Genomic DNA, 227,911 nt, shown 5'->3' on the forward strand with positions numbered 1-227,911 from the left:
CAAGGCTTCTCCGAACGCCTTCGCATCGGCGTTGCCTTCGCACGTCCTCGTGGTGTCGCCAATGAACCGTCGTTCGCAATCGACGCGTCGGATTCAGGCGGCGGCCGTCGCTGCCATGGACTCCAGTTGCGCGCGAATCCAGCGATGGGCCGGGTCCTTCTGATAACGCTGGTGCCAGACCATGAACATCGGCAGCTCGGCCAGCGTGCGGGTGCGCGAGGCTAGCGGAATCCGCGCATGCGCGAAGCCGTGCATCACGCCGGGGGCCAGCAGGCTCGGCATGCTCGCCAGCATCTGCGTCCCGCGCAGGAACGACGGCACGCCGGAAAAGCTCGGCACGGAGATGGCGATGTCGCGGTGAAAGCCGTTCGCGGCGAGCCGGCGGTCGAAGTCGAGCCGCTCGTTGTCGGTGTAGACCACGGTGATGTGGCGCGCGGCGAGATAGGCGCTGCGACTGGCCGGTGCGGCGCGTGCCTTGGGATCGAAATAGCAGACGTAATGATCCCGCAGCAATCGTTTCTGCACGATGTCGATGCCGGAAGGCGGCAGCGGTGTGATCAGGAGATCGCACCGATTCTCGCGCAGCATGGCGGGTGAGGGCGATTGCGACGGGATCACGCGCAGATTGAGGCTCTTCACCTGCGCGGCGACATGTCCGAAGAAGCGCGGCAGCAGCAGGTCGCGCTGGAAATCATTGGCAGCGATCGTCAGCGAAAGCTGGGCGCTTGCCGGTTCGAACGTGACGCCGCCGGCGAAGCTGCGCATCTCGTCGATCAGCGCCCGCGCCTTTGCGGCCAGCGCCTGGGCATGGGCGGTCGCGACGATGCCGCGGCCGGATTTGGCGAACAGCGGATCTCCCGCGATCCGCCGCAGCTTGTTCAGGGCGTGACTGACGGCCGATTGCGTCAGGCCGAGCCGGGTCGCGGCGGCCGTCACCGAACCCTCCTCCAGCACGGCGAGGAACAGTTCGAGGGCGTGGCCGTCCAGCGCCAAATGATCGATTTCTTTCATGCAATATATTATAATCGATCTATTTATCTGTGGAATAGGCCGGCCCATGATCTCCCGATAAGCCGCGCGCCCGGACCGAGGCGCTACAGGGAGAGACAACGCCGATGAATGCCCAGGCGCCAGCCTTAAGGGATCCCCGCCTCAACAGCCCCGAGCCGTTCACCCCGCGTGACGGCGGCTTCTTCCAGCGCGACCGCACCATCCATCCGCCGGCCTACGCGCCCGGCTACAAATCCTCGGTGCTGCGTTCGCCGCGCCAGGCGCTGCTATCGATCGAGAACTCGGTCTCGGAGATCACCGGGCCAGTGTTCGGCCACAACGATCTCGGGCCGCTCGACAACGATTTGATCCGCAATTACGCCAAGGACGGCGATCCCGTCGGCGAACGCATCATCGTCCACGGTCGCGTGCTGGACGAGACCGGCCGCGGCGTGCCGAACACGCTGGTCGAGTTCTGGCAGGCCAATGCCGGCGGCCGCTACCGGCACAAGAAGGACACCTATCTCGCGCCGATCGATCCGAATTTCGGCGGCTGCGGCCGCGCGCTGACTGACGACACCGGCTACTATTATTTCCGTACCGTGAAGCCGGGCCCCTATCCCTGGCGCAACTTCGTCAACAGCTGGCGTCCTGCCCATATCCACTTCTCGGTGTTCGGCTCGGGCTTTGCACAGCGGCTGATCACGCAGATGTACTTCGAGGGTGATCCGCTCATTCCGGTCTGCCCGATCCTGACGACAATCCCGGACAAGGACGCGCTCGAACGTCTGGTCGCGCCGCTCGACCTTAACGCCTCGACGCCGTTCGACTCGCTCGCCTATCGCTTCGACATTGTGCTGCGCGGTCAGCGCTCCACCTATTTCGAGAACCGCCCGGAGGGGAACTGAGCCATGCCGCAGCCGCTGAACTATCTCAAGGAAACCGCCTCGCAGACTGCCGGGCCCTACGTCCATATCGGCCTCATTCCGGCCATGGCCGGCTTCGACATTTTCGAGAAGAATTTTTCCAACGTGCTGGTGACGCCGAACACGCAAGGCGAGCGCATCACGCTGGAAGGCAAGGTGATCGACGGCAGCGGCTCGCCGCTGCGCGACGTTCTGCTCGAGATCTGGCAGGCCAACGCGGCCGGCCGCTACAATCATCCGGCCGATCGCTCCGCCGGCGCTTTGGACGGGGATTTTCGCGGCTGGGGCCGCGGCGGCTCGGATTTCGAGAATGGGCTCGTCACCTTCGAGACCATCAAGCCGGGCGCCATCACCGACAAGGCGGGGCGCAAATGCGCGCCGCACGTCAACATCTGGATTGTCGCGCGCGGCATCAATATCGGGCTCAACACGCGGCTTTATTTCTCCGATGAAGAAGCCGCAAACGCCGGCGATCCGGTGCTCAATCTGGTCGAACCTCCAGTGCGTCGCAAGACGCTGATCGCGACCCGCAGCGAGCGTGCCGGCAAGGTTGTTTATTCCTTCACGATCAATCTGCAGGGGCCCGACGAGACGGTGTTCTTCGACGTCTGACGATCCGGGGATCGTCGCGCCGGATCATTCCAGCCGGTCGCTTCGATTCACCGACCCGCGCGCGTTGAATTGTGGCGGTTGCTGACGCATCTCGCGCGATCCCGGCCGTTCCGCCGGATCGCGTCCCACTTTCGGCTTCAGTTCCGCCAGGTCAACGAAGATGTCCGCCTGCCGGCGCAGTTCGTCGGCGATCATCGGCGGCTGGCTGGCTAGCGTGGAGATGACGGTCACCCGGACGCCGCGGCGTTGCACCGCCTGAACCAGCGACCGAAAATCCCCGTCGCCCGAGAACAACACCATCTGATCGACGTGCCCGGCGAGCTCCATCGCCGTCACGGCGAGGTCCACATCCATGCTGCCCTTCATCTTGCGGCGGCCGGTGGTAGCGTCGACGAACTCCTTGGAGAACTTGGTGACGACGGTATACCCGTTATAGTCGAGCCAATCGATCAATGGGCGGATTGACGAGTATTCCTGATCCTCGATGACGGTCGTGTAATAGAAGGCTCGCAGCAACACGCCCCGGCTGCGAAATTCGCTGAGCAGACGCCTGTAATCGATGTCGAAACCGAGCGCCTTGGAGGTGGCATGGAGATTGGAGCCATCGATGAAGAGTGCGATCTTCTCAAACGAAGACATTATGCACGAAGCTCCAGTTTCGCATGGAAGCCGGCAGTTTCGACCGCGAGGGCTCGATGTGGCGGCCGGGAAACACGAAGGTGGCTACGGCCTGCTGAAAAGGCGGCGCAGACGACCGGACAGGGTGTGGCCGTCTTGCGCCAAGGTTAGGGAGGTCCCGTGCCACCAGCGCCTGGGCGCCGAATGCAGCCACGATAAGGCGTGGGCATTCCGGCCTCAATCGTACGGAGGTAAACGAATTCTATCAAAAGGGTTGGTCGTTCTATACGAAGGTAAGTAGAGGCGCCGGGAATAGGGGCGGGCCCGGTGCAAATTCACCCGATCCCGGTTATGGCCGCCTTCGACGTTCCCTTCGCCTGATCGGGAATGAGCCGGCCGCATCCGATGATGAGGCCGGCTCTCTTATCGTAGTTGAGCTTGCACCGCCGCGTTTTGTCGGCGGCGCGCCGGCTAGAAGCCGGTCGGTCCCACCGCGCCGATCCAGCGCTTGACCTTGTTGGGGTCCTTTTCGTCCATGTAGAAGAAATGGGCCATCGTCGGCCTCACGGCTGCGATGGTGGGATCGTCGAAGCGCATCGCGACCTTGCCGTGGAAGATCTTGAGCTCGGGACTATCCCAGAACTCGACGACATCATGGAGCGCGGTAAAGCCGCGGTCGATGAACTGCCGCAGATTATTGCGGATCGCCTCGCGGCCGTGCCAGTCGGCGACGCCGAGATTGCAGATCGCGTCTTCGGCGAAACAGTCAAAACCCTTGCCGAAGGTCTTGTCGTCGATCTCCTTCCACATCGCGAGAAGCCAGTCCGGCGGGGCGGTCTTGGTAAAAGTCTTGGTGGTCATGGTCTCTCCTCGAGGCTGGACAGCGGCAACATAACCGGGCAGGCTTTGGCGCAAATGCCAAAGAACCCTCGTTTCTCGCCAAGTTCGAGGTCGCGCACCACGCGGAACTCCGTGCGCGTGATCGAGGTGCTGGCCTATCCGTCGGTGCAACTGCTCGACGTCACCGGTCCGCTCCAGGTCTTCGCGACCGCCAACGAGCAGATCGCGGAGGCCGGCGGAACGCCGCCTTATGTGCTTCGCGTGGTGGCGAAAGGCCGCGCGTGTGTGACGGCATCCTCGGGATTGGAGATTGCAACGAAGCTGCTGCCGCGCGCCGGCAGCGGGCTGGACACGTTGCTGGTTGCGGGAGGCCCGGGCGTTGATGCCGCCGCCTCCGATCCGGTGCTGCTGGACTGGCTGCGGCAGCGGGTGAAGAAGGCGCGCCGCGTGACGTCGGTCTGCACCGGCGCGTTCCTGCTCGGTGCATCCGGCGCGCTCGACGGGCGCCGTGCGGTGACCCATTGGTCGTATTGCGCCGAGCTCGCGCGGCGTTTCCCGGCCGTGCGCGTCGAGCCCGATCCGATCTTCGTGCGCGATGGCGCGATCTGGACATCGGCAGGCGTGACGGCCGGCATCGATCTGGCGTTGGCCCTGGTCGAGGAAGATCTCGGCCGCGCCACGGCGCTGGCCGTGGCGCGTTATCTCGTCGTCTTTCTCAAGCGGCCCGGTGGGCAGGCGCAGTTCAGCGAGGCGCTGTCGCTGCAATCCGCCGAGGATGAATTCGGCGCGCTGCACCAGTGGATCGGCACGCACCTCGCCGGTGACCTCTCTCTGTCCAGGCTGGCGCACGAGGCCGGCATGAGCGAGCGCAGTTTCAGCCGCCATTATGCCAGGGCGACCGGACTGACGCCGCTTCGGGCCATCGAGCGGCTGCGGGTGGAAGCTGCGCGGCGAATGCTGTCGGAGACGCGCCTGCCGGTGAAGCGGATATCCCAGCGCTGCGGCTTCGGCTCCGAGGAGACCATGCGCCGCAGCTTCTTGCGCGTGCTCGCGACCGCACCGCAGGATTATCGACGAAGGTTCGGTACGTAAGTCCGATTGAGGATAGTTGAATGGGGGCCGGTCGACCCGGCCCCCATTCGTTACTCCACGATCGCAGTCACGATGCCGGCACCCACGGTCCGGTTGCCTTCACGGATCGCGAAGCGCGACCGCTCTTCGAGCGCGATCGCCTTGTTGAGCTCGATCGTGAGTTCGGCGCTGTCGCCCGGCATCACCATCTCGACGCCGTCGTCGAACTGGACGGTGCCGGTGACGTCGGCCGTGCGGAAGTAGAACTGCGGACGATAGTTCTTGAAGAAGGGCGTATGCCGCCCGCCTTCGTCCTTCGTCAGCACGTACACCTCCGCCCGGAACGCCTTGTGCGGCTTCGCGGCACCTGGCCGCGAGAGCACCTGGCCCCGCTGCACCGCCTCCCGGTCGATCCCGCGCAGCAGGCAGCCGACATTGTCGCCGGCCTGCCCCTGTTCGAGGATCTTCCGGTAGGTCTCGATGCCCGTCACCACCGACTTGCGCGTCTCGCCGAGGCCGACGATCTCGACCTCGTCACCCAGCTTGACCGTGCCGCGCTCGATCAGCCCGGTCACGACGGTGCCGCGGCCGGAGATCGACTGGACGCCCTCGATCGGCATCAGGAACGGACGGTCCTTGGGCCGATCGGGGACCTCGATGAAGGTATCGAGCGCCTCGAACAGCTTCAGGATCGCCTGATCCGCGAACGGACCCGTCTCGCCGCGCAGCGCCTGAATGGCCGAACCGCGGATGACCGGCACGTTATCCCCGTCGTAGTCATACTTCGACAGCAGATCGCGCACCTCGATCTCGACGAGATCGACGAGCTCCGGGTCATCAGCGACGTCGCACTTGTTCAGGAACACCACGAGGCGCGGTACGCCGACCTGTCGCGCCAGCAAAATATGCTCGCGCGTCTGCGGCATCGGTCCGTCCACGGCGGAGACGACCAGGATCGCGCCATCCATCTGGGCCGCGCCGGTGATCATGTTTTTCACATAATCAGCGTGGCCGGGACAGTCGACGTGCGAGTAGTGCCGGGCCGCCGTCGAAAATTCGACGTGGCTCGTCGCGATCGTCAGGATCTTGGAATCGTCACGCGTACCTTGCGCAGCCGATGCCTTGGCGACGTCCTGATAGGAGACGAACGCGCCCCAGCCGTAATCGGCCGAGACCTTCGTCAGCGCCGCCGTCAGCGTCGTCTTGCCATGGTCCACATGGCCGATCGTGCCCACGTTGCAGTTGGGCTTGAGGCGAGTGAACTTCTCTTTGGACATAGGACACCTGTGGTGCTCGAGCTCCCGTGCTGGATTTGCACGACTCGGGGCACCGCGAGAGCTCGTTCGGCACCCGGAGCCGTATCCGCTCCGGGCCGCTTCGATTGTCAGGTGTGACGTTCGTTCAGGCGCAAAGCAGATCCACGGCGGACGAGGGCATTAGCCCTCCCGTCATCATCAGCACTGATGCTTGCTGTGACTGCCGCATTGTCGGTTGCCTGATTACAAAGTGAGGCGCGTACATAAGGGATGGCTACGCCGTTTGCAAGAGGGCGCGAGCCGGCGGGCTATTCGCCGCCAAGCAGTTGCTCCCGAAACGCGCGCGGCGACAGCCCGGTGGCGGCGGCGTAGACCCGGCTGAAATAGGCGGGGTCCTCGAAGCCGAGCGCATACGCAATCGTCGAGACCGGCAGGTTGGTATAGACGAGGTTGCGGCGGGCTTCGCGGATCAGCCGGTTCAGGATCAGATGCGAGGCGGTGTCGCCGGTCGCTGCGCGTGTGATGCGGTTGAGATGGGTCGGCGTGATCGCCAGTGTGTTCGCATAGTCCGCAACGGTCCAGCGCTCCAGGTGATGTTGTTCGAGTAAGGCTTCGAAGCGGCGGAACAGATTTGATTCAGAGCTGCTACCGGTGCCGCTCTCGCCTGTCAGCGCGCGTGCCACGAGTCCGATCATGGCCGCCGACAACGCGCGCAACACATGCGCGCGGCCGAAATCGCGCGCGGCGTGCTCGGCAAAGATCTGCTTCATCGTCGCGCGGATCTGCGGCGTGCCGCGCACCACGGCCGATCGTGACAGCACGCCGCGCAGGCCCTCGGCGGCGAGCAGGGCCTCATCCAGGATTTCCGCAGCGATGGTCAGCACCCAGCCCTGGGTCCCCGGCACGAAGCGGAAGCCATGGACATGGCCGACCGGTACGTTGACGATCCGCATCGGCTTGAGCGGCGCCACACGTCCATCGAGCGTCGCTTCGCCGCCGCCGCGCTCGATCAGCAGCACCTGGTGCAGACGGGCGTGGCGGTGCACGGCGAGCGTCCAGTCGTGCAGCACGGAGCGCGACGCAATCGTCTCGCAATGGACGACGTCGGGCAGGTCACCGGCTTCGCCGAACAGATTGTAGACCCGGATGGCCGGGGCGGGGGCTGCGGTTCTCATGTTCGAATAGTACAAGACAATGACGAAACCCTCCATCGGTCCGGACTGCTGAATCTGCAAAAAGGTGCCGAGGGGAGGACGGAAAAATGAAAGTCCAGGTTTGCATCATCGGCGGCGGGCCGTCCGGGCTGCTGCTGTCCCAGCTCCTGCACCTGAAGGGCATCGACACCATCGTGCTGGAGAAGTACAGCCGCGAGCACGTGCTGGCGCGCATCCGCGCCGGCGTGCTCGAGCACGGGTTTGCCCGGCTGATGCGCGAGGCGCAATGCGGCGAGCGGATGGACCGCGAGGGCGAGATCCACAACGGTTTCGAGATCGCCCATGACGGCGTGCTCTCCCATATCGACCTGCACAGGCATTCCGGCGGCAATTCGGTGCTGGTCTACGGCCAGACCGAGCTGACGCGCGACCTCTACGAGGCGCGCGATCGTCTTGGCGGCAAGGTCGTGCACAACGCCGAGGACGTGACGCCGCATGATCTGACCTCCGCCCGGCCCTACGTGACGTATCGATTGAACGGCGAGGCGATCCGCGTCGACTGCGACTACATCGTCGGCGCCGATGGATTTCACGGCGTCAGCCGCAAATCGATCCCGAAAGACGTGCTGCGCGAATACGAGAAGGTCTATCCATTCGGCTGGTTAGGGGTGCTGTCGCGCACGAAACCGGTGTCGCCGGAGCTGATCTATGTGAAGCACGCGCGCGGCTTTGCGCTCTGCTCGCTGCGTTCACAGGTGCTGAGCCGCTATTACGTCCAGGTACCGCTGACCGACAAGGTCGAGGACTGGTCGGACGATGCGTTCTGGGCGGAGCTGAAGCGTCGCCTGCCCGACGAGGTCGCCGACCGTTTGGCGACCGGACCCTCGATCGAAAAGAGCATCGCTCCCTTGCGCAGCTTCGTCGCCGAGCCGATGAGCTATGGCCGCCTGTTTCTCGCCGGCGATGCCGCCCACATCGTGCCGCCGACCGGCGCGCGCGGGCTGAACAGCGCCGCCTCCGACATCTATTACCTCTACCACGCGATGCTCGCGCATTATCAGGATGGTGACGATTCCGGACTGGAGGGCTATTCCGCCAAGGCATTGGCGCGGATCTGGAAGGCGCAACGCTTCTCGTGGTGGATGACGATGATGCTGCACCGTTTCCCGGATCGCTCCGACTATGAAGACCGGCTGCAGCAGACCGAGCTCGAGTACCTGCTGTCGTCCGAGACGGCGCAGCGGTTGCTCGCGGAGAATTATGTGGGGCTGCCGTTCTAGGAGCCGGCCTTCACCCTCCCCTGGAGGGGGAGGGTCGATCGCGCGTAGCGCGAGCGGGGTGGGGTGACGGTCTCTCCACGATGAACAGTGCCCGCGGGGAGAGATCACCCCACCCCGTCTCACATTTTCGCTGCGCTTAATGTGAGCCGACCCTCCCCCTCCAGGGGAGGGTAAGAGGTCGCTACTTCCCTTCCAGCGTATTCACCGGTGTCCACTCGCCCGGCGGCGGATTCGTTGCCAGGGCTCGGGCACGCCTGGCAAAATACCGGCACGGCGGATCGTCAGCGGCGGCGCTTTCGAACAGCTCCGCCGCCTTGGCGAAGTCGCGCGCGCGCCAGCATGCAAGTCCCATGGCGTAAGCTGCCGCGCGGGTACCCTGCTCCTGCGTCTCCTGGTTCTTCTCGGCAAGCGGCTCGTACACCCTGATCGGCTCGTCGCGTCCCTGCACCCTGACCATGTCCAGCTCGCGCCAAGTGTAGGCGTTGCGGCTCAGGTTCACGGTCATCTCCGACGCCATGATCACGGTGCCGAAATATTTGTTGGCGCCTTCGAGCCGTGAGGCAAGATTCACGGTGTCGCTCATGACGGTGTAGTTGAAGCGCCGGCGCGAGCCGATATTGCCGACCACGGCTTCGCCGCTGTTCAGCCCGATGCGGTGGGCGAGGCCGCGGCCGCGGAATGCGGGATGGTTTTCGTTGAGCTCCTCGAGCCGGTCGCGGCATTGTAGCGCGGCCGCGACCGCGTTGCGTGCATGATCGGGATCGTCGGCCGGCGCGCCGAACATCGCGACGATGGAATCGCCGATATATTTGTCGACGTAGCCGCCATGGCTTTCGATGATGTCTGTCATGGCCGAGAGATAGTCGTTCATCAACGCGACCAGCTCGCTCGGCGTCATCTTTTCGGCGATCGAGGAGAAGCCGCTGAGGTCCGAGAAGAACATGGTGATGTTGCGCATCTCGCCGCCGAGCACCGGCATCTTGCCGGATGCGACCATGCCGTCGATCACCTCGGGCGCGAGATAGAACGCAAAGCTCTTGCGCAGGAAGCGTTCCTCACGGTCGGCGATCACGAAGCGGTAGCCGATCATCAGCGCGAGCGCTGCGAGACCCGCGAGCACCGGCTCGGTCAGGGGCAGCGCGATGGCATGCGTGAACGTGCCGACGGCGACGGCGGCGTAGGCGACGGTGAGCCCAAGCCAGGTGATCGCCGCGCCGGTCGGAGCGAGCAGGCAGGCGGCCGCGGCAATGATCGCCGCGAACGCAATTGTCAGGATCGTTCGCAGCGGGAAGCCGAGCTCGGTGATGGCATCGTGCTCAAGCAGATTTCGTACGACGGTGGCGTGGACGAAGACGCCGGCGACGGCGTTGCGGGCTTGTTGCGCCGCGCGCGCAGGCGCGGGCAGGGCGCATCGCGATCCGGGTGTCCCGTCATATCCACCGGCCAGGCGCATTGAGGTGAGCTTGCGGTCGTCGAAATTGAGGATGCTGCCGAGCAGCACGATCTTGCCGTCGAAGGCCCGGCGGAAGAACTCGGCATCTCCCTTTTCGACGCAGGCGCGCAAATCGGCGAAGGAATAGGCGGGGATGTCGCGGCCCATGCCGCGGAAGTTGAGCGTGAGCGTGTTGGGGACGATGCCTGGGATCGCGTAGCCGGACAAATTCGTCACGCCGGTCGGCCCGGTCTCGGGCTTGGCAGCGAGCGCGCGCGCGGTGAGTTCGACGGCCATTGCGGGAATCGGCTGGCCCGCGATGGAAAAGCTCAGCGGCATTCGCCGGATCACGTCGTCGGCGTCGGTATGGACGTTGAGCGCGCGGATGTTGTTTTTCACCGCCAGTTGCTGCGCGCGATCGGGCCGGTCCGGATGGTCGTTGCTGAGAATCTCGCCGAGCACGAGCTTGCCGCTGTCGGAGAGTTTTCGCAGGGCGATGAGATAGTCCCGGTCAAATCCCTTCACACGGTTGCCGAACGATGTGTCGCCAAAGGGAATTTCCGACTGCTCGATCGAGCTCGGAAAGATGACGTCAAATCCGATGACCTTGGCGCCGCCTTCGGTGATGCTTCCGAGCACCCGGCCGATCTCGCGCGTCCAGGTCTGGGTCGGCGATCCCTTGAAGGGCGGGGTCTCGTAGGTCTCGCCGTCGATCGCGACGACGACGACCGGCGATGTCGCGGGATCGCGGCGGTCGCCGATCAGCTTCCAGCGCAAGGCTGTGAGGATGTCGAGCGAGAGACCTTGCAGGGTCTGCAACGGCGGAGACGTGAAGGCCGCACCCGCAACGAGCGCAATCAGGATTGCCGCAACGATGTCCCGCTTGCCGATCCGCCGCATCGTTGCTGTCGCGGACCGTCTATTCGAGCCGCAGCAGACGGCCGACGATCGGCGTCGGCGACGCGGTCGCGCTGGCGTCGACCTGGAACGTGTAGCGCTTGGTGCCGAGCTTCGCGAGATAGCTGCCGCCCGGGGTCAGCGACTTGCCGGCCTTCGAGAGGTCGTAGAATTTTCCGGCGACCATGATGTCGCTCTTGAGCGGAAGGTTGATCGTGGGCTCCTTGCCGTCGGTGCGCTCGATCACCAGCGTGCTGCCGCTCTTGGCCTGGATCAGCGGCGCGACACCGTAAATCGTCGGCAGCTTGGCCGGTGAGCTATTGGCGTCGGCGCGCATGCTGCGGAACGTGGTCGCCGCGCTCTGGTTGGCCTCGCGCTCGGAGAGCTGCACGGCGTTGGCATCGCACGGCACCTTGACGCGCTCGACGTTGCCGAGCTGCACGGTGCTCTGCTCCGCGCCGACCAGCACGACGCCCTCGGTGATGGTCTCGCGCAGGCAGGATTTCAAATAGCTGAGCGTGACGCCTGCCTTGGGGCCGAGCTTGATGATCTTGCCGGGCGCCACGTAGTCCATGAACTCGATGCCGTCGACCTTGCCTTGCACGTCCTCGACGATGGCGGCGGGCGTCTCGGCAATGGCGGGACCCGCGAGGCAAAACACGCCGGCGATTGCGCCGATCAGGCTTCTCATGACTTTCTCATCCAGTTCGAACGATATACCCGACTGATCCACGTCCCGGCGGGAGCCTAGCAGTGGATCGCCCAGGCAAGTGTGATCAGAATCACTCTTGGTATTGGTGCACCCTAGCAGGAACTGGTTCAAACCGGTGATGGCAGAAAACGGCGCCGCGGCAAACCGTTACTGTTGGCGCATTGTCAGCCTGCCGCGGTGGCCTCGCCTGTGCGGTCCAGCTCCGGGCGGCCCCCGGTCGCCCCTAATATAAAGGGTGCGAGGATGGCCTCGGATTTTGGCAACGGCGTCGCAGTCGGCCCGGCGGCGATCGCTACCACCTCATCCCAGCGCGACAGGAAGGCCTCGACGCAGGCCGGGTCGAACTGCCGTCCCTGGTTCTCGACCAAATAGTCACGCGCCAGGTCCGGCGGCATCGGCTCTTTATATGGGCGCCGCGTCGTCAGGGCGTCGAAGACGTCGGCGACCGCGACCACGCGTGCAGCGACCGGGATCTCGTCCGCCCTGAGGCCGTTCGGATAGCCGGCGCCATCCCATCGCTCATGATGGCCTGCGGCAATTTGCGCACCGAGCTGGATCAGCTCGCAGCTGGAGTCGGCCAAAATCTTCTCGCCGATCGTGGCGTGGGTGCGGATCACCGCCATCTCGTCGTCGGTCAGCCGGCCGGGCTTGAGCAGGATGTTGTCGGGAATCGCGACCTTGCCGACGTCGTGCAGTGGGGCGGCGAGATAGATGTCGCGGCAGAGGCGGGGCGGGAGCCCGAGTTGCTCGGCGATGATCCGGCTGTAGCGCGCGACCCGCAGCGTGTGCTCGCCGGTGTCGTTGTCGCGGTACTCGACCGCGAGGGCGAGCCGCAGGATGATCTCCTCCTCGCGCTCGCCGAGCTTGCGCGTTGCGGCGGCGACTTCGCTCGCCAGATGGGCAGCGCGATCGTTGAGCTTGCGTACGGCTGCACCAAGCTGAATTAAATTCCGCAGCCGCACCGTCATCTCGACGCTCTGTGGTGCCTTGGGCAGGAAATCGGTTGCACCTGCCTGCAGCGCTTCCATTTTGATGTCGTCGGTCTGCCGCGACGTGATCATCGCGATCGGAATGTCGGTGCATCCCGGCAGCGTACGAAGCGTGCGGATGAAGCTGATGCCGTCCATGTGCGGCATTTCGTAGTCGACCAGCACGAGATCGAAGACGCGCTCGCGCGCGCAAGCCAGCGCCTCGACGGGATCGAGGAAGGTGGCGGCCTCGACGAGGCCTTCCGCTTCGATATGACGTTTCAGGAAATTGAGGACGGAGCGGCTGTCATCAACCAGAAGCGCTTGGGTCAGCATCGGCGGCCGGACTCGTTCGGATGCGAGGCGTGACCTCAACAGATAGCTCGCGCGATTTAACGCGGAGCAAACGTCCATGCCGCGTCAAACTGCCTCAACGTTGCGCGCAGCGCATGAGATTTGCGCCGGCTATGCACGCATGCATGCACACGCGAAGTTTCTGGGAATGTGACCCGTAGTTGTACGGAGGATTCCATTAGGGGTTTGCACACTCTCGGACGCGAATAGTCATCGTGCGGGATTCGCGCGATGCGTGCAGTGAGTCCCGAGGAATTTTGGGGGACGAATGTCGTCTGATGTCACTGAGCCGAAGTGGTCCCTACGGCTGCCTGCAGATTGCAGCATCGCTGCGATCCGTAGTGTCTATGACCTGATCCGCGAAGCGTTCGGCCGGCAGGACCGGCTCGAGATTGATTGTTCCAGCGTCGACAAGGCCGACGTGACCTCGATCCAGCTTCTGCTGTCGGCTGCCAAGACCGGCGATGCCCAAGGCCGCCCGGTGGTCCTGACGTCTTTCTCCCAGTCTCTGCGCAACACCCTTCGCCGCGCCGGCTTCGCCAGCGAGGCGATGATCGATCAGCACTTCCCGCAAAAGAAAGATGGCGCCTAATGGCCACGATTCTGACCGTCGACGATTCGCCTAGCATCCGGCAGATGATCAAGGTCGTGCTCGAGCCGGCCGGTCATAGCGTGATCGAGGCAGGCGATGGTGCGCAGGGCCTCGCCAAGGCGCAGGCCGGCAAGCTCGATCTCGTCATCACCGACCTTAATATGCCTGTCATGAACGGGCTGGAGCTGATCAAGGCGCTGCGCAAGCTGCCGAGCGCTGTCGGCATGCCAATCGTGTTCCTGACCACCGAATCCAATGACGCGGTGAAGCAGGAAGCCAAGAGCGCCGGCGCCACCGGCTGGATCACCAAACCCTTCAAGCCCGAGCAGCTGCTCGCCGTGGTCGCAAAGCTGGTGCGCGCATGAGCGCGATGGACCCGACCGAGGTCTTTCGCCAGGAAGCCAGCGAGCTGTTCGAGGTCCTGGAAGGGGCCCTGCTCGACCTCGGCCAGCGTCCCGACGACCGCGAGCTGGTCGATTCCGCCTTCCGCGCCCTGCACACGATCAAGGGCTCGGGTGCGATGTTCGGCTTCGACAAGGTCGCCTCCTTCACCCACGAATTCGAGACCGCCTTCGACCGCGTCCGCAAGGGCGAGATCAAGCCGACCCAGGAGCTGATCTCGGTCGCGCTGGCCGCCAAGGACTATATCCGCGCGCTGATCGAGGATCCGCAGTCGACCGATGACATCATCGGCGAAGCCATCCTCGACGACCTCAAACGCTTCGTCTCGTCGGACCAGCCCGCCGCTCGCGTCGCCGAGATCGCGGAAGCTCCGCCGCTCGCGCCCGTCGAGAGCAAGCAGGCCGGCTGGCACCTTTACCTGGAATTCGAATCCCACATCCTGCGCAACGGCTCGAACCCGCTCGATCTGCTGGAGGATCTCTGCAAGCTCGGTCCCTGCTTCGTCGTTCCCGTGACCGACGGCATCCCGTTCCTCGACGAGATGGAGCCGGAAGATTGCTATCTGAAGTGGGACGTCAAGCTGCACGCGGCTTGCGAAAAGGATGCGATCGACGACGTCTTCATGTTCGTCTCGGACGAGATGAAGCTGACGCTCTCGCCGCTGGAACATGTCGAGGCGCCTGCGCCGATGCCGCTGTTCCAGCTCCTCGACGAGGAGCCGGCTCCGATGGTCGAGATGGCTGCCCCGGTCGTTGAGGTTGTCACTGCACCCGTCGCCGCTCAGCCCGTCGCAAAGGCGGACTCGAAGCCCGAAGTCAAGGTCGACGCGAAGCCGGAATCGAAGGCCGAAGCCAAGCGCGACGATCGCGGCATCGCCACCGTCCGCGTTCAGGCCGAGCGCCTCGACGAGCTGATGGACCGCGTCGGCGAGCTCGTCATCGCCCAGGCCCGGCTGACCCAGCTCGCCGCCTCCGGTTCAGATCTCTCGATCAAGATGATCGCCGAGGAGATCGAGCGCCTGGCTTCATCCCTGCGCGATACCACGATGGGCGCGCGCATGGTGCCGATCGGCTCGTTGTTCGGCCGCTTCCGCCGCCTGATCCACGACCTGTCGCGCGACCTGTCGAAGCCGGTCGAGTTCGTCACCACGGGCGAGGACACCGAGCTCGACAAGACCATGATCGAGTGCCTGGCCGATCCGCTGGTGCATCTGATCCGCAACGCCATCGACCATGGCATCGAGGACACCGCGACCCGCAGCGCCAATGGCAAAACCGAGCAGGGCCGCATCGAGCTCGCGGCCGTGCATTCCGGCGCACAGGTGCTCGTCACCGTGAAGGACAATGGCGGCGGCCTCAACACCGCCCGCATCCGCGCCAAGGCCGAAGAGCAGGGCCTGATCGCGGCCGGTGCTGTGCTCTCCGATCACGAGATCCACCAATTCCTGTTCCATCCGGGCTTCTCGACCGCGCAGACCATTTCCGCGCTGTCCGGCCGCGGCGTCGGCATGGATGTGGTCAAGCGCACCATCGAGAACATGCGCGGCTCGATCGACCTGTCGACCCGACCGGGCCAGGGCACCACGGTGACGCTGCGTCTGCCGCTGACGCTGGCGATCATCGAGGGGCTTCTGATCCGCGTCGGTGAAGGCCGCTACATCATTCCGCTGTCGGCCGTTGAGGAATGCATCGAGCTGACCGCCGAGGACGAACGCTCCCGCGGACGTAACTTCCTCAACGTGCGCGGCAACCTCGTGCCCTTCCTCCGCCTGCGCGAGATCATGTCGTCGTCGGGCACGCCTGATCGGCATCAGAAGACGATCATCATTTCGACCGGCGAGACTCACGTCGGCCTCGTCGCCGACCAGATCATCGGAAACCACCAGACCGTGATCAAGTCGCTCTCCAAGCTGCATTCGGACGTCACGATCTTCTCCGGCGCGACCATCCTGGGCGACGGCACGGCGGCGCTGATCCTCGACGTCGCCCAGCTCGTCGCGCTGGCGCAGTCGAAGGTCGAGAAACAGCATATCAGCGAGGCGGCGTGATGAGCGACGGATTGGCGGGAGAACATCAGGCCGGCGCGATGCAGGTCGTGATGATCGGGCTCGGCGAGGAGAAGTTCGCGCTCGACGCCGGCCTCGTGCGCGAAATCATCGATCCCGTGCCCGTAACCAAGGTGGCCGGCGCGCGGGCCTTCGTTCCCAGCGTGATCAACGTGCGCGGCAATGTCATTCCGCTCGCGGATCTGCGCATCCGCTTCGGCATGCCGCAGCCGGAAGACTCCGCGGATACGCGCATCGTCGTCATCGAGATCGAGCTCGACAACGAACCGGTGCTGGTGGGCGTCACCGCCGACAAGGTCTACGAGGTCACGGAGATCTCGCATACCGACGTGCAGCAAACGCCGCGCGTCGGCATGCACTGGAAGCCGGAGTTCATTCGCTTCATCGCGAAATGGCGCGAAGAGTTCGTCATCGTTCCCAACATGGAACGCATTCTGAATTGAAACGACGTCTCGGGGCGAGACTGGGGTTAGGGGCTGGATATGAGATTTACGGTCAAGGCAAAGCTTGCCAGCGCGTTCGGCCTGGTCATCGTTCTGTCGATGGTTGCCGGCGGCGTCGCCTATATGAAGCTCGGCGACATGATGGCGACGGCCGACAGCATGGTCCTGCGCGCCAAGCGCATGGAAAAGGCGACCGAGATCGAGAAGGACATTCTGATCCAGCTTCGCGCGGAAAAGAACGCGATTATCGGCAATGAGAGCGAAGTCGACCTGGCTGCGGCGGACGCCGCCAAGCGTCGCGACGCCGCCCTGAAGACCAAGGATGAGGTCTACGCCCTGGCGAGCGAGGCCGGCCGGAAGCTGCTTGACGCCTTTGCCGTGACCTACGCCAAGATGAATGCCTATCAGGAAGAGACGATCCGGATCGCCAAGACCGACAAAGCCAAAGCGATCGATCGCTCCACCAATGAGGGCCGCAAGATCGTGAACGAGGCGCTTGAGTCGATGGGCGCCTACGTCGAGAACACCAAGAAGCAGATGGCCGACCAGGCCGTCGCGTCGAAGGAAGAGGGGCACCAGGCGCAGTTCTTGCTGATGACGCTCCTTGGCGTGTCGCTGATGGTCGCGATCGCTGCGGCACTGTGGATTTCGATCTCGATCAGCCGTTCGCTGGGTCGCGCAGTCAACCTTGCCGGCGCGGTCGCCGATGGCGATCTCAATCAGACGATCCCGTCGTCGAGCAATGACGAAATCGGCGATCTCACGAAGTCGCTGAACGTGATGGTCGAAAAGCTTCGCCAGATCGTCGCCGAGGCGCTCACCGCTGCCCAAAACGTCTCCGCCGGCAGCCAGGAGCTCTCGGCCAGCGCCGAGCAGCTCTCGCAGGGCGCGACCGAGCAGGCGTCCTCCGCCGAGGAGGCTTCTTCCTCGATGGAAGAGATGGCCTCGAACGTGAAGCAGAACGCCGACAACGCCAACCAGACCGAGAAGATCGCGGCGCAGTCGGCCAAGGATGCCGAGGCCAGCGGTGTTGCCGTCGGTCGCGCCGTCCAGGCGATGCAGACCATCGCCGAGAAGATCACCATCGTGCAGGAGATCGCGCGTCAGACCGACCTGCTCGCCCTGAATGCCGCGGTCGAAGCTGCCCGCGCCGGCGAGCACGGCAAGGGTTTCGCGGTGGTTGCCTCCGAAGTGCGCAAGCTTGCCGAGCGCAGCCAGGCTGCCGCAGCCGATATCGGCACGCTATCGAGCGAGACCGTGAAGGTCGCGCAGGAAGCGGGCGACATGCTGTCGAAGCTGGTGCCCGACATCAAGAAGACCGCCGAGCTGGTGCAGGAGATTACCGCCGCCTGCCGCGAGCAGGATGTCGGTTCCTCGCAGATCAACCAGGCCATCCAGCAGCTCGACAAGGTCGGCCAGCAGAACGCCAGCGCCTCCGAACAGGTGTCCTCGACCTCGGAAGAGCTCGCCTCGCAGGCCGAGCAGCTGCAGTCGACCATCTCGTTCTTCCGCATCGAGCAGGCCGGTCGTGGCGAGAGCGCTTCGTCCGCGCCGATCGACCGTGCCGTGACCCAGCTCCGCAGCAAGGCAGGGCAGATGCAGGCGGCGGATCGTGGCGCAAAGAAGCCTGTGCCCGCGCGCAAGCCGGCGCGCGCGATGAAGGTCGCCAATGGCGGCGGTTTCGCCTTCGACATGCACGACGGCGAAGACGATCGCGACGCCGAGTTTCAGCGCTGACAACTAGAACCATCTGACCCTGGACTTGAGCATGGCCGCAACCTCGCAATATCTGACGCTCGGGCTCGCCGGCGAGACGTTCGGCATCTCGATCCGCAACGTGCGTGAAATCCTCGACATGCGGCCGATCTCGCGTCTGCCGCATGCGCCGAATTTCCTGCTCGGCATGATCGACGTGCGTGGCGCCGGCTATCCGATCGTGGATCTCCGCACCAAGCTCGGCCTCCCGGCCGTGGCAGCGACCGAGGCGACCCGCATCATCATCCTCGACGTGCCGATGAAGGAGCGCCTGGTCGGCGTCGGATTCGTCGCCGACTGCGTGTTCGAGGTCACCGACATCGACGAGCAGGCGATCGAGCCGATCCCCGAGGTGGGCGGCAAATGGCAGTCCGACTACGCCGCCGGCATTGGCCGCAAGGGCGAGAAATTCGTCGTCATCTTCGATCTCGCCAAGCTGATGGCGAATGACGAGCTACCGGGCGAGGCGCCTCGCGCCGCCTGATCCTAGATTTTGTGCAGCAAGCGTAAGCAACATTAATCCAGAACTACGAGATACATCATGAGATTCACCGTCAAAGCCAAGCTTGCCAGCGCCTTCGGCGTCGTCATCCTGCTGTCCATGATCGCCGGTGCGGTCGGGTATTTGAAGCTGTCGGATATGGTCGGTACCACCGAGCAGCTGGTCGGCCGCGCGGGCCGGATGGAAAAGGCCGCGGAGCTCAAGGAGGGCGTGCTGTTCCTGGTGCGCGCCGAGAAGAACTCGATCCTCGCGGCAAGCGATGCCGAATACGACCAGTTCGTCGCCGACCTCGCCAAGAACCGCGAAGCGCTGACGAAGTCCAAGGACGAGATCACCGCCGCGGCCAGCGAAAGCGGCAAGAAACTGATGGAGAATTTCTCCGTCGCGTTCGCCAAGCTGAACGCCTATCAGGACGAGACGGTCAGGCTTGCGAAGACCGACAAGCCGAAGGCGCTCGACCGCTCCATGCATGACGGCCGCAAGGTCGTCGCGGACGCGTTGGAGGCAGCTGACGGCTACATCAAGAACGTCAAGAAGAACATGGCGGAGCAGGCCGAGCAGTCCAAGCAGGACGGCGCCCGCGCCGAGATGCTGCTGATCAGCCTGGTGATTGCCTCGCTCCTGATCGCCGTCGTCGCGGCGACCTGGATCGCGCTCAATATCAGCCGCGCGTTGGCGCAGGCCGTCGGCCTCGCCGATGCGGTCGCGATCGGCGATCTCAGCCAGAAGATCGAGGCTTCGAGCAATGACGAGATCGGCGATCTCATCAAGTCGCTGAACGCGATGACGGTGAACCTGAACGCCACCGCGGCCCTTGCCAACCAGATTGCGCAGGGCGACCTCACCGTCGAAGCCAAGGCGCTGTCGGACAAGGATACGCTCGGCCTCGCGCTCGAACGGATGGTGGAGAAGCTCCGTCAGATCGTCTCGGAAGCCCTGACCGCGGCGCAGAACGTCTCGGCCGGAAGCCAGGAGCTCTCGGCCAGCGCCGAGCAGCTTTCGCAGGGCGCGACCGAGCAGGCCTCGTCCGCCGAGGAAGCCTCGTCCTCGATGGAAGAGATGGCTTCGAACGTGAAGCAGAACGCCGACAACGCCAACCAGACCGAGAAGATCGCGGCGCAGTCGGCCAAGGACGCCGAAGCCAGCGGTGCTGCGGTGGGTCGCGCCGTCAACGCGATGCAGACCATCGCCGAGAAGATCACCATCGTGCAGGAGATCGCACGCCAGACCGATCTGCTCGCGCTCAACGCCGCGGTCGAGGCCGCGCGCGCCGGCGAGCACGGCAAGGGCTTTGCGGTGGTCGCCTCCGAAGTGCGCAAGCTCGCCGAGCGCAGCCAGGCGGCGGCGGCCGAGATCGGCACGCTGTCGGCCGACACCGTCAAGGTCGCGCAGGAAGCGGGTGCCATGCTGTCCAAGCTCGTCCCCGACATCAAGAAGACCGCAGAGCTCGTCGAGGAGATCACCGCGGCCTGCCGCGAGCAGGACGTCGGCTCGGCCCAGATCAACCAGGCAATCCAGCAGCTCGACAAGGTCGGCCAGCAAAACGCCAGCGCCTCCGAGGAGGTGTCCTCGACCTCGGAAGAGCTCGCCTCGCAAGCCGAGCAGCTGCAGTCGACGATCGCCTATTTCCGCATCGAGCATGGCGGGAAGAGCAACGGGCCGGCGCCTGTCGACCGGGCCGTCACTCAGCTCCGCGCCAAGGCCGCGACCATGGCAGCGGCCGAGCGCCCCGCCAAGAAGCCGCAGGCCAGGCCGGCACGCGCCATGAAGGCGGCGGGCGGTGGCGGCTTTGCTTTCGACATGAACGACGGTGAGGATGATCGGGACGCCGATTTTCAGCGCTGAGATTTTCCGGGAACAGGTCCGCCCGCCCATCGGGCGGACTTGTTCTCTTCTCTTGTGTAGACGCGTAGGAAGCAAAATGGCCCGGTTGGCCCGACATTCATTGCATGCGGGCCGTCAGGGCCGGGGCAGGCGGCCATGATGCCCGCCATGCAGGATACGGCCGTGCACTTGTCGGACCGTCATTTCCGGACCATTGCCGAACTGATCGAAGGCCAGGTCGGCATCAAGCTGCCGCAGGGCAAGCGGCTGATGCTGGAGGGACGTCTGCACAAGCGCGTGCGCGCGTTGAACTTCTCCGACCTGAACGAATATGTCGACAACCTGTTCGAGGCCGATCATTTCGACACCGAGCTCACCCATCTGATCGATGTGGTGACGACCAACAAGACCGACTTCTTCCGCGAGCCGCAGCACTTCACTTTCATGCGGGACATCGCCATCCCGGCGCTGCTCAAGTCGCACGGCCGGAAGAATGCAAACCTGAAATTCTGGAGCTCGGCGAGTTCCACCGGCATGGAGGCCTACACCACCGCGATGGTGCTGGACGACATGACGCGGAGCGGGTCGCGATTTCAGTACCGCATCCTCGGCACCGACATCTCGACCGCGGTGCTACGCCTCGCCAAGACCGCGATCTACACCCGCGACGTGCTGGCACCGGTGCCGGAGCCGTTCGTGAAGCGATATTTCCTGTCCTCGCGCGACAAGTCGCGTGGTGAGGTGCGCGTCGTGCCGGAACTGCGGCGCATGACGCATTTCATGCGCATGAACCTGATGGATCCGTCCTATCCCGTCGACCGGGACGTCGACGTGATTTTCTGCCGCAACGTGCTGATCTATTTCGACAAGCCGACCCAGCGAAAGGTCGTCGAGCAGCTCTGCAATCATCTGCGGCCGGGCGGGTATTTGCTGGTCGGCCATTCGGAATCCATGATTCACAGTGCCGTCCCGGGTTTGAAGCAGGTTCAGCCCACCATTTTTCAGGTCTGATTGGAGCTCCGCCGAATATGCCGAAAGGGAAAGTTCGCGTACTGATCGTGGACGATTCGGCGTCGGTGCGCCAAATCCTTCAAACGATCCTCAACGATGATCCCGACATCGAGGTGATGGCGACGGCGTCGGATCCGTTCGTGGCGGCCCGTCGTCTCCAGGACGAACTTCCCGACGTCATGATCCTCGACCTCGAGATGCCGCGCATGGACGGCATGACGTTCCTGCGCAAGATCATGGCGCAGCGTCCGATCCCCGTGATCATCTGCTCGTCGCTCACCGAGGAAGGCTCGAACGTGATGTTCGAGGCTTTCGAGGCCGGCGCCGTCGATATCGTGCCCAAGCCGAAGATCGACACGCGGCAGGCACTGCTGGAGTGCTCGACGCGGCTGCGCGAATCCGTGAAGTCGGCGGCGCGTGCGCGCGTGCGGCCGCGCACGGAACGACGGGTGATCGAGAAGAAGCTGACGGCCGACGCCATCATCCCGCCGCCGGTGCAGGGCAAGGTCCGGCCGACCACCGAGCGCATCGTGTGCATCGGTGCCTCGACGGGGGGAACGGAAGCGCTCAACGACGTGCTCGAGATGTTGCCGGCGAACTGCCCTCCGATTTTGATCGTCCAGCACATGCCGGCGGGCTTTACGGCCGCCTTCGCCAGGCGCCTCGACGGCGTCTGCCAGATCCGCGTCAAGGAGGCGGAGGACGGCGAGCCGGTGCTGCCGGGCTGGGCCTATATCGCGCCGGGCGCCCGGCACATGCTGCTCCAGCGCATCGGCTTGCGCTATCAGGTCGCGATCAAGGACGGCCCGCCGGTGTCGCGGCATCGGCCCTCTGTCGACGTGCTGTTTCGCTCCGCGGCCCAGCACGCCGGCGCCAATGCGCTCGGGGTCATCATGACCGGCATGGGCGATGACGGCGCGCGCGGCATGCTGGAAATGCGCAAGCTCGGCGCCTCGACCCGCGCGCAGGACGAAGAGAGCTGCGTCGTGTTCGGCATGCCCAAGGAAGCCATCGCCCATGGCGGGGTCGAGAAAGTGGTCGCGCTGAATCATATCCCGCGCGAGATCATGCACTGGTACCAGGCCGGGCACGCGGCGACGGTAGGTTGATCGCGATGTCCGTGCTTCCGGCCAACACGCTGACGGATACGATTTCCGCGGTCGAAGACGTCTCGTCGCGCATCGAGGACGTGTTTGCGCGCGTCGGTCACGAGCTCGGTCGCGGCCACATCATCTTCAAGGAGCTGAATCAGGGGCTCGCGTCTCTTTCCGAAGAGCTCTCCGGTGCCGAGATCGAAGGTGCCGCGACTGCGCTGCAGGAGATCGCGGCGCGACTGAGCGAGCTGGCGCAGGCACTGCCGGCCGAGAGTGCGCTGCTGGCGACGATCGGCAAGAGCACGACCGAGGCATCCGCGCTGCTGAAGCCGCTGTTCAAGCATATCCAGATGATCACCATCATCGCGCGCAGCGCGCGGATCGAGGCGGCGTCGCTCGATGGCGATCGCGAGGGCTTTCTCGCCTTCACGCAGGAAGCCTACGATCTTGGCAAGGCCGTGCAGGGCTCGATCGAGGGGTGCGCGCGAGACCAGCAGCGCCTGTCGGACGCGGTCGCGGCCGCCTCCGGCCGGCAGAAGGAATTCGAGAGAAGTTACGGCGATCAGCTGGTCGCCGAGAGCGCCGAACTCGGTGCGGCCTATTCCGGCCTGCGCGACCAGCGCAGCAAGAGCAGCCATCTCGCCGATCTCGCCAGCGGCAGCACGCGGAAGATCGCCGAGGCGGTCGGCGGTGCGATCATTTCCCTGCAGGCCGGCGACAGCACGCGGCAGCGCCTTGAACATGTCTGCCACGGCTTGCGCCTCTCCTCCGACGCCGCGCCGAGCCTCGTTCCGGAACCGGTCGCAAGCGATGACGGCGCGCATGCGATCCGCCGGCTGCAGGCGGCTCAGCTCAGGGACGCGCAGCGCGAGTTCGGCGGCGACATCGGCCAGATCATCCGCGCGCTGTCGGCGATCCTGAGCGATGCAAGTGGCGTCGTCGGTCACGGCCGCTCGCTGTTCGGTGGCGAGAACGGTTCTTCCGCGTCGTTCCTGACCCGCATCAAGCAGACGCTGGCCCAGGCCTCGACCTTGATCGGCACGTGCGAGAGCGCCGGACGCGCGGTCGACGAGGCGCTCGCGGTCGTCGAGGATACGCTGACGAAATTCCGCCAGGCCATTGCGGGGCTGGCGGAGGCCACGGTCGACATCACGCTGATCGGCATGAACGCGGGTCTCAAGGCGAGCCATCTCGGTAGCCGCGGCAGCGCCTTCGTCGTGATCGCGAACGAGCTGAAGGCGACTGCAGACCAGGTCTCGGCCGGCGCAGGGCGCTTGCGCCCCGTGCTCGACGGCATCGAGCGCTCCGCCAACGCGTTGAAGGAGCTCCGCGTCCAGGGCGATCCGACGCAACTCGCCAATCTGGAGCCGCAGATCCTCCAGGCGCTGCGCGAGGTCGAAGCCGGCAACGAACGGCTCGGCAAGCTGATGAGCCGGCTCGTCGACGAAGGCGCCGAGTTCGAAGGCCTGATGAATTCGGCGCAAGGGCTGATGAGCTCGCTCGGCGAGAGCTCTGCGACGCTGCCCACCGTCGCTGCGCGCCTGGAGACGGCAAGCGCAGGCACGCATCGGCCGCAGCCGCAGGACGAGGCGCTGCTCGACGGTCTCTTCGCGCGCTACACGATGGAGCGCGAGCGCGACATCCACCGGGAGTTTTTGCAAGCGCTCGGGCTGACGTCGAGCGCTGCCGCTCGCCGGGTCGAGGCTGTCGAGCCTGCGGATGACGGCATCGAATTGTTTTGAGTTGCCGCGGGCGTCGCGCATGCGGCACACCGCAATTTGACGCTTTGGTTTTGCAGGTCGTTAACCGTGGCGGAATACCCGCCATATCGGCCATTGTCGCGCCCCAGAGTTGGTCGCAAATACGTTTGAATATTGCGACGGATGTTGTTCATGTTGAGAGACGGCAAATACGCTGCCTGGTTCAGAACCCCGCGTGGCCAGGGCACCGGCCTCGTTGAATTGATCGAGGGGCGAATCTCGGGCCGTGACAGCTTCTTCACCTATGGCGGCTCCTATCAGGTCGATCAGCAACGCTTCACGGCTGTTCTGACCGTGAAGCGCCACGCCGAGGGCAATCCGAGCGTGTTTGGTCCTGATGAGGTCGAGGTCAATCTGACCGGCCTCTGCAGCGGCGCGATGGCGACATGCTCGGGCACGGCGCGAGAGGCGCCCGATGTCGAGTTCGAGTGCACGTTGATCTACAGCCAGGAAGAAGCGCTGCCGGCCGATGCGAAATGCGCGGTCCTCAAGCTCAATCCCGACAAGTTGCCCAAGGGGCTCGACAGCCGGTCGCGGCCGCGGCCGCCATTCACGCCCTCCAGGCCTCCGGCGTCCTGACGCATCCCGCGCCTTAGCTTTGCGTTGACGCTGTTGTCGCGAAAGCACGTGAAGGCCGCACCGCGGCAACAGTGCTTTTAGATGTGAAATCTAGGTTGAGGCCCATAACAAAAGGCGGACAGGGATATGCCTCAGATCTGGATGACTTATGACGAACTCGCGACGCTCAGCGGCTGCACGGCCCCTGAAGCCAGGGTGCTGGCACTGCACTTGTTGCTCGATCGGCGCAAGAGCCGCGATGGAAACACCCGCGTCAAGCTGGACTTTGGCTTGATGACCCGCTTCTTCGAGACCATTCGCGAGGGCGAATTCGGCCTCGATGACGCGATCACGGCGCTGCGCGAAACCCACCGGCAGATGTCCGCCGGATTCGGCACCGATCAGGACGGCTTCAGGCGCGGCGTGGCGTAGGTCCGCCGCTCCGGCAGCAGTCCGCTCCGCTCGAATCAGGCATAATCATCCAGGCGGAATTTGGTGCGACCTCCGGTGTTTCACACCGGAACAGGTCGAAGCCAACGGAATCCGGGCTGGGAGGTTGCCATGTTGAGAGCCGTGTACCTGGCGGGTGCGTTGGTTTTTGCGCTCCCGCCCCTTCTCGTGACCACCGCCGGCGCCGAAGTGGTCAAACTGCAGGCCGACCTCAAGGGCAGCAACGAGGTGCCGCCCAACGCGAGTTCCGGCTCCGGCAAGGCCGAGGCGGCTTTCGACACGGATACCAAGGTTCTGACCTACACGGTCACCTACGCGAATCTGACCGGTCCGGCGCTCGGCGCGCATTTCCATGGACCGAGCGAATCCGGCAAGAATGCCGGCATCGCACTGCCGTTCAAGTCGACGCAAAGCCCGATCCAGGGCACCGCAACCCTCACCGAGACGCAGGCTGCCGATCTCCTGGCCGGCAAATGGTATGCGAACATTCACACCGCGGCCAATCCAGGCGGTGAGCTGCGCGGGCAGATGGCAAAATGATTTGTCGGCCCGGCTGCATATCGCGTTCGCGATGTGAGCTGACGCCGCCCGCGTCAGGACGGCGGTCTGGGCAGGAAAGCCAGAATGGTCTGGGCGAGGCTGACGCCGAGGATGCCGCCGGCCGACTTTTGCAGCACGTCGATGAATCGCGGATCGCGATCCGGCACCAGCATCTGCAGGACCTCGAGTCCGACGGCGACCGCGATCACGAATGCGCAAGCCAGCCTGAAGCGTCCCGGCAGCAGGAACGACAGCAGGAAGCCCAGCAGGCAATAGGCGCTGAAGCGCTCGATGACGACGACCCAATACGCCTCGGCATGGCCGATCAACACCGGCCTGCCCGCAAGCGTCGCCAGCGTGGCATAGACGATCAGCGCAAGGCAGACGGCCGCAGCTGCGATGAGGTGATTTCGGCGCATTGCAGCATCATAGCCGGTCGACCGGCGTGCCGCTCTCGAAAGCGGAGAATATCGTTAAGGGGCGTATCTCTTCGATGGCGCCTTCATGACAGGTGGTTCGCACCGGGACATGGTGCAGATCGCAACTGTCCGAATTCGGACCAGCCGGGCAGGCCTACGCCACCAGCGCGGTATCGCCTGCCGGAGCCACGGTCGCGGCACGCCGCGACGCCAGCAATTCGCTGAATTTCGCCAAGGGCAGGGGCGCGGCGACGAGATAGCCCTGACCCTCTTCGACGCCGCACGAGATCAGCGCGCGGATCTGCTCCTCGGTTTCGATGCCTTCCGCAACCACGGTCATGTGGAAATCCCTGGCGAGCGCCACCAGCATCTCAACGATCGTCGTGGTCGAGGCGTCCACCGTGATGGTGTCGACGAAGAACTTGTCGATCTTGATCGTGTTGGCACCGAGCCCCTTTAATCGCGACAGTCCGCTATGGCCGACGCCGACGTCGTCGATGGCCACGCGAAAACCGTAGTCGCGCAACTCGCCCACCACGGCCGCGGCGCGCGCGAGATCGTCGAGCTCGTCGCGCTCGGTCACCTCGAGCACGATCTGTCGCGCGGACACCCGTGCCGCCGCGACGGTGCTGCGAAGCGTTTCGACGAACCCTGCGCCGAGCAGGTGCCTGGGAACGACATTGAATGAGAGCTTGAAATCCTTGTCGGCCTTGAGAAGCGGCTGGAGGTCGGCCAGCGCGCGGCCGAGCAGCTGCCAGGTCATGGCCTCGATCCGTCCGCTGGATTCCGCCAGTGGGATGAAATTCATCGGCGGCACCACCGTGCCGTCCTCGCGCAACCAGCGCGCCAGCATCTCGCAGCCTCTGATCTCGCCGGTGTGGAGATCGAAGATCGGTTGGAAGTAAGGCTTGAATTCACCCCGCGCCAGCGCGCGATCGAGATCGGCGACGGGTCCTTCCATGCGCCGCGTCCGCGACAACAGGACCCCGAACAGCACACCGAGTGCGACCGCGACCGCCATCGCCGGCCAATAGATCTCGCTGTTCCAGGTCGACAGCACGGAATTGTCGATGCGGATGACCGCGCGCAACGGATAGCGCGCTGAGCCTTTCTCGAACTCAATCGGATGCGCCGGCGTTTTGTCGGCGTCGAGCGCGAACTCGCCGAGCTGTGCGCCGTTCTTGAGTGCCAGCAGCACCTCGCCATGGGCGCGCAGCTCGGCCGGCATGATGTCGAACAGGCTGGAGTTGATGCCGAGAATGGCGACCAGTGCCTTGTTGTCGCCGATGTCCCTGAGCACGCCGAGCGCGTCGCCACCGAACTGCTCGACACGGAATAGCATCAACTTCGAATCGCGGGACGCAAGCATGTCGGCCCGATCGACCCAGCCCTTGTCGAATTCGAGCGTCTCCGAATAGGCCGAGCAGATCACCGAGCCGTCCGAATTGACAAGGCGGACGTCCTTCACGGCGGAGCGCTGATAGACGTGGAGGCGGATCGCCTGGAGCGAGGCGGGGGCGCATGTGGCGAGCCCGCGGCCGGCCAGCTCGTCAAGGCTCGCGGTCGCGAAGTCGACGGCGAATTCGGACCGGCGCAGCACGACTTCGGTCAGCTCGTCGAGTTGGCGCGCCTGCTGATCCCGGATGAACCGCGTCGCCGCGATGTGACCGGCAAGGGCGAACGCAACCATGCCCGCAAGCACGAGCACTGCCAGTGAGAGTTTCGGCCGTGTTGCTTTCATCCGGCCCGCAGAGGTTAAGAGAGAATGACCAGAACTCTAACCTCGGAGGCGCTAAGATAGGGTTTAAGGCGATCGCGTGTGGTTGCATGACGCCAGTTCACAGTCCTGGGAACGCCCGAAGGCCTCCGGCGCGACCGGGGACGTCGGCGGCGTCAGGCGCGGCGGCGCAATTGCGATTTCACCCTGACGGGACTGAGATGGCGGGCGCCGGTATCAATGTTCCAGCTATCGGGCCGGCTCACCCACAATCGCCACGCGGCGACCAGGACATTAATGGCGAGCCAAATCGACATCACAATTAGGAAAGAGTTTGCCATGATGGGCTCCGCCCCCCGCATTCCCTAAGGGAGCAATGCTGAGGCGGCCCAGGAGTTCCGTTTATCGAGGGTTGGGCAAGCGATCGCGGCGCCGCTCAAATTCTCGTCATCCGCGGGGGGAGCCCGTCGGGGCAAGCGCGACGAGGATCGGTTCGCTGCCAGGACGATGGCGTCGGCGGCGCGCCGCGTTCAACGTCGATTGTAGGACCAGCCCTTGTCGACATTGGTCGGGTAGCGGGCCGCGAAGTAGGGATTCTTGAGGCAGTTATGCGCGGGGTCATAGATCCGGTCCGCGCATTCGTGGAAATTCAGGAATCGGCAATCGAAGCCAAACGCACACCAGGGTGCCCCCTTCGGGAAACCGAACCCCACGGGAACTTGCGCCGACGCCACGGAAGGAAGGGCCAGGAGCAAGGCGACGGCGAGAGCGCGGGACAACATGGTGCAATCCTCCAACAGATTATCGATCGGATACCGAGGCCGTCGAGCAAATGCCTCGGTAACAAAAAAGCCGACGTTCAATTGGAGAGTCTAACATCCGGACGCGGAGAGATCGAGAGCGCTGCGACGTCGGGAATGCGTCGTTTTGCGACTTGCATTCGGCCGGTGCCGACGGCAATGGCCCGCATCCACGAATTGTCGCTCGCGCGGCATAGGCCCGCTAGCTCTTCTTGGCGGCCTTCGACTTCAGCGCCAGGCCGAGACGCAAGGCCATTCGCTTGATTGCGTCGGGCGATCGCCCGAGCTGCTTCGCTGCGTCCTCCAACGACGTCGAAGATTTGGCCAGCTCCATGAGCCGGCGGTCTTCCTTGAACGACCAGGGCTTCCGCGCCATAACCGAAATCATCCTCTTCCATCGACACAACGACAAAGCCGCCAAGCGGACCCATGTCGCTCGACGGCTTTGCTTGGGTGGGGCCGGGCTCTTGGGGAAAGCCCGGTGCGAAGATGGATATGCGATCGGTGAGACTTCGCAACAAACAACGGGGATTAAGCTAACCCCTCAACCTTACCGCGAGGAAATCGGCCCTTGGCGCTCCGTACAATTCCGGGGTTTTCCTTATCGCGCGTCAATCGGCGACCTTCGCGACCATCCGGCCTGACATCCCGCCACCACGTCCGGTTGCCGCCGAGCCGGTCTCCGCTCCGTCCGCAAGACAGCTTGCAAAACTTCACATGCAGTCGGAAGGACTCACGTGAAAGTTGCAAACTCTTGATTCGTCAAAAGTCCGCACAAACGCGTCGTCGGAAAAATTGTTCCGCGTTCCGACGTTGCGGGCAGCATCGATTCAAAATTCGTTGAAGATCGCTGTCGTGATGGATTCTGCATGCGCGGCGACCGTTTCTCGTCTGTATCCGTCACGAGATCGTCGAATTCATTCGGCTATGATCGCGCGAGCGATACAAGAAAAAGAAGATCGAGATGCTTCAAAAAACGCTATCTGCAAAGCCTCTATCGAAGATGAGAGAGCGGGCATTCGAAGGTGCCTTTCTCGGCATTGCGCTGATCGCAATGGCAGGGTGGGCCTATTTCATCGTTCTGCTGTCGGTGAAATTCTTCTTCTGGCTGTTTGGCTGACGCGAACGGCCAGGAAGCAAGCACGCTGCTGCACAAAAATTCCCGCCTGTGACAACAAAATCAGCGACCGCGATCACGATCTCGACACAACTCGAAGGTGAGAATGTTCGCACTCCGAAAGGAGGCGACGGACGCGCGGCCAAAGTGAAAGACCTCGGATGAGTTGGGTTTCGATTCTGATTTCAATCTTCGTCGGCTTCTGCATCGGCTATGCGATGCGCGGGCGGCGGGCGCGCAGGGAACAGCGACCGGTCCAGGCTGCCTGGCAGCGCCAGCACCTGTCGTTTGCCAGGGCGCGCCGTGCGTTCTGAGCGAATTCAGCCGAAACCGCGCCGCGCGAAGGTAACCATACGAGGCAGGTTAGGTCGTGCCCGATATTGTTCCGCTCGCATGCCCTCACTAAGTTGCGCATGGTTCTTGCGGGACTTGATGGTCCCTGCGTGCGCGACTGAGTTTTGGAATCCGACGCGGATGGTCAGGCAATTTGCCCCTGGCCGTTCGGGCTCGCGGGCATTGTCCGGTTGGTCTGAGCGGCCCGTGGATCGCGAGAGAGGTTCGCTATGACGAGCGTCAGGAACAACAATGCGCCGCGGCGATATTTTGTCGATGCGGTCGGCAGGCGCGTTCTGATCGGGCTTACGCTCGAGGAGACCTTTGAGTTCGAGCGGCTCGACAGCGAGCCGGATGCCGGTCGAACCGGAGCAATCTGGATCGAGCGAAGTTCTCAGCCTGCTCCGGGCGAGCAGCGCTGGCTGGAGCTCTATGCCAAGCACGAAGACGCATGGAAGGTCTGGATGGCGCAAAGCCGCGTCGATCGGCCCTACCTCTAGCCTTTTACAGGCTCCAATCTCAGGCCAGTTCGTCCGGGACAGGCGGCGCGGGAAAAAGCTTCGCGAGGCGGTCCAGCCCGATCCCACGTACCCTTGCGTCAAGAGCATGTCGGGCCATGACGTGCCTGAACTTCCATTCCGGCCCGGAAAACTGGTCCGCGTCCCAGATCTGCGGCTTCGGACGACCATCCAGGCCGCGAATCCAGACGAAATAGGATTCGTGCATCCTCGTGTGAGTCCCTCTTGCGGATCGACGTGGTCGGCTGCCGTCACATCTTGCGGGACGGCAGCTGCCACCAAGGGGGCGGTCGATCCCTAGCCGAGGCCGATGCGCTTCTGCTGGTAGCCGCGATCGAGAATGGCTTGCCACCAGTCGCGGTTGTCGAAGAACCAGCGAACCGTCTTGGCAAGGCCGCTTTCGAAATTCTCGTCGGCGCGCCATCCGAGCTCGCGCTCGAGCTTCGAAGCATCGATCGCGTAGCGGCGATCGTGACCGGGGCGGTCGGCGACGAACGAAATCAGGCCGCGCCGGGGACCTGCGGTGCGTGGCGACATTTCGTCCAGCATGTCGCAAATGCTTTCGACGACGTGCAAATTGGTGCGCTCGTTTCGGCCGCCGACATTGTACGTCTCGCCGATTGCACCGCGCTCGAGCACGAGCGTGAGCGCCTTGGCGTGGTCCTCGACGTAGAGCCAGTCGCGAATGTTCTGTCCGTCGCCGTACACCGGCAGCGGCTCGCCCGCGAGCCCCTTGATGATGATGTGGGGAATGAGCTTCTCGGGAAAGTGATACGGCCCGTAATTGTTCGAGCAGTTCGTCACCATCGTCGGAAGGTCGTAGGTCTCGCGCCAGGCGCGCACCAGATGGTCGGACGACGCCTTGCTCGCCGAGTAGGGCGAGTTGGGCGAATAGGACGTGGTCTCGGTGAAGTAACCGTCCTTGCCGAGCGACCCGAACACCTCGTCTGTGGAGATGTGGAGAAAGCGGAATTGCGAGCGGCGGTCCGGGCTCAGCCCCCTCCAGTATCGCAGCGCCTCCTGCAGCAGCGTGAAGGTGCCGACGATGTTGGTCTGGATGAATTCGCCGGGGCCGTCGATCGAACGATCGACATGGCTCTCGGCCGCGAGATTCATGACCGCGGCGGGCTGGTACTTCTCGAACAGCTTGCGGAGCGAGGCAGCCTCGCAAATGCATTGCTGCTCGAATGCATAACGCGGATTGGCCTCGGCGTCGGGGATCGACTCGAGGTTCGCCGCATAAGTCAGCTTGTCGATGTTGACGACGCGCGCGTGCGTGTCGCGGAGGAGATGACGGACGACTGCAGAGCCGATGAAGCCTGCACCGCCCGTGACGAAAATCGTTGAGCCTTCGAAACGCATGTGTGATTTGCCTCAGTCGTGAGCGGCGAAGGAGCGGGCAACCGATTGCAGATACTCGCCGTAGCTGCTCTTGGCGGTCCTCTCAGCAACCTTCTTGAAGGCCTCGAGAGAAATGTAACCGCGCCGCAACGCGATTTCCTCGGGGCAGGCGATGCGCAAGCCCTGGCGCTGTTCCAGTATCTGAACGAAGTGGCTGGCTTCGACCAGCGAGGCGTGCGTGCCGGTGTCGAGCCAGGCAAACCCGCGCCCGAGCACTTCGACGAACAGGTCGCCACGCGCGAGATAGGCGTTGTTCACGTCGGTGATCTCGATCTCGCCCCGCGCCGAAGGTTTGATCCCCGCCGCGATGTCGACCACGCTGTTGTCGTAGAAATAGAGGCCAGTGACGGCCACATTCGACTTCGGCTGCTTGGGCTTCTCTTCGATCGAGCGCGCACGCCCGTCACCATCGAGCTCGACCACGCCGTATTGCTCGGGCGAGTTGACGACGTAGCCGAAGACCGTGGCGCCGCTCTTGCGTGCTGCCGCCCTGGCCAGCATCTCCGGAAGTCCGTGGCCGTAGAAGATATTGTCGCCGAGAACCAGCGCGACGGAATCCGATCCCACGAATTCGCGGCCGACGATGAAGGCGTCGGCAAGACCGCGCGGGGTGTCCTGTGTCGCGTAGGAGAAGTTGACGCCGATCTGCGATCCATCGCCAAGCAAGCGCTGGAACAGCGGCTTGTCCTGCGGCGTCGAGATGATGAGAATGTCGCGGATCCCAGCGAGCATCAATGTCGACAGCGGATAGTAGATCATCGGCTTGTCGAAAACCGGAAGCAGCTGCTTCGACACCACTGTCGTGACGGGAAAGAGGCGCGAGCCTGTTCCGCCAGCGAGTATAATTCCCTTCATAGGTCCCTCTGGTTTACCAATTCGAAAATATCAGATAGTGTGCGCTGCACAAGATTGTTGTACGTGCGGAGCTGAAGTCGCTGGAATGAACATCATCAAGACAGATCTGCCAGAGGTTTTGATCATCGAGCCGAAGCTATTCGGCGATCAACGCGGCTTTTTCTTGGAGACCTACCAATTCGAGCGCTACGCGCAGAGCGGGGTTGCGCGGCCGTTCGTTCAGGACAATCTGTCACGCTCGCGTCATGGAGTGTTGCGTGGGCTGCACCTACAAAATCCGGGCGCGCAGGGCAAGCTGGTCACGGCGCTCCGCGGCAGAGTCCTGGACGTTGCTGTCGACATTCGCGTCGGTAGCCCAAATTTTGGGCGTCATGTCGCCGTCGAACTGAATGAGGAGAATCGACGGCAATTGTGGGTTCCTCGCGGCTTCGCCCATGGTTTCGCCGTTCTCTCCGAGACGGCCGATTTCTTCTACAAATGCGACGCGCTCTACAGCCCGAAGGATGAGATCTCGATTCGATGGAACGATCCGGCGATCGGTATCGACTGGGGCCTCGCAGATCCCGCGCTGTCGGCCAAGGATGCCGATGCGCCCTTGCTCGCAGATGTGAAGAACCTCCCGCGCTACGGGGAGGTCTGACATGAAGATTCTTCTGACGGGCACTGCTGGGCAGGTGGGCGGAGCTCTGCTTCCGCTGCTCAAGGGACGCGCCGATGTCGTTGCGCCGGAGCTGGAGGAGTTCGATTTTTCGCGACCGGACGAGCTTGCAGGCAAGCTGGATTCGATCAAGCCGGATCTGATCATCAATCCCGCCGCCTATACCGCCGTCGATCGTGCTGAGGACGAGCGAGAGCTCGCGTTCCGGATCAACGCGGAATCTCCCAAGGCGATCGCCCGATGGGCGGCGCCCCGCGGCGTGCCGCTGGTGCACTTTTCGACGGACTATGTTTTCGACGGCACCGGCCATCGTCCGTGGCGCGAGGACAGCACGCCGGGTCCTCTCTCGGTCTACGGCCAAAGCAAGCTCGCCGGCGATCAGGCCATTGCCGAGGCGGGTGCCCTGCATGTGATCGCGCGGACGTCCTGGGTTTACTCCGCGACGGGTGCGAGCTTTCTCAAGACGATCGTGCGGCTCGCCGGAGAGCGCGAGCAGTTGCGGATCGTCGCCGATCAGATCGGCGCGCCCACGACAGCCGATGCGATTTCGCAAGCAGTGGTTGCGATGCTGCCGCGGAGCGACGACGACCTTCGCAAGACGTTCGAGCAGCGCGGCGGCGTCGTCAATCTGGTCTGCGGGGGCGAGACCAGCTGGCACGGTTTTGCGACTGCGATCGTTGCCGGGCTGCGATCGAGGGGCGTGCAATTCGCCGTGAAGGAAATCGTTCCAATCCGCTCGGACGAATTTCCAGTCAAGGCAAAGCGGCCCTCCAATTCCCGCCTTGATCTCACGCGACTGCGCGAGCAGTTCGGCGTTACGCCGCCGAGCTGGCAACAGGCGCTCGATCGCGAGCTGGATGCTTTCAAGGCGACGATTTGAACGCCGGTTCACGCGGCCGCATCGGAGCACAACGTTCCGCGGCCTTTAAACTTTGTTAACCATCCAGGGCCCATTTTCCGGTTTGGCGCCTCGAACCGGAAAGTGCACGCATGTTTCAGCTCTTCTTGCGGGCCCGCACTCACAATTTCCTGAAAGATCGCTTCGGCGGCGAGCAGACGTTCCGTGCCCGCTCGCCCGAGCGCGACGCCGAGACCGATCGCACGCGCATCGAAGGCATCATGATCGCAATCGAGGAGGCGCTGCAGGCCGCGGAGCGTGAGCAATCAGGTCTGAACCGCCGGGTCGAGGACGTGCTGGCGCGCGCGGCCGTGACCATCGGCAACGGCAATGACGAATATCTCGAGCGCGAAGCGCTGGACAATCACCATCAGGACCTGTTCGACAAGGAAATCCTCAACGGTCAGCGCAGGCTCAAGGAGCTCAGCGCCTCGATCGCGCATTTCAAATTCCTGAAGGCCGCGATGCTCAGCCGGTTCCCGGAATACCGGCCGCCGGCCAGCCAGACCAATTGACGCTTCGCGCCGTGCGCGGGCGCGCCGGATTTTGTTTTGACGCGTTTTCTTGACGCGAACCCGTGTCCACTTCGCTCGAAAGCGCTATCTAGATCGCGAGCATGCTGTTGCCCTGAATCGACAACAGGGTCAGGTTGCCGGTCGCGTACGCCCCGGTGTCGATATTGGCGCGGTTCTCGAGCAGCTCGGCCTGGCGCACCGGCGTATGGCCGTGCACGACGTATTTGCCGAACCGCTTCTTACTCTGCAGAAATTCGTCCCTGATCCACAGCAGATCCTGCTCGCGCTGCTCGGACAGCGGGATTCCCGGACGAACGCCGGCATGCACGAAGAAAAAGTCGCCGCATGTGAAGGTCGGCCGCAGCTGGCGCAGGAACGCGATGTGCTGCGGCGGCATCGCGGAAGTGAGTTCGCGCACGAGATCCGACTGTTCGTCCTTGCTAAGATCGGGCGCTGCCGAGATCCCGTATGACATCAGGGTCTGGAGCCCGCCGAACTGAAACCAGTCGGCTGTGCGCGAGGGATCATCCAGCACCGAGGTGAAATAGGCCTCGTGATTGCCCTTGAGAAAGACCGTGTTGCGGCGGCGGCTGCGGTCGATCAGCAGATCGAGCGTGTGACGTGAGTCCGGTCCGCGATCAATGTAGTCGCCGAGAAAGACCTCGATCGCGCGATAGGGCCGGCTGTTCGCCATGTCCGCATCGATGACGGCGAACATCTGTTCAAGCAGATGCGCGCAGCCGTGGATGTCGCTGAGTGCGTAGATTCGCACGCCGTTCGGCAGCTTCGGCCGGGGCGAGGTCTGAGTCGGGGTCGTGACCATGAGGTCCAACTCTTTCAGAGAGCTTCGCCCGAGATGTCAATATGCTATCGACGAATTTGGGGCCGCACGAGCAGCTTTTTTTGTCGACGCCATGTGAACGTCGGTTCGTGCAACCGCCTTGATCACCCGTGTGGTCTGATGAGGCGTCGATTTGCCGCGCTGGGTGCGCTCAACCGAAGCTGCGGGCTGTCGAACGACGCTACGGCCTCGGCGCGATACGCTGCCGCACGCGAGCGGACCAGAAGCGCGCCGCAGAGATAGCCAAGCTGCAGCAAGCCCGCAAAGACGACGATCATAACGACAATGTGAGCGGCGCCTTGTCCCTGCCAGGCCGAGACCGCGCCAATGATCGCTCCGCCCAGCACGATTGCCGGAGGCAGAATAAAAATCCGGAATCTGCCTCCAAGCAACGATCCGATCAGCAGACTGAAAATGGCGACGGCACTCACGGCACAACTCCCTCGAAACTGCCACGAGTGTTAATGGCGCCGGCCTAAGGTCGGCTTAAGTAACAGGGTTGAACAACCGTTCAAATGCGCGCGCAAATATGTTTAAAACTGGAATGATTTGATGCGAAATACGGCGCGATGCTCAGTTAGATGTCAGGCCTGTGACAACACTTTGAGCATGCGCGAATGCGAGCACCGTGTTGCAGAAAGCAGGTGCTGTATTGCAGAAAATAGATTTGATTTTTTAGGTGCGGTGCCGCATTGTTGCTTTGTTTAGTTAAGACATTGTCGAAGACGCACCCCCAAATTTAAAACGACTGCATGCAATCGGCGGTTGCGAATGCGTGACGAGGCAGCGAGGTTCGGATGGCTGTAGCAACTTATGGTTCGGAAAACTATTATTCGGCTATATCGAACCGTCGCGGTGCTCTCCAACGTCCCCTCCAGATCGCTCTGATCGCGGGTGACTTTCTCGCACTCCTGCTGAGCTATTTCGCGGCAAGCGGTCTGTATCGCCTGCTCGTTGCCGAACAGGATTCGTCGGTCGGCGCGGGCCTTGTGGTCGCCGCGGTGTTCGTGACGATCTCCTACTTCCAGGGCATCTACGATCACCATCGTCTGCTCAACACGGTCTGGCAGCTCCGCAAGACGCTCGCGATCTGGGCGATCTCGCTGACCATTCTCGCGGTCGAGGCGTTCCTGCTCAAATCGTCGGCGGATCTGTCGCGCGGAACCACGCTGCTGTTCGCTGCGACCGGTGGTGCTGCCCTCGGTGGTCTCCGGGTGCTGTGGCGCATCGCGCTGAACTCGAGCTATGCGAGAGGCCGCCTGGTCGACCGCAAGGTCGTGCTGCTCAGCCTGAAGCCGCTCGATTTCACGTCGAGCCGTTTCAAGGATTTGCGCAAGCACGGCTTCAATGTCGTGCGTCATTTCGTTCTCGGCCCGTCCGAAGATGGTGAGGGGTGGGATCACGAGATTCGCGACGTCGTCCGCCAGGCGCGCGCGGCTGATGTCGAGGAATATCTCCTGGTCATCGATTGGGACGAGATGCCGCTGCTCCAGAAGCTGAGCCAGCACCTGCGCGTGGTTCCCCAGCCGATTCGCCTGTTGCCGGACTTTCCGATCGCCGATCTGGTCTCGCGGCCGTTCCAGCCGGTCAGCGGCACGGTTGCCATCGAGATCCAGCGCGCACCACTGACCGTGTACGAGCGGGCGCAGAAGCGCTGCCTGGATATCGGCCTTGCCTCGTTTGCCCTGCTGCTGCTGGCACCGCTGCTGATGACGGCGGCGATCATGATCAAGCTCGACTCGATGGGCAATGTGATCTTCAAGCAGTCCCGGCGCGGGTTCAACGGCAAGCCGTTCCAGATCTGGAAGTTCCGTTCCATGACGGTGGCGGAGAATGGCCACACCGTGACGCAAGCGACGAAGTCTGACGCCCGGGTCACCCGCGTCGGTCGCGTGCTGCGACGGACCAGCATCGATGAGTTGCCGCAGCTCTGGAACGTCCTGCGCGGTGAGATGTCGCTGGTCGGACCGCGGCCGCATGCGCTTGCGCACGACAATTATTACGACCAGCTGATCAGCAACTACGTGTATCGGCACCACATGAAGCCGGGCCTGACCGGTTGGGCTCAGGTCAACGGTTTCCGCGGCGAGACGCCGACCATCGACCTGATGGAGAAGCGCGTCGAGTATGACGTCTGGTACGTCAGCAATTGGAGCATCTGGCTGGACATCAGGATCATCCTGAAGACCGCTCTGGCCCTGATCCATCAGGAAGCCTACTGAGAAGCGCGAGCCTCTGCCGGGTCGTCGGCAGAACGTCTCTACCGCATCGATCTCATGAAAGCTGGCGAGGCGCAGCGCTCCTGTGTGTGCGCTATCGGCGCAGTCGCTAATTCTCGAGCAGATAGCGCGGACGGTCGTCTGCCGGATAGCAGCGATGCTGGATCTTTCCTCCGGCGTCCCGGACCAGATACCAGAAAGCCAATTTCTCCCTGGCGGACACGTCGCAGGTCAGATCGAGAAGTCTGCTGCGTGTCGACGCCGGCGCTTTGACGTAGAGGGCGGCTGCGCTCGGATACAGCCGGTCATGGAAGACGTCGTTGAAGTCCTGCACTGTCGCGTCCGTCAACGCCGTGGGCAGCGCGTCGAATGCCCGGAAGGCGAGGGGCACGCGCATCATTTGCAGCCAGACCTCATGCGGTGCCAGGCGGTAGGATTCGCCGAGAAGAGCGACCGTTCTGGCCGTTAGCCCGTCCTGGCGCGAGCCGGCCCAGAACGCTGCCAGCCATCCGAGTGATTCGGTCGGAGCGCATCCCAGCAGGATCCTGCTCATGCGCTGGACAGCATCAACGTCCGCATCCGCCTGCGTCAGGTCGGTGCCGCGGACGGTCATGTCGGCGGCCGACAATTGCAGGACGAGCAACTCCCGAAGCGCCTTCGGTTCGCACTGGTGCTGAGCCGCGGGCAGGTTCGCCGCGACGATACGCCTCAGCAACGGCGCATCGTAGCTCTCGCCGGCGGCGATTTGCCGGGCAACCCGCGAGACCGTGGGATCGGTCAGGTTGGGAAGGATCGATGCCGCCCATGCCAGGGCGGAGGCCGCCAGCAAGCAATTGGCGCCGCGCGCGAGCCAGCGCGAGCGGCGAGATGCGCCGGCTTCGGCCTTAGGCTCCCTCGACATAGTACGCGTTGTAGTGCGAGCCTTTGTAGCCCTCGATGCGCTTCAGCATCTTCGGGTTTGCACCGTTGAGAACGGCGCCCAGCACCTTCTTCTGGATGCCTTCTGAGCTCGACATCGATTCCTGCAGGGCGGTACGCGTGGTGCGGCCCCATTCGATGACATAGACATAGGCGTCGATGAGGTGGCTGATGGCCTTGGCGTCGGTCACCGGCATCACCGGTGCAAGATCGATGACGATGTAGTCGTATTCGTTACGCAGCAGCGTCAACAAATCGGCCATCGCCTTCGAGGCCATGATGTCGGCGGAGTTCACCATGCGCGTGACGGCAAAGGAGGGCAGGAAATCCAGGCCGGTCTCGGCGCTGCGCCGAATGTGATGTCCGACCGATTGCGGACTCTTGAGAGCCTCGAGCAACCCGCTCTTGGCGGTCGGGTCGAGCTCCTTGGTGAGCGAACGCGTATGGAGGTCGCCGTCGATCAGCAGCACGCGCTTGCCTGTGAATGCGGTGAGGTGCGCGAAGTTGGCGGAAACCGTGGTTTTGCCTTCCTTCGGAAGCGACGACACGATGCCGATGACCTTCACCTCGCGGGACAGGCGGGCGAGATCGATCGAGACCTTGATGTTGCGCATGGTCTCGGCATAGCGCGAGAAGGGATGGTCGATGACGTAGCGGGAGAGCGGGCCGGCGTCGGCTCCGCCGTCGGGCGGTCGCGATCCGCGCACCTTCGGCAGGCCCATCGCCTTGGCGCCGATGGCCGGAAGCACTCCGAGACATTTGACGCCGATCTCGTCCTCGACCTCGATCGGAGAACGCAGCACGTCGCTCAGCATCTCGCGGGCGAAGGCAGCGCCCAGGCCGAAGCAAAGGCCACCGAACAGCGCGCCGATCAGCGAGAGCACGGTCTTGGGGGAGCTCTTGCGGTCCGGCTTCACAGCGGTGCTGATGATCCGGGATTCGCTGATCGGGAAGCTCTGGTTCTGCATCGCCTGCTGCTGCTTCTCGAGGAAGCTGTTGTACAGGTTGCGGTAGGTGTCGGCCGCGCTCTCGAGGTCGCGCAGCTTCACCTGCGCCTGGCCGGTGTTGCCAGCCTGGCTGACCAGGTTCTTGAGGTTCTCCTCCAGCGAGGTCTCGCGGCTCTTGGCGATTTCGTAGTCGCTGCGATAGGCGTCGCCGATACGCTTGACTTCGTCCGCGATCGACTTGCGCAGCTCTTCCATGCGGTTGGCGAGATTGACCGAGGCCTGGTGGGTCTTGCCGTAGCGGGCCGACCAATCGGAATACTGCGCCTGCAGATCGAGATATTGAGCGCGCAGGCGGGTGATGACGGGATTGTTCAGCGCGTCGGTGACCGTCGGCTGGGCAAGATCCTTGTCGCTGATCGCCTCGATGCGGTCGAGCCGTGCCTTGGCCTCGGAGGTGGCCGCGCGCGCCTGGATGAGCTGCGTGTTCACGTCGGTGAGCTGCTGCTCGTTCATCAGGCCGCGGCTGGTGCCGACGATATTGTTCTGGCTCTTGAAGGTCTGCACGGCGCGATCGCTGGCGGTCGCCTGCTCGCGCAGCTCGGCACTGCGCTGCTGCAGCCATTCGCTGGCGCGCTTGGTGGACTGATACTTCGCGTCGAGCGCGCCCACGATATAGGCGTCGGCGATCTCGTTGGCGATCTGGGCCGCCTTGTCGGGGTCCCGCGAGCGGAAGCTGGCCGACAGCACGTAGGTCGTCAGCAGACGCTCGACCTTGAGGTTGTTCTCGACCGCAGCGACCGTCCCGCGCTCGATGCGTTCCTTCGAGGCGGGCCCGTCCGATCCGAACAGCCCGATGACTTTTCCGATAATGGCGGGCAGGAGGCCTGGATCCGAGCCGTTGAACTCGGGATCCTCCGTCAGATTCATGCGGCGGACGACGGACCGGATCAGATCGTCCGAGGTGATGATCTCGACCTGACTATCGACGAAGCCGGGGTCGATCAGCGCGTTGGGCGTGCCGTTGTCCTTGTCGAGCACCTGCGTCTGGCGGGTGTCCATCAGGATGCGCGTGTTTGCCGTATACATCGGCGTCGCCGTCAGCAGGTAGACGAGGCAGATCGCCACCGCGACGCCGACGACCCCCGCGATGACAGGCCACTGCCGGCGCAGAATGCCAATGATGCGCTCGAGGCTGAGAGACGACCCCGCCAAATCGAAGGCGGACCTCTCTTGCAGGTGGAATTGCTCTCTGGGCTGATACATCTGAATGTTCATCGACCTGACGTGGGATTATTGGGGGAGCGGCGCAGGAGCAAACGGATCGCCGACATCCGTACTCCACTCGCCGGACATGAGGCTGTTGGCAGAACCAGAAGGCTTGTTGGTCGCCGACCCTGGCGCACTTCCCGACGGGGACGCCACCGCATTCGGATTGAATTCGACAGCCTCGAGCTCCGCGGAGTAGCCGGCGCTCACGGCCGAGTCCGACAGCTTCTGCACGAACTGACTGATCTTCTGGGCGTTCTCGGGTTTGCGCGGCACGCAAATCAGCTGCGCCCGGCGCAGCGCCATGCCGATCGAGGTCCGTTCGACATTGGCGGATTCGCTGACGAGCGCGCGCACTGCGGACAGAATCGTGATGTCACTCACGACATAGGCTGCAAGGCGACCCGTGAGCTTGTTGCGGTCGCCGCGGACGTCGCGGTCCCGCAGGAGCGACGTCGGCTCCATCTGGAAGACCTTCAAGATCTCCGCGGACACACGCTCCCCCTGCTCGACGCATTGCGCCTCGCAACTGCCGGCAGCGCACACCAGCATCAGCACTGCGAGAGCAAGTGCCGCGCGAAATCCGCCCAAGAAACCACCTGAGGCACGATCGGAAGATTGTCGTCGTTGAGGCAGGCCCAAACCACTCATCGCGTTCATTCAAATCGCCGCAAGACTTCGCTCAAACCGAGTGTCGCGCTTAACTATGTCAAATTCTTGTGCGGTGCAAAATATAGTCTGGAACCCCGGAGATTCATAGCAAATTTCACAATGCGCGATGACCTGTTGCGAACAGGGTATACGGCAACGCCCGCGGCGCGAGCCACGGGCGTTGATATACACGATCCGCTTAAGAAGTGGGATCCGAAGGCGCAACAATCAGAGCGACGAACCCGAAAGGGAAGCGAAGCGCTTCTCGCGGAGCTTGCGTCCATGATCGCCGATGTTCACCCAGAAGCGCGGGTTGGCGCCGGACTGCATCGAGATCCATTCGTAGCCGAGCGAATTCCAGGGGCGGACGCTCGCGGACAGATTGTCCAGCACCACGTCGCCGTCGGAAAGCCGGGCCACCAGCACCAGGTGACCCTGTCCGCCATCGATGCGCACAACCGCAAGGCGCAGGGCGGCCTGTGGCCATCCCATCGCGATCAGCTGGTGACGCTTGGTGACTGCGTAGTCATTACAGTCACCCGCTGACGGCGAGACCGTCCAGTTTGCGGTCACCGGATCCGTCGGCTTGCGCATCGGCGCAATCGATTCGTTGACCGAGAGGTTCACCTGGCGAAGCATCGCCATGGCGGTGTCGGCAGGCGGCAACGAGCGCTCGCTGACATCGGTGCCGCATTCCGCATCGTTCTTCATGCAGAATTTGACGAAGTTCATCGGCGCGAGTGCGTTGTCGAATTCTTCGATGAACGAAGCTCCGGCCGGACGTTGCGTGCTATCCGACTCGGCCTTCGCGGTGTTGCCGGCGCAGGCAATCAGGGCTGCGAGCAACGGCGCGTACAACAGTTTCATGTCATTCCCCGTTATCCGTCTTTCTTGACGCAACAGGTGTCGCACAAAGATTTTAGAGGCAGGTTCCCCGAACCTCTAAAATTGAATGCAAATGACCCGGCCACGTCTGCACGTGGCCGGTTTAGTTAATCAATCCGCTGGGGTTGAATTCGTTCCGGGCTAGCGCGACGGGCTAGTGGCCGTGAGCGACGAAGTCCCCGTCGATGCCGCGAACAGGGTCGTCGTCGTTGTCGTTGACTGGGAGGCCGCGCCCGCTCCGGCACTAAACGAGGGGGGCGGAGGGGGGCTGATCGCGCCGCCCGAGCTCGGGGTTGGTGTCGTCCCTTGTCCGCCACCTGCGGTGGTGTCGCCGTTGGCGTCCGCGCCGGTGATGGCCTCGGTCGGAATGTCGCCGGTGATGCTCGTGAAGGACTGGATCAGCCCGGGCTTTTCGGTCTTCAGCGCGACCTCTTGGATCTGTTGGGCGAACTGGGGCTGCGTCAGCACGCAGACCGCAGCGGCGGTGCCCATTCCCGCGCCAATTGCACGGCCTTGGTCATCCGAACTCGCCTTGGCCAGCGAGGCCATGCCTTCCAGGCTTTCCGGGCGATTGGTCAGGAGATCGCGGACCTGCGAAGCAAGACCGCCCTGACCGTCCTTGAACTGGTCGAGCAGAGCGGCAGGGTTACCAAGAAATTGGATTGCCCCCTCAGACGTCACTGCGGGATTTGGCACGCAGCCGTTCTGTGCTGCAAAAGTCGACGTCGCTGCCGTCATCGCGAGCAAGGCAGCCCCGAGCCCCACGGAAATACGCATTCAGCTCCCCAACCATGCAATCGAAAAAGTTTGACTTAACATATTGCCAAAACCGCAATTACGCTACTTTTTTTGCTCGGATGAGGGCCTGCTTTGTGCCAGCCCGCAGCCTGTGATCGCCGCAAAAAACACGCCGAAGCCTGGAATCTGCAACGAGAAATCGATGCTCGTATGCAGGAAGCCAAGCGTCGCCACACTTGCACCGATGATCGGTATGTAGCGGTCACGCCGCCGATGCAAGCTTCCATTTAACAAATGGTAAAGATACCAGAGACATGTGACTATAATCAAACAAGCAGCAGGAAGGCCGAGCTCGGCTGCAAGCTCGAGCGGAGTGCTGTGCGCGCGGTCCCAAACTCCGAGACTTCCGAGTGAATCCGGCCGGTAGGCGGGAAATGCGCTTTCGAAGTTTCCGTAGCCGATCCCGAGCAGCGGATGCTCCTGGATCATGGTCAGTACGGTTCGATACATCGTGAACCGCTGTTCATCCACGAGGCCGTAAGTCAGGATTCGTCCCGCCACAGCGCCGCCGACGAGCTGAAACAGCAACAGCGCTGCCACCGCGATTCCTGCGAGCCAGCCCCAGCGGCGAAGCTTGCCGATGCGCAGCGGTGCGAAGAAGAGCGCGGTGGCCATAAAGACCGTCAGGATCAGCAGCAGAAGCCCCGCGCGCGAGCCTGTCATCGCCGTCGCAACCATGCAGACGACAAAGCCGCCTCCCAGCGCCACGGGGGAGGACAGATAATATGCGATCAGTGCGGTCATTTGCCGCGAAGGCGGTCGACTTGGCCGATCCTGCCGATAGATGAAGCGCAGCAATGGCAGCAGAAACAGCAGGGCGCAGCTCGCAAAGAAGGTCGCAGCCGTGTTCCTGTTGACGAATGTGCCCGTGACGAAGCCGATATAGGCTTCCTTGCGGCGGAACAGGAGCGAGGTCGGATCGCCGATCCCCGCGAGGATTCCGTAGAGAGCATAGGCAAGTCCCGTCCAGGCGAGGATGCGCAGCAGCTGCCGCGCGTTCTCCGCGTCGGTGGCGATGTAGACGGCGCGCGTGAAGGCAAGCACGAACAAAAGCGGATAGCCGAATGCGAGCCATGGCCCGTTGGCGGTGACCGAGACGCGGCCGGGCAGATCTGCTCCCACCACACCTCGCGCCACCGCCCACGCCGCATCGACCTCGTGAAGGGGGGAGTTCGGCCATAACTGGACCGTGATCACGGCTGCGACGACGACGAGAACGGCGAACAGCGGCAGCAACAGGTAGAAATCATCGATCGTCGCGCTGCGCAGGTCGGCGGTGGCGAGGCTGAACGCTAGCAGCGCCGTCCAGATGCAGATCCAGACCGTCTCGGCGGAGCCGAACGGCAGCGGGGCCAGCATGAATACCCCGATCGCCGTAAACCGCGAAACCTTGTACAAGATCAACTCCCGAGAGCCGCAGCGCGGCTCCGCCTTCCAGTTCCCGAAGCTGGGTGCTCTTTTGCCACATTCGTGCCGAATGAATAGGTTAATTGCACAGTTCGCGAACATGCAAAGCGAGCAGCATTAACGCGAAGGGTGTGTGGCCGATCAGCTTGTCGTTTTGCAGATGGCAAGCTCACATCCCGAGGCACGCGGCCGATTCATTCGCCACCTGCCGGGTGCATTTCCTGCGGCAAATTAACCGTCGTGCCAATGCCTTCGATATGGGCGACACCTCCAATCGATATGCATGCGACGAGTGCGGGCGGGACATTGTATTCAAATCGAATGCCCAGTAGAAATGCTGCACTGCAAGGTACTAGGAAATTGCCGTGACGGTGCCCGCTCATCGCGAGAAAGCGCATGTCCTCACTCTGGACAGCATTCGGGGAATTGCCGCGGTCACCGTGGTGATTCACCATGTGATCCTGATGCCGACCTTTCTTGCGGCATTTCCGAATCGTTCGTGGATCGACTGTGCGTTCTTCCGCAGTGGCGGATTTCTGGTCGACCTGTTCTTCGTGCTCAGCGGCATCGTGATGTCGTTGAGCTATCTGCAGACCGATTTCGGGCGCTTCTCCCTGCGCGACTTCATGGTTCGACGGTTCGCACGCGTCTATCCGCTGCACATCGTGATGCTTCTGGTGTTGTTGCTATTCCGTCTCGCGCGCATCGGGCTTGGCCTGGTGATGGCGGGCGTCGTCGTGACCGCTCCCGCTGCCTTTGAAGTCAACAACGGCTATTCGTTTTTCCTGAACGTCTTCCTGCTGCACTCGCTGGGCTTTGTTCAGTACCTGAACTGGAATGCGCCGAGCTGGAGCATCAGCGTCGAATTCTACACCTATCTCGTGTTCGGCCTGATGCTGCTGGCCGCGCAGCGGCTCAATTCGCTCGCCTGGTTTTATGTCGGGGCCGTCGCTCTGGCGATCGGCAGCTGGTTGATCCTCACACTGGTGATCGCGACGCCTCAACTGGACGTCCAGTTTGATTGGGGGCTGCTGCGATGCTTCACCAGCTTCTTTCTCGGCGTGCTCACCGTGAAAGCGGTCGAGGCACTGCCGCGTGACATCAGTCCCGCTTTTCAGGGCGGCATTCAGCTTGCGGCCGCGGTTGCAGCCGTGGCGCACGTGTCGCTGACCGAAGCCTATCCCTGGGCCAGCTATCTCGCGCCCGTAACCTTTGCCGTGCTCCTTGGCTCGCTATTGGCGTTTCCGAAGGCCGCCGTCGTTCCTGCTACGCTCACGATCAGGCCATTGTTATGGCTCGGTCAGCGGTCATACTCGATCTACATGGTTCACGCCTTCGTCGTGCTGCTTGCCGAGTATTTTGTTCGCGCTGCCGGCAAGCCGGCGGTGGACAGGCTTGAAGCGATCCATCCAGGACTGGCGCCCACGCTCAATCTGCTGATCGTGCTCGGCGCCGTACTCGCTCTCTCGCAATTGACGTATCGGTGGATTGAATTGCCTGGGTCCAGGCTGGTTCGGAACATGTTCCGCGGAGCGGTGGCGTATTCGCCGGCACCGGCCGAGCCCTCTACACGCCTTTCGAGCTAAGGACGAATATGACGACGACAACGCTAGCGCTGCGCCGGACAATGCCGCTGTTGCGCTTACCTGTGCTGATGTGGGGGGCGTTCAGCCTCGAAGCCGTCGCGATGGCCACATATTTCCTGCGCGACGATTTCTCGGCCGCCGCGCGATACTACCTTTACATTGCCCATCTGAGTCCGATCTGGTTCATACCGGATGGTTTCGGACTCATCTGCCTCTTCCTGTTCATTCATCGCTGTATCATCCAGAATCGCAGCATCATTGCCCTGGTCGTGCTGGTTTGGATCTTTCTGTCCCTCGGGATCGGTTATCTCTTCTTGGGCAACGTCACAGCGCTCGCCTCATCGTTCAAAATGATCCTGCCGGTCTTCATCGGCTTCAGCTTTTGTGATGCGGACACCGGGACCTACAAGAAGCTTCTGTTTTTGATCTCGATACTGTTCTACGCATCGATCTTCGGCGTGGTCCTGTCGGCCTATTGGAAGGCGCCCTGGCTCAACTATACCTATGAGGCCTTCGGCGTACAGCGGAAGGCGGGGCGCCTGTGGTGGGCAGGCTCCGAGCAACGGCTCTCCGGCTTTTGCGAGGACAGCACCATCGTGAGCCTCTTCATTCTGGTTTCTTTCGTGATGACGTCGATACGAAGGAACGTGTGGTGGTGCTTGTTTTGCGGCGGGATTGCTCTCTATGCCTTGAAGTTGACGACGAGTAAGACGACCATGGGCGTTCTAGCCATCTATCTGATGGCACTGCTCGTCATCCGGATGATGCCCGAAAGAATGCGCTTCCCGACCCTGAGGATGCTGGCGGCATGGTCCTATGCAACGATCCTCGTTCCTGTCTTCTTGATCCTGGTCTTTGGCGGGACGTCGGTCGGTCAGAAGGCGTTTCTCTTCAGCCTGGTCGACCGGATCAACAACAGTTGGCAGAAGCCGTTTATCTTCATGTCGCAGTTGATGCCGATCGGTTACATCACAGGCTGCGGTGTCGGCTGTTTCAACTATCCGATGAATCAGTTTTCAAACCTGACGTCCTATTGGGTGCCGGTCGATAATTTCTATCTCGTCACCTTTCTGATGTTTGGCGTACCTTTCATCATCTTCATCTTCTTCGTCATCCGTGCGACGTTGCTGACGACCGACGTCTACAAATTGTCCCTCACATTCGTGCTGAATATCTTCAGCGTCACTGTGGCCGACTACGGGCCGGCGTCGGGTCTGTTGTTGATGTCGTTCATCTTCAGCGGCGTGTTCTCCAAGCGCGCTTCCTTCGTTTTCCAGGGAGGGAAGCTGAAGCGGCGCTTCGCGTTGCCATCGAATGCGGCTGCTCAAGGCGTGCCGGCCATGGGCGGAGCCACGCCCAGATTAAGTGAATCGGGCTAAGGGGCCGACGATGCACAGGCGGCTCGCATTCATAGATACCTTGCGCGGCATCGCGGTTCTGTCGGTGCTGCTCCAGCATGCGGTGGAGCAGATCGTGCTGAACCAGGCGGCCGGCGACTATTATCGGTTCTTCCAGAATGCGGTCGGCGAGTACTTCAATTTCGGCCGGTTCGGCGTCGTGCTGTTCTTCTTTGTCAGTGGCTTCGTGATTCCGAACAGTTTTCCGAGCAGCTCTGCGCCGATCCGGGACTTCGCGATCAGCCGCTTTTTCAGGCTCTACCCGGCCTATTGGGTGTCGATCGTCGTTGTCCTGCTCATTGCGCCGGCGATGGAGGGGAAGACGTTTCCGCTGTCGCAGGTCCTCGCCAACATCACCATGTTGCAGATGTTCATGAACATCCAGAACCTCAACATCGGATATTGGACGCTCGCCGTTGAGTTGATCTTTTACGTCGGATGCATTGCGCTGTTTGCGATCGGGCTGCTCAGGGCACGCTGGACCGCGATTTGCATCGTCGTCGCGGCGTCCCTGAGCGCAATTGTCGCCTTTCCCTTCGTCAAGAACCATCTCGTCTGGGGCTTGCTCGAGCTCATGCTGGATCTGACGGCGATGTTTCTCGGCAAGGTGGTGCGCGATGCCGTGACCGGCGACCGCCTGCAATGGCGCTATGTCGCGATCTGCACGCTGCTTTACGTGCTCTATGCGGCCGTCTGCGCCTATCGGCGCTATGGCGTGGACTATCAGGACAATTTCTTCTCCGCTTACGGCATGGGTGCCGCCTATATCGGTGCTGCTTTCGTGTTCCTGGCATTTGCCGTTCTCGGAGAGCGCGGGGCCTCGGGCATCATGTCCTTCGTCGGCCGCATCAGCTATTCGATTTATCTGATGAGTCCCTACGCGCTGGTGGTGATCATGCATTTTTTCGGCACGGGCCGAAGCCTTGCTCAATGGTCTCTCTTTGTGATCGGAGTTGCGTTGGTGTCGATCCTGGTCAGTTGGTTGAACTATCTGGCTGTAGAGAAGCCGATGGTGACCTTTGGTCACCGGTTTCGTTCGCGGGCATTTGCCGCGGTCGGGCTTCAGCCGGCGCTGCGGGGACACGGGGCCGAATGAACAGCCAGGGCGAGAAAACCTATGCTGAGGCCGGCGGCGCATTCGTGCCGTCGATTCAGGGATTGCGTGGAGTTGCTGCGCTCACCGTGCTGATCGATCACTTTTGTGACATGCCCAAGGGGGGCGTCTACGATATCCCCAATCCCGGCTTTCTGCCGCCGATATGGCCGTGGCTTCAGGCCGTTCTCAACTCAGGCGGCCATGGCGTCGAGCTGTTCTTCATGATCAGCGGCTTTCTGATCCCCGCGAGCCTGGTGCGGCACGGATCAATCGGAAAGTTCATGTATGATCGCGTTCTGCGCATCATGCCGGTCTTTGTGCTGCTGCACCTTGCGTTGTTCGTGGCTGGCCCGATCGTCGGATACAAGTTCTTCCGGGGGATCGATCTGCCGACCTATCTTCAGGTGTTCTTCGCCAATCTGTTCTTCGTCCAGGACGCGCTCGGGCTTCCTATCGCCCAACAGAACGCTTGGACGCTGACCTACGAATGGGCGTTCTATATCCTGTTCGCATTGTGCTTCGGTGCCGTCGTACGGCTGAAGAGTTGGTGGCTTGCGGCGCCACTGATTCTTCTCGGATTCCTCTGCATGCTCTATTGGCCGATTACTGCGTTCTTCGTGGTCGGTATGCTTTTCAGCGCTAGTAACTTGCGCTTTCGGATTGCGGGGGGCGTAGGCGTCGTTGCGGGGCTCGCCTCTTTTGCTGCCATGTATGCCGCACTCGACGTCTTGCATCCTTTTGCCGCGCTGATTCCGGGCTTTCTGCTGTTCGGAATGGTGCTGGCGCCGGGATCCGGATTGGCGGGTCTGTTGAGCTCGGCGCCGCTGCAATACATCGGCAAGATCAGTTACAGCCTCTATCTCGTTCATCCCTTCGTGCTGTTCCCGTTGCAGGTCGTCGGGTTGAAGCTGGTCGACCGCGGCGTCGATCGCTGGCTGCTATGGAGCGGGTTCGTGATCTTTGGGCTGGCGCTGGCCTTGATCGCAAGCGCGCTCAGCTACGAGATCATCGAGGTGCGCCTGCGTCGATTCATCGATGGGGCGCTCCGGCACATTCTCGCGCGGAAAATGGCGCAGAGCCCGGCGGCCTGATCGCGTCAGGCCGGCCTCTGATAGAACCGGCGCAGCCGCAGCGCCGGTTTTTCAATGACGTTCCAGGAGAAGGCCGCAAAGCCGAGCGTCAGCACGATGACGATCGGCAGGATGATCGCAAGCGAGAGGCGGTGATCAGGCCCCAGCACGCGCTGGAAGATGTCGATCGTCGCCTGTGTGATCGGGAAGCCGTAGAGATAGATGCCGTAGGAGAGATCCTGGATGAACAGGCGATCGAATGCCTTGAAACTCTGCATGCCGATGTAGACCGTGCAATAGGTCAGGAAGATCCCGGCCAGCGGCAGCAGGACGTTGAGCCACATGATCGCGGCGTAGCAGAGCGCCGAGGCGGCAAAGATCGCCCAGTGGATCGGCACGTATTTCGCGTGCAGGCGGAACAGCATGCCGAAGAAGAACATGAAGACAAGGTACCAGCCTGCCAGCCTCGTCGAATCGGACCGGACGTTGAAGGTCGCGGGATCGATAAAATAGGCGACCAGTTCGATGAGGAGCGCTACGCCCACAAGCAACGTGATCCAGCGGATCTTTCGCGGCTCGTCCGAGATCATGCGCGCAAGCAGCAGCGCGAAGGCGAACACGTAGCACCAGAGCTCCCAGGGCAGGGTCCAGAGATTGGCATTGACCATCTCCGGCCAGGGATTGTGCAGGAACAGGCCCGGCAGCTCGAAAGTGACGTGACCGACGATGTTGCCGAAGTAGCGGTAGAACTGGTACTCGGACAAATATTGCGACAGCGGCAATTGCGTCAGCAGCGGTCCGACCACGAGCGCGCACAGCGTCACCTCGACGCTGAGCGCCGGGACGATCCGCAGCACGCGGTTGATGAAGAAGGTCTTGAGATCCGGATTCTTGATGGCGCTGCCGGTGACCAGGAAGCCGCTGAGCGCAAAGAACATCCCGACGAGCGCGATCAGCCCGGGCCGGAGCAGCTCCTGGATGATTTCGGATGCATGGAGGTGGCTGAAGGACAGCGCGGTCAGTCCGCCCATCTTGTCGATGGCGGCGGCGCCGGGGTCCTTGAGGACATAGACGGCCATTCCCGGTTCATCGAGCTTCTTGACGAAGGCGGCGCCGGCGAACAGGCCGGCAACCGCGACACGGCAATGATGCGACAGAATGACCAGCGACAGCAGGTGCCGCATCATGTTGAAGCCGGGTCCGAGACCCTTGTTCTTGGCCAGAATGCTTTCCGCTGTTTCGTGGCGCGCCAGGCCCGACTGGATGGTGTCGGGCAGCCGCCAGAGCCGCGTCGGAGCGGAGGGGCGCTCACGGCCGAGGGCGCCCGGCAACGAAACGGTTGCGAGCTCTGCGTCTCGATCCGGTTGCGACATTCTCGTCAGCCTTTCATACGCCTGTTTTGGCGGCACCTGCGGATGCCGCGGAGTTGAAGCCAATTCATGGCCGTGCGGCCGGCTTGGCATAGCATCGAATTGCGGCGTTCGCCCAACCGATGGCCGCTATGCGACAATGGAACGGCGGCGTCCGAGCCGGCGGCAATAGGCAATGAGCGGTTGCTCGACATACCAATGGATCAGGATCCCGGCGAGGATCGACGCGACCACCGCTGCGATGACGAACAGCGCGGTCGGCAACGGATTGTGGAGCCGCGCGGAAATCTGAATCAGCACGACTGCGGTCGCCGCGTGAGTGAGGTAGATCGAATAGGAGGCGTCGCCGAGCAGCATGCCGAGGGAATGCAGCAGTCCCGGCTTCTCGGTCGAGACGATGCCCAGCCAGACGACGACGGTCGCGAACAGCGTCCACCAGAGGGCGCGGAGCCCGTTGTCTTCCGACAGTGTCGCCCCGACAAGGGCCGTTGCCAGGACCGTCGCAGCGAGTGTGAGCAGGAATGCTGCAGGATAGCGGCGCTGCACGATGGGATGCCCCTTCAGCCACAGCAGACCCAGCGCAAATCCCATGCCGAACTGAAGGTTGGGCATCATGATGTTGCCGTAACCGACCACGGTGGCGAGCGCGAGGCCTGAACCTTCGGGCTGCAGCAGTTCCGGCCACGCGAGCCAGTGAGACGCCGTGTACCACGCCAGCGGCGCAAGGAACCAGGCGGCCAGCACATATGAAAGAGGGCGGGGCCGCAACATCGTGATTGCAAACAGGATGTAGAAAATGAACTCGTGCCTGAGCGTCCAGACCACGTGGGGCCGCAGCTCTCCGATCGGCCAGAGCGCCATGGCGCGCAGGCCCGGGAGAAGATCGATCTTCGCCGAGCCGGCCATCGACAGCAGGTTGTATCCGATCACGCATACCCACATGAAGGGAATGATGCGCAGGAAGCGCCGGCCGAAGAATTCGGCGCGCGTGCTGCGGATCGGGCCGAATGAAACAATCGTGATGATAAAGCCGCTGATGACGAAGAAGATTGCGACACCGAACAGGCCGGTTTCGGCAAGCGCAAACGGGCTCTCACCGTAAGACGGCGGCAGGCTGACCAGCCAGTTGACGTGCCAGATCACCACCAGAATGGCTGCAAAACCGCGCAGGTATTGAATTCCCGGTACGATCCCGCCCTTGGGGGACCGCGCACCCTCGATATCCGTCAATGTCGCCTCAATGCCGCGCTGGTGCTCGATTTTACCGATCGCATCAGTGATCGGTCAAATCCTGATTTTTTGGCGCGATGATGATGGATGAGGCAATGCCGCAGCGATAAGGCGGCTGAATGCGGGCGTGCCGTCGATTCCAGGTTGCGTGCGGCTAGGCGGCGTTCGCCGCACGCAATCCCGGCTCGATCAGACGAACATGAAGTCGCTGCTGGTCACGTTCGCGGCAACGACGTTCTTCAGCAGGATGGTGTCGTTCGCCGTGACGTGGATCAGGGTGTCGGCACCGGACTGGCTGAGCTGGAGCTGGCTGTAGTCGGTGGCCATCAGCTTGGCGATGGCGACCGTGTCGTGGCCCGTGGCCGATCCGGCGTGGAAGCCGTTCACCGTGTCGCTGCCACCGCTGAACGAGATCGTGGTCGATCCGGCGCCGGCCACCGCGAAGGTGTCGTTTCCGGTGCCGCCGGTCAGCGTGATGCCGGCGACCTTGGCCGACGAATTGTGCGTGCCGTCCGAGTTCAGGATGTCGACATAAGCCAGGTTGCCGGCCGTGTTGTAGGAGTCGTGCTCCGTGTTGGTCGCGTTGAAGTAGAAATTGTCGTGCGAGCCGTCGGCATTGTTGACGTACATCTTCGCCTTGACGCCGTCCGTGTAAACGGTCGTCGCGTTCGAGCCGTCGGTGTTCTGGACGTAGTCGCTGGCGATCTTGCCGCTCGAATAGGTCTGGGTGTCCTTCGAGCCGTCGGCATTGGTGATGTAGACCGACGTCTTGACCCCGGCGCTGAAGTTGGTCGTCGTGGTGTTGCCGTTGGCCTTTGCCACCGTCTGGGTCACGCTGCCGGTCGTATCGTAGGTCGACGACAGGGTCGAACCGTCGGTGTAGTTCTGCACTTCGGTCGTCTTATGACCGGTCGAGTCGTACAGATCCGTCGTGATGCTGCCGTCCGAGTTGACGACCTTGCTGTATTGTAGGGTGCCGTCGGCGTGCAGATCGGTGATCGAGGTGATGGTGCCGTCCGCCTTGGTCTGCTGGATTTCGGTCGTGTAGGCCTTGCCGGTGACGTTGTAGGCGGTGTTGGTGTGAGTGCCATCGGCATGCGTTTCATACGTCGCTGTCTTGACGTCATTGGTGTAGACCGTGGTCAACGACGATCCGTCGGTCTTTTGGACCAGCGTGCTGGTCAGGTGACCAGACGTATAGAGATCAGACTCCTTCGAGCCATCTGCGTTGACGATGTAGACAGATGCTTTCACGTCGCCGCTGTAGTTGGTCGTCGTGGTGTTCCCGCCGGCTTTCGCGACCGTCTGCGTGACCACACCTGCCGTATTGTAGATGGAGGTCAGTGTCGATCCATCGGCGTAGTTGACGACCTCGGTCGTCTTGTGCCCGGTGCTGTCGTACTGGTCGGTGGTGGTGCTGCCGTCGGCGTTGACAACCTTGCTGTACTGCAAGCTGCCATCCGCGTGGAGGTCGGTGATCGCCGTGACGGTGCCGTCGGCCTTGGTCGTCTGGATCTCGGTCGTATAGGCCTGGCCGGTGATGTTGTAGAAAGTGTTGGTGTGGGTGCCGTCGGCGTTGGTAACGTACACCTTCGATTTCACGCCGCTGGCGAACACCGTCATGGTCGACGACCCGTCGGTCTTCTGGACGAGATCGCTGGCGATCACGCCGGCTGTGAACAGCTTGGTTTCTTTGCTGCCGTCAGCGTTGGTGATGTAGATCGAGGTCTGTACACCTGCGCTGAGATTGGTGGTCGTGACGGTGCCGTTGGTGGCCTTGGCCACGGTCTGCGTCGCGACCCCCGACGTGTTGTAGGTCGTCGTGAGGCTAGATCCGTCGGTGTAGTTGCGCACCTCCGTGATCTTCTGGCCGGCGGTGTTGTAGAGGCCGGTGGTGGTGCTGCCATCCAAATTGGTGATCTTGGTGTACTGGGTCGTGCCGTCGGCATGCAGATTGGTGAAGGCCGTGATCGTTCCGTCGGCCTTGGTGGTCTGGATCTGGGTCGTATAGGGCTGGCCGGTGATGTTGTAGAAGGTGTTGGTGTGGGTGCCGTCGGCGTTGGTGACATACACCTTCGATTTCACGCCGCTGACATAGACCGTCATCGACGACGATCCGTCGGTCTTCTGGACGAGATCGCTGGTGATCACGCCGGCTGCGTACAGCTTGGTTTCCTTGCTGCCGTCGGCGTTGATGATGTAGACCGACGTCGGAACGCCCGCGCTGAGATTCGTTGTCGTGGCGTCGCCGTTGACCGCCTTGGAGACCGTCTGCGTCGCGACCCCTGATGTGTTGTAGGTCGTGGTCAGGCTGGACCCGTCCTTATAATTCTGGACGGTTGTGATTTTCTGCCCGGCCGTATTGTAGAAGCCGGTGGTCGTGCCGCCGTCCGCATTGGTGATCTTGGTGTACTGCGTCGTGCCGTCGGCGTGCAGTTGGGTGATGGTGATCACCGTTCCATCGGTCTTGGTCGTCTGGATCTGCGTCGTGTAGGCTTGGCCGGTGATATTGTAGAAAGTGTTGGTGTGGGTGCCGTCGGCGTTGGTGACGTACACCTTGGATTTGACGCCGTTGGCATACACCGTCATCGACGACGATCCGTCGGTCTTCTGGATGAGGTCGCTGGCGATCACGCCGGCTGTAAAAAGCTTGGTTTCCTTGGTGCCGTCAGCGCCGGTGATGTAGATCGAGGTCAGAACGCTCGCACTGTAATTGGTCGTGGTCGCGCCGCCGTCGGCGGCCTTGGCGATGGTCTGGGTTACGACGCCAGATGTGTTGTAGTTCGTGGTCAGGCTCGATCCGTCGGTATAGTTGCGCACTTCCGACGTCTTCTGGCCGGCGGTATTGTATAGGCCCGTGGTGGTGCTGCCGTCGGCGTTGAGCACCTTGGTGTACTGCGTCGTGCCGTCGGCGTGCAGTTGGGTGATGGAAGTCATCGTTCCATCAGCCTTAGTGGTCTGGATCTGAGTGACGTATGCCTGCCCGGTGATGCCGTAGAACGTGTTGGTATGTGTGCCGTCGGCATTGGTCACATAGACCTTGGACTTCAAACCGTTGGCGTAAACCGTCGTGGTCGTGGATTTGTCCGAGCCGTAGACAGTCTCGCTCGAGATACTGCCGTCCGAATTGTAGTTGATGATCTGCTTCGCACCGCCCGTGCTGACGATGGTTTCCTGCGTCTTCACGCCAGCCGCGTAAAGAAGCGTGTCGCTGCTCCCGTCGACGTTGACGAGCGATTTGCTGGTGATGACGCCGTTACTGAAGTTCGACGTCTGCGTTCCCGTCTGTGTGCCGGATGAATTGAAGAACTTCGTCTCGCTCCAGCTCGACGTCGAGGTTGTGACGGAGAAGGAGTAGCCGCCCTGGATCGCCGCGAGCGCGTTGCCGTAGTGCGAGATGATGTAATTCATCGTCGACACCGACGCGACGGCGAGCACGTGGGTGTCGGTCAGCGTGATCGAATGCAGGGTGGGGGATGCAGAGAGATCGGCGAGCTCCGCGACGATCGTGGCGGCCGTGCCGGTCACGTCGGTGGCCTGGGCCGGATTCGAGGGGGCGCGGGCCACGCCGTCGATCTCGATGATGATGGGGTGATCGCTCACGGGAATCGTGAACGAGCTGACATTGGTGAAGGTCTCGATCGGGTCGGTTCCACTGGTCGGGTCATAGACCTTGATGGACTGATGCACGCCGTCGAGCTCTACCGTGACGGTCTGGCTCGGATTGCTGATCTCGGTGTTGGTCTTCGGATCCCAAACCTTGGGCTCGGCCCAGACGACCAGATCGTAGGCGCCGTTGCTCTTGCCGAGCACCATGCTGTTGCCGGAGTCCGGCATGTTGCTCAGCGTGTAGCTCAGCGGGCTCGTCGGCTGGCCGCTGCCAGTTCCGTCATCGTTGAGAATCGTCGTCAGATTGTGGACGGCGGTGGCCGCCAGCTTGGGCGTGCCGTCGTCGTAGAACAGTCCGAAATGGCTCTGCGCATTGGTATCGCTGCTCGACGAATTGCGGTCGAGCAGCTCGTAGAGATAAGTCGTGCCGACACCGTCCTTGAAGGCGTCCATCAAGGTGTTGAGGATCGACTTGGCTTGCACCGACTCGTTCACGCCGAGATACGGCGTGGTGCTCAGCGTGGTGTAGCCGGTTTCGGTGATCACCGTAGGATCGCCGGGAGACACCGAGGTTGCGAGGTTCAGCGCAGACGCCAGCGCGGCGCCCGGTGTGGTGCCGGTGCTGACATAGGCGTGGGTGTTGGCGTAGTCCGAGGACGCGCCGAGATTTCCGAGCTTGGCGAAATCGTTGGGATCGTCGTAGGCGAGGGTCAGATTGTAGACCGGAAGCTTGGAAAGGTTCGCATCGGCCTTGATCGCGGTGTAGAGCGCCTGCTGGAATTGCGCGGCCGCTTCGATCGTCGAACTGCCGTTGTAGCTGAACGCCTGGAGGTTGACCTCGTTCAGGCCTTCGAGCGCGATGATGCTGCCCGGGTGTGCCGCCTCGAACGCATCGAGCGCGGCGATGTATTGCTGCAGGCCCGCGGAACCCGTTGCGGGGATCGACGACGAGACGCCGAGGTCGAACTTGTATCCGTCGTTCGCCAGGCCGTCGAGCACCGGCTGCGCCGCCGGGATGTTCGTCAAACCGTCACGAAGCGTGGTGACGCCGAGATATTTGAGATCGGCTTCGACGAGAGCCAGATTGTTGTAGCTGCCCCACGCATATGACACGTGCGTGTTGACGCCGATTGAACTTGTGAACGCGCTTGCCGAGAGAACAGTTTGATCGCTGCTGGTGATGGTCGCCATGACTTACTCTGGTGATGCCCGCTGTGTTGCTCCATGCGTAGCGGCAGAGTTTGTCAGTGACGTTAGAAAGAAGGCTAAAGATGTAGATATCCGCGGCTTTTCGCGGAACGAACTGCAAGTATTTTCAGCACATTGCGCGACACTGCTTGTTCCTCGCAGGAACTAGACGCGATTGCCTAATTACGATTCACAATTGGCCCGTCGTTCTACGGAATGTTCCATGACAGCCGCGTGAATCGTTTGCGCAATCGAAAATGATTCGTCGCGCGCTAATGCGCGGACGCAGTGCTCGATGGTGATGCGCCCGGCAATTGATACTCGGTTCGCCACCCAAGTCGCTGCGCGTCGCCGTCGGCGATGGCTTCGAGCAGCGGACGAAGCGCCTCTCTGGCACCATTGAGGCTGCGGTAAGCCAGGATTGCCTCGATCGCGAGCAGGCCAACGTAGCTCGTTCGATTGATTCGATAGACAATCGGGGAGGTTGTATACCGTTTCTCAATCAAGATCCGGTTCCGGCAGGCATAATAGAGTCGCCACGCCGGTGCGTCGGGGCTGACGAGCGCGCTGCGCGCGCTGGCGCTCGGCTTCTTGTCCCAGGATTCTTCCGCGTCGTTGATGCAGCCGACATCCGTCAGATAGATGGCGATGCCGGCGTCCATCAGGCGCAGCGAGTAGTCGTGGTCGTCGCTATAGAGAACGAACTCCTTGTTCGGAGGCGAAACCTTCCGGACCGCGCCGATCGGCAGCAGAAGCCCGCCATACGGCGCGGTCTCGATCCGGCGCAGATGAAACTCCCCGTAATTGTCCGGATTCCGCCGCGCGGACCGCGCAAACCGCCGCCATAGTTTCGACGGAAGCGAGGCGAGATGAAAGTTCAGGAACGAGTTGGCGCGGATGGCCACGGCGTTCTGATCGGCGAGCAGGGTCGGATAGATGCCCCGATGCCTGCGCAATGCGCACAGCCCGATATCGTCCGTCGCGCCGAGCGCCGTATGCAGCGCGAGTAGGCGATCCAGGAAGCCGTCCTCGCCGACATTATCGTCGTCCAGAATGAGGACGAACCCCAAATCGTCGTCCTCGAGCCGCTGGGCCGCGGTGATGCCGGCGTGAAAGCCGCCGGCCGATCCCAGATTTGAATCGAGCCTGACAACGTCGACGGGAGGCATGGTTGCGAAATCGTCAACCATCACCGGCCGGTTGCATCCATTGTCGACCACGATCACGCGTTTGACCGCGGGGCTGGCCTGAACGGCGGCAACGGTCCGCCGCACCAGCTGCTCGCGTCGTCCGTATGTCACGATGACACATGCGACCGAGCGCCCCGCTTCGGTCGAGCGATTGAGGACGATCGGTGGCTTCGATTCGAGGGGAGCGTTCGACAATTTACTCTCGCTTGGCGTTAAGTCGTTCCATTCGGGCGACATTATAGATACTCAGTCGAATTGGAACGGCAATTCCTCCGGCAATTTTCGCCACAAAAGCGTGCAAACGTATGTTCGCTCCGACAGCGGCCGCGCTTTGCCGGTGAGGACTCATTGTGATCATATTGTGAAGGTCGGTCGCGCAGATGCAGGTGATGGTGGATCGGAATCGGATGCATGCAGTTTCTCGGGCGCATGGAGGCGCGATGTTCGTGGCAGTGAAGAGAATGTTTCTGGCCGTGGTGCTGCTGACGCTTGGTCTGGTGGCATCCATCGAGAAAGCCAGCGCGGGTCCGCTCACCTGGGGGGTCGATGGTCCCGACGCACGGCGCGTCGATCTGAAGGCGGTCTTTGAGGTCATGCGAGCCCGCGGGCTCACGCAATACCGCGTCGCTGCAAATCTCGCGCGGGATACCGATCCCTACGAGGTCCAGATGTACCGGGACATGCTGGCGCTGGCCAAGACCTACGGCATCACGCTCAAGCCGATCCTGGCTACTCCGTTTGCCTGGGGCGATCGCACCGACGGAGGCAAGTATCCGGCCGGCGACTGGAATGCGCTGTATCAGCAGGCCTATTCGAGAACTTACACCTTCGTGATCAATTTCAAGGACCAGATCAACGATTGGGAGATGGGCAACGAGATCAACCTTCTGGCGCTGGATTCCAGCGGCAAGAAGCTCTACGGCCACGGCTGGACCGCCGAGGAATTCGACATGCCGGTCATGAACGACTGGGTCGCGGTCCTCAAGGGCATGTCGGATGCGATCGACAAGATCAATCGCGAGCACGGGACGCATTTGCGACGGGTGCTCAACACCACGTCGACGATGTTCGGCTTCCTCGACTTCATGGCGTCGAAGGGCGTTGGATTCGATGTCATCTCCTATCACTATTATGAAGTCCTGAATCAGAATCCGAACCGCGCCTGGGGCGGCAGCAGGCAGCCCTACAATCTGTTCAAGAAGCTCGCGACCTATGGCAAGCCGGTGGTCTTCAACGAGGTGAATTGCGCTGAGATCTACAAGCCCGCTTACGAGAACGAGGCCGGAAAGCCTCTCACCGAAACGTGCTACAAGAGCCTGCACGCCACGTTGAGCTTCATCGCCAATCAGGTCGATGCCGACGTCGAGAGCGTGCTGATCTACGAGCTGTTCGACGAGCCGAAGAAGGCCCCGCCGGAAAACCGCTTCGGCCTGATGTATGACCTCAAGACGCCGAAGATCCCGCTCTACATGGTGTCACGTTTTGCGGGAAAGGAGCTCGCGCCGCACGAGGCTGAAGAACTCAACAAGCGCGGAATGTAGACGCGGCACGTGCCGCGTCTAGGGGCACATCGGGTCTAGATCCAGAGCCATGGACAGACGGTGTCCAGGGCGACCCGGATATAGAACTTCCAGATGTTGTCGGTTGCATATCCCTTGTTGTCGAGCCCGCGGATGCCGCTCACGAGCGGCACCGTCCGGAACCGTGGAAGGAATTTTGACGTCTTCGGCGCGGCCTCGAAATCATCGCGCAGCGCCTTTTCGGGGAACGCGGCGGCGGACGTCTCCTCGTAGAGCTTGCACTTGCCCTGCAGGTATTGGCGATAGCCAGCCTTGGTCCACGCCATCATGTACATGTCGACCACCCTTTTGGGGTAGTTCCGCATGTTGACGTAGAAAGCGAACCCCTTCGGGGTTTTCTGGATCAGCTTGGCCAGATTCAGGACGATATAGCGGCCGGTCATCTTCCAGATCGGCGTGTCGGCGTCGCATTCCCTGATGAAGCGCGAGTTCGCCATCGCGTAGTCGAGCAGGAACAGCTCGCCGTAGCCGCGGCCGTACATCTGGGGATAGTCGAGCCCGGGAAAGGAAATGAACTCGATCTTGTCGACGATGTTCAACTGCTTGGCGATGGCCTCGAGACTGGACAAGTCGGATTCCGAGTTCTCGACGAAGACGATCTGGTCGATGCACTGGCCGACCAGCCGGCCGTAGAACCAGAGCGCGTCTTCATAGTCCTTGCGGCGGAGGGCGGGATCCTTCCGGCCGAGGCTTCGCACGTCGGCTTTCGGCGTGATGGTCGCCGTCATGATCAGGATATTCATGGGTCCTTTCGATGTCATCTCATCAATCTCTCGCGGCGGGATGGCTAGGTTGCAGCGACGCGCTCCTTGTTCAGTTCGAGATCCCGCAGGCCGAGCAGGCTCCGTGCCAGTTGCCGATGAAACAGCAGGTAGCTGATCGCGATCGTCAGGACGTATGCGGTCGTGCCGAGCAGCCAGGCCGACTTCGGCGTGGCGGCCATCTCCATGACGCGATTTGCGGCAACGAGGCCGAGCAGCGTGGCGACGGTTGCGGGCGCAAGCGCCTTGACCAGATCGAATACCGGCAGCCTGGTCTCCCAGGAGGTGATCAGCATCGTGGCGACGGACACGATGAGCGTCACCGCAAGATAGATCTTGATGATCCCGATCAGCCCGAATCTCAGGCCGATGACGAACGCCACGATGGTCGAGATGCTGTTCGCGGTCGAAACCCAGAATTGCAGCTGAGCCTTGCCCCGCGACAGCAGCATGGCGCCGCTATAGGCGGTGATCGACTGCGCGGCGCCGGCTATCGACATCAGCCCGACCAGCGGAATGATGCCGGTCCATTTGGCCGGAAAGAACGCGGTGAAAAGATAGTCGGCGCCGAACGTGAGATAGAGCATGCCGGGAAAGACCACGGCCGCCGTCAGCGACAGCACGCCGCAAATGATCTCGTTGCGCTCCTGCAGCGATCCTTTGGCGGCCTGACGGCTGAGCGTCGCCATGAGCACGCCGCTGCCGGGCCAGGTGATCACCATCAGCGGCAGGATCATGATCTGGTAAGCCAGACCGTACAGACCGACGGCGGCCGCGCCCACCGCGCCGCCGATCAGGACGTTGCCAACCGCGCGACCGGCAAAGTTGAGCAGATTGCTCGCCAGCACCCAACCGCCGAAGGTCAGGATCGAACGCACGCGGCCCCATTGAAAGTTGAGCTGCACATCCTTGCGCGCGATGATGGCGAAGGCCGCGGCACGAACGATCTGGACCACCACGTAATAGGCAACCAGCGCCCAGACGCCCCAGCCCAGGAAAGCGCCGAGAACGCATGTGAGCACCGAAACGATGACGGCGACGATCTCGACGCTGGCCACGACCTGGTAGCGCAGGTGCCGTTCCAGCACGGCGCGCGGGCCGAGGGCGGCAATGGAGAGCACCACCGAAATCGACAGCGTGGCGAGCACGCTTCCCAATCCCTCCATCTCGAGACCTGCGGCGAGAGGCGCGGAGATGATCGCCAGGATCACGGCGCAGAGCAGGCCGATGGCGCAGATCAGCGTGATCGCGGCGCCCGCGTCGTCGCGATCGAGCGTTTGCCGCTGCACCATGGCGCTCGACATGCCCAGATCGGTCAACAGCGCGATGAATCCGACGAACGGCAGTGAAAAGGTGACGAGGCCGAATTCGGCCGGTGCCGCGAAATACGTCATCATGACGGTCATCGCGAACTGCAGGCCGGATTTGAGAACGTTCATGCCGGACATCGACAGCAGGTTTTTCAGCATTACGTCGATCTCCGGGCGCCACGGGATGACGCCCACTCAGGTTCCATGCGGCCCAGCCCTGCACCCGCGCGTTTATCTCGCACATGCACAACTGGCAAGACAAGCAATCGGGCAGCAGGCATTGCCAAGTTGTTGGGCAGGCCATTTTTCATTCTGGCGAGCATCGCGGCGTCACGCTGTCGTTACACATCCGATCGGGATGCGCCGGCGGGCTCGAGGAAGCGCCCTTTCCACGCGAGGAGCGCGACGATGGCGGTTGCGGCCACAATCTTCGCAACCAGCCCAAGCGCGGACGCCGAGGGCACCGCCGAAAATGCGCCGATGAGCGTGGCGCCCGCGACGGATGCTGCGACGAGCCCCCATCGCGGGGTTGCGCCGAACCGCATCATGGGTCCAGCCGCGAGCACGATGACGATCCCGGTTGCGATGATCGCACCGACCAGGACATAGGTCGGCGCTCCCGTGATCGCCTGCGTCGGCGCGGCTATTGCGAGGACGAGCAGCAATTGGCAGAGGGCGACGACGACGAGACGCGTGGCGGACTTCGTCAGATGGGGCGTAATCGCGAGCGTGGATTGCAGATGGCAGTGCATGAAATAGAAGCCGGCCGCGGCCACCGAGGTCTGGAGAAAGCTCGCCAGAATGGGCGCCGGAACGAATAATTGTCCCGCGTCCGGCAGAAAGCCGATCAGGCCGCCGAGCATCACCAACGTGGCGCATATGATGAAATCGAGCAGATGGGCGACGGCCGCGCGGGAGTCGTCGGCACTGCCGCGCTCATATTGATGGACGACTTCGGGATAGTTGACGGTGTGGATGGCCGCGACCAGCACTGCAAACGGCCGCTGCAGCAGATCGATCGCCATCGAGAAGCCCGCGGTGACCGCGGGAGCGCTTGCGCCCAGCGCTGAAACGACGACGAAGCGTATCGAGACCGGGACCGAAAGGTGGAGCACCGAGGCGCCGGCGGCAAGCATCCCGTAGCCGGCGAAGCCGCTCCAATCCTCCAGCAGGGTCGGGCGCGTTACCTTCTGAAGTTTGTGAGGATGCAGCAACTGCCCGGCGATCAGGCTGGCGATTTGCGCGCCCAGCATGCCGAGCAGCGCCGCCTGCGCCGTGCCGTACAGCCACGCTGCGGCCGTCGCGCCGCCCACCATCAGCGTGGCTCGCAGAATGAGCAGAAACGCGGCTGCGCCAAGCCGGTGCGAGACGCGGACAACCATGAAGTGGAGATCGGTCGCGCCCTGCGCTACGGCCAGTGCAAGGCCGACCAGACCTACGCTCGTGGCGATCGGAGTCGCGATCGACACGGCGAGGCCCCCGATCACCAGAAGCGCGAGCGCGCTGGCGAGCGCGGCGCCGAACAGGGACGTTCTCAGTCGCGCCGCGTCGTCCGGCATGGCGGCGGCCAGAAAGCGCACGCCGGCCAGTTGCAGCCATTCGAACATCAGCACGCTGAGCAGCTGACTGGAGGCGAGCGTGAGGGAGAAACTGGCGTAAGCGAGCGGCGAGAGGATGCGGCCGAGCACAAAGATGAGGATGATCGCCGCCGCACTCTGGTAGACGACGCCGACAAGCGCGAACAGACGGGTCATGGGAGGTTCAGGCCGCGGGCTGAGGCGCAGGACGGAATGGGCTCGTTGCGCAAACCGGTCATCCCAGGGCTATTGCTTGTGCCGGCTCAGGAGCTCGAAGGCGTCGCGATATTCGGCGATGACATCGGTGAATGTCCGATGGTTGTTCTTTTCGTTGAGCTTGTCGACCATCGCCGCCAGCTCCGCGGGATTCGACATGATGCGCAGAATGCTGTCCGCGAGCGACTTCGGATCGGGCGCGGTCAGCCAGCCGACGGCGCCGCGCTTCACGGCCTCGGGAATTCCGCCGAATTGCGTTCCGAGGAAAGGCTTTCGTGCGGCTTGCGCGTCAGCAACGACGAGCGGGCCCGGCTCCTCCCAGATCGGCGGAATCACGACGACGTCGATCTGACGGTAGAATGTCTCGGGCTCGACGAAGCCGAGAAACTCGATCCTCGCCTTCGGCGCCATGGCCCGGATCTCGTGCTGTATCTCCGCCTCCGCGACGCCCGCGATGACGAGGCGCACCTTGTCATGGGGAAGATAGGCGAACGCCTTGATGAGATTGTAGATGCCTTTTTCTTCTGTCAGACGGCCGATGAATCCGAGGGTCAGGACGGGACCCGCGGAATACTTCGAAGGCGCGGAGACCGGCATCGTCGATGCATGGGGGATGACCTTGCGCAGCTGCGTATCGGCGAACAGGCCCGTCTCCAGATGGATGTCGAGGATGCGCTGGCTCACGCCGACGACGCCGCGCAGATATTTGGTTGCGCTTCGGCGATTGATGGTCAGCAGCCTGCAGCTCATGCAGGTATGCTCGCAGGCCTTCCCCTTCGAGAAGCGCGAGCACCGCGGGCAGGTCAGGTAGTAGTCGTGCAACGTGTGAAGCACCGGCACATTGAGCTCGGCCGCCGTCTTCCATACCGCCGTGGTGAGGCCCGAGAGGTTGTTCGAGTGCAGCACGTCGGGCTTGAATGCCTTGATCATGCTGGCCACAAGTTCAGCGTTTTGACGCCAGTCCTCCGTCGCGTGCCACAATCCGCGCGCAGGCGCGCTGCGCTGTCCGGTGAAGGGCCGGTAGATGTTGTGGACCGGCGCCGAATATACGTCGATGCCGTTGCTCGTCTCCATCGCCTGCTCAGGCAGCGAGGCGGCGCGAACGACTTCGACTTCATCGCCACTCTTCAAAAGGCCTTCGGCAATGCGGCGCACGAATATCTCGGCCCCGCCGACCACCTTCGGTGCGCCCGGTGTCGGGTACAGTGACGATGTGATCAATATCCTCATGGGAAGGATCTCATCCAATATACATTTGTGAACGAACCCCGAGAGTTCTTCTCATCTTTCTCCATCGGTGTTCGAAGTGCCTTCCAAATAAACGTCGAGATATTGTCCGGTGACAGCTTCCGGTGTGAAGCTGGCTGCAAAGTCAGGCCGAGGCGGGAAAGTCTGCTTCCATTTTGCCGCCTCACTGATTGCCTGCTTCATCAGTTCGGCCAGTTTGTGGTGGTCACTTGGCTCGTACGAGCCGAGTGTCGTCGAGAAATGAGAGATTTCTGGTATTCCGCCGGCGGTTGAGCAAATGGTCGCGCGTCCGGCATTGATGCTTTCTATCAGTGTCCGCGGCAATGGCTCAGGCCAAACCGAGCTAATTAGGCAAACATCCACGGCGGAGTAAAATTCCGCGGACTTCACGAAGCCAAGCCATTTGATCCTCGGATTATCATACCGTCCCTTCAGCTCTCTCACGTAAGCTTCAAGGCCCTTTCCGGCGATTTTGAGTTGCCAGCCCGAATCGGGGAGCAGAGAGACTGCTTTCAGGACGACATCGATGCCTTTTTCGGGCTCAATCCGGCCGATGAAGCCGAAAGCCAGGTCGGCGTCCGGAGACGGCGGGGCAAGTCCCGCGCTGGCGTCCGCGATGTTGTAGATCACCTTGTGAGGTACGCCCGGGAAGAAGCCCGGTTTCAGGTGCCGGTCCAGCACGTACTGGCTGTTGGAGACCACCGCATCGACCATGCGCGAGGCATAGAGATAAGGCACGGTCATCGTCTTGCATGCCAGGCAGCGCTCCTTGCACGTGTCGCCCTTGCTGAACAGCGTCGACCGTTTGCAGATGAGCGAATAGTCGCGCAGCGTATGGACGACACGGATATTGCGACGCTTGGCCTCTGCCCACAGCGACACGGAGAATCCGGTCAGATTGTTGGTGTGAACGACGTCCGGCTTCTCGGTGTCGAGGATCGCGGCAAAGCGCTTGGCTGCGCGCCTGTTCCAGGTATCCCGCAAGTGCCATCGCAGCCGGTCGATCCGTGGTGGTTTCCGCGTCTGTCCAAACGGCCAATATGTATTGTCGATCTGCACCCGATAGGTGCGGATGCCGTTGCGATCTCCTACCGAGACGTCGCCCGCCTCCTGCAGGCAGACGACGGCGACCTGGTGGCCCTTGCGCATGAAGGCTTCTGCGAGCAGCGATACCGATACCTCTGCTCCGCCCATGATGTCGGGAGGATAGAGGGTGTTCACGATAAGTATCTTCAACGATCGCCTCATGCGTTGATCGTAGACGGGGGGTGCACCTCGCTTGCCACGCAATAGCTGGCTCTGCAATCGCATTCGAACCCAAAACGACGTGAACGCGCACGTCGGAATGAGGCCGAAATTGTCACACGATATTCAAGAAGCGGGCCATGACATCCCACCCGGATCTTCGCGCGTGGCGAGATCCGGGCAAGAGAGAGTCTCGAGCGTGGCGTTACTTGGAGTTGACCACGACGCTGGAGATATTCGACGCGTTCGTTGAAGCTGCGTCCAGCGGGGCCATGAGCTTGATGAACTCGGTCGACGGCGATTCAGCGACCGAGATCACGTCGTGGTCGCGCATCCTGAACGTGTCAGCCTGGAACCAGCCATCCGGCTTGCTCATGTCGAACTTGTAGACGGCCGGAATGGTCTTGGTCGGGAACTGCGACACGTCGACACCGATCTGCTGGAGCAGCGGCTTCGGCTCGAAACGATAGACGTAGATCGACTTGGAATCGGCGCGAGAACCATCGAGTCCGCCGGCCTTCGCGAGCGCCTCGGCGAGCGACATGTTGTCGTTCTCGAAGGTGAAGCGGCGGTTGTTGGTGCCGCCGATCGAACCCGGCGACGGCGTCGAGCCGAACGCCATGTACACCCTGGGAATGCGCGTCAGGAAGACGACGTCGCCCGGAGCGAGCAGCACGTCCTGGTCCGGATGGTGCACGACGGAGGACATCGTCTCGTTGTAGGTGCGTCCCTCGCGCTTGATCGTGATCGTGCTCTCGTAGGACGGATATTTCGGGCCGCCGGCGCGCGCGATCGCACCCATCAGGCGAATGCCGCCCGGGTCGACCGGGAAGCGTTGCGGCGAATTGACTTCACCGAGCACGCTGATCTGGTTGCCACGCTGTTCTGCGACGCTCACGACCGCTTGCGGATCGATGGCGCGATCCTTGAGGCGTTCCCGGATGATGTTCGAGACGGCGCGCGGCGTCAGGCCCGAGACCTTGATCGATCCGGCGTAGGGGATGTTGATGTTGCCGGACTGGTCGACCTGCTGGCGCGGGATGTCGACGAAGTTGCCCGGCCTCACGCCGGCTTCGCGCGGAATGAACAGGCCGCCGGCCTGGGCTTCGTACACGGTCACGGTGACGATGTCGCCGACGCCGATGGTGACGTCGCGGTAATTGCCGCCGGGGAGGCGCGAGAAGATCAGTCCGTTGCTGTCCGTAAACCCGTTGGTCGCCTGCAGCACGGCCGGATTGACCGGCATCAGGGCATAGGCGAGCGGCGCGGTCGGCTCGGTGACGAGCGCCGCATGTGTTTGCGTGGACACGGCATCGGGAGCGTCTAACGGAATGAAGCCCGAACAGCCAGCCAAAGACATGCTGATCGCAGCAACGGCCAGAATCCGGCTAATCCCGAAATTCGAGTGAGCTTGCTCGGTATTAGCCAATGTCATTCCCTCGTACACACGTAAAATCTGAATCACCGTAGCAACTGTCCAGCTACTGAGTCACTGCTGCGTCTTCGTGATTATGGTAAAGCACTTATGGCTGTGACCTTATTGCAACTTGTGAACACGCGTACACGAGCATTTTTCTGATCAAATCTTGTGCGAGATGTGCTCTTTTCTAAGCAACTCGCAAATTAGACATGCCAGTGTCAGATCGATGTCACGATTGGGTCCTCGGTTCATCCAGCGAGCAGCGCGTGAGCGCGACCGTTGCATCCGACGACATCTCCGCGAGGCGGCGCCGTCGCAAACTCCAGCGATAAACTCCAGGTGTCGAATTCGAATCAGAGCGTCCCTGCGTTGTATTTCGCGGGTCACACGGTGGACTTCGCTGTGGCCCGTCAGGATTTGCATCGATAATTCCGTCACGGGATTCCGCCTCCATTAACCCCTAGATTTGGAAGCTGGCGTCACGCTGGCGTCCGTAAGGTCTTCCTAATCCCGTTCCGGCTAGGTGTCGGGCAAACAAAAGGGAAGGCGAAGACAATGTTGCAAACCGGGCTGTTCGCGGCCGGCTTTCTCATCTGTGCGATGGCCGTCATGTTCGCGATCGCGTGGTCGTTCTCCGATCAACGCGTCATCGACGCCGATCTGGCGCGGGACGACGCCCGCCGGATGGCCTGATCGACAGGTCTCTACGGTCGCAGATTGTTCGGGAAATCGGACTGCAGCTTGGCCTCGCCGGCCTCGCTCTCGCCCAATTGCAGCACGTCGGCATAGACCGCGCTCAGGTTGCGATGGGTCTGCTCGATGTCGTAGAGGCGGGTGAAACGCTCATATCCGGCCCGGCCGACTGCAGATAGGTCGAGCCTGGTTGCGCGCTTGAATCCTTCAACCAGCTTTTCGGGCGAGACTTCGTCGCACAGCACGCCTGTGGCGCCGTCTTCGACGATTTCCGGCAGGGCGCCGATGCGGAATGCGATGATTGGCTTGGCCGCCCGCATCGCCTCGATGGCGACAAGGCCGAATGCCTCCCAGCGCGACGGAATCGCCACCATGTCCGCCTGATCCAGCTCGGCCTCGATCTGGTTGCGATCCATCCAGCCCAGCAGCGAGACGTTGGAGGGCAGGTCGCTTCTGCGGAATTTGCTGACGACCGAGGCGCCGATCAGGCGCACATCCAGCGTGTCTCCGAGCACGCGGGCCGCCTCGATCAGGAGATCATATCCCTTCTGGCGGTCGAGGCGCCCGATGAACAGGACCTTGATCTTCTCCGACCGCCATGATGCTGCGCGCGTATCGGGCGCGGGGCGCTGCTTGGAAATCCCGTTATGCACGAGGACGAGACGATTTGCCGCGATTCCGACCCGCCTGGCATCGACCTGCTCGCTCTCCGAGATGCAGACGATGCGATGGGTCAGCTTCGACAGCAGGAGCTCGGTGAACTCCGTGACCGCGCGGCTGAGACGGCCCGTCTCGCGGCCGAAGGCCCATCCGTGCGGGCAATAGACGATGCGCGAGCGTCGGTAGGTCAGCCACAGCACCGGCCGCACCACGAGCCCGGCGAACGACGAATGCAGGTGAATGATGTCCGGTCGTTGCTGCCGGACCGCGCGCATGGTCGCGGACAGCATGGCAAACAGGCCGATCGCGTTGCGACCGTCGCGCGGGAAGGTGGTGACCGCCTCATCCTCGATGTTGACCAGATCGTCGCGATGATCGGACGGAACGACATAGCTGACGTTGCCGCGTCCGAAGCTCGCGCTCTGATGCGGATGAAGCTCGTTGAGATAGGTTGCGATGCCGCCTCTCACCGTTTCGGCGACATGCAGAACCTTCAGGCCGCTGGACAACGGTCGATCCTTCCTTGTCTTGCAGAGACCATGTGTACCGTCTCCAAGCAGCAATATTTGGGCCGCGTCATCGCGCCGCTCCGCTGGACGTGGCCTGCGGAGCCGATTTGGCGAGCACGTCGAGCATGGCGGCGGCCGATTTGGTCCACGAATAGGTCGCGAGCCGCTCCCGCTGCTTCGCTTGTTCCGCCGGCGAAATCCTGCCGAGATCGATCCTTTCGTGCATTCGTGCGGATAGCTCGCCAGGGTTGAGCGCATCGAAATAGACGGCGGCGTCGGCACAGGTCTCGCGAACGGCTTCCGCGGAACTCGCAATCACCGGGCAGGCGAAGTACATCGCCTCCAGGGGCGGAATGCCGAAGCCCTCGTAGAGACTCGGAAACACGAAAGCAGCAGCCCGGGCGAACAGTGCGGCGACTTGCTCGTCCTTGAGGCGGCCGGCGATGACGATTCCGGCCTTCTGCTCGGTCACGCCGCCGCCAAAGACCTTGCTGTTGTCGCCTCCGACCACGACCAGCGGAACATCGGTGCGGCCGAGCCGCTCGGCCGCACGAATGGCGGTGTCGACATTCTTGTTCTTCGTCATCGAGCCAACAAACAGGAAGAATCGGTAGGGTTCGAGACGCAGGCTCTCGATGATCGAGAAGTCGGGCTCGACCGAGGCGAAATGCTCCGCACTGTTTGGAACGATCGGGATCGATCCGGGATCCAGCGAGAGCACGTCGGCAAGTTCGTTGCGTGAAAACGTCGAAACCGTTGCAATGGTTGCTGTGCGCGCCAGCAAATGTCCGAGCGACCGATGCAGAGCGAGGTATTTCCAGCTGAAGAAGTCCGGCCGCTTGAAGACTTGCGCATCGTGAATCACGACGAGATGGTCGCGGTGGAGCACCGGCCCGGAATTGGCGAGGCTGACGAGGCGCGTGCCGGCGGCCGCGCGCGCCAGATCGACCTGGTCCCACGCGTGCCCGCGCAAGGTTCCGACTTGTTTCACCTTGATGCGGTCGAGGCCGGCGAGCGTCTGGGCATCCGGCGGCACCAGAATCTGCCACTCCGCATCCAGGAGTTGCTGTGCAGCCTTGCCGCTCGTGAGCAGGCGGTCCATCGCTTTGACGATCTCGGCGGCATAGCGTTGCACGCCTGTCAGCGATTGTGTCAGGAACCTGCCGTTGATGGAGAGTTTCAAAGTCGATCTTTTTCTTTGCGCGTGTCTTGCGCGGTTGGTGCCTCAAGACTGGGCATCCGCGCGGAATGGACGGTTGATATGATCTCTAGCACATGCAGCGCTATCGTCCGAGCATCCTTGCAGCCGGATAGCATGCGTGGATGCATGATGCCATCATGTTTCCTACACATTTCGATGCGCTTACATGATCAAGACTGACTCGATGATATCGTCATCGTCAAAACCTTGCCTCTCATGTCCTGGTCTGGCATTGCATTCGCGGAATGAACGAGATGACAACTTTGCGACCAGTGATCGTGACCGGCGCTGCCGGCTTTATCGGAATGCATGTCTGTGAACGGCTGTTGGCGCGTGGCGAACAGGTCGTTGGTATCGATGCGTTCACACCGTATTACGATCCGGCGCTGAAGCGCGCGCGCCTCGAAAAGCTCAAGCATCTTCCGGGCTTCAGCTTCCACGAGATCGACCTTGCCGATTTTGCCGCGGTGATCCGCGTATTCGATGAAGTCGCGCCCGATCGGGTTGTCCACCTTGCGGCGCAGCCGGGCGTGCGCGCCTCGATCGACGATCCCATCACCAGCATCCGTGCCAATTGTGACGGCTTTGTCACCGTGCTGGAGGCCGGCCGGCGCCATGGCCTGGCGCATCTCGTCTACGCCTCGTCGAGCTCTGTCTATGGTGCCAACCGCACCCTGCCGTATTCGACCGAGCAATCGGTGAACCATCCGGTCAGCCTGTATGCCGCGAGCAAGAAGGCCAACGAGCTGATGGCGCACACCTTTGCGCATGTTCACAAGCTGCCGGTGACGGGCCTGCGCTTCTTCACCGTCTACGGTCCGTGGGGCCGGCCCGACATGGCCGCCTATCTGTTCACGCGCGCGATCTTCGCGAATGAGCCGATCAAGATTTTCAATAATGGCGACATGTGGCGCGACTTCACCTATGTCGACGACATCGTCGAGGGCGTGATCCGCACCCTCGATCGGCCCGCAGCTCCGAATCCCGCGTGGAACGCGGAGCGGCCTGAAAATTCGTCGAGCTATGCGCCGTACCGCGTCTACAACATCGGCAACAACAGGTCGGTCAAGCTGCTCGAGTTCGTCGAGACGCTCGAGAAGATCATCGGCAAGCCCGCGATCCGCAAGCTGCTGCCGATGCAGGCCGGCGACGTCCTGGAGACGCGCGCCGACATCTCCGCCCTCCAGCGCGACGTCGGTTTCGCGCCGTCGACGCCAATCGCGGAAGGCCTCGCGCGTTTCGTCGAATGGTATCGAAAGTACCACGGCGTGTGATCGCCGAAGCGAACGGCAAGACAACAAAAATACTCGGGTGGCGACGGTTAAGGTTTGTTCGGCTTGCGAAGCAGCTTGCCCTAATGTTGGGCGTGCGACCGGATAGAGAATTGGTCTAGGGTGTTCAGTGGAACATCCGTCGTCAACGGAAAGAGTTTTTCATGCGAATCGCGATGATCGGCACGGGTTATGTGGGACTGGTGTCCGGAGCCTGCTTTGCGGATTTCGGTCACGACGTCACCTGCGTCGACAAGGACGAGAAGAAGATCGCTAGCCTTCATCGCGGCGAGATCCCGATCTACGAACCGGGCCTCGACGAACTGGTCGCGACCAATGTGAAGGCCAAGCGCCTCGACTTCACCACTGACCTGTCGAAGCCGGTCGCGGATGCCGATGCCGTGTTCATCGCGGTCGGCACGCCGTCGCGTCGCGGCGATGGCCATGCCGATCTCTCTTACGTCTACGCTGCCGCGAAGGAGATCGCGCAGTCGCTGTCCGGCTTCACCGTCGTGGTGACGAAGTCGACCGTTCCGGTCGGCACTGGTGACGAGGTCGAGCGCATCATCCGCGAGGCCAATCCCAAGGCCGACGTCGTCGTCGCCTCCAATCCGGAGTTCCTGCGCGAGGGCGCTGCGATCCGCGACTTCAAGTTCCCCGATCGCGTCGTGGTCGGCACGTCCGACGAGCGCGGCCGCAAGGTGATGGGCGACATCTACCGTCCGCTTTCGCTGAACCAGGCGCCGCTGATGTTTACCGCGCGCCGCACCGCCGAGATGATCAAATACGCCGCCAACGCGTTCCTCGCGACCAAGATCACCTTCATCAACGAGATCGCGGACCTCTCGGAAAAGGTCGGCGCCAACGTCCAGGAAGTCGCGCGCGGCATCGGCCTCGACAACCGCATCGGCACAAAATTCCTGCATGCCGGTCCGGGCTTCGGCGGCTCCTGCTTCCCGAAGGACACCAAGGCGCTGATCAAGATCGCGCAGGATTACGACGTGAGCTTGCGCATCGTCGAATCTGTGCTGGCGGTCAACGAGAACCGCAAGCGGGCGATGGCACGGAAAGTCAGCCAGGCGCTGGGCGGCTCCTTGCGCGGCAAGACCATCGCCGTGCTCGGCCTCACCTTCAAGCCCGACACCGACGACATGCGCGATGCGCCGTCGATCCCGCTGGTCACCGGCCTGATCGACATGGGCGCAAAGGTGAAGGCCTTCGACCCGGTCGGCATGGAGCAGGCAAAGGGCGAGCTGCCCAACATCACCTACTCCGAGGACGCCTATTCCTGCGCCCAAGACGCCGATGCAATCGTCATCGTCACCGAATGGGTGCAGTTCCGCGCGCTCGATCTCGACCGGCTGAAGAGCGTCATGGCGCAGCCCGTCGTCGTCGACCTCCGCAACATCTACCGCCCCGAAGAGATGGCCGAGGCCGGCTTCGTTTATGAAAGCGTGGGACGGTCGTCCCAGGCTTAGGGTCCCAGGCCTGACCGATCATGCCGAGCTGATCATCGCCCGCCTCCTCGTGAGGCGGGCGAAATCGTCTCCGATGCGTTATGATCCAGCCGCGCCTGCCGCGATGGAGACTGCCATGACCGACGACACCCACACGATCCGCAGTGGCTCCCTCACCGCGACCATCAAGGCGCACGGCGCCGAGATGTGCTCGCTCAGGCATGAGGACGGCACCGAGTTCGTCTGGCAGGCAGGTCCCGCCTGGGCGCGCCATGCGCCATTGCTGTTTCCGATCGTCGGGCGTCTCGCCAATGACGAAATGCGGTACCGGGGCAAGACCTACCGGATGACCCAGCATGGCTTTGCGCGCGACAGCCGTTTTGCCTGGACGGGGCGTGGCGAGAACCGTTGCGCGCTCGTGCTCGAGGACAGCGAGGCGACGCGTGCGCTCTATCCGTTCGCGTTTCGGCTGACGGCGGCCTATGCGCTCGATGCGTCCGGTCTCGATCTCTCGCTCACGGTCGCCAACACCGGCAAGGAGACGCTGTCGGTGTCGCTCGGTGGCCACCCCGCTTTCAACTGGCCGCTTCGTCCTGGTGTGCCGAAGCAGAGCTACGCGCTGACATTCACGCACGAGGAGCCGTCCCCGGTTCACCGTGTCGAAGGCGGCCTCCTGCTCGCGGATACGGATCCGAGCCCGGTCCGAGGCACTGTACTTCCTTTGTCGGAAGCGCTGTTCAGTAACGACGCCGTCATCCTCGATCCCGTCAACAGCCGCGGGGTCCGCTATGCCGCCACGGATGGCACCGGGCCCTGGCTCAAAATGTCCTGGCGCGGCTTTCGCGAACTCGGCGTCTGGTCGAAGCCGTCAGGCGCGCCGTTCCTTTGCATCGAACCCTGGCGCGGCTATGCAAGCCCCAAGGCGTTCGACGGCGAATTCAGCGACAAGCCGGGCTTGATGCACATCGCACCCGGCGCTGAGGAGCAGTTGTCGTTCCGGGTCGACGTGGGAATATCCTAGAGCATGATCCGGAAAAGTGTGAAGCGGTTTTCCGGAAAGATCATGCGCAAACAACAACCTGAAGCGCGATGAAGATTCATCCACATCTCATCGCGCTTTGCTCTCACACCTCGATGCGCGTCAGGTCTTCGCCGAGCACGACGGGACCTGAATAATCCCGCCGGACATCCGCAAGGAGCGCGTTCAGCATGGTGTCGTCGGTGCGGGGACGGTGATGGGTCAGCGCCAGCTTCTTGACGCCTGCTTTGGCCGCGATCTTGCCGACGGTGTCACCGCAAGCCAGCGTGTATTTCGCAAGCCGCCGGAAATGGTCGTTGTTGATCTCCGGCGTCGCGAGAAAGCAGACTTGCACGAGCAGGTCGGCGCCCTCAGCCAGCCGCTCGAGGCCGGGGCAGGGGACGGTGTCGCCCGAAATCGCAATGACCTTGCCGTCCGCCTCGAAGCGATAACCGAGACACATCCAGCGCGCGAGAAACGCCGGTGACATGTCGAGCCCGTCGCCATGCGAAACGAGCTCGGCGCTGATCTTCCAGCGACCGGTATCGAGAACGGGGCCTGGAATGATGTCGGTTGCGACCACCGGTTTCCAGCCGCCGAACGTCGGCTCGCCCTGGTCGCGCCAGGCGATGTCTTTGTCGTAAACCTGCGTCACCAGCGTGTTGACGAGCCGTTCGGTATCCGGTGGCCCATAGATTCGCAGATCGTCCTTACGCCCATGCATCCAGGAATTCAGCATCACGTCGTAGAGGTCGCCGATGTGATCGAAATGATGATGGGTGAGAAAGACCGTGTTGATGGCGCCGAGCGGCACGCCGGCCTTGCTGAGCTGCACCATGACGCCGCGGCCCGCGTCGAACAGGATGTTCTCTTCGCCGAGCCTGATCAACGTCGTCGTTGCCATGCGACGTGGGTCCGGGCGCGGACCGCCGGTGCCGAGCAGAATGACTTCCATGGCGCTTACTCCCGTATGTAGCTCGTCGGTTTGGTCCCGTGAGGTTCGAAGGCGGTGCAGGCCAGATCGAAGCGGACGTTATGTTAACCAGCAGTTGAATCCGAATTCGGATGAGCGGAATTGTCGGCGCCGGGCGCGGCCGAAGCCGGTCCGGCGAGCCAGGCTCACACATCCATGCGCTCAGTGAGAAGTGTGGGCCAATTCATACTTAATACTGCAATACCGTGACCTATATTGTTTGGGCGACACAAGAAGCCTAGTATTCCGGCAGGCAGTTTCGGGGGCTCGAATAAGCCGTGAATGTTCGTTCACATGACAACGCATCACGCGGCGACTCGAATTTTCGAGCCGGGTCGCAGGCACACAGGACATCCAATATCGTGGCTGATTCCGCACTTCAGGAATTGCGTCCCATTGGGCGCGAGCGATTGATCGTGGTCGAAGACGATCCGGTAACCCGCACGATGCTGGTCGGTTACTTCAGCGAGAACAATTTCGACGTGATCGGCGCCGGGACCTGCGCGGAATGTCGCCAGGCGCTGCGCGCGCGTACCGACCTCGTCTTCCTCGACGTGCAGTTGCCCGACGGCGACGGCTTCGAGCTCGCCAAGGAGATCCAGGCGACCAGCAATGCGGGCATCATCTTCGTGACCCGCCGAGACACCGACGTCGATCGCATCCTCGGTCTCGAGATCGCCGGCGATCACTACGTCACCAAGCCGATCAATCTGCGCGAACTGCTGGCGCGTGCGCGCAGCGTGTTGCGGCGGCGCTCGATCGACCGCAAGGCGGCGCGCAACCACAATTCGATCGCCTTCGGCGACTGGATCATCGATCTGACGCGGCGCGAGCTGCTCGGCAGCGACGGCAAGCCGGTGGCGCTGACGCGCGCCGAGTTCGATCTGCTCGCCGCACTCGTCGGTGCGGACGGACGGCCGCTCAGCCGCGACTATCTGATCGAGGTCGTCAGTAACCGCCAGGCCGAGGTCGACATCCGCACGGTCGATGCGCTGGTGGCGCGGCTGCGCCGCAAGCTCGTCGGCAGCGGCACGCCTGTCATCGCCACCGTCACCGGTGTCGGCTACAAGCTCGCGCTCAGCGAACGGCTCTGATCTCATCTCGCGAAAGACCTGATCGCCCGCGCAGCTATCGTGTGCGGGCGCTTTGATCCGTGGTGATTTGCCGCGTCGCTGCCGCGAGCTGGTCGTCGACCGCATAGAGCGTGCAGGTCGGCGACCATTTCATGCAGGCCGCGAGCGAATCGCGTTGCGCATCGTCCACGGTGGTGCGCCCCGAGCGCCAGCCGTAACCGCCATTGGGCGACACCGCGAAAGCCTTGTGCGGCGTGGTGCTGGCGAGATAGCGCGCAAACTCGGCTTTCGCCGCCTCACTGAAATGGCCGGGCGGCGGCAGCGGGTCGGGCGGGCTCAGGATGTCGTGGGCGAGGGCGCGCTCGCGCAGGAAGGCGTCGAGATAAGGCGTCCATTGCGGGCGGCCCGCCACGGAATAGAGGTAGTGGCCGTCGTCGCCGTAAGACGGCGCCGGGACGAATTTCGCATTGCCGCCATTGGCGCGAAAGGCAGCGTAGAGGCGGCGCGCCAGATCCGGGCCGAAGTACTGGTCGTTGGCCGCGTAGACCCACAGCATCGGCACCCGCGAGGTCTTGCCGAAGCTGGCGAACGCCTGCACCAGCCCATCCTCGTTGCAGACGTCTTCGTCATCGTCGCGCGAGCCCCGGCCGCCGGCGAAGCTGATCGCGGCGACGAGACCGGGCGGCGGCTGCGCGGTCAGGGCGACGGTGGCGAGCCCGCCGGCGGAATGGCCGGCTGCGATCATGCCTGTCGTGGTGACGTCGGGCCGACGCGCCATCGCATCGATCGCGGCGCGCAAATCGGCAACCGCTACCGCGGCCGCCGGCAGATAGGCGGCATTGGCGCAGCCGCCGACGCTATCGACCCGGCCGCCGGGCGATGTGCCGTAGCCGCGCCGCATCACGATCAGGGCGGCGAAGCCGCGCCGGGCATATTCCAGCGCGATGCCGTAATATTCGCGCGCGTTCATGGTTGCGCGATCGCCGAAGCTGCGCGGCGTGCCATGGCTGAGCAGTGCCAGCGGATAGCGCTTGGTCCCGGCCGGGCGAACCAGAAACGCCTCCAGCCCCTGCGGTCCGGCTTCGGCCATTGGGATGCGGAGATCCTCGACGTAGAACTGGGCGGCGCGCGCCGACGCGCTGGCCAGGGTGAGGCCCATGGCGAGGCTGGCGATCAGAATAAACGAGAGCCAGTAAAACCGCGTCATGCGCCGACTCGAAAAGGTCCGATTTAAAAGAACACCATAGCACGATCGTCTCCCTTGATATCGTGAAACGCATCCATCTCCGTCACCCTGAGGTGGCCGCTTCTTCAGCGGCCCTCGAAGGGCGACGGCCCGGCGGCATCTCGGCCGTTCATCCTTCGAGGCTCGGCACCCCGCGCGTTGCGCGGCGTACCTCGCACCTCAGGATGACGGAATCGGCCAAGGAACAGCTCCCCCGTCGCGCGTGTTGTGGTTTGGCGCGAGCGCGGCCGATGCTATGGTGTGGCGCAATCTCTGGACGGCAGGACGAGGATATTTCAGTGGCTGACATTCATCCCGCGGCGGGCAAGCTGGTTTCGCCGGACGCGCTCGCCAACATTCCGCGGCTCGTGACGGCCTATTTCGCGGGCAAGCCCGACGTCGCCGACCCTGCGCAGCGGGTGGCGTTCGGCACCTCGGGCCATCGCGGCACCTCGTTCAAGAACACCTTCAACGAAGGCCATATCCTGGCGACCACGCAGGCGATCTGCGACTACCGAAAGGAGAAGGGCCTCACCGGTCCGCTCTTCATCGGCATCGACACCCATGCGCTGGCCGAGCCTGCGCTTGCGAGTGCGGTCGAGGTGTTCGCGGCGAACGGCGTCGAGGTGATGATCGACAAGGACCACGGCTACACGCCGACGCCGGTGATCTCGCACGCGATCCTCACCTACAACAAGGGCCGCACATCGGGGCTGGCCGACGGCGTCGTCGTCACGCCTTCGCACAATCCGCCGGAGGACGGCGGCTACAAATACAATCCGCCGAATGGCGGCCCGGCTGACACCGATGTGACCGGTGTCGTCGAGAAGCGCGCCAACGCCTATCTCGCCGACGGGCTCAAGGGCGTGAAGCGCATTGACTACGCCAAGGCACTGAAGTCGTCGAGCGTTCATGCCAACGACTACATCACCCCCTACGTCGCCGATCTCGGCAATGTCGTCGATCTCGAGCTCGTCAAATCCGCCGGCATCAATATCGGTATCGACCCGCTCGGCGGCGCCGCCGTGCATTACTGGCATCCGATCATCGAGCGCTACGGCCTCAAGGCTACCGTCGTGAACGAGGCGATCGACCCGACCTTCCGCTTCATGACGGTCGACTGGGACGGCAAGATCCGCATGGACTGCTCCTCGCCTTACGCGATGGCGAGCCTGATCGCGATGCGCGACCGTTTTGACGTCGCCTTTGCCAACGACACCGATGCCGATCGCCACGGCATCGTGACCCGCACCGGCGGCCTGATGAATCCGAACCACTATCTGGCGACCGCGATCTCCTATCTGTTCGCGCACCGGCCGAACTGGAGCAAGGATGCCGCGATCGGCAAGACCGTGGTGTCGAGCTCGATCATCGATCGTGTCGCGAAAAAGCTCGGCCGTAAGCTGGTGGAGACGCCGGTCGGCTTCAAATGGTTCGTCGACGGCCTCGTCAGCGGCGGCTTCGGCTTCGGCGGCGAGGAGAGTGCGGGCGCCTCATTCCTGCGCCGCGACGGCACGGTGTGGACCACCGACAAGGATGGCATCATCCTCGGCCTGCTCGCCGCCGAGATCTTGGCCAAGACCGGCCGCGATCCGAGCCAGCTGTTCAATGATCTCACCGCCGAGCTCGGCGTTCCCCATTACGCGCGCATCGACGTCGCCGCGACCGGGCCGCAGAAGAACATCCTGAAATCCGTCACACCGGAGCAACTCGGGTTGAAAGATCTCGCCGGCGATCCCGTCCGCTCCACGCTGAGCAAGGCGCCCGGCAACGGCCAGCCGTTCGGCGGCATCAAGGTCGAAACGGATTTCGGCTGGTTCGCGGCGCGGCCGTCGGGGACGGAAGACGTCTACAAGATCTACGCCGAGAGCTTCCGCAGCACCGAGCACCTGAAGAAGATTCAGCAGGAAGCGCAGGCGGGCCTGGCGAAGGTGTTCGGCGCGTAACGGCCGAGGCGGGCTTTCTCTCTTACCCTCCCCTGGAGGGGGAGGGTCGATGCGCATGCAGCGAAGCGAAATGCGCAGCGGGGTGGGGTGAAGGTCCCTCCGCGATGAACAGTGCCCGTATGGAGAGATCACCCCGCCCCGGCGCTTCGCACCGACCCTCCCCCTCCAGGGGAGGTAATCGGCATTCCTGTATCCAAATCTAGTACATAAAGGTATTATAGTAAGCATTTTTGCTCTTGAACGATTTAATATCTCCAGTACTGTATACATAACGCATACATAAGCCCTGGGAGATCGCCGGTGACAAAACCCTTCCCCATGAACGCCTGGTACGCCGCCGCGTGGGACGCGGAGGTGAAGCCGGCGCTGTTGCCGCGGACGATCTGCGGCAAGCACATCGTGATGTACCGCAAGGCCGACGGCTCGGTGGCTGCTCTTGAGGATGCCTGCTGGCATCGCCTGGTGCCGCTGTCCAAGGGCCGGCTCGAAGGCGACACCGTCGTCTGCGGCTATCACGGCCTGAAATACAATGCGCAGGGCCGCTGCACTTTCATGCCCTCGCAGGAGACCATCAATCCATCGGCCTGCGTGCGCGCCTATCCCGTGGTCGAACGTCATCGTTACATCTGGCTCTGGATGGGCGACCCTGCGCTCGCCGATCCCGCGCTCGTGCCCGACATGCACTGGAATCACGATCCGGCCTGGGCCGGCGACGGCAAGACCATCCGCGTCAATTGCGACTATCGCCTCGTGCTCGACAATCTCATGGACCTCACCCACGAGACCTTCGTGCACGGCTCCTCGATTGGGAATGACGCGGTTGCCGAAGCGCCGTTCGACGTCACCCATGGCGAGAAGACGGTGACGGTGACGCGCTGGATGCGCGGCATCGAGGCGCCGCCGTTCTGGGCCAAGCAACTCGGCAAGGGAGGCCTCGTCGACCGCTGGCAGATCATCCGCTTCGAAGCCCCGTGCACCATCGCCATCGATGTCGGCGTCGCGCCGACCGGCACCGGCGCGCCCGAAGGCGACCGCTCGCAGGGCGTCAACGGCTTCGTGCTCAACACCATCACGCCCGAGACCGAGAAGACCTGCCATTACTTCTGGGCGTTCGTGCGCAACTATCAGATCGGCGAGCAGCGCATCACCACCGAGATCCGCGAGGGCGTCTCCGGCATCTTCCACGAGGACGAGTTGATCCTCGAGGCGCAGCAGCGCGCGATGGACGAGAATCCGGATCGCATCTTCTACAATCTCAACATCGACGCCGGCGCGATGTGGACGCGCAAGCTGATCGACCGGATGGTTGCGAAGGAAAACCCGCCAACACACCTCCAGGCCGCGGAGTAATCCAGGTGAAGGCAGCGCCCGAGCGTGAGGTCGACCGCTCCGTCTCGCAGACCGTGAAAGCGCAGCTCGCGCTGCGCGACCAGATCCTGTCGGGCGCCTTGCGCCCGGGCGAGCGCATCTCCGAGCTGCAGGCGGTGGAGACCACCGGCGCCTCGCGCACGCCGGTGCGCATGGCGCTGGTGCGGCTGGAGGAGGAGGGCCTGCTGGAGGCGATCCCCTCCGGCGGCTTCATGGTGAAAGCGTTTTCGGAGCGCGACATTTCCGATTCCATCGAGCTGCGCGGCACGCTGGAAGGCCTCGCCGCGCGCTTTGCCGCGGAGCGCGGCGTCTCCGCGCGCGAGCTCGAACCTCTGAAAGAGTGTCTCGCCGCGATCGACGATCTGCTGCGGCAAGTGCCGATCTCGATCGAAGCCTTCTCGTCCTATGTCGCGCTGAACGCGCGCTTCCACGCGCTGCTCACCGAATTGTCGCGCAGCCCGCCATTGGTTCGGCAGATCGACCGCGCCTCGGCGCTGCCGTTTGCGTCTCCAAGCGGCTTCGTGATGGCGCAGTCGGCGCTGCCCGAGGCGCAGCAGATCCTCATCATCGGGCAGGAGCACCACCGCGTCGTGATCGACGCCATCGAGAACCGCGAGGGTGCGCGTGCCGAAGCCGTGATGCGCGAGCACGCGCGGCTTGCGGTGCGAAATTTGCGGCTCGCGTTGCGCAACCGCACCCATCTCGATCTCCTGCCGGCGCTCGCGCTGATCAAGACCGCAACCGATTGAGGGCAATGCCATGCGCTTCATCGAAACCTGGATTCCGGCGACGCTGGTGTCGACGCGCGATCTATCGCCCGGCATCCGCGAATTCCTGATCCGGCCGGATCAATTCGACGGCGCGGCCTATCCGGTCGGCAGCCATATCAATGTCAGCGTCACCATCGATGGCTTGCCGGAGACGCGGTCCTATTCGCTGGTCGGCGAGGCTTCGTCCGCTGGCTTCAGGATCGCGGTGCGCCGCGCCGAGGATTCGCGCGGCGGCTCGCGCTACATGTGGCAGCTCGCGCCGGGCGCGCGGCTCGACATCACCCGGCCCGCCTCGCTCGTCGCGGTCGACTGGGCGCGCGAAAACTATTGCCTGATCGCCGGCGGCATCGGCATCACCCCGATCCTCGGTGCCGCGCAGGCGCTGGCGCGCCGCGGGGCAAGCGTTACGCTGCACTACGCCGTGCGCCGGCGCGCTGACGCTGCCTATCTCGACGATCTCGCGCGCCTGCTCGGTGACCGCCTGGTCGTCCATGCCAGCGATGAAGGCAAGCGGCTCGACCTCGACAGGCTGTTCGCCTCGTTGCCGAAGGGCACGCTGACGCTGTTCTGCGGCCCGATGCGGATGCTCGATGCCGCCCGCCACGCCTGGATCGGCGCCGGCCATCCGCTTCCCGATCTCCGCTACGAGACCTTCGGCTCCAGCGGCTCGCTGCCGACCGAGACCTTTCGTGTGCGTCTGAAGGGGTCTGACGTCGAGCTCGAAATCCCGCGCGAGCGTTCGATGCTGGATGTCCTCAACGCCAGCGGCTTTGAGGTGATATCCGACTGCAAGCGCGGCGAATGCGGCCTTTGCGCCATCGATGTCGTCGATGTCGACGGCGAGATCGACCATCGCGACGTCTTCTTCAGCGATCACCAGAAGCAAAGCAACGAGAAAATCTGCGCCTGCGTCTCGCGCGCGCGGGGCACGATCACGGTGGATACGCTGTTGCGGGCGGATGCGGTCTGAGGCGGCCTACGCCGCGAAGATCGCCCGCAGCTTCTTCGAGTTGAGCAGCGCCTGCACACCATCGGCCGACACCGGCCGGCCGATCAGGTAGCCCTGCACTTCGTCGCAGGCGATCTGGCGGAGATATTCGAGCTGGTCGGCGGTCTCGACGCCTTCGGCGACCACGTCGATGTTGAGGTCGCGCGCCAGCGAGATCACCGATTTCACGATCGCCGCGCAATCCGGCTGCACCAGCATGTCGCGGATGAAGGACTGGTCGATCTTGATGCGGCTGAACGGCAGCTTGCGCAGGTATGTCAGTGACGAGAAGCCGGTGCCGAAATCATCCAGCGCCACCGTGGCGCCGAGCTCCAGCAGCGCATTCAGGATCGAGGCGGCCGAGCCGTATTTCGACAGCAGCATCGATTCCGTGATTTCGATCTCGAGCCTGTCAGGCGCGACCCTGGCGTCGGCCAGCGCCTGCACGATGGTCTGGAGGATGCTCGCGTTGTGAAACTGCGCGGCCGAGAAATTCACGGCGACCCGGATATCCTCCGGCCAGTCCGACAGCGTCGCGCAGGCGCGGCGGATCACCCATTCGCCGATCTCGTGGATCAGCCCGGTCTCTTCCGCGATCGGGATGAACTCGCTCGGCGGCACCAGTCCGCGCGAGGGATGCTGCCAGCGCAGCAGCGCCTCGAAACCGGTGATGCGGTTGTTGCCGAGATCGAGGAACGGCTGGAACACCAGAAACAGCTCGTTGCGCGCGACGGCGCCGGCGAGGTCCGTTTGCAAGGCCTTGCGGTCGCGCGAGGCCTTGTCGTCGGCTTCCTCGAAGAAGCAGATCGTGCCGGGTCCGGCCTTCTTGGCGCGATAGAGCGCGGCGTCCGCGTTCTTCATGATGTCGAGCGGCGTGTTGCCGTCGCGCGGCGCCAGCACGATGCCGACGCTGGTCGCGCCCACGATCTCGCAGCCCTCGATCAGCAACGGTTCGGCAAAGGCCGCGACGAAGCGCTCGGCGATCTCGAGCGCATCCTCGGGCCGCGCTAGATTGGCCATCACCAGCGCGAACTCGTCGCCGCCGATGCGGGCGACATGCTCGGCCGCGCGGGTGCAGCGTTGCAGCCGGCTTGCGACCTGCACCAAAAATTCATCACCGGCGGGATGGCCGAAGCGGTCGTTGACCTCCTTGAAGCGGTCGAGGTCGAGCAGCAGCACGGCGAATTCCTCGCCGGACAGCGCAAGCCGCTTCAGCGCGCCGTCGAGCGTCTCGTTGAAGGCGACGCGATTGGGCAAATGGGTGAGGGGGTCCTGGCGGACGATGCGCTCGGCCTCGATCTGCCGCATCACCCGCCGTGCAAATCCGATCGAATTGACGAACACGCCGCGCAGCAGCACGCTGCCATAGACCACGACCAGGAAAGCGATCAGCAGGAAGGCGAGGTCGCCGTTCCGGCTGAGGCAGATGGCGATGCCGACGAAGATCGGAGCAGTGAACGCGATGGCCGCGATCGGGATGGTGGCGAAGGCGAGCGCGCCGCCGGCCAGCATGCCCGAGCACAGGCAGGTGATGACGAGCTGGCCGCCGGTCGAAGCATTTGCAAAGAAGGCGACGGGGACGATGCCCCAGGCTGTGCCGAGCACGAAGGCATTGCGCACCAGCCGGTGCATGGCGCGGCGGGAGACGAATTGCGGCTTTGTGATCCGGCGCGAGGCGTGGGATTGCAGGCCGAACGCAATCGCGGCGCCGGCGACGGCGACGGCCCAGATCAGGGCGGGGATGCGGTCCGGTGACTGCCACAGCGCAATGGCGAGCACGGTGGCGTTGCAGGCATTGGCGAGCATGATGCCGACGGAATAGCCGAGCACCAGCGACATCTGCTCCGCGCGGATATGGCCGGCGACGGTTTCGTCGGTTGCGGGGCCGCCAAAGGCTGACAGATCGCCGGCAAACAGCCTTGCGACATAGTTGGTCAGTTGAGTCCGCATTCCAGGGCCTAGCAGCATGAGCCGTTTGTCCGGCTCGATCCGGAAAATTCACCGCAAAACTTTGACGAACTATGAATTATCCCCGATTGCCGCAGTCGCCGCGACCACTTCTGCGTGTTCGTGTCGCAGTATCGATAACAAATCGATACAAATGCGGCGCTCCGCGTTACGGCTGTAACGATAGGCCGAGCATCCGCCACTCACTCCGCTGTCATGCCCCGCGAAGGCGGGGCATCCAGTACGCCGTGGCCTATCGAGGAATCGCGACGGTCTCGGAGTACTGGATCGCCCGGTCCTGATGGGCAATTGCGCATAAGGCCGGGCGATGACAGCGGTGTCCGGGACGCGAGTCTCAATCAGACCAGCCCCTGCTCGGCCAGAAAATGCGTGAGCGTATCGGTCTGCTCGGAGCCGACGAAGGCGCCGATGTAGCCGTCGGGACGCACCCGGAAAGCCTCGGCCTGGTCAGGCGGCACGCCAGCGAAGCCGATCGCCATGTCAGCGAAGCCGCCGTCACGCCGAGCGGAAAGGCGATGACGGACGCGGTCGACCGGGCACGCGAACGGATTGTCGAGGAAATGTTTGCGAGCTGTTGCGCGTTCTCAGTCAGCGCACGAGCGCGCTCTCATCGCACCTTTGTGCGTCGAAATACGACGATTGGTATCGGATTGCCGCAGAGTGTTGCCGCGCCGACATAGTGTGAACCATCGGTTCTCCCTATCAATCCAGGCGCGACTTGGAATGCTGGAATGCCGGTGGTTGGAATGGGAATGAAGCGTCTGCTGCTCGCGACCTCGGCGCTGGCGAGCTGCCTGTTTTCGGTTTCGGCCCAGGCCCAGAGTGTGTGGCACGGCTTCGGCAACTCGACAGCCACCAGCGATTACAATCTCGGCACCAACTGGTCGAATCCGCCGGCGGGCGCTCCGCCAATCAATGCCGGCCAGTCAGCTCAATTCACGGGAGGGGGCAGTACGACCATCACGGTCACTGCCGGCCCGATCACCCCGGATTCGTGGACGTTCGGGGCAAACGCCAGCAACTACGCTTTGTCGGGCGCCGACGTGAACTTCAACGGCGCCGGACCGAACCTCGTCAACAACGCCAATACCGGTCAGAGCATCTCGATCAGCAACAACATGACGGGAGCGGGCATCTCGCAGGCCGGCGCCAGCACGCTGACGCTGAGCGGGACGAACTCGTTCACGACGACGAGTGTCTCGGCCGGCACCCTCGTCAACAGCGGCACCCTGACGTCTGCTGTTTCCGTCACGAACACCCTCGCGACCTACGAAAACACCGGCACGCAGAATGGCGGCCTCGACAACAACGGCGTCACGCGCAATTCGGGCACGCTGAACGGCGGCTTGATCAATTCGGGTGGTTATATTCAGTTCGCCGGTTCAACCAATGGCGGGCTGACCAATATTAACTCGGTCGGCGCCCATGCCGGCGCCTTCAACGGCGCGATCGACAATAGCACCGGCGGTCTCTTCGAAATCTTCGGCACGGTCACCAGCGACAGCACATTCACCAACAGCACCACCTCGTCTGTCCTGTTTTTTTCCAGCGGCTCTTACACCGTCGCTGGACTGATCACGAACTCGGGCACCGATCCGGCCGGAGGCATCGCGGTAAGCGCCGGCTCGACCCTCAACGCCAACGGCGGCCTGACCAACAACGCCAACGCGACGATCGTGAACAGCGGCGGTACCGTGACCGGCAACCTGAGCAACGCGGGCATCGTCACCAACAGCGGTGCGATGGGCGCGGTGACCAACACCGGATCGTTCGACAACCAGAACGGCGGCTCGATCACGACGCTGACCAACAATTCCGGCACGTTTACCAACGAGAGCGGCGCGACCGTCTCCGGCGCGGCGACGATCTCCGGCGGCACCGTGACCAACGCCGGCACGTTTTCCTCCACGCTCGGTCTGACCGGCGGCACGTTCACCAACAACGCGGGCGGTCAGGTCCAGGGGATGACCACGATGAGCTTCGCCACGGTGAACAACAACGGCACGATGGCCGGAGTGACCATCAACGCGGGAACGCTCAACAACAACAACGGTGGCACAATCGCGACGGTGACGGCCAGCGATGGTAATTTCCGCAACTACGCAGGTGCAACGGTCTCCGGCGCGGTGTCGATCTCTGCTTCAAACATCACGTTGAACCACGGCACATTCGCCAGCACGCTTGACGCGACCGGCGGCATTTTCACGAACGCCGCCGACGGCCAGGTCCTGGGTGCGACGACGCACAGCGGCGGTGGGATGACCAACTACGGCACGATGGCCGGCGTGACCAACTCGTTCGGGAGTTTCACCAACTACGACACCGGTTCGATTACGACGCTGACCAATAGCGGCGGCAGCTTCTATAGTTTAGGGACGGTCTCCGGCGCTGCGACTATATCTGGAGGCAGCGTGGTAAATCACCAAGGTACGTTTGCGAGCACGATCGGGCTGACGGGCGGCTCGTTTGAGAATGATTCTGGCAGTGTGGTCCAGGGCGCGACGACGAACAATGGCGGCGCGGTGGGCAACTACGGTACGATGGCGGGGGTGACCAACGCCTCCGGAACGTTCGGCAACAACACCGGCGGCTCGATCACGACGCTGAACAACAATGGCGGCACCTTCACCAACGATACCGGCGCAACGGTCTCCGGCGCGGCGACGATCTCCGCGGGCAGCGTGACGAACGCCGGCACGTTCTCCAGCACGCTCGGCCTGACCGGCGGCACGTTCACCAACAACACCGGCGGCCAGGTCCAGGGCGCGACCACGAACAACGGCGGTACGGTGAACAACAACGGCACGATGGCCGGCGCGATCAACACCTCCGGAACGTTCAACAACAATAACAACGCCACGATCACGACGCTGATCAACAATGGCGGCCTCTTCCAGAACGACAATCAGGGCAGGGTCACGGGCGCTGCGACCGTGTCTTCAGGCACCGTGCAGAATGCCGGTACGTTTGCGAGCACCCTCGGTCTGACGGGCGGCACGTTCAACAACTTCGGCACTGTTCAGGGCGCCACCACGAACAACGGCGGCACGGTGGGCAACGGCGGCACGATGGCTGGCGTGACCAACACGTCCGGAACGTTCAACAACAACGGCACCGGCTCGATCACGACACTGAACAACAATGGCGGCACCTTCAACAATGACGCCACGATCAGCGGCGCGGCGACGATCTCCGGCGGCACGGTGTTCGTGACCGGCAGCGGGACCATCGGCGGCGCGGTGAGCCTCACCAATGCGGCGGGAACGCTCGATATCTCCGGCGTCACCACCGGTCTTTCGATTACGGATTTCTCGGGTGTCGGCGGAAGCACCGTGAACCTCGGTGCCAAGACGCTGACGATCTCGGGTGGCACCCAGACCTTTGGTGGTGTGATCCAGGGCACCGGCAATCTGGTCCTGTCCAGCGGCGCGGAGACGCTGACGGGCACCAGCAGCTACAACGGAACGACCACGATCAACGGTGGCACGCTCAGGGTCGATGGCTCGATCGCCAGCTCATCGATGACGACGGTGAATGCCACGAGCACACTCTCGGGCGTGGGCACCGTGGGCAATGTTTCCGTCAACGGTGGCCTGTTCGCGCCGGGCCAGGGCGTGGTCGGCGGCTCCATGACCGTTGCCGGTAGCCTCGTCTTGAGCGCAGCTTCGACCTACCTCGTGGAAGTGACGCCGGCGACGTCCACCTCCAGCATCGTGACCGGCAATGCAAATCTCGGCGGCGCGACGCTGGGCGTCAACTTCGCGGCCGGCAGCTACGTCTCGAAGCAATACACGGTCGTCGCCGCGAGCAGCATCACTGGCGCGTTCAATCCCACCATCCTCAGCCTTGGCCTGCCTGCGGGTTTCAGCATCAGCGCGAGCAACGACCTCACGCACGCCTATCTGAACCTCGTGCTGAACTTTGCACCGCCGTCAGGAAACCTGAACGTCAACCAGCAGAACGTCGGCAACGCGATCATCAACTTCTTCAACACGACCGGCGGGATCTCGATGGCGTTCGGCGGCCTGACGCCGGCCGGCCTGACGCAAATCTCCGGCGAGGTCGGCAGCGCGCCGCAGCAGTCGACGTTCAATGCGATGACCCAATTCATGGGCGTGATGACGGACCCGTTCGTCGCCGGCCGCGGCGATCCCGTTAGCGCCGGCGGCGCACCGAATGCCTATGCCGACGAGAGCTTGGCTTACGCCGCGGCCGGGAAGGGACGTTCGGCCAACGCGCGCGACGCGTTCGCCGCCTACACCAAGGCTCCGGTGGCGCCGTCCTTCGAGCAGCGCTGGAGCGTCTGGGCCGCCGGCTTCGGCGGTGCGCAGCAGACCGACGGCAACAATGCGCTCGGCTCCAACACCACCACCAGCAGCCTCTACGCGACCGCCGTCGGCGCGGACTATCGCGTGTCGCGTGACACGCTGCTCGGCTTCGCGCTGGCCGGTGGCGGCACCAATTTCTCCGTCGCCAGCAATCTCGGCGGCGGCCGCTCCGACCTGTTCCAGGCCGGCGCGTTCTTCCGCCACAACGCGGGTCCCGCCTACATCACGGGCGCGTTGGCCTATGGCTGGCAGGACATCACCACCGATCGCACCGTGACCGTCGCCGGCGTCGATCGCCTGCGCGCCGAGTTCAATGCCAATGCCTGGTCAGGCCGGCTCGAAGGCGGCTATCGCTTTGTTTCACAAGGCATTGGTCTGACGCCCTACGCAGCGGCGCAGGTCACCGCCTTCGACCTGCCGGCTTATGCTGAACAGGCGATCGCGGGCAGCAACCAGTTCGCGCTCGCCTATGGCGCCAAGAGCGTCACCGATACACGGAGCGAGCTCGGCCTTCGCACCGACAAGGCCTTCGCTCAGGACGACGGCATCGTCACGCTGCGCGGCCGCGTCGCATGGGCGCACGACTTCAACCCCAACCGCGCGATCGGCGCCACGTTCCAGACCTTGCCCGGCGCGAGCTTCGTCGTGAACGGCGCGGCGATGGCCTCGGAGATGGCGCTGGTCACCGCCGCGGCCGAGAAGAAATGGCTGAACGGCTGGTCGGCGGCCGCCACGTTCGAGGGCGAGTTCTCCAACGTCACGCGCAGCTATGCCGGAAAGGGCGTGGTGCGTTACGCTTGGTAAGGCTGCGGGCTTGAGGGTCACGAGCCGGCGTCCGGACGTCGGCGTCCCGGCGAAAGACAGGAACCAAAGGAGAGGGCGGCCATTAAGGTCTCATGACCGATGCGCCCAAATCAGCCGCTCGTGCTGCACGTCTCGTGATTGTTGCCCTCGCGGCAGTTGCGGCCTTTGCGCGGCCCGTCGGCGCGGATCAATCATCGACAAGCGCTCCGCTGAAAAGTCCTGCCGATTTTTCGTCGATCTCGAACACAAGCGAGCGCTCGCGCGCGATCTTCAACGAAATCGGCAAGGTGGTCATGAATCCGCGTTGCATGAACTGCCACCCGGCGGGCGACCATCCAACGCAGGGCGACGATTTTCACGAGCACATGCCGCCGATCTGGCGGGCCGAGACCGGGCATTTCGAGGCCAACTGCTCGGGCTGCCATGGCTCTCACAACGTCACGCTGCTCGAGGCGGCTTCATATCGAAGCATTCCCGGTCATCCGCGATGGGGCTTTGCGCCGATGTCGATGGCGTGGCAAGGCAAGTCACTGGGTGAGATCTGCCGCCAGTTGAAGGATGTCCAGGCCAACGGCGGCCGCGACCTCGCCGCGTTGCAGGAGCATGTCGCCAAGGACGATCTCGTCGGTTGGGCCTGGAATCCCGGCGAAGGTCGCAAGCCGGCTCCCGGCAGCCAACAGGTTGCTGGCGAGCTCGTGCAAGCGTGGATCGACAGCGGCGCGGAGTGTCCGCGCTAGCTTACCGCCCGAGCTGCTTCGGATCGTAGAAGAACCGCTCCTCGACGATCTGCTCGCCACGCCAGGTCTGCCAGGCGATCTCCTCAAAATTGCGCGTGACGCCTTCAGTGTTGGTGAAGCTGAAGATCCAGCGCGTGGCGACGTTATCGCCCTCGATCAGGCTCGGCCCGACGCGGACGGCCTTCACCTCTTTGGACATCGCCAGCACGCCGCGCTCCTTGGTAACGAGAGCGTCGCGGCCAACCGTCGGTGCGGTGTTGTTCTCATAGGTCACGGCATCGGGTGTGCAGTAGTCCTCGATCGCGCCGATAAAGTCTCCCTTCTCGAGGCGCTTCGCAAATTCTTCGACGATGTCACGGCTCGGCATGATGGTCCTCACGATTAAAACCGACTGTTAGTCGGTAAATACCGACCGGCGGTCGAAAAGTCAACTGGCCGCGTGAGACGAATTGGATTAGATGGGACTCATGGCAAAACAGGCGGAGCGGCGGGCAGCGACTTCGGAGGCGATCCTGACGGCGGCGCGCCGGTTGTTCGGGACGCAGGGCTTTGCCGCCACCACCATGGACGCGATCGCCGAAGCGGCCGGCATCGCCAAGGGCGCGGTCTATCATCACTTCAAGACCAAGGAGGCGGTATTTGAGGCCGTGTTCGACCTCGTCTCGCGCGATCTCGTCGTTGAGATCGACAGTGCCGCACGCGCCGAGAAGGACGTGTTGGCCGCGATGGTCGCCGGCACCCAGCATTATTTTGCCGCGACCGCCAAAGGCCCGACCGGCCAGATCATCCTGCGCGACGGTCCCGCCGTGCTCGGCTGGGAGCGCTGGCGCGAGATCGACGCAAAGCATTTTGGCGGCAAGATGCCGCGCGCGCTGTCGGTGGCGATGGAGATGGGCCTGATCGCAAAGCAGCCGGTCGAGCCGTTGGCGCGGCTGCTGCTCGGCGCGGTGACCGAGGCCGCGGTCGCCTGCGCCGGACGCGCCGATATCGCAAGGGCAGGTGCGGAATATGCCCGTGCGTTCAAGTCGCTGGTCGAGGCGCTGCGTCTGCGGGCATGATCGTGCTAGTGACGAACCGGAAACGCCCACACCAACAAGAAGAAGCGTAGCGCATGAACGCAAATTCCGCCCTCGCGCCATCCGATCCTGAGTTCGACTACATCATCGTCGGCGCCGGCTCCGCCGGCTGCGTGCTCGCCAATCGCTTGTCTGCGAATGGCAAGCACAGCGTGCTGTTGCTCGAGGCCGGCCCCAAGGATTCCAACATCTGGATCCACGTGCCGCTCGGCTACGGCAAGCTGTTCAAGGAAAAGACCGTCAACTGGATGTACCAGACCGAGCCGGAGCCCGAGCTGAAGGGCCGGCAGGTGTTCCAGCCGCGTGGAAAAACGCTCGGCGGCTCGAGTTCGATCAACGGCCTGCTCTACGTTCGCGGCCAGCACGAAGACTACGATCGCTGGCGCCAGCACGGCAATGCCGGCTGGGGCTATGACGACGTGCTGCCCTATTTCAAGAAGGCGGAGAACCAGACGCGCGGTGCCGATCAATATCACGGCACGGGTGGGCCGCTGCCGGTTTCCAACATGGTCGTGACCGATCCGCTGTCGAAAGGTTTCATCGACGCCGCGGTCGAGACCGGGCTTCCCTACAATCCCGATTTCAACGGCGCCAAGCAGGAAGGCGTCGGCCTGTTCCAGACCACGACGCGCAACGGCCGTCGCGCCTCGACGGCGGTGGCTTATCTCGGCCCGGCGAAGAGCCGCAGCAATCTCAGGGTCGAGACCGAAGCGCTCGGCCAGCGCGTGCTTTTCGAGGGCCGTCGTGCGGTCGGCGTCGAATATAGGCAAGGCGCGAATGTACGCCGCGCGCGGGCGCGCAAGGAGGTTGTGCTGTCGAGTGGCGCCTACAACTCGCCGCAGCTCCTGCAGCTCTCCGGCGTCGGGCCTGCCGATCTCCTGCGCAAGCACGGCATCGATGTGGTGCTGGATGCGCAGGGCGTCGGCCACGATCTGCAGGACCACATGCAGGTCCGCATCGTGATGCGCTGCTCGCAGAAAATCACGCTGAACGACACCGTCAACAATCCGCTTCGCCGCACGCTGGCGGGCGCGCGCTACGCGCTGTTCCGGAAGGGCTGGCTGACGATCGCGGCCGGCACCGCGGGCGCGTTCTTCAAGACCAATCGGCGTCTCGCCTCGCCCGACATCCAGGTGCACTTCCTGCCGTTCTCGACCGACAAGATGGGCGAGAGGCTGCATGATTTTTCCGGCTTCACGGCATCTGTGTGTCAGCTCCGGCCCGAGAGCCGCGGCTCCTTGCGTATCAAGAGCGCGGATCCGACGGTGCCGCCGGAGATCCGCATCAATTACATGTCGACCGAGACCGACCGCACCACCAATGTCGAGGGCATCAAGATCCTGCGCAGGATCCTGAACGCGCCGGCGATGAAACCGTTCGTGGTCAGCGAGTACGATCCCGGGGCGAAGGTATCCACGGATGCCGAAATCCTGGATTATTGCCGCGAGCGCGGCAGCACCATCTACCATCCGACCTCGACCTGTCGTATGGGCAACGACGCGCTCGCGGTGGTGGACCAGCGGCTGAAGGTGAGGGGGCTCGAGGGCCTTCGTGTCGTCGACGGTTCGATCATGCCGGACCTCGTGTCGGGGAACACCAACGCGCCGATCATCATGATCGCGGAGAAGGCGTCCGATATGATATTGCAGGATGCGCGATAAATTCGCGTTGGAGAGGATTTGGACTTGGCACCGCGATTCAAGATCGGCACCCGCAAGAGCGCGATGGCGCTGGCCCAGACGGACGAGATTGCGCGCCGCCTGATTGCTGCCGTGCCCGGCCTCGACGTCGAGATCGTCAAGTTCGACACCACGGGCGATCTCGACCAGACCAGCAAGCTGCTGCCCCATGGCGGCAAGGGCGGCGCCTTCGTCGCGCAGATCCGCGCGGCGGTGCTGGCGGGCGAATTGCAGGCGGCGATGCATTCGCTGAAGGACATGCCCGGCAACGAGGACACGCCGGGCCTCGTCATCGGCGCCACGCTGTCGCGCGATCCCGCAAGCGATGCGCTGGTGCTGCGGGATGGCGTGACGCTGGCGGCGCTGCGCCAGTCGCGCGGCAAGGGTTTTAAAATTGGCACCAATGCCGTCCGCCGCGCCGCTTATGCGCGACGGTTGTTTCCGGACATTGAAGTCATTCACTTCCGCGGAGCCGCCGACACGCGGGTGCGAAAGCTCGACAATGGCGAGAAGCAGAAGCTGCCGGATGGCGGCGCCGTGGGGCCGGCCGATGCGCTGATCATGGCGCGCTCCGGTCTCGACCGCGTTGATCTTTCCAGCCGCATTGCCTATGAGTTCACCGCGGCGGAGATGCTGCCGGCCGCGGGTCAGGGCATCGTCGCCGTCGAATGCGCCGCGCAGGACTGGCACACGCGACAAATCCTGTCATCGATCGACGACGCCGACGCGCATGCCTGCGCCGATGCCGAGCGTGAGGTGCTGTGGGTGCTGAACGGCCACTGTAATTCGCCGGTCGCGGGTTTTTCGACCATCGCCGGCGGTCAGATGTCGCTCACCGCATCCGTGCTCGATCTCTCCGGCAACACCATCATCGAAGCCGCGCGCACCGGCCCCGCCAATCGCCCGCGTGAGCTTGGCCGTGCGGTGGGACTTGATCTGCTCGGGAAGGGCGCCGCCGAAATCATCGAGCGCAGCCGGCCGCGCTAGGCGTCGTTGCGAAATCACGATCGTCGAGATGGTGTCATCGTGCGCCTGTTTTGCCCGACGTGTCAAATGTCGGTGCGCGAGGTGCTCAACCCGCGCGAAGCGAAATCCTTCAACGATTTCTACTGTGCATGGGGTTGTTTTCGCGGTTTTGATTTCCGCCCCCTGACGGGCGGAATTTTTTTACCCCCGTACGCGCTTGATCATCTGCTCGACATGGGCGATCGGCGTCTCCGGCTGGATGCCGTGGCCGAGGTTGAAGATGAAGCGGCCTTGCGAAAAATTCGCGAGCACATTGTCGACCGCGCGGTCGAGCGCCGCGCCACCCGTGATCAGCACCAGCGGATCGAGATTGCCCTGCACGGCGACCTTGCTCTGAACGCGTTCGCGGATGAAGGCGGGCTCGGCGGTCCAGTCCATGCTGACGGCGTTGACACCGGTCGCCTCGACGTAACCAGGCAGCTGCGCGCCGGCGCCGCGCGGAAAGCCGATGATCTTCGCATCCGGCACTTTGGCACGCACGCCTTCGACGATGCGCCGCGTCGGCTCGGTTGACCAGCGCGCGAACTCGGCCGGCGGCAGCACGCCCGCCCAGGTGTCGAAGATCTGCAGCGCGTTGGCGCCGGCGTCGAGTTGCGCGAGCAGATATTGGATCGAGTTGTCGACCAGCACGTCGATGATTTTCGCAAATGCCTCCGGATGCCGGTAGGCCATCATCCGCGCCGGCGCCTGGTCCGGCGTGCCATGGCCCGCGACCATGTAGGTCGCAACCGTCCACGGCGCGCCGCAGAAGCCGATCAGCGCAATCTTCGGATCGAGCGCGCCGCGCACGATCTTCAGCGCCTCGAACACCGGCTGGAGCTTGCTGAAGTCGGCCTGCGCGGCGAGCGTCGCCACCTTCGCGGGATCGTCCAGCGGCTCGAGCCGCGGACCTTCGCCGACCTCGAAGCGCACGGAGCGGCCGAGCGCGTAGGGGATCACCAGAATGTCGGAGAAGATGATCGCCGCATCGAAGCCGAACCGCCGGATCGGTTGCAGCGTCACTTCGGCGGCAAGCTCCGGATCGAAGCAGAGATCGAGGAAGCCGCCGGCCTTGGCGCGCACCTCGCGATACTCCGGCAGATAGCGGCCGGCCTGCCGCATCATCCAGAGGGGCGGGACGGCTTGCCGCTGGCCGGAGAGCACGTCGATGAAGGGCTTTGTCGCAGACTGGGGCACGAATGGTCCTGATGCAGTTTTGAGGTTCCTGATACACCGTGCGCGGCCCGAGCGGAACAGGGGAACCAGCGCAATTGCGCCGCGTTGACCCCGCCAATGGAGGAGGAATTCCATGGCTCAGACATTCAACCCCGCGCCGCACGACAAGCACGCCGACAATCTGCACGAGGCGCTCGCGGCCGATCGCCACGCCAAGCTTGACACCGGGCTGGAAGATACCTTCCCCGCCTCCGATCCCGTGAGCGCCACGCAGCCGACGCCGTCGAAGGCCGATGCGGATGCCGACAATCCCTCGCTCTGGGACAAGGTTAAGTCGATCTTCAGCTAGCGGCCGCCGGTTTCCGATAGGCTTGATAAGACCTTGTTAGTGATCTGCGGAAGCCCCGGTCCGTAGGAGTACGGAAAACCCCGTAGATGAATGCGAATCCGCGCGGGTGCTTCAGGGTTCAATAAGAGAAGCGGCAGAGTTTCCGACTATTGGAGAATTCTGCCGCATGAACCTCGCCTCCCAGAGAGCCGGATGGAGCCGCCTGCCGCTGCGCGCGGCGGCGTTCGTCGTGCTCACCTGTGTGGCGATCCTCGGCGTCAGCGGCTGGCGTGAATGGGCCGCGCGGGACGCGGTGCTCAAGGGCGCCGAGACCGAGATGGCGAACGTCGCCCGCTCGTTGACGCAGCATGCCGAGGACAGCCTCGATCTGCTGGATTCCGGCGTCGTCGGCGTCGTCAGCCGGCTGGAGATGGATGGCGCCGATCCCGCGACGATCAACAAGCTGCGTACCCTGCTCGAGGCGCGCAAGAAAGCGATGGAGCGCGTCCACAGCCTCGCCATCATCGACGACCAGGGCAATTGGCTGACCTCGCCCGGCACGATCGCCTCGACGCTCAGCGACGACACGTTCTTCCGCCATCATCAGCTCTCGCCCAAGCGCGAGCCCTATGTCGGCCGTCCCGTGAAGAGCCTTGTCGACGGCGAATGGGTCGTGACCCTGTCGCGCCGCTTCAACAAGCCGGACGGCAGCTTCGGCGGCGTGGTGCTCGCGGCCATCGGCTCCCGATATCTGTCGCATTTCTACGAGCAGTTCGAGATCGGCCGCAACAGCTCCGTGACGCTGATGTACGGCGACGGCATGATCATCGCGCGCAACCCGAACAACGAAAAGTTCGTCGGCCGCAGCGTCGCCGACACCGCGCTGTTCCGCGACGCCAGCCTGCAACGGCCGTTTGGCGCCTATCATTTCAAGTCGCCGCTCGACGGCGCCGAGCGCGTCAGCTTCTTCAAGCGTTCCGGCCGTTACCCGCTGGTGCTGCTCGCAACCGTCGACAAGGACGAGCTGCTTGCGCCATGGCGGGCTGCTGCGATCTCCCGCATGCTGTACGTGGTCGCGCTGGTGATGCTGATCGCGGTGATCGGCGCGGTGCTGGTGCGGCAGCTGCAGCGCGGCCAGCGCATGGCCGCGGCCCTGATCGAGAAGGAGGCGCATTTCCGCCTGCTCGCGGAAGGCTCCAGCGACATGGTCACCCGCATCGGGCTCGACGAGCGGCTGCGCTACGTTTCGCCGTCGTCCAATCAGGTCGTCGGCTGGCGCCCCAATCAGCTGATCGGCACCGACGCGCTCGCCGGCATCCATCCGGAGGACCGGCCGCACGTGCAGGCCATTGTCGATGCCATGAAGCGCGGCGACACGGACGAAGCGCGCCTCACCTATCGCAACGTGCACCGGCAGAAGTCCGAAGTCTGGCTGGAATCGACCATGCGCGTCACGCGCAAGGACAACGGCAATGTCGACGGCGTGGTCGCGATCTCGCGCGACATCTCCGAGCAGAAGAAACTGGAGACGCGGCTCGAGACCCTCGCGATCGAGGATAGCCTCACCGGGCTTGCCAATCGCCGCCGCTTCGACGAGCGGCTGAAGGAAGAATGGGCGCGCGCCTATCGTGACCGCTCCAGCCTCGGCCTCCTGATGATCGACGTCGATCACTTCAAGTCCTACAACGACGAATACGGCCATCCCGCCGGTGACGCCTGCTTGCGCGTGGTCGCCAAGATCATCGCAGCCGAGATGCAGCGGGTCGGCGATCTCGCGGCGCGTTACGGCGGCGAGGAATTCGCCATGCTGCTGCCGAACACCGATGCCGCCGGCTGCGCCCGGATCGGCGAGCGGATCCGCGGCGCCGTCCACGACGCAGGCCTCGTTCATGTCTCCAGTGCGGTGGCGCCATGCGTCACCGTCTCGATCGGCGGCGCGGCCTGCCGCCCCTCATTCGAGCGCACCGCGGGTGCGGGATCGCTGGTGGAATCCGCCGACCGCGCGCTCTACGCCGCCAAGGCCGGCGGCCGCGATCGTCTGATGATGTCGGGCGAGGTCATGAGCCTGCTGAAGGCTTCTGGTCAGTAATGTCACTCAATAATGCGGAGGGCGCTCATTGGTGGGGCCCGGCGCATTCGCCTCGGCCTCCTGCAGTCGCTCGTTGAGCTGCGCCAGCTGCCGCGTCAGCACATCGATCTGCTTCCACTGCGCGGTGATGGTCTCGTTCAGGGTCTCGATGGTGTCGTCCTGATAGGCAAGACGCGTCTCCAACGTGTCGATGCGTTCGGCGAGCGTCTTGATGTCATTCGTCACGTGCGTGCCCCAATTCCTGTTCGCGCAGGCCTCGCTCGCGCAGGCCATGGCCAAGGGCGACGCGCTCGTCGAACACAAAACATTCGCCGCGCCAGCGGCTCTGCACCTCCGGCACCTCTTCCAGATATTTCAGGATGCCGCCCTTGAGGTGATAGACCTCGGCAAAGCCGCGGGCCAGCAGATGCGCGCTCGCCTTCTCGCAACGGATGCCGCCGGTGCAGAACATCGCGATCTTGCGATGTTTCGCGGGATCGAGCTTCGCAGCGGCAAAATCCTTGAACTGGCCAAAGCTCTTGATGTCCGGGTCGACCGCACCCTCGAACGTGCCCATCGCCACCTCGAAGGCGTTGCGGGTGTCGAGCACCAGCGTGTCGGGTGAGGCGATCAGCGCGTTCCATTCGGCGGCATCGACATAGGTGCCGACCTGCCGGGTCGGATCGGCGGCTGCATCGCCGAGCGTGACGATCTCCTTCTTCAGCCGCACCTTGAGTCGGCCGAACGGCATGGTTTCCGCGGTCGAGCACTTCAGCTCGAGATTGTTCAGCCGGCCGCCGAACATCGCCCCATGCGCGAGCTCGTGAGCGAAGGCGTCGATGGCCTCAGGCGCGCCCGCAATCGTGCCGTTGATGCCCTCCTGGGCCAGCAGCACGCTGCCCTTCACCGAAAGGCCGGCGCAGAACGCGCGCAGCGGCTCGCGCAGTTCGCGGTAGTCGGGCAGGGCGGCGAATTGGTAGAAGGCGCAGACCTTGTAAATCATGCGCCCGTTTAGCAGGCGGCCGGCGCCCAGAAAACCCGCAACCGACAGCTCTATTCCCAGCGAATGGCAGCCATTTCCCTGGTATGCCAGCATTGCCCGGGCGCCCCGGAATGTGTCATGAAGACCCGGTTTTTCGAGATGGCGCCGCGCGCGCCCCAAGACTTCGCCTAGACGGCCCTGAGAGAGCAAACTTCGATGAGAAACTTCCATTTCCCCGGCAGGTCCACGGTCCACGCCACCAACGCGATGGTCGCGACTTCGCATCCGCAGGCATCCCTTGCCGCGATCGAGGTGCTCCGCGAGGGCGGCACGGCGGTGGACGCGGCGGTGGCGGGTTCGGCGATACTCGGCGTGATCGAGCCGCAATCGACCGGCATCGGCGGCGATTGCTTTGCGCTGATCCAACCACGCGGCGAGGGCAAGATCATCGCCTATAACGGCTCCGGCCGGGCGCCGAAGGCGGCCAACGCCGACTGGTATCTCGAGCGCAAGATCAATTCCGTGCCGCTGACCTCGGCCCATGCGGTCTCGATCCCCGGCGTGATCGACGCTTTCGCGACCGTGCTGCGCGACCACGGCAAGTTCGGCTTCGACCGTTTGCTGCAGCCTGCGATCAAGGCGGCGGAAGAAGGCTATGTCGTCGCCCCCCGCATCGCGTTCGACTGGAAGAACCAGTTCGAGAAGCTGAAGGGCGGCACCAACACCGTGCGCTACCTGTTGCCGGGCGGCAAGCCGCCGGTCGCCGGCGACGTCATCCGCCAGGCCGAACTCGGCAAGACGCTGCGTGCCATCGCCAAGGACGGCCGCGACGCCTTCTACAAGGGCGCGATCGCGGAGGACATGGTCGAGACCCTTCGCGGCATCGGCGGTCTGCACACGCTCGACGATTTCGCCGCGCACACCACCGAGACGACGACGCCGATCGGCACCGTGTACAAGGGCCACGACGTCTGGCAGTGCCCGCCGAACGGCCCGGGCGTCACCGCGCTGTTGATGCTCAACATCCTGTCGCGCTTCGACCTGACCAAATACGCCCCCGTGAGCGTCGAGCGTTTCCATCTCGAAGCGGAAGCCGCGCGCATCGCCTACATGAACCGCGAGATGTACGTCGCCTCTCCCGAGCACATGAAGATCAACGTCGCCGAGATGCTCGAGAAGGGCTTTGCCGACGAATACATCAGCAAGATCCGAATGGACGGCATGCTCGACCTGCCGAATGTCGCGCCGCCGATGAATCCGTCGACCATCTACATCACGGTGGTGGACAAGGACCGCAACGTCTGCTCGTTCATCAACTCGGTTGCGCATTCCTTCGGCTCGGCGATCGTCTCGAACAAGACCGGCGTCCTGTTCCAGAACCGCGCCGGCGGCTTCCGCATCCAGCCGGGTCATCCCAACTGTATCGAAGGCGGCAAGCGTCCGCTGCACACGATCATGCCGGGTCTGCTCACCAAGGGCGGCCGGTCCACGATGTCGTTCGCCGTGATGGGTGGTCAGTACCAGCCGACCGGCCAGACTCACCTGCTGACCAATATTCTCGACTATGGCTGTGACGTGCAGGAGGCGATCGACATGCCGCGCGGCCTGCACTACGAGGGCCAGTATCAGCTGGAGGACAGCGTGCCGGCCGATGTCGTCGAGGGCCTGAAGAAGCTCGGCCACAAGACCACCAGCGTGGTCGGCCCGCTCGGCGGCGCCCAGGCGATCTGGATCGACTGGGACAAGGGCACGCTCACCGGCGGTTCCGATCCGCGCAAGGACGGCTGCGCACTGGGCTATTGATCGAAGGTATCGAGGACTGGAAACGACCACCGCATTGCGCTAGACACCTTCCGCCTCAAACGGAAGGTGTTCTATGCAGCGTTTTCAGCGCGCACTCCTCGCCATCATGTCGGCCCTCGCGATCACTTTGGTCGCGAGCGTATCGACATTCCTCTCCACCACGGCATCGGCCCAGACCGCAGGAAAACCCATGACCACAGCTTCAGGCTTGCAGACCATCGACAGCGTCGTCGGCACCGGCGCTTCGCCGAAGCCCGGCCAGATTTGCGTGATGCACTATACCGGCTGGCTCTACGAGAATGGCCAGAAGGGCAAGAAGTTCGACTCGTCCGTCGATCGCAACGAGCCGTTCGAATTCCCGATCGGCAAGGGCCGCGTCATCGCCGGCTGGGACGAGGGCGTTGCCACGATGAAGGTCGGCGGCAAGCGCACGCTGATCATCCCGCCGCAGCTCGGCTACGGGGCGCGCGGCGCGGGTGGCGTGATCCCGCCGAACGCGACGCTGATGTTCGACGTCGAACTGCTCGCGGTGAAGTGACCCTTCTCGTCATGCCCGGGCATGTCCCGGCCATGACGGATCGAGATCGGCACAAACAAAAAGACCGGCCTCTCGGCCGGTCTTTTCATTTCTATGTTGCGCGCGTTACTCGGCCGCGCGACGTGCCGCCGCAGCGGCGCGGTCGATTGCTTCCTTCGCGGCATCCTTGGCGTCGCCCATGGCCTTCTGGCCCTTGCCCTTGACCTCCTGGACCACGCCTTCGCCCTGAAGACGTTCGGAACCGGTGGCTTCACCGATGCCCTGCTTGGCCTTGCCGATGGCTTCGTTGGCGGTGCCCTTGATCTTGTCGCTCGTGCTACCCATGAAACTCTCCTTCCAGATTGCTCGGAATAACAACGCTGGGCGGCTATGAGGGTTCCGATTTTGGTATGGCTTGATAGGCGGCCTTTGGTTACTTTCGCACGCACGGAACCAACAGAAAGCAAGACCCATGACCGGCCATGACCATTCGCATTCCCACCATGACCACGATCATGACGATGATCGCTGGAAACATGACGGGGTGCGCGTCATTCCCGGCAACCAGCTCGATACCAACGTTCCGTCGACGGCAGGCATGGATCGCGCGGCCGCGATCAATTTCGCCCGCGTCGGCGCACAGAAATTGTGGGCGGGCACGGTCAGCATCAAGCCGGATGCGAAGACCGGCGCGCATCACCACGGTCATCTCGAAAGCGTCATCTATGTGGTGAAGGGCAAGGCGCGGATGCGCTGGGGCGAGAGCCTGCAGTTCACTGCCGAGGCCGGCCCCGGCGATTTCATTTTCGTGCCGCCCTACGTGCCGCACCAGGAGATCAATGCCAGCGCCGACGAGGTGCTGGAATGCGTGCTGGTGCGCAGCGACGGCGAGGCGGTCGCGATCAATCTCGACATCGAGCCGGTCGAAAAGCCCGAGACGGTGCTGTGGATCGATCCGGTCCATCGGGATCCGAACGAGAAGAAGTAAGGCCGAAGCGCGCGGGGTTCGGTGCGACAGAACCCCGCAGCTCGCGATCGGAAAAATATTTCGGAAGCCGTGTCGGATGGCCGCTCAGCCATCCGTCCTTGGGCAGAACCCCGCCCAAGGAGCTTCCGATGCCCAGGATGATTTTCCTCAATCTACCGGTGACCGACCTCAAGCGTGCGACCGCGTTTTACGAGGCGGTCGGCGCGACCAGGAACCAGCAATTCAGTGACAATACGGCGAGCTGCATGGTCTTTTCCGAGGCCATCTACGTGATGCTGACGACCCACGACAAATTCCGTCATTTCACGCCGAAGCCGATCGCGGATGCCAAGACCTCGAACCAGGCGTTGTTCTGCCTGTCCGCCGACAGCCGGAACGAAGTCGACGAGATCGTCGACAAGGCCGCGGCCGCGGGCGGGGTGGCCGATCCGAGCCCGAAGGACGAGTACGACTTCATGTACGGCCGCAGCTTCGAGGATCCGGATGGCCATATGTGGGGTGTGAACTGGCTGGACATGGCAGCGGTTCCTCCGAAGCCCGCCATGGCGAACGCCTGATCGAAAGCTGACGAGGAGCATTCGCAATGTCCAAGCTCGTGCCCTGCATGTGGTTCAACGGCGATGCCGAGGAGGCCGCGAAGTTCTACGTCTCACTGGTGCCGAACTCCGAGATCACGCACGTCCAGCAGAACGTTTCGGACGGCCCGTCCGGCAAGACGGGCTCCGTGCTCGTCGTCGAGTTCACGGTGGCCGGACAGCCTCTGGTCGCGCTCAACGGCGGCATGAAGATGGAGTACACGCACGCGATCTCGCTGATGATCCATTGCGACGACCAGGCGCAGGTCGACAGCGTCTGGAATGCATTCCTCGCCCATGGCGGCAAGGAAGAGCAGTGTGGCTGGCTCAGGGATCGCTGGGGCGTTGCCTGGCAGGTGGTGCCGAAAGTGATGTTCGACTTCCTGACGAGCCCCGACAAGGCCGCCGCCGCCCGCGCGATGCAGGCCATGATGAAGATGGTGAAGCTGGATGTGGAGGTCCTGCGCCGCGCGTTCGAAGGCAAGTCGGCGGCGTGACGTCAACACGGGTGCCGTAGGGTGGGCAAAGGCGCGAGAGCGCCGTGCCCACGATCTGTTCTTGGTTGAGAAGAGTGGTGGGCACGCTTGCGCTTTGCCCACCCTACGAGACCGTCTTCAGTCGTCTCAGTAATTGATCCGCAGCCCGACGCCGCCATGGATGGTGTTGCCGACCGGCTGCGGGCCCAGCGTGCCGTTGGCGAAGAGGTCCACGACCCAGCCCTTCTGCACGCGGAAGCCGAGGCGGCCGCCATATTCGAACCAGCCCTGGTTGCCCATCGTCGGCACCACCATGCCGTCGCCGGTCACGGTGGCGACGATGCCGCTACGGCTGGCGAACGACTGCACCCAGCCGCCATTGATGTTGGTCTCGATATTGCCGGCGAAGAGATGGGTCCACTGGCCGCCGATCTTGACCAGGCTGGTGCGGTCGGTGCCGGTGGCAATGGTGGCGTCGAACGGATTGAACGCGATCGTGTTGTCCGCATAGCCCGATACGCGCTGCCAGAGTTGCCAGACCTCGACGGAGGCTGCGACCTCATCCTGCGGTGACAACCGGCTCATCCAGCCGGCGCGACCGTAGACCGCGTAGTTCGCGGCGTTGGTCGAGCTGGTCACGCTCACCGGGCCGAGGCTGGTGTTGTAGCTGCGGGTGTAGTGCGCCTTCTCCCACGGCGTCAGGATCGTGCCGACGTCAAAGAACGGACGCGACGAGCCCCAATCGGTGAAGTCATAACGCAGCGCGAAGGCGCCGATCGGTGCGCTGGTGATGTTGTAGCCGCCCTCGCTGTATTGCGTGTAGGCGAGGCCGGCGAGCAGCGACAGATTGGGCGTCAGCTCCTTGCGGCCGTGGACGCCGGCCGAGAACGAGCCGGCCGAGCCGAACGCGCTGATGCAGTCGCTGCAATTGACCTGCTCGTTGACGCCAAGCAGCACCGTACCGAGCACGCGGTTGGTGATCATCTGGTTGAAGCGCTGGTTGGCGAGACCGCCAACCGAGTTGCCGCTGGAATCGGAGCCCGTCGGCGTGGGGCTGGGCGACGGGCTTGGCGACGGGACCGGGTTCGGCGACGGGGACGGACTCGGCGACGGATAGGAGGTTGGTGACGGATAGGGGTTGGGCTCGCCGCATTCAGACTCGCAGGTGCTCGCGGCTGCGGCCGAACGGGTGTTGAGCCCGAACAGCGCAAGCGTCGCGCACGCAGCCAACGCGCCGGCCAGGACAAGCCTCTTGAAGCCGAGCTGCGTCATCGTCAGCGCCCGCATAGCATGCCGTCGTCATGGACGGCGGGCGTAATGGTCGGCGAGGCATCGGCATACTGGTTGACGGCGCACAGCCCCGCATTCGCGGCGCAGTTGGCGGCGAAAGTCCAGGGCGGCGTGTTGGTCTTGGTGATGGAGACCTTGCCGCCTGTCGAGGTGATGACCGCGGTGTCGCCCGGCTGGGTGAGCTGGATGCACTGGAAGTTCAGCGTGCAGACGCTGGCCGCCCCCTCCTGAAGCACGACGACCGAGCGGCCGCGCTGCGACAGGATGTCGAGCGTGGTGCCGCGGACACCGATGGTCGCGAGCGGCGTCGTGATCTTGTAGGCGGTCTTCTCCGAATGCCCGGTCACGAAGCGGAAGGCGCCGGTGGCCATGCGAATCGCGACGTCGCGATAGCTGTGCTCGTCGTTGAAGACGGTGCGATCGAGCTTCAGCGTGGCGCTCGGTCCAAGCGACAGATTGGTGCTGTCGGCCATGACGAAGCGCGCTGCGCTGTCGGTGCCGGTGCGTACGGTCTCGTCGCGCAGCATGCTGTCGCCAACGCTGATCGGTGACGTGGTCGCGGCGACGCGCACCACCTCGTTTTGAACCAGGACGGCTTCGCCGACACGCGTTTGGGCCTGCGCGCAGGTCGCAGCGCAGAGCGTGGCCGACAGCAGCGCAGGGAAAAGCAGAAAACGAAAATTCATATGGTACCCGATCGAAGTCCCTGATCGCGCGCCTGCGTTGTGGTAGACTGATCCGTGGCGGCGCGAGACGAGCGTTAGCTTAGTGACAGTTGCGGCAGAATGCGTTCAATGGATCGGCTGAGTTGTTTTTTATTCGCGGTGACGCAGATTTGCCACGCAAACTAGCCCCACTTCAGTCGCTTGAGGCACATGCGGTTCCGCAACTGTCGCGAAGCGCAGTGATCGCTGTCGCGATCTTCCTAGCTGCGCATCTCGCGCTGCTGGTCGGGCTGGTGACGCCGGAAAAATTCGTCTTCGACGAGGTGCACTACGTGCCGGCGGCGCGGCAGATGCTGGGCTTCGGCACGTCGGATCCGATGCTCAATCCGATGCATCCGCCGCTGGCGAAAGAGCTGATCGCGGGTTCGATCGCGGCATTCGGCGACAATGCGCTGGGCTGGCGCTATCCGGCGACGCTGTTCGGTGCGCTCGCAATCGTCGCGATCTATCTCTGCGGTCTGGCGCTGTTCGGATCGCAAGGGCCCGCGATCGCAGCCGCGCTGATCGCGGCGTTCAACCAGATGCTCTATGTGCAGGCGCGCATCGCGATGCTCGACATCTTCGCGCTCGGCTTCGGTCTGCTCGCCATTGCCGCCTTCATGCACGGCTTTCGACGAGAGCGGCCGCAGGCGCTGTTCGCGCTCGCGGGTGCGTTGTTCGGTCTGGCCGCCGCCTGCAAATGGAGCGGCCTGTTTCCGCTCGGTGTTTGCATCGGGATCGTTGCATTGATCCGCCTGATGCAGGGTTGGCACACGCGGTTTGCCGATGCCAAGCCAAGCGATTGGTACCGGCCCGATCTGTGGCCGGAATTCAGGCTTCATCATGCCGCGCTCTGCTTCGCGCTGCTGCCGGCCGTGACCTATCTCGCCGCCTTCGTGCCGCTCTATGGTGTGTCGCTGCCGGATCTGGTCGAAGCACAGCGCCGCATCTTTGCCGACAACACCACCACCGCGATCGCCGGGCATACTTACATGAGCTCGTGGCCATCCTGGCCGCTGCTCGCGCGTCCCGTGTGGTTCCTGTTCGACAAGACGTCGGACGACAACGTCGCGGCGGTGGTTTTCCTCGGCAATCCGCTGGTGCTGTGGCCGGCGCTGCTCGCGCTCGCAGTGGTGTTGCGCGACTTCATCGTCGCGCGTCGCTGGGATGCTTTCCTGATCGCGGCGTTCTATTTCGGCCCCTGGCTCGCCTGGGCGCTGCTGCCGCGCACGCTGGGCTTCATCTATTATTATCTGCCGGCCGCAACCGCGGCCTCGCTCGCGCTGGTCTATGTGATGCGAAGAGAGGGCCTGCCACGCTGGCTGTTGTGGGCCTATGTCGGCCTCGCCGCGATCGGCTTTGTGGTGATGCTGCCGGTCTCGGCCGCCTTCATCGGCACGTCGATGCAGACGTTCAACCGGCTGATGCTGTTCCAGAGCTGGATCTGACACCAGAAACCGCCTGCCGTTTTCGCGGCAGGCGGTTTATCGATTTCGGCGATCAGGTCCCGGATCACTTCGACGCGGTCTTGGTGTCCATGTTCACGACCTGGACGCGACGGTTGATCGGGTCGGCGCCGTTGGCGGTGTCCTTCAGCTTGGTCTTGCCGTAGCCGACCGTGACGAGATCATTGCCGCTGAGGCCATAGTTCTGCACCAGGTACTTCTTGATCGTGTCGGCGCGACGCTCCGAGAGGCCCTGATTGTACTCTTCGGTGCCGATCGCATCGGTGTGGCCGGCGACCACGAAGGTCGAGCCCTTCAGCGACGGATCGGACAGCGCCTTGCCGAGCGCCTGCACCGACGGTACCGAGGTCTTGGCGATGTCGGCCGAGTTGTAGTCGAACTGGATCTCCAGATCGATGTTCGGCTTGGTCGACGCGAGCTCGGCAATCTGCTCGCGCTCGCCCATCGAAAGCGAACGGGTCTGCCGGTTGCGCACGGTGTTGAGGAAGGTCGCTTCCTTGGCTTGCGCCGTCGGATCGGCCTGCGGACCTGCGGACAGGCCGCGGGTAATCGGCTTCGGCTTCAACGCATCCAGGATCTGGTTGGTGGAGACGTTGGTGTCGCCGGCGAAAGCGAGGCCCGCCGTCAGCGACAGCGCGGCCGTGAGTGTGATCGCCTTCAGTCCAAAAAATTTATTGAAATGGGTCATTGTCGTATCCTCGCTGTGACGCCCGATGGCGATTTGATGCTGCGAGCATAGGGAAGGTTCAAAGGCCCGGATGTGATGCGGGTCACATTCAGAACCAGCCACAATTCGAAGCGCATCCTGGCGCCGGCGCCGGTCGGCATCCATGGCAGCCAGCCAGCGGTAGCGGCTTATCGCCGGTGCTGCACGAGGCTCGCGTCAGGAAGCAGCGCTGTCTCATTCGATCGTCGAACGCAGCGGGTCCTCCTGCAGGGTCTTTTCGAGATCGTGCCCCGCGAACCGCTGGACTCACGGCCGATGTGGGTACAATCTCCCGCTATTGCTCGTCACCAGCCGTTGTTGTCCGCTGCGTCAGCAGCCCGAAAAGCAATCGTCGCAGCGTCTCTCAGCTCGGTTCGAGCAGCAGAAATCCCCGGGTGATCCAGATCACAGTATTCCGTCGTGAACTGGATCAGGTTGCTCTCATCGGATCGGCTCAAGCTGATCCGAGAGCAGCGAAGAAGTTTAGATCAGGGGAGAATGATCATGCGCTTCTTGATCGCAGCAATTTCAATCGTAGCATTCATTGTCAGCGGCAACGCGGCTCTTGCGGACAAGCGCGTCGCTTTTGTGGTCGGCAACGCCGCCTACAAGAATGTCCCGCAGCTCCCTAATCCCGCAATCGATTCCAAGGCTATCGCCAGGGTGCTCCGCAACGTCGGTTTTGATGTCGTCGAGGGCGCCAACCTCACCCGCGACGCCATGACCGCAAAGCTCCTGGAGTTTGGCAAGAAGAGCGAGGGTGCGGATGTCGCCGTGTTCTTCTATGCCGGCCACGGCATTGCCGTGAATGGCGTCAACTACCTGTTGCCGATCGACGCGGACCTGAAGTCGGAGATGGATGTCAAGCTCGGCGCGGCGATCAATGTCGATCTCACGCTCGACCAGACCATGTCGGATGCGAAGGTGAAGCTCGTGTTCCTGGACGCCTGTCGTGACAACCCGTTTGCGGCAAAGATCCGGTCGGCCAAGGCCACGCGCTCCGTCAACGTGCAGACCGGCCTTGCCGAGATGAAGTCGGGCGAAGGCACGCTGATTGCCTTTGCCACCGGCCCCGGCCAGACCGCGCTCGACGGCGAGGCCGGTACCAACAGCCCGTTCACCCGCGCACTGGTCGCCAACATTGCCCAGCCCGGGATCGAGATCCAGCAGGCGATGACCAAGGTCCGCGCCCAGGTCAGTGACGAGACCAACAAGGGACAATTGCCCTGGGGGCATACCAACCTCACCGGCAACGTCTATCTCAATCCGGTCAACACGCCCGCTGTGGCCACGACCGACACATCGCCGATGTCGTCCGCGACCAGGCAAGGGTCCGACATCGAGCTCGAGTTCTGGCGCTCGATCAAGGACACCAACAAGGTGGAAGAGCTCAACGCCTATCTCACCAACTATCCGAACGGCACGTTCAAATCGATCGCGCTCGCCCGCATCGCGGCGTTGCAGGATGGACCGTCCAACACCACCCGCAACCTCTCGGCCGGGATCGATCCCGCGACGTTCACCGACGAAGCCAATCAGGTGTCCGAAGACCAGATCGGTTTGGACAAGAGCCAACGTCGCGACGTGCAGCGCCGCCTCACCGGGCTCGGCTTCGACGTCAAGACGACGGGCAAATTCGACGACGAGACCCGTTCCGTGATGAAGCGGTGGCAGGCGGCACGCGGCTATCCCGCGACCGGTTATCTGAACAAGCTCCAGCACAAGGCGCTGCTGTCTGAAATCATCTCGACCCGCGCGGCCTCCTCCGAGGAGCAGGCGGACGATGAGCCTTGGCGTCGCCGGTCCTCCGGTGGCGGCGGCCGGCGCCATTATAGCGGCGGTGGTGGCGGTGGCGGTCCGATGGGCGGCCCCGGCGGTCTGTTCGGCGGTATGATGGGCGGGTTGTTCGGCCGCCGCTGAGCGATAGGCAAGCAAAAGGCGGCCCGGTTCGGGCCGCCTTTTCGTTGCGGAAACCCTTGCTCACCGATTGTCGCAAAGCCGTCGTGTGATGGCCTGTCTGCGAACAAGAATTCGGCCAGATGCACGCCTAGCAGGATTCACCATCAGACAATCACCAGCAAGGGGAGCCGAGTTCCGTCCAGTGGCCAGGTCGAGTGATTATCAGTTCTATCGTGGCGGCCCGCCGGATCGGACAGTCTTCCTGGGCTCCATGCCCATTTATATCGGCGCGGCGATGATTGCGGTGGCGATCCTGCTCTCGACGCTGATCACAGGGCTGACCTCCCGCTATGTCGGCCTCGAAGCTCCGACCGACGAGAACATGTGGCTGGTCGATCGCCTCACCGGCAGCGTCTATCGCTGCCAGGCGGAGGGCCGGGGCAAGGCCGCATGCGAGCCCGATATCGCCACCGGGAGCGTAGGGGAGCGCCCAAAAGCCGCACGTTAGATCGAGCGAAACTCTCTTCCTCCGCGAGACGCTATCCCGGAAAGATAGCTGTCGCGTAGGCCGGCATCACGCTGGTTTCGTTTTCCGGAGGAGGAAACTTGATGAAGACCCTGTTGCTCGCGGCGGCGTTCGCTGCACTTGCTCTGTCTCCCGCATCGGCTGCCAAGATGGCCTGCACCAGCGCGAATATGGCCAAGCTTGTTGTCGGCCTGGGCGGTGAAGACACGCCCGGCAAGATCGCGGCGCGGAAGTCGATGGCTTCGGCCAATTCCGACATGAGCAAAGGCAACATGCGCAGCGCCTGCAAGCACTACGTGAGCGCCGAGAAGGCGATGGCGATGAAGTAAGCTTCGCGCCAATCCGGTTTGATCCGGCCGCGCTGTCAGCAGATGGCAGCGCGGCTTTTCTTTGCCTCGATCCTTCTCCTGTTCTTTTTCTTGTTCTTTTTCCTGGCGCGAATCCCGCTACATTGCCTGCCGCAATGTCCCGCGCACCAAAACCCCTTCCGCTCCCGACGACGCAGGCCCGGCAGATCTGGCTGCGCGCCCAGCGGCTCGACACGCGCGCGCCGTTCGGCGAGGGCGCCCAGGCCGTGGCGGAGGCGATCGCCCATCTCGGCTATGTACAGATCGACACCATCAACGTGATCGAGCGCTGCCATCACCACATCCTGTTCAGCCGCATCCCGTCCTATGGCCGGGCCGATTTGCGCCATGCCCAAAGCATCGACAAAAGCGTGTTCGAATACTGGACCCATGCGCTGTCCTACGTGCCGTCGAACGATTTCCGGTTCTTCCTGCCGGCGATGCGCGAGCACAAGCGCGAGGGCCACAGATGGTATGCCTCGGTGACGCCGGCCGACACGCGCAAGGTGATGCGGCTGCTTCGCGCCGGTCCGCTGACGATCCGCGACATCGAGGACGACGTGCTGACCGAGAAGGAGCATCTGTGGCAGAGCCGCAAGCCTTCGAAGCGGGCACTTCAGCTTGCCTTCTACACCGGCGTCGCGACCGTCAGCGCGCGCCAGGGCATGCTCAAGACCTATGATCTGATGACGCGGCATTTCGGCTGGGACAAGCTGCCGAAGCCGGCCTCGGCCAAGGAGATCACGGCCTATCTGCTGGACCGCGCGCTGCGCTCGCAAGGCGTGGTCAGCCTCGATTCGATCTGCCATCTCGATGCGCCGAGCAAGAAGGCGGTCGCGGCCCTCATCGCCTCGCGCGTCCGCCGCGGCGAGGTCTTGCCTGTCGCGATCGAGGGCGCCGGCAAGCAGGAGCACTGGGCCACGCCTGCGGCGCTGGAGCCGCATGAGGTGTCACCCGATCTCGTCCACATCCTGTCGCCGTTCGATCCGCTGATCATCCAGCGCAAGCGCACCAATCTCATCTTCGGCTACAACCACCTGTTCGAGGCCTATGTGCCGAAGGCGAAGCGCAAGCTTGGTTACTTCGCGCTGCCCGTGCTGGTCGGCGACGAGATCGTCGCCGCGCTCGATCTCAAGACCGACCGGCAGGCCAAGAAGCTGTTGATGCAGAAATGGACTTGGCTCGGGCAGGGCAAGAAGACGGCGGGGCGCAAGGAGCTGAAGCAGAAGATCGAGGAGGAGCTCGATCGGTTCGAGCGGTTTCAGCTGGCGGATTAGATCCCACTTCGTAGGGCGGATTAGCCGAAGGCGTAATCCGCCATCCCTGTCATCGCGGAGAGAGGATCGGCGGATTACGCTGCGCTAATCCGCCCTACGGATCACCGCGAGCTGGTCGATCCAAACGCCCAACAGAATCCCGGCCGCATACGCCACCAGATTCCACAGCGAGAAGATCCGGCCCAACAGCAACGCGCCGGCGGTGGTGAGCCGGAACGCATCGAGCCAGGGCGTATGCACCGGCCGCGAAAGCTCGACCACGATCGCGATCACCATGGCGACGGCCGCGATCTGGCTCCGCGACATCAGCGGCAGCACAACCCCGACCAGTAAGAACACCATCGTCGCCCACAGCAGCGAGCCGCCGTACTTGACCACGAAGGCCGGAAGGCCGATCGGAAAGCCGTACCAGCGTAGGGACAGCCCGCAGGCGATCACGGCGAGCGCCAGCCCGGCTCGGACCAGCATCCGTCGTCGCAGCGCAAGGGTGTTGACCGGCTGCGCTCCGTGCATGGCTTCCATTGACTCTTTGCCCGTGATGCTGAAAACCGCCAATTAGCCCATAAAAGCAACAACCCTGGGGGGAAGCCATGAGCCAGACCACGACCTATACCGGTTCCGCCGGTGCGAAAAGCGCCATCGAAACCTCGACCATTCGCGCCATCTCCTGGCGCCTGATCCCGTTCCTGGTGCTGGCCTACTTCTTCTCCTATCTCGACCGCGTCAATCTCGGCTTCGCCGCGCTGACCATGAACGCCGAGCTGAAGTTCACGCCGCTGATCTTTTCCTGGGGCGCCGGCATCTTCTTCATCGGTTATTTCATCTTCGAGGTGCCGAGCAATCTGGCGCTGGAGAAGTTCGGCGCCAGCCGCTGGATCGCCCGCATCATGGTGACCTGGGGCATCATCTCGGCCCTGATGGCGCTGGTGAGCGGCGTGACCAGCTTCTATGTCCTGCGCTTCCTGCTCGGCGTGGCCGAAGCCGGCTTCTTCCCGGGTATCATCCTCTATCTGACCTATTGGTACCCGGCCGAGTATCGCGGCCGCTTCCTTGCGGCCTTCGCGATCGCCGTGCCGGTCTCGACCGTGATCGGCGCGCCGATCTCGGGCCTGCTGCTCGGGCTCGACGGGGTCATGGGACTGAAGGGCTGGCAGTGGCTGTTCATTCTCGAGGGCATCCCCTCGGTGCTGCTCGGCATCGTCACCTGGTTCTACCTCACCGACAGGCCGGAGAAGGCGGACTGGCTCTCGGCCGAGCAGAAGGCCTGGCTCAAGGCGAGGCTTGATGCCGAGATCGCGGCCAAGCAGGCCGTGAAGCATCTGACGCTTGGCGAGGCGCTGTCCTCACCCAAGGTGATCATGCTGAGCCTGATCTATTTCGGCTTCGTCGGCGCGCTTTACGGCATGCAGTTCTGGCTGCCGCAGATCGTCAAGGCGTTCGGCCTCACCAACGCCCAGACCGGCTTCGTCACCGCGATCCCCTATGTGTTCGGCACGGTCGCCATGATCCTGTGGGCGCGGCATTCGGATGCCACGCGCGAACGCGTGATGCATGTCGGCGCGCCCATGATCCTGATCGCGGTCGCGCTCGCCATCTCCAGCTACCTCACCGATCCCACCATGACGATGGTGGCGCTGACCTTCGCCGCGATCGGCGTGTTCTGCGTGTTCGGCGTGTTCTGGACCTTGCCGACCTCCTGGCTGTCGGGCACGGCGGCCGCCGGCGCCATCGCGCTGATCAACTCGATCGGCAATCTGGCCGGCTTCGGCGGCCCGTATCTGATCGGCTGGGTCAAGGAAGCGACCGGACAGACTTCGACGGGTCTGCTGGTGCTCGCGGTCCTGCCGCTGCTCGCCGGCATTTTGGTCTTTGTCGGCGGCCACGAGACCAAACACGAGTTCGCCGAGCAGGGGCGGTAGCGCCGAGCGAACGGTCCCGTAGGGTGGGCAAAGGCGCATTTGCGCCGTGCCCACGAGCTCTCTCGATCACGAAAAATGCGTGGGCACGCTTCGCTTTGCCCACCCTACGGCATCGCGCCTGAGGCGAGGGATTCGGGCTACAAGCCTCCGCGAAGCCTACTATAGCACCTCCTCAACCGTGCCCTCGCAATCCTTACCACCCCTTAACGATCACGCTTTTCTGATAACTGACGATTATTGACTTTTATCAGTGATTAGTCGACATTCCTCTCATTACAGACGCAGGAGTGTCCTCCGATGTTCGTTCGGTCCGTTTTGTCCAGCTATTCCAGGTTCTTGGCGGGTGTGTCGCTGGCCCTGATGGCCGCCGCGCTGGCTGGGTGCAACGATACCGTGGCGCAAAAAGCCGAGCCGCCGCGGCCGGTTCTGGTCGCAACCGCTCATTATGATGCCGAGACCCCCGAGCGCAGCTTCGTTGGGACCATCCGCCCCCGGATCGAGAGCGACCTCGGCTTTCGCGTCGCCGGCAAGGTCGACAAGCGTCTGGTCGAGGTCGGCCAGACCGTCGAGATCGGCCAGCCGCTCGCCACCCTCGACGAGATCGACCTGAAGCTCCAGGCCGAGCAGGCCGTCGCGGAGCAGACCGCGGCCACTGGCGTGCTGGCCCAGGCCGCCGCCGCCGAGCAGCGCGCCAAGGATTTGAAGGCCAAGGGCTGGACCACGGATGCGGCACTGGATTCGAGCCGCGCGGCTGCCGACGAAGCCCGTGCGCGCCTCGACCGCGCCGTCCGCTCGGTCGAGCTGACCAAGAATTCCCTTTCCTACGCGACGCTCAACGCCGACGCCCGTGGCGTCGTCACCGCAACGCTGATCGAGCCCGGCCAGGTGGTTGCCGCAGGCCAGACCTCGATCCGTGTCGCCCGCTTTGCCGAAAAGGAAGCGGTCGTCGCGATCCCTGAGACGCTGGTCGGACGTGCCAAGTCGGGCGCCGCCAGCGTCACTCTTTGGTCGGAGCCGGACAAGAAGTACACGGCGAAGCTGCGCGAGATCGCGCCCACCGCGGATTCCGCCACGCGCACCTATCTCGCAAAGTTCTCGCTGCCCGAAGCCGACGACAAGGTTTCGCTCGGCATGACCGCGACGCTGACGCTGTCGGACGCCGCCACCGAGCGCGTCGCGCGTCTGCCGCTGTCGGCGCTGTTCAACGAGGGCGGCAAGCCGTCCTTCTATGTCGTCGACGACAATGGCGCGGTCATGCTGAAGCCGGTGGCGGTGAAGTCCTACGACAGCAACGACGTCGTCATCACCAGCGGTGTCGACGAGGGTGCCAAGATCGTCACGCTCGGCGTGCAGAAGCTCGATCCCGGCCAGAAGGTGCGGGTGGTGTCGTCACTGTCTTTCTGAGCGTTACGACCAGTTACGTCGTGTGAGGTGAGTTTCGGCCTTTGCCCCTACGCAACGGCTGAAGCGGCGAAGCGATCCAGAACCTGCCCAGCCCCCTGGATTGCTTCGCTGCCTCGCGACGACGCCTTGAACAGAGTGGCTGTCGTTTTTGGCAAGTGGATCGTTTTTTCCGGAGAGTGCGATGAAGCGCTTCAACCTTTCGGCCTGGGCCGTCAGCCATCCGACGCTGGTGCTGTTCCTGATGCTCGTGCTCGGCGTCGCCGGCTTCTTCTCCTATCAGAAGCTCGGCCGCGCCGAGGATCCGTTCTTCACGGTGAAGGTGGTCAACGTCTCGGTGATGTGGCCGGGCGCGACCGCGCAGGAAATGCAGACCCAGGTCGCCGATCCCATCGAGAAGAAGATCCAGGAGCTGCCCTATTTCGAGAAGGTGCAGACCTACTCCAAGCCCGGCTTCACCGCGCTTCAGGTCACCTTCCGTGACTCCACGCCGCCGAAGGATGTGCCTTATCTCTTCTATCTCCTGCGCAAGAAGCTCGTCGACGTGCAGGGCCAGTTGCCCGCAGGGATCCTGGGACCGGTCGTCAACGACGAGTTCTCCGACGTCGATTCCATCCTCTATATGATGACCGGCGACGGCGCCGATTACGCCCAGCTCAAGAAGGTCTCCGAAGGTTTTCGTCAGCGCCTGCTCAAGGTGCCCGGCGTCACCAAGGTTGACGTCTACGGCAATCAGGACGAGCGCATCTTCGTCGAGTTTTCGCATGCGAAGCTCGCCACCCTCGGCATCACGCCGCAGGCGCTGTTCGATTCGCTTGCCAAGCAGAACAACGTGACCCCGGCCGGCACGGTCGAGACCTCGTCGCAGCGCGTGCCGCTGCGCGTCACCGGTGCGCTCGACGGCGCCAAGGCGGTGGCCGAGACCCCCGTCGAGAGCAACGGCCGCGTGTTCCGCCTCGGCGACATCGCCACCGTCACCCATGGCTATGTCGATCCGCCGAGCTTCGTCGTCCGTCAGGAAGGCAAGCCCGCGATCGGCATAGGCGTCGTCACCGCCAAGGGCGCCAACATCCTCGAGCTCGGCAAGGAGGTCGAGAAGGCGACCGCGGAGTTCATGAAGGCCGTGCCGCAGGGCGTCGACGTCGCGCTGATCGCCGATCAGCCCAAGGTGGTCGAGCACGCCGTCGGCGAGTTCGTGCACTCCTTCATGGAAGCGCTCGTCATCGTGCTGTTTGTCTCGTTCCTCGCGCTCGGCTGGCGCACCGGCATCGTGGTCGCGCTCTCCGTGCCGCTGGTGCTCGGCATCGTCTTCATCGTCATGAACACGATGTCGCTCGACCTGCACCGCATCACGCTCGGCGCGCTGATCATCGCGCTCGGCCTGCTCGTCGACGACGCCATCATCGCGGTCGAGATGATGGTGGTGAAGATGGAGCAGGGCTGGGATCGCATGCGTGCGGCGTCCTTTGCCTGGGAATCGACTGCGTTTCCGATGCTCACGGGAACGCTGGTCACGGCCGCTGGCTTCCTCCCCATCGGCTTTGCCAATTCCGCGGTCGGCGAATATGCCGGCAGCATCTTCTGGATCGTGGCGATCGCGCTGGTCGCATCCTGGTTCGTGGCGGTGATCTTCACGCCCTATATCGGCGTCATGCTGCTGCCCAACATCAAGGTGCATCACAATCACGATCCGCACGCGGTCTACGAGACCCGCATGTACCGCGGCCTGCGCGCCATCGTGCAATGGTGCGTCAATCACCGCATCACCGTGGTGGTCGCGACCGTCGGCGTCTTCATCGCCTCCATCGTCGGCTTCGGCCATGTCCAGCAGCAGTTCTTCCCGCTGTCGGAGCGGCCCGAGCTGTTCCTCCAGCTGCGTCTGCCCGAGGGTACCGCCTTCAACGTCACCGAGAAGGCCGTGAAGAAGGCCGAGACGCTGCTCAAGGACGACAAGGACATCGAGACCTATACGTCTTATGTCGGCCAGGGCTCGCCGCGCTTCTGGCTCGGCCTCAACCCGCAACTGCCGAACGAGGCCTTTGCCGAGATCGTCATCGTCGCCAAGGGCGTCGAGGCACGCGAACGGGTCAAGGCCAAGATCGAAGGCGCGGTTGCCGACGGCATGCTGACCGAGGCGCGCGTGCGCGTCGACCGCTTCAATTTCGGTCCGCCGGTCGGCTTCCCCGTGCAGTTCCGCGTGATCGGCCCCGACGCCAACAAGGTGCGCGAGATCGCCTACCAGGTTCGCGACGTCATGCGGCAGAACAAGAACGTCAAGGACGTCCAGCTCGACTGGAACGAGCAGTCGCCTTACCTCAAGCTCGTCGTCGACCAGGATCGCGCCCGTGCCATGGGTCTCACCCCCCAGGACGTCTCCCAGGCGCTGTCCATGCTGATCTCGGGCGCGCAGGTCACGACCGTGCGTGACGGCATCGAGAAGGTTGGCGTGGTTGCCCGCGCGATTCCGTCCGAGCGCCTCGATCTCGGCGGCGTCGGTGATCTCACCATCACCTCGAAGAACGGCGTGGCCGTGCCGCTGCAGCAGATCGCCAAGATCGAGTACGCCCACGAGGAGCCGATCATGTGGCGGCGCAACCGCGACATGGCGATCACCGTGCGCTCGGACGTCGTCGACGGCGTGCAGGCGCCCGACGTCACCAACCAGATCACGCCGAAGCTGCAGCAGATCAAGGACTACCTCGAGCCGGCCTACCGCATCGAGCCGGGTGGTGCGTTCGAGGAATCCGCCAAGGGCAATGCCTCGATCTTCATCCTCTTCCCGCTGATGGTCATGGTGATGCTGACGCTGCTGATGTTCCAGCTGCAGAGCTTCTCGCGCCTGATCCTGGTGTTCCTGACCGCGCCGCTCGGCATCGTCGGTGCCTCCTTCGGCCTCAACGTCGCCAACGCGCCGTTCGGATTCGTGGCGCTGCTGGGCCTGATCGCGCTCGCCGGCATGATCATGCGCAACACGGTCATCCTGGTCGACCAGATCGAGACCGACGTGTCTCACGGCTTGACTCGCCGGGAGGCGATCGTGGAGGCGACCGTCCGCCGCGCCCGCCCAGTGGTGTTGACGGCGCTCGCCGCCATCCTCGCCATGATCCCGCTGTCGCGGTCGGCCTTCTGGGGCCCGATGGCGATCACGATCATGGGCGGCCTGTTCGTCGCGACGTTCCTGACGCTGCTGTACCTGCCGGGCCTCTACGCCCTGTGGTTCCGCAAGAGCCTCGACGAGGCCGGCACCCCCGAGCAGCCTGCCGCGCCGCAGCATGGGAGCGATGACCAGCACGCAATTCCGCTTGCTGAAGCGGCTGAATAAATGAGAAGACTACCGACGGACGAGTCCTGACACATGACACTGGTTGCGGAACATATCGAAGGCGACACCCGGGATCGTATTCTCGAGGTGGCTGAGCGGCTGTTCCGCGTGATCGGCTACCAGAAGACCACGGTCGGGGACATCGCCAAAGAGCTCCGGATGAGCCCCGCCAATGTCTATCGCTTCTTTGAATCGAAGAAGGCGATCCACCAGGCGGTGGCGCGGGGCCTGATGGGTGAGGTCGAGCTGGAGGCGCAGCGGATCGTGGCTCGGCCCGGCCCGGTGCTTCCGCGCTTCCGCGAGCTGCTCACCACCATCCACCGCATGAACACCGAGCGCTATGTCGGCGATTCCAAGCTGCATGAGATGGTCGAGATCGCCATGCAGGAGGACTGGGACGTCTGTGTCGCCCATATGGAGTGCATTGCCGGCTTCATGGGCCAGATGATCGCGCAGGGCGTTGCTTCCGGCGAATTCGAAGCGCCGGACCTGCAGCTGGCCTCGCTGTGCGCCTGCACCGCGATGATGCGCTTCTTCCACCCCCAGATGATCGCCCAGTGCGCCACCAAGCCGGGCCCGACCATCGACCAGATGATCGATTTCGTCATCGCGGGTCTGTCGCCGCGCCACTGACGGGCCGCCGGGTTTCCCCTATAAGCTGCTTCGCATTGCCCGGAATGGCGGGATAGCGGAGAAGCAGCGCGTGACCGACAAAGACCTGTACTTCTACGAGCCCTCCAAGGGCCACGGCCTCAAGCACGATCCCTTCAACGCCATCATCGCGCCGCGGCCGATCGGCTGGATCTCGTCGCGCGACAGCAAGGGCCACGTCAACCTCGCGCCCTACAGCTTCTTCAACGCCTTCGCTTACGTGCCGCCGATCATCGGCTTCTCCTCAACCAACTGGAAGGACTCGGTCGAGAACATCCAGCAGACCGGCGAGTTCGTCTGGAATCTCGCCACCATGGATCTCGCCAAGCACATGAACGCGACCGCCGCGCATGTTGCGCCTGAGGTCGACGAGTTCGAGATCGCGGGTCTCACCGCCGTGCCGGGCAAGCTGGTCAACGTGCCGCGCGTCGGCGAGAGCCCCGTCGCCTTCGAATGCAAGGTGTCCGACATCGTCCGCCTCAAGGGCGCCGACGGCAAGGAGGCCGACGCCTGGCTGACCCTCGGCGAGGTCGTCGCCGTCCATATCGACAAGGCCATGATCAAGGACGGCGTCTACCAGACCGCCGCCGCCCGCCCGATTGTGCGCGCCGGCCGTCGCGGCGATTATTTCGAGATCAAGCCGGAAAACATGTTCGAGATGGTCCGGCCGGATTAAGGCCGGGCCGCACTCCCTCCACACAGTCATTCCGGGGCGACGCGTAGCGTCGAGCCCGGAATCCATAACCACCATCGGGCGTATGGATTCCGGGCTCGCGCCAAGAGGCGCACCCCGGAATGACATGGGGAGACATTCAGCCCATTCCCCCTCCCGGAACTGCCCCCACGCCCCGGCCGTTATGGTCCCCGGGGGCGGCCGCCCGGCCGCGTCAATTCGCATCATTTTGCTGGCGAAGTGTTCACGCATGCCGGCCACTTTCCGCTAAAATGCCGATACCCGCGCCGTTTCATGAGGTCCGCCATGAGCTTCCGCCGCGACATCCTGACCAAGCCGATCTTCTCCTGGGCGCGCGGCGTGCTGCCGGCGATGTCCGACACCGAGCGCGAGGCGCTGGAGGCCGGTGACGTCTGGTGGGACGCCGATCTCTTCACCGGCAATCCCGACTGGTCGAAGCTGCTGAAGATCCCACAGGCGACGCTGACCAGCGAGGAGCAGGCCTTCCTCAATGGTCCCGTCGACGAGCTCTGCGCCATGCTCGACGAGTGGAAGATCTTCTGGGAATGGCGCGACCTGCCGCAGGAGGCATGGGCCTTCATCAAGCGCGAGAAATTCTTCGGCATGATCATTCCGAAGGAGTTCGGCGGCCTCGGCTTCTCGCCCTATGCGCATTCGGAAGTGGTGCGGAAAATCTCGACCCGCTCGATCGCAGCCGCCGTCACCGTGATGGTGCCGAACTCGCTCGGCCCCGGCGAACTGTTGATGCGCTTCGGCACCAAGGAGCAGCAGGAGCGCTGGCTGCCGCGGCTCGCCGACGGCCGCGACATTCCCTGCTTCGGCCTCACCAGCCCCGAAGCCGGCTCCGATGCCGCCTCGATGGTCGACACCGGCATCATCTGCAAGGGCAATTTCGAGGGCCGCGAGGTCCTTGGCCTCAGGCTGAACTGGCACAAGCGTTACATCACGCTCGGCCCCGTCGCGACGCTGCTGGGTCTCGCCTTCAAGGCCTATGATCCCGACCATCTCGTCGGCGATCAGGAAGAGCTTGGCATCACCGTCGCGCTGATCCCGACCAATCTGCCCGGCGTCGAGATCGGCCACCGTCATCTGCCGTCGATGCAGGTGTTCCAGAATGGCCCGAACTGGGGCCGCGACGTCTTCATCCCGCTCGACTATGTCATCGGCGGCAAGGAACGGCTCGGCCAGGGCTGGAAGATGCTGATGACAGCGCTCGCCGCCGGCCGCGGCATCTCGCTGCCGTCGCTCTCCGCGGCCGGCGCGGCCTACGCGGCGCGCACCACCGGCGCCTATGCCCGCATTCGCGAGCAGTTCGGCATCTCCATCTCGAAGTTCGAAGGCGTCGAGGAGCCGCTCGCGCGCATCGTCGCCACTGCCTACCAGCTCGATGCGGCGCGGCGGCTGACTTGTGCTGCTTTGTACGCCGGCGTTCATCCCGCCGTGATCTCTGGCATCATGAAGCTGCACGCGACCGAGCGGATGCGCATCGCGATCGACGACGCCATGGACATCCACGGCGGCAAGGCCGTGATCGACGGTCCGCAGAACTATATCGGCAATCTCCATCGCGCCGTGCCCGTGGGCATCACGGTCGAGGGCGCCAACATCCTCACCCGCAATCTCATCGTGTTCGGGCAGGGCGCGATCCGGGCGCACCCCTATCTGCTCGACGAGATGAATGCGCTGGCCGACACCGACCGCGAGCGCGGGCTCACCGCGTTCGACAAGGCGTTCTGGAAGCATGTCGGTCACAGTTTCCAGACGCTGTTCCGCGCCTTCGGCCGAAGCTGGACCTTTGGCGCCTTTGCGCTGGCGCCTGATGCCGGCGATGCCACGCCGTTCTATCGCCAGCTCTCGCGCTACTCCGCCGCGTTTGCGCTTTGCGCCGACATGGCGCTGCTGACGCTCGGCGGCGCGCTCAAGCGCAAGGAGATGCTGTCGGCGCGCTTCGGCGACATCCTCTCCGAGCTCTACCTGCTCTCGGCCGCGCTGAAGCGCTGGCAGGACGAGGGACGGCAGAAGGAAGACTTTGCCGCGCTGGAATGGTGCATGGCGTCGGGCTTCCGGACGATCGAGAACAGGCTCGCCGAGATTCTCGCCAATCTGCCGAACCGCTTCGTCGCCGTGATCCTCAAGCTCGTGGTCCAGCCGTTCGGCGCGCGCGTGCTCGGGCCCTCCGACCGCGTCGTGCACCAATGCGCAAGCCTCGTGCTGGAGCCCACGGCCGCGCGCGAACGCCTGACGCCGGATCTCGCCCATGTCGACGACGACAGCGGTTTTGCCCGGCTGGAGCGCGCGTTCAAGCTGGTCGCGGCGACCGACGCCGTCGCCAAGCGCATGCGGGCTGCTCATATCCGCGACTGGAAGGACGCCGTCACCAAGGGCGTGATCACGCAGGCCGAAGGCGAGCAGCTCGCTTCCGCTCATGAAGCCGTCACAAAGGTCATCGAGGTCGACGATTTTGCGCCGGAGGCGCTGTCGTCGATTTACAAGAAAACCGGCGACGTGCATCAGTTCTTCCAGGAACTCGGTGAACAGAGGGCGGCGAGCTGATGGCACGACCGGTATTCATCGTCGACGGCAGCCGGACGCCGTTTCTGAAAGCGCGCTCCGGACCGGGCCCGTTCACGCCGGTCGATCTCGCCGTGCAATGCGGCCGGCCGCTGCTGGCGCGCCAGCCGTTTGCACCGACCGACTTCGATCAGGTCATCCTCGGCTGCGTCAACGTCATCGCCGACGAGATGAACCCGGCCCGCGTCGCGGCGCTCCGGCTCGGCATGGGCGAGGACATGGTCGCTTTCACCGTGCAGATCAATTGCGGCTCCGGCATGCAGTCGATCGATACCGCCTACCGCTACATCCGCGAAGGTCATGCCGACATGATCCTGGCCGGCGGCACCGAGGCGCTCAGCCACGCGCCGCTGGTCTGGCCGAACTCCGGTGTGCGCTGGTTTGCCGGTCTTGCCACCGCCAAGGGCGTTGCCGCCAAGCTCGCCGCCGCCTTGAGGCTGCGTCCGCGCTATCTGAAGCCGATCATCGGCCTCGAGCGTGGGCTGACCGATCCCATCACCGAACTCAATATGGGCCAGACCGCCGAAGTCGTCGGCCATCTCTTCGGCATCACGCGCGCCCAGGCGGATGCCTATGCGGCCGAGAGCCATCGCCGGCTCGCCCATGCGCAGGCCGAGGGCTTTCTGAAAGGCGAGGTCGAGACCGCGTTCGCCCGCGACGGAAAATTCTTCGACCATGACGACGGCGTGCGTCCGGACTCGACAGCCGAGACACTGGCAAAGCTCCGGCCGGTGTTCGAGCGTCCCTGGGGCCAGGTCACCGCGGGCAATTCCTCGCAGATCACCGACGGCGCCTCCTGGGTGATCCTGGCGTCCGACGCGGCGGTGGCAAAGCACAAGCTGACGCCGAAGGCCGCAATCGTCGACAGCAACTGGGCCGCGCTCGATCCCACCATCATGGGCCTTGGCCCGGTGATGTCGGCGACGCCGCTGCTCCAGCGCAACAACCTGACCGTCCAGGACGTCGAGACCTGGGAGTTGAACGAGGCGTTCGCCACGCAAGTGCTCGGCTGTCTCGCCGCCTGGAATGACGACACGTTCTGCCGCGAGATTCTCGGGCTCGACGGCGCGGCCGGCGAGATCGATCGCGAAAAGCTCAACGTCGATGGCGGCGCGATCTCGCTCGGCCATCCCGTCGGCACCTCCGGCAACCGCATCGTGCTGCATCTCGTCAACGCGATGAAGCGGCTCGGCACGCGGCGCGGGATTGCCACCGAGTGCATCGGCGGCGGGCTCGGCGGCGCCATGCTGATCGAGGCGGTGTGACCATGGATTCGAAGATCATGACCGCACTCGGGGACCGGGTGCTCGAGTTCGGGCCCAAGCCTGCCGCCGACGGTCCGTACAAGAACTTCAAGCTGACGCGCGATGCCGACGGCGTCGCCTGGCTGCTGTTCGATCGCGCCGAGACAAGCGCCAACACGCTGTCGGCCGACGTGATGGAGGAGTTCGACGCCGCGCTCGCGGCGATCGAGACCGAGCGTCCGGCAGGCCTCGTGATCCGCTCGGCAAAGCCGTCCGGCTTCATCGCCGGCGCCGACGTCAACGAATTCCGTGGCGCGAGTGATCCGGAGGTGGTGGAGACGCGCATCCGTGCCGCGCATGCGGTGGTGGATCATCTGGAAGCGCTCAAGCTGCCGACGGTCGCGGTCATCCACGGCTTCTGCCTCGGCGGTGGGCTCGAGGTTGCGCTTGCCTGCCAGTCGCGCATTGCCGTCGACGGCGCGCGCTTCGGCTTCCCGGAGGTGATGCTCGGCCTGCATCCCGGCCTCGGCGGCACCGCGCGCTTCACCGCGCTGGTCAATCCGACCCAGTCGATGGCACTGATGCTCACCGGCCGCACCATCGATGCGCGCCGCGCCAAATCGCTCGGCCTCGTCGATACCGTGACGCAGGAGCGTCACGTCCGCGGCGCGGTGAAGGACGTGCTGTTCGGCCGCCTGAAGCGCGCCAAGCCCGGCCTTCTCACCCGCGCGGCCAATCTCGGCCCCGTGCGCGGGCTGCTTGCCAAACGCATGCGCTCCGAGGCGGCGAAGGCCGCGCCGCGCGAGCACTATCCGGCGCCCTACGCGCTGATCGATCTCTGGGAGACGCATGGCGGCAGCAAGGCCGCGATGCTGAAGGCGGAGCAGGCGTCCTTCGCCAAATTGATGGTGACGCCGACCGCGCAAAATCTGATCCGCGTGTTCTTCCTGCGCGAGCAGATGAAGAAGGCTGCCGGCTCCGGCAACACGGTCGAGCATGTTCACGTCATCGGCGCCGGCGCCATGGGCGGCGATATCGCGGCTTGGGTAGCCGGGCAGGGGCTGCGCGTCTCGCTGGCCGACATGAAGGCCGAGCCGATCGCGGGCGCGGTGAAGCGTGCGGCCGAGCTCTACGGCAAGATCATCCGCAAGCCGACCGAGGTGCGCGACGCACTCGATCGGCTGATCCCCGACATGGACGGAGAGGGCGTTCGCAACGCCGATCTCATCATCGAGGCGGTGCCCGAGAAGCTCGAGCTCAAGCAAAAGGTCTATGCCGGCCTCGAGCCGAAGATGAAGCCGGGTGCGATCCTTGCGACCAACACGTCGAGCATTCCGCTTCAGGATCTCCGCACCACGCTGGCGCGGCCGGAACGGCTCGTCGGCCTGCACTTCTTCAACCCGGTCTCGCGGTTGCAGCTGGTCGAAATCGTCAGCCATGACGGCAACGATGCGCAGGTGCTGAAGGAAGCGCTCGCCTTCGTCGGTGCGATCGACCGCCTGCCATTGTCGGTGAAGAGCTCGCCCGGCTTCCTCGTCAACCGCGCGCTGACGCCCTACATGCTCGAAGCCATGGTGATGCTGGACGAAAAGACCGACCAGCGCCTGATCGATGCCGCGGCAGAACAGTTCGGCATGCCGATGGGGCCGATCGAGCTGGCCGATCAGGTCGGGCTCGATATCTGCCTGGCGGTCGGCGACATGCTGCGCACGAAATTCGGCGATCTGCTGCCGCCGACGCCGGCTTGGCTGCGCGAGAAGGTCGCCAAGGGCGAGCTCGGCCGCAAGACCGGGAAGGGTTTCTACACCTGGAAGGACGGCAAGGCCGAAAAGGCGCCACTGCCCGAGACCGGTCCGCGCGTCACCGACCAGATGATCGACCGCCTGGTGCTGCCGATGTCCAATGTCTGCGTCGCTTGCCTGCGTGAAGGCATCGTCGACGATCCCGATGCGGTCGACGGCGCCATGATCTTCGGCACCGGTTACGCGCCGTTCCGCGGCGGTCCCCTGAACTATGCGCGCACGCGCGGCGTGGAAAATATTGTATCCACCATGCGCGCGCTGGCCGAGCGATTCGGCGAGCGCTTCGCGCCCGATCCGGGCTGGGACAATTTCAAGTGAGCCTTTCCAAGTGAGACCTGCATGACTGAAATGTCCGACATCGAGCCGAACGGCGATCTCTGCATCCGCACGCTGGCGATGCCCGCCGACACCAATGCCAATGGCGACATTTTCGGTGGCTGGCTGCTCAGCCAGATGGATGTCGGCGGCGGCGTGTTTGCATCGAAGGTCGCGAAGTCGCGCACCGTCACGGTCGCGATCGACGCGATGAATTTTCGCAAGGCGGTCTATGTCGGCGATCTCGTCTCGGTCTACGCCAATCTGGTGCGCGTCGGCCGTACTTCGATGACCGTTCATCTCGAAGCCTGGGCGTTGCGGCGGCGTGAGCTGCAGCCGATCCTCGTGACCGACGGCAATTTCACCTACGTCTCGATCGACGACAACGGCCATCCGCAAGCGATCCAGCGCGACGCTCCACCGATCGCGACGTAATCGCGCGCGGCTTTGCGCCTCATCTCACGAAGACGTGCGGTGTTAAGAAACGCGGCATGACTAAGTCATCGCGTCGCGCCTTTGCCAACAACCAGTCACAAAACGGATGAGGTCCCGGCGTACTCAATGACGCGTCGATTCGGGGTGAAAACCGGCTGATTTGCCCGAGGAACTTTCGGGGAGGGATGCCGTTATTCGCCCGCACTGAGGAATCCACGGGCCATGCCGGACAGCTACATCATCGAAGTGAATTCAGAGACAGCGGGCATCGTCGTTCGCGGTCAAGGCGGCTACTGCTTCTTCGCCTCGTCGCATCAGTTCAATCGCCTCGAAGGCCAGCTCTTCCGCAACGCACGCGAAGCCGAGCGCGCTGCGCGCAAGCTGGTTAACGGTGATGTGAGAGAGGCGGCGTAGCCGCTCTGGTCATTTTCTGACGCGCAGAGCGTGGTCGGAAAATTTTGCAGCCCTTGATACCGCTGCACTTTCCTTCTCCCTTGTGGGAGAAGCTGGCGCGAAGCGCGGGGCGGCGAGCCACCCTCTCCCACAAGGGGAGAGGGTAAATAGAGCATCACAATTTCGTTGCGGAACGGGACAAGAGCTTCCACTCGTCGCCCTGCTTCAGCCAATTCATCAGGATGTGAAGGCTGTTTGCCACTTTCTTTCCGTCGGTCATCATCTCGGCCATCCAGTGGAAGCGCACGATCGCGGCGGGGCCGACGATCTTGATGGTCGGATCCTTGTACGCGATCGACAGGAATTCCGTTTTGCCGTCGGTGGCGTTGGCGATGAAGGCCGCCTTGTCCTCGAGGAAGCCGCTGGAATGGCTGTAGCTCAGATCGTCCGAGCACAGCACGCTGAGCGCCTTCGGATCAGCCGCGATCTGGGCGAGGCGAAATGCTTCGACATTTCTTGCCACTGCCTCATGATCCGCCGCGGCAGCATGATCGCGATTAATCGTCATCATTTCCTCCTTTTTGATCTTGTCGCGAGTGTTGCAGCGGCGTGCTGCGCGCGTCCCGGAACGATGGCGTTGATCACAATTTCGTCGCGGCGCGCGACAACAGCTTCCACGCGTCGCCCTGCTTCTGCCAGTTCATCAGGATGTGAAGGTTGGTCGGCACTTTTTTCCCATCGGCCGCCATCTCCTGTTCCGCGACCCAGTGGAAGCGCACGATCGCGGCGGGGCCGACCACCTTGATGGTCGGGTCCTGATAGGCGATCGACAGAAACTTCGATTTGCCGTCGGTGGCGTTGGTGATGAAGGTCGCCTTGTCTTCGACCTTGCCGTTGGAATGGCTGTAGCTGAGATCGTCCCAGCATAGCGCGCCGAGCGCCTTCGGGTCGGCCGCGATCTGGGCGAGGCGGAAGGCCTCGACCTGCTTCGCCACGGCTTCTTCGTCCGCTGAAGCCGCGAGCGCCGGTGTCGAGAGCGCAAGCGCGGAGACGGCGAGAGCTGGAACGGCAAGAGTCGAGAGAGCCAGATCGCGTCGGTTGATCGTCATCGTTTCCTCCTTTTTGATCTTGTATGGAGTGTTACAGCCACGGGTAGCTTTGTCGAGTGGCGCGTGATCGTCATCCGCATGCGTTATTGCGTGCGCGGGGCTCTATTGATACGTCTTCGGCATTGATGCGTGGCGCATTCAGGAAAGTACGGACATGATCGAGACTCTCGGCAAGGCATTGTTGTTCGATATCGACGGCACGCTTGCCAATACCGACCCGCTGCATCTGAAGGCGTTCAACCAGGTGCTCGGTCCTCACGGTCATGTCTTCGACCACGCGCGCTTCTCCAGGGAGCTGCAGGGCTTCGCCAATGTGTCGATCGGCGAGCGCTTTCTGCCCAACGAAACGTCGGAGCGGCGCACCGCGATTCTCGGCGAGAAGGAAGAAGTGTTCCGCACGCTCGTCGCGGGACAGATCGAGCCGCTGCCGGGCCTGATGGCGCTGCTCGACCGCGCGGACGCGGCCGGCATTCCCATGGTGGCCGTGACCAATGCGCCGCGTCTCAACGCCGAGCTGCTGCTCTCCGGCCTCGGCATCACGCACCGCTTCAGGACGCTCGTGATCGGCGACGAGTTGCCGCACGCCAAGCCGCATCCATTGCCCTATCAGGAGGGCTTGCGTTTCGTCGGCGCCAGCGCGGCTGCCTCGATTGCCTTCGAGGATTCCCGTTCCGGCGTGCAGTCGGCCACGGCTGCCGGCATTCCGACCATCGGCATCCGGACCAGCCTCAGCCATGCTGACCTTGTTGGGGCCGGCGCGGTCGCTTCCGCCAGCGCCTTCGACGATCCCGAGTTGCTCGCGCGGCTCGCAGCCGCGATGGCGTGGTGAGGGTTTCATCCATTAACCGTGATCGGCACGCGCATTGACCGCGCGCGCGAACCGCCGCACCATGCACTGCTCTGATTTGAGGCCATTGCCGTGACCGGATTGACCCATCGCCAAGCTGAAATTCTCAACATCGCCCGCGCCTCCGGCCGCGTCATGGTCGAGGAGCTGGCGCGCCGGTTCGAAGTCTCGGCGCAAACCATCCGCAAGGACCTCAACGATCTCTGCGAACGCCGTTCGCTGACCCGCGTCCATGGTGGCGCGATCATCGCCTCGGGCGTCGAAAATCTCGCCTATGAGGCGCGCCGCTTCGTCGCTGCCGACGAGAAGAAGGCGATCGGCGCTGCGGCCGCATCGCTGATCCCGAACGGCTGCTCGCTCTTCATCAACATCGGCACCACGACGGAGGAGGTCGCGAGCGCCCTGACCTCGCATGAAGATCTCCTCGTCATCACCAACAACCTCAACGTCGCCATGCTGCTCTACCGCCATCCCCGCATCGAGGTGGTGGTGGCCGGCGGCACGGTGCGGCGCGCCGACGGCGCCGTGGTCGGCTCGACCGCAACGCAGCTGATCGGCCAGTTCAAGGTCGACTACGCCATCATCGGCGCGTCCGCGATCGACGAGGAGGGCGCGCTGCTCGACTTCGACTACCGCGAGGTGCAGGTGGCGCAGGCCATCATCGCCAATGCCCGCAGCGTCATGCTGGTGGCCGATTCCACAAAGCTTCGCCGCAGCGCGCCGGTCCGCATCGCCCATATCAGCCAGATCCAGACCTTCGTCACCGATCAGGAGCTGCCCGAGCGCCTCGCCACCATCTGTCACAGCAAGGGCATCGAGGTGATGGCGGCGATGCCGAAGGGTGCGAGCGACATCGATGACGCTCAAGCCGAAGCGCAGGACGCCGCACCTGAAGCCGCGCCGGTCGTGCGGCTGCGCTAGCGGCCTACGCGGCGTCCCACGGGTTGTGCAAGGGCACGCCGAACGCCGCAAAATCCTTCACGTTGCGCGTAACGAGTGTCAGGTTATGGGCGAGGGCTGTTGCCGCGAAGAACCCGTCCATCACCGACAGCGCGATGCCGCTGCGACGGCTCTGCGCCATCAGATCGCCCCAACGCTCGGCGACGGAATGATCGATCGGCAGGATGCGCTCTGCAAACCGAGCCGGCAAATCATGGCTAAGCCAGGCGGTCAGCGCGACGCGTCGACGGCCGTCGTCCAGCAGCGCAACGCCGCGGCGAAGCTCGGCAATCGAAGCAACGCTGATGAACGCACGATCCTCATCGACCGTGTCGAGCCACGCCAGAACTTTTGGAGAAGGTGCTGGTCGCTGAACCTCCGACAGCACATTGGTGTCGAGGAGCAGGTTCACGGCATTTCGTCGCGTGGTTCGTCCGGCAGGCGTTCAAGCTCGAGCTCGGCGCCGCGCAGCGGCGACGCCAGCAGGAATTCGGCAAGCGTGCCTTTGCGCGCGGTCTTACGTGCCCATTCGTCAGCAGAAACGACCACCGCATTGGGTTTGCCATGACGGGTAATGATCTGGGGACCAGTCTGGGCACGATCGACAACCTCCGACAGGCGCGCCTTGGCATTGGCGAGCGTCCAAGTATCGGTCGGCGAATCGGGGGCTGTGGTGTGGTCTGTCATGTCGTTTACAACCAATATGACTATTATGACTATATATGTTCGAGGTGCTGATTCAAGCGCGCTACTGCACCCCAGATCACCATCCTAAGCGCTCATTTCGACGGCGAATTGCCCACCAAAAAAGTTCCTCTTTCGCTTCCTTTCCCCTCTCTTTCGTCTTGCTTTCGTTTTTCGGTGTGATCTAATCAAAAACGAAAGTAACCACTCGACGGAACGAGTGGTCGCCGGGGGATGCGTCTGTTGGAGCGTATTTTCGACCTCGCCATCATTGGAGGCGGTGTTAACGGTTGCGGCATCGCGCGCGATGCCGTGGGCCGCGGGAACACTGTTTTCCTGTGCGAAATGAACGATCTGGCGAGCGGGACGTCGTCCTGGTCGACCAAGCTGGTCCATGGTGGCCTGCGCTATCTCGAATATTACGAGTTTCGGCTGGTCCGCGAGGCGCTGATCGAGCGCGAGATTCTCTGGGGCATCGCGCCCCACATCATCCGCCCCTTACGTTTCGTTCTGCCGCATCACGCTGGCCTGCGTCCGGCCTGGCTGCTGCGCCTTGGCCTCTTTCTCTACGATCATATCGGCGGTCGTCATTTGCTGCCGGCGACCCGCTCGCTGGATCTCAGGCGTGACGAGGTCGGCCGTCCGCTGATCCCGAATCGCTATAGCCGCGCCTTCGAGTATTCCGACTGCTTCGTCGATGACGCCCGGCTCGTCGTGCTCAATGCGCGCGACGCCGCCGACAAGGGCGCCGAGATTCGCACCCGGACCCGTGCGACGGATATCAAGCAGTCCGACGGCGTCTGGACCGTCAGCATGGTCGACACGCTGACCGGTGCGCGCTCGCAGATCCAGGCCCGCGCGCTGGTCAATGCCGGCGGCCCCTGGGTCGAGGACGTGCTCGGCCGCGGCGCCGGCGTCAACGCGAAAGCCAAAGTGCGCCTGGTGCAGGGCTCGCACATCGTGGTCAAGAAGCTCTACGACCACGACCGCGCCTACATGTTCCAGAACGCCGACGGCCGCATCATCTTCGTCATTCCCTATCAGGATGACTTCACACTGATCGGCACCACCGACCGCGACTATGACGGCGATCCCGCCAAGGTGAAGGCGACGGCGGAGGAGATCCAATATCTCTGCGCTGCCGCGAGCGAATATCTCGCCAAGCCCGTGACGCCGGAGGACGTGGTCTGGACCTATTCCGGCGTGCGTCCGCTTTATGACGATGGCGCCAGCGAAGCCAAGGCCGCGACCCGCGACTACGTGTTCGAGCTCGACACGCCCGGTGGCTCGCCGCTGCTGTCGATCTATGGCGGCAAGATCACGACCTATCGCCGCCTCGCCGAAGAGGCGCTGGAACGGCTCGCGCCCTATCTTCGCAGCGCGAAGGCGCGCGAGGGCTGGACCGGCAAATGGCCCCTGCCGGGCGGCGACATGGACGTGTCGGCCGTCGACGGCCTGATCGGCGAGCTCCAGCGCGGCTATCCCTTCCTCAGCCATGAGCATGCGCGACGTCTCGCGCGCGCCTATGGTACCCGCGCCATCAAATTGCTCGGCGACGCCAAATCGGCCGCCGATCTCGGCCAGGCCTTTGGCGCAACTCTGACCGAACGCGAGGTTCGCTACCTGATGACCAACGAATGGGCGGTGACCGCCGAGGATATCGTCTGGCGCCGCTCCAAGCTCGGCCTGCGACTATCTGCCGACCAAATTGCCACTCTGGACGACTGGATCAGGACCCACGCCGTGTCGCAAAGTCCACTGCTGGAAGCAGGAGGACGCTCATGAGCGTGACACTCGATCATGTGACCCGGACCGTCGACGGGGTCCCGCACATTCGCGACGTCTCGCTGACGCTGGAGAGCGGCACGCTCAACGTGTTGCTCGGGCCGACGCTGTCGGGCAAGACCTCGATCATGCGGCTGCTCGCCGGTCTCGACAAGCCGACCACGGGCAAGGTGCTCGTCAACGGCAAGGACGTCACCGGCGTCGATGTGCGCCAGCGTTCGGTCGCGATGGTCTATCAGCAGTTCATCAATTACCCCTCGCTCACGGTCTATGAGAACATCGCTTCGCCACTCCGCGTGCAGGGCAAGCCGCGCGAGGAGATCGAGACGCGCGTGGCGGAAGCCGCCCGGCTGCTCCGGCTCGAGCCGTTCCTGAAGCGCACGCCGCTCCAGCTTTCCGGCGGCCAGCAGCAGCGCACCGCGATGGCACGTGCGCTGGTGAAGGGCGCCGACCTCGTGCTGCTCGACGAGCCGCTCGCCAATCTCGACTACAAGCTGCGCGAGGAGCTGCGCGCCGAGCTGCCGCGCATCTTCGAGGCCTCCGGCGCGATCTTCGTCTATGCCACGACAGAGCCCACCGAGGCGCTGCTGCTCGGCGGCAACACGGTCTGCATGTGGGAGGGCCAGGCGCTCCAGATCGGCGAGACCACCAACGTCTACCGCCGGCCGCAGACGATGCGCGTCGCGCAGGTGTTCTCCGATCCGCCGCTCAACCTCGTCGGCATCGAGAAGAAGAATGGCTCCGTGCAATATGCCGGCGGCACCCCGTCGCCGGCCTCGGGTCTCTATTCCTCGCTTGCCGACGGCGCCTATCGCGTCGGCTTTCGCGCGCATCAGCTTGCGCTCGCCAACGGCCAGGCAGACCGCCACGCCTTCCATGCCACGGTGACGGTGACCGAGATCACCGGTTCGGAGAGTTTCGTGCATTTGACCCGCGACGGATCGAACTGGGTTGCGGTGCTGCACGGCGTGCACGAGTTCGAGCCCGGCCAGACCATCGACGCCGTGCTCGATCCCAACGATGTCTTCGTCTTCGATGCGGCTGATCGCCTCGTCGCGGCACCCGGCTCGTGAGGGAGGTGCGATATGGCCCGCATTGACCTCGTCGATCTCGCCCACTCCTACGGCGGCAATGATGCCCCGCAGGAAACCTTTGCGCTGAAGCCGGTGACCATGACCTGGCGGCAGGGCGGCGCTTATGCGCTGCTCGGACCAAGCGGCTGCGGCAAGACCACGCTGCTCAACGTCATCTCCGGCATCATCACGCCGTCGCGGGGGAAAATCCTGTTTGACGGCCAGGACATCACACCTCTGTCAACCCAGAAGCGCAACATCGCCCAGGTGTTCCAGTTCCCGGTGATCTACGACACCATGACAGTGGGGCAGAAACTGGCGTTTCCGTTGAAGAATCGCGGTGTGCCGAAGGCCGAGATCGACAAGCGCGTCGCAGAGATCGGCCGCCTGCTCGACCTCGAGCCCCATCTGAACCGCAAGGCAACCCGGCTGACCGCCGACGCCAAGCAGAAAATCTCGCTCGGCCGCGGCCTCGTCCGCTCCGATGTTGCCGCCGTGCTGTTCGACGAGCCGCTGACGGTGATCGATCCCGAGCTGAAATGGCAGCTCCGCTCCAAGCTGAAGGCACTGCATCGCGAGCTCGACCTCACGATGATCTACGTCACCCACGACCAGACCGAGGCGCTGACCTTCGCCGACACCGTCGTCGTCATGCATGACGGCCGCGTGGTGCAGAGCGGCACGCCGGCCGAGCTGTTCGACAAGCCGGCGCACACCTTCGTCGGCTACTTCATCGGCTCGCCCGGCATGAACATCCTGCCGGCGGAAGTGAAGGGACGCGAGGCGCGGATCGACGGCCATGTCATTGCGCTGAACCGCAGCTACGACAATCTTCCCGCAGGCGCCAAGATCGAGATCGGCGTGCGTCCGGAGTTCGTCGAGGTCGTCGCGCCCGCGCCCGGCCTGCTCACTGCCAGGATCGAGCGCATCGACGATCTCGGCCGCATTCGCTTCGCGCGCGCGCGTCTGGGCGATGCCAAGCTCGCGGCACGGGCACCGGCTGGCTTCACCAGCTCCGACGGTACCGCCGGGCTGAAATTCGATCCGGCGCACATCCACGTCTATGCCGACAGCCTTCTGGTGGAAGGAGCCGCCTGATGGACAAGACCATCAACCAAAAAGCCTGGTTCCTGGTGCTGCCGGTGTTCCTGGTCGTCGCCTTCTCGGCGGTACTGCCGCTGATGACGGTGGTGAACTATTCGATGCAGGACACCTTCGGCAACAACCAGTTCTTCTGGAACGGCGTCGGCTGGTTCAAGGAATTGCTCGATCCCTCGACCGATCTCGGCGGCCGCTTCCTGGCCTCGCTCGGCCGCAACCTGTTCTTCTCGCTGGTGATCCTTGCGATCGAGGTGCCGCTCGGCATCGTGGTGGCGCTGTCGATGCCGCGTGACGGCTGGACGGTCGCGGCCTGCCTCGTCACCCTCGCGCTGCCGCTGCTGATTCCGTGGAACGTGGTCGGCACGATCTGGCAGATCTTTGGCCGGCCCGACATCGGCCTGCTCGGCTATACGCTCAATGCGATGGGCTTCGACTACAATTACGTGTCCAACGCCGTCGACGCCTGGGTGACGGTCATCGTGATGGACGTCTGGCATTGGACCAGCCTCGTCGCGCTGCTGTGCTATGCCGGCCTGAAATCGATTCCCGAGGCCTATTACCAGGCCGCGCAGATCGACGGCGCCTCGCGCTGGGCCGTGTTCAAGGCGATCCAGTTGCCGAAGATGAACCGCGTGCTGCTGATCGCCGTGCTGCTGCGCTTCATGGACAGCTTCATGATCTACACCGAGCCGTTCGTCGTCACCGGCGGCGGGCCCGGCAACTCGACCACCTTCGTCTCGATCGAGCTCGTCAAGATCGCGCTCGGCCAGTTCGACCTCGGCAAGGCAGCGGCGCTCTCGCTGGTCTACAATCTGATCATCCTGATCGTCTGCTGGATCTTCTACACCGTCATGACCAATGCCGGCAGTGAACGCAAACCCCAGGAAGGAGCGGCGTGATGCACTCGATCCCCGGCCGCCGCCTCATCATGGGGCTGTTCCTGATCTTCCTGCTGTTGCCGATCTACTGGCTCGTCAACATGAGCTTCAAGACCAACGCCGAGATCGTCTCGACGATGACCTTGTGGCCGCACGCGCCGACGCTGCAGCACTACAGGCGCATCTTCACCGATGAGAGCTGGTATTCCGGCTATATCAATTCGCTGGAATACGTCATCCTCAACACCCTCATCTCGATCTCGGTGGCGTTGCCCGCGGCCTATGCGTTCTCGCGCTATCGCTTCCTCGGCGACAAGCACCTGTTCTTCTGGCTGCTGTCGAACCGTATGGCTCCGGCGGCGGTCTATGCGCTGCCGTTCTTCAACCTCTACTCGGCGATCGGCCTGTTCGATACGCCGTGGGCGGTTGCGCTGGCGCACTGCATCTTCAACGTGCCCCTGGCGGTGTGGATCCTCGAAGGCTTCGTCTCCGGCGTGCCGCGCGAGATCGACGAAACCGCCTTCCTCGACGGCTATTCCTTCCCGCGCTTCTTCGTCCGGATTCTGGTGCCGCTGATCGCGAGCGGCATCGGCGTCGCCGCCTTCTTCTGCTTCATGTTCTCCTGGGTCGAGCTGCTGCTGGCGCGGACGCTCACCTCGGTGCAGACCAAGCCAATCGCGGCGATCATGACGCGTACGGTGTCGGCGGCCGGCATGGATTGGGGCCTGCTGGCGGCCGCCGGTGTGCTCACCATCATTCCGGGCGCGCTGGTGATCTGGTTCGTCCGCAACTACATCGCGCGCGGTTTCGCGCTCGGCCGGGTCTAGGAGGTTCTCATGGAATCCATTGCATGGATGGCCTGGACGCTGCCGACGGCGATCTTCTTCGCCGCGCTCGCCTGCACGCTGGCGGTGATGACGTGGCTCGCGTCGGTCTATCCCGAAGCCGAGCGCGTCGGCGTGCTTCGTATTCCGACCACGCGAGGCGACCGGCTGTTCATCTCGCTGATCGCGGCTGCCGTCATCCATTTGGTATGGATCGGCCTGGTCGGTACCAACCCGATCGCCTCGCTGCCTATCGGCGAAGAGGGGATCGAGATTTCGAGCCTGTGGCTCGCAAGTGGAATTTCGCTGGCGACGGCCGTGCTCATTTTTCGCACGGTTTGAAGCTCGCGAAGGGACGGCCAGATCCGGGGTCAACCCGGGCCTGTATAAAAGTTTGTCGCTGCAACGGAGGAACAACATGCGACAGTTTAGGAGAAGGAAAGGTCCATTGACCAAGATTAGCTTTCTGACCGTGTCGAGCGCCGCGGCCATTCTCGCCACCGCGTTCGCAGCCTCGGCGCCGGTTCGCGCCGCCGACGATGCCGCCATCCAGAAGTGGATTGCGGAATTCCAGCCTTCGACCATTTCGAAGGACGACCAGAAGAAGGAGCTGGAGTGGTTCGCGAAGGCCGCCGAGCCTTTCAAGGGCATGGAGATCAACGTCGTCTCCGAGACCATCGCGACCCACGAATACGAGTCGCAGACGCTCGCCAAGGCGTTCTCCGAGCTGACCGGCATCAAGCTCAAGCACGACATCATCCAGGAAGGTGACGTCGTCGAAAAGCTTCAGACCCAGATGCAGTCGGGCAAGAACGTTTATGACGGCTGGATCAACGACTCCGACCTGATCGGCACCCACTTCCGCTACGGCCAGACCATCGCGCTGTCGGACTACATGACCGGCGAAGGCAAGGACGTCACCGATCCCATGCTCGACGTCAACGACTTCATCGGCAAGTCGTTCGGCACCGCGCCCGATGGCAAGCTCTATCAGCTGCCCGACCAGCAGTTCGCGAACCTCTATTGGTTCCGCTACGACTGGTTCACCAACCCTGACTACAAGGCCAAGTTCAAGGCCAAGTATGGCTACGATCTCGGCGTGCCCGTGAACTGGTCGGCGTATGAGGACATCGCCGAGTTCTTCACGAACGACATCAAGGAGATCAACGGCGTCAAGGTCTACGGCCATATGGACTATGGCAAGAAGGACCCGTCGCTCGGCTGGCGTTTCACCGACGCCTGGCTCTCGATGGCGGGTAACGGCGACAAGGGCATTCCGAACGGTCTGCCGGTCGACGAGTGGGGCATCCGCATGGAAGGCTGCCGCCCGGTCGGCTCGTCGATCGAGCGTGGTGGCGACACCAACGGTCCCGCGGCGGTCTACTCGATCACCAAGTACCTCGAGTGGATGAAGAAGTACGCCCCGCCGCAGGCGCAGGGCATGACGTTCTCTGAGTCGGGTCCGGTCCCGGCGCAGGGCAACATCGCCCAGCAGATGTTCTGGTACACCGCCTTCACCGCCGACATGGTGAAGCCGGGCATCGCCGTGATGAACGCGGACGGTACGCCGAAGTGGCGTATGGCTCCGTCGCCGCACGGTTCGTACTGGAAGGAAGGCATGAAGCTCGGCTACCAGGACGCGGGTTCGCTCACGCTTCTGAAGTCGACCCCGGCGGATCGCCGCAAGGCAGCCTGGCTGTATCTCCAGTTCATCGTCTCCAAGACGGTGTCGCTGAAGAAGAGCCATGTCGGTCTCACCTTCATCCGTGAATCCGACATCTGGGACAAGTCGTTCACCGAGCGTGCGCCGAAGCTCGGCGGCCTGATCGAGTTCTACCGCTCGCCCGCGCGCGTGCAGTGGACCCCGACCGGCAACAACGTGCCTGACTATCCGAAGCTCGCCCAGTTGTGGTGGCAGAACATCGGCGATGCGTCGTCCGGTGCGAAGACGCCGCAAGCCGCGATGGATGCTCTTGCCGCCGCGCAGGACTCCGTCATGGAGCGCATCGAGAAGTCGGGCGTGCAGGGTGCCTGCGGTCCGAAGCTGCACAAGAAGGAGTCGGCCGAGTTCTGGTTCGCCAAGGCCCAGAAGGACGGCACGATTGCTCCGCAGCGCAAGCTCGCCAACGAGAAGCCGAAGGGCGAAACGATCGACTACGACACCCTGATCAAGTCGTGGCCGGCCACCCCGCCCAAGCGCGCCTCGCTGCAGTAAGCAACGCCTCATAACGACGAAAGGCCGGGAGCAATCCCGGCCTTTTTGTTTTGCGCCGCTGCTTCCGTAGCGTCAAAGCGCTCGCTCCATATTCTCGGTGTCATCGTCCGCGAAGGCGGACGATCCAGTATCCCGGAGGCAGGAGTGGGATACGGAGAAGCCGCGGCGTACTGGATTCCCCGCTTTCGCGGGGAATGACAGCGGTGGCGTGGAGGAGTGACTCCCGCGACCCATGCGGTCCGTCACGCGCACCCCCGCTTGACTCTCTGTCACGCCGAATTCATGATCAGCATAATCCGATTGAAGTAATCGTATTTCGATTACTTTGCGAAAGCCGCTTGGGCCAGGGTTGGCCCGTTCCGGAGGCCGGTAGATGGCATTGATCGAGGCGTTCAAGCAGTTGCTGGGCGACACGGCCGTGCTGACCCGCGAGGAGGATCTCGCTGGCCTGACCGAGGATTGGCGCGGCCGTTTTCACGCGCCGGCGCTCTGTGCGGTGCTGCCCTCGACCACGGAGCAGGTTGCTTCCATCGTCCGCCTCTGCCTCGCGCATGGGACGCCGGTGCTGCCGCAGGGCGGCAACACCAGCCTGTGCGGTGGCGCGACACCATCGGAGCAGGGCAAGCCGCCGGTCATCGTCGCGCTGACGCGCATGCGCCGCATCCGTTCGCTCGATCCCGTCAACAACACCATGGTGGTCGATGCCGGTTGTGTGCTCGCGACCATTCAGGAGACCGCTGCCGCCGCCGGCCGGCTCTATCCGGTCAGCCTCGGCGCCGAAGGGTCGTGCCAGATCGGCGGCAATATCGGCACCAATGCCGGCGGCACCGGCGTGCTGCGCTACGGCAATACGCGCGATAATGTGCTCGGCCTGGAGGTCGTCCTGCCGGACGGGTCGGTCTGGGACGGCCTCTACGCGCTGCGCAAGAACAACACCGGCTACGACCTCAAGCATCTCTTCATCGGCTCGGAAGGGACGCTCGGCATCATCACCGGTGCGGTGCTGAAATTGCATCCCCTGCCGACGGCAGAGGCCGTCGCCTGGCTCGCAGTCGATGGTCCGCAACAGGCGCTTGAGGTGCTCGGCCTGTTCCAGGCCGCCTGCAATTCGCGGCTGTCCGCATTCGAGCTGATGAATGCGAAGCAGATCCAGCTCGTGCTGGAGCAGGTGCCGGGCCGGCGCTGTCCGGTCGCCGAGATCGACACCTGGCACGTTCTCGTCGAATTGTCCGATACCGGCGATGCCGCGAAGCTCGCCGCCACGATGCAGACGGTGCTCGAGCAGGCGCTCGAGGCCGGGCTCGTCAGCGACGGCGTCGTCGCATCGAGCGAGGCACAGCGCAAGGCGATGTGGCTGGTGCGGCACAGCGTGTCGGAAGCCAACAAGAAGGCCGGCGTCGGTCTGACCTCGGACACTGCGGTTCCGGTCTCGACCGTGCCAGCCTTCATCGACCAGGCGATGGCGGCCGTGCGCGCGATCGTGCCGGATCTCCCGTTCATCGTCGTCGGCCACATGGGCGACGGCAACATCCATCTCATCCCTTTCTTCAGCTTCGCCGAATGGGATGCGCTGCCGGAGCGCGACGCCACCGCGCAGAAGATCCGTCGCGCCATGAACGATGTCGCCAGCTCCCTGCGCGGCACCTTCAGCGCCGAGCACGGCGTTGGTCGCACGCTGACCGGCGAGATGACCCGCTACAAGCCGCCTGTCGAGCTCGCCTTGATGCGCGCGGTCAAACAGGCATTCGACCCGCTTGGCCTCTTCAATCCTGGTCGCGTTCTGCCGCCGTCATCGGCGACCGGGGCGGCCGCCGCTTCGCCGACCATCGCAACATCGCTAGAGAGGGGACTGACATGACCAACGCACCGAAGATCATCACTTCCCGCCGTCGCTTGCTGCTCGGAGCAGGGGCCGGCGCCGTCGCGCTCGCCGCACCGTCCGTCTGGTCGCCGTCCCGCGCCGCGGGCAAGCGCATCGTCGTGCGTGACGATGGCGGCATCTACACCAAGGCTTACGGCGCCGTTTATTACCGTCCCTTCACCGAGGCGACGGGGATCGAGGTGGTCGGCGTGCAGGCCAATGCCGAGCCGGTCGCGCAGATCAAGACCATGGTCGATACCAAGAACTACAGCTGGGACATGGCCAAGATCTCCTGGCCCGCGATCCAGATCCTGACCACCGGCGGCAAGCAATATCTCGAGAAGCACGGCCTCGAATCCGAGCCGGTGATCAAGTCGATCCCGGCTGAATACGCCTCGCCCTACGGCGTCGCCACCAACGTCTACACCACCGTGCTCGCTTATCGCACCGACGCCTTCAAGGGCCGCAAGGCACCGCAGTCCTGGGCCGATTTCTGGAACGTGGCGGATTTCCCCGCACGCCGCTCGGTGCGCAAGCATCCGTTCGACACGATCGAGGAAGCACTGATGGGCGCCGGTGCGCCAACCGCGCAGGTCTATCCGTGCGATCTCGACAAGGCCTTCGCGTCGCTCGACAAGATCAAGTCGCAGGTCGCGGTGTGGTGGACCAGCGGTGCACAGGTCGAGCAGATGCTGACCTCGGGCGAGATCGACATGCTCCCGACCTGGGTGTCGCGCGCGCAGTCGGCGCAGGCGGCCGGCGCGCCCGTCGAGATCGTCTGGAACCAGGGCGTCTGGGGCGCCGACAATTGGTCGATCCTCGCCGGCACGCCGAACGCCGATGCCTGCCGCGAGTTCATCAAGTTCGCCTCCGATCCGAAGCGCATGGCTGCGCTGGTCGAATATTTCCCCGCCGGCCTCACGCAGCCGGAAGCCTTCAACTACGTCAAACCGGATGTCGCCAAGAACTGCCCGACCTATCCGGACAACATCAAGGCCGGGCTGAAGATCGATGCGAAGTACTGGTACGACAACCAGGCCGCCGTCATCGAGCGCTTCAACAGCTGGATCCTGGCTTGATCGGCAAGGGAGGCGCCAACGGATCGGAGCGGCCCATGGTTTCGTCGAGCCTGCGCATTCACGAGCTGTGCAAGCGCTATGGCGACTTCGTCGCGCTGGCGCCGACCAGCCTCAATGTCGCCAAGGGCGAATTCCTGACCCTGCTCGGTCCGTCCGGATCGGGCAAGACGACGCTGCTCAGCCTGATCGCGGGTCTCGCCCATCCCGACCAGGGGAGGATCCTGATCGACGACGCCGACGTTACCCACAGCCCGGCCTATGAGCGTGACATCGGCGTCGTGTTCCAGAACTACGCGCTGTTCCCGCACATGACGATCGAGGAGAATATCGCGTTTCCCCTGAAGATGCGGAAGGTGACCGACGCCGAAGCGCGCAGGCGAACGGCGGAGGCGCTGGAGACGGTGCGGTTGGCGCACGTCGCAAAACGTTATCCGCGCGAACTGTCCGGCGGCCAGCAGCAGCGCATCGCGCTGGCGCGCTGCATCGTCTACCGTCCGGCGATCATCCTGATGGACGAACCGCTCGGCGCGCTCGACAAGAAGTTGCGCGACCAGATGCAGCTCGAGATCAAGCGCATCCATCGCGAGCTCGGCACCACGATCGTCTACGTCACCCATGACCAGGAAGAGGCGATGACCATGTCGGATCGCATCTGCCTGATGAACGCCGGTGCGATCGAGCAGCTCGGAACGCCCCAGGATCTCTACTTCCGGCCGCGCTCGGTGTTCGTCGCCGACTTCCTCGGCGAGTCCAACCTGCTCAGCGCGACGGTGCGCGGCGTCGACGGTGATGGGCTCGACATCGTCCTGGCCGCGCAGGCCGCGCCGTCGCGCGCGGTCGGCAATGGCTCTCGTTTCGCAGCGGGGGAGGCGATCAAGGTGATGGTGCGTCCCCAGAACCTCGTGGTGGGCGAGGCGGGCGGCCAGCTCTCCGGCCGGCTCGTGGACGTGATGATCAGCGGCAGCCTGACGCGGCTCTATATCGCGCCGGAGACGGCGGGTCTGCCGCAGCTCGTCGCCGCGCATCCGACCCGCAGCGGCTCGGCGCCTTACGAAATCGGGCAGTTGCTGTCGCTTGGATGGCATGCGGCGGATGCCGTTGCGATCTGCGACGGGAAGGGGATCTGAGCTTGGCCGGTCTGCGCGCGATACAGCGAAATCTGGCCCTGACGCGGGTCGCGATGGGCGCGCCGCTGGTCCTGCTGCTCGTGTTGTTCCTGATCTATCCCGTCGGCCAGCTGTTGCTGCTCAGCATCTATGGCGATGCCGGCTTCACGCTGGCGCAATACCGCCAGCTCTTTGCCTCGTCCGTGTATCTCGACGTTCTCCTGATCACGCTGAAGATCTCGCTGGTCACCACGCTGGTCTGCGTCGTCACCGGTTATCCGATCGCCTATCTGATCTCGATCGTCGACAAGGAGCGCAAGGCGACGCTGCTGTTCTGGGTGCTGCTGTCGTTCTGGACCAGCTTCCTGGTCCGCGCTTTCGCCTGGATCGTTCTGCTCGGCCGCAACGGCGTCATCAACAAGCTGCTGGTCTCACTCGGCATCATTTCGAGCCCCGCGAGCCTGCTCTACAATTTCGGGAGTGTGCTCGTCGGCATGGTCAATGCGCTGTTACCGCTCGCGGTGCTGACCATGCTCTCGGTGATGGAGAACATCGATCGTACCCTGCCGCGCGCGGCCGCTACGCTCGGGGCGCGGCCGGGCATGGCGTTCTGGAAGATCTATTTTCCGCTGTCGCTGCCCGGCGTCGCCGCAGCGGGGATCATGGTGTTCGTCACCGCGATCGGCTTCTTCATCGTGCCCGCGCTGCTCGGCGGCCGCCGCGAGACCATGATCACGCAGCTCATCATCGACCAGGTCCAGCAGACCATGAACTGGGGCTTTGCGGGCGCGATCTCGGTGCTGCTGCTGGTCGTGGTCCTCGTCGTCTTTGCCGCCTATGACAGGCTTCTCGGTCTGTCGACCATGACCGGCGCATCCGCACCGCGCAATGCGGCACCGTCGCGTTTGTCGGGCCCGCTTCAGAAGGCCGGCGATGCGCTCCTCAATTTGCTCGGTGTGATTTCCGACCGCATCATCCTGATGATGCCGTCACGCCGTCGCGACCGCAATCCCGATCGGGCGGGTTTCGGCTTGCAGGTCTTCGTCTGGACCATGCTGCTCATCATCAGCGCACCGACCCTGCTGATGATCCCGCTGTCGTTCGGCAGCGGCGGCCTCAACTGGCCGCCGCAGGGTTTTACCCTGCATTGGTACGAGACGGTGCTGAACTCGCCGGTCTGGACCCAGGCGCTGCTGCGCTCGCTCCTGGTCGGCATCGGCACCGGATTGCTTGCCATGCTGATCGGAACGCCTGCCGCGTTCCTGCTGGTGCGCAGCGAAATTCCCGGCAAGGCGGCGTGGCTCGCCTTCATCCTGTCGCCGATCGTGGTGCCGCGCATGATCATCGCCGTCGGCTTGTTCTATGTCTTCGCGCGCATGGGCCTCGTCGGCAGCGCCGTCGGCCTCATTCTCGGGCACACCGTCGTGGCGGTCCCCTATGTGGTCATGACCATGATGGCGGTGCTGCGCAACTACGACACGCGGCTCGACCATGCCGCGCAGAGCCTCGGGGCACGCCCGATCGCGACGCTGCGTTACGTCACCTTTCCGATCCTCGCCGCGGGCATGATGTCGTCGTTCCTGTTCGCCTTCGCGACTTCGTTCGATGAGCTCACCATCGCGCTGTTTGCGACAGGCGGCCTGAACGCGACGCTGCCAAAGCAGTTCTGGGACGAGGTGACGCTTCAGGTCTCGCCCGCGATCGCCGCCGTCTCGACCTGCCTGTTCGTTTTCATGGGGCTCCTGATCTTCGTTGCCGAACGCCTGCGCCGGCGTGCCGCCGCGAGATAGCCTCTCCGCATTCAAACCAAGGGCTCACACCATGCTCACTGCCAATCGTCTCCGCGGCCTGTTCCCGGCCATTCCGACCCCGGTCAAGGCCGACGACACCATCGATGCCGCCGCGGTCGCGGCCATGTTCGCCTGGCTCAACAAGCAGGGCATCGATGGCGTCGTGCCGCTCGGCGGCACCGGCGAGTACGGCGCGGTCGCACGCGCCGAGCGCATCAAGATGGCCGGCCTGTCGGTGAAGGCGATGGCGGGCAAGGGGCCGGTCATCGCCGGCGTGCTCGACACGGGCTTCCACGACGCCTTGCAGGCGGGCAAGGAATTTGCTGCCGAGGGCGTGGACGGCCTGCTGGTACTTACGCCATATTACACCAATCCGACTCAGGTCGGCATTCGCGATTATTTCATGCGCTATGCCGACGCCTCGCCCGTGCCCGTCCTGATCTACGAGATTCCCTACCGCACCCGGATCGCGATCGAGCCCAAGATCCTGCATGAGCTGTCAAGGCATCCCAACATCATCGGCATGAAAGCCTGTAATCTCGACATGTACCATTTCCTCCAGGTCGTGGCCGGTGTCGACGAGAGCTTTGCGGTGCTGAGCGGCGAGGATAGCCTGTTCCCGCTGCATCTCGCGGCGGGCGCCAAGGGCGGCATCATCGTCACGGCGTGCCTGCTGCCGCGTGCCTGGCGCCAGATTTTCGAGACGGCGACGGCAGGCAGGACGGCGGAGGCCTTGAGCCTGCATCGCCGCCTGATCCCGCTGATGAACATGGCGTTCGCCGAGACCAATCCGGGACCGATGAAAGCGGTGATGGATCTCGTTGGCGTCGAGGCGCCGCGCATGCTCGCGCCGCTGGTGCAGCCGGCGCCGGCGTTGGTCACCTTGCTCCGCGCCGAGCTCGGCCGGCAACTGGCGATTTCGGAGGGCATCGGGTGAGAGGACGACGGCATGGCGCGTAGCAGCCGCGAGGACGGCACCCGGCCTGCGAAGGCGGCCAAGGCCCGCAGCTCAGGGAAGACCGAGCGAAAGAGCGCGGAGCCGGAGCGCTCGTCCCTGTTCGTCGGCTCGACCGAGAAGGCGTTCCAGGTCTTGCATGCCTTCGACGGCCCGCAGCGCCACATGACGCTCGCTGACATCGCGCGCGCGGCCGATCTCGACCGCAGCGCCACCCAGCGCCTGGTCTACACGCTCGAGACGCTCGGCTATCTCAAGCGGATCGAGGGCACGCGCAATTACGGGCTGACCTCGAAGGTGCTCCAGTTCTCGCACAGCTATCTCAAGGCCAACGATCTGATCGACCGGGCATCGCCCTATCTGCTCGAGATCAGCCGCTCTCTCGGGGAGACGACCAACCTGCACGAACTGGACGGTCATGAGGTCGTCTTCGTGGCTCGCTTTCCGGGCGCGCATCTCATCAACATCGATATCGTGATCGGCAGCCGGCTGCCGACCTTCTTCACGGCGTCGGGCACGGCGATCCTGTCGGCGTTGCCGGAGGAGGAGCGTCTCGCGCTGCTCGAACGTACGTCGCTCGTGCCGCTGACGCCGTTCACCCTGACCGACCCGAAGGCGTTGCTGGAGCGTGTTCGCGTCGCCGCGCGGCGCGGCTATGCCGTCATCATGAACGAGACCGTGATGGGCGACATCTCGGTCGCGGCTCCCATCATCGACGAGCACGGGCGGGCGGTTGCCGCGATCAATATTTCGGTGCCGACGACGCGCTGGACCAAGGAGCGTGCCGAGGCCGAGCTGGCGCAGCACGTCCACGTCGCCGCCACCTCGATCTCCAAGTCGAAGTTCAACCGCTACGCGGCCTGAGCCGGCTGCGGACAACAAAAAAGGCCGGGAGCGATCCCGGCCTTTTTGTTCTTGGCGTCCCGCAAGGGCTTTCCGCAATGGCGGAGGATGCAGCCTTACTTCGCCGCGGCCAGCGCCGGGTAGTCCGTGTACCCCTTGGCGCCGCCCCCGTAGAACGTGTTCTTGTCCCAATCGTTCAGCGCTGCACCCGACTTCAGCCGTTCGACCAGGTCGGGGTTGGAGATGAACGGCTTGCCGAAGGCGATCAGGTCTGCCGCGTTCGCGTCGAGCACCTTGGTCGCGAGATCGAAATCGTAGCCGTTGTTGGCGATGTAGGCGCCCGAGAAGCGCTTGCGCAAGCTCGCATAGTCGAACGGTGCGAAATCGCGCGGGCCGCCGGTGGCGCCTTCGACGACGTGGAGATAGACGAGCTTCAGCGCGCTGAGGCCGTCGGTGATGTGATCGAACAGCGCCTGCGGATTGGAATCCACGATGTCATTGGCCGGCGTCACCGGCGAGATGCGGATGCCGGTGCGGTCGGCGCCGGCTTCCGCCACGACGGCCTTGGACACTTCAAGCATCAGCTTGGCGCGGTTCTCGATGGAGCCGCCATAGGCGTCGGTACGCTTGTTGGCGCCGTCCTTGGCGAACTGGTCGAGCAGATAGCCGTTGGCGCCGTGGATCTCGACGCCGTCGAAACCGGCCTCCAGCGCGTTCTTCGTGGCGCGCTTGAAGTCGTCGATGATTCCCGGAATTTCGGAGAGCTCGAGCGCGCGGGGCTCGGAGACGTCGGCGAAGGTGCCGTTCACGAAAGTCTTGCCCTTGGCGCGGATCGCGCTCGGCGCCACCGGGGCTGCGCCGCCCGCCTGGAGGTCGACATGCGAGATGCGGCCGACATGCCAGAGCTGGATGAAGATCTTGCCGCCGTTCTCATGCACCTTGTCGGTGACCTTGCGCCAGCCCGCGACCTGGTCCTTCGAATAGATGCCGGGAGTGTCCTGGTAACCCTGGCCCTGCTGCGAGATCTGGCTCGCTTCGGTGATCAGCAGGCCCGCGGAAGCGCGCTGGCCGTAATAGTCGGCCGCAAGCGGGCCGGGGACGAAGGTGCCGGGCGCGGCGCGATTGCGCGTCAGCGGCGCCATCACGAAGCGGTTGGCCAGCGTAATCGGGCCTAGCTTATAGGTATCAAACAATTTGGTCGGACGGCTCATTGGGTGCTTCCAGGAGTTGAGAGGTCCGGAACACTTGTGCATTGCGACAATCAGCGCAAGGGACGAGCCATACGGAAAGTGCAGGCGAGCTGCGCGGCAGGCCCCGCGCAGCATATTTCATGCGCAATTTCGGCCGCGGCAGCGGGATTCCACCGCCACGGCCGCGCGGATCGCCCAAATTAGTTCGCGCCGAGGAAATCGCGCTTGCCGATCTCGACGCCATTGTGACGCATGATGCCGTGAGCGGTGGTGGCGTGGAAATAGAAGTTCGGCAGCGAGACCGCGCTGAAGAACTGCTGGCCCTTGAGCGTCATGGTCCGGTCCGGGCCTGCCGGGAAGGTCACGTCCTTGGCGTCGGCGCCTTCGAACTGCTCCGGCTTGTACGATTTCACGTAGTCGATCGTCTTGGCGAGCCGCTGCTTCAGCTCCTCGAACGTCTTTTCCGTGTCGGGCATCGAGGGCACCTCGCTATGGGTCAGCCTGGCGCAGCCCTTGGCGGCGAAATCGCTGGCGAGCTGGATCTGCTTCGACAACGGCAGCATGTCCGGGAAGAGGCGCGAGCCGAGCAGGACGCTCGGGTCGATCTTTTTGGCCGCGCAATGCGCCTCAGCCTTGGTGAGCAGGCCGCTCAGGCTGTTCAGCATTTGCAGATACGCGGGGACGACGGCGTCGTAGAAGGACATGTGATGCTCGCTTCAATGGTGGGAGATTCTCAGGAGAAAACCTGAGCCACTCACATGGGAGCGTCATGGAATAATACAATCGCCGATGTCGCTTGTGCAGTGCGAAAATTCTACCGCACTGTTGCCTGGGGCTGCGCCTGGGCCGTGCCGCCGCGCATCCGGGCGAGAAGCTCCGCTGTCGGCCAGGAATCGGCCGGCAGGCCGTATTTGATCTGCATCGCCTTCACGGCGGCGCGGCTCTGCTGGCCCAGCACGCCGTCGACCTTGCCGACATTGAAGCCGGCCTGGACCAGCAATTGCTGCAATTGCTTGAGCTCGTTGAACGGCAGTTGCGCGACCTGTCCGGCCGGTCTGCGCATGGGGGCCGCGCCCGCAATGCGCGAGGCGAGATAGCCTGCGGTGGTCGAATAGATCAGCGAGTTATTCCATTCGGTGTACGCCGCGAAATTCGCATACGCCATGAAGGCCGGCCCGTTGCGTCCCATCGGCAGCAGCACGGACGCCGCGAGATTGTCGTTCGGCAGCGGCCGGCCGTCGGGATAGGTGACGCCGAACTGCGCCCACTTCGAGCGCGGCAGCTGCACGCTGAGGTCGGTCTGATCCCACGGCAGGCTCGAGGGTACCTTGATCTCTTCCAGCCACGGCTCGCCGCGCCGCCACTTCAAGCCGTTGGCGATGTAGTTCGCAGTCGAGCCGATCACGTCATCCTCGCTGCGCAGGAGGTCGCGCCGCCCGTCGCCGTCATAATCGACGGCGTAGTTGACGTAATGCGTCGGCAAGAACTGCGTCTGGCCGAGCTCGCCGGCCCAGGAGCCGATCATCTCGTCGGGCGTGAGATCGCCGCGGTCGATCACCTTCAGCGCGGCGATGGTCTCGTTGACGAACATCTCCGAGCGGCGGCAATCATAGGCCAGCGACACCAGCGATTTCAGCGTCGGCAGATTGCCCATGTTGACGCCGAAATCGCTCTCCAGGCCCCAAAACGCGGCGATCACCGCCGGCGGCACGCCGTATTCCTTCTCGGCGCGCGCGAACGCGGCCGCGTGTTGCTTGATGTGCTGCTGACCGTTCTGCATGCGATAGGGCGCGGCCATGCGGCCGGCAAATTCGGTGAAGAGCTGGCCGAACACGCGCTGGCCGCGGTCGCGATTGACGATGCCCTGGTCGTAGACGAGGTAGGGCGAAGCCTCCGATATCGTTCGCTGCGACACGCCGGCGGCGACGGCCTGCTGTTTCACGTCGGCGAGGAAGCGATCGAAGTTTTGCCCATTGTGGCACGACGCCGCGCGCGGCGACGGCGCCGTGGCCTTCGGCGCGGCGGGCTTCGCGGGCGGCGGCACGAACTGGGCGGAGGCGGGAAGGGAGAGCGCGAACAGAGCGGCGGCCGCGATCGCAAATCGGGTCTGGACCATAGGGGTTCCGGCGGGGGAGGGGCAGGCGTGGATTCGGCCGAAGTCTAGGTGAAGTGACGGCCTCGGGCCATCCTTTCCATGCCATGCGGGGCTGCGGAATGCGAGTTAGCCAAACAGTCGCATCAGCAGCGCTTTTCCGACCGGGAGCGCACGGACGCCGCGATAGGCCCGCACATACTCGCCGGCGTAGAACGCCCGGATCGCGTGCACGCGCGTATCCATGCCCTCCTCGAACCGGACCGCGAATCCATCCGTGGTGCGCCGGACCACGATCGCGGCGATCGACCGGCCGTAGATGCGGCATTCGATCGTGCTGCCGGGGCGCGGCGGATCGGGATCGATCAGCCGCGCACCGGTGATGGAGATGTCGGCGAGCCGCGCCAGGTGCGACCTGCCGTCCTGGCGCAGCAGCACGGCCTCGTTGCGATCGAAACGCTCCGCCTTGCGCTTGCGCGGCTGCTCGATGCAGACGAAGCAGACCACGGCGAGGATGAAGGCGTTGTAGAGGCTCCAGGCCAGTGCCAGTCCGCCATAGGCGATGTTCTCGCCGCGCAGATGCAGGATGAAGGCATAGGCAATGGCCGCGAGCGTAATGACGAGCGCACTGCCATAGAGCCGCAGCAGCGGCCATTCGACAAATCGCCTGTCGCGGTCGCCACCCTTCGCCGTAACCTTGAACTTGTGTCCCTTCGGCTTCAGCAACCCGGCCGCCACGGCCTTGAGCACGGCAGGCGCGGCGATCAGTTGCGACACATCCGTCATCATCGCGAGCGAACGGCCGCGCGACAGCCAGGCCATGGTGAGGCTGTGCCAGACATAGAACGGTAGAAAAAAGCGCAACAGCTCGGTCAGGTCAGCCTGCACCGCCTTGATGCCGAACAGCAGGAACAGCCAGGGCACGATGAGGCCCGCGACTTTCGACGTGTAGACCGCGGACCAGCTCATGAAGGCGTCGACCAGCGAGAGCCGGTCGACGAAGGCGAGTTTTGACGTCTGCGAAAACGGTCCGCTGCGGCCGCGGATGATCTGCATGAAGCCGAGGCACCAGCGGGCGCGCTGGGTGATGTATTCCTTCAGTCCCTCCGGCGCGAGCCCGATCGTGAGCCGCTCGTTCAGATAGATCGTGGTGAGGCCGTATTCCTTCAGGCGCAGCGTGACGAGATAGTCTTCCGTGACGGAGTCGGTCGGAAACCCGCCGATCCGCACCAGCCCCTCGTAGCGAATGAGGGACGAGGTCCCGCAGCAGAAGGCGACGCCCCAGGCGTCCTTTGCCGGCATCAGGATGTCGAAGAAGAAGCGCTGCTCGTCGGGCCAGACGTCGGTCGCGGCGAGGTTGGTCTGGATCGGGTCGGGATTGATGAAGTGCTGCGGCGTCTGCACCACGCCGACCGAAGGATCGTCCATCAACGAGATGGTGCGGGCGAGGAAGTCGGGCCGCGGCACGAAATCCGCGTCGAGAATGGCGACGAAATCCGGCCGCTCCGGCAGCGCGCCGACATGCCTGAGGGCATGATTGATGTTGCCGGCCTTGGCATGGTGGTTGTCGGGTCGTGTGAGATATTCGCAGCCGAGTTCGCCGGCAAGCCGCCGCAGCCACGGCCGCCGGCCGTCGTCGAGCACCCAGACGCGGTAATGGCCGTACTCCATGCCGGTCGCGCCGATGATGGTGCGTTCGAGGATCGATCGCTCCTCGTTGTAGGTGCAGATGAAGACGTCGATCAGCGGCGCGTGCGGATCTTTGGCGCGGGCGTCGATCTTGGCCGCTTTGGTGCGGTCGATGGTCCGGCTCAGGAACAGCAGCGACAGCGCAACCGCGACCAGCGACATCGCCTCCAGCAGCATGAAGGGATAGCCGATGATCGCATCCGCCGTCAGATGCGGCGGCGGCAGCGTCGACGTGATGCGCCAGGAGAGATAGCGAAGCAGGAAAACGAGCGACACGATGGCGAGAAACGAGCGCGCCATCGTGCTGTCGCGCCTGAGCAGCGGCACGATCGCCATGAAAGCGCCGAGCGTGATCAGGCCGGGCGTCAGTGCCGGCATCACGACGCGGTCTCGGGTCGATTGAACACGACGCGGCCGGTGCGTCCGACGGTGCAGGCGTGTGACGCTGCATCGCGCGGCGCCACGGTGACGCGATAGGGCTCCTTGCTCAGTGCATCCGGATTGATGGCAAGATTGGCGGGCGCACCGGCCGCGCCGGTCAGGTTGACCACGGTGCCCGAGATCGGTGCGCCGTCATCGTTCGGCTCGAAGGTGGCGCTGTCGCCGAGCTGCAGGCGGTTGTAGACGCTCTCGGTGACATTGGCGGTGATGACGGCGCCGCTGCAATCGAGCACCTTGAGCAGCGGCTGGCCGGCCTGCACGTCCTCACCCGGCGAGGTCATCATCTCCCAGACGCGGCCTGCGACGGGTGTCGTGATGTTGGCCTCGGAGAGATCGGCGAAGCGAACTTCCTCGACGATGATCTCGTTGGCAAGCCATGCGATCTCGGTGTCGGTGCGTGCGAGATCGGCATCGAGGTCGCCGGCACGCTGGCGCATCTCCTCCTCGCGCTGCACCGAGCTCGGCCGGTCGTTATAGCTGTCGCCGAGGAACGAGCCGTTCTGTGCCGCGGTCAGCTCGACCTTGGCCGCATCCAGCCGCTTGCGTGCACCGAGCTCGGTCTGCTGCGACACCGAAAGCTCGCGCGTCAGCCGTGCCAGCTCGACGGTCGAGACATTGCCGGATTTCGCCAGCGAGGACGCACGCTCGACCGCGGCACTGGCTTCGTCCCGCCGCGCCGCCGCGGCCTCGATCGAAGTCTGGATCTCGGCGATGCGGGCCTCCAACTGGAGCACGCGTCCGTCGCGGAATTGCGCGGCCTGCCGCGCCAGATCCTTTTGCGCTGATTGTGCCGAGGCCAGCTTGGCGGCGAGGCTCGGCCGCTCGTTCTCCAGGCGTGATTTCTGCCGGCGCAGATCGTCGAGCCGGGTGCGATCGCCGCGCGAATTGACGACGCGCAGGACGACGGTTCCGGCGTCCAGCTTGGCCTGGTCGGTGACGTGCTGGGCCGCCGACACGCGTCCGCCGATCGGCGCGCGCAGCGTGACGATGCGGGAGTTCAGCACAGCTTCGACGCTCGAATTTTCCCAGACCGCGCGCAGCGGCAGCCAGCCGAACACGGCAATGATGGCGAGCCCGATCGCGATCTTGGCGCCGCGCCGCAGATGCGGCCAGCGGCGTGTCGGTTCCTGTGACGTCTGCGCATCGGGCGCATGGCCGGCCTCGTCATTGGCGAACAGCTGCTCGTGCAGCGCGTCCTGTAATCCCTTTGCGTCAGTCTTGGTGTCCTGGGAGGAAGCAGCGGATCCTGGGTCGACGGAAGCGGCGCGTGAGCGGTCTGCCATGACAGTCACCTTGCGGGCGGGAGGCCAACGGAACCGGTCAATGCGCAAGGGCCGCGCAGCGTGCCCGGTGACCGCGGATTAAGCCAATGCTGCGCTTTCCAGGTCGCTAAGCGTCCGCGCGCGTTTTTGCGCAAATCCCGGTCAAGGTTTAGCGACGTGTGAAAGCCTGGCGGCAACGCAGATGAATCTGCGGCCGGGCGACGCACGAACCTTGCAGCAGCCCGCCGCAGTCTTACTTGCGGGAGGCCGGCCAGAGGTTTTGCCCGCGGCCGCTTCGGGAGACGGCCATGAACTACCTGCGTACCGCAATGCTTCTCGCAGGCCTCACCGCCCTGTTCATGGGCGTGGGCTATCTGATCGGCGGCGCCACCGGCGCGATGATCGCGCTCGTGATTGCGGCGGCGACCAACCTCTTCACCTATTGGAACTCCGATCGCGCGGTGCTCTCGATGTACGGCGCGCACGAGGTCGACCGTCACAGCGCGCCGGAACTCGTCGGGCTCGTTGCGGAGCTTGCGGGCCGCGCGGGCCTGCCGATGCCGCGCGTGTTCGTGATGGACGAGGCGCAGCCCAACGCCTTCGCGACCGGTCGCAATCCCGAGAATGCCGCCGTCGCCGTCACCGTCGGCCTGATGAACCAGCTCAGCCGCGAGGAGCTCGCCGGCGTGATCGCGCACGAGCTCGCGCATATCAAGAATCACGACACGCTGCTGATGACGATCACCGCCACCATCGCCGGCGCCATCTCCATGCTGGCGCAGTTCGGCATGTTCTTCGGCGGCAACCGCGACAACAACGGCCCCGGCATCGTCGGCTCGATCCTGATGATGATCCTGGCGCCGCTCGGTGCCATGCTGGTGCAGATGGCGATCAGTCGCACGCGCGAATATGCCGCCGACAATCTCGGCGCGCGCATCGCGGGCCAGCCGATGTGGCTGGCCTCGGCGCTGGTGAAGATCGAGGGCGCCGCGCATCAGGTGCCGAACTATGATGCCGAGCGAAATCCCGCGACCGCGCACATGTTCATCATCAACCCGCTGTCGGGACATGGCGTCGACAATCTTTTCGCCACCCATCCCTCAACGCAGAACCGCATCGCGGCGCTCCAGCAACTTGCGGCCGAGCTCGGCTCGCAAGCCGCGCCGTCGGTCGGCGCCAACGAGAACTATCCGTCGCAGGGCCCGTGGGGCCGTTCGTCTTCACGTGGTCCTTCATCTGGTCCCTCTCGTGGTCCCTGGGGCTGATGCGAAACAGGCCGATTCCGGCTGAGTTTGTGACCTGGCGCACACAGGGCAGGCCCGGCCGGTGTTAACACCTGATCGAGAGTGTTCCTTCGAAAGGGGATGCGTGGCCGGCTCGCCGCCGGTCACCGTCGAAGATGACCAGAGCTGCCGTGCCATTGTTGATCGTCCTGGGCGTGGCCATTGGCCTGTCCACGCATACGGTCGTGAATTGCGGCGATGAGGACGAGCCCGATATCTGCTCGGCCGTGATCGGCTTCTCGCCGTTTCGTGGCTCCCTGATCGCCTTTGCCTATGAGGGGCGCGGGCGGATCGCGCTGCGCCACGGCGACAACGGCCGGGCGATCGCCGATTTCAACGAAGCCATCCACCTCAATCCCAACCGCGCCTCGCTCTATCGCGACCGCGCGCAGGCGTACCGTCGGAACGGCGATCTGGGCCTTGCGATTGCCGATTTTGACGAGGCCATCGCGCTCGATCCCAAGCCGGCGGTGCCCTATCACGAGCGCGGCCTCGCGCTCGCCGCCAAGGGCGATCTCGACCGCGCGATTTTGAGCTACAGCACCGCCGTCCGCCTCGATCCAACGGATGCACAGGCCCGCCTCGATCGCGGCCTTGCGTTCCTCGCCCGCGGCCAGGCCGACGATGCCCGCGCGGATTTCGAAGCCGCCGTTGCGTTGCCGCCCGGCAAGGACAGCCGCACACGCGACGCCGCGCGCGCCAAACTCGCCGAGCTTGCCCACGCCGAGCCGACCCAGGTCTCGACACCGCGGCGGTGAAATTCCGGCGTTTCCTCTCTTTCCCTCTCCCCTTGCGGGAGAGGGTGGCTCGCCGCGGAGCGGCGAGACGGGTGAGGGGTATCTCTCAGAGGACGAGCTCTCTCGGTAGAGTTCGCGGAAGCAACCCCTCATCCGGCGCCAAAGCCGAAGCTCAGCTTCGGCGTTCCTGAGAACGGCGGCCGAAGGCCGCCTATGCCACCTTCTCCCGCAAGGGGAGAAGGAGGAATGCGCGCCTACTTCGCTTTCTTGGCCTTCTTCGCCTTCGCGGCCTTCTTCGCCGGCTTGTCCTTGGCAGGCTTGTCCTTGGCCGGCTTCTCGGCCTTCACCTCGATGGGCGTGCTGGCGGCCAGCCGCATGGCGCGGGCGTAGCTGTCGGCGACGTTGTCGGCGGACATCTGCAGGCGCCTGGCGGCGGCGGTGGCCTGTTCCATGGTGGCCTTGGCCATCATCTTGAAGCGGGCGCCGGTCTCCTTGCCCTTGGCCTTGGCCGCAAGGCCGCTGAAGCGATCCCGCCGCTCCTTGGCGCGGGTCATCAGGCCCGTCTGCAGCTGTCTGGCCAGTTGCCGGATCACGACATCCAGGTCGGCGTCCGCCATGTCTTCTATCCTCTTCGAAACAGTCCCAATCGATGCGGCGGGACTATGCAGATCGGGCCCCGCCTTGGCAATTGCCGCCCGGGCGTCATCCGCAGCTTCCGTTACCCAAAACAGAAAAGCCGCGCATGTCGCGCGGCTTTTGGCATTGGCTTGGCGCGAGGTGCGCCGTGTCGGCCTTACTTGAGCGAGGCGACCGGGCCGGCCGACGCCGCTGCCGGATCGGGGTCGAAGCCGAACACGCCGACCAGATATTTGTAATAGTCCGGCATCTTCTCCTTGAGCGCTTCGCGGGTCTTGGGATCGTGGAATTCGCTCTTGCCGGCCAGGAAGATGCTGGCGGTCACCGCAAAGAACTCCATGTGGTTCTTCAGCGCATAGGCTTCCTTGGGCAGGAAATCCTTGGACTTGGCATAGGCGTAATAGCTGATCACGCCCTTGTTGGCGTAACCGTCCGGCAAGAGCCGCGCGTGATAGGCGTGCAGCATCTCGTGGAGCAGCACCGCCTCTTTCTCGTAACGCATCATGTCCGGCCGGACCATGATCACGCCGAGCCCGGAATCGACCGCGAGGTCGACGGCGTTCGGATTGGTCCAGCGCTGCTTGTCGTGGTCCCACACCGTCAGCGTCCGCGGGGTGGTGCGCTGGATGTCCGGCGTGACCCGGCCGTAGCACGCGGTCGCGGCGCCTTCGTCGAGGCAGGCCAGCTCGCTTGCGATGATCGGGACGGTTCGGAAGAAGCGCAGCACGCGCGGGGAGAACCCGGCGCCTTCGACGACGTCGATCTGCTGCTTCAGATTCTCGGTGAGCTTGTCGACGTCCTTGCGATCGGCATTCTCCGACACGTCGAACATGTAGCCGCGGTAGCTCTGGAAGCCGGGCGGCAGCGCCTTCGCGGCATCGGCGGACGCGACGTCGAGCGAGCCGGCGTTGGACGGATGGGCGAAGAGCGCGCCGACAATGGTCGCGGTCAGCAGCAACGCAATGCGCATGATGAACCCCCTGATGTCACTTCACGCGGCAGGATAGGCTGCCGTTGTTTGCGAAAAGTGAGTGAGGCGAGACTAAGGCCGCGATGTTGAGGCGTGCTTAATCGTTGGTTGCAGATCGCGGGAGGAGATTAGGGCAGGGTTAACCAAGCCGTAGATCGGCCGCGCGCTTCGGCGTAACATGCCGCCGGGCACCATGCCCCACATCACGAGCCGGAAGGGAGGATGCCATGTATGCCGCCATCCGTCAGGCCAAGGCCAAGAGCGGAAGCGCCGAAGAGCTGGCGCGCCGCATCAAGGACGGCGCCGTTCCGATCATCAGCGACGTCGACGGCTTCAGGGCCTACTACGTCGTCTATGCCGGCGACGACACGGTGACCGCGATCTCCATCTTCGACAAGTTCGAGCAGGCCGAGGAAGCGAACAGGCGCGCGATCGCCTGGATCGAAAAGGATCTTGGCTCGCTGTTGGCAGGGCATGCGAGTGCCGCGGCGGGGCCGGTGATCGTGCATACGCTGGCGTAGGGATTGGACGCGAGATCTCTCCGCGGGTCGTCCCGGCGAAGGCCGGGACCCATACCGCGTGATCTATCGGTGAATGGTGGTCGTCGTACCAAAGGACGTACAACGACGACGTCTCATCAAACTATGCCCTGTGGTTATGGGTCCCGGCCTTCGCCGGGACGACACCGAGGGGTAGTGCGGGTGTGTCGCCTAACGCCGAGCTCCTCACAACTCCCGCGCATTCGAGAACGCGAAACTCGACACCCGTCGCGTCGTCTCGTCCAAGATCAGCGTACGCGTGATCGGCGGCTCGGCGCGCTGGGCGCAGTTTTCGCGCTCGCAGAGCCGGCAGTTGACGCCGATCGGCGTGCCTTCCGTCTTCTCCAGATCCATGCCGGCTGCGTAGGTCAGGCGCGCGGCATGGCGGATCTCGCAGCCGAGGCCGATGGCGAAGCGCGGCTGCGGCAGCGGGTGCGGCGCCACCGGCCGGCGCACCATTTGCGCGATCGAGAAATAGCGCGTGCCGTCGGAGAGCTCGATCACCTGCTTCAGCAGGCGATCGGGCGTGTCGAAGGTCGAGTGCACGTTCCATAAGGGACAGGTGCCGCCGAATTTCGAGAACGGGAAGGTGCCCGAGGAAAAGCGCTTCGAGACGTTGCCGGCATTGTCGACGCGCAACAGGAAGAACGGAATGCCGCGCGCGTTCGGCCGTTGCAGCGTGGTGAGGCGATGGCAAACCTGCTCGAAGCCGGAATTGAAGCGCTGCGCCAGCACGTGGATGTCGTAGTTGAGCGCTTCGGCGGCCGCGAGGAAGGCCGGGTAGGGCATCATCACCGCTGCTGCAAAATAATTGCCGAGCGTGATGCGGAACAGCCGACGCGGCGCGTCGTCGAGTGGACCGGCGCGGCCGATGATGGTTTCAAGCGCCTGCGCGCATTCACCCAAGCCCAGCTGGAAGGCGAGCTGGAAGGCGCGGCCGGGCGGATCGACCAGTTCCGAGATCAGGAGCTGGCGGCGGTGGCGGTCGAAACGGCGCAGCGTCTCGCGCATCACGTCGACCGGCATGATCCGGGTCTGAATCGAATGCTTTTCGCGCAGGCGCGCCGCGAGCGCCGCATAGAGCCCTTCGGCCGGCACGTCCAATTCGTCCCGCAGGTTTTCCGCCGCCTGCTCCAGCTCCGGGAAATAATTGCGATTGGCCTCGATCAGTTCGCGCACGCGCTCGACCGGATTGGCCTCGTAGCGCGTGCCGACGTCGCGGTCGGCCATCTGGGCTGCCGCCAGCGTCTCGCCCTGGCGTGCCTCGGCATAGGCTGCGTAGAGCCGTTGCAGCGCATGGGTGACGCCGGGACAGAGCTCGGCGAGGTCGCGCAGCTCCTGCTTGGGAACGTCGATCTGGCGGAACAGCGGATCGGAGAAGATCTCGTTCAGCTCGGCGAAGAAGCGGTCCTCGTCTGCGGTGGCGAGGTCGCGCAGATCGAGGTCGTAGGTTTCGGCGAGCCGCAGCAGGATCTGCGCCGTCACCGGCCGCTGGTTTCGCTCGATCAGATTGACATAGCTCGGCGAGATCCCGAGCCCCTCTGCGATCTGGGTCTGGGACAGTCCCAATTGCTGCCGGATGCGCCGGAAGCGCGGGCCGACGAACAGCTTTTTCCCGGACACAGCGGGCATTTTCAGGCCTCCAGGCGTATTAAGGGCAGACAGGCTGACCTATATTTTTACAAGATTTACAAAATAACATCTATTACATGTTCTGATGTTACATGACATCACCATTCGAATTCAAGGCCTCTGTACGAACTTCTCTTTCTCGCGTTTATCTCATGACACGCATTTCGCAATGCATTGTCAAAAATGTCGATGACATCGCCGGTCGCTTTGTCATCCGTCGAAAGGGATAAGGCACATGAACTACCAGCCCCGTGGCATCACCACCTTCCAGGGCCCGGCCTCGTATCAGAACGAAGTCGAGGCGGCCCAGGCGCTCCTCAAGACCCAGCCGACCTGGAACGGGGTGTCGGCCGAGGCCGTCGCGCGCATGCGCCTGCAGAACCGCTTCAAGACCGGTCTGGACGTCGCCCGCTACACCGCGGCGCTGATGCGGGCTGACATGGCGGCCTATGACAAGGATCCGACCAAGTACACCCAGTCGCTCGGCTGCTGGCACGGCTTCATCGCCCAGCAGAAGCTGATCTCGGTCAAGAAGCATTTTGGCGGCAAGACCGATCGCACTTATCTGTACCTGTCCGGCTGGATGATCGCGGCGCTGCGCTCCGAATTCGGACCGCTGCCCGACCAGTCGATGCACGAGAAGACCTCGGTGCCGGCGCTGATCGAGGAGCTCTACACGTTCCTCCGTCAGGCGGATTCCCGTGAGCTCAACGACATCTTCCGTTTGCTCGACAAGGCGCGCAAGGAAGGAGACAAGACCCGTGAGCAGGAGTTGATCGCGAGGATCGACAACTTCCAGACCCACGTCGTGCCCGTCATCGCCGACATCGACGCCGGCTTCGGCAACGCCGAGGCGACCTATCTGCTCGCCAAGAAGATGATCGAGGCGGGCGCCTGCGCGCTCCAGATCGAGAACCAGGTCTCCGACGAGAAGCAGTGCGGTCACCAGGACGGCAAGGTCACCGTGCCGCACGAGGTGTTCATCGCGAAGATCCGCGCCTGCCGCCACGCCTTCCTCGAGCTCGGCGTCGAGGACGGCGTCATCGTCACCCGCACCGACTCGCTCGGCGCCGGTCTCACGCAGCAGATCGCCGTCAGCCACAAGCCGGGCGACATCGGCGATCAGTACAACAGCTTCCTCGATTGCGAGGAAATCACCGCTGAGAACGCCCGCAATGGCGACGTCATCATCAACCGCAATGGCAAGATGATGCGCCCGAAGCGGCTGCCCTCGAATCTCTACCAGTTCCGTCCCGGCACGGGCGAAGATCGCTGCGTGCTCGACAGCATCACCTCGCTGCAGAATGGTGCTGACCTGCTCTGGATCGAGACCGAGAAGCCGCATATCGAGCAGATCGCCAAGATGGTCGACCGTATCCGCGAGGTCATCCCGAACGCGAAGCTCGCCTACAACAACTCGCCCTCGTTCAACTGGACCATCAACTTCCGTCAGCAGGTCTACGATGCGATGAAGGAAGCCGGCAAGGACGTCAGCAAGTACAGCCGCGCCGAACTGATGAAGCCGGAATACGACGATACGCCGCTGGCGATCGAGGCCGACGAGCGCATCCGCACCTTCCAGGCGGATTCGGCCAAGCGTGCCGGCATCTTCCACCACCTGATCACGCTGCCGACCTATCACACGGCCGCGCTGTCCACCGACAACCTCGCCCGCGAGTATTTCGGCGATCAGGGCATGCTCGGCTACGTCAAGAACGTGCAGCGCCAGGAGATCCGTCAGGGCATCGCCTGCGCCAAGCACCAGAACATGGCCGGCTCCGATATCGGCGACGACCACAAGGAATACTTCGCGGGTGAAGCTGCCCTCAAGGCGGGCGGTGCCCACAACACGATGAACCAGTTCGGCTAACGCCACGCAACAGGAGACTGACAATGACCAAAGGCAGCAATTTCTGGGTGATCGGCGGCGAGTTCGGCTCGATGAACTTCCACAAGCTCGTCGAAGGCTCGGCCCAGGTGCAGGGTCCATTCAAGACCCGCAAAGAAGCCGAAGACGCCTGGCGCTCGGTTTCGGAAGAGAACCGCCATAAGGCCGGCGTCCGTTTCTCGATCGTGGAAGAGCCGTCGCGGGTCTCGGCCTGACGGCTGCCTGACAAATCCAAGAAGACGTCCAAGGACGGAGGGTCCCATCCGGCGCAAGCCGGGTGGGATCGTCTGTTTTTGGCACACATCAACGGCTGTGGGTGTCGTAAGTATCTGGAATTGTGGACCCTTTGCGGGCGCTGTGGTTGCTGATAGGTTAACGGCGGAAAGTCGAGGACGAGGCCGACCATGTCAGAGCCCGAGATCAGCGGTACCCAACCCAGCCAGCCGCGCCCGGTCCGGCTGCGCGACGCGCTGTTGCGCGCGCGGATCGAGGCCGCCGACCGGACCGGCGTCGTCGTCGATCTCAGGGATGCCGAGGTGGCGCGGCTCGAGATCCTCAACGACGCGCTCGACCCGCTGTTCGCCCAGGTGCCCGAGCAGATCGATTTGTTCGACCGCGGCATCAGCCAGGGCGATACGCCGCGGCTCTGGATCGACGTCGTCGCCCACATCCTGATGGGGCGCGACAAGCGGCAGTACCGCTTCGTCCAGGACACCCGCTTCGGCCGCATCGTGCTCGCCGAATCGCACGACACCGCAGTGATCGTGGACGCCGTCACCGACTATGTCGCCCGCCGCATCGTCGAGCGCGAGCGTGCGATGGTGGTCCCGCCCGAGCCGAAGCCGGAGGTCGCGGAGCCGCCCCGTCGCTCGCGCGTCTGGCCGTTCGTGTTCGGATTCATCATCGGTGCCGCCGCGCTGTTCGGCGTCGCCGTGATCGCGGCGTTGCGGAGCTGGTGATTGCTCTCTGTCGTCCGTGCTCGCGCCGACGCGCGCGCCTCAAACCAGCCGTGTGCGCTTGATCTCCCGCACCTGCATGCCCGGATCGATGCTGCGCACGATCTGCTCGCAGCGCCAGCCGGCATTGTCCTTCTCGATCGCGAACAGATTGTAGGCCGCCGCCGGGTAGCGCCCGTGCGCGAGCGCCGAGGCCGATGGCACGCCGATCGCGGGAATGTTGCCGTTGGGACCCTCGAACCACATCGTCGAATGGATGTGGTCGTGCCCGTGCAGGACCAGCTCGACGCCGTGGCGCTTGAGCAGCGCCAGCAGGCTTGCGGAATCCGTCAACCGCTTCTGGCGCGCATCGGACTTCAGCGGATGATGCACCAGCAGCACGCGGAAGACGTCCTCGGCCGCGAGCCGGTCGAGCACCTCTTCGAGCGCTGCGAGCTGATCGCGTCCGAGCGTGCCCGTCGCCATCAAGGGCGGCGTCGGTACGGCGCTGGAGAGGCTGATCAGCGCGGCCGGTCCACGCCGGCGCACGCCGGGAAAGCCGGCGCTGCCGTCGTCGCTGGCAAGATAGGGCGCAAAGGTCTCGCCGAAGCGATGGCGCGTGGCGCGGACATAGGCGTCGTGATTGCCGGGAATCGTGGTGACGCGATCGGGCGAGCCGACCCCGTCGAGCCAGGCGCGTGCCGGCGCGAACTCCGCGTCCATCGCCAGGTTGACGAGATCGCCAGTCACCGCGATGTGGTCGGGCGCCTGCGCCTGCATGTCGGCGACCAGCGCGTCGAGAACCTCGCGGCGCTGGTATTTGTGACGGTTGCGCGTCCAGTTGACGTAGCCGAGTGCGCGCTTGCCGGCGAGCTCGATCAGCCGCGGCTTCGGCAGCGGCGGCAGATGCGGGTCGGACAGATGGGCGAGCGTGAAAGGTGCCGACGTCTGGTAAGTCATGGCGCGCGATTGCCTCGCTATTCGGTTGCTGTAATGGCAAGGTCGCGCTCATCGCGCAAGGGAAGCCTGGAAGGGCGCATCACGAGAGGCTAATGGGCGAGCGCCTGGACCAGATCCGACGGAGATTCGAGCCGCTGCTGCGGCGCGTCTTCCACGCCTATTTCCTGGTGGTTCGCGGCATGACGCTCGGCGTCCGCGCCGTGGTGCTCGATGCCGACAACAGGGTGTTTCTGGTCAAGCACAGCTACGTCTCGGGCTGGTATCTGCCGGGCGGCGGCGTCGACTACGGCGAGACCATGGAGCAGGCGATGCGCCGCGAGCTCAAGGAGGAGGGCGACATCGATCTCACCGGGGAGGCCGTGCTGCACGGCATCTTCCTCAACAGCCACATCTCCCGCCGCGACCATGTCGCGGTCTATGTGGTCAGGCATTTCCGCCAGGACCGGCTGCCGGCGCCAAACCACGAGATCATCGCATGCGGCTTCTTCGACACCGCCGCGCTGCCGGAGGAGACGACCCCCGGCACGCGGCTGCGGATCGCGGAAGTGCTTGACGGCAAGCCCGTGATTGCGACGTGGCGCTGAGGGCGGGCTATGCTAGTACCAGTCCGAATGGGCGTCACGGAAACCTGATGAAAGCCGCAAAACTCGTCTTCGGCCTGATCTGCCTCGCGATCCTCGCCAGCAACATTGCGACAATGTCGCGCTGGAGCGAGGCGCGCGGGGTCTATGACGACATCTGCTATCTCCGCCAGGCGCATCTGTTCCAGCGCTTCGGCGCCGGCGGGCTCGACACCAACGCGATCAGGGACGACGATCGTTATTTCGAGGGCAAGCTGAAGGAAATCGCCTTCGCCGAGTGGAAGGATCCGATCCGCTGGCCCTGCCACAATCCGATGCCGGGCGGCAAGGTCGTATTGCAATATCCGCCGGGCACCGGCTTCCTGCTGGCGCTGTTTCCGCAAGGCCATCAGGTCGTGTCGCTCTACATTGCCGCGAGCCTGATCGTGTGCGGCCTCGCGCTGTCGGGCATTGCCATGGCGCGGACGCTGCCGTCGGTCCTGGGGGCCGGTGTGTTCGGCGCGCTTGCCGTCTATCTCATGATCAATCCGGCGAAAGCGAGCTATTCGGTTGCGCCGACCATGGCGCTGTGCGCCGTCGTGGGCTTCCTGACGGCGCTGTGGCTGGCCAGGGACAAGCGCAGCGTGTTGCTGATTGCGCTGATCGGTCTCCTGCTCGGTGTGTCCGTCAATTTCAGATTGCCGAATGCCTTGCTGGCGGCCGGCTATTTCCTGTTCCTCGGCATTCCCTTCCTGTGGACGCGCTCGCTTGCAACGTTCGTGCAGGGCCTCGCCTTCGGCGCCGGCGTGCTCGTCGGCATGGCGCCGACGCTGGCCGCCCAGGCCATCAATGCCGGCAGCGCGCTGGCGACGACTTACGGCAGCGCCGACGTGGTCGCGCCGGGCCTGGACTTCGCCGTACTCGGCCAGTACCTGCGCGACATGCAGATCGTGTTGATCGTGCTTGCGATCGGCGCGACGCTCGCGCTGTTGTGGTCGCGCGAAAGGCATGTGCGGCAGGCGGCCTTCGTCGTTGCCGGCAACCTCGTCGTCAATCTCGGCTTCTTCCTGAGCCACCCGATCTTCACGCCGTACTACGTCGTGCCGATCGCAATGCTGTCGCTGTGGACGCTGTCGTTTGCCCGGCTGTTGCAGCCGGCCGAGATGCGTGAGGCCGCATCGGTCCGGTCCGAGCCGGCCAGTCTGGGAGCGCTGCCGCGATGACATCCGCTCAACCCCGCATCGCCGTGCTGGTGCCCTGCTACAATGAGGAGGCGGCGGTTGCGACCGTCGTCGCCGACTTCCGCAAGGCGCTGCCCGCGGCGGAGATCTTTGTCTACGACAACAATTCGCGCGACAGCACCGCTGCCGTTGCGCGCGAGGCCGGCGCGATCGTGCGCAGCGAGCGGCGGCAGGGCAAGGGCCACGTCGTGCGCCGCATGTTCGCCGATGTCGAGGCCGACATCTACGTGCTGGTCGATGGCGACGCCACCTACGATGCGCCGAGCGCTCCGCGCATGATCGACAAGCTGCTCGAGGAACATCTCGACATGGTGGTCGGGCTCCGCATCGACCAGTCGCAGGCGGCCTACCGTCTCGGCCATCGCACCGGCAACCGCATGCTGACCGGCTTCCTGTCCTCGACCTTCGGCCACGCCTTCAAGGACATCCTGTCCGGCTACCGCGTGTTCTCGCGGCGCTTCGTCAAATCGTTCCCCGTGCTGTCCGATGGCTTCGAGATCGAGACCGAGCTCGCGGTCTACGCGCTGGAGCTGTCGCTGCCGGTTGCCGAGGTCGAGACGCCCTATTACGCGCGGCCGGAAGGCTCGTTCTCGAAGCTCAACACCTGGCGCGATGGCTTCCGCATTCTCGGCACCATGCTGAAGCTGTACCGGTCGGAGCGGCCGCTGCGCTTCTTCACCGTGATCGGGATCCTGCTCGCCCTGGCCGCGATCATCCTTGCGATCCCGATCGTCGTGACGTTCATCGAGACCGGCCTGGTGCCGCGCCTGCCGACTGCCGTGCTGTCGATGGGATTGACGATCGTGGCGATGCTGTCGGTTTCGTCGGGCCTCGTGCTCGATACCGTGACGCGGGGGCGGCGGGAGATGAAGATGCTGGCCTATCTGTCCCAGCCGGCGCCGAAAAGGACCTGAAGTCGGGCGCGGCGCCCATAGACCTCCAGATGCGCAGATGCTACTCCGCTTGCCGGATTGACGCGTTTTCTTAACGCGAACCGGAATCCACTTCGCTCGAAAACGCTATGATATGAACGATCTCTCAATCACCATCAGTCCCGAAGCCCCCGGCGACGCCCAGGCGATCGAGCGGCTGCACGAGCGCACGTTCGGCCCCGGCCGCTTCGTGCTCAGCGCCTACCGCATCCGCGAGCACGTCGACCATCTGCTCGACGTCTCCTTCACCGCCCGCATCGGCACGCTGCTGGTCGGCTCCGTCAGGCAATTGCCTGTCACGATCGGCGAGACGCCGGCGCTGCTGCTCGGGCCGCTCACCGTCGAGCCGCCGTTCCGCAGCCGTGGCATCGGCCGCATGCTGATGGAGCGGGCCCTGAAGGACGCCGGGGACAAAGGCCACGCCATCGTGCTGCTGGTCGGCGACGAGCCCTATTACAGCCGCGTCGGTTTCAAGCTCGTCCCCAAGGGACGCGTCACCATGCCGGGCCCGGTCGATGCCGCCCGCGTCCTGGTGTTCGAGCTCGTCGACGGCGCGTTCGAAGGTGTCTCGGGCACAGTGGCTCCGGACTGGAGCAAGGCACGGGGATAGCGCACCCGGCAACCGATCGAGGCCCAAATGTTCCGCGTGATTGCCGACACATTGCAGGCCTACCTCGATTTCGATCCGAAGCGAAAGCGCGATCTGACCGAGTTGCACAAGCTGGTGGTCTCGGCCGCGCCAGCCCTCAAGCGCCATTTCCATCAGGGAACGCCCGCGGGAGAGGCGGGAATGCGCATGAAGATGATCGGCTATGGAAAGTTCCGCTACGCCATCAAATCGGGCAAAAGCACGGACTGGCCGGTGATCGGTGTTGCACTCCAGAAAAACTACATCAGCATGTACGTGACGGTGACGAGGCAAGGCGCGCCCGTCGTATCCCGTTATGCCGGGAAGCTCGGCGAATTGCGCATGGGGGGCAACAACTTCAGTTTCGAGCGGTTCGACGATCTCAAGCACGATGCGGTGTCTGCTCTCGTCGCGGAGGTTGCCGGCATCTACGAAGCGGATCCTGAAAATCCCGTCCGCTACATGCAGGGGTCCTGACCTCCGATTCCGACGCAGTCGGGAATATTCCGGGTGACCGGGCGATCATGATCGGCGGGATTTTGTCCACCGCATGAGAGCGCCCAAATGGCCCTTAGTCGCCGCCAACTTCTCGCGATCGCATCGTTGACGGTCGCGTCCTCGATTGCAGGCGATTCCCATGGAGCGGGCGGGCCGATCAAGGCGATCGCGTTCGACGGCTTTCCGATCTTCGATCCGCGTCCGATCTTCGCGCTGGCCGAGAACCTGTTTCCCGGACGCGGCGCCGAACTGTCAAACGCCTGGCGAACGAAGCAGTTCGAATACACATGGCTCCGCACCATGAGCGGAGATTATCGCGACTTCCTCGGCGTCATCGATGACGCCCTGGTGTTCGCCTGCAAGTCGCTCGATATCGAACTGACCGGCGTCAAGAGAAGTGCGCTGGTCGAAGGTTATCTCGGCATGACGGTCTGGCCCGACGTATCGCCCGCTCTGTCCATGCTGAAGGACAACGGCTTGCGGCTCGCACTCCTGAGCAATTTCTCGCCCGCGATGCTCGACGCCAATATTCGCGCCGCAGGGCTCGAAGGCGTCTTCGAATTTCAGCTGAGCACGGATGCGGTTCGTGCCTACAAGCCTGACCCGCGAGCCTATCAGATGGGCCTCGACGCTTTCGCCTTGAAGCGTGAAGAGGTTCTCTTTGCAGCCTTCGCCGGCTGGGATGCCTCCGGCGCCAAACTGTTCGGCTATCCCACCTTCTGGGTCAATCGGCAGAAGCAACCGCGCGAACAGCTCGATGCCGTTCCCGACGGCGAGGGGCTCGGCATGACCGACCTGGTGCACTTTCTGTCGAGCTAGTGCGAGCGACCAGCTGCCACTGTACCGTCGGCGCGGTTTATGCCAAAAACCGCAGGCGAAGCAGACGAAGGACATGTGAAGTTTGGCCGTACCCAAGAAGGGCACCTCGCCCGCGGAACGCCAGAACGGGATTGATCGGACCATCGATCTCCTGGAAGCGCTGCTGCATCTGCGCGAACCTTCCAAGCTCAGCGACCTCGCCAAGCAAATGGGCGCGCCGCGATCGACCGTCTATGCCATCGCCAACCGCCTGATCGAGGCGGACTTGCTGGAGAGCGTCGGCGATGGCGGGCAGGTCTATTTCGGCAAGGCGGTGCATCTCTACGGGCGGGCCTATGCGGAGGCCAATCCCCTGCATCGCCGCTGCCGCGAAGCCCTCGACCGGCTCGCGACCCAGCACAGCGCCACCGCGCAACTCTGCGCGTTGCGTGGCCGCAAATATGTGGTGGTCGATACGCGGGACGGGTCGGGCCTGTTCCGGATCACGACGGATGTCGGCATCGAGGTGCCGCTGCCGTGGACGGCATCCGGCCGGTTGCTGCTGGATCATATGAGCCCGGCGGACATTCGCGCCTTTGTTCCGAAGGAGGATTTTCGCCTTCCGGACGGCCGCGTCCTCGACATCGACGATTTCATCAAGGACGTCGCACGCGCGCGGCGTGACGGCAAATGCGTGACGACGGCGCTGTCCGATCGGTTTACGTCGTGTCTTGCCGCCCCCATCCGTGACAAGAAGGGTGTTGCGGTTGCGACGCTTTGCTTCGTCGTTCCCGCGGATTCGGTGAAGGAGCGCAGGACCGCGCTGCTCGACGATCTCGTCGCCACCGCAATCGAACTCTCCGATCGCCCCTGAGCCAGGCCGGCCTGCAAGCGCAGCGACCGATGTTCCCGCATCGCCTCGCGCGCCGTCGCCGCGCGTCCCGTGTTTGCGCGGCACGCAGTGCACAACGTTCGGAGAATGCGCGTCGCGGCGCGCAGGACTAGAATGTCCGGGCTTGACATCACGCCGTCCGAATATCTAACGTGACGCTATAAGAACATATTGTCCATTATAAGAGACAGTGTAGTTGCAGGCGCGGTGAGGTTCTTGCTGTCCCATGACAGGGCGCGAGACGCGATCCTGCGTGTCCAGGCGAGGATTCAACATGGCGAATGCAGGACAACAGGTACCCGGACGACGCTGGCTGATCGGTTGTCTGCTCGGCGTTGGAATTCTCATCAACTACATCGATCGTGTCGGCCTCTCGGCCGCGACGCCCGCGCTCACCAAGGAGCTCGGCCTCACCGCCACCGACATCGGCCTGCTCGGCAGCGCGTTCTTCTGGACCTATTCGCTGCTGCAGGTCCCCGGCGGCATGGTGCTCGATCGCTTCGGCGTCACCAAGGTCGGCCGCGGCTCGAGCTTCCTCTGGGCGGTTGCCGCCACCATCACCGCGCTCGCCAGCGGACTTTACGGAATCTTCGCCGCGCGTCTGTTGCTCGGCGTCGCCGAAGCGCCGGCGTTTCCGGCAAGCCAGAAGGCGACCGGCCACTGGTTTCCGCTCGACGAACGCGCGCGCTCGACCGCGATCTTCGATTCCGCGGCCAAATTCTCCAACGTGATTGGCGTGCCGCTGGTCGCCTATGTGATCTTTCTCTACGGCTGGCGCTGGGGTTTTGGCGTCACCGCGCTGCTGAGCTTTGCGTATTTCATCGCCTACTACATCATCTACCGAAATCCGAGCGAGGATCCGAAGCTCACCAAGGAGGAGCATGACTACATCGTCGCCGGCGGCGGCACGCCGGAAGGCCCGGCGACCGCGGGGCAGAGCCGCATGCTCGGTTACCTCCTGCGCAACCGCAAGGTCTGGGGCCTCACCATCGGCTTCTCCGCCTATGGCTACACCTTCTATCTCTTCCTCACCTGGCTGCCGGGCTATCTCGCCCAGACCATGCATATGAACCTGATGTCGGCCGCGGGCTATTCGACGATTCCCTGGATCTTCGCGACGTTGTCCGACCTCCTGATCGGCGGGTTCCTGGTGGATCATCTGATCGCGCGTGGTTACGACTCGACGCGGGTGCGCCAGTCCGTGATCATCGTCGGCATGCTGATGGGGCTTGCCGTGATCGGCGCCGCCTTCACCGTGCAGCCGGGCTGGGCGTTGTTGTGGCTGTCGATCGCGATCTCCGGCCTGTCGGCCGCGGCGCCGGTCGGGTCCTCGATCGTGTCGCTGATCGCGCCCAAGGGCGGCGCGGGAAGTGTCGGCGGCATTGTCAACTTCACCAACAATATGATGGGCGTGCTCGCGCCGATCGTCACCGGCATCGTGGTCGACTGGACACAATCGTTCGCCGGTGCCTTCATGATCGCCGGCGTCGTGCTGCTGATCGGTATCTTCTTCTATGTCGTGGTGCTCGGCCGGATCGAGTCGATTCCGGATTTCGAAGAGGCGTCGCCGGCAGGCGCCGTGCCTGTTCACTGAGGAGAGGGGCATGCCCCAGAATCTTGACAGCAAGGACACGCTGATCCGCAACGCCCGGGTGATCGACGGCACCGGCGCGCCGTGGTTCGAGGCCGATTTGCGCATCAGCGATGGCCGCATCGCGGCGATCGGCACCTCGTTGCCGGCGGACGAGGCCGACATCATCGACGCGCGCGGATGCTATCTCGCGCCGGGCTTCATCGATGCGCATTGCCACGACGACCTGATCTGCCTGCGCGAGCCTGACAGGCCCGAGAAGACGTTGCAGGGCGTGACCACGCTCGTCGTCGGCAATTGCTGCTTCTCGCTCTATCCGGCGACCGCAGGCTCCGCCGAGCTGCTGCGGCTGCACTTCTCGGGTCTTGCAGGTGAGACCCGTCCGGACGAAGTGTTCGACAGTTTCGACGGCTACCGGCAGGCTTTGGAAGGGCCTGGCGTGGCGCTCAACCTCGTCTCGCTGGTCGGCCATGCCGCGATCCGGCTCGCCGTGCTCGGTTACGAGCGACGCGCGGCGACGGAGGCGGAGATCGCGGCGATGCAGGCGCTGCTGGCGCAGCAGCTCGCCCAGGGCGCGGCCGGTCTGTCGCTCGGCCTCGTCTATCCGCCGAGCGCCTTTGCCGACACCAATGAACTGAACGCGCTGGCGGAGACCGTGCGCGCGCACGGCAAGCTGCTGACCGCACACATCCGCAGCTATGAAGCGGGTCTGCTGCAATCCATCGACGAGTTCATCGCGATCCTGCGCGCCTCCGGTGCGGCGGGATTACTGTCGCATCTACAGTCGGCCGGCAAGCCGAACTGGGGCGCGATTCCCAAGGCGCTCGACCGGCTCGAGGCCGCGCGCGCGGAGGGGATCGATATCTCCTTCGACATGTATCCATACCCGGCCGGCAGCTCCTACATGCTGCAATTGCTGCCGCCGGCCGCGCTCGAAGGCGGCATCGACGCGCTGCGCGAGCGACTGCGCGATTCCGCGAAGCGCGAGGCGCTGCGCGTGCTGGTGGAGGAGGGCGATCCCGATCCGCATGCCGCGCAGTCCAAGATCGTGCTGATCGGCTGGCACAATGTGCGCATCTCCGGCACCGGCAATCCCGCGCTGAAGCCACTCGAGGGCAAGTCGATGGTCGATGCCGCGCGCGAGCTCGGCATCTCGCCGTTCGATCTCATGGTTCGATGCATCGAGGAGGATCAGGGCCAGACCGGCATCATCATGTTCCAGCTCGATGAGGCCGATTTGCGTGCGGCCTTCACCCATCGCCTGCACATGGTTGGTTCCGACGGCATTCCGCGCCCGGGCACCAAGCCGCATCCGCGCGCCTATGGCAGTTTCCCGCGCGTCGCCGGCCGCCTGACGCGCGAGCAGGGCTGGCTGACGCTGGAAGACGCCGTGCGGCGAATGACGGCGATGCCGGCCCAGCGCTTCGGCCTGTCCGACCGCGGCATCCTGCGGCCGGGCATGGTCGCGGATCTCACGCTGTTCGACGAGACCATCATGGACAAGGCGACGTTCGAGACGCCGACGGAAATGCCCGCAGGCATCCGTTCGGTCTTCGTCGCCGGCAAGGCCGTGGTCGCGGATGGACGCAGCACCTTCGCGCGGCCAGGCCGGGCCCTGACGTAATCTTTACACATAGGACGAGACCAATGACGCTGAAACGATACGGCGCGGCCGGCGGCACCGGCACCGGCGGCCAGCACCTTCCTTTTGCCCGCGCGGTCGAGGCCGACGGCTGGCTCTACGTGTCGGGGCAGACGCCGATGGAGAACGGCGAGGTGATCGAAGGCGGCATCATCCCGCAATCGCACAAGGCGATCCGCAACATGCTCGCGATCCTGACCGAAGCCGGCTACGAGCCCAAGGATGTCGTGCGTTGCGGCGTCTGGCTCGACGATCCCCGGGACTTTCAAAGCTTCAACAAGGTCTTCGCCGAATATTTCGGCGCCAATCCGCCGGCGCGGGCCTGCGTGGTGTCGAGCATGGTGGTGGATTGCAAGGTGGAGATCGACTGCGTCGCCTATCGCAGGTGAAGCTGCTCCTGCTGCGTCCGCTGGGCTAGATTGGGATGAGCTTTGGTGGAATCGATGCGCGCCAGGCGTTCACCTCTCCCGAAGGGAGAGGTCGGATCGCATTGAAAATGCGATCCGGGTGAGGGGTTACAGTCTCGCCGATCGCTGCGCCCCCTCACCCGGATTGCTCAGGCGCGCAATTGCGCGCCAAAGCAATCCCACCTCTCCCCGTTGGGGAGAGGTGGGCTTCCGAGCAAGCCGAACTAACCTAATCTCATCACGGTCTAGAACCGCTGCGACATGCCGACATAGAAGCCGCGCCGGGGTCCGTATTGCGGGGCGAACACGCCGATGCCGGAGCCGTCGCGGATCTGGTAGATCGTGTCGAACGCATTGACCACGTCGAAGCGCACCGTCGTCGGCTTGTTCGGCGCGATGATGTTGAAGTCGTGTGACAGGCCGAAATTCACCTGCGTGTAGCCGGGCAGGTGATCGGTGTTGGCAAAGCCCGAGCGCAGGCCGCTGCCATAGATCATCGACACGCTGTAACGCGTGCCCTCCCAGAGATAGGAGGCACCGGCCGACCCCGACAGCATCTGGGCGTGGTCGGTGTAGATGTAGTGGCCCGCGATGTAGGCGAGCTCATCCGCACCGAACAGATACTGGTTCGAGACGACGTTGCTCGCGATCTGCTTGGCCCAGGCGAGGTTGGCGTAGGCGCTGAAATTGCCGTTGCGGTAGGTCGACTTCAGCTCGACGCCGACATTCTCGGCGTGATCGTAGTTGAAGCCGCTCAGCACATAGGCAGCGCCGAACTGGCCGTCGTCGAGCAGGTCGCGCGCCTTCTTGTAGTAGGCGTCGGCGCCGACCTCCAGGCCCGGGATCGCGTAGATCTTCTGCGTCACGCCGACGTCGAACACGTGCGCACGCTCCGGCAGCACCGGACTGTTCTGCGCCACTTCTGGCGTCAACGTGTTCGCGGGCGCGCCGGGCGGCGTCACCAGCGCGAGGTTGACCGGGGCCGCGATCACCTGCGAGGGCGGGGTGAAGGTGCGCGCATAGCCGGCGTGGAACGTGGTGCCGTCGAACGGCTTCCAGGTCAGGCTGACGCGCGGGCTGAGCTGGTTCGCATCGACATATTGGTACATCTGGTCGAAGCGCAGGCCGGCGTTGAGGGTCAGATTGTTGGTGATCTTCCACTCGTCCTGGACATAGGTCCCGATCAGCCAGCCGGTCTTGGCGCTGGAATCGAACACCGAGAACGGCGCGTCGTTCGTTCCCGCGGTCGGGTCGGTGGGATCGGCCAGCGGCAGCACAGTTGATCCGCTGTTGACCAGCGTCCGCTCCGCGCTGACCGAGAGGCCGAAGCGCAGCGTGTGCGCATAGCCGATGCGCCAGGCGGTGTCCTGCTGAATGCCGTTGACCACGCTCTGGCGATAGACGTCCGAGGACACGCCGTTGAAGACGAGATCGCCGATCGGATCGGGGTAGAAGTGCAGCTGGCTGTAGCGATTGAAATACGAGGTCTGCGTGTCGAACTCGCCATTCGAGGTCTGGTAGGAGACGACGTTGAACTGGTTGAACTCGTTCTGGTGCTCGTTCAGCCTGGACGAGTCGAAATTCGAGACGCCGAACGCCGTGTTGGCAGGCGCCTGCCCGGGGTTGTTCGGAATCTGGAACGTCGCATTCGACACGCCGCTCATGAAGGTGAGGCGGCTGTTCGGATCGATCATCGTTGAGAGATAGAGAAATCCCTTTTCCTGGTTGGTGCGGTCGTGAATCGCGTTGACCGACGGGGTCGGGTTCTCGATGCCGAGATTGTTCTGCAGGAAGCGGCCCGACAGGAAATACTGCGTCTGTCCGACGGTCCCGCCATATTCCACATTGGTCGAGATGGTGCCGTTGCTGCCACCATAGACGCCGACGACGCCGGAATTGTTGAAGGCATCGGCCTTGGTGGAGATGTCGAGCACGCCGGCGGTGCGCTGGCCGTATTGCGCCGGCAGCGCACCGGTGAGCAGGCTCATGCTGCCGACGATGCCGGTGTCGAGGATCTGCCCGAACGCGCCGACGCCGTCGGGAAGCATGACGCCGTTGATGCGATATTGCAGGTTGGCGTGCTCGTTGCGGACGTGCAGGTCGCCGCTCGCCGCCGAATCCTGGGTGACGCCGGGGAATTGCAGCAGCACCTTGTCGAGCGAGGCGTTGGTGCCCTGCGGCAGCGCCTCGATGGCCTGGCGCGTGAGCGTGTGGGCGGTGGCGCCGCCGGGCGGAAGCACGCTCTGGCGCGCCGCGTCCATCCTGTCGCTCTGCCCCTCGACCGCCGCCGGCGCTTCGGTCGGCGGTTTTGCCTGCGAATTTGTCCGGCGCCTGTCGACGGCGACCCGAACCTTGGGACGGCGCGGCGCCTGCGTCTGCTTGGGCGCATCGACCTCGACGCTGGGCAGCGTCGTGAGGGGAGCCGTCGTCTGCGCCATGGCGCCGCCGCCGGGGTGAAACAGCGTGAGTGCGGCGAGGCTCGAGCCCGCCAATATTGCTTTTGAAGACACCATTGTCCTGATTTCCGATCGCGCGCCGCCGCGCTCATTCGGAGCACTTGCAGGCGGCACGCGCCGTCGACACGCGACGGATCAATTTCGATAGCCCTGCGGAATCGGCGCGAGGCGCGGCCGATGGCAAAGGCAGCTCAATCGATGGAGATCAGGTGGCGGGAGGAGCGCGCGGCTGGAACGCGTGGCTTGCCGATTCCAGATGGATGAACTCGGCATCGGTGGTGCGGTAGAGCAGCTCGACCGCCTGCGGCAGTAGCAGCAAAGGCGGCGTCGCGAACGTGACCGTGCCGGCCATCGCGACCAGCGCGCAGATCGCGCAATTGTCGTCGCCCGGCTGTTCGCGATCGGGATTTGCCGGGGACTGCTTCTGGACCGCCGCGCGGTCGGTCGACGCAATGCTCTTGGCGCTGTCGGCCAGTTGGCCTTGCGCAAGCGGCGCGGCCTGCGCGAACCAGTGGCTGTGACCGAAGGTCAGCGCGAACTGCACCAGCATCGCGAACAACGCGAGCCGGGCGCCGTGCCTGATATTCGACCGGAACCACTTCATCTGGAAAACGCCACCCCGCATCGCGAGGCGCCGACCGGGCGTCGCGATGTTATATTGTAACATCGCCCGATCGGTCAGCGGATGTCAACCGCCGCTGCAACGGCCCAGGCGGACCGTCGCTAAATGTGTCGTTCGGGCAACTAGCGCCCCTCGCGCACCCAGGTCGCGGCAAACGCGCCGAGCAGCAAGAGCAGGCCGATCAGGCCGGCGAAGATCGGCAGCACGCCGACGCCCTTGACGACGCTGGCGTCGCGCATCCGCACGCCCATCCAGCCGTCGCCGGCAAAGACGCTGGTCGAGCGCACCGGGACGATGCGCGGCAACTCGACGCTACCGCCATCCGCGATCCGCACCGCGCTGCCGCCGGTCGCCTGCGCCAGCGGCTTCAACGTGTCGGTGGTGGAGGTGACTTCCGAAAACTCCTTCGGATTGGTCGGTCCGACATTGATCAGCGCCTTCAGCGTGCCGTCGGTCGCAGCCCACAGGCCGAGCTCGCTCGCGGGAAGGCTCGCGCGCCATTCGCCGGGGTCGCCGGGGCTGAGCGTCAGATCGCGCGAGACGCCGGAGGGCGAGGTCACGCTCACCGGCTGCACGCTATCAGCCATGGTCTGGCGCACCACGACGAGATCCTTGCCCTGCACCTGGAGGCGCAGCGCTTCCTCGTCGAGGTCCGGCTGCTTCATCAGCCAGTGCGACATCCGCCGGAGCAGGTCGAGATGCGGGCCGCCGCCTTCATAGCCGCGCGCCCACAGCCAGATGTGATCGGACAGCAGCAGCGCGACGCGGCCTTCGCCGAAGCGCGACAGGAACAAGAGCGGCTTGCCGTCCGCGCCCGTCATCACCGGCGGGTTGACCGAATTGCGGGTCTCGACGGTGCGGAAGAAGCGGCTCCAGTGCGGCGGCTCGAAGGCCGAACCTTCCAGCCCGCGCGTGACGGGATGGCGTTTGCCGATGTCGGAGAGATGCGCATAGAACGGCTTCTCTGTGACGCCGACCGGTTCTGCCGGCAGCACCGTGTCGAGCGGCGTGCGCCAGATGCTGGTGTTGGAGGCGTAGTCGGGGCCGGCCGACACCAGCACGGCGCCGCCGGCGCGCACATAGCGCGCGATGTTGTCGAAATAGGCGATCGGCAGCACGCCCTGGCGGGCGTAGCGATCGAAGATGATCAGCTGGAATTCGTTGATGTGCTGCTGGAACAGCTCGCGGGTCGGAAACGCGATCAGCGACAATTCGTTGATCGGCGTGCCGTCCTGCTTCTCCGGCGGACGCAGAATGGTGAAATGCACGAGGTCGACGCTGGCGTCGGACTTCAACAGGTTGCGCCAGGTGCGCTCGCCGGAATGCGGCTCGCCGGACACCAGGAGCACGCGCAGCTTGTCGCGCACGCCGTCGATGGCGACGACGGCGCGATTGTTCACCGGCGTCAGTTCGCGCTCGAGCGGTGAGGCCTCGATCTCGACGATGTTCGGCCCGGCATGCTTGATCTCGACGTCGACGCTGGCGCTCTGGCCGCTCGCGAGCGTGCGCTCGTTGATGACCTCGCCGTCGCGGCGGACCGTGACCTTGGCGCGCTCGCCGGTAACGCCCTGATCGTCGAGCTTGTAGGTGATGGTCTGGTTCTGGCCGACGATGCCGAAGCGCGGCGCCGCGGTGATCGCGATGCGGCGATCGCGCTCGTCCTTCTGCCCGGTGATCAGCGCCTGCACCGGCGCCTGGAAGCCGAGCGCGGCGGCGTTGGCGGGAATGTCGTGCACGCGGCCGTCGGTGATCAGGAACGCGCCGGCGACGCGGTCGACCGGCACGTCCGACAGCGCGGAGGCCAGCGCGCCGAACAGTTTCGTGCCGTCGGTCTCGCCGTCGGCCTGGCCGGCTTCGACGACGCGCACTTCGAGTCCTTTGATCTTCTTCAGGCTGTCGACCAGCGCCTCCTGCGCCTTCGCGGCCTCCTGGTTGCGCTTGCCGAAATTCTGGCTCGGGCTCTTGTCGACGACGACGGCGGCGACCGAGGTGAGCGGATCGCGGTCCTCGCGCGTGAAGGAGGGATTGGCGAGCGCCAGCAGGAACAGCGCCAGCGCAGCCACGCGCACGGCCGCACCGCGCGCCCGCGCAAGCAGCAGCACGATCGCGATGACGACGATCGCAGCGAGCGCGATCCACAGGACGATCGCGGGGACAAGCGGCGTAAAGGCGATGCCGTAATTCATCTCTATCCTATTGGCCGAGACGTTCGATCAGGGCCGGTGCGTGCACCTGGTCGGCCTTGTAGTTGCCGGTCAGCGTGTACATCACGATGTTGACGCCGGCGCGGTAGGCGAATTCGCGCTGGCGCGGTTCGCCCGGCGTCAGCGGCAGCATCGGCTGGCCGTCGGGACGGAGTGCCCAGGCGCCCGCGAGGTCGTTGGAGGTGATGATGATCGGCGAGACGCCGTCGCCGCCGCGTGCGGGGCGCTGCGCGCTCTCGTCGTCGTCCTCGCGCGGCAGCGCTTCGACCCAGGTCTGGCCCGAGTTGAAGCGGCCGGGGAAGTCGCGCAGCAGGTAGAAGGTTTTTGTCAGCACATGCTCGCGCGGCACCGGCTCGAGCTCGGGCACGTCGAGCGAGGACAGGATCTCGCGCAGCGACTGCATGCCCGGCGTCTGCGAGGCGCCGTTCTCGCCGGGCGGCGCTTCGACCGCATCGCGGGTGTCGAAGATCACGGTGCCGCCCTGCTTCATATAGGCGTCGATCTTGTTGATGGCGTCCTGCGGCGGCTTCGGCGCGCCCGGCACGATCGGCCAGTAGATCAGCGGGAAGAACGCGAGCTCGTCGCGCGCGGGATCGACGCCGACGGGATCGCCGGCCTCGAGTGCGGTGCGCTGCGCCAGGAACAGCGTCAGGCCGGACAGGCCGGCCTTGACGATGGAATCGACGTCGGCATTGCCGGTGACGACATAGGCGAGGCGGGTCTGCGAGGTCGACTTCATCGCGAAATCGTCCGATGCGCTGTCGGCGCGCAACGGCGTCGGCGACAGCACCGCGATGCCGGCGAGCATGACGCCAAGCAGGATCATGGCAGGCGCAGCGCGGCGACGCAGCAGCGCGGCGAGGCCGCCGCCGAGCAGCGCCACGATGATGGCGTCGACCAGGAACAGCGCCAGCGCCGTCGACAGCAGCCAGCCGCGCAAGTCGCGCGGCTCGGCGTTGGTGTAGGTGGCGTGCCGGGCGCGGAGGCTAGAGGTATTGAGGGCTGCGATGCGGTCGGCGGCTGCGAGCGTGTTCACGGCGAGCGGTCCTTCTGCCGGACCGTAGAAGCCGGGCGGATGGTCCGGCGTGGCGCGGTCGCGATAATCAGCCGTCAGCGGCTTGGCGGTGGCCGGCGGCGGCCCGAAGGCGCCGAAGCCGTCGAGCAGATGCAGCGGGGCCAGCGTCTCGGCGGTCGCCTCGGCGGCAACGCCGGCGCCGGGTTTGGCGGTGTAGCCCGACATGTCGACGACACGCCGGAGCATTTCGACGAAGGTGCCGGACATCGGCAGATCCGACCAGCGCATGTCGGCGCTGACATGGAACAGGCTGACGATGCCCTTGCCGCGATGCTCGCCGGTCACGAGCGGCGTGCCGTCTTCGAGCGAGGCCCAGCTCTTGGTGGCGAGCACGGCGTCGGGCTCGGCCAGCACCTGCCGGCTCACGGTGACATCCTTGGGCACGACGACGCCGGTGAACGGACCGTCGGCCGCGAACGCGGCGAGATGCTGCGGCTTTTCCCAGGTCAGGCTGCCGCCGAGCGTGCGGCCGCCCTTGCGCAGCTTGACCGGAACCAGATCGTCCTCGGCCTGCGCCAGCCTGGGGCCAGCGAACCGCACCAGCACGCCGCCCTGGGCGATCCAGGCGTTGAGGCGCTCGCGCAATTCCGGCGCGATGGTGCCGACATCGGCCAGGATGATCATCGGCAGCTTCTGGTCCAAAAATTGTGTGATGCCCTGCTGCGGCGAGCCCTTGTCGGCGAGCCGCACGTCGGCGAACGGCGCCAGCGCGCGCGTCAGGTAGAAGGTCGGCGCCAGCAGCGGCTGGGCAGTCTCGCTGCTTGCGCCCGAGACGATGCCGATGGCGCGCCGCCGCCAGCGCTTGTCGAGCAGCTGCACCGCACCGGCCGAACGCTCGCCGGAAATCTCGAGCCGCGAGATGTCGTTGCGCAATTCGACCGGCAGGTCGAACGCGGCTTCGACTTCCTTGTCCTGTGGTCCGAAGGTGAAGCGCGCCTCGCCGATCGGCGAGGCCTTCTGGTCCAGCGCCCGCACGGTGCCGGCGGCGATGCCGCCGTCGGTGCGAAGCACCTTCACCGTCATCTTCGCCGCCGCGTTTTCCGCCGCGACCAATGCCAGCGGGGAGGAGGTGCCGCCTTCGAACACCGTCAAGCTGCGATCCCCGATGGTCTTGGCGAGCCCGGCGACGAACTCTTCGCCGCGGCCCGTGTCGACGCCGTCGGAAAGCCAGGCGATTTCGCAGTCGCCGGTCGCTTTCAGGAAACGATCGACCGCGGTGAGGGTTTCAACGCGCTCGATCGAATAGGGCTTTGGCACGATCTGCCGCAGCGCAACGCGCGCCGCACCCGCCGGCATCAGCGTGATGTCGCGGTTCGGCTCGGACAGCGGCACCAGCGCGATCGCGCGGCGGTCGTTGTCGGCGTTCGCAATCAGCTCGTCGGCGGCCCGGATCCGCGTGTCCCAGTTCGATGCGGCGCTCCAGCCGTCGTCGAGCATGATCATCAGCGGCGCCTTGCTGGCGGCCAATCCCGTCTGCGGATTCCAGATCGGGCCGGCGGCGGCGAAGATGACCAATGCTGCGGCGAGCAGCCGCAGCGCAGTCAGCCACCACGGCGTCCGCGACGGCGTCTCTTCGCGTGGCGCGATGTCGAACAACAGGCGCGTCGGCGGAAACTCGATGCGGCGCGGCCGCGGCGGCATCACGCGCAGCAGCCACCACAGCACCGGCAGGCTGATGAGGCCGATCAGGAGCAGCGGTTCGGTGAAGGCGAGCGGCAATCCCATCATGCGGCCGGCCCCGCCTTGATCGAATGGGTGCGGGCGCCCGACTTGCTCACCTGCATGCCGGCATGGAGGAACAGCAGGAGCTCGGCAGCCGAGCGATCGGTCGCATGCGTCGTGAACAGCCAGTCGAGCTTGTTGGTCTCGGCGCGGATCTGGTCGCGGTGCAGCGCCAGCCGCGCGGTGTAATCCTCCGCCCAGCTCTCGGCGCGGCCGGCGGTGATTACGCCAAAACCTTCCGGCTCGACGAACTCGACGCGGCCCGAATAGGGGAAGCTTTCCTCGGCGGGGTCGACGATCTGCACCAGCGTGCCATGCGCGCCTGAGCCGGACAGTCCCGCGAGCGTCGTCCTGATCTCCGCGATCGGCGACCAGAAATCCGACAGCAAGATGGTTTCGGCGAGTGCGGCGGGAACAAAGGACGGCGGCAGGCTGAGCCGGTCGGCATCGTCATGCAGCATGGCCTGCGCCATCTTGTCGATGACGCTGCGGCTCGCGGTCGGTGCCATCAACCCGGGAATGCCGACGCGCTCGCCGCCCGCCACCAGCAGCTCGGCCAGCGCGAAGGCGACGATCAGCGTGCGCTCCAATTTGGATTCACGCGCGGTCTTCGAGGCGAACGCCATCGACGGCGACCGGTCAGGCCAGATCCAGACCGTGTGCGAGGCTTCCCACTCGAGCTCGCGGACATAGAGATGGTCGTCACGCGCCGAACGGCGCCAGTCGACATTCTGCGACGGCTCGCCCGACACGAAGCGGCGGTATTGCCAGAAGTTTTCGCCGGAACCCGCGCGGCGCCTTCCATGCAGGCCGTGGATGACGTTGGCGGCGATGCGGCGGGCCTCGAGCACCAGGCGCGGCAGCGAAGCGGCGAGCGTACGGCTTTCGCCATCGGCACGTCGGATCGCGATGATCTCCTTTGCTGTGTGCCCGGTCTCTGCGGCCATCAACCGATCCGTGTTTTCAATTGCTTGATCACGTCCGGAATCGTGCGCCCCTCGGCGCGCGCCTGGAACGTCAATGCCATGCGGTGCTTCAAAATGGGTTCAGCGAGGTCGAGCACGTCGTCGACCGAAGGCGCGAGACGTCCATCGATCAGCGCGCGGGCGCGCACGGCGAGCATCAGCGACTGGCTGGCGCGCGGGCCGGGGCCCCAGGCGATGAACTTGCCGGCCTCGCCGCTGTCCGGACCCGGACGGGCCGAGCGCACCAGCGACAGGATGGCTTCAACGACGGAATCGCCGACCGGCAGGCGGCGCACCAGCCGCTGCGCGGTGATCAGCGCATCCGCCGTCAATGACGCCTTTGCCAGCGTCTCCTCGGCACCGGTGGTCTCGAACAGGATGCGGCGTTCGGCATCGCGATCGGGATAATCGACGTCGATCTCCATCAGGAAGCGGTCGAGCTGCGCTTCGGGCAGCGGATAGGTGCCTTCCTGCTCCAGCGGGTTTTGCGTCGCGAGCACGTGGAACGGTTTCGGCAGATCGTGGCGCGCGCCGGCGACGGTGATGTGCTGCTCCTGCATCGCCTGCAGCAGCGCCGATTGCGTGCGCGGGCTGGCGCGGTTGATCTCGTCGGCCATCAACAGCTGCGCGAACACCGGACCGGAGATGAAGCGGAACGAGCGTTTTCCCGCGGTGCTCTCGTCGAGCACTTCGGCGCCGAGAATGTCCGACGGCATCAGGTCGGGCGTGAACTGGATGCGCTTGGCATCGAGACCGAGCGTAACGCCGAGCGTCTCGACCAGCTTGGTCTTGGCGAGGCCGGGCACGCCGATCAAAAGCGCGTGGCCGCCGGAGAGGATGGTGACCAGCGTGTTCTCGATCACGCGATCCTGGCCGAAGATCACCGATGCGATCGCGTCCTTTGCCGCGCGCACCTGGCTCGACACCTGCTCGGCCGAACGGACGATGCCGTCTTCGAGTTTCTCGACACTTTCCGCCATCCGTTAGCTCCTTAAGCCTGCCACGCGGCCATCTTGCGTCGTCATTTCGCGTCGTGTTGGGCCCCATGCTAGACTTGCAGGAAGGCCATGTATTCGTTGAATTAACCTATCCCCACCTTATCGGCTTAGGGTTATGTAGGGCATCACGAAGTGGCGACCTCCACACCGGACTAATGCGGGGGTGGAACCGCGCACCGATTTACAACGTAGACCTGCACCAATCGTGCCAAACGACATCCGTGCGAAATGACAAAGTCAGGGCAAACCATGGCGAACCAAGGGCAGAGCGCCGATCGCGGTCTTGAGGGGCTCACTGCCGCCGCCAAAAGTGCTGCCGGTGCCGAAGGCGCCAAAAAGGGCCTGCCTCCGGTGCATCTGTGGAATCCGCCGTTTTGCGGCGATCTCGACATCCGAATCGCCTCCGATGGTACTTGGTTCTACATGGGCACGCCAATCGGCCGTCACGCGCTGGTCCGCCTGTTCTCCACCATCCTCAAACGCGAGGGCGACAAGCATTACCTCGTCACGCCGGTGGAGAAGGTCGGTATCCGCGTCGACGACGCGCCGTTCATGGCGGTCGAGATGCTGAAGGCCGGCGAGGAAAGCCATCGCGTGCTGAGCTTCCGCACCAATGTCGACGACTGGGTCACCTGCGATGCCGCGCACCGGCTGCGGTTCGAGCAGGCCAGGGATGGCGGCCTGACGCCCTATCTCCACGTCCGCGCCGATCTTTGGGCCAAGGTAACCCGCGCGCTCTATTACGATCTGGTTGACATGGGAGAGGAGCGGATGGTCGATGGCCAGCCGATGTTCGGCGTCGAGTCGGCCGGCGAATTCTTCGCCATGGCCGACGCGGAGCAGGTGAGGGCCGCGCTTTGAACAAGCCTATCTCCAAAAGCGAGAAGAGCGAGCCCGTCGCTTTCCGTGGAACGGATTTCTTTGCGCGCACCAGGGCGAGGCTCGGCTTCGACGTTCCGCCGGGCCTGTTCGATCCCAACATCGTTCCGGCCTCCGGCGATCCCGGCACCGACAAGATGCTCGAGATCGTCGCGCGCGAGCAACCGGTGCGTCCCGCAGCCGTGCTGATCGCGGTTGTCGACCATCCCGAGCCGACCATCCTGCTGACGCAGCGTTCGGCCAATCTCAACGACCACGCCGGCCAGATCGCCTTTCCCGGCGGCAAGATCGATGCGACCGATTCCTCGCCGCTCGACGCCGCGCTGCGCGAGGCTGAGGAGGAGGTCGGGCTGTCCAGAGATTTCGTCGAGCCGATCGGCTATCTCGATCTCTATGGCACCGCGTTCGGCTTCCGCATCCTGCCGACGGTCGCCCGGGTGCGGCCGGGATTTCAACTGACGATCAACCATTCCGAGGTTGATGACGCATTCGAAGTGCCGCTATCCTTCCTGATGAATCCGGCCAACCACCAGGTGCACAGCAAGGAATTCCGCGGCATGGAGCGGTTTTACTATGCGATGCCGTTTGCGGAGCGCTACATTTGGGGTGCGACGGCGGGAATGCTGCGTGTGCTGTATGAGCGGATCTATTCGTCATGATCCGGCCGGTTCTGACCGAGATCGGAATCTTCCTCATCCCCTTTGCCGTCTATGCGCTGTTCCTGGCCGCCACGCGGTCCGGCCTGTTCGTGCAATCGTCCTGGCCGATCACCGTCGTCGCGCGCCTGGTGCTGGCGGCGCTGGTGCTCGTCATCGCCGGGCTGATTGGGTTAGCGCATTTCTCCGGCGCCGCACCGAACTCGACCTACATCCCCGCCCATATCGAGAACGGCAAGCTCGTGCCGGGCAGGGACAGCTGAATGGAAAGATAAGGGCCGGACGATGAGCGCGGAGCCCATACTTGCTGGTGCGCCCTGGCTGACCTCGGGCGGGACGGCGCGCGTCCTGCACCTGCTCAATGCCGATGGCGAGGAAGCGCGCGTGGTCGGCGGCACCGTCCGCAACGCGCTGCTCGGCCTGCCGCCGGGCGACACCGATATCGCGACCACGGCGCGCCCCGAGGAGGTGGTCCGGCGCGCGAAAGCTGCCGGTATCAAGAGCGTGCCGACCGGCATCGACCACGGCACCGTCACGCTGGTCATCGACGGCACACCTTACGAAGTCACGACGCTGCGCGAGGACACCGAAACTTTCGGCCGCAAGGCTAAGGTCGTCTTCGGCCGCGACTGGGTCAAGGACGCCGAGCGGCGCGATTTTACGATGAACGGCCTGTCGGTCGACGCGAGCGGCGTGGTCTACGATTATGTCGGCGGCATCGTCGATGCCAAAGCGCGGCGCGTGCGCTTCATTGGCGCGCCCGACCAGCGCATCGCCGAGGATTATTTGCGGATCCTGCGCTTCTTCCGCATCCATGCCGCGTTCGGCGCCGGCGATCCCGATCGCGACGGCTACCTCGCCTGCATCCGTGGCCGCGGCGGCCTTGCCACGCTCTCGGCCGAGCGCGTGCGCATGGAGATGCTGAAATTGCTGGTGGCGGGCGGCGCATCCGCAGCCGTGCTTGCGATGGCCGATGCCGGCTTGCTGCCAGCGATGATCGGCGGCGTTGTCTATACCGGGCCGCTGACGGCGATGATCGCGATCGAGCAGGAGCTGCGCTTGCCGGCCAGCGTCACACGGCGTCTGGCGGCGCTGACGGTGGCCGTCACCGAAGACGCCAAGCGCGTCGCGACGCGCTTGCGGCTCTCTAACGCCGAAGCCAAGGCGCTGGATTCGATGGGCCATCGCTGGTGGCGCTTGCCGACCAAGGGCGAAGCCAATGCGCGGCGGCTGGTGTATCGGCTGGGGCCCGAGCGCTATCACGATCGTGTGTTGCTGGCCTGGGCGCGGGGCGGCGGCGACGTGAATTCGTCGCGCTGGCGCGAGCTTGCCGAGCTGCCGCAACGCTGGACCGCGCCGAAATTCCCGCTGAAAGCCGCCGACTTCATCGCGCGCGGAATGGCCGAGGGACCTGCGCTCGGACATGTGTTGACACTTGCCGAGGACGCTTGGCTTGCAGCGGATTTTCCACTAGAGGAAGCCGCACTCGCTGCCATCGCCGATCAAGCTGCGGCACGCATCAGCCGCGATGAGAGAACGTGACCATCGTTTCAGGCTTCGCCGACATCTCGATATTTCAGCTCTTGCTGGTCGCGTTGATGGCGTTGTTTGCTTCGATCATCGGTGGTCTCGCCGGCTACGGCACCGGAGCGTTGATGCCGCTGGTGCTGGTGCCGTTGGTCGGTGCCGAGCCCGTGGTGCCGATCATTGCGATCTCCGCGCTCTTCACCAATTCCAGCCGTGCGGTCGCCTATCTCCGCTATGCCGATCGCCGCCGTGCGCTGATCGTGCTGGCCTGCGCGGCGCTGACCACTGCGCTCGGCGCCTATGGCTACACGCGCCTCACCAATTCCGGCGCGGCACTCGTGATCGGCACCATGCTGATCCTCAGCGTGCCGCTGCGCCGCGTGCTGCGTCGCCGCCAGGTCAAGATCGGCAACACCGGCCTCGCAGCCGGTTCGGTCGGCTACGGCGTGCTGGTTGGAGGCACCTCCGGCTCCGGCGTGATCCTGCTCTCGCTGCTGATGGCCGCAGGCCTCGAAGGCGCCGCCGTGATCGCAACCGATGCGATGATCTCGCTCGGCACCGGCCTGATCAAGATTTCGGTGTTTGGCCTCGCCGGCGCCGTCACCGCGCAGGTGCTCGCCTTCGCGCTGCTGATCGGCGGCATCGCCATTCCCGGCGCGTTCCTGGCCAAGGCCTTCGTCGAGCGAATGCCGGTGCATATTCACACCGCAATCCTCGACGTCGCCGTGATCACCGGTGGGCTGGTGATGATCTCGGCGGCGGCGAAGCAACTGGTCGGGTAGGGGACGGCGCTACGATTTGGATTAGCGCCCTTTAAGCCGCGGTCGCCAGCACGCGCAGGCGATGACCGTCGGGATCGAGCGCAACAAAGGTGTGTCCGAACGGCATGGCCGTCGGGGGCTGCGCAATCCGGACGCCGCGGGTTGTCCACGCCTCAAAGGTCGCGCGCACCGCCTCCGCGTCTGCGGCCGCCCATGAGATCTCGCTAGAGCCGGATTGCGAAGCGGAAGCAGGCTCGACGGCGTCCCGCTGCCACAATCCCAGCATGGTGCCGTTCCCGAGTGGAAGAAGCACGAATTTGGGGGATGATTGCGCGACGGGGCGCTCCAGCAGTTTCTGATAGAAGGCGGAACTCGCTTGTGCATCGTCGACATAGAGCACAACGAGATTGAAGTCGGCCATTTGCATCTCCTGTTTGGCTTGGCGATGGCCGAGGGCTTACGGGACGGTGCTGTCAGTTTCTGTCAGCATGATCAGCGTTCGCCAATGCGTTCCCGCTGCTGCCACTCCCGCAGCAAGTCGGTACGGCGCCGCGGGTAGCGGCGCTCCGAGAGCGTGATCGACAGGATCCGGTCAGTGCGGAAATGGCGGTAGTCGCCGCGGCTCTCGCACCAGGCCGCCACCATGCGTACCCGATCGAAGAATCCGAGTGCGATCGGCCAGATCGTGCGTTTGGTGCGGTTGTCTCGTTCGTCGCTGTAGGTAATGCGCAGTTTGCATTCGGTGCGGATGGCGGCCCGGATGATCGGCAATTCGGAGTCGCCTGCCGCCGGATCGCGGCGAGCGACCATCAGGCTCGACGTCTCCAGGCTCCGCTGGAGGTCGTCCGGCAGTACGGCGGCGATTTTCGCAAGCGCGTTCCGGGCCGCCTTTCCGAGCGGCTCGTCCGGCTGAGCGGCAACCCATCGACCGCCCAGCACCAGCGCTTCGATCTCCTCTTCCGAGAACATCAGGGGCGGCAACATGAAGCCCGGCCGCAGGACATAGCCGATGCCGGCCTCGCCATCGATGTGGGCCCCTTGGCTCTTCAGCGTTTCGATGTCGCGATAGATCGTCCGGAGCGAGACGCCGAGTTCATCGGCCAGTCGGCATGCTGCGACGGGCCGACGGTGACTGCGCAAGAGCTGGATCACGTCGAGAAGGCGTTGGGCGCGTGACATGGCGGCTCATATCACGGCATCCTGCCAGATTCTGTCAGCATCGGCTTCCGACTCGGGAATTGTGTGACAGCTGGATTGTCACCGTAATCTCCTGGCGTCAGGCTGGATTGAGGCACCGATGGTCAATATCGCACCGCCAGCAGACGCTAGCGCGCAACTCGGAACTTTCGGAAAATTCCGAGGTAGATCGGATGGCCAATGGCATGGAGTGCCGGCTGTAGCGCATTGTGACGTGCCTGGCCTGGTGAAAGCCCGTCAGTCCAGCAAATTGGCCTCAGCTCGGGCAGCCCCGGAGTTGGGGCCGATTTTTGTTGGCAGTTGGCAGTGGGAATGGGCCATCGGCCATGGTGTCAGGAAAGAACTGCCCGAACAAAATTCCAGCGCGAGGTCTGGGGGGACAACCAATGTTCTGGGTATTTTGGGACACGATGCTCAAGCGCGTCCGTATCCACCACCCGGAATGCGTCGCGTGCCGAAATGGCCAGGGAATGGAGCAGGGCAGTATTCGCGTCGGCCGCGGCAGCACTTATTTCTGGGAGGAGTTTCCCAGCTATCCGGAGGCCCGCCGGAAAACGGAGCAGCTTCGCCGAGCGGGCATGATGGCTCAAGGCTGCCGTGTCAATTGCAGCCTCTGCCATCCCGAACGTCCGACCAAGGATTCGGCTTAGGGTGCATCAGGCACGCGCCGGCGTGCGGCGGCGATGACGTTCCCCGCGTCTCTAGAAATTGTAGTTCAGGCCGACGCGCACCAGATTGCCGTTGTTGCGAAATCTGTACGTGATCGTGTTGTTCGCATCGCCCGGAATCGGCGCGTAATCCAGGGTGAGGTTCTGTCTGCCAAGATCGTAGTAGAGGTATTCGACCTTGGCCCTCCAATTGCTGGCAAATGCGTATTCCAGGCCGCCGCCCGCGGTCCAACCGACGCGAACCGACGACGAGCTGGCGCTGATCTGGACTGGGCCCGCACCGTTCGGCACGCCAATGGTATAGATGCTGTCATCGACCTTTCCATAGGCCAGGCCGCCGGTTGCAAACGCGAGCAATCTGTTGTTCAGGGTCGTGAACCCGAGGCGACCGCGCACGGTCCCAAGCCAGCCGAGCTTCTGTGTCGCGGATTCGGTATTGGGGTCGATGATGCCGCCGCCGATGAAAGGGGTCGCCGGGTATACGCGCGTATCGGTCTTGTTCAGGCCGCTATAGTTGATATCGGCTTCGAGACCCGCGACCCAATTCGACCCGAACTGGAAATTGTATCCAGCCTGAACGCCGCCGGTGAAAGCGGTATCGCGGACGTCGAAGCTCGGAAATTGGCCAACGGCCTGGCGCCCGGGAAAATCAACGCCGGTGGTCGTGAATGACACGGGGTCCGCCCGTCTGTCGTTCCAGATGACGCCGACATTGCCGCCCAGGTAGAACCCGGACCAGCTGTAGGCGACAGGTGCCGCAGGCGGCGCCTTGTACACGGGCGCGAGGTCGGCCGCGTTGGCCGAACCGGTGATCACAATCGTTGCGACAGCAACTGGAACCCACGCACGCACAGACCATCTCCCGTTAGCCCGCGAGCATATCTAACCACAGCCGCGAGACGACGCCTGTGCACTTCGGGCAACACCCCGTGAAATAGCGACGAATTAAGTTGCAAAATCAAAGTTCCACGAGGTCATCGTTAACGAACCGTCCGGGCGCCGCCGCCGACCAAGAAAGCGGGAGCAGCGCCCAAGGGGGTGGCTAACGGCCGTCCCGGCTCCTCCCGTCGATTGCGGAAGCCACATGTGATGCAGATGCGCTCCACACGATACCGGTTGTTTCCATGGCTGACCGTGCTGGCTCTCGCAGGCTTGCCTGCGGTGGCTGTCGCGGACGACGCGGACACCTGCGCAAGGCAATCAGGCGACGCCGCCATCGCGGCATGCTCCCGCGCCATTGCGTCGGGCGATTTCAGGGGCGAGGAGCTTGCGAAAATCTACCTGAACCGCGGCGTTGAATATAAAAACAAGAGCGAGCTCGACCGCGCCATCGCCGACTACAGCGAGGCGATCCGGGCCGATCCCAACCGCGCCGCTGCCTATTTCAACCGCGGCAACGCCCGGCAGGCCAAGCGCGACTTCGATCGCGCCGCCGCCGACTACAGCGAGGTCATCCGGCTCGATCCGGGCTACGTCAAGGCCTACAACAACCGCGGCGTCACTTGGTCGGAGAGGGGGGCGGCCGACCGCGCCATCGCCGATTACAACGAGGCGATCAGGCTCGATGCGAACTACGTCGAAGCCTACAATAACCGCGGCAATGCCTGGATCACCAAGGGGGACCGCGATCGCGCCATCGGCGACTACGATGCAGCGCTCCGCCTCAATCCGAAATATGTCGAAGCCTATGACAACCGCGGCGACGCTTTCCTGGCCAAGGGCGACCTCGACAGCGCCATCGCCGACTACAACGAAGCGATCCGGCTCGATCCGAGATTTGCCAAATCCTATTACAACCGCGGCGTGGCGCGGGAGAAGAAGCGCAGTCTCGTCGAGGCCTTGTCCGACTTCGAAGCCTATGCGCAACTCGTTCCGTCCGACCCGGATGGCCCGAACTCCCTGGCGCGCGTCAAGACGGAATTGAGCGCGATGACGGGGCGGCGCTGATGGCTTGATGGCTGGGAGTGGCCGACGCGCACACAGCCGCCACTCCGTCCGACCTGTGCTGATGATCCGATGCGGGCATTCCGCATGGCTCGAAATCCTCAAGCCATGCGGTCTTGTGTCCTGGTCAGAGCCGCCAGGCGTGGACTAGCGGCGGCCCCATTGCTGGCTTTCGGCGATGCGCTTTTCGCCGGGCAACTTGCCACCGGCCAGCAGGCTGGTGCAAAGCCACCGGGATTCTCTCGGTTGCGCGCCAAGGAAAGCCTTGGTCTCTACGCACTGCGCGTAAGTGTTGTAGCTGAGCGTGTCGGTGCACGTCGGCGAGAACATGCTCCCGTCAACCCCTCCGCCGGCAGCCATGCTACATCCAATCCAGGGAGCGTTGCCGACCCTGAAACTTGTTTCGCAACCACCGTTGCAGCTGCGGGCTTCCCTCTCCAGCTTGGCGAGCCTCGCCAACGGTGAACCTGGCTCGAACGACGCCGTTTGACCGGTTGCTGAGCCTGGTGCCCGGTGGTGGGTTCTCGCGGTCGTTGGCCCCTGTCGCGGCACAACAGTCGGTCTTGCCTTCGGCGCTTCGACGGAAACGGCGGGAAGTGAAGAGTTCGGTGTGGGTTGAGACCATGCCGTGCCTGATGTGCTGCACAGCAAGACGGTTGCCAAGGTAGCGACGACTGACGGCACGGCGAAGCCAAACGAGAATCTCATAAGGTGCCTCCCCAAAAAGGACGGAAATGTAATCCCGACAGCCAAGAGTTGTATCACAGCATTCCGATACCGACAATTCGGACGACGCAGGCGCACCTGCGTCATCGACATGGTGGCCGACAGAACGCCGCCCGCTCGCGCCGTTGCGATGTCGGCTTCCGGCCTTTCTGTGACATTCAGTGATGTCCGCTCGTGCGCCGTTGTGTGCGACGATTGCCTGGGCCCTGGCCGTGGGCCCACGAAGTTGCCAACACGCCGTTGTCACAATATGACGCCGTGTCCGACGACCCATCTTCCCAGGAGCCAGCAATATGAACGTGGTCTCAGCGACCCGCGGGATCGATCGCCCGTCAGGCAAGATCGACATCCCATCCGCCTGGCTAGGCACCGAGATGAAGGCCAATCCTGATCGGTGGCTGATATCGCTTCAGGCCGGCGAGATCGCGGAGCTCGAGAACGCGGCGGAATCCTATCTTGGTCGAAGCCGGAAAATCGCCGACATCACCAAGGACAGCTTTCCGCTTCCGCGCCTCGGTGCGCATCTGGAACAGCTCAAGGCAAAGCTGCTGACCGGCCTGGGCTTCGAGGTCATCCGCGGCCTCCCGGTGGCGACATACAGCCAGGAGTTTGCGGCTACGATATTTTGCGGGGTGGGCGCGCATCTGGGATCAGCGCGGTCCCAGAATGCGGCGGGTCACATTCTCGGTCACGTCCGTGACATCGGCGCCGATGCCAGGGATCCGAACACGAGGATCTATCAGACGTCGGAACGGCAGACATTCCACACGGATTCGTCCGACGTGGTTGGACTGTTATGCATCCGCGAGGCGATGGAGGGAGGGGACTCTCTCCTGGTCAGCACGACGTCGATCTACAACGACATGTTCGACAGGCGTCCCGACCTTGCCGCGCTCCTGTTCGAGCCGATCGCGACCGACCGGCGCGGCGAGGTGCCGGAGAACGAAAAGCCGTATCTCGAAATCCCGGTGCTGAATTGGCATGCGGGATTCCTGACCGGGTTCTATCAGCGCCAGTACATCGACAGCGCGCAGCGCTTTCCCGATGCGCCGAGACTGACGCCGGCCCATGTCGAGGCGCTCGATCTTTTCGACGCGCTCGCGAATGATCCCCGCTTGCATTTCGGCATGCGGCTACAGCCGGGGGACATGCAGTTCGTCTACAATCATGCCTTGCTGCATGACCGGACCGGATTCCGCGATTGGCCCAATGCCGGCGAAAAACGTCATCTGCTGCGCCTTTGGCTCAGCATGGCCGGTGACCGGCCGCTGCCCGATTGCTTCAAGCAGCGCTATGGCTCGATTGAGATCGGCAACCGTGGCGGCATCATCACCAAAGGGACCAGTCTGAACGTTCCGCTGGATTGATGGTCCGAGTCGGACGACATCGCTCCCGGCACTTGCGGGTTCGAGCGTCTATGGGCCGTGCAAGCTGCCCAGAAACCGCTCCTTTTCGCCGGGCGCATAACCCTGACACGCGCCGTAATATGCTTCCGGCTTGTCACAGGGGTCGGCGGACCTGGATTCGGTCGGCGGCCGGGATGGCGCGTACGCAAAGCTCGAAGCGGCGCCCGGCGCGAACGTGCCCTGATCGGAGCGAACGACAGCGTGCCGATGGCTGTGGTGCGCCGGCGCCGCGTTCGCAACGCCGCACAGGCCGATCAAAAGGCTCAAAGCCAAAATGGAACGCATCGCTTTTTCTCCAGCTGCCTCTCGTCTCGTAACTTAAGGCTCGGCTGCAGCGCCCCAACGGGTGTGGGCTTCACGACCGGTCACATCCCCGGCATCGGGGACCCGCATCGGGCGAGCGATCGTGCGATCTGGCAAATGTCGCTTGTCGACATCGCGGGCTGATTGTCGCGTGCGTGAGCCGCCGGCGCTGCCGTGATCAGCGCGTCCGGCGCGGAGCCGGAGCCTGCTGTTGGAACCTCACGCGCGGATTTATGTCGCAGTAGGTATTCCACCGGCCGGACGACGACGCCAGGCACTGTTCTCGCGTCGAATACATGCACTCGCCGGGGAAGCCGAGCCCGCCGCCAAACACGCACCAGGGATAGTCACGCTCGGCGTGCGCTGCGGGAGCAAGTCCCGCCACCATGAAGACAACCAGCAAGGCGATCCGCATGAGATCCTCCATCATGTCAGTCGAACGGCGGCTGCCGATCGCCGACCATGGCTAACGAATTGCCGCCGCAACGGCAAGCATCAACCCGTCGCTACACGACATCGTTCCTGAAGGCGTCATGTGCCGCCGCAAATCGCATCTATCGCAGACGCGGAGCGCGGTCTGCAGGCGACGGTGGTGGCGGGGACGCTGGTTGCGCGTAAGGGTTCACCAGGCACGTGGCGGAAAGACCTGCAGCGGTCGCTTTGCACGCCTCCCATGAATCGTACTGACACGAAATGGAGCTCGCACCGCCCCATTCCCACTTCTGAAGGCAAATCGGATGATGGCCGCCGAACCGTTGAGCGACGGCCGGCGCGGGCGCAGACATCGCGATCCAGATGATCAGGAGAAAGGGAAGCGCGCGCATCATGCCACTCCGAAGATTTGCGAATTCGACGGCCAGGGCACTGACGGCCGGGGCACTGCGGACCACAGAGATCCCGGCTCTCCCGGCACCGCGACGATACTAGGCCACGCGCGTTCGCAGCGGCAACAGCAAATGCAATGACGCATGCGCGTCGGGCCTCCGATGGTTCGTCCGCCGCTGCTACTCGATCGTTGCATTCACGGTCATGACCGATCGGCCTGAGCCGTAGGGACCCTTTCCTTCACCGTAGATGGCGAAATTGTCGTTGCCCTTGTAACCGGATGCCGCGGTGTACCTGAACGTCGTCACGTTGATCTGCCGCAGCGTCCCGTGCGCAGGCTTCTGGGAAACGCCCGAGTTGTGCATCGCTCCCGGAATTCGCATCGGGAAATTGCACGTTTGCCCCGACCTGACCGCGAAGTAGGCCGTCATGTCGACGCCAAACACGGACGGATGACCGGTGACGCGGCACTCGGAGACGGCGAACGCCGCAGCCGGCGTCAGGCTCATGACAGCAGCGACAGCCAAGGTCCGCATGGTCGTCTCCCGCGAGGATCAAATGGCCTCGGGGGTCATTGATCTCCAGGCGTCGGGAGAACCATTGATTTGAATCAACATGACGCCCCTCCGCGAGAGAGGCCGTGTCGCGAGATGAGCAAACGGCGCGGCCGGTGCGCCGCAGCTCATCCCGTGTGGAGATGGGCAGCGGCGAGAGCGGCCTGGTTGTCCCAACCGACGTTCGGATTGGAGGGCGGGCAGAACGGGCCAGGGCCGTGTCCGTCGAAGCCGGCGGCTGCGAATTGATTCATCAGCGCTGCAAGGCGATCGATATTCCCCGCGTCCCAGGGCGGGGCGGCCCCGGGACCACTTGGCGCGGGCGCCGGCGGATCGGTCACCGTCATGGTCTGTGACGCCGATGTGGCGGCTTCGCCGGACGTCGTGTTGCTCGCCGTCACCGTGAGCGTCGCGACCGGATGGTCGGTGCCCGTATAGCTCGACGACAGCGTCAGCCCGGTGAGCGGTTGGCCCGTCGTGGAGGAGCCTTCGGCAATGGTCCAGGTGGTGGTTCCGTCGGATTGAAGGCTGCTGGTGACGGTGTTTCCGGCCGGAGCCGTGATCGACTCGTAGCTCGGCAAGCCGCTGATGCTCACCGACAATTGGTCGTCGGAGTCGACGGGCGTCGCGGTGATGCCCAACGCCACTGATCCTCCGGCGTTTACCGTCAGCGAATTGCTGCTGATGCTCAGTGCCGGACTCTCGGGCGCCCCGTCCTGATCCACCGCCAGCGCAGCCGCCCCCGCAGCGGCCGTCCCAAACACTTGGATGGGCGCCGCCGTCGCGGCGTTGTTGGGACCGGTCAAGCCCAGCGAAGCCGTGATCGTGCTCAACAGATTGTAGTGATTGTAGGCGGTGTTGTAGTTTCCCGGCACCACGTTGGCGCCGTACAAGAGAGTTGGAATCGTGTTGGCAGCGGCCTCGGAGGTCGAATCGTCATTCTCGTCCCAGGTCACGACCAGTAGCGAATTGTTGTTGACCGCCCACTGAGCATAGGCGCTCAGGTTTTGCTGAAGCCATGTATCGCCTTGCGCGATCGTCCCATCGTGCATGTCGTTACTCACGCTGGGAATGACGTACGAGACGGTCGGCAGGCTCGAATAATTGCCGTTGGCAAAAAGCGACGGGAAGCTGGTGAAATCGGTTTGAACCGTGCGGCCTTCCGGGAATGAAACCCAGGGGTCATGGTTGAAGTCGCTGCCAATCCCGCCCTCGTCCACATAGCCCGTGAACGAGTAACCGCCGTTTTTCAGCACCGTGTACAGCGTTGGATCCGGAAGGCTGTAGGAGTTGTCATCGGTGGTGCCGAAGGTCGAGCCGGCATAGAGGGCGAAATAGTCCGGTTGGCTCGGATGGGCCTCCGCCGTCATGTTGGTCAGCGACGCGCCGCCGGCCATCAGGCTGTTGATGTAAGGTGCCTGGCTGCTGCCGGCGATCTGGTCATAGTTGTGATTTTCTTCGACGACGACGACGATGTGGCTGAACTTCGGCACGCCGGTGCCGGTCGTGGTCGGGTTGACTTGCAAGGTGCCGGCGGGGTTGTAGTTGGTGGCGCCGGCCAGGTTGGCCGCGTTGCCGGCGCCGTCACTGATGACCGCGCCGTTGAGGTTTAGCGAGGAGATGGCGAGATCGGACGTGGTCTGGCCTGCCGCCACCGTGTAGCTGAAGGTGAGCGCGGTGCTGCCCGTGCCGCCGGTGTAGCTCGCCGTGCCGCCATCATTGAGGGTGAGCGAAGGCGTGCCGCCGCTGGTGTTGACGGTGACGGCCTCACTGAGATTGACGGTCAAGGTGACGACCTGGCCGGTGCTCACGCTGCCGGCGCCGTTGGTGATGCCGGTGCCGGAAGCCACGATCGAAGCAATCGTCGGCGCCGTCGTGTCGATCTGCAGGGTGCCGGCGGGATTGTAGTTGGTGGCCCCCGTCAGGTTTGCGGCAATGCCGTTGCCACCGGTGATGGTCCCGCCGTTGAGGTTGAGCGCCGAGACGATGAGATCGGCGGTGTTCTGGCCCGCTGCCACCGTGTAGCTGAAGGTGAGCGCAGTGCCGCCCGAACCGCCGGTGTAGCTTGCCGTGCCGCCGTCGTTGAGGGTGAGCCTCGGGGTGCCCCCCGTGGTATTGACCGTCACCGCCGCACTGAAGTTGACCGTCAGCGTGACCACCTTGCCGGCATTGAGATCGCCGGCACCGCTGGTGACGCCGGTACCAGACGCGACGATCGAGGCGACCGTCGTCGCCGTCGTGTTGACCTGCAGGGTGCCGGCGGGATTGTAGTTGGTTGCTCCCGCAAGATTGGCGGCGTTGCCGGCACCGTCGTTGATGGTTGCGCCGTTGAGGTTGAGGGCCGAGATGACGAGATCGGACGTGGTCTGGCCCGCGGCCACGGTGTAGCTGAAGGTGAGCGCAGTACCGCCCGAGCCGCTGACGTAGCTCGCCGTGCCGCCATCATTGAGGGTGAGCGTCGGCGTGCCACCGGTGGTGTTGACCGTGACCGCCTCGCTCAGATTGACGGTCAGGGTGACAACCGCACCCGTGCTGATATTGCCGGTGCCGCTGGTGATGCCGGTGCCGGTCGGAACGATCGACGCAATGGTCGGCGCCGTCGTATCGATCTTGAGCGTGCCCGCCGGATTGGCGTTGGTGGCACCTGCCAGGTTCGCGGCGTTGCCGCCGCCATCGCTGATGGTCGCGCCGTTGAGGTTGAGCGCGGAGACGATGAGATCGGCCGTGTTCTGGCCTGCCGCCACCGTGTAGCTGAAGATGAGCGCAGTGCTCCCCGTGCCGCCGGTGTAGCTTGCCGTGCCGCCATCGTTGAGGGTCAGCGTCGGCGTGCCGCCGGTGGTGTTGACCGTCACCGCCTCGCTGAAATTGACCGTCAGCGTAACCACCTTGCCGGCATTGAGATTGCCGCTGCCGCTGGTGATGCCGGTGCCGGAGGCCGCGACCGACGCAATGGTCGGCGCCGTCGTATCGATCTGCAGGATGCCGGCGGGATTGTAGTTGGTCGCACCCGTCAGGTTGGCGGCAACGCCGTTGCCACCGGTGATGGTCCCACCGTTGAGGTTGAGCGCGGAGACGATGAGATCGGCGGTGTTCTGCCCCGCCGCCACCGTGTAGCTAAAGGTGAGCGCGGTACTGCCCGAGCCACCGGTATAGCTCGCCGTGCCGCCATCGTTGAGCGTGAGCGACGGCGTGCCACCGCTGGTATTGACTGTCACGGCCGCGCTGAAGGTCACGGTCAGCGTGACCACCTTGCCCGCGTTGAGATCGCCGGCGCCGCTGGTGATGCCGGTGCCCGAGGCTGCGATCGAGGCAACCGTCGTCGCCGTCGGGTTGACTTGCAGGGTGCCGGCAGGATTGTAGTTGGTGGCGCCGGCCAGGTTGGCCGCATTGCCGGCGAGGTCGTTGACGACCGCGCCGTTGAGGTTGAGCGAGGAGATGGCGAGATCGGCCGTGGTCTGACCCGCCGCGACCGTGTAGCTGAAGGTGAGCGCGGTGCTGCCCGTGCCGCCGGTGTAGCTCGCCGTGCCCCCATCGTTGAGGGTGAGCGTCGGTGAACCGCCGGTGGTGTTGACCGTGACGGCCTCGCTGAGATTGACGGTCAGGGTGACGACCCCGCCGGTGCTCACAGTGCCGGTGCCGTTGGTGATGCCGGTGCCGGTCGGGACGATCGAGGCGATTGTCGGCGCGGTGGTGTCGATCTGCAGGATGCCGGCCGGATTGTAGTTGGTCGCCCCCGTCAGGTTGGCGGCATTGCCGCTGCCATCGGCAATCGTCGCGCCGTTGAGGTTGAGCGCCGAGATGATGAGATCGGCGGTGTTTTGGCCTGCCGCCACCGTGTAGCTGAAGGTGAGCGCAGTGCTCCCCGAACCGCCGGTGTAGCTTGCCGAGCCGCCATCGTTGAGGGCAAGCGACGGCGTGCCGCCGCTGGTGTTGACCGTCACAGCCGCGCTGAAGGTCACGGTCAGCGTGACCACCTTACCGGCGTTGAGATCGCCGACGCCGCTGGTAATGCCGGTGCCCGAGGCCGCGATCGAGGCAACCGTCGTCGCCGTCGGATTGACCTGCAGGGTGCCGGCGGGATTGTAGTTGGTGGCGCCGGCCAGGTTAGCGGCGTTGCTGGCTCCGTCACTGATGACCGCGCCATTTAGATTTAACGATGAGATGGCGAGATCGGCCGTGGTCTGGCCTGCCGCGACCGTGTAGCTGAAGGTGAGTGCGGTGCTGCCCGTGCCGCCTGTATAGGTTGCCGTACCGCCATCGTTGAGTGTGAGCGTCGGTGTGCCGCCGGTGGTGTTGACCGTCACGGCCTCACTCAGATTGACAGTCAAGGTGACAACCGCACCCGTGCTCACAGTGCCGGTACCGTTGGTGATGCCGGTGCCGGTCGGGACGATCGAGGCAATCGTCGGCGCCGTGGTGTCGATCTGCAGGATGCCGGTCGGATTGTAGTTGGTCGCCCCCGTCAGGTTGGCGGCAATGCCGTTGCCACCGGTGATGGTCCCACCGTTGAGGTTGAGCGCGGAGACGATGAGATCGGCGGTGTTCTGCCCCGCCGCCACCGTGTAGCTGAAGGTGAGCGCGGTGCCACCCGATCCGCCGGTATAGCTCGCCGTGCCGCCATCGTTGAGCGTGAGCGACGGCGTGCCACCGCTGGTATTGACCGTTACGGCCGCGCTGAAGGTCACGGTGAGCGTGACCACCTTGCCCGCGTTGAGATCGCCGGCGCCGCTGGTGATGCCGGTGCCCGAGGCCGCAATCGAGGCAACCGTCGTCGCCGTCGGGTTGACTTGCAGCGTGCCGGCGGGATTGTAGTTGGTGGCGCCGGCCAGGTTGGTGGCGTTGCCGGCTCCGTCGTTGATCACGGCGCCGTTGAGGTTGAACGATGAGATGACGAGATCGGATGTGGTCTGGCCTGCCGCCACCGTGTAGCTGAAGGCAAGCGCGGTGCTGCCGGAGCCGCTGACGTAGCTTGCGGTACCGCCATCGTTGAGTGTGAGCGTCGGCGTTCCGCCGGTGGTGTTGACCGTGACGGCCTCACTCAGATTGACAGTCAAGGTGACAACCACACCCGTGCTCACGCTGCCGGTACCGTTGGTGATGCCGGTGCCGGTCGGGACGATCGAGGCGATCGTCGGCGCCGTTGTGTCGATCTGCAGGATGCCGGTCGGATTGTAGTTGGTCGCCCCCGTCAGGTTGGCGGCATTGCCGCCACCACTGATGGTCGCGCCGTTGAGGTTGAGCGATGAGACAATGAGATCGGCGGTGTTCTGGCCTGCCGCGACCGTGTAGCTGAAGGTGAGCGCAGTGCTCCCCGAGCCGCCGGTATAGCTTGCCGAGCCGCCATCGTTGAGCGCAAGCGACGGCGTGCCGCCGCTGGTGTTGACCGTCACGGCCGCGCTGAAGTTCACGGTCAGCGTGACCACCTTGCCCGCGTTGAGATCGCCGACGCCGCTGGTGATGCCGGTGCCGGAAGCCGCGATCGAAGAAACCGTCGGTGCCGTTGCCCCGGAACCCTGGACGGCGATCTGGGTGACCACCGTCTGCCACCAGCCGTTGGCCACGTATTCGTTCGAGATCCAGAACCCGTTCGGGTTGTTCGGATCGGCGATAGCGGTCGAATAGGTGCCCCAGCGCTGGTCGTTCAGCGTACCGGAATCGAAAAAGGTAGTGCTCGCCTGGTAAAGCGTCGGCGCGGTGAAGGCGGAAGCCCCGGCGCCGAGCACCATATAATAGTCGGAAGGATACATGTTCGACCCGGAGGCCGAGAAATTGATGAGCACGTCGCCGTTCTGGTCGACCGCAATCGAAGGATTGAATACGGCGACACCCGTGCCGATCGACGCGCCGGAAATGACGTTCCCGATGACGTATTGCGGATTCGTGGGGTCGGTGACATCGAGCTTGAACCACTCGATTTGCGCGGGCGACCCTGCGCTCGGCATGGCTTCGCTCACGCCGTAGACGTAATTGTGTCCTCCGGACGAGGTGTAGGCAAGGCTCTGGATGCGTCCATCGTTAATGTCGAGCTTCTTGGTCGTGCCCAACTGCGCGGTGGTGAAGTTGCTTCCGCCCCCTCCCACATCGGCGTCGCCGAGGAAAATCGTTTGGGTCGCGCTGAAGCCATGCGTCGGATCGTACGTTTGATATGTGAGCGTGGTCTCCCTCGCGTCCGAATGGGCGCTCAGATAGTAGGTCACCCCGTTGTCGCCGGCGACGTTGCGCATGATGCTGGCGGTGCTAGGCACGCTGGTGCTGGCGTCGGGCGTGATCGCGCGGTTTCCGGCGGCTATGACGCTGCTTTCGTTGACGATGAATTCGCCGTTGTTGTAGCCGCCTCCCGCGTCCAAAAATTCGGGCGTGGAGACGTAGATTTTGCCGTTGCTGACCGACAGATAGGGCATGTCCGACTGGGTCGTTTTGCCGTTGGACGTGTCGATCGAAGCCAAATACCAGCCGTCGCTCGGATTGCTGTCCACCGACACGGCGATATCGACATTGGTGGCGAAATTCCCGCCGCCTGGTTGAAAATTATCCGCGGTGACCACGTAGCGGCCGGTCGAACCGTCATAGACGGCGCGCGCGTCGAGAAGGGCGTTGTCAAGCGTGCCGCCAAGTGGCGCGAACAAGCTGTACAATGACCCGTTGGATACGATTGGATTGCCGCTCAGGTCGGTGATCGCGTAGTGAGTGGTCTCCGCAGTGAAAATGTAATTCGGCCCGACCGCCAACGCATTTTGGGGCGGAGTGTTGGTCCGGTCGGACAATCCGGAGAATGACCGAGTGACCGAGGTGGACGCTCTCGCCGGTGTCGCCGAATAGAGGTTGAGTGCCGGTACGCCGGCGCTGGCGCCGATCGGTGCAGCGCCGTACAGGCTTTCGATCGTGGCAAGCAGGGAATACGGGTCAGTCGGCGAGTCGTTGACGGCTCCGGCCGGGACGCCCCCGCCGACGACGATTGCCGCAACGTGACTGGGGTAGGTCACCGCTGGATTGGTGTTGTTTTCGTCGAAGGTGACGATCAGCAGCGAATTGTTGGCCTGCGCCCAGGCGGCGTAGGCGGAGAGATTGGCCTGGACCCAGGCGTCGCCGGCCGGAATCCCGCCGCCGTTGTCGCTCGTCGGCGTCATGTTGTCGGCGTCGTTGGGCGAAACGTAGGAAACGGTCGGAAGGTTGGCAAAGCCGGCCGCGGTCTGAGGAAAAGCGCTGAAGTCGTGAGCGGTGCTGGCCGAATTGGCGAAGTGGATCCAAGGTTGCCGTTCGGGATCCGCCGTGGTTTCGGCGTAACCGCCGAAGGTGTAACCGCTGGCGGCGAGCGTGCTGGCCAGCGTCGGCACGCTGGCCGGAAGCTGGGGAAAGTTGCCGTTGGTGGTGATGCCCTGCGTCGAGCCGGAAAACAGGGCAATGTAATTGGGCTGGCTCGGATGAGTCACACCGTTGTAGTTGGTGAGCAGCATCCCCTGAGCGATCAGCGAGTTCAGGTAAGGCGCCTGCGAACTCCCTACGATGTCGGAATAGTTCTCGTTTTCCAGGGAAAGGACGACGATGTGGTTAGGTTTGGCGGCGGTGGTCGGGTTGACCTGCAGGGTGCCGGTCGGATTGTAGTTGGTGGCGCCGGCCAGGTTGGCCGCATTGCCGGCGAGGTCGTTGACGACCGCGCCGTTGAGGTTGAGGGCCGAGATGGCGAGATCGGACGTGGTCTGGCCTGCCGCGACCGTGTAGCTGAAGGTGAGCGCGGTGCTGCCCGTGCCACCGGTGTAGCTCGCCGTGCCGCCATCGTTGAGCGTGAGTGTCGGCGTACCGCCGCTGGTATTGACCGTGACGGCCTCGCTGAGATTGACGGTCAGGGTGACGACCCCGCCGGTGCTCACAGTGCCGGTGCCGTTGGTGATGCCGGTGCCGGTCGCGACGATCGAGGCGATCGTCGGCGCGGTGGTGTCGATCTGCAGGATGCCGGCGGGATTGTAGTTGGTCGCACCCGTCAGGTTGGCGGCATTGCCGCTGCCGTCGACAATCGTCGCGCCGTTGAGGTTGAGCGCCGAGATGATGAGATCGGCGGTGTTCTGGCCCGCCGCCACCGTGTAGCTGAAGGTGAGCGCGGTGCTGCCGGTGCCGCCAGTGTAGCTCGCCGTGCCGCCATCATTGAGAGTAAGTGATGGCGTGCCGCCGCTGGTATTGACCGTCACGGCCGCGCTGAAGGTCACAGTCAGCGTGACCACCTGGCCCGCGTTGAGATCGCCGGCACCGCTGGTGATGCCGGTGCCCGAGGCCGCGATCGAGGCGACCGTCGGTGCCGTTACGTTGACCTGCAGGGTGCCGGTCGGATTGTAGTTGGCAGCTCCCGCAAGATTGGCGGCGTTGCCGGCTCCGTCGTTGATGGTTGCGCCGTTGAGGTTGAACGCCGAGATGGCGAGATCGGACGTGGTCTGGCCCGCCGCCACCGTGTAGCTGAAGGTGAGCGCAGTGCTGCCGGTGCCGCCGGTGTAGCTTGCCGTGCCGCCATCGTTGAGGGTGAGCGTCGGCGTACCACCGCTGGTGTTGACCGTGACGGCCTCACTCAGATTGACGGTCAAGGTGATGATCCCGCCGGTGCTGACGTTGCCGGTGCCGTTGGTGATGCCGGTGCCGGTCGGGACGATCGAGGCGATCGTCGGCGCGGTGGTGTCGATCTGCAGGATGCCGGTCGGATTGTAGTTGGTCGCCCCCGTCAGGTTGGCGGCATTGCCGCTGCCATCGGCGATCGTCGCGCCGTTGAGGTTGAGCGCCGAGACGATGAGGTCGGCGGTGTTCTGGCCCGCCGCCACCGTGTAGCTGAAGGTGAGCGCGGTGCTCCCCGTGCCGCCGGTGTAGCTCGCTGTACCGCCGTCATTGAGGGTGATCGTCGGCGTGCCGCCGCTGGTGTTGACCGTCACGGCCGCGCTGAAGTTCACCGTCAGCGTGACCACCTTGCCGGCGTTGAGATCGCCGGCACCGCTGGTGATGCCGGTGCCGGAAGCCACGATGGAAGAGACCACAGGCCCGGTCGGCGTTGAGTTCTGGATCGCGATCTTGGCGACCGACGTCTGCCACCAGCCGCTGGCGACGTATTCGTTCGAGACCCAGAACGCGTTCGGACTATTCGGGTCGACAGTGGCCGACGAATTGACGCCCCAGCTCTGGACGCTGGCGCCATCGCCCGCGTTGAAGAAACCGGTACTCGCCTGGTACAGGATGGGGGCGCTGAACGAGCCCACGGGATCGCTACCACCCTGGAAGACGTAGTAGTCCGCCGGGTACATGTTCGGGCCGCTGGCGGTGAAGTTGATGAGGACATCGCCCGCGGTGTCCACCGCGATGGATGGATTGAACGTCGCCACGCTGGTGCCGATCGCGGCGCCCGAGATATCGCCCTGCGCCACGAGGGACGGCGCGCTGGGATTGCTGACATCGATCTTGAACCAATGGACCAGCGGCACGCTGGAGCCGGTCGGCTTCATCTCGGCTACGGCGTAGAGGAAGCCGTTGGCATAGACCATGCTGGCGATCCGGTTGTCGCCGGCATCGAGCGGGAGGCTGGTCCCCTGCTGCTGGGCCGTGTAGCTGCCGCCCTGGTCGATATTGCCGAGGTTGACGGTGCTGGTCGTGCTGAACGTATTCGTGGCCTTATCGTAGATCTGCACGGCGACGACGATCTGACCTCCGCTGGAGAAGTCGCTCGCGTAGTAAGTCTTGCCGTTGTTGCCGGATGCGACGGCAAATTTGCCTTGGGTCGACGGCATGGCTTCGCTTGCGGTCACGCTCAACGTGCCGCCGCCATAGATCCCTCCGCCCGCGCCGGCGGTATCGCCGATGACCCAGTTTTCGGTGCCGGCATAACCGGACGCGCTGGTATTATACTGTGCTGTCGAGATGTAGACGTTCGAACCGTCGACCGCCAAAATCGGGCGGTCGGAGTCGGTCGGCTGACCGCTGATCGTTATGGTTGTATTGAGCTGCGAGAAGGTCCAGCCGTCGTTCGGATTGGAATCCTTGGAGACCGCGATATCGATGGACGTCGTGACGCCATCCGGCGCCAGGTACTCCATGATCGCGACGAAGCGCTGATTGACGCTGTCGTACGCGACGCGCTGACCATAGAGGCCGCCGGTTGGCGATAGCGGCGAGAAGAAGCTGTAGACCGACTGCTGGGTTGGTGATCCGCCGGCCAGGTTGGTCCATTCAATCTGCCCCCCGTCGATCATCACGACGTAGTTCAGCCCGACGGCGAGGCCGCTATCCGGGGGATAGGTGCTGGTGTCCAATGGCCCGGAGAACGATGTCTGGATCTGAGAGGAATAGGTCATGTTCCTGCTCCGTCTATCCAAGCTTTCAATGAGGATCAGATGCCGACGTCTACATGAGGTTTTTGCAGCGAACGTTATTCCAGCACCACGCACGCCCATGCCGGTTGCAAGACGCTAGATCTTGCAAGCCGTGGCGCTAATGTCCGACAGCCTCTCGGGCAACTTGTCGCAGTGTACCATCACGACGGACCACTTTGAGACCTCAATGGGGGTACTCCCTACCGGGGCCGAGTGTCCGCTCGATGCCAACCTTGTCGCGCCTATGCTGGATCTCTCGTCGTCCTGGCGCAGAACAGCCGCACCCAAGCAGAGCCCTGCCGAGGGCAGCGAGCGGCGACTGGACTGAGCTGCGTGCGCAAAGCCACGATTGCGGATGAGACTCGACCGCCGATGGACGTGGACCTATCTCCGCTTTGGCAGTCCAACGTAGGGAAGCCATTCTGTCATGTGAGATGCGACGGCCGCGTTACGTGCCCGCCTGAAGAGCTCTTCGCGCTCCCTGCCGTCGGGCAATCGATAGGCCTCTTCGCGTAGACGCCTGGCTTCCTCAGCCAATTTCTCTTCGAACGAGCGTTCGCAGTCTGCTTGGAGCATCATGGGCCCGGCTCCATGCCCACAGAGTTTCATTCAACCGTTTGCAGAAGCTTCCGTTCCCGTTTTTCAAGTGTTCACGCAGAGAAGGGCAAAAGCAGGACCTGCGGGGCAGGGCCCTTGACGCAACTGACGGCGCGACCCTGCTCTTGCCTTCGCGTGGGGCGCGATCTCAGGCGCGCCTACTCGTCGTCCTCGTCGTCTTCTTCCTCGTCTTCGTCTTCATCCTCGTCGTGGTCTTCTTCGACCTGGATGAGAGTGGCGAGCGGCAGCGTCTCGCGGAAGAGATCGCCTTCCATGCCCATCCAGACGCAGAGCACGTCGTCGCCCTTGACCTCCGCGACGGTCAGCGGCTGGCCGCCCGACTTCAGCATGACGATATCGCCGGCTTTCAATTCCATGGATTGTCCTTTCGAGTTGATCGATCCGGACCACAGCTAGCAATTTGTCATGACACGCCGAACACGGGGGAGGGGCGGTGCGCATGACGCTCGCGGGCTGCGGGTGGGCCTGCATGGTTCGAGATGCCCGCTCACGCGGGCCCTCACCATGAGGGGCTGACATCTTGCCGGGAATGAGACCTCATCCTGAGGAGCCCGCGTAGCGGGCGTCTCGAAGGATGGCCACAGGTGAGGTGCGTGCCAGGCTCTGCGCTGTCATCGCACGCATCCCGACGATGGCATCATGCGCCTGTTTTGCCCGACGGGTCAACGTGTCTTCGTAAAATCCGTAGTCCGTCGGATTTGCAACAGTCGCCTACTGTGCATGGGGTTGTTTTCGCGATTCAGCCCGGCACGAGCTCGGTCAACGAGCGGATGATGCGGTCCGGCTTGACGGTCGAGCCCTCGGGCAGGCCGTCGCCATGCACGTCGATCCAGATCGCGTAGATGCCGAGCCGCTGCGGGGTGACGACTTCCCATTCCAGATTGTCGCCGATCATCCAGGTCTCATCAGCGGTGACGCCGAGCGCCTCCATCGCGTGCAGATAGGCGCGCTCCTCCGGTTTGCCGAAACCGTGCTCGCCCTCGATCTGGATGTGGTCGAAGCGATGGGTCAGCTCGAAGCGCTCGACCTTGGCGCGCTGCATGTCGGCGGCGCCGTTGGTGACCAGCGCCAGCTTGACGCCGTGCGCCTTGAACGCGTCGATCGCATCATGTGCGCCCGGAAAGACGAAGATCGCTTCCTCGCGATAGGTGGTGAAGCGGTCGGCGAGGCGCGCGGCGAGATCGTCGGAGAGGGCGCGGTGGCCGCTCGCGGCAAGTGCTGCGAAGCCGCCGCGCACCGTGAGCCGTCGTGCTTCGCCGAGCTTCATTCGCCACTCAGCTCCGGCGGTCGACCAGAATTGCCGCGCATAGGCCAGCACAGCAGTGGCAACCTGCTGTGGCGGCAGCGGCGCGAGCTCCTCGGCGAATTCCTCGGCGATCGTGTTCCAGGCGATCTCGGGCCGGCCATAGGCCGACAGGATGGTGTCGTCCATGTCGATCAGCATGGCGCGGGGCAGCGGTCTCATTGCGGGCTTCGTCGTTGTCATGGCCATTTCACCTCCGGCGGCAGCGACGACAGGATCGAATCCACATTGCCGCCGGTCTTGAGCCCGAAGATGGTGCCGCGGTCGTAGAGCAGGTTGAACTCGACATAGCGGCCGCGACGGATCAGCTGCTCCTCGCGGTCTTCAGCGGTCCAGGCGCTCGCGAAATTCCGTCTGACAAGTTCGGGATAGATCTTGAGGAAGGCGCGGCCGACATCCTGCGTGAAGGCGAGGTCGGCGTCCCAGTCGCCGCTGTCGTGCCAGTCGTAGAAGATACCGCCGATGCCGCGCGCCTCTTTCCGGTGCGGCAGATAGAAATATTCGTCGCACCAATTCTTGTACTTGTCGTAATCGGCAACGCCGTTCGGTCCGGTGCAGGCTTCCTTCATCGCGGCGTGGAAGGCGAGCGTGTCCGGGTCCTCCTGCGTCCGCCTTCGGTCGAGCACCGGCGTCAGGTCCGCGCCGCCGCCGAACCACGCCTTGGTGGTGACAACGAAGCGCGTGTTCATGTGCACGGCCGGCACGTGCGGATTGCGCAGGTGGGCGATCAGCGAGATGCCCGAGGCCCAGAACCGCGGGTCTTCTGCGGCACCCGGAATCTGCGCGCGAAACTCGGGCGCGAATTCGCCGTGCACGGTCGAGCAGTGCACGCCGACCTTCTCGAACAGGCGCCCTGACATCATCGACATCACGCCGCCGCCACCCTTGGCCCCGCTGTGATCGGTGCGCTGCCACGGCGTGCGCGCAAAGCGGCCGGCCTCGCCGGGATAGAGGCTTTGCGGCGCGTCATCCTCGAGCCGCTCGAAGTTTTCGCAGATGTCGTCGCGCAAGCGCTCGAACCAGCTGCGCGCGCGGGCCTTGCGGTCTTCGATCAGTGTTGGGTCCAATGTGGCTGTCATGCGGTTAGCCTTGCGGACCGTAATAGGTGCAGCTCTCGTTGCAACTGTCGCGGTGGATGCTGACACGGGTCAGCTTGCCGATATGGGCGAGCCGCTCCCAGACGAAGCGCGACAGGTTCTCCAGCGTCGGTGTGCCGAGCGCCTCGATCTTGTTGAGGAACTTGTGGTCGAGCGTCAGCCGCACCTCCTCGATCGCGCGCTGGAGCAGGCCGAGATCGACCACCATGCCGGTCGCGGGGTCGGGTGTGCCGCGCACCGTCACCTCGGCGCGGAAAGAGTGACCGTGGATCTCTTCGCTATCAGCGCCAAAGGTCGTCCCCTTCAGCGTATGCGCCGCCTCGAAGCGGAACGATTTCGTCAATTCCCACATCTGTCCGTTCAGTCCTATCTGATGCCGAGCGATTTATGCGTCTGCACGCTCAGCCGCCAGTGCGGATGGCGCAGGCAATAGTCGATCGCGCGCGCGGTGTTCTCGATGACCTCGGGCCCGTCCATCGGCTGCAGCGAGAAGCGCTCGAAGGCGAGGCTCTCGAAACTCTCGGGTGCGGCGAGGGCCTGCGGATAAACCAGCTTCAGCTCGTGCCCCTGGCGCAGCACCAGCTCGCTGCCGCCCTTGGGGCTGACGCAGATCCAGTCGAGGCCCTCGGGCGGAGCGACTGTGCCGTTGGTCTCGACGCCGATCTCGAAGCCGCGGGCATGCAGCGCCTCGACCAGGGCGTCATCCACCTGCAGCAGCGGCTCGCCGCCGGTCAGCACCACGTAGCGGTTGTCGGTGGAGGCCGTCCATTGCGCGGCGATGGTGTCGGCGAGTTCCACGGCTGTGGCGTAGCGGCCGCCGAGCGTGCCGTCGGTGCCGACGAAATCCGTGTCGCAGAACTGACATGTCGCGCGGGCGCGGTCCGCCTCGCGGCCGCTCCAGAGGTTGCAGCCGGCAAAACGGCAGAACACGGATGCGCGCCCGGCATGGGCGCCTTCGCCTTGCAGGGTCAGGAAGATTTCCTTGACCGCGTAACTCACTGGTCTCTCCTCGTCATATCTAGCCTTGCGGGTTCCGGACCTGCCGGAGCGCTTCGCCTGCGGCCATCGCCGCGGTCATGGCGACATTGAGCGACCGCAGCCCCTCGGTGATCGGGATCACCAGCCGCGCATCCGCAGCCTCGACCACCGCGTCGGTGACGCCGGCGCTCTCGCGCCCGAATAGCAGGATGTCCGACGTCTGGTAACGGAAATCGCGGTAGTCGGTGGCACCTTTGGTGGTGAACAGCAGCAGCCGGTAGCCGTGTGCCGCCCGCCACTCCTCGAATTTCGACCAGGAATCGTGCCTGACGATGCTGACGTGGTCGAGGTAATCCATTCCCGCCCGGCGGAAATGCCGGTCGGAGACCGGGAAGCCGGCCGGTTCGATGATATGGGCGGCGATGCCCAGACAGGCGCACAGGCGGAGAATCGTGCCGGTGTTCTGGGGAATGTCGGGTTGGAAAAGTGCGATCTGCATGGGCGGTGACGGGTCTGTTGTGGGCCGGAAATGTCTCAATAAAACATCGCTGGCCGCGGAATTCGTGCATTGCACGCTCCCGCGCCGTTAGCGGGCTTGCGCTCGCCCTGCAAGGGTGCCAATAGAACGATTCTGGACTGCTGTTTTTCGCCTTGTTTTGGTGGGGACAAGCCAAGTTCTGCCGCCGCGGGGGGCCGCGGGCGCCGGCAGACTGTTCCGGGGACCTTGGGGGCTCCCGGAGCGGTTCCGTCGGCAGCATAAGAAGAAAGGGTTGGAATCGTGACGACAGCGTCTTCGGCGGACCATCCGACACGCCGTGATTTCTTATTCGTTGCAACGGGGGCAGCTGCAGCAGTAGGGGGCGCAGTCGCGCTCTGGCCCTTTATCCATCAAATGAATCCGGACGCCTCGACCATCGCCGCCGGTGCGCCGATCGAGGTCGATCTGAGCCCCGTCGCGGAGGGACAGGACATCAAGGTGTTCTGGCGCGGCAAGCCGATCTACATCAGCCACCGCACCAAGAAGCAGATCGACGAGGCGCGCGCCGTTCCGGTGGCGAGCCTGCCCGATCCGCAGTCCGACGAGGCCCGGGTCAAGGCCGGCCATGACCAGTGGCTGGTCGTGATCGGCATCTGCACCCATCTCGGCTGCATCCCGATCGCCCATGAAGGCAATTACGACGGGTTCTTCTGCCCCTGCCATGGTTCGCAGTACGATTCGTCCGGCCGCATCCGCCAGGGGCCCGCGCCCGCGAACCTGCCGGTGCCGCCGTACCAGTTCGTTTCCGACACCAAAATCCAGATCGGCTGAGCTTCGGACCCGCGTCCGAAGCCTCGAACCGTCTCGTCGTATTATTTCCTCAGGATCGCATCATGAGCGGACCATCCGAATTCAAGCCGAGCAACCCGGCCCTGCAATGGATCGAGCGACGTCTGCCGATCATGGGTCTCGTGCACTCCTCCTTCGTCGTCTATCCCACCCCGCGTAACCTGAACTACTGGTGGACGTTCGGCGCCATCCTCTCCTTCATGCTGGGGATGCAGATCCTGACCGGCGTGATCCTGGCGATGCACTACACGCCGCATGCCGATCTCGCCTTCAGGTCGGTCGAACTGATCGTTCGTGACGTGAACTTCGGCTGGCTGCTGCGCAACATGCATGCCTGCGGCGCGTCGATGTTCTTCTTCGCAGTCTACGTCCACATGCTGCGCGGCCTCTATTACGGCTCCTACAAGGAGCCGCGCGAGGTGCTCTGGATCCTCGGCGTCATCATCTATCTCCTGATGATGGCGACGGGCTTCATGGGCTACGTGCTGCCGTGGGGCCAGATGAGCTTCTGGGGCGCCACCGTCATCACCAACCTGTTCTCCGCCATTCCCTATGTCGGCGAGAGCATCGTGACGCTGCTGTGGGGCGGCTATTCGGTCGGCAACCCGACGCTGAACCGCTTCTTCTCGCTGCACTACCTGCTGCCGTTCCTGATCGCGGGCGTCGTCGTGCTCCACGTCTGGGCGCTGCACGTGGCCGGCCAGAACAATCCCGACGGCGTCGAGCCGAAGACGGAAAAGGACACGGTGCCGTTCACGCCGCATGCGACCATCAAGGACGGCTTCGGCGTCGCCTGCTTCCTGCTGCTCTACGCCTGGTTCATCTTCTACATGCCGAACTATCTCGGCGACGCCGACAATTACATTCCGGCGAACCCGGGCGTGACGCCGCCGCACATCGTGCCGGAATGGTATTACCTGCCGTTCTACGCGATCCTGCGCTCGATCCCGAACAAGCTCGCGGGCGTGATCGGGATGTTCTCGGCGATCATCATCCTGTGCTTCCTGCCCTGGCTCGATGCCGCCAAGACCAGGTCGTCGAAGTATCGTCCGCTGGCCAAGCAGTTCTTCTGGATCTTCGTCGCGGTCTGCATCCTGCTCGGCTATCTCGGTGCGCAGCCGCCGGAAGGCATCTACGTGATCGCCGGCCGCGTCCTGACGGTCTGCTACTTCGCCTACTTCCTGATCGTGCTGCCGCTGCTCGCGCGCATCGAGACGCCGCGGCCGGTCCCGAACTCGATCTCGGAGGCGATCCTCGCCAAGGGCGGCAAGGCCGTGGCCTCGATCGCGGTCGCGCTCGTTGCTGCCGGTGCGCTGTTCGTCGGCACCTTGCAGGATGCCCGCGCCGAGGAAGGCGGCACCAAGCCGCCGGGCAACAACTGGTCGTTCGCGGGCCCTTTCGGCAAGTATGACCGCGGTGCGCTCCAGCGCGGCCTGAAAGTCTACAAGGAAGTCTGCTCCAACTGCCACGGCCTGTCCTACATCGCCTTCCGCAACCTCGCGGACGCTGGCGGCCCCGGCTATTCGGTGGCGCAGGCGGCGGCGTTTGCTTCCGACTACAAGATCAAGGACGGTCCGAACGATGCGGGCGACATGTTCGAGCGTCCGGGCCGCCCGGCCGACTACTTCCCCTCGCCGTTCCCGAACGAGCAGGCCGCGCGCGCGGCGAACGGTGGCGCGGCGCCGCCCGATCTGTCGCTGATCACCAAGGCGCGCTCGTATGGCCGCGGCTTCCCGATGTTCCTGGTCGACTTCTTCACCCAGTACCAGGAGCAGGGCCCCGACTATGTCTCGGCGGTGCTCCAGGGCTTCGAGGACAAGGCGCCGGAAGGCGTGAGCATCCCGGAAGGCTCGTACTACAACAAGTTCTTCCCGGGCCACGCCATCAAGATGCCGAAGCCGCTCAGCGACGGCCAGGTCACCTATGACGACGGCTCGCCGGCGACGGTCGCGCAGTACGCCAAGGACGTCACCACGTTCCTGATGTGGACTGCCGAACCGCACATGGAAGCGCGCAAGCGCCTCGGCCTCCAGGTGTTCGTGTTCCTGATCATCTTCGCGTTCCTGATGTACTTCACCAAGAAGAAGGTCTGGGCCGACTCGCACTGAACGGCCGACGCGAAACGAGACTGAAGAAGCCCCCGCAAGGGGGCTTTTTTGTTGCACACGCGCGTGTGTTGTTCGGCGCGATTGCCTATCGCGCGCCCAGCCGCCAAAATACCGCCAACCGCTCCCCAGAAACCCATCGGAGGACACCATGGGAACCGCCATCACCTTCAAGCGTCCGGACGGCAAGGATGCCTCGGGCTATCTCGCCAACGCCGCGCGCGGCAACGCGCCGGGCGTGGTCGTGATCCAGGAATGGTGGGGCCTGTCGGACCAGATCAAGGGCCTGTGCGACCGCTTCGCGCTCGCCGGCTTCGATGCACTGGCGCCCGATCTCTACAAGGGCAAGGTGGTGCCGTATCACGACACGGATGCGGCCGGCAAAGAGATGAACTCGCTCGATTTCATGGATGCCACCACGCAGACGGTGCGCGGCGCCACGCAATATCTGTCGCGCAACGGTGCCAAGGTCGGCCTGACCGGCTTCTGCCTCGGTGGCGCCGTCACCATCATCGGCGCGGTGCATGTGCCGGAGCTCGCCGCCGGCGTCGTGTTCTATGGCATTCCGCCGGAGCAGGCGGCCAAGCCCGCCGACGTCAAGATCCCGCTGCAGGCCCATTTCGCCAACAAGGACGATTGGTGCACGCCGGAGCTGGTCAACGGCTTCGAAAAGGCCATGAAGGCCGCCGGCAAATCGCTCGAGCTGTTCCGCTATGACGCCGAGCACGCCTTCGTCAACGAGCAGCGCCAGGCCGTGCACGACCGCGAAGCCGCCGAGCTTGCCTGGGGCAGGGCGACGGAGTTTTTCCGGAAGCATCTGGGGTAGCCTCCGTAGCCCGTCGTGCGGGGTGGCGCCCTTGACGCCGTCCCCGCGCCATGGTGAGTATCCCGCCCATGAGCACCGCAGCCCGCCCATCCCGTCGTTGGTGGCGCACCTCCTAAGAGGTGGCCGGTGCGATTTATTTCCCCCCAATCGCTAGAGGTCGCCAGCACAGTGCGGCGGCCTGATCGTTTGTCCTGTGTGGCGTTCCCTCGGCAAGTTTCGTAAGAGGACCACATGAACAGGACAGTCTTTGCCCTCCCGGCCAGAAGCGATTACGTCACCCGCGGCGGTCTCGCCATCACGCGCGTGGCCGAACAGTTCACCGGCCACGCCGACCGGCTCGACGATCTTATCAGCCTGCTCGACCGTCACCGTGGCGTGGTGCTGTCCTCGGGCACGACCGTGCCGGGCCGCTACGAGAGCTTCGATCTCGGCTTTTCCGATCCGCCGCTCAAGCTCGAAACCACCGGGGTCAATTTCAAGCTCGAAGCGCTCAATGCGCGTGGCGAGGTGCTGATCGCCTTCCTCGCCGACGTTCTGCGCGAACCCTGTGTCGTGATCTCCGAGAAGACCACGACGCGGCTTGCCGGCCACATCATCCGCGGCGATGCGCCGATCGAGGAAGACCAGCGTACGCGGCGCGCCAGCGTGATGTCGCTGGTGCGCGATCTCGTCGCCGCTTTCTCGTCCAATGATGACGGGCTGCTCGGCCTGTTCGGCGCCTTCGCCTACGACCTCGTGTTCCAGATCGAGGACCTCGTGCAGAAGCGTCCGCGCGAGAATGATCAGCGCGACATCGTGCTCTACGTTCCCGACCGCTTGCTCGCCTATGACCGCGCTACGGGGCGGGGCGTCGTGCTCAGTTACGATTTCGCGTGGAAGGGCAAATCGAGCGAAGGCCTGCCGCGCGAGACGGCCGAGAGCCCGTATCTGAAGACGGGGCGCCAGGGCTTTGCCGATCACGCGCCAGGCGAATATCAGGCCACCGTCGAGACTGCGCGCGCGGCCTTTGCCCGCGGTGATCTCTTCGAGGCCGTGCCGGGCCAGCTCTTCGCCGAGCCGTGCGAGCGCTCGCCGGCCGAAGTGTTCCAGCGCCTCTGCGTCATCAACCCGTCGCCCTATGGCGCGCTGATGAATCTCGGTGACGGCGAATTCCTCGTCTCCGCTTCTCCGGAAATGTTCGTGCGCTCCGACGGGCGCCGCGTCGAGACCTGTCCGATCTCGGGTACGATCGCGCGCGGCACCGATGCGATCGGCGATGCCGAGCAGATCCGCCAGCTGCTGAACTCGGAGAAGGACGAGTTCGAGCTCAACATGTGCACCGACGTCGATCGCAACGACAAGGCGCGCGTCTGCGTCCCCGGCACGATCAAGGTGCTGGCGCGGCGGCAGATCGAGACCTATTCAAAGCTGTTCCATACCGTCGATCATGTCGAAGGCATGCTGCGTCCCGGCTTCGATGCGCTCGACGCCTTCCTCACCCATGCCTGGGCCGTGACCGTCACAGGTGCGCCAAAGCTCTGGGCGATGCAGTTCGTCGAGGATCACGAGCGCTCGCCGCGGCGGTGGTATGCCGGCGCGATCGGCGCGGTGAATTTCGATGGCAGCATCAACACCGGTCTCACCATCCGCACCATCCGCATGAAGGATGGTCTCGCCGAGGTCCGCGTCGGCGCCACCTGTCTATTCGACTCCGATCCCGCCGCGGAAGACCGCGAATGCCAGGTGAAAGCCGCAGCCCTGTTCCAGGCGCTGCGCGGCGATCCACCGAAGCCGCTGTCCGCGTTTGCCCCCGATGCGACCGGCTCGGGCAAGCGCGTGCTGCTGATCGACCATGACGACAGTTTTGTGCACATGCTCGCCGATTACTTCCGTCAGGTCGGCGCCAGCGTCACCGTGGTCCGCTATGTGCATGCGCTCGACATGCTCAAGCAGAAGAGGTGGGACTTGCTGGTGCTGTCGCCCGGTCCGGGCCGCCCGGAGGATTTCGGGATCAAGACGACGATCGACGCTGCGCTTGAGAACAAGCTGCCGGTGTTCGGCGTCTGCCTTGGCGTGCAGGCGATCGGCGAATATTTCGGCGGCGAGCTCGGCCAACTCACCCATCCCGCGCACGGCCGGCCGTCACGGGTCCAGGTGCGCGGCGGGCGCTTGATGCGCAATCTGCCGAACGAGATCGTGATCGGCCGCTATCACTCGCTGTTCGTCGAGCGTGACAGCATGCCAGAGGTGTTGTCGGTTACCGCAAGCACCGAGGATGGCGTCGCCATGGCGCTGGAGCACAAGACCCTGCCGGTCGCAGGCGTCCAATTTCACCCGGAGTCGCTGATGTCGCTCGGCAACGAGGTGGGCTTGCGGATTGTCGAGAACGCGTTCCGGCTGGATGCGCCGGTCAATTGAGAGGCACCAATGACCTTTGACCACGATTTGAAGGCGAGCGTCCGCACCATCCCGGATTATCCCAAGCCGGGGATCATGTTCCGCGATATCACGACCTTGCTCGCGGATGCGCGCGCCTTCCGCCGTGCGGTCGACGAACTCGTCAATCCCTGGGCCGGCAACAAGATCGACAAGGTCGCCGGCATGGAAGCGCGCGGCTTCATCATCGGCGGCGCGGTGGCGCATCAGCTCTCGGCCGGCTTCGTGCCGATCCGCAAGAAGGGCAAGCTGCCGCACACCACCGTGCGCATCGCCTATTCGCTGGAATACGGCATCGACGAGATGGAGATGCACATCGATGCGATCCAGCCCGGCGAGCGCGTGATCCTCGTGGACGATCTCATCGCCACCGGTGGCACCGCGGAAGGTGCGGTGAAGCTGCTGCGCCAGATCGGCGCCAATGTCGTCGCCGCCTGCTTCATCATCGACCTGCCCGATCTCGGCGGCGCCGCCAAGCTGCGCGCGATGGACGTGCCGGTGCGCACGCTGATGACGTTCGAGGGGCATTGAGGGGGCGCCGTGGCGATCGTCAGATCGCCTCGGCCTTCAGCTCCGTCAGCCAATGCAGCATGCGCTCCTTCAGCAGCGCGTTCCTGACATAGGCGCTTTCCTCATCCTCCAGCCGTTCGCATTCGCTGAAGGTCAGGCCGGCCTCGCCATGCGCCTTCCAGGCGGCCTGGAGGCTGCGGCACGGGTGGCTGCCCTGGCGCAGGGTGAACCAGATGCGGTTCTGGATGGTCTCCAGGTTCGGCGCCTGGCCGACCCAGGCCTCGCCTGAGACCGCGCAGCGGACCACATAGATGCCCGCAACGGTCTTCCGCTCCTTGTAGGCGGCGATGGCTGCTTTCCGGTCGATGCTCACGGCTGGGCCCTGGCTGGAGGGGACGTTGAAGCCCGCCTCATTAAGCCCAACGTCGTCAGTCGTCAATATTATCCGGGTATAATTTGCGGCCTAAGAGCGTTGCAGGATCAGGCTGAGCTCGAGCTCGCGGAAGGCGAGGTAATTCCGCCGGGTCCATTGGTGCAGCTCGGTCGAGGAGTCCTTCTCCTGACGCAAATAGCCGGTGAAGGAGAAGTTCAGCCGGTCGATATAGGTCTTGAGGAAGCCCGGCAGCGCCGGCAGGCGGAACAGCCGGCCACCGGCCATCGCGGGCGGCAGCTCGCCGCGGATGACGAACTCGTTGTCGACGGTGATCAGGTTGATCCGCGGGATCTGCTGGCGCAGCATCTCATGGGCGCGGGCGGAGACACGGTCGGTGTCGGCGACGAACAGGATCATCGGCGCCACATGCCGGCGCGCCGCTTCCTTGAGCAGGCCGATCTCTTCGGTCATCTTGAAGAATTCGTCGAAGGCGTGGAAGCCGAGGTCGATGACCTTGGCAAGCCCGTCATCGACGATGACGCGGTCCATCAGCTGCATCTTGCCGTAGGTGTCGACCACGTCAGCGGTTTCCGTGACCTTCGGCAGATAATCGAGCAGCGACGGTTCCTTCAGATTGACGTCGAAGGCCGTGACGTTGCCGTTCTTGAGCAGCAGGAATTCGGCGAGCAGCCGCGCCAGCAGCGTCTTGCCGACCTGCGGGCGGGGCGAGCAGATGATGTAGAGGGGCGTCGCGGACATCGACAGCTATATCAGGCCAACTTGCCGCCCAATCCAGCCGTATCAGCCCGGCCTGCGCAACTATTTTTCGCTGTTGCGGGAGGTGGGCTTCGAGCCGACGATGTCTGTCAGCCGGATCCGGTCGAATTCGCTCCAGACGTTCGCCAGCCAGTGCCGGACATAGCCGCGCAGCACGAACGAATAGTTCGCTGCCTCGTCGTTGATGCCCTTGTTGGCGACGAATTTCAGGAACGGAACGGACGAGACCTCGACCTGTTCATAGGCCATTTCGTTGAGCTTCGGGATCGTCAGCTCGGTCGCATCCTTGATGCGGTGGAAGTAGGAATTGTAGGTGGCCTGGTCCCACTGGAAGAACTGGGTGTCGTTGATGAAGTTCTTCACCAGGAAATATTTTGCGCCGGTCATGAACCCGGCCGTCTCGGCGATCTCCTCGAGCGAGGCGATCGAGGGGCCGAGGATGTGGAACACCGCAAAGGTGATCTGGCCGGCCTTGGCGGCATCGAGGAAGCCGATGTCGCGCAGCGACGCCAATGCCGGCGAGAGCAGGCCGGCGCGGACGTCGATCACGGTCACCGACGGGCTCACGGCGTTCAGCGTGTCGAAGATCTTCATCTGGTCCGACGTCGTCGTCATGTCGACGATCTCGGTAATCTCCGGGTGGAAGCGCTTCAGCGTTCCGCGCGGTGACTCCGTGTCGAAGGCGCGCGTTTGCACGTTGTTGGCGGAAAAATAATCGAGCAGGGTGCGGGACACTGTCGTCTTGCCGACCCCGCCCTTGTCCGCGCCCACCACAACCACTGCCGGCTTTGCCATTGCTGTCCCCTAACGCGCCCCCGATCGCGAGGTCGCAATCGGCCGGGCCCCAAATCGATGTCCCAAGGATGTCCCAAGGAAGTCCCAAGTCTGCTGTTGGGCGCGAACATGGCAGAAACAAGGGAGAATTCAAATCTCTGGCACAGCTCGGCGGCAATTCCCGCAGTTTTTCCCAAACGTTGTGAAACCGGCGCGAGGCGCGGCAGATCGCAAGCTCAGTGGCGGCCCCACGGACCCATGGGATTGCCGATGGGACCCAGCGGATTGCCAGCTGCGGTTCCGGCAGGGCTCGGTGCAGGCACGGGCGGCGGACCGGGTGGGTTGCCTGCATCGTTCCACGGGCCACGCGGGACCGGAGGAGGGGCGTTCTGCGGATCGGTCTGTGCGTCGGGCTCGTCGGTCTCGGGCTGGTCCGTCTCCTCAGAGGGTGGCGGCAGCGGACCGGGATCATGGCCGCCGGCGAACTTGACCAGCGCGTCGACGCGGGATTGCACCGAGGGGTGGGTCGCGAACAGATCCGAAAAGCCTTCGCGCGGATTGTCGAGGCAAAGCTCCATCACCGCGGAGGTCGCGCCCGGCAATTCGCCGCGGTTCTCGATCTTGCGCAACGCGGAGATCATGGCATCGGGATTCTTGGTCAGCTCGACCGAGCCGGCGTCGGCCAGATATTCGCGCGATCGCGATAGCGCCAGCTTGACCACTTGCGATACCAGCCAGGCCACCACGATCAGCACGACCGCGATGATGATGACCACGATGGCGCCGCCGCCTGAGCTCTTGTTGTCGCTGGACGAAGAGGACGACCGCGACGACGAAGAAGAACCCGACGACCACGAGCCGCCACCGGAGCTCCAGCTCAAATTCGTGAACAGCCGGAAGAACAATTCGCCGAAGAAGCCGACCACGCCGGCGATGATGACGGCGACCACCATCAGCTGCACGTCGCCGTTCTTGATGTGGGTGAGCTCGTGGCCGAGCACAGCCTCGATCTCCTGGTCGTTCAGCGCCTTGAGCAGACCCGTGGTGACGGTGATTGCATACTGCCGCGGGTTGAGGCCGGTCGCGAATGCGTTCAGCGCCGGGCTCTCCATGATCTTCAGCTTCGGCATGGTGATGCCGCGCGAGATGCAGAGATTTTCGAGCAGATTGTAGAGCCGCGGCTCTTCCTGCCGGGTGACGTCATGGCCGCCGGTCACCGCGTCGATCATCGATTGATGGAAGAAATAAGCGATGATGATCCAGGCAACTGCCGCGATCGTCGCAAAGGGGAAGGCGACGATGAGGTCGTGCAAGGCGCGGTTCAGATAATAGGCGACGGTCCCGTTGCCGTTGATGACGACCTCGGCGACCAGTGCGCCGGCATAGACCAGCACATAGACCAGCGCGAACAGGCCGGCGAGCAGCAGCATCGAACGAAACTTGTTCGAGGCGATGTGCGTGTAGAGACCATACGCGGCCATGACGCGTTGCCCTGCCGGTCTGTCGGCTCAGATCAGAACTTCACCTGAGGCGCAGCCTCGACCTCGGCGCGGCTCGCGCCCAGATCGAAGAAGTCCTTCTTGGTGAAGCCGAACATGCCGGCGAACAGAGCCGCGGGCATCTGCTGGATGCCGGTGTTGTATTCCTGGACCGCGTTGTTGAAGAAGCGGCGGCTCGCCGCGATCTTGTTCTCGAGGTCGGAGAGCTCGGATGCGAGCTGCTGGAAATTGGCGTTGGCCTTGAGGTCGGGATAGGCCTCCGACAGCGCGATCAGCCGGCCGAGCGCGCCGGAAAGCTGGTTTTCGGCGGCGGACACTTGCGCCGGCCCCTGCGCCGACATCGCCGAATTGCGCGCCTTGATGACGTCGTCGAGCGTGCCGCGCTCGTGCGAGGCATAACCCTTCACCGTCTCGACCAGGTTCGGGATCAGATCGTGACGTTGCTTGAGCTGCACGTCGACGTCGGCAAAGGCCTGGCCGACGCGCTGGCCCAGCGCCACCAGCCGGTTGTAGGCGCTGAAAGCGAACAGCACGAGGACGACGATGACGCCGAGAACGATCCAGCCGGTCGACATGGAGAACTCCTGAAGGGGAATTGGGGCGGACAGCGTAACCCAAAATGGGGCCGGGGCGAGCCCCGCGCGGAGGGAAGGTAAGACTTGGTCGGATCGGGAGCCATCCGAGTTCAAGGGAAAAACCCGGAACGGGGTTAACTTTCGGACAGAACGGCATCGCCCCAGCGCCAGCGACGGGCGCCTGCATAGGCGGCCTTGTCGCGCCGCGCGACCTTGGCGAGTTCGACACCGTCCTTCGTGCAAAGCTTGGCCGTGATCTCGGCCTTGCCGACATCCGGCGGCGCCAGCACGCGCGCGGCGCGCGCTGCCGGCGGTGTGCGGGTCAGGGCAACGTAGATGAAGCGTTCGTCCTCGAACGGCACCTCGGCGCCCTTGATCTGGCGGTGCGCCTGCGAGCGCGGCAGGCGCTGGTTGAAATGACACCAGTCGGGCGCAATGAGCGGGCAGGGCTTTTCGTGCGGGCAGGGTGCGGCGACGAAGGCGCCAAGCGCGGTCAGTTGCTGGCGCAGTGCGAGGATGCGGGCATAACCGGCGGGCGTGCCCGGCTCCATCACGACCAGTGCGTGGCGCGCTTTGGCCCACATCGTCGCTGCGAGCTTGCGCTGATCGCTCTCGCCGAGCTCACCGATGACGTAGCTCGCGACGACGAGATCGGCTTGCGGCACCTCGGCGAGGTTGGTGGCGGCATCGCCTGGCAGATAGCGGCAATCCGCGAGGCGCGAGCTGTCGCGCACGAGCTCAAGCGCGAGCCGGCTCAGCGTGGCGTTGGCGTCGAGCAGCGTAAAATCCTGCAGCGACGAAAAGGCCTCCGCGGCGGCCCAACTCGCGGTGCCCGGGCCCGCGCCGACGTCGAGCAATGTTTCGGGAGCGAGATCCGGCGCAATCTCGGTGAGCGCGCTCAGGCTTGCGGCGACGGCCGCGTAAGTCGCCGGCATGCGCGCCAGCGCATAGGCAAGCGCATCGGCTTCCGACTTGATCGTGCCGGAGCCGCCGCCGGCGCGATAGGTCGTCGAGATCTTCTGCGAGCGCTGCGCTGCGTCGGTGCGGGAAAATCCCTGCAGCCTGGCGTCGAGCGCGGCCTTGAGTTCGGCGGGGAGGGTGGGTGAGATCATGTTGGTCTACCGTCATTCCGCTCGCGTCGCGAGGTCCGGAATGACGGCAGAGATATCACGCCACGTTCTGATCGAGAATGTCCACGGCTTCGGACAGGCTCACCGAGACGAGTTGGGAGACGCCGCGCTCGGCCATGGTGACGCCGAACAGACGATTCATCCGCGCCATCGTGATCGGATTGTGCGTGATGATGACGAAGCGCGTGTCGGTCGAGCTGGTCATCTCGTGCAGGAGGTTGCAGTAGCGTTCGACGTTGTGGTCGTCGAGCGGTGCGTCGACTTCGTCCAGCACGCAGATGGGCGAGGGGTTGGTCAAGAACACCGCAAAGATCAGCGCCATCGCGGTCAGCGCCTGCTCACCGCCCGAGAGCAGCGACAGCGTCTGCGGCTTCTTGCCCGGCGGCTTTGCGATGATTTCGAGACCAGCTTCCAGCGGATCGTCGCTTTCGATCAGGTGCAGCGCGGCTTCGCCGCCGCCGAACAGCTCGACGAACAGACGCTTGAAGTGGTTGTTGACGACCTCGAACGAGGTCAGGAGCCGCTCGCGCGCTTCCTTGTTGAGGCTCTGGATGCCCTGGCGCAGCCGCTTGATGGCTTCGACCAGGTCGTCGCGCTCGGTGACGAGGCCCGTGTGCTGGGTCTCGACCTCGCGCAGCTCTTCCTCGGCACGCAGGTTCACGGCGCCGAGGCGCTCGCGATCCCGGCGCATCTTTTCGAGGTCTTCCTCGATGTCGTGCAGCGGCGGCAGCTCCGCGCCGGGCTCGAGCTCGGCGAGGCCGGCGACGGCCTGCGGCTCGACTTCGAGCATGTCGCGGATCTCGCGCTCGATGTCCTCGAGCCGGCGCCGCGAACCTTCCATGCGCTCCTCGGCGCGCGCTGTGGCTTCGCGCGAGCTGGAGAGCGCTTCGAGGGTCAGCTTGGCGACACGATCGGTCTCGGCCATCGCGGTCTCGGCGGTGGCGAGCGCATCGGCGGCCATGCGGCGGTCGTTCTCGGCGTACTCGATCTCGGTGATCAGCGCGCTGCGCTTCTCGGCGAACACGGCGGGTGCGTTCTCGAGGTCGCTGCGCTCGATCGAGACCTCGGTGATGCGGGTCTGGATGGTGTCGATATGGGAGGCCGCGCTCTCCTTGCGGTTCTGCCATTCGGTGCGCTCGGCGAGGATCGCCTGGACACGACGGTCGGCGAGCTCAGCCTCGCGCGCCAGCGCCTGCGCCTCGGCGCGGACCTGGGCGGCCATGCGGCGATGGCCTTCGATGTCGCTGCGGACGGCGGCGAGACGGGTCTCGGTGTCCTCGCTCGACGGCAGCTCACTGATGCCGGCCTCGGCGTATTCGTAGGCGGCCTCGGCCTCGGCGCGATCGGCGGCGAGACGGCTGTGCGCTTCCGACAGCGTCGCCTTGCGCGCGGCGTGGCGGCTGATCTCGCGCTCGGCCGTGGCGTGGCGCTCGCGTGCGACGTTCAGCTCGCGCTGCGCGGCGCGCCAGGCCTCGCGGCTGGCACCTTCGGTGCTGGCGGCCATCTGCAGTTCGGACTCGGCGTTTTCCAGCGCCTGACGCTTGATCTGCGCGTCGATGCGGGCCTGCTCCAGCTCGTTCTCGATGTCGACGAGACGGGCGCGCTCGGCGAGACGCCGCGCGGCGCCGGTCGGGGCGTGGGCGGCGGCGACAAAGCCGTCCCAGCGCCAGACGTCGCCTTCGGGCGAAACCAGCCGCTGGCCGGTCTTGAGCTGCGACACCAGCTCGGCACCGCGCTCGCGCGGCACGACGCCGATCTGCGCCAGGCGGCGCGTCAGCTCGGCTGGCGCCTGAACATGGTTGGCGAGCGGCGTGACGCCTTCGGGCAGTTCCGGATCGCCCTCGGTGACGCCGGCATTGGTCCAGCGCATCGGCGCCGACGGATCGACGGGCGCATCGAGATCGTCGCCGAGTGCGGCGCCGATGGCCTTTTCAAAGCCCTTGTCGACGGTGATGCCGTCGATGATCGGCGGCCACAGATTCTTGGTCTCGCCGTTGACGATCTTGGAGATCGTGCGCGCCTCGGTATCGAGCCGCTGCACGCGCTTGTCGGCTTCGACCAGCGGCGAGCGCGAGGATTCCAGCGTCTGGCGCGCGGCGACGTGCGCGGCTTCGCTCGCCTGCGCGGCAGCTTCGGAGGCGGCGAGCGTCTGCTCGGCGGTCTCGACCACGGCGGTCAGTTCGTCGAGATCGCCGAAGCCGCCGGTGTCGGCGGCCAGCTTCTGCTCTTCCGCGGAGACGTTCGCGATCTCCTGGTCGAGACGCGCGAGCTTGTCGCGGTGGGTACGGACGTTGGCTTCGAGCTGGTTGCGCTTGGCGGTGAGGTCGGCGAGCGCGGTGGTGAGCTCGGAAAACTGCTGCTCGGTTTCGGTCAGCACGGCCTCGGCTTCGCCGACGCGCTCGTCGACGCCGGAGCGCTTCTCGACGCGCGACTTGATCTCTTCCTTCAGCTCGGCATCTTCGGTGTCGAGCCGCTGCAGCGCGACGTCGGCGTCCATGGTCTGCTGCTGGGCGCGAGAGATGTCACCCTCGAACTGGGCGAGACGGCGCTCGAGCTCGGCGACGCGCTCCTTGGCGCGCTCTTCCTCGCGGTCGAGCAGCTCGCGGGCATTGGTCAGGCGCTGCAGGCCGGCGGCGGCGCGCGCTTCGGCATCGCGCAGCGCCGGCATTTCGGCGGCGCGGATCGCCTGGATACGGGCGGCTTCGGCCTGATGCTGGGTACGCTCGGCCATCTCGCGCACGGCGAGATCATGGGTCTGGCCGGATTCATTGACGTCGGCATGGGCGCCGATCCAGCGCAGGTGGAACAGCGTGGCTTCCGCCTTGCGGACCTTGGCCGCGACCTCGCGATAGCGCACCGCCTGGCGGGCCTGCTTCTTCAGGCCTTCCATCTGGCCGGAGAGCTGGCCGATCACGTCCTCGACGCGGGTAAGGTTGGTCTCGGCCGCCTTCAGCCGCAGCTCGGCTTCGTGACGGCGGGCGTGCAGACCGGCGACGCCGGCGGCGTCTTCCAGCACGCGGCGGCGCTGCTCGGGCTTGGCCTGAATGATTTCGCCGATCTTGCCCTGGTGAACGAGGGCGGGCGAACGCGCGCCGGTGGCGGCGTCAGCAAACAGGATCTGCACGTCGCGGGCGCGGACGTCACGGCCGTTGATGCGATAGACCGAGCCGGCTTCGCGCTCGATGCGGCGAGAGATTTCGAGCAGCTGGCTGTCGTTCATCGCCGCAGGCGCGGTGCGATCGGCATTGTCGATCGTCATCGTCACTTCGGCGTGGTTGCGCGCGGGACGATTGCCGGAGCCGGCGAAGATCACCGCGTCCATGTCGGCGGCGCGCAAGCTCTTGTAGGACGTCTCACCCATCGCCCAGCGCAGCGCCTCGACGAGATTCGACTTGCCGCAACCGTTGGGGCCGACCACGCCGGTCAGGCCGGGCTCGATGACGAAGTCCGTGGGCTCAACGAAGGACTTGAAGCCGTGCAGGCGTAGGCGGGTGATTTTCATAAGCACGCATCTCTGTTGGCAGGCGCGAATCCCCCTGCCGAGACAATACCACGGAAGGCAATGTCACTCTCTGGGGCGAGTCGCGCTCGGCGCCTCATGCGGCGGACAATGGCCGTGGTGTGCCGCGAGGGCAACCTGCGAAAGCCGCTTTTCCCAAGGGATTTATGCCGGGAAAGCTACGGCTTTCGAGATGCGAATCAGGATCTTGACGAGCGAATCAGCTCTTCAGCAGCGGATTGATCTTCTTCGCGAATTCCTCGAACGAGGTCTCGCCCTTGATCTTCTCGCCGTTGATGAAGAACGTCGGCGTCGAATCGACCTTCAGAACGTCGCTGGCATATTTCTGGTCGGCGGCGATCTTGTCGAGCAGCGCCTGGTCCTTCAGGCAGGCTTCCACCTGCTGCTGGGTGAGGCCGGCCTGCTTGCCGATCCGCGTCAGCGTCTCGGTGGTGTTCTTCATCACCCAGTCGTTCTGCTGGCGGAACAGCATGTCGGTGACGGCGAAATATTTCGGCGCGTCGCCGTTGGCGATGCAGCGCGACAGCATCGAGCCGGCGGCGGCTTTGATGTCGAGCGGGAACTCGCGGAAGACGTAACGGATCTTGCCGGTGTCGATGTATTCCGACTTGATCTTGGGGAACACCTGCTCGTTGAAGGCCGCGCAATGCGGGCAGGTCATCGAGGCGAATTCGGTGATGGTGACGGCGGCGTCCTTCGGGCCGAGCGCCATGTCGGGCAGCGACACCGGCTTGGCGACATCGCCGGCGGCCTGAGCCATTGCTTCGGAGATGAACCGCAGCGGCGAGAGCCCGGCGAGCGCGGCAAGACCGGTCAGCGACAGCATCGTGGTGAAGGCGCGGCGGGTGATGATCAAGGTCGGCTCCCGAATTGGCGTGGTCTCGCGCCCTGAGCTCCCATCAGGGTTCCCGGGCGGCCTGTCGCTAGCTTGAAACGTGGTTTGAGGCAATGGCGAGCGGCAGGGACGGGTCCAGATTGGCCGCGAAATGAGGCTCAATTTCGCTTGATGGCGGCCCCGAGCCGCGCCAGCGCCGTCTTCAGTTCTTCATCTTCGATATCCCCCAGGCTCTCCGCCACCTTGGCGACGGCCTTGGGGTCCGGCGGGGCGGGCCGGGCCGGGCGGCGGGCACGCGACAGGGGGGCCTGGCGGAAGGCGAGCTTGCCGACCGCGCTCCAGCCGAAGAAGCGGTTCACCCGCTCCAGGATCACGTCGGCCGAGTGCTGGATTTCCAGCGCCATCGGGCCCTCGACCCGCAACACCAGCGTCGCCGGCTCCTGCGGCTGGCCCTCGACCGGCCGCGGCCATTGCATCTTGAGCGGCTCGGCATGGGCGGCGATCTCGGGTCCCGCAATCTGCTCCCACCGCGTCACCAGCTCGCGCGCGGCAAAACCCTGCTTGGCATAGGCCTCGGCAAAGACGTCGTTGAGCAGGATCCCGAGCGGCTTGGCGCTGATGGGGCCGGGTTTGGGAGGGAATTTGGCCATGGGCCCTTATAGCACTCCGGCGCGTGAGCCACAGGCTCTGTCGCCGTGAAGAAAGACGTGGATGCCCGCGACGGGCGCGGGCATGACGTGGAGAGATTGGAGTGAGGCCGCTACAGTAACCGCATGAGCCCGAAATCTGCCCTCAAGGCCAAGTCGGAACCAACGCAGCCGGTCGCGTCATCGCGGCCGATCGCGTTGCTCGCCTGGTACGACCGCCATCGCCGCCGATTACCGTGGCGCGCCGCGCCGGAGGAGACGTCGGATCCCTACCGTGTCTGGCTGTCGGAGATCATGCTCCAGCAGACCACCGTGAAGGCGGTCGGGCCTTACTTCGAAAAATTCGTCGCGCGCTGGCCGGATGTCACGGCGTTGGGGAACGCCTCGCAGGATGATGTGCTGCGGATGTGGGCCGGGCTCGGCTATTATTCGCGGGCGCGCAATCTCTACGCTTGCGCTGTGGCGGTGACGCGCGAGCACGGCGGTGTCTTCCCCGATACGGAAGAGGGGCTGCGTGCGCTTCCGGGTATCGGGCCCTACACGGCCGCGGCGATCGCGGCGATCGCGTTCGACCGCCACACCATGCCCGTCGACGGCAATATCGAGCGCGTGGTGTCGCGCTTGTACGCGGTCGAGGAGGAACTGCCGCAGGCAAAACCGCTGATCCAGCAGCTGGCGGCAACGCTGCTCGCCAATTCCCGCGCCGGCGATAGCGCGCAAGCCTTGATGGATCTCGGCGCCTCGATCTGCACGCCGAAGAAGCCGGCCTGCTCGCTGTGTCCGTTCACTGCGGATTGCACGGCGCGTGCGCAGGGCACGCAGGAGACGTTTCCACGCAAGGCGCCGAAGAAGAGCGGAACGCTGCGGCGTGGGGCCGCTTTCGTCATCACGCGCGGTGACGAGCTATTGGTCCGCTCGAGGCCTGAGAAGGGGCTGCTTGGTGGCATGACCGAGGTGCCGGGCTCCGACTGGCGCGCCGGACAAGAGGACACGGCGGCAAAACAGCAGGCGCCGGAATTAGAAGGGCTGTCGCGATGGCAGCGCAAGGTCGGCGTGGTCACCCACGTCTTCACGCATTTCCCGCTCGAGCTCGTGGTCTACACCGCGAAGGCGGAGGCGCGCACGCGCGCGCCCGAAGGCATGCGCTGGGTGCCGATCGCGACGCTCGCCGACGAGGCGCTGCCCAACGTCATGCGCAAGGTGATCGCGCACGCGCTGGACTGAGGCTCAGGCGGCGCGCGCGGCGCGTTCGTCCTCCGCCGGCATCAGGTAGGTGCGGTTGCGCCCCGTTTTCTTGGCCACATAGAGGCCCTGGTCGGCGCGCTCGATGACGTCCTGCACGTCGCGGTCGGCTTCGTCGAACAGTGCAAGCCCGACCGAGACGGTGAGGGGGATGACGGTGTCGCCATGGCGCACCGTGGCGCTCTCGATCGAGGACCTGATGCGGTCGGCGAGCAGGATCGCAGTCTCCTGGTCGATTTCGCGCAACAGCACTACGAACTCCTCGCCGCCGAAGCGGGCCGCCTTGTCGGTGGTTCGGATCGACTGGCTGACGATCTCGGCGACACGCTTGATGGCGTCGTCGCCGGCGGCATGGCCGTAGGTATCGTTGATCTTCTTGAAATGATCGATGTCGATCATCAAGGTCGCCATGTTGCGCTTGTAGCGGCGGCTGAACGCGACGGCGTCTTCTGCAACGGCGAGGAAGGAGCGGCGGTTCATCAGGCCGGTCATGAAGTCGGTGTCGGCGAGATGGCGCAGCTTCAGCATGTCCTCCTGGAGCTGCATCGCATTTTCGGTGGCGCGCAGCTCGGCTTCCTTGGTGCGTTCCTCGGCATGACCGATGCGGCGCAGCAGCGAGCGCAGCGCACGCGAGAGCTGGACGACCTCCACCGAGCCGCTCTGCCGCGCCAGCATGGTCGGCCCATGCGCGCGTCCGATACGGTCCGCCTCCTGCGTCAGCGCGATGATCGGGCCTGCGACCCGGCGCGAGACCAGCACGGCCAGCGACAGCGCGATCAGGGCGGTGACCCCGCCGATCGCCAGGATCGTTTGCGCTGACGACATCGCGGCGGCGAGCGCCACGCTCGCGGGCTGGCTTGCGGTGACGATCCAGTTCAGGCCCTGGTAGTCGCGGTAGCCGTGGCCGACGTGGAACGCCGTCAGCATCTGCTGTCCGTCCGCCGTCTCGCGGAAGGTACCGTCGCGCGCCTTCAGGATGTCGGCGAGTTGGTCGCCGCCGTAGCGGATGGTTTCCTTCTGCGGACCGACCAGCACCATGCCGCCCTTGCTCAGGATCGTCAGCCGCGTATCGGTATTGCCGTCGTTGGCTTCTGCGTCCTTGATCAGGTTGCTGGCCCAGGTCCAGTCCAGATGTCCGCCCAGCACGCCGAGCACCTTGCCGGAGGCATCGCGGACCGGCACGGCGATATCGACGAAACGATAAGGCTCGTTGTTGGCGCGCTGCGTCAGCAGCGAGGCCAGCAGGATCGCCTCGTGCACGTCGCTGACGGCGATCTTTTCAAGACCCTGTTTGAACCAGGGGCGCGCGGTCACGGATTTGCCTTGCAGCAGGCCGCCGGTCGAGGCGACGACGTTGCCGTCGATATCGGCAAAGCCGATCCAGGCGAAATCGAAGGAATGCTGGAGCGCCTCGAGCGCGCTGCGCAACTCGTCGGGATTGCCCTGCCACAGATGCTGCATCGGCTGGAGCTCGGCGAACAGCTTCATCTCCTGCTGGCGCGTCGCCATGAAACGGTCGAGCCGGCCGGATGTGGTCGATGCAATTCCGGCCAGGCTGTTCTCGACCAGCGCGGCGGTGCGCTTATAACTGATCAGTGCGGCGCCTGCGGCGAGCGTTCCCACGAGCACGATGGACATGGCAGCGACGGCCGCAGCGATCTGCGTCCGCACCGTCAGTCGATCTTCGATCGCGTGCAGGTGGTCTGTGATCCGTTGAAGGAAAGTCCGCATGGAAAGGCTCCGGTGTCACCGTCGCTCATGCCATGTCGTAACTTCCAACCGCTTACCGGCCGATTGCCCAATTGGATCGTATTGAATCGGTCGTGAAACCGGTTGGTTGAAGCGGGCTTAATCGGGCGCGCAATGCCCTGAATTCGTACAGTTTTCCGTAATTCTCCGGGAGTTTCGTGCTGCGGCGGATCGCCTGCTGCCATGAGGGTGTCAGCAGGTCTACGCTAGGTCTTGACGGTCACGGAGGTTCGCATGGTCAAGACCGCGCTCGACAACTTCAAGAGAC

General features: G+C 64.0%; 204 protein-coding genes (1 of these 204 running past the window's edge). 111 read left to right on the top strand and 93 right to left on the bottom strand.

What is annotated here, in order from left to right; genetic code table 11:
- Positions 1-93: 93 nt before the first annotated feature.
- Complete coding sequence (locus NLM31_RS10795) at positions 94-1,059, bottom strand: LysR family transcriptional regulator (protein ID WP_254192211.1); 966 nt, start codon at positions 1,057-1,059, stop codon at positions 94-96.
- 56 nt (positions 1,060-1,115) lie between these two features.
- Here NLM31_RS10795 and pcaH point away from each other — a divergent pair, with 56 nt between their 5' ends.
- Together pcaH and pcaG are read left to right on the top strand one after the other, a co-directional pair.
- Positions 1,116-1,898 (top strand): protocatechuate 3,4-dioxygenase subunit beta, encoded by a 783-nt coding sequence (gene pcaH, locus NLM31_RS10800; RefSeq protein WP_254129145.1) that lies wholly within the window; start codon positions 1,116-1,118, stop codon positions 1,896-1,898.
- A gap of 3 nt (positions 1,899-1,901) precedes the next feature.
- On the top strand, positions 1,902-2,528 hold the full coding sequence (gene pcaG, locus NLM31_RS10805; protein ID WP_254192212.1) for a protocatechuate 3,4-dioxygenase subunit alpha: 627 nt from the start codon (positions 1,902-1,904) through the stop codon (positions 2,526-2,528).
- 24 nt (positions 2,529-2,552) lie between these two features.
- On the opposite strand, the gene NLM31_RS10810 is transcribed toward pcaG, so the two are convergent.
- Together NLM31_RS10810 and NLM31_RS10815 are read right to left on the bottom strand one after the other, a co-directional pair.
- A complete protein-coding gene (locus NLM31_RS10810) occupies positions 2,553-3,167 on the bottom strand; it encodes an NYN domain-containing protein (protein WP_254192213.1) in 615 nt (204 codons plus the stop codon).
- A 450-nt stretch (positions 3,168-3,617) separates the two neighbouring features.
- Complete coding sequence (locus NLM31_RS10815) at positions 3,618-4,007, bottom strand: nuclear transport factor 2 family protein (protein WP_254192214.1); 390 nt, start codon at positions 4,005-4,007, stop codon at positions 3,618-3,620.
- 54 nt (positions 4,008-4,061) lie between these two features.
- On the opposite strand from NLM31_RS10815, the gene NLM31_RS10820 reads away from it, so the two are divergent.
- On the top strand, positions 4,062-5,078 hold the full coding sequence (locus NLM31_RS10820) for a GlxA family transcriptional regulator (protein WP_254192215.1): 1,017 nt from the start codon (positions 4,062-4,064) through the stop codon (positions 5,076-5,078).
- A gap of 50 nt (positions 5,079-5,128) precedes the next feature.
- On the opposite strand, the gene tuf is transcribed toward NLM31_RS10820, so the two are convergent.
- Positions 5,129-6,334, bottom strand: a complete 1,206-nt coding sequence (gene tuf, locus NLM31_RS10825; protein ID WP_254192216.1) for an elongation factor Tu — start codon at positions 6,332-6,334, stop codon at positions 5,129-5,131.
- A gap of 287 nt (positions 6,335-6,621) precedes the next feature.
- Positions 6,622-7,524: a helix-turn-helix domain-containing protein gene (locus tag NLM31_RS10830; protein ID WP_254192217.1), complete on the bottom strand. Its 903-nt coding sequence runs from the start codon at positions 7,522-7,524 to the stop codon at positions 6,622-6,624.
- Positions 7,525-7,574: 50 nt separating this feature from the next.
- Between NLM31_RS10830 and pobA the strand changes: the two genes are divergently transcribed.
- Entirely contained in the window at positions 7,575-8,747 is a 1,173-nt protein-coding gene (gene pobA, locus NLM31_RS10835; protein WP_254192218.1) for a 4-hydroxybenzoate 3-monooxygenase, read from the top strand.
- A 181-nt stretch (positions 8,748-8,928) separates the two neighbouring features.
- On the opposite strand, the gene NLM31_RS10840 is transcribed toward pobA, so the two are convergent.
- The 3 genes from NLM31_RS10840 to NLM31_RS10850 form a co-directional block, all read right to left on the bottom strand.
- Entirely contained in the window at positions 8,929-11,079 is a 2,151-nt protein-coding gene (locus tag NLM31_RS10840) for a CHASE2 domain-containing protein (RefSeq protein ID WP_254129152.1), read from the bottom strand.
- A gap of 19 nt (positions 11,080-11,098) precedes the next feature.
- Positions 11,099-11,767, bottom strand: a complete 669-nt coding sequence (locus NLM31_RS10845; protein WP_254129153.1) for a hypothetical protein — start codon at positions 11,765-11,767, stop codon at positions 11,099-11,101.
- 185 nt (positions 11,768-11,952) lie between these two features.
- On the bottom strand, positions 11,953-13,092 hold the full coding sequence (locus NLM31_RS10850; protein ID WP_254192219.1) for an HD-GYP domain-containing protein: 1,140 nt from the start codon (positions 13,090-13,092) through the stop codon (positions 11,953-11,955).
- A 286-nt stretch (positions 13,093-13,378) separates the two neighbouring features.
- On the opposite strand from NLM31_RS10850, the gene NLM31_RS10855 reads away from it, so the two are divergent.
- From NLM31_RS10855 to NLM31_RS10915, 13 genes are all read left to right on the top strand, one after another.
- Positions 13,379-13,702: an STAS domain-containing protein gene (locus NLM31_RS10855; RefSeq protein WP_254129155.1), complete on the top strand. Its 324-nt coding sequence runs from the start codon at positions 13,379-13,381 to the stop codon at positions 13,700-13,702.
- Complete coding sequence (locus NLM31_RS10860) at positions 13,702-14,067, top strand: response regulator (protein ID WP_194477495.1); 366 nt, start codon at positions 13,702-13,704, stop codon at positions 14,065-14,067. Before NLM31_RS10855 ends, NLM31_RS10860 begins: the two co-directional genes overlap by 1 nt.
- Positions 14,064-16,151: a chemotaxis protein CheA gene (locus NLM31_RS10865; RefSeq protein ID WP_254192220.1), complete on the top strand. Its 2,088-nt coding sequence runs from the start codon at positions 14,064-14,066 to the stop codon at positions 16,149-16,151. Before NLM31_RS10860 ends, NLM31_RS10865 begins: the two co-directional genes overlap by 4 nt.
- Positions 16,151-16,612: a chemotaxis protein CheW gene (locus tag NLM31_RS10870; RefSeq protein ID WP_254129157.1), complete on the top strand. Its 462-nt coding sequence runs from the start codon at positions 16,151-16,153 to the stop codon at positions 16,610-16,612. Before NLM31_RS10865 ends, NLM31_RS10870 begins: the two co-directional genes overlap by 1 nt.
- 39 nt (positions 16,613-16,651) lie before the next feature.
- Positions 16,652-18,349, top strand: coding sequence for a methyl-accepting chemotaxis protein (locus NLM31_RS10875; protein WP_254192221.1), 1,698 nt, complete (start codon positions 16,652-16,654; stop codon positions 18,347-18,349).
- Positions 18,350-18,380: 31 nt separating this feature from the next.
- Positions 18,381-18,851, top strand: a complete 471-nt coding sequence (locus NLM31_RS10880; protein WP_200472456.1) for a chemotaxis protein CheW — start codon at positions 18,381-18,383, stop codon at positions 18,849-18,851.
- Between the two features lie 57 nt (positions 18,852-18,908).
- On the top strand, positions 18,909-20,714 hold the full coding sequence (locus NLM31_RS10885) for a methyl-accepting chemotaxis protein (RefSeq protein ID WP_254129159.1): 1,806 nt from the start codon (positions 18,909-18,911) through the stop codon (positions 20,712-20,714).
- Positions 20,715-20,849: 135 nt separating this feature from the next.
- The gene (locus NLM31_RS10890; protein WP_254129160.1) at positions 20,850-21,704 is read left to right on the top strand and encodes a protein-glutamate O-methyltransferase CheR; all 855 of its coding nucleotides are present in this window, start codon (positions 20,850-20,852) and stop codon (positions 21,702-21,704) included.
- Positions 21,705-21,721: 17 nt separating this feature from the next.
- On the top strand, positions 21,722-22,813 hold the full coding sequence (locus tag NLM31_RS10895) for a chemotaxis response regulator protein-glutamate methylesterase (protein WP_254129161.1): 1,092 nt from the start codon (positions 21,722-21,724) through the stop codon (positions 22,811-22,813).
- Between the two features lie 5 nt (positions 22,814-22,818).
- Positions 22,819-24,540, top strand: coding sequence for a chemotaxis protein (locus NLM31_RS10900; protein ID WP_254129162.1), 1,722 nt, complete (start codon positions 22,819-22,821; stop codon positions 24,538-24,540).
- Between the two features lie 150 nt (positions 24,541-24,690).
- Positions 24,691-25,137, top strand: a complete 447-nt coding sequence (locus NLM31_RS10905; RefSeq protein ID WP_254129163.1) for a hypothetical protein — start codon at positions 24,691-24,693, stop codon at positions 25,135-25,137.
- A 126-nt stretch (positions 25,138-25,263) separates the two neighbouring features.
- Entirely contained in the window at positions 25,264-25,548 is a 285-nt protein-coding gene (locus NLM31_RS10910; protein ID WP_254129164.1) for a hypothetical protein, read from the top strand.
- Between the two features lie 129 nt (positions 25,549-25,677).
- On the top strand, positions 25,678-26,106 hold the full coding sequence (locus NLM31_RS10915) for a CHRD domain-containing protein (RefSeq protein WP_254129165.1): 429 nt from the start codon (positions 25,678-25,680) through the stop codon (positions 26,104-26,106).
- Positions 26,107-26,159: 53 nt separating this feature from the next.
- On the opposite strand, the gene NLM31_RS10920 is transcribed toward NLM31_RS10915, so the two are convergent.
- From NLM31_RS10920 to NLM31_RS10940, 5 genes are all read right to left on the bottom strand, one after another.
- Complete coding sequence (locus NLM31_RS10920; protein WP_254129166.1) at positions 26,160-26,525, bottom strand: VanZ family protein; 366 nt, start codon at positions 26,523-26,525, stop codon at positions 26,160-26,162.
- A 154-nt stretch (positions 26,526-26,679) separates the two neighbouring features.
- Positions 26,680-28,266, bottom strand: a complete 1,587-nt coding sequence (locus NLM31_RS10925; RefSeq protein ID WP_254192222.1) for an EAL domain-containing protein — start codon at positions 28,264-28,266, stop codon at positions 26,680-26,682.
- 152 nt (positions 28,267-28,418) lie between these two features.
- Positions 28,419-28,583, bottom strand: a complete 165-nt coding sequence (locus tag NLM31_RS10930; RefSeq protein ID WP_254129168.1) for a hypothetical protein — start codon at positions 28,581-28,583, stop codon at positions 28,419-28,421.
- Positions 28,584-28,772: 189 nt separating this feature from the next.
- Positions 28,773-29,024 carry a hypothetical protein gene (locus NLM31_RS10935; RefSeq protein ID WP_254129169.1) on the bottom strand — a complete coding sequence of 84 codons (252 nt, stop codon included), beginning with the start codon at positions 29,022-29,024 and terminating at the stop codon, positions 28,773-28,775.
- Positions 29,025-29,244: 220 nt separating this feature from the next.
- A complete protein-coding gene (locus NLM31_RS10940; RefSeq protein ID WP_254129170.1) occupies positions 29,245-29,418 on the bottom strand; it encodes a hypothetical protein in 174 nt (57 codons plus the stop codon).
- A 588-nt stretch (positions 29,419-30,006) separates the two neighbouring features.
- On the opposite strand from NLM31_RS10940, the gene NLM31_RS10945 reads away from it, so the two are divergent.
- The 3 genes from NLM31_RS10945 to NLM31_RS10955 all read left to right on the top strand — a co-directional run bounded on the left by NLM31_RS10945 (position 30,007) and on the right by NLM31_RS10955 (position 30,992).
- Complete coding sequence (locus NLM31_RS10945; RefSeq protein WP_254129171.1) at positions 30,007-30,162, top strand: hypothetical protein; 156 nt, start codon at positions 30,007-30,009, stop codon at positions 30,160-30,162.
- Positions 30,163-30,320: 158 nt separating this feature from the next.
- Positions 30,321-30,473 carry a hypothetical protein gene (locus tag NLM31_RS10950; protein WP_254129172.1) on the top strand — a complete coding sequence of 51 codons (153 nt, stop codon included), beginning with the start codon at positions 30,321-30,323 and terminating at the stop codon, positions 30,471-30,473.
- 249 nt (positions 30,474-30,722) lie between these two features.
- Positions 30,723-30,992: a hypothetical protein gene (locus tag NLM31_RS10955; protein WP_254129173.1), complete on the top strand. Its 270-nt coding sequence runs from the start codon at positions 30,723-30,725 to the stop codon at positions 30,990-30,992.
- 19 nt (positions 30,993-31,011) lie between these two features.
- Here the strand turns inward: NLM31_RS10955 and NLM31_RS10960 are convergent, their stop codons facing one another.
- The 3 genes from NLM31_RS10960 to rfbA form a co-directional block, all read right to left on the bottom strand.
- On the bottom strand, positions 31,012-31,218 hold the full coding sequence (locus tag NLM31_RS10960) for a hypothetical protein (protein WP_254129174.1): 207 nt from the start codon (positions 31,216-31,218) through the stop codon (positions 31,012-31,014).
- Positions 31,219-31,307: 89 nt separating this feature from the next.
- A complete protein-coding gene (gene rfbB, locus NLM31_RS10965) occupies positions 31,308-32,372 on the bottom strand; it encodes a dTDP-glucose 4,6-dehydratase (protein WP_254129175.1) in 1,065 nt (354 codons plus the stop codon).
- A 12-nt stretch (positions 32,373-32,384) separates the two neighbouring features.
- Positions 32,385-33,266: a glucose-1-phosphate thymidylyltransferase RfbA gene (gene rfbA, locus NLM31_RS10970; RefSeq protein ID WP_254129176.1), complete on the bottom strand. Its 882-nt coding sequence runs from the start codon at positions 33,264-33,266 to the stop codon at positions 32,385-32,387.
- Positions 33,267-33,351: 85 nt separating this feature from the next.
- On the opposite strand from rfbA, the gene rfbC reads away from it, so the two are divergent.
- From rfbC to NLM31_RS10985, 3 genes are all read left to right on the top strand, one after another.
- Entirely contained in the window at positions 33,352-33,906 is a 555-nt protein-coding gene (gene rfbC / locus NLM31_RS10975; RefSeq protein ID WP_254129177.1) for a dTDP-4-dehydrorhamnose 3,5-epimerase, read from the top strand.
- A 1-nt stretch (position 33,907) separates the two neighbouring features.
- Positions 33,908-34,804: a dTDP-4-dehydrorhamnose reductase gene (gene rfbD, locus NLM31_RS10980; protein WP_254129178.1), complete on the top strand. Its 897-nt coding sequence runs from the start codon at positions 33,908-33,910 to the stop codon at positions 34,802-34,804.
- Positions 34,805-34,914: 110 nt separating this feature from the next.
- Positions 34,915-35,337, top strand: coding sequence for a hypothetical protein (locus tag NLM31_RS10985; protein WP_254129179.1), 423 nt, complete (start codon positions 34,915-34,917; stop codon positions 35,335-35,337).
- A gap of 88 nt (positions 35,338-35,425) precedes the next feature.
- Here NLM31_RS10985 and NLM31_RS10990 read toward each other — a convergent pair whose 3' ends face one another.
- Complete coding sequence (locus NLM31_RS10990; protein ID WP_254129180.1) at positions 35,426-36,160, bottom strand: metallophosphoesterase family protein; 735 nt, start codon at positions 36,158-36,160, stop codon at positions 35,426-35,428.
- A 122-nt stretch (positions 36,161-36,282) separates the two neighbouring features.
- Entirely contained in the window at positions 36,283-36,609 is a 327-nt protein-coding gene (locus NLM31_RS10995; RefSeq protein ID WP_254129181.1) for a hypothetical protein, read from the bottom strand.
- Between the two features lie 366 nt (positions 36,610-36,975).
- Between NLM31_RS10995 and NLM31_RS11000 the strand changes: the two genes are divergently transcribed.
- Positions 36,976-38,400, top strand: coding sequence for an undecaprenyl-phosphate glucose phosphotransferase (locus tag NLM31_RS11000; protein ID WP_254192223.1), 1,425 nt, complete (start codon positions 36,976-36,978; stop codon positions 38,398-38,400).
- Between the two features lie 106 nt (positions 38,401-38,506).
- Here NLM31_RS11000 and NLM31_RS11005 read toward each other — a convergent pair whose 3' ends face one another.
- From NLM31_RS11005 to NLM31_RS11030, 6 genes are all read right to left on the bottom strand, one after another.
- A complete protein-coding gene (locus NLM31_RS11005) occupies positions 38,507-39,226 on the bottom strand; it encodes a hypothetical protein (RefSeq protein WP_254129183.1) in 720 nt (239 codons plus the stop codon).
- Between the two features lie 55 nt (positions 39,227-39,281).
- Positions 39,282-41,525: a polysaccharide biosynthesis tyrosine autokinase gene (locus NLM31_RS11010; RefSeq protein WP_254129184.1), complete on the bottom strand. Its 2,244-nt coding sequence runs from the start codon at positions 41,523-41,525 to the stop codon at positions 39,282-39,284.
- Between the two features lie 27 nt (positions 41,526-41,552).
- Positions 41,553-42,188: a hypothetical protein gene (locus tag NLM31_RS11015; protein WP_254192224.1), complete on the bottom strand. Its 636-nt coding sequence runs from the start codon at positions 42,186-42,188 to the stop codon at positions 41,553-41,555.
- A gap of 219 nt (positions 42,189-42,407) precedes the next feature.
- Positions 42,408-43,046 carry a transglutaminase-like cysteine peptidase gene (locus NLM31_RS11020; protein WP_254129186.1) on the bottom strand — a complete coding sequence of 213 codons (639 nt, stop codon included), beginning with the start codon at positions 43,044-43,046 and terminating at the stop codon, positions 42,408-42,410.
- 159 nt (positions 43,047-43,205) lie between these two features.
- The gene (locus tag NLM31_RS11025; protein WP_254129187.1) at positions 43,206-43,841 is read right to left on the bottom strand and encodes a hypothetical protein; all 636 of its coding nucleotides are present in this window, start codon (positions 43,839-43,841) and stop codon (positions 43,206-43,208) included.
- Between the two features lie 63 nt (positions 43,842-43,904).
- Positions 43,905-45,260, bottom strand: a complete 1,356-nt coding sequence (locus tag NLM31_RS11030; RefSeq protein ID WP_254192225.1) for an O-antigen ligase — start codon at positions 45,258-45,260, stop codon at positions 43,905-43,907.
- Between the two features lie 374 nt (positions 45,261-45,634).
- Here NLM31_RS11030 and NLM31_RS11035 point away from each other — a divergent pair, with 374 nt between their 5' ends.
- Genes NLM31_RS11035 through NLM31_RS11050 form a run of 4 tightly spaced genes read left to right on the top strand, consistent with a single transcriptional unit; the run spans position 45,635 to position 50,439 of the window.
- Positions 45,635-46,855 carry an acyltransferase gene (locus NLM31_RS11035; RefSeq protein ID WP_254129190.1) on the top strand — a complete coding sequence of 407 codons (1,221 nt, stop codon included), beginning with the start codon at positions 45,635-45,637 and terminating at the stop codon, positions 46,853-46,855.
- A gap of 8 nt (positions 46,856-46,863) precedes the next feature.
- Positions 46,864-48,234, top strand: coding sequence for a hypothetical protein (locus NLM31_RS11040; RefSeq protein ID WP_254129191.1), 1,371 nt, complete (start codon positions 46,864-46,866; stop codon positions 48,232-48,234).
- A gap of 10 nt (positions 48,235-48,244) precedes the next feature.
- Positions 48,245-49,348 (top strand): acyltransferase, encoded by a 1,104-nt coding sequence (locus NLM31_RS11045; RefSeq protein ID WP_254129192.1) that lies wholly within the window; start codon positions 48,245-48,247, stop codon positions 49,346-49,348.
- The gene (locus tag NLM31_RS11050) at positions 49,345-50,439 is read left to right on the top strand and encodes an acyltransferase (protein WP_254129193.1); all 1,095 of its coding nucleotides are present in this window, start codon (positions 49,345-49,347) and stop codon (positions 50,437-50,439) included. Before NLM31_RS11045 ends, NLM31_RS11050 begins: the two co-directional genes overlap by 4 nt.
- Before the next feature lie 5 nt (positions 50,440-50,444).
- Here the strand turns inward: NLM31_RS11050 and NLM31_RS11055 are convergent, their stop codons facing one another.
- From NLM31_RS11055 to NLM31_RS11070, 4 genes are all read right to left on the bottom strand, one after another.
- Positions 50,445-51,791, bottom strand: coding sequence for an acyltransferase (locus NLM31_RS11055; protein ID WP_254129194.1), 1,347 nt, complete (start codon positions 51,789-51,791; stop codon positions 50,445-50,447).
- A 126-nt stretch (positions 51,792-51,917) separates the two neighbouring features.
- Complete coding sequence (locus NLM31_RS11060; protein WP_254129195.1) at positions 51,918-53,018, bottom strand: acyltransferase; 1,101 nt, start codon at positions 53,016-53,018, stop codon at positions 51,918-51,920.
- Between the two features lie 189 nt (positions 53,019-53,207).
- Entirely contained in the window at positions 53,208-57,818 is a 4,611-nt protein-coding gene (locus NLM31_RS11065; RefSeq protein ID WP_254192226.1) for an RHS repeat protein, read from the bottom strand.
- A gap of 269 nt (positions 57,819-58,087) precedes the next feature.
- Positions 58,088-59,200 carry a glycosyltransferase gene (locus NLM31_RS11070; RefSeq protein ID WP_254192227.1) on the bottom strand — a complete coding sequence of 371 codons (1,113 nt, stop codon included), beginning with the start codon at positions 59,198-59,200 and terminating at the stop codon, positions 58,088-58,090.
- Between the two features lie 245 nt (positions 59,201-59,445).
- On the opposite strand from NLM31_RS11070, the gene NLM31_RS11075 reads away from it, so the two are divergent.
- Entirely contained in the window at positions 59,446-60,546 is a 1,101-nt protein-coding gene (locus NLM31_RS11075) for a hypothetical protein (RefSeq protein WP_375167483.1), read from the top strand.
- Positions 60,547-60,581: 35 nt separating this feature from the next.
- On the opposite strand, the gene NLM31_RS11080 is transcribed toward NLM31_RS11075, so the two are convergent.
- The 6 genes from NLM31_RS11080 to NLM31_RS11105 form a co-directional block, all read right to left on the bottom strand.
- Complete coding sequence (locus NLM31_RS11080; RefSeq protein ID WP_254129199.1) at positions 60,582-61,328, bottom strand: hypothetical protein; 747 nt, start codon at positions 61,326-61,328, stop codon at positions 60,582-60,584.
- A 44-nt stretch (positions 61,329-61,372) separates the two neighbouring features.
- Positions 61,373-62,815 (bottom strand): oligosaccharide flippase family protein, encoded by a 1,443-nt coding sequence (locus NLM31_RS11085; RefSeq protein ID WP_254129200.1) that lies wholly within the window; start codon positions 62,813-62,815, stop codon positions 61,373-61,375.
- A 182-nt stretch (positions 62,816-62,997) separates the two neighbouring features.
- A complete protein-coding gene (locus NLM31_RS11090) occupies positions 62,998-64,344 on the bottom strand; it encodes a hypothetical protein (RefSeq protein WP_254192229.1) in 1,347 nt (448 codons plus the stop codon).
- Positions 64,345-64,479: 135 nt separating this feature from the next.
- Positions 64,480-65,679 (bottom strand): glycosyltransferase family 4 protein, encoded by a 1,200-nt coding sequence (locus tag NLM31_RS11095; protein ID WP_254192230.1) that lies wholly within the window; start codon positions 65,677-65,679, stop codon positions 64,480-64,482.
- Positions 65,680-65,730: 51 nt separating this feature from the next.
- Positions 65,731-66,918: a glycosyltransferase family 4 protein gene (locus tag NLM31_RS11100; protein ID WP_254129203.1), complete on the bottom strand. Its 1,188-nt coding sequence runs from the start codon at positions 66,916-66,918 to the stop codon at positions 65,731-65,733.
- Positions 66,919-67,147: 229 nt separating this feature from the next.
- On the bottom strand, positions 67,148-68,251 hold the full coding sequence (locus tag NLM31_RS11105; RefSeq protein WP_254129204.1) for a polysaccharide biosynthesis/export family protein: 1,104 nt from the start codon (positions 68,249-68,251) through the stop codon (positions 67,148-67,150).
- Positions 68,252-68,917: 666 nt separating this feature from the next.
- Between NLM31_RS11105 and NLM31_RS11110 the strand changes: the two genes are divergently transcribed.
- Positions 68,918-69,055 carry a hypothetical protein gene (locus tag NLM31_RS11110; RefSeq protein ID WP_254192231.1) on the top strand — a complete coding sequence of 46 codons (138 nt, stop codon included), beginning with the start codon at positions 68,918-68,920 and terminating at the stop codon, positions 69,053-69,055.
- Between the two features lie 11 nt (positions 69,056-69,066).
- Here the strand turns inward: NLM31_RS11110 and NLM31_RS11115 are convergent, their stop codons facing one another.
- A complete protein-coding gene (locus tag NLM31_RS11115) occupies positions 69,067-70,224 on the bottom strand; it encodes a glycosyltransferase (RefSeq protein WP_254192232.1) in 1,158 nt (385 codons plus the stop codon).
- 67 nt (positions 70,225-70,291) lie between these two features.
- Positions 70,292-71,407 carry a glycosyltransferase family 1 protein gene (locus NLM31_RS11120; RefSeq protein ID WP_254192233.1) on the bottom strand — a complete coding sequence of 372 codons (1,116 nt, stop codon included), beginning with the start codon at positions 71,405-71,407 and terminating at the stop codon, positions 70,292-70,294.
- Between the two features lie 272 nt (positions 71,408-71,679).
- Between NLM31_RS11120 and NLM31_RS11125 the strand changes: the two genes are divergently transcribed.
- From NLM31_RS11125 to NLM31_RS11135, 3 genes are all read left to right on the top strand, one after another.
- Entirely contained in the window at positions 71,680-72,699 is a 1,020-nt protein-coding gene (locus NLM31_RS11125; RefSeq protein WP_254192234.1) for an NAD-dependent epimerase, read from the top strand.
- Between the two features lie 161 nt (positions 72,700-72,860).
- Complete coding sequence (locus NLM31_RS11130) at positions 72,861-74,174, top strand: UDP-glucose/GDP-mannose dehydrogenase family protein (RefSeq protein ID WP_254192235.1); 1,314 nt, start codon at positions 72,861-72,863, stop codon at positions 74,172-74,174.
- A 115-nt stretch (positions 74,175-74,289) separates the two neighbouring features.
- Positions 74,290-75,174, top strand: a complete 885-nt coding sequence (locus NLM31_RS11135; RefSeq protein WP_254129210.1) for an aldose 1-epimerase family protein — start codon at positions 74,290-74,292, stop codon at positions 75,172-75,174.
- A gap of 103 nt (positions 75,175-75,277) precedes the next feature.
- On the opposite strand, the gene NLM31_RS11140 is transcribed toward NLM31_RS11135, so the two are convergent.
- Complete coding sequence (locus tag NLM31_RS11140; protein ID WP_254129211.1) at positions 75,278-76,126, bottom strand: MBL fold metallo-hydrolase; 849 nt, start codon at positions 76,124-76,126, stop codon at positions 75,278-75,280.
- 296 nt (positions 76,127-76,422) lie between these two features.
- Here NLM31_RS11140 and NLM31_RS11145 point away from each other — a divergent pair, with 296 nt between their 5' ends.
- On the top strand, positions 76,423-77,238 hold the full coding sequence (locus NLM31_RS11145; RefSeq protein ID WP_254129212.1) for a response regulator transcription factor: 816 nt from the start codon (positions 76,423-76,425) through the stop codon (positions 77,236-77,238).
- Between the two features lie 34 nt (positions 77,239-77,272).
- Here NLM31_RS11145 and NLM31_RS11150 read toward each other — a convergent pair whose 3' ends face one another.
- On the bottom strand, positions 77,273-78,424 hold the full coding sequence (locus NLM31_RS11150) for a S9 family peptidase (RefSeq protein WP_254129213.1): 1,152 nt from the start codon (positions 78,422-78,424) through the stop codon (positions 77,273-77,275).
- Positions 78,425-78,741: 317 nt separating this feature from the next.
- On the opposite strand from NLM31_RS11150, the gene pgm reads away from it, so the two are divergent.
- The 4 genes from pgm (at position 78,742) to NLM31_RS11170 (ending at position 83,496) form a co-directional block, all read left to right on the top strand.
- Positions 78,742-80,388, top strand: a complete 1,647-nt coding sequence (gene pgm, locus NLM31_RS11155) for a phosphoglucomutase (alpha-D-glucose-1,6-bisphosphate-dependent) (RefSeq protein WP_254192236.1) — start codon at positions 78,742-78,744, stop codon at positions 80,386-80,388.
- A 300-nt stretch (positions 80,389-80,688) separates the two neighbouring features.
- Entirely contained in the window at positions 80,689-81,738 is a 1,050-nt protein-coding gene (locus NLM31_RS11160) for a Rieske 2Fe-2S domain-containing protein (protein WP_254129215.1), read from the top strand.
- 5 nt (positions 81,739-81,743) lie between these two features.
- Positions 81,744-82,505, top strand: coding sequence for a GntR family transcriptional regulator (locus NLM31_RS11165; RefSeq protein WP_254129216.1), 762 nt, complete (start codon positions 81,744-81,746; stop codon positions 82,503-82,505).
- Between the two features lie 10 nt (positions 82,506-82,515).
- Positions 82,516-83,496, top strand: coding sequence for a PDR/VanB family oxidoreductase (locus NLM31_RS11170; protein ID WP_254192237.1), 981 nt, complete (start codon positions 82,516-82,518; stop codon positions 83,494-83,496).
- 6 nt (positions 83,497-83,502) lie between these two features.
- Here the strand turns inward: NLM31_RS11170 and NLM31_RS11175 are convergent, their stop codons facing one another.
- Both NLM31_RS11175 and NLM31_RS11180 read right to left on the bottom strand, forming a co-directional pair.
- Complete coding sequence (locus NLM31_RS11175; RefSeq protein ID WP_254192238.1) at positions 83,503-85,464, bottom strand: bifunctional diguanylate cyclase/phosphodiesterase; 1,962 nt, start codon at positions 85,462-85,464, stop codon at positions 83,503-83,505.
- Positions 85,465-85,820: 356 nt separating this feature from the next.
- A complete protein-coding gene (locus NLM31_RS11180; protein WP_254192239.1) occupies positions 85,821-85,961 on the bottom strand; it encodes a hypothetical protein in 141 nt (46 codons plus the stop codon).
- Between the two features lie 273 nt (positions 85,962-86,234).
- Here NLM31_RS11180 and NLM31_RS11185 point away from each other — a divergent pair, with 273 nt between their 5' ends.
- Positions 86,235-90,614: an autotransporter domain-containing protein gene (locus NLM31_RS11185; RefSeq protein WP_254192240.1), complete on the top strand. Its 4,380-nt coding sequence runs from the start codon at positions 86,235-86,237 to the stop codon at positions 90,612-90,614.
- 92 nt (positions 90,615-90,706) lie between these two features.
- Complete coding sequence (locus tag NLM31_RS11190) at positions 90,707-91,351, top strand: Isoquinoline 1-oxidoreductase subunit (protein WP_254192241.1); 645 nt, start codon at positions 90,707-90,709, stop codon at positions 91,349-91,351.
- A gap of 1 nt (position 91,352) precedes the next feature.
- Here NLM31_RS11190 and NLM31_RS11195 read toward each other — a convergent pair whose 3' ends face one another.
- On the bottom strand, positions 91,353-91,718 hold the full coding sequence (locus NLM31_RS11195; RefSeq protein ID WP_254192242.1) for a nuclear transport factor 2 family protein: 366 nt from the start codon (positions 91,716-91,718) through the stop codon (positions 91,353-91,355).
- A 100-nt stretch (positions 91,719-91,818) separates the two neighbouring features.
- Here NLM31_RS11195 and NLM31_RS11200 point away from each other — a divergent pair, with 100 nt between their 5' ends.
- From NLM31_RS11200 to hemC, 3 genes are read left to right on the top strand one after another with little or no spacing between them, the layout of a single operon-like run.
- Positions 91,819-92,409, top strand: a complete 591-nt coding sequence (locus tag NLM31_RS11200) for a TetR/AcrR family transcriptional regulator (RefSeq protein WP_254129223.1) — start codon at positions 91,819-91,821, stop codon at positions 92,407-92,409.
- Positions 92,410-92,462: 53 nt separating this feature from the next.
- Entirely contained in the window at positions 92,463-94,088 is a 1,626-nt protein-coding gene (locus NLM31_RS11205; RefSeq protein ID WP_254192243.1) for a GMC family oxidoreductase, read from the top strand.
- A 24-nt stretch (positions 94,089-94,112) separates the two neighbouring features.
- Complete coding sequence (gene hemC, locus NLM31_RS11210) at positions 94,113-95,093, top strand: hydroxymethylbilane synthase (protein WP_254192244.1); 981 nt, start codon at positions 94,113-94,115, stop codon at positions 95,091-95,093.
- Between the two features lie 180 nt (positions 95,094-95,273).
- Here hemC and hemE read toward each other — a convergent pair whose 3' ends face one another.
- Positions 95,274-96,308, bottom strand: a complete 1,035-nt coding sequence (gene hemE, locus NLM31_RS11215) for a uroporphyrinogen decarboxylase (RefSeq protein ID WP_254192245.1) — start codon at positions 96,306-96,308, stop codon at positions 95,274-95,276.
- Positions 96,309-96,420: 112 nt separating this feature from the next.
- Here hemE and NLM31_RS11220 point away from each other — a divergent pair, with 112 nt between their 5' ends.
- Both NLM31_RS11220 and NLM31_RS11225 read left to right on the top strand, forming a co-directional pair.
- A complete protein-coding gene (locus NLM31_RS11220) occupies positions 96,421-96,636 on the top strand; it encodes a hypothetical protein (RefSeq protein WP_254129227.1) in 216 nt (71 codons plus the stop codon).
- Positions 96,637-96,802: 166 nt separating this feature from the next.
- The gene (locus tag NLM31_RS11225; protein WP_254129228.1) at positions 96,803-98,704 is read left to right on the top strand and encodes a diguanylate cyclase; all 1,902 of its coding nucleotides are present in this window, start codon (positions 96,803-96,805) and stop codon (positions 98,702-98,704) included.
- Positions 98,705-98,710: 6 nt separating this feature from the next.
- Here the strand turns inward: NLM31_RS11225 and NLM31_RS11230 are convergent, their stop codons facing one another.
- Both NLM31_RS11230 and NLM31_RS11235 read right to left on the bottom strand, forming a co-directional pair.
- A complete protein-coding gene (locus NLM31_RS11230) occupies positions 98,711-98,929 on the bottom strand; it encodes a SlyX family protein (RefSeq protein WP_254129229.1) in 219 nt (72 codons plus the stop codon).
- Positions 98,919-99,686, bottom strand: coding sequence for a rhodanese-related sulfurtransferase (locus NLM31_RS11235; protein ID WP_254135295.1), 768 nt, complete (start codon positions 99,684-99,686; stop codon positions 98,919-98,921). Before NLM31_RS11235 ends, NLM31_RS11230 begins: the two co-directional genes overlap by 11 nt.
- A 195-nt stretch (positions 99,687-99,881) precedes the next feature.
- Here NLM31_RS11235 and ggt point away from each other — a divergent pair, with 195 nt between their 5' ends.
- Both ggt and NLM31_RS11245 read left to right on the top strand, forming a co-directional pair.
- Complete coding sequence (ggt, locus tag NLM31_RS11240) at positions 99,882-101,468, top strand: gamma-glutamyltransferase (protein ID WP_254129230.1); 1,587 nt, start codon at positions 99,882-99,884, stop codon at positions 101,466-101,468.
- A gap of 73 nt (positions 101,469-101,541) precedes the next feature.
- Positions 101,542-102,006: an FKBP-type peptidyl-prolyl cis-trans isomerase gene (locus NLM31_RS11245; RefSeq protein WP_254129231.1), complete on the top strand. Its 465-nt coding sequence runs from the start codon at positions 101,542-101,544 to the stop codon at positions 102,004-102,006.
- 105 nt (positions 102,007-102,111) lie between these two features.
- On the opposite strand, the gene NLM31_RS11250 is transcribed toward NLM31_RS11245, so the two are convergent.
- Positions 102,112-102,330, bottom strand: coding sequence for a CsbD family protein (locus NLM31_RS11250; protein WP_254129232.1), 219 nt, complete (start codon positions 102,328-102,330; stop codon positions 102,112-102,114).
- A gap of 127 nt (positions 102,331-102,457) precedes the next feature.
- On the opposite strand from NLM31_RS11250, the gene NLM31_RS11255 reads away from it, so the two are divergent.
- The 3 genes from NLM31_RS11255 (at position 102,458) to NLM31_RS11265 (ending at position 104,045) form a co-directional block, all read left to right on the top strand.
- On the top strand, positions 102,458-102,973 hold the full coding sequence (locus tag NLM31_RS11255) for a cupin domain-containing protein (RefSeq protein WP_254129233.1): 516 nt from the start codon (positions 102,458-102,460) through the stop codon (positions 102,971-102,973).
- A gap of 128 nt (positions 102,974-103,101) precedes the next feature.
- On the top strand, positions 103,102-103,530 hold the full coding sequence (locus tag NLM31_RS11260; RefSeq protein ID WP_254129234.1) for a VOC family protein: 429 nt from the start codon (positions 103,102-103,104) through the stop codon (positions 103,528-103,530).
- A gap of 26 nt (positions 103,531-103,556) precedes the next feature.
- On the top strand, positions 103,557-104,045 hold the full coding sequence (locus NLM31_RS11265) for a VOC family protein (protein ID WP_254129235.1): 489 nt from the start codon (positions 103,557-103,559) through the stop codon (positions 104,043-104,045).
- Between the two features lie 126 nt (positions 104,046-104,171).
- Here NLM31_RS11265 and NLM31_RS11270 read toward each other — a convergent pair whose 3' ends face one another.
- Together NLM31_RS11270 and NLM31_RS11275 are read right to left on the bottom strand one after the other, a co-directional pair.
- Positions 104,172-105,311 (bottom strand): hypothetical protein, encoded by a 1,140-nt coding sequence (locus NLM31_RS11270; RefSeq protein ID WP_254129236.1) that lies wholly within the window; start codon positions 105,309-105,311, stop codon positions 104,172-104,174.
- Positions 105,299-106,000: a FecR domain-containing protein gene (locus NLM31_RS11275; protein WP_254129237.1), complete on the bottom strand. Its 702-nt coding sequence runs from the start codon at positions 105,998-106,000 to the stop codon at positions 105,299-105,301. The genes NLM31_RS11270 and NLM31_RS11275 overlap by 13 nt, the downstream gene beginning before the upstream one ends.
- 218 nt (positions 106,001-106,218) lie before the next feature.
- On the opposite strand from NLM31_RS11275, the gene NLM31_RS11280 reads away from it, so the two are divergent.
- Entirely contained in the window at positions 106,219-107,466 is a 1,248-nt protein-coding gene (locus NLM31_RS11280; RefSeq protein ID WP_254129238.1) for a phospholipid carrier-dependent glycosyltransferase, read from the top strand.
- A 64-nt stretch (positions 107,467-107,530) separates the two neighbouring features.
- Here NLM31_RS11280 and NLM31_RS11285 read toward each other — a convergent pair whose 3' ends face one another.
- Complete coding sequence (locus tag NLM31_RS11285; protein WP_254129239.1) at positions 107,531-108,172, bottom strand: OmpA family protein; 642 nt, start codon at positions 108,170-108,172, stop codon at positions 107,531-107,533.
- Positions 108,173-108,694: 522 nt separating this feature from the next.
- Here NLM31_RS11285 and NLM31_RS11290 point away from each other — a divergent pair.
- The 4 genes from NLM31_RS11290 (at position 108,695) to NLM31_RS11305 (ending at position 112,239) form a co-directional block, all read left to right on the top strand.
- Positions 108,695-110,110 carry a caspase family protein gene (locus tag NLM31_RS11290; protein WP_254192246.1) on the top strand — a complete coding sequence of 472 codons (1,416 nt, stop codon included), beginning with the start codon at positions 108,695-108,697 and terminating at the stop codon, positions 110,108-110,110.
- A 250-nt stretch (positions 110,111-110,360) separates the two neighbouring features.
- Positions 110,361-110,597: a hypothetical protein gene (locus tag NLM31_RS11295; RefSeq protein ID WP_254129241.1), complete on the top strand. Its 237-nt coding sequence runs from the start codon at positions 110,361-110,363 to the stop codon at positions 110,595-110,597.
- A 101-nt stretch (positions 110,598-110,698) separates the two neighbouring features.
- Positions 110,699-110,944, top strand: a complete 246-nt coding sequence (locus NLM31_RS11300) for a hypothetical protein (protein WP_254129242.1) — start codon at positions 110,699-110,701, stop codon at positions 110,942-110,944.
- A 134-nt stretch (positions 110,945-111,078) separates the two neighbouring features.
- Entirely contained in the window at positions 111,079-112,239 is a 1,161-nt protein-coding gene (locus NLM31_RS11305; protein WP_254192247.1) for a winged helix-turn-helix domain-containing protein, read from the top strand.
- Between the two features lie 84 nt (positions 112,240-112,323).
- Here the strand turns inward: NLM31_RS11305 and NLM31_RS11310 are convergent, their stop codons facing one another.
- Complete coding sequence (locus NLM31_RS11310) at positions 112,324-112,752, bottom strand: DUF2809 domain-containing protein (RefSeq protein WP_254129244.1); 429 nt, start codon at positions 112,750-112,752, stop codon at positions 112,324-112,326.
- Positions 112,753-112,829: 77 nt separating this feature from the next.
- Between NLM31_RS11310 and NLM31_RS11315 the strand changes: the two genes are divergently transcribed.
- The 10 genes from NLM31_RS11315 (at position 112,830) to NLM31_RS11360 (ending at position 127,007) form a co-directional block, all read left to right on the top strand.
- A complete protein-coding gene (locus tag NLM31_RS11315) occupies positions 112,830-114,158 on the top strand; it encodes an MFS transporter (RefSeq protein WP_254129245.1) in 1,329 nt (442 codons plus the stop codon).
- 297 nt (positions 114,159-114,455) lie between these two features.
- Positions 114,456-115,562, top strand: coding sequence for an efflux RND transporter periplasmic adaptor subunit (locus NLM31_RS11320; protein ID WP_254192248.1), 1,107 nt, complete (start codon positions 114,456-114,458; stop codon positions 115,560-115,562).
- Between the two features lie 181 nt (positions 115,563-115,743).
- Positions 115,744-118,881, top strand: coding sequence for an efflux RND transporter permease subunit (locus NLM31_RS11325; RefSeq protein WP_254129247.1), 3,138 nt, complete (start codon positions 115,744-115,746; stop codon positions 118,879-118,881).
- A gap of 33 nt (positions 118,882-118,914) precedes the next feature.
- Complete coding sequence (locus tag NLM31_RS11330; RefSeq protein ID WP_254129248.1) at positions 118,915-119,514, top strand: TetR/AcrR family transcriptional regulator; 600 nt, start codon at positions 118,915-118,917, stop codon at positions 119,512-119,514.
- A gap of 70 nt (positions 119,515-119,584) precedes the next feature.
- The gene (locus tag NLM31_RS11335) at positions 119,585-120,208 is read left to right on the top strand and encodes a flavin reductase family protein (protein ID WP_254129249.1); all 624 of its coding nucleotides are present in this window, start codon (positions 119,585-119,587) and stop codon (positions 120,206-120,208) included.
- A gap of 303 nt (positions 120,209-120,511) precedes the next feature.
- A complete protein-coding gene (locus NLM31_RS11340) occupies positions 120,512-122,779 on the top strand; it encodes an acyl-CoA dehydrogenase (RefSeq protein ID WP_254192249.1) in 2,268 nt (755 codons plus the stop codon).
- Positions 122,779-124,062, top strand: a complete 1,284-nt coding sequence (locus NLM31_RS11345; RefSeq protein ID WP_254192250.1) for an acetyl-CoA C-acetyltransferase — start codon at positions 122,779-122,781, stop codon at positions 124,060-124,062. The genes NLM31_RS11340 and NLM31_RS11345 overlap by 1 nt, the downstream gene beginning before the upstream one ends.
- Positions 124,063-124,064: 2 nt before the next feature.
- On the top strand, positions 124,065-126,161 hold the full coding sequence (locus NLM31_RS11350) for a 3-hydroxyacyl-CoA dehydrogenase NAD-binding domain-containing protein (RefSeq protein ID WP_254192251.1): 2,097 nt from the start codon (positions 124,065-124,067) through the stop codon (positions 126,159-126,161).
- A gap of 21 nt (positions 126,162-126,182) precedes the next feature.
- A complete protein-coding gene (locus NLM31_RS11355) occupies positions 126,183-126,593 on the top strand; it encodes an acyl-CoA thioesterase (protein WP_254129253.1) in 411 nt (136 codons plus the stop codon).
- 222 nt (positions 126,594-126,815) lie between these two features.
- Complete coding sequence (locus tag NLM31_RS11360) at positions 126,816-127,007, top strand: hypothetical protein (RefSeq protein WP_237866489.1); 192 nt, start codon at positions 126,816-126,818, stop codon at positions 127,005-127,007.
- Positions 127,008-127,161: 154 nt separating this feature from the next.
- On the opposite strand, the gene NLM31_RS11365 is transcribed toward NLM31_RS11360, so the two are convergent.
- The gene (locus NLM31_RS11365) at positions 127,162-127,572 is read right to left on the bottom strand and encodes a nuclear transport factor 2 family protein (RefSeq protein ID WP_254196171.1); all 411 of its coding nucleotides are present in this window, start codon (positions 127,570-127,572) and stop codon (positions 127,162-127,164) included.
- A 55-nt stretch (positions 127,573-127,627) separates the two neighbouring features.
- The gene (locus NLM31_RS11370) at positions 127,628-128,095 is read right to left on the bottom strand and encodes a nuclear transport factor 2 family protein (RefSeq protein WP_254129255.1); all 468 of its coding nucleotides are present in this window, start codon (positions 128,093-128,095) and stop codon (positions 127,628-127,630) included.
- Positions 128,096-128,249: 154 nt separating this feature from the next.
- Between NLM31_RS11370 and NLM31_RS11375 the strand changes: the two genes are divergently transcribed.
- Positions 128,250-128,924: an HAD family phosphatase gene (locus tag NLM31_RS11375; protein WP_254192252.1), complete on the top strand. Its 675-nt coding sequence runs from the start codon at positions 128,250-128,252 to the stop codon at positions 128,922-128,924.
- 90 nt (positions 128,925-129,014) lie between these two features.
- A complete protein-coding gene (locus NLM31_RS11380) occupies positions 129,015-129,863 on the top strand; it encodes a DeoR/GlpR family DNA-binding transcription regulator (RefSeq protein WP_254129257.1) in 849 nt (282 codons plus the stop codon).
- Positions 129,864-129,867: 4 nt separating this feature from the next.
- On the opposite strand, the gene NLM31_RS11385 is transcribed toward NLM31_RS11380, so the two are convergent.
- Positions 129,868-130,293: a PIN domain-containing protein gene (locus NLM31_RS11385; RefSeq protein WP_254192253.1), complete on the bottom strand. Its 426-nt coding sequence runs from the start codon at positions 130,291-130,293 to the stop codon at positions 129,868-129,870.
- Positions 130,290-130,568 (bottom strand): type II toxin-antitoxin system Phd/YefM family antitoxin, encoded by a 279-nt coding sequence (locus NLM31_RS11390; protein ID WP_254192254.1) that lies wholly within the window; start codon positions 130,566-130,568, stop codon positions 130,290-130,292. Before NLM31_RS11390 ends, NLM31_RS11385 begins: the two co-directional genes overlap by 4 nt.
- 231 nt (positions 130,569-130,799) lie before the next feature.
- On the opposite strand from NLM31_RS11390, the gene glpD reads away from it, so the two are divergent.
- From glpD to NLM31_RS11455, 13 genes are all read left to right on the top strand, one after another.
- Positions 130,800-132,350, top strand: coding sequence for a glycerol-3-phosphate dehydrogenase (gene glpD / locus NLM31_RS11395; RefSeq protein ID WP_254129260.1), 1,551 nt, complete (start codon positions 130,800-130,802; stop codon positions 132,348-132,350).
- Entirely contained in the window at positions 132,347-133,423 is a 1,077-nt protein-coding gene (locus NLM31_RS11400; RefSeq protein ID WP_254129261.1) for an ABC transporter ATP-binding protein, read from the top strand. The genes glpD and NLM31_RS11400 overlap by 4 nt, the downstream gene beginning before the upstream one ends.
- A 12-nt stretch (positions 133,424-133,435) precedes the next feature.
- Positions 133,436-134,521: an ABC transporter ATP-binding protein gene (locus tag NLM31_RS11405; protein WP_254192255.1), complete on the top strand. Its 1,086-nt coding sequence runs from the start codon at positions 133,436-133,438 to the stop codon at positions 134,519-134,521.
- Positions 134,521-135,423, top strand: coding sequence for a carbohydrate ABC transporter permease (locus NLM31_RS11410; protein ID WP_254129263.1), 903 nt, complete (start codon positions 134,521-134,523; stop codon positions 135,421-135,423). The genes NLM31_RS11405 and NLM31_RS11410 overlap by 1 nt, the downstream gene beginning before the upstream one ends.
- Positions 135,423-136,229 (top strand): carbohydrate ABC transporter permease, encoded by an 807-nt coding sequence (locus NLM31_RS11415; RefSeq protein WP_254192256.1) that lies wholly within the window; start codon positions 135,423-135,425, stop codon positions 136,227-136,229. The genes NLM31_RS11410 and NLM31_RS11415 overlap by 1 nt, the downstream gene beginning before the upstream one ends.
- Positions 136,230-136,238: 9 nt before the next feature.
- The gene (locus tag NLM31_RS11420) at positions 136,239-136,568 is read left to right on the top strand and encodes a DUF2160 domain-containing protein (protein ID WP_254129264.1); all 330 of its coding nucleotides are present in this window, start codon (positions 136,239-136,241) and stop codon (positions 136,566-136,568) included.
- Between the two features lie 76 nt (positions 136,569-136,644).
- Positions 136,645-138,441 carry an ABC transporter substrate-binding protein gene (locus tag NLM31_RS11425; protein ID WP_212297500.1) on the top strand — a complete coding sequence of 599 codons (1,797 nt, stop codon included), beginning with the start codon at positions 136,645-136,647 and terminating at the stop codon, positions 138,439-138,441.
- A 373-nt stretch (positions 138,442-138,814) separates the two neighbouring features.
- The gene (locus NLM31_RS11430; RefSeq protein WP_254192257.1) at positions 138,815-140,299 is read left to right on the top strand and encodes an FAD-binding oxidoreductase; all 1,485 of its coding nucleotides are present in this window, start codon (positions 138,815-138,817) and stop codon (positions 140,297-140,299) included.
- Positions 140,296-141,381 carry an ABC transporter substrate-binding protein gene (locus NLM31_RS11435; RefSeq protein WP_254192258.1) on the top strand — a complete coding sequence of 362 codons (1,086 nt, stop codon included), beginning with the start codon at positions 140,296-140,298 and terminating at the stop codon, positions 141,379-141,381. Before NLM31_RS11430 ends, NLM31_RS11435 begins: the two co-directional genes overlap by 4 nt.
- 35 nt (positions 141,382-141,416) lie before the next feature.
- Positions 141,417-142,508: an ABC transporter ATP-binding protein gene (locus NLM31_RS11440; protein ID WP_254192259.1), complete on the top strand. Its 1,092-nt coding sequence runs from the start codon at positions 141,417-141,419 to the stop codon at positions 142,506-142,508.
- A gap of 2 nt (positions 142,509-142,510) precedes the next feature.
- The gene (locus tag NLM31_RS11445; RefSeq protein ID WP_254192260.1) at positions 142,511-144,277 is read left to right on the top strand and encodes an ABC transporter permease subunit; all 1,767 of its coding nucleotides are present in this window, start codon (positions 142,511-142,513) and stop codon (positions 144,275-144,277) included.
- A gap of 31 nt (positions 144,278-144,308) precedes the next feature.
- On the top strand, positions 144,309-145,214 hold the full coding sequence (gene dapA, locus NLM31_RS11450) for a 4-hydroxy-tetrahydrodipicolinate synthase (protein WP_254192261.1): 906 nt from the start codon (positions 144,309-144,311) through the stop codon (positions 145,212-145,214).
- A gap of 12 nt (positions 145,215-145,226) precedes the next feature.
- Entirely contained in the window at positions 145,227-146,096 is an 870-nt protein-coding gene (locus tag NLM31_RS11455; protein WP_254192262.1) for an IclR family transcriptional regulator, read from the top strand.
- A 95-nt stretch (positions 146,097-146,191) separates the two neighbouring features.
- On the opposite strand, the gene NLM31_RS11460 is transcribed toward NLM31_RS11455, so the two are convergent.
- From NLM31_RS11460 to NLM31_RS11480, 5 genes are all read right to left on the bottom strand, one after another.
- The gene (locus NLM31_RS11460) at positions 146,192-147,286 is read right to left on the bottom strand and encodes an alkene reductase (RefSeq protein ID WP_254192263.1); all 1,095 of its coding nucleotides are present in this window, start codon (positions 147,284-147,286) and stop codon (positions 146,192-146,194) included.
- Between the two features lie 179 nt (positions 147,287-147,465).
- On the bottom strand, positions 147,466-147,969 hold the full coding sequence (locus NLM31_RS11465) for a DUF1993 family protein (RefSeq protein WP_254129272.1): 504 nt from the start codon (positions 147,967-147,969) through the stop codon (positions 147,466-147,468).
- Positions 147,970-148,079: 110 nt separating this feature from the next.
- Positions 148,080-149,381, bottom strand: coding sequence for a lytic murein transglycosylase (locus NLM31_RS11470; RefSeq protein ID WP_254192264.1), 1,302 nt, complete (start codon positions 149,379-149,381; stop codon positions 148,080-148,082).
- Positions 149,382-149,486: 105 nt separating this feature from the next.
- Positions 149,487-151,424: a glycosyltransferase gene (locus tag NLM31_RS11475; protein WP_254192265.1), complete on the bottom strand. Its 1,938-nt coding sequence runs from the start codon at positions 151,422-151,424 to the stop codon at positions 149,487-149,489.
- Entirely contained in the window at positions 151,424-152,770 is a 1,347-nt protein-coding gene (locus NLM31_RS11480) for an HlyD family secretion protein (protein WP_254192266.1), read from the bottom strand. The genes NLM31_RS11475 and NLM31_RS11480 overlap by 1 nt, the downstream gene beginning before the upstream one ends.
- 287 nt (positions 152,771-153,057) lie before the next feature.
- Between NLM31_RS11480 and htpX the strand changes: the two genes are divergently transcribed.
- Positions 153,058-154,014, top strand: a complete 957-nt coding sequence (gene htpX / locus NLM31_RS11485) for a zinc metalloprotease HtpX (RefSeq protein WP_254192267.1) — start codon at positions 153,058-153,060, stop codon at positions 154,012-154,014.
- Positions 154,015-154,148: 134 nt separating this feature from the next.
- Positions 154,149-154,790 (top strand): tetratricopeptide repeat protein, encoded by a 642-nt coding sequence (locus tag NLM31_RS11490; RefSeq protein ID WP_254192268.1) that lies wholly within the window; start codon positions 154,149-154,151, stop codon positions 154,788-154,790.
- 233 nt (positions 154,791-155,023) lie between these two features.
- On the opposite strand, the gene NLM31_RS11495 is transcribed toward NLM31_RS11490, so the two are convergent.
- Both NLM31_RS11495 and NLM31_RS11500 read right to left on the bottom strand, forming a co-directional pair.
- Positions 155,024-155,386 carry a hypothetical protein gene (locus tag NLM31_RS11495; protein ID WP_254192269.1) on the bottom strand — a complete coding sequence of 121 codons (363 nt, stop codon included), beginning with the start codon at positions 155,384-155,386 and terminating at the stop codon, positions 155,024-155,026.
- 176 nt (positions 155,387-155,562) lie between these two features.
- Positions 155,563-156,375, bottom strand: a complete 813-nt coding sequence (locus NLM31_RS11500; protein ID WP_254129279.1) for a hypothetical protein — start codon at positions 156,373-156,375, stop codon at positions 155,563-155,565.
- 227 nt (positions 156,376-156,602) lie between these two features.
- Here NLM31_RS11500 and NLM31_RS11505 point away from each other — a divergent pair, with 227 nt between their 5' ends.
- A complete protein-coding gene (locus NLM31_RS11505) occupies positions 156,603-156,896 on the top strand; it encodes an antibiotic biosynthesis monooxygenase (protein ID WP_045005289.1) in 294 nt (97 codons plus the stop codon).
- A gap of 204 nt (positions 156,897-157,100) precedes the next feature.
- Here NLM31_RS11505 and NLM31_RS11510 read toward each other — a convergent pair whose 3' ends face one another.
- Positions 157,101-158,546 carry a short-chain fatty acyl-CoA regulator family protein gene (locus NLM31_RS11510; protein ID WP_254192270.1) on the bottom strand — a complete coding sequence of 482 codons (1,446 nt, stop codon included), beginning with the start codon at positions 158,544-158,546 and terminating at the stop codon, positions 157,101-157,103.
- Positions 158,547-158,781: 235 nt separating this feature from the next.
- On the opposite strand from NLM31_RS11510, the gene NLM31_RS11515 reads away from it, so the two are divergent.
- From NLM31_RS11515 to NLM31_RS11525, 3 genes are all read left to right on the top strand, one after another.
- On the top strand, positions 158,782-160,416 hold the full coding sequence (locus NLM31_RS11515; RefSeq protein ID WP_254192271.1) for an isocitrate lyase: 1,635 nt from the start codon (positions 158,782-158,784) through the stop codon (positions 160,414-160,416).
- 23 nt (positions 160,417-160,439) lie between these two features.
- Complete coding sequence (locus NLM31_RS11520) at positions 160,440-160,649, top strand: hypothetical protein (protein WP_008137787.1); 210 nt, start codon at positions 160,440-160,442, stop codon at positions 160,647-160,649.
- A gap of 189 nt (positions 160,650-160,838) precedes the next feature.
- Positions 160,839-161,393 (top strand): hypothetical protein, encoded by a 555-nt coding sequence (locus NLM31_RS11525; RefSeq protein ID WP_254192272.1) that lies wholly within the window; start codon positions 160,839-160,841, stop codon positions 161,391-161,393.
- 39 nt (positions 161,394-161,432) lie between these two features.
- Here the strand turns inward: NLM31_RS11525 and NLM31_RS11530 are convergent, their stop codons facing one another.
- Positions 161,433-162,329 carry a metallophosphoesterase gene (locus NLM31_RS11530; protein WP_254192273.1) on the bottom strand — a complete coding sequence of 299 codons (897 nt, stop codon included), beginning with the start codon at positions 162,327-162,329 and terminating at the stop codon, positions 161,433-161,435.
- Between the two features lie 92 nt (positions 162,330-162,421).
- On the opposite strand from NLM31_RS11530, the gene NLM31_RS11535 reads away from it, so the two are divergent.
- The 10 genes from NLM31_RS11535 to NLM31_RS11580 all read left to right on the top strand — a co-directional run bounded on the left by NLM31_RS11535 (position 162,422) and on the right by NLM31_RS11580 (position 171,500).
- Positions 162,422-162,913 (top strand): NUDIX domain-containing protein, encoded by a 492-nt coding sequence (locus NLM31_RS11535; RefSeq protein WP_254192274.1) that lies wholly within the window; start codon positions 162,422-162,424, stop codon positions 162,911-162,913.
- A 47-nt stretch (positions 162,914-162,960) separates the two neighbouring features.
- Positions 162,961-164,112, top strand: a complete 1,152-nt coding sequence (locus tag NLM31_RS11540; RefSeq protein WP_254192275.1) for a hypothetical protein — start codon at positions 162,961-162,963, stop codon at positions 164,110-164,112.
- Entirely contained in the window at positions 164,109-165,044 is a 936-nt protein-coding gene (locus NLM31_RS11545; protein WP_254129286.1) for a glycosyltransferase family 2 protein, read from the top strand. Before NLM31_RS11540 ends, NLM31_RS11545 begins: the two co-directional genes overlap by 4 nt.
- A gap of 112 nt (positions 165,045-165,156) precedes the next feature.
- Complete coding sequence (locus NLM31_RS11550; protein WP_254129287.1) at positions 165,157-165,672, top strand: GNAT family N-acetyltransferase; 516 nt, start codon at positions 165,157-165,159, stop codon at positions 165,670-165,672.
- 27 nt (positions 165,673-165,699) lie between these two features.
- Positions 165,700-166,167: a DUF1801 domain-containing protein gene (locus NLM31_RS11555; RefSeq protein WP_254129288.1), complete on the top strand. Its 468-nt coding sequence runs from the start codon at positions 165,700-165,702 to the stop codon at positions 166,165-166,167.
- An 87-nt stretch (positions 166,168-166,254) separates the two neighbouring features.
- The gene (locus tag NLM31_RS11560; protein ID WP_254129289.1) at positions 166,255-167,007 is read left to right on the top strand and encodes a haloacid dehalogenase type II; all 753 of its coding nucleotides are present in this window, start codon (positions 166,255-166,257) and stop codon (positions 167,005-167,007) included.
- Positions 167,008-167,089: 82 nt separating this feature from the next.
- Entirely contained in the window at positions 167,090-167,860 is a 771-nt protein-coding gene (locus NLM31_RS11565; protein ID WP_254192276.1) for an IclR family transcriptional regulator, read from the top strand.
- A 292-nt stretch (positions 167,861-168,152) separates the two neighbouring features.
- Entirely contained in the window at positions 168,153-169,472 is a 1,320-nt protein-coding gene (locus NLM31_RS11570; RefSeq protein WP_254192277.1) for an MFS transporter, read from the top strand.
- 10 nt (positions 169,473-169,482) lie between these two features.
- Positions 169,483-171,093 (top strand): amidohydrolase family protein, encoded by a 1,611-nt coding sequence (locus NLM31_RS11575; RefSeq protein ID WP_254192278.1) that lies wholly within the window; start codon positions 169,483-169,485, stop codon positions 171,091-171,093.
- A 23-nt stretch (positions 171,094-171,116) separates the two neighbouring features.
- The gene (locus tag NLM31_RS11580; protein ID WP_209968996.1) at positions 171,117-171,500 is read left to right on the top strand and encodes a RidA family protein; all 384 of its coding nucleotides are present in this window, start codon (positions 171,117-171,119) and stop codon (positions 171,498-171,500) included.
- Positions 171,501-171,763: 263 nt separating this feature from the next.
- Here the strand turns inward: NLM31_RS11580 and NLM31_RS11585 are convergent, their stop codons facing one another.
- From NLM31_RS11585 to NLM31_RS11610, 6 genes are all read right to left on the bottom strand, one after another.
- Entirely contained in the window at positions 171,764-174,031 is a 2,268-nt protein-coding gene (locus tag NLM31_RS11585) for a TonB-dependent receptor (protein WP_254192279.1), read from the bottom strand.
- A gap of 148 nt (positions 174,032-174,179) precedes the next feature.
- Complete coding sequence (locus tag NLM31_RS11590; RefSeq protein ID WP_254192280.1) at positions 174,180-174,578, bottom strand: DUF2946 domain-containing protein; 399 nt, start codon at positions 174,576-174,578, stop codon at positions 174,180-174,182.
- 140 nt (positions 174,579-174,718) lie between these two features.
- Entirely contained in the window at positions 174,719-176,782 is a 2,064-nt protein-coding gene (locus NLM31_RS11595) for a hypothetical protein (RefSeq protein WP_254192281.1), read from the bottom strand.
- Positions 176,783-176,789: 7 nt separating this feature from the next.
- Positions 176,790-179,603 carry a DUF4159 domain-containing protein gene (locus NLM31_RS11600; protein ID WP_254192282.1) on the bottom strand — a complete coding sequence of 938 codons (2,814 nt, stop codon included), beginning with the start codon at positions 179,601-179,603 and terminating at the stop codon, positions 176,790-176,792.
- Positions 179,600-180,544: a DUF58 domain-containing protein gene (locus NLM31_RS11605; RefSeq protein ID WP_254129297.1), complete on the bottom strand. Its 945-nt coding sequence runs from the start codon at positions 180,542-180,544 to the stop codon at positions 179,600-179,602. Before NLM31_RS11605 ends, NLM31_RS11600 begins: the two co-directional genes overlap by 4 nt.
- A complete protein-coding gene (locus NLM31_RS11610) occupies positions 180,544-181,542 on the bottom strand; it encodes a MoxR family ATPase (RefSeq protein ID WP_254129298.1) in 999 nt (332 codons plus the stop codon). Before NLM31_RS11610 ends, NLM31_RS11605 begins: the two co-directional genes overlap by 1 nt.
- Before the next feature lie 267 nt (positions 181,543-181,809).
- Between NLM31_RS11610 and NLM31_RS11615 the strand changes: the two genes are divergently transcribed.
- Genes NLM31_RS11615 through NLM31_RS11635 form a run of 5 tightly spaced genes read left to right on the top strand, consistent with a single transcriptional unit; the run spans position 181,810 to position 185,404 of the window.
- Positions 181,810-182,421, top strand: coding sequence for a DUF1285 domain-containing protein (locus NLM31_RS11615; protein WP_254192283.1), 612 nt, complete (start codon positions 181,810-181,812; stop codon positions 182,419-182,421).
- Positions 182,418-183,098 carry a CoA pyrophosphatase gene (locus NLM31_RS11620; protein WP_254129300.1) on the top strand — a complete coding sequence of 227 codons (681 nt, stop codon included), beginning with the start codon at positions 182,418-182,420 and terminating at the stop codon, positions 183,096-183,098. Before NLM31_RS11615 ends, NLM31_RS11620 begins: the two co-directional genes overlap by 4 nt.
- On the top strand, positions 183,095-183,358 hold the full coding sequence (locus NLM31_RS11625) for a DUF6111 family protein (protein ID WP_254129301.1): 264 nt from the start codon (positions 183,095-183,097) through the stop codon (positions 183,356-183,358). Before NLM31_RS11620 ends, NLM31_RS11625 begins: the two co-directional genes overlap by 4 nt.
- A gap of 22 nt (positions 183,359-183,380) precedes the next feature.
- Entirely contained in the window at positions 183,381-184,637 is a 1,257-nt protein-coding gene (locus NLM31_RS11630) for a CCA tRNA nucleotidyltransferase (RefSeq protein ID WP_254192284.1), read from the top strand.
- Positions 184,634-185,404 carry a TSUP family transporter gene (locus tag NLM31_RS11635; protein ID WP_254129303.1) on the top strand — a complete coding sequence of 257 codons (771 nt, stop codon included), beginning with the start codon at positions 184,634-184,636 and terminating at the stop codon, positions 185,402-185,404. The genes NLM31_RS11630 and NLM31_RS11635 overlap by 4 nt, the downstream gene beginning before the upstream one ends.
- Positions 185,405-185,435: 31 nt before the next feature.
- Here the strand turns inward: NLM31_RS11635 and NLM31_RS11640 are convergent, their stop codons facing one another.
- Both NLM31_RS11640 and NLM31_RS11645 read right to left on the bottom strand, forming a co-directional pair.
- Entirely contained in the window at positions 185,436-185,804 is a 369-nt protein-coding gene (locus tag NLM31_RS11640) for a VOC family protein (protein WP_254129304.1), read from the bottom strand.
- Between the two features lie 71 nt (positions 185,805-185,875).
- Positions 185,876-186,562, bottom strand: coding sequence for a YafY family protein (locus tag NLM31_RS11645; protein ID WP_254192285.1), 687 nt, complete (start codon positions 186,560-186,562; stop codon positions 185,876-185,878).
- A gap of 404 nt (positions 186,563-186,966) precedes the next feature.
- On the opposite strand from NLM31_RS11645, the gene NLM31_RS11650 reads away from it, so the two are divergent.
- On the top strand, positions 186,967-187,230 hold the full coding sequence (locus NLM31_RS11650; RefSeq protein WP_254129306.1) for a hypothetical protein: 264 nt from the start codon (positions 186,967-186,969) through the stop codon (positions 187,228-187,230).
- Between the two features lie 51 nt (positions 187,231-187,281).
- On the opposite strand, the gene NLM31_RS11655 is transcribed toward NLM31_RS11650, so the two are convergent.
- Positions 187,282-188,100, bottom strand: a complete 819-nt coding sequence (locus NLM31_RS11655) for an outer membrane protein (RefSeq protein ID WP_254192286.1) — start codon at positions 188,098-188,100, stop codon at positions 187,282-187,284.
- 243 nt (positions 188,101-188,343) lie between these two features.
- Here NLM31_RS11655 and NLM31_RS11660 point away from each other — a divergent pair, with 243 nt between their 5' ends.
- On the top strand, positions 188,344-189,195 hold the full coding sequence (locus NLM31_RS11660; RefSeq protein WP_254192287.1) for a tetratricopeptide repeat protein: 852 nt from the start codon (positions 188,344-188,346) through the stop codon (positions 189,193-189,195).
- A gap of 144 nt (positions 189,196-189,339) precedes the next feature.
- Here NLM31_RS11660 and NLM31_RS11665 read toward each other — a convergent pair whose 3' ends face one another.
- Positions 189,340-189,522, bottom strand: a complete 183-nt coding sequence (locus tag NLM31_RS11665) for a hypothetical protein (protein ID WP_254192288.1) — start codon at positions 189,520-189,522, stop codon at positions 189,340-189,342.
- Positions 189,523-190,211: 689 nt separating this feature from the next.
- On the opposite strand from NLM31_RS11665, the gene NLM31_RS11670 reads away from it, so the two are divergent.
- Positions 190,212-191,285, top strand: a complete 1,074-nt coding sequence (locus NLM31_RS11670; RefSeq protein WP_254192289.1) for a TauD/TfdA family dioxygenase — start codon at positions 190,212-190,214, stop codon at positions 191,283-191,285.
- Positions 191,286-191,333: 48 nt separating this feature from the next.
- On the opposite strand, the gene NLM31_RS11675 is transcribed toward NLM31_RS11670, so the two are convergent.
- The 11 genes from NLM31_RS11675 to NLM31_RS11730 all read right to left on the bottom strand — a co-directional run bounded on the left by NLM31_RS11675 (position 191,334) and on the right by NLM31_RS11730 (position 207,838).
- A complete protein-coding gene (locus tag NLM31_RS11675; protein WP_254192290.1) occupies positions 191,334-191,609 on the bottom strand; it encodes a hypothetical protein in 276 nt (91 codons plus the stop codon).
- Between the two features lie 196 nt (positions 191,610-191,805).
- Positions 191,806-192,042 (bottom strand): DUF3551 domain-containing protein, encoded by a 237-nt coding sequence (locus NLM31_RS11680; RefSeq protein ID WP_254192291.1) that lies wholly within the window; start codon positions 192,040-192,042, stop codon positions 191,806-191,808.
- Between the two features lie 139 nt (positions 192,043-192,181).
- Complete coding sequence (locus NLM31_RS11685; protein ID WP_309143684.1) at positions 192,182-192,454, bottom strand: DUF3551 domain-containing protein; 273 nt, start codon at positions 192,452-192,454, stop codon at positions 192,182-192,184.
- A gap of 177 nt (positions 192,455-192,631) precedes the next feature.
- Entirely contained in the window at positions 192,632-192,988 is a 357-nt protein-coding gene (locus tag NLM31_RS11690; protein ID WP_254129312.1) for a hypothetical protein, read from the bottom strand.
- A gap of 146 nt (positions 192,989-193,134) precedes the next feature.
- Positions 193,135-203,325, bottom strand: a complete 10,191-nt coding sequence (locus tag NLM31_RS11695; protein ID WP_254192292.1) for an alkaline phosphatase family protein — start codon at positions 203,323-203,325, stop codon at positions 193,135-193,137.
- Between the two features lie 773 nt (positions 203,326-204,098).
- A complete protein-coding gene (locus NLM31_RS11705; RefSeq protein ID WP_254192293.1) occupies positions 204,099-204,317 on the bottom strand; it encodes a YodC family protein in 219 nt (72 codons plus the stop codon).
- Between the two features lie 383 nt (positions 204,318-204,700).
- Positions 204,701-205,453 (bottom strand): HAD family hydrolase, encoded by a 753-nt coding sequence (locus tag NLM31_RS11710; protein ID WP_254192294.1) that lies wholly within the window; start codon positions 205,451-205,453, stop codon positions 204,701-204,703.
- The gene (gene hemF / locus NLM31_RS11715) at positions 205,444-206,343 is read right to left on the bottom strand and encodes an oxygen-dependent coproporphyrinogen oxidase (protein ID WP_254192295.1); all 900 of its coding nucleotides are present in this window, start codon (positions 206,341-206,343) and stop codon (positions 205,444-205,446) included. Before hemF ends, NLM31_RS11710 begins: the two co-directional genes overlap by 10 nt.
- 4 nt (positions 206,344-206,347) lie before the next feature.
- A complete protein-coding gene (locus NLM31_RS11720) occupies positions 206,348-206,713 on the bottom strand; it encodes a 6-carboxytetrahydropterin synthase (RefSeq protein ID WP_254192296.1) in 366 nt (121 codons plus the stop codon).
- 14 nt (positions 206,714-206,727) lie between these two features.
- A complete protein-coding gene (gene queE, locus NLM31_RS11725; RefSeq protein WP_254192297.1) occupies positions 206,728-207,360 on the bottom strand; it encodes a 7-carboxy-7-deazaguanine synthase in 633 nt (210 codons plus the stop codon).
- A gap of 19 nt (positions 207,361-207,379) precedes the next feature.
- Entirely contained in the window at positions 207,380-207,838 is a 459-nt protein-coding gene (locus NLM31_RS11730; RefSeq protein WP_254192298.1) for a tRNA (cytidine(34)-2'-O)-methyltransferase, read from the bottom strand.
- Positions 207,839-208,117: 279 nt separating this feature from the next.
- On the opposite strand from NLM31_RS11730, the gene petA reads away from it, so the two are divergent.
- The 5 genes from petA (at position 208,118) to NLM31_RS11755 (ending at position 214,543) form a co-directional block, all read left to right on the top strand.
- Positions 208,118-208,648: a ubiquinol-cytochrome c reductase iron-sulfur subunit gene (gene petA / locus NLM31_RS11735; RefSeq protein WP_254129321.1), complete on the top strand. Its 531-nt coding sequence runs from the start codon at positions 208,118-208,120 to the stop codon at positions 208,646-208,648.
- A 62-nt stretch (positions 208,649-208,710) separates the two neighbouring features.
- Positions 208,711-210,774: a cytochrome b/c1 gene (gene fbcH, locus NLM31_RS11740; protein ID WP_254192299.1), complete on the top strand. Its 2,064-nt coding sequence runs from the start codon at positions 208,711-208,713 to the stop codon at positions 210,772-210,774.
- Positions 210,775-210,922: 148 nt separating this feature from the next.
- Positions 210,923-211,597 carry a dienelactone hydrolase family protein gene (locus NLM31_RS11745; RefSeq protein WP_008134159.1) on the top strand — a complete coding sequence of 225 codons (675 nt, stop codon included), beginning with the start codon at positions 210,923-210,925 and terminating at the stop codon, positions 211,595-211,597.
- A gap of 231 nt (positions 211,598-211,828) precedes the next feature.
- Positions 211,829-213,994 (top strand): anthranilate synthase component I, encoded by a 2,166-nt coding sequence (locus NLM31_RS11750; RefSeq protein ID WP_254192300.1) that lies wholly within the window; start codon positions 211,829-211,831, stop codon positions 213,992-213,994.
- A gap of 9 nt (positions 213,995-214,003) precedes the next feature.
- Positions 214,004-214,543 (top strand): adenine phosphoribosyltransferase, encoded by a 540-nt coding sequence (locus tag NLM31_RS11755; RefSeq protein WP_254129324.1) that lies wholly within the window; start codon positions 214,004-214,006, stop codon positions 214,541-214,543.
- Positions 214,544-214,562: 19 nt separating this feature from the next.
- Here NLM31_RS11755 and NLM31_RS11760 read toward each other — a convergent pair whose 3' ends face one another.
- From NLM31_RS11760 to NLM31_RS11800, 9 genes are all read right to left on the bottom strand, one after another.
- Positions 214,563-214,895 (bottom strand): GIY-YIG nuclease family protein, encoded by a 333-nt coding sequence (locus NLM31_RS11760; RefSeq protein ID WP_254192301.1) that lies wholly within the window; start codon positions 214,893-214,895, stop codon positions 214,563-214,565.
- Positions 214,896-214,985: 90 nt separating this feature from the next.
- Positions 214,986-215,654: a hypothetical protein gene (locus NLM31_RS11765; RefSeq protein ID WP_254129326.1), complete on the bottom strand. Its 669-nt coding sequence runs from the start codon at positions 215,652-215,654 to the stop codon at positions 214,986-214,988.
- 60 nt (positions 215,655-215,714) lie between these two features.
- Positions 215,715-216,467 carry a hypothetical protein gene (locus NLM31_RS11770; RefSeq protein WP_254129327.1) on the bottom strand — a complete coding sequence of 251 codons (753 nt, stop codon included), beginning with the start codon at positions 216,465-216,467 and terminating at the stop codon, positions 215,715-215,717.
- 215 nt (positions 216,468-216,682) lie between these two features.
- Positions 216,683-217,927 carry a M48 family metallopeptidase gene (locus NLM31_RS11775; RefSeq protein ID WP_254129328.1) on the bottom strand — a complete coding sequence of 415 codons (1,245 nt, stop codon included), beginning with the start codon at positions 217,925-217,927 and terminating at the stop codon, positions 216,683-216,685.
- 32 nt (positions 217,928-217,959) lie between these two features.
- Positions 217,960-218,520: a LemA family protein gene (locus NLM31_RS11780; RefSeq protein ID WP_254129329.1), complete on the bottom strand. Its 561-nt coding sequence runs from the start codon at positions 218,518-218,520 to the stop codon at positions 217,960-217,962.
- Positions 218,521-218,654: 134 nt separating this feature from the next.
- Positions 218,655-219,632: a small ribosomal subunit Rsm22 family protein gene (locus NLM31_RS11785; protein ID WP_254192302.1), complete on the bottom strand. Its 978-nt coding sequence runs from the start codon at positions 219,630-219,632 to the stop codon at positions 218,655-218,657.
- A 55-nt stretch (positions 219,633-219,687) separates the two neighbouring features.
- The gene (smc, locus tag NLM31_RS11790; RefSeq protein WP_254192303.1) at positions 219,688-223,152 is read right to left on the bottom strand and encodes a chromosome segregation protein SMC; all 3,465 of its coding nucleotides are present in this window, start codon (positions 223,150-223,152) and stop codon (positions 219,688-219,690) included.
- 217 nt (positions 223,153-223,369) lie between these two features.
- Entirely contained in the window at positions 223,370-224,026 is a 657-nt protein-coding gene (locus NLM31_RS11795) for a DsbA family protein (protein WP_254129332.1), read from the bottom strand.
- A gap of 137 nt (positions 224,027-224,163) precedes the next feature.
- Positions 224,164-224,655, bottom strand: coding sequence for a DUF721 domain-containing protein (locus NLM31_RS11800; RefSeq protein WP_254129333.1), 492 nt, complete (start codon positions 224,653-224,655; stop codon positions 224,164-224,166).
- 123 nt (positions 224,656-224,778) lie between these two features.
- Between NLM31_RS11800 and mutY the strand changes: the two genes are divergently transcribed.
- Positions 224,779-225,876 (top strand): A/G-specific adenine glycosylase, encoded by a 1,098-nt coding sequence (gene mutY, locus NLM31_RS11805; RefSeq protein WP_254192304.1) that lies wholly within the window; start codon positions 224,779-224,781, stop codon positions 225,874-225,876.
- A 3-nt stretch (positions 225,877-225,879) separates the two neighbouring features.
- Here mutY and NLM31_RS11810 read toward each other — a convergent pair whose 3' ends face one another.
- Positions 225,880-227,625, bottom strand: a complete 1,746-nt coding sequence (locus NLM31_RS11810) for a sensor domain-containing diguanylate cyclase (protein ID WP_254192305.1) — start codon at positions 227,623-227,625, stop codon at positions 225,880-225,882.
- Between the two features lie 252 nt (positions 227,626-227,877).
- On the opposite strand from NLM31_RS11810, the gene NLM31_RS11815 reads away from it, so the two are divergent.
- Positions 227,878-227,911, top strand: the 5' end (the start) of a protein-coding gene (locus NLM31_RS11815) for a PaaI family thioesterase (RefSeq protein WP_254192306.1). Its footprint extends 389 nt past the window's final position; only the first 34 of its 423 coding nucleotides appear in the window; it begins with the start codon at positions 227,878-227,880; its stop codon lies off the right edge, out of view.

Origin of the sequence: Bradyrhizobium sp. CCGUVB4N, from assembly GCF_024199945.1 — a bacterium.
In the GTDB taxonomy this organism is placed as follows: domain Bacteria; phylum Pseudomonadota; class Alphaproteobacteria; order Rhizobiales; family Xanthobacteraceae; genus Bradyrhizobium.

Excerpts from the sequence above, each read along its gene's own strand:
- NLM31_RS10795 (WP_254192211.1), bottom strand. The coding sequence starts at position 1,059 with ATGGGCCGGCCTATTCCACAGATAAATAGATCGATTATAATATATTGC.
- pcaH (WP_254129145.1), top strand. The coding sequence starts at position 1,116 with ATGAATGCCCAGGCGCCAGCCTTAAGGGATCCCCGCCTCAACAGCCCC.
- pcaG (WP_254192212.1), top strand. The coding sequence starts at position 1,902 with ATGCCGCAGCCGCTGAACTATCTCAAGGAAACCGCCTCGCAGACTGCC.
- NLM31_RS10810 (WP_254192213.1), bottom strand. The coding sequence starts at position 3,167 with ATGTCTTCGTTTGAGAAGATCGCACTCTTCATCGATGGCTCCAATCTC.
- NLM31_RS10815 (WP_254192214.1), bottom strand. The coding sequence starts at position 4,007 with ATGACCACCAAGACTTTTACCAAGACCGCCCCGCCGGACTGGCTTCTC.
- NLM31_RS10820 (WP_254192215.1), top strand. The coding sequence starts at position 4,062 with ATGCCAAAGAACCCTCGTTTCTCGCCAAGTTCGAGGTCGCGCACCACG.
- tuf (WP_254192216.1), bottom strand. The coding sequence starts at position 6,334 with ATGTCCAAAGAGAAGTTCACTCGCCTCAAGCCCAACTGCAACGTGGGC.
- NLM31_RS10830 (WP_254192217.1), bottom strand. The coding sequence starts at position 7,524 with ATGGAGGGTTTCGTCATTGTCTTGTACTATTCGAACATGAGAACCGCA.
- pobA (WP_254192218.1), top strand. The coding sequence starts at position 7,575 with ATGAAAGTCCAGGTTTGCATCATCGGCGGCGGGCCGTCCGGGCTGCTG.
- NLM31_RS10840 (WP_254129152.1), bottom strand. The coding sequence starts at position 11,079 with ATGCGGCGGATCGGCAAGCGGGACATCGTTGCGGCAATCCTGATTGCG.
- NLM31_RS10845 (WP_254129153.1), bottom strand. The coding sequence starts at position 11,767 with ATGAGAAGCCTGATCGGCGCAATCGCCGGCGTGTTTTGCCTCGCGGGT.
- NLM31_RS10850 (WP_254192219.1), bottom strand. The coding sequence starts at position 13,092 with ATGCTGACCCAAGCGCTTCTGGTTGATGACAGCCGCTCCGTCCTCAAT.
- NLM31_RS10855 (WP_254129155.1), top strand. The coding sequence starts at position 13,379 with ATGTCGTCTGATGTCACTGAGCCGAAGTGGTCCCTACGGCTGCCTGCA.
- NLM31_RS10860 (WP_194477495.1), top strand. The coding sequence starts at position 13,702 with ATGGCCACGATTCTGACCGTCGACGATTCGCCTAGCATCCGGCAGATG.
- NLM31_RS10865 (WP_254192220.1), top strand. The coding sequence starts at position 14,064 with ATGAGCGCGATGGACCCGACCGAGGTCTTTCGCCAGGAAGCCAGCGAG.
- NLM31_RS10870 (WP_254129157.1), top strand. The coding sequence starts at position 16,151 with ATGAGCGACGGATTGGCGGGAGAACATCAGGCCGGCGCGATGCAGGTC.
- NLM31_RS10875 (WP_254192221.1), top strand. The coding sequence starts at position 16,652 with ATGAGATTTACGGTCAAGGCAAAGCTTGCCAGCGCGTTCGGCCTGGTC.
- NLM31_RS10880 (WP_200472456.1), top strand. The coding sequence starts at position 18,381 with ATGGCCGCAACCTCGCAATATCTGACGCTCGGGCTCGCCGGCGAGACG.
- NLM31_RS10885 (WP_254129159.1), top strand. The coding sequence starts at position 18,909 with ATGAGATTCACCGTCAAAGCCAAGCTTGCCAGCGCCTTCGGCGTCGTC.
- NLM31_RS10890 (WP_254129160.1), top strand. The coding sequence starts at position 20,850 with ATGATGCCCGCCATGCAGGATACGGCCGTGCACTTGTCGGACCGTCAT.
- NLM31_RS10895 (WP_254129161.1), top strand. The coding sequence starts at position 21,722 with ATGCCGAAAGGGAAAGTTCGCGTACTGATCGTGGACGATTCGGCGTCG.
- NLM31_RS10900 (WP_254129162.1), top strand. The coding sequence starts at position 22,819 with ATGTCCGTGCTTCCGGCCAACACGCTGACGGATACGATTTCCGCGGTC.
- NLM31_RS10905 (WP_254129163.1), top strand. The coding sequence starts at position 24,691 with ATGTTGAGAGACGGCAAATACGCTGCCTGGTTCAGAACCCCGCGTGGC.
- NLM31_RS10910 (WP_254129164.1), top strand. The coding sequence starts at position 25,264 with ATGCCTCAGATCTGGATGACTTATGACGAACTCGCGACGCTCAGCGGC.
- NLM31_RS10915 (WP_254129165.1), top strand. The coding sequence starts at position 25,678 with ATGTTGAGAGCCGTGTACCTGGCGGGTGCGTTGGTTTTTGCGCTCCCG.
- NLM31_RS10920 (WP_254129166.1), bottom strand. The coding sequence starts at position 26,525 with ATGCGCCGAAATCACCTCATCGCAGCTGCGGCCGTCTGCCTTGCGCTG.
- NLM31_RS10925 (WP_254192222.1), bottom strand. The coding sequence starts at position 28,266 with ATGAAAGCAACACGGCCGAAACTCTCACTGGCAGTGCTCGTGCTTGCG.
- NLM31_RS10930 (WP_254129168.1), bottom strand. The coding sequence starts at position 28,583 with ATGGCAAACTCTTTCCTAATTGTGATGTCGATTTGGCTCGCCATTAAT.
- NLM31_RS10935 (WP_254129169.1), bottom strand. The coding sequence starts at position 29,024 with ATGTTGTCCCGCGCTCTCGCCGTCGCCTTGCTCCTGGCCCTTCCTTCC.
- NLM31_RS10940 (WP_254129170.1), bottom strand. The coding sequence starts at position 29,418 with ATGGCGCGGAAGCCCTGGTCGTTCAAGGAAGACCGCCGGCTCATGGAG.
- NLM31_RS10945 (WP_254129171.1), top strand. The coding sequence starts at position 30,007 with ATGCTTCAAAAAACGCTATCTGCAAAGCCTCTATCGAAGATGAGAGAG.
- NLM31_RS10950 (WP_254129172.1), top strand. The coding sequence starts at position 30,321 with ATGAGTTGGGTTTCGATTCTGATTTCAATCTTCGTCGGCTTCTGCATC.
- NLM31_RS10955 (WP_254129173.1), top strand. The coding sequence starts at position 30,723 with ATGACGAGCGTCAGGAACAACAATGCGCCGCGGCGATATTTTGTCGAT.
- NLM31_RS10960 (WP_254129174.1), bottom strand. The coding sequence starts at position 31,218 with ATGCACGAATCCTATTTCGTCTGGATTCGCGGCCTGGATGGTCGTCCG.
- rfbB (WP_254129175.1), bottom strand. The coding sequence starts at position 32,372 with ATGCGTTTCGAAGGCTCAACGATTTTCGTCACGGGCGGTGCAGGCTTC.
- rfbA (WP_254129176.1), bottom strand. The coding sequence starts at position 33,266 with ATGAAGGGAATTATACTCGCTGGCGGAACAGGCTCGCGCCTCTTTCCC.
- rfbC (WP_254129177.1), top strand. The coding sequence starts at position 33,352 with ATGAACATCATCAAGACAGATCTGCCAGAGGTTTTGATCATCGAGCCG.
- rfbD (WP_254129178.1), top strand. The coding sequence starts at position 33,908 with ATGAAGATTCTTCTGACGGGCACTGCTGGGCAGGTGGGCGGAGCTCTG.
- NLM31_RS10985 (WP_254129179.1), top strand. The coding sequence starts at position 34,915 with ATGTTTCAGCTCTTCTTGCGGGCCCGCACTCACAATTTCCTGAAAGAT.
- NLM31_RS10990 (WP_254129180.1), bottom strand. The coding sequence starts at position 36,160 with ATGGTCACGACCCCGACTCAGACCTCGCCCCGGCCGAAGCTGCCGAAC.
- NLM31_RS11000 (WP_254192223.1), top strand. The coding sequence starts at position 36,976 with ATGGCTGTAGCAACTTATGGTTCGGAAAACTATTATTCGGCTATATCG.
- NLM31_RS11010 (WP_254129184.1), bottom strand. The coding sequence starts at position 41,525 with ATGTATCAGCCCAGAGAGCAATTCCACCTGCAAGAGAGGTCCGCCTTC.
- NLM31_RS11015 (WP_254192224.1), bottom strand. The coding sequence starts at position 42,188 with ATGAACGCGATGAGTGGTTTGGGCCTGCCTCAACGACGACAATCTTCC.
- NLM31_RS11020 (WP_254129186.1), bottom strand. The coding sequence starts at position 43,046 with ATGAAACTGTTGTACGCGCCGTTGCTCGCAGCCCTGATTGCCTGCGCC.
- NLM31_RS11025 (WP_254129187.1), bottom strand. The coding sequence starts at position 43,841 with ATGCGTATTTCCGTGGGGCTCGGGGCTGCCTTGCTCGCGATGACGGCA.
- NLM31_RS11040 (WP_254129191.1), top strand. The coding sequence starts at position 46,864 with ATGACGACGACAACGCTAGCGCTGCGCCGGACAATGCCGCTGTTGCGC.
- NLM31_RS11045 (WP_254129192.1), top strand. The coding sequence starts at position 48,245 with ATGCACAGGCGGCTCGCATTCATAGATACCTTGCGCGGCATCGCGGTT.
- NLM31_RS11050 (WP_254129193.1), top strand. The coding sequence starts at position 49,345 with ATGAACAGCCAGGGCGAGAAAACCTATGCTGAGGCCGGCGGCGCATTC.
- NLM31_RS11055 (WP_254129194.1), bottom strand. The coding sequence starts at position 51,791 with ATGTCGCAACCGGATCGAGACGCAGAGCTCGCAACCGTTTCGTTGCCG.
- NLM31_RS11065 (WP_254192226.1), bottom strand. The coding sequence starts at position 57,818 with ATGGCGACCATCACCAGCAGCGATCAAACTGTTCTCTCGGCAAGCGCG.
- NLM31_RS11075 (WP_375167483.1), top strand. The coding sequence starts at position 59,446 with ATGTTCGTGGCAGTGAAGAGAATGTTTCTGGCCGTGGTGCTGCTGACG.
- NLM31_RS11080 (WP_254129199.1), bottom strand. The coding sequence starts at position 61,328 with ATGAATATCCTGATCATGACGGCGACCATCACGCCGAAAGCCGACGTG.
- NLM31_RS11085 (WP_254129200.1), bottom strand. The coding sequence starts at position 62,815 with ATGCTGAAAAACCTGCTGTCGATGTCCGGCATGAACGTTCTCAAATCC.
- NLM31_RS11095 (WP_254192230.1), bottom strand. The coding sequence starts at position 65,679 with ATGAGGATATTGATCACATCGTCACTGTACCCGACACCGGGCGCACCG.
- NLM31_RS11110 (WP_254192231.1), top strand. The coding sequence starts at position 68,918 with ATGTTGCAAACCGGGCTGTTCGCGGCCGGCTTTCTCATCTGTGCGATG.
- NLM31_RS11125 (WP_254192234.1), top strand. The coding sequence starts at position 71,680 with ATGACAACTTTGCGACCAGTGATCGTGACCGGCGCTGCCGGCTTTATC.
- NLM31_RS11130 (WP_254192235.1), top strand. The coding sequence starts at position 72,861 with ATGCGAATCGCGATGATCGGCACGGGTTATGTGGGACTGGTGTCCGGA.
- NLM31_RS11135 (WP_254129210.1), top strand. The coding sequence starts at position 74,290 with ATGACCGACGACACCCACACGATCCGCAGTGGCTCCCTCACCGCGACC.
- NLM31_RS11140 (WP_254129211.1), bottom strand. The coding sequence starts at position 76,126 with ATGGAAGTCATTCTGCTCGGCACCGGCGGTCCGCGCCCGGACCCACGT.
- NLM31_RS11150 (WP_254129213.1), bottom strand. The coding sequence starts at position 78,424 with ATGACGCGGTTTTACTGGCTCTCGTTTATTCTGATCGCCAGCCTCGCC.
- NLM31_RS11170 (WP_254192237.1), top strand. The coding sequence starts at position 82,516 with ATGCGCTTCATCGAAACCTGGATTCCGGCGACGCTGGTGTCGACGCGC.
- NLM31_RS11175 (WP_254192238.1), bottom strand. The coding sequence starts at position 85,464 with ATGCGGACTCAACTGACCAACTATGTCGCAAGGCTGTTTGCCGGCGAT.
- NLM31_RS11180 (WP_254192239.1), bottom strand. The coding sequence starts at position 85,961 with ATGGCGATCGGCTTCGCTGGCGTGCCGCCTGACCAGGCCGAGGCTTTC.
- NLM31_RS11185 (WP_254192240.1), top strand. The coding sequence starts at position 86,235 with ATGAAGCGTCTGCTGCTCGCGACCTCGGCGCTGGCGAGCTGCCTGTTT.
- NLM31_RS11190 (WP_254192241.1), top strand. The coding sequence starts at position 90,707 with ATGACCGATGCGCCCAAATCAGCCGCTCGTGCTGCACGTCTCGTGATT.
- NLM31_RS11195 (WP_254192242.1), bottom strand. The coding sequence starts at position 91,718 with ATGCCGAGCCGTGACATCGTCGAAGAATTTGCGAAGCGCCTCGAGAAG.
- NLM31_RS11200 (WP_254129223.1), top strand. The coding sequence starts at position 91,819 with ATGGCAAAACAGGCGGAGCGGCGGGCAGCGACTTCGGAGGCGATCCTG.
- NLM31_RS11205 (WP_254192243.1), top strand. The coding sequence starts at position 92,463 with ATGAACGCAAATTCCGCCCTCGCGCCATCCGATCCTGAGTTCGACTAC.
- NLM31_RS11220 (WP_254129227.1), top strand. The coding sequence starts at position 96,421 with ATGGCTCAGACATTCAACCCCGCGCCGCACGACAAGCACGCCGACAAT.
- NLM31_RS11225 (WP_254129228.1), top strand. The coding sequence starts at position 96,803 with ATGAACCTCGCCTCCCAGAGAGCCGGATGGAGCCGCCTGCCGCTGCGC.
- NLM31_RS11235 (WP_254135295.1), bottom strand. The coding sequence starts at position 99,686 with ATGATTTACAAGGTCTGCGCCTTCTACCAATTCGCCGCCCTGCCCGAC.
- ggt (WP_254129230.1), top strand. The coding sequence starts at position 99,882 with ATGAGAAACTTCCATTTCCCCGGCAGGTCCACGGTCCACGCCACCAAC.
- NLM31_RS11245 (WP_254129231.1), top strand. The coding sequence starts at position 101,542 with ATGCAGCGTTTTCAGCGCGCACTCCTCGCCATCATGTCGGCCCTCGCG.
- NLM31_RS11250 (WP_254129232.1), bottom strand. The coding sequence starts at position 102,330 with ATGGGTAGCACGAGCGACAAGATCAAGGGCACCGCCAACGAAGCCATC.
- NLM31_RS11255 (WP_254129233.1), top strand. The coding sequence starts at position 102,458 with ATGACCGGCCATGACCATTCGCATTCCCACCATGACCACGATCATGAC.
- NLM31_RS11260 (WP_254129234.1), top strand. The coding sequence starts at position 103,102 with ATGCCCAGGATGATTTTCCTCAATCTACCGGTGACCGACCTCAAGCGT.
- NLM31_RS11265 (WP_254129235.1), top strand. The coding sequence starts at position 103,557 with ATGTCCAAGCTCGTGCCCTGCATGTGGTTCAACGGCGATGCCGAGGAG.
- NLM31_RS11270 (WP_254129236.1), bottom strand. The coding sequence starts at position 105,311 with ATGCGGGCGCTGACGATGACGCAGCTCGGCTTCAAGAGGCTTGTCCTG.
- NLM31_RS11275 (WP_254129237.1), bottom strand. The coding sequence starts at position 106,000 with ATGAATTTTCGTTTTCTGCTTTTCCCTGCGCTGCTGTCGGCCACGCTC.
- NLM31_RS11285 (WP_254129239.1), bottom strand. The coding sequence starts at position 108,172 with ATGACCCATTTCAATAAATTTTTTGGACTGAAGGCGATCACACTCACG.
- NLM31_RS11290 (WP_254192246.1), top strand. The coding sequence starts at position 108,695 with ATGCGCTTCTTGATCGCAGCAATTTCAATCGTAGCATTCATTGTCAGC.
- NLM31_RS11295 (WP_254129241.1), top strand. The coding sequence starts at position 110,361 with ATGCCCATTTATATCGGCGCGGCGATGATTGCGGTGGCGATCCTGCTC.
- NLM31_RS11300 (WP_254129242.1), top strand. The coding sequence starts at position 110,699 with ATGAAGACCCTGTTGCTCGCGGCGGCGTTCGCTGCACTTGCTCTGTCT.
- NLM31_RS11305 (WP_254192247.1), top strand. The coding sequence starts at position 111,079 with ATGTCCCGCGCACCAAAACCCCTTCCGCTCCCGACGACGCAGGCCCGG.
- NLM31_RS11310 (WP_254129244.1), bottom strand. The coding sequence starts at position 112,752 with ATGCACGGAGCGCAGCCGGTCAACACCCTTGCGCTGCGACGACGGATG.
- NLM31_RS11315 (WP_254129245.1), top strand. The coding sequence starts at position 112,830 with ATGAGCCAGACCACGACCTATACCGGTTCCGCCGGTGCGAAAAGCGCC.
- NLM31_RS11320 (WP_254192248.1), top strand. The coding sequence starts at position 114,456 with ATGTTCGTTCGGTCCGTTTTGTCCAGCTATTCCAGGTTCTTGGCGGGT.
- NLM31_RS11325 (WP_254129247.1), top strand. The coding sequence starts at position 115,744 with ATGAAGCGCTTCAACCTTTCGGCCTGGGCCGTCAGCCATCCGACGCTG.
- NLM31_RS11330 (WP_254129248.1), top strand. The coding sequence starts at position 118,915 with ATGACACTGGTTGCGGAACATATCGAAGGCGACACCCGGGATCGTATT.
- NLM31_RS11340 (WP_254192249.1), top strand. The coding sequence starts at position 120,512 with ATGAGCTTCCGCCGCGACATCCTGACCAAGCCGATCTTCTCCTGGGCG.
- NLM31_RS11345 (WP_254192250.1), top strand. The coding sequence starts at position 122,779 with ATGGCACGACCGGTATTCATCGTCGACGGCAGCCGGACGCCGTTTCTG.
- NLM31_RS11350 (WP_254192251.1), top strand. The coding sequence starts at position 124,065 with ATGGATTCGAAGATCATGACCGCACTCGGGGACCGGGTGCTCGAGTTC.
- NLM31_RS11355 (WP_254129253.1), top strand. The coding sequence starts at position 126,183 with ATGACTGAAATGTCCGACATCGAGCCGAACGGCGATCTCTGCATCCGC.
- NLM31_RS11360 (WP_237866489.1), top strand. The coding sequence starts at position 126,816 with ATGCCGGACAGCTACATCATCGAAGTGAATTCAGAGACAGCGGGCATC.
- NLM31_RS11370 (WP_254129255.1), bottom strand. The coding sequence starts at position 128,095 with ATGACGATCAACCGACGCGATCTGGCTCTCTCGACTCTTGCCGTTCCA.
- NLM31_RS11375 (WP_254192252.1), top strand. The coding sequence starts at position 128,250 with ATGATCGAGACTCTCGGCAAGGCATTGTTGTTCGATATCGACGGCACG.
- NLM31_RS11390 (WP_254192254.1), bottom strand. The coding sequence starts at position 130,568 with ATGACAGACCACACCACAGCCCCCGATTCGCCGACCGATACTTGGACG.
- glpD (WP_254129260.1), top strand. The coding sequence starts at position 130,800 with ATGCGTCTGTTGGAGCGTATTTTCGACCTCGCCATCATTGGAGGCGGT.
- NLM31_RS11400 (WP_254129261.1), top strand. The coding sequence starts at position 132,347 with ATGAGCGTGACACTCGATCATGTGACCCGGACCGTCGACGGGGTCCCG.
- NLM31_RS11405 (WP_254192255.1), top strand. The coding sequence starts at position 133,436 with ATGGCCCGCATTGACCTCGTCGATCTCGCCCACTCCTACGGCGGCAAT.
- NLM31_RS11410 (WP_254129263.1), top strand. The coding sequence starts at position 134,521 with ATGGACAAGACCATCAACCAAAAAGCCTGGTTCCTGGTGCTGCCGGTG.
- NLM31_RS11415 (WP_254192256.1), top strand. The coding sequence starts at position 135,423 with ATGCACTCGATCCCCGGCCGCCGCCTCATCATGGGGCTGTTCCTGATC.
- NLM31_RS11420 (WP_254129264.1), top strand. The coding sequence starts at position 136,239 with ATGGAATCCATTGCATGGATGGCCTGGACGCTGCCGACGGCGATCTTC.
- NLM31_RS11425 (WP_212297500.1), top strand. The coding sequence starts at position 136,645 with ATGCGACAGTTTAGGAGAAGGAAAGGTCCATTGACCAAGATTAGCTTT.
- NLM31_RS11430 (WP_254192257.1), top strand. The coding sequence starts at position 138,815 with ATGGCATTGATCGAGGCGTTCAAGCAGTTGCTGGGCGACACGGCCGTG.
- NLM31_RS11435 (WP_254192258.1), top strand. The coding sequence starts at position 140,296 with ATGACCAACGCACCGAAGATCATCACTTCCCGCCGTCGCTTGCTGCTC.
- NLM31_RS11440 (WP_254192259.1), top strand. The coding sequence starts at position 141,417 with ATGGTTTCGTCGAGCCTGCGCATTCACGAGCTGTGCAAGCGCTATGGC.
- dapA (WP_254192261.1), top strand. The coding sequence starts at position 144,309 with ATGCTCACTGCCAATCGTCTCCGCGGCCTGTTCCCGGCCATTCCGACC.
- NLM31_RS11455 (WP_254192262.1), top strand. The coding sequence starts at position 145,227 with ATGGCGCGTAGCAGCCGCGAGGACGGCACCCGGCCTGCGAAGGCGGCC.
- NLM31_RS11460 (WP_254192263.1), bottom strand. The coding sequence starts at position 147,286 with ATGAGCCGTCCGACCAAATTGTTTGATACCTATAAGCTAGGCCCGATT.
- NLM31_RS11465 (WP_254129272.1), bottom strand. The coding sequence starts at position 147,969 with ATGTCCTTCTACGACGCCGTCGTCCCCGCGTATCTGCAAATGCTGAAC.
- NLM31_RS11470 (WP_254192264.1), bottom strand. The coding sequence starts at position 149,381 with ATGGTCCAGACCCGATTTGCGATCGCGGCCGCCGCTCTGTTCGCGCTC.
- NLM31_RS11475 (WP_254192265.1), bottom strand. The coding sequence starts at position 151,424 with ATGCCGGCACTGACGCCCGGCCTGATCACGCTCGGCGCTTTCATGGCG.
- NLM31_RS11480 (WP_254192266.1), bottom strand. The coding sequence starts at position 152,770 with ATGGCAGACCGCTCACGCGCCGCTTCCGTCGACCCAGGATCCGCTGCT.
- htpX (WP_254192267.1), top strand. The coding sequence starts at position 153,058 with ATGAACTACCTGCGTACCGCAATGCTTCTCGCAGGCCTCACCGCCCTG.
- NLM31_RS11490 (WP_254192268.1), top strand. The coding sequence starts at position 154,149 with ATGACCAGAGCTGCCGTGCCATTGTTGATCGTCCTGGGCGTGGCCATT.
- NLM31_RS11495 (WP_254192269.1), bottom strand. The coding sequence starts at position 155,386 with ATGGCGGACGCCGACCTGGATGTCGTGATCCGGCAACTGGCCAGACAG.
- NLM31_RS11500 (WP_254129279.1), bottom strand. The coding sequence starts at position 156,375 with ATGCGCATTGCGTTGCTGCTGACCGCGACCATTGTCGGCGCGCTCTTC.
- NLM31_RS11505 (WP_045005289.1), top strand. The coding sequence starts at position 156,603 with ATGTATGCCGCCATCCGTCAGGCCAAGGCCAAGAGCGGAAGCGCCGAA.
- NLM31_RS11510 (WP_254192270.1), bottom strand. The coding sequence starts at position 158,546 with ATGCCCGCTGTGTCCGGGAAAAAGCTGTTCGTCGGCCCGCGCTTCCGG.
- NLM31_RS11515 (WP_254192271.1), top strand. The coding sequence starts at position 158,782 with ATGAACTACCAGCCCCGTGGCATCACCACCTTCCAGGGCCCGGCCTCG.
- NLM31_RS11520 (WP_008137787.1), top strand. The coding sequence starts at position 160,440 with ATGACCAAAGGCAGCAATTTCTGGGTGATCGGCGGCGAGTTCGGCTCG.
- NLM31_RS11525 (WP_254192272.1), top strand. The coding sequence starts at position 160,839 with ATGTCAGAGCCCGAGATCAGCGGTACCCAACCCAGCCAGCCGCGCCCG.
- NLM31_RS11530 (WP_254192273.1), bottom strand. The coding sequence starts at position 162,329 with ATGACTTACCAGACGTCGGCACCTTTCACGCTCGCCCATCTGTCCGAC.
- NLM31_RS11535 (WP_254192274.1), top strand. The coding sequence starts at position 162,422 with ATGGGCGAGCGCCTGGACCAGATCCGACGGAGATTCGAGCCGCTGCTG.
- NLM31_RS11540 (WP_254192275.1), top strand. The coding sequence starts at position 162,961 with ATGAAAGCCGCAAAACTCGTCTTCGGCCTGATCTGCCTCGCGATCCTC.
- NLM31_RS11545 (WP_254129286.1), top strand. The coding sequence starts at position 164,109 with ATGACATCCGCTCAACCCCGCATCGCCGTGCTGGTGCCCTGCTACAAT.
- NLM31_RS11550 (WP_254129287.1), top strand. The coding sequence starts at position 165,157 with ATGAACGATCTCTCAATCACCATCAGTCCCGAAGCCCCCGGCGACGCC.
- NLM31_RS11555 (WP_254129288.1), top strand. The coding sequence starts at position 165,700 with ATGTTCCGCGTGATTGCCGACACATTGCAGGCCTACCTCGATTTCGAT.
- NLM31_RS11560 (WP_254129289.1), top strand. The coding sequence starts at position 166,255 with ATGGCCCTTAGTCGCCGCCAACTTCTCGCGATCGCATCGTTGACGGTC.
- NLM31_RS11570 (WP_254192277.1), top strand. The coding sequence starts at position 168,153 with ATGGCGAATGCAGGACAACAGGTACCCGGACGACGCTGGCTGATCGGT.
- NLM31_RS11575 (WP_254192278.1), top strand. The coding sequence starts at position 169,483 with ATGCCCCAGAATCTTGACAGCAAGGACACGCTGATCCGCAACGCCCGG.
- NLM31_RS11580 (WP_209968996.1), top strand. The coding sequence starts at position 171,117 with ATGACGCTGAAACGATACGGCGCGGCCGGCGGCACCGGCACCGGCGGC.
- NLM31_RS11585 (WP_254192279.1), bottom strand. The coding sequence starts at position 174,031 with ATGGTGTCTTCAAAAGCAATATTGGCGGGCTCGAGCCTCGCCGCACTC.
- NLM31_RS11590 (WP_254192280.1), bottom strand. The coding sequence starts at position 174,578 with ATGAAGTGGTTCCGGTCGAATATCAGGCACGGCGCCCGGCTCGCGTTG.
- NLM31_RS11595 (WP_254192281.1), bottom strand. The coding sequence starts at position 176,782 with ATGAATTACGGCATCGCCTTTACGCCGCTTGTCCCCGCGATCGTCCTG.
- NLM31_RS11600 (WP_254192282.1), bottom strand. The coding sequence starts at position 179,603 with ATGATGGGATTGCCGCTCGCCTTCACCGAACCGCTGCTCCTGATCGGC.
- NLM31_RS11605 (WP_254129297.1), bottom strand. The coding sequence starts at position 180,544 with ATGGCCGCAGAGACCGGGCACACAGCAAAGGAGATCATCGCGATCCGA.
- NLM31_RS11610 (WP_254129298.1), bottom strand. The coding sequence starts at position 181,542 with ATGGCGGAAAGTGTCGAGAAACTCGAAGACGGCATCGTCCGTTCGGCC.
- NLM31_RS11615 (WP_254192283.1), top strand. The coding sequence starts at position 181,810 with ATGGCGAACCAAGGGCAGAGCGCCGATCGCGGTCTTGAGGGGCTCACT.
- NLM31_RS11625 (WP_254129301.1), top strand. The coding sequence starts at position 183,095 with ATGATCCGGCCGGTTCTGACCGAGATCGGAATCTTCCTCATCCCCTTT.
- NLM31_RS11630 (WP_254192284.1), top strand. The coding sequence starts at position 183,381 with ATGAGCGCGGAGCCCATACTTGCTGGTGCGCCCTGGCTGACCTCGGGC.
- NLM31_RS11640 (WP_254129304.1), bottom strand. The coding sequence starts at position 185,804 with ATGGCCGACTTCAATCTCGTTGTGCTCTATGTCGACGATGCACAAGCG.
- NLM31_RS11645 (WP_254192285.1), bottom strand. The coding sequence starts at position 186,562 with ATGTCACGCGCCCAACGCCTTCTCGACGTGATCCAGCTCTTGCGCAGT.
- NLM31_RS11650 (WP_254129306.1), top strand. The coding sequence starts at position 186,967 with ATGTTCTGGGTATTTTGGGACACGATGCTCAAGCGCGTCCGTATCCAC.
- NLM31_RS11660 (WP_254192287.1), top strand. The coding sequence starts at position 188,344 with ATGCGCTCCACACGATACCGGTTGTTTCCATGGCTGACCGTGCTGGCT.
- NLM31_RS11665 (WP_254192288.1), bottom strand. The coding sequence starts at position 189,522 with ATGTTCTCGCCGACGTGCACCGACACGCTCAGCTACAACACTTACGCG.
- NLM31_RS11670 (WP_254192289.1), top strand. The coding sequence starts at position 190,212 with ATGAACGTGGTCTCAGCGACCCGCGGGATCGATCGCCCGTCAGGCAAG.
- NLM31_RS11675 (WP_254192290.1), bottom strand. The coding sequence starts at position 191,609 with ATGCGTTCCATTTTGGCTTTGAGCCTTTTGATCGGCCTGTGCGGCGTT.
- NLM31_RS11680 (WP_254192291.1), bottom strand. The coding sequence starts at position 192,042 with ATGCGGATCGCCTTGCTGGTTGTCTTCATGGTGGCGGGACTTGCTCCC.
- NLM31_RS11685 (WP_309143684.1), bottom strand. The coding sequence starts at position 192,454 with ATGATGCGCGCGCTTCCCTTTCTCCTGATCATCTGGATCGCGATGTCT.
- NLM31_RS11690 (WP_254129312.1), bottom strand. The coding sequence starts at position 192,988 with ATGCGGACCTTGGCTGTCGCTGCTGTCATGAGCCTGACGCCGGCTGCG.
- NLM31_RS11695 (WP_254192292.1), bottom strand. The coding sequence starts at position 203,325 with ATGACCTATTCCTCTCAGATCCAGACATCGTTCTCCGGGCCATTGGAC.
- NLM31_RS11705 (WP_254192293.1), bottom strand. The coding sequence starts at position 204,317 with ATGGAATTGAAAGCCGGCGATATCGTCATGCTGAAGTCGGGCGGCCAG.
- NLM31_RS11710 (WP_254192294.1), bottom strand. The coding sequence starts at position 205,453 with ATGGCCATGACAACGACGAAGCCCGCAATGAGACCGCTGCCCCGCGCC.
- hemF (WP_254192295.1), bottom strand. The coding sequence starts at position 206,343 with ATGACAGCCACATTGGACCCAACACTGATCGAAGACCGCAAGGCCCGC.
- NLM31_RS11720 (WP_254192296.1), bottom strand. The coding sequence starts at position 206,713 with ATGTGGGAATTGACGAAATCGTTCCGCTTCGAGGCGGCGCATACGCTG.
- NLM31_RS11730 (WP_254192298.1), bottom strand. The coding sequence starts at position 207,838 with ATGCAGATCGCACTTTTCCAACCCGACATTCCCCAGAACACCGGCACG.
- fbcH (WP_254192299.1), top strand. The coding sequence starts at position 208,711 with ATGAGCGGACCATCCGAATTCAAGCCGAGCAACCCGGCCCTGCAATGG.
- NLM31_RS11745 (WP_008134159.1), top strand. The coding sequence starts at position 210,923 with ATGGGAACCGCCATCACCTTCAAGCGTCCGGACGGCAAGGATGCCTCG.
- NLM31_RS11750 (WP_254192300.1), top strand. The coding sequence starts at position 211,829 with ATGAACAGGACAGTCTTTGCCCTCCCGGCCAGAAGCGATTACGTCACC.
- NLM31_RS11755 (WP_254129324.1), top strand. The coding sequence starts at position 214,004 with ATGACCTTTGACCACGATTTGAAGGCGAGCGTCCGCACCATCCCGGAT.
- NLM31_RS11765 (WP_254129326.1), bottom strand. The coding sequence starts at position 215,654 with ATGTCCGCGACGCCCCTCTACATCATCTGCTCGCCCCGCCCGCAGGTC.
- NLM31_RS11770 (WP_254129327.1), bottom strand. The coding sequence starts at position 216,467 with ATGGCAAAGCCGGCAGTGGTTGTGGTGGGCGCGGACAAGGGCGGGGTC.
- NLM31_RS11775 (WP_254129328.1), bottom strand. The coding sequence starts at position 217,927 with ATGGCCGCGTATGGTCTCTACACGCACATCGCCTCGAACAAGTTTCGT.
- NLM31_RS11780 (WP_254129329.1), bottom strand. The coding sequence starts at position 218,520 with ATGTCGACCGGCTGGATCGTTCTCGGCGTCATCGTCGTCCTCGTGCTG.
- NLM31_RS11785 (WP_254192302.1), bottom strand. The coding sequence starts at position 219,632 with ATGATCTCACCCACCCTCCCCGCCGAACTCAAGGCCGCGCTCGACGCC.
- smc (WP_254192303.1), bottom strand. The coding sequence starts at position 223,152 with ATGAAAATCACCCGCCTACGCCTGCACGGCTTCAAGTCCTTCGTTGAG.
- NLM31_RS11800 (WP_254129333.1), bottom strand. The coding sequence starts at position 224,655 with ATGGCCAAATTCCCTCCCAAACCCGGCCCCATCAGCGCCAAGCCGCTC.
- mutY (WP_254192304.1), top strand. The coding sequence starts at position 224,779 with ATGAGCCCGAAATCTGCCCTCAAGGCCAAGTCGGAACCAACGCAGCCG.
- NLM31_RS11810 (WP_254192305.1), bottom strand. The coding sequence starts at position 227,625 with ATGCGGACTTTCCTTCAACGGATCACAGACCACCTGCACGCGATCGAA.